At 64.0% G+C, this 226290-nt stretch carries 218 protein-coding genes, 1 tRNA gene and 1 pseudogene (1 of these 220 running past the window's edge); 83 read left to right on the top strand and 137 right to left on the bottom strand.

Translation table 11 applies throughout. The features are described 5' to 3' along the window. The first annotated feature begins 22 nt into the window (after window positions 1-22). Entirely contained in the window at window positions 23-1234 is a 1212-nt protein-coding gene (locus O9Z70_RS04620; protein WP_286021322.1) for an MFS transporter, read from the top strand. A 20-nt stretch (window positions 1235-1254) separates the two neighbouring features. Here the strand turns inward: O9Z70_RS04620 and O9Z70_RS04615 are convergent, their stop codons facing one another. After that, window positions 1255-3141 carry a DEAD/DEAH box helicase gene (locus O9Z70_RS04615; protein ID WP_286021321.1) on the bottom strand — a complete coding sequence of 629 codons (1887 nt, stop codon included), beginning with the start codon at window positions 3139-3141 and terminating at the stop codon, window positions 1255-1257. A gap of 294 nt (window positions 3142-3435) precedes the next feature. Next, window positions 3436-3858, bottom strand: a complete 423-nt coding sequence (gene ndk, locus O9Z70_RS04610) for a nucleoside-diphosphate kinase (RefSeq protein ID WP_286021320.1) — start codon at window positions 3856-3858, stop codon at window positions 3436-3438. 230 nt (window positions 3859-4088) lie between these two features. Between ndk and O9Z70_RS04605 the strand changes: the two genes are divergently transcribed. Both O9Z70_RS04605 and O9Z70_RS04600 read left to right on the top strand, forming a co-directional pair. Then, window positions 4089-5963, top strand: a complete 1875-nt coding sequence (locus O9Z70_RS04605; RefSeq protein ID WP_286021319.1) for an ABC-F family ATP-binding cassette domain-containing protein — start codon at window positions 4089-4091, stop codon at window positions 5961-5963. A 370-nt stretch (window positions 5964-6333) separates the two neighbouring features. Next, window positions 6334-7140, top strand: a complete 807-nt coding sequence (locus O9Z70_RS04600) for a DUF4344 domain-containing metallopeptidase (protein ID WP_286021318.1) — start codon at window positions 6334-6336, stop codon at window positions 7138-7140. Window positions 7141-7143: 3 nt separating this feature from the next. Here the strand turns inward: O9Z70_RS04600 and O9Z70_RS04595 are convergent, their stop codons facing one another. After that, complete coding sequence (locus O9Z70_RS04595; protein WP_286021317.1) at window positions 7144-7590, bottom strand: DNA polymerase III subunit chi; 447 nt, start codon at window positions 7588-7590, stop codon at window positions 7144-7146. Between the two features lie 101 nt (window positions 7591-7691). Here O9Z70_RS04595 and O9Z70_RS04590 point away from each other — a divergent pair, with 101 nt between their 5' ends. The 5 genes from O9Z70_RS04590 (at window position 7692) to rsmA (ending at window position 13056) form a co-directional block, all read left to right on the top strand. Beyond that, a complete protein-coding gene (locus O9Z70_RS04590) occupies window positions 7692-8762 on the top strand; it encodes an LptF/LptG family permease (protein ID WP_286021316.1) in 1071 nt (356 codons plus the stop codon). Then, window positions 8759-9832 carry an LptF/LptG family permease gene (locus O9Z70_RS04585; RefSeq protein WP_286021315.1) on the top strand — a complete coding sequence of 358 codons (1074 nt, stop codon included), beginning with the start codon at window positions 8759-8761 and terminating at the stop codon, window positions 9830-9832. The genes O9Z70_RS04590 and O9Z70_RS04585 overlap by 4 nt, the downstream gene beginning before the upstream one ends. 91 nt (window positions 9833-9923) lie before the next feature. After that, the gene (locus O9Z70_RS04580) at window positions 9924-10811 is read left to right on the top strand and encodes a peptidylprolyl isomerase (protein WP_286021314.1); all 888 of its coding nucleotides are present in this window, start codon (window positions 9924-9926) and stop codon (window positions 10809-10811) included. 404 nt (window positions 10812-11215) lie between these two features. Then, window positions 11216-12217, top strand: a complete 1002-nt coding sequence (gene pdxA / locus O9Z70_RS04575) for a 4-hydroxythreonine-4-phosphate dehydrogenase PdxA (RefSeq protein ID WP_286021313.1) — start codon at window positions 11216-11218, stop codon at window positions 12215-12217. Then, window positions 12214-13056: a 16S rRNA (adenine(1518)-N(6)/adenine(1519)-N(6))-dimethyltransferase RsmA gene (gene rsmA, locus O9Z70_RS04570; RefSeq protein WP_286021312.1), complete on the top strand. Its 843-nt coding sequence runs from the start codon at window positions 12214-12216 to the stop codon at window positions 13054-13056. Before pdxA ends, rsmA begins: the two co-directional genes overlap by 4 nt. 51 nt (window positions 13057-13107) lie before the next feature. Here the strand turns inward: rsmA and gmk are convergent, their stop codons facing one another. The 7 genes from gmk to fabD all read right to left on the bottom strand — a co-directional run bounded on the left by gmk (window position 13108) and on the right by fabD (window position 19624). Beyond that, window positions 13108-13746 (bottom strand): guanylate kinase, encoded by a 639-nt coding sequence (gene gmk, locus O9Z70_RS04565; RefSeq protein ID WP_286021311.1) that lies wholly within the window; start codon window positions 13744-13746, stop codon window positions 13108-13110. Window positions 13747-13755: 9 nt separating this feature from the next. Next, window positions 13756-14643 carry a YicC/YloC family endoribonuclease gene (locus O9Z70_RS04560; RefSeq protein ID WP_286021310.1) on the bottom strand — a complete coding sequence of 296 codons (888 nt, stop codon included), beginning with the start codon at window positions 14641-14643 and terminating at the stop codon, window positions 13756-13758. Further along, window positions 14640-15746 carry an endolytic transglycosylase MltG gene (gene mltG, locus O9Z70_RS04555; protein ID WP_286021309.1) on the bottom strand — a complete coding sequence of 369 codons (1107 nt, stop codon included), beginning with the start codon at window positions 15744-15746 and terminating at the stop codon, window positions 14640-14642. Before mltG ends, O9Z70_RS04560 begins: the two co-directional genes overlap by 4 nt. A gap of 148 nt (window positions 15747-15894) precedes the next feature. After that, entirely contained in the window at window positions 15895-17157 is a 1263-nt protein-coding gene (gene fabF, locus O9Z70_RS04550; RefSeq protein ID WP_286021953.1) for a beta-ketoacyl-ACP synthase II, read from the bottom strand. A gap of 28 nt (window positions 17158-17185) precedes the next feature. Continuing rightward, window positions 17186-17422 carry an acyl carrier protein gene (locus tag O9Z70_RS04545; protein ID WP_046103861.1) on the bottom strand — a complete coding sequence of 79 codons (237 nt, stop codon included), beginning with the start codon at window positions 17420-17422 and terminating at the stop codon, window positions 17186-17188. Window positions 17423-17887: 465 nt separating this feature from the next. Beyond that, window positions 17888-18625 carry a 3-oxoacyl-[acyl-carrier-protein] reductase gene (gene fabG / locus O9Z70_RS04540; protein WP_286021308.1) on the bottom strand — a complete coding sequence of 246 codons (738 nt, stop codon included), beginning with the start codon at window positions 18623-18625 and terminating at the stop codon, window positions 17888-17890. Between the two features lie 48 nt (window positions 18626-18673). After that, on the bottom strand, window positions 18674-19624 hold the full coding sequence (fabD, locus tag O9Z70_RS04535) for an ACP S-malonyltransferase (RefSeq protein WP_286021307.1): 951 nt from the start codon (window positions 19622-19624) through the stop codon (window positions 18674-18676). A gap of 315 nt (window positions 19625-19939) precedes the next feature. On the opposite strand from fabD, the gene rpsF reads away from it, so the two are divergent. The 10 genes from rpsF (at window position 19940) to O9Z70_RS04485 (ending at window position 29846) form a co-directional block, all read left to right on the top strand. Continuing rightward, a complete protein-coding gene (rpsF, locus tag O9Z70_RS04530; RefSeq protein WP_286021306.1) occupies window positions 19940-20338 on the top strand; it encodes a 30S ribosomal protein S6 in 399 nt (132 codons plus the stop codon). An 18-nt stretch (window positions 20339-20356) separates the two neighbouring features. Further along, entirely contained in the window at window positions 20357-20611 is a 255-nt protein-coding gene (gene rpsR / locus O9Z70_RS04525) for a 30S ribosomal protein S18 (RefSeq protein ID WP_067450285.1), read from the top strand. 87 nt (window positions 20612-20698) lie between these two features. Continuing rightward, entirely contained in the window at window positions 20699-21265 is a 567-nt protein-coding gene (gene rplI, locus O9Z70_RS04520; RefSeq protein WP_286021305.1) for a 50S ribosomal protein L9, read from the top strand. Window positions 21266-21508: 243 nt separating this feature from the next. Beyond that, window positions 21509-22993 (top strand): replicative DNA helicase, encoded by a 1485-nt coding sequence (locus O9Z70_RS04515; protein WP_286021304.1) that lies wholly within the window; start codon window positions 21509-21511, stop codon window positions 22991-22993. Window positions 22994-22995: 2 nt separating this feature from the next. After that, the gene (alr, locus tag O9Z70_RS04510) at window positions 22996-24123 is read left to right on the top strand and encodes an alanine racemase (RefSeq protein ID WP_286021303.1); all 1128 of its coding nucleotides are present in this window, start codon (window positions 22996-22998) and stop codon (window positions 24121-24123) included. A gap of 444 nt (window positions 24124-24567) precedes the next feature. Beyond that, the gene (radA, locus tag O9Z70_RS04505) at window positions 24568-25968 is read left to right on the top strand and encodes a DNA repair protein RadA (RefSeq protein ID WP_286021302.1); all 1401 of its coding nucleotides are present in this window, start codon (window positions 24568-24570) and stop codon (window positions 25966-25968) included. A gap of 314 nt (window positions 25969-26282) precedes the next feature. Next, the gene (locus tag O9Z70_RS04500) at window positions 26283-26906 is read left to right on the top strand and encodes a CvpA family protein (RefSeq protein WP_286021301.1); all 624 of its coding nucleotides are present in this window, start codon (window positions 26283-26285) and stop codon (window positions 26904-26906) included. 119 nt (window positions 26907-27025) lie between these two features. Next, entirely contained in the window at window positions 27026-28516 is a 1491-nt protein-coding gene (gene purF, locus O9Z70_RS04495) for an amidophosphoribosyltransferase (RefSeq protein WP_502870160.1), read from the top strand. Beyond that, window positions 28516-29250, top strand: coding sequence for an SDR family NAD(P)-dependent oxidoreductase (locus tag O9Z70_RS04490; protein ID WP_286021300.1), 735 nt, complete (start codon window positions 28516-28518; stop codon window positions 29248-29250). Before purF ends, O9Z70_RS04490 begins: the two co-directional genes overlap by 1 nt. Before the next feature lie 2 nt (window positions 29251-29252). Beyond that, window positions 29253-29846 (top strand): GNAT family N-acetyltransferase, encoded by a 594-nt coding sequence (locus O9Z70_RS04485; RefSeq protein ID WP_286021299.1) that lies wholly within the window; start codon window positions 29253-29255, stop codon window positions 29844-29846. Between the two features lie 597 nt (window positions 29847-30443). Here the strand turns inward: O9Z70_RS04485 and O9Z70_RS04480 are convergent. The 7 genes from O9Z70_RS04480 to guaB all read right to left on the bottom strand — a co-directional run bounded on the left by O9Z70_RS04480 (window position 30444) and on the right by guaB (window position 39371). Then, window positions 30444-31730 (bottom strand): hemolysin family protein, encoded by a 1287-nt coding sequence (locus O9Z70_RS04480; RefSeq protein ID WP_286021951.1) that lies wholly within the window; start codon window positions 31728-31730, stop codon window positions 30444-30446. A gap of 126 nt (window positions 31731-31856) precedes the next feature. Continuing rightward, window positions 31857-33302: a ribosome biogenesis GTPase Der gene (gene der / locus O9Z70_RS04475; protein ID WP_286021298.1), complete on the bottom strand. Its 1446-nt coding sequence runs from the start codon at window positions 33300-33302 to the stop codon at window positions 31857-31859. A 27-nt stretch (window positions 33303-33329) separates the two neighbouring features. Continuing rightward, window positions 33330-34040, bottom strand: a complete 711-nt coding sequence (locus tag O9Z70_RS04470) for a tetratricopeptide repeat protein (protein ID WP_286021297.1) — start codon at window positions 34038-34040, stop codon at window positions 33330-33332. Window positions 34041-34189: 149 nt separating this feature from the next. Further along, the gene (guaA, locus tag O9Z70_RS04465; protein ID WP_286021296.1) at window positions 34190-35761 is read right to left on the bottom strand and encodes a glutamine-hydrolyzing GMP synthase; all 1572 of its coding nucleotides are present in this window, start codon (window positions 35759-35761) and stop codon (window positions 34190-34192) included. A gap of 78 nt (window positions 35762-35839) precedes the next feature. Further along, window positions 35840-36322: a TspO/MBR family protein gene (locus O9Z70_RS04460; RefSeq protein WP_286021295.1), complete on the bottom strand. Its 483-nt coding sequence runs from the start codon at window positions 36320-36322 to the stop codon at window positions 35840-35842. A gap of 254 nt (window positions 36323-36576) precedes the next feature. Further along, window positions 36577-37866, bottom strand: coding sequence for an RsmB/NOP family class I SAM-dependent RNA methyltransferase (locus O9Z70_RS04455; RefSeq protein WP_286021294.1), 1290 nt, complete (start codon window positions 37864-37866; stop codon window positions 36577-36579). Between the two features lie 2 nt (window positions 37867-37868). Beyond that, a complete protein-coding gene (gene guaB, locus O9Z70_RS04450; protein WP_286021293.1) occupies window positions 37869-39371 on the bottom strand; it encodes an IMP dehydrogenase in 1503 nt (500 codons plus the stop codon). Window positions 39372-39652: 281 nt separating this feature from the next. Here guaB and O9Z70_RS04445 point away from each other — a divergent pair, with 281 nt between their 5' ends. Next, window positions 39653-40999 carry an MFS transporter gene (locus tag O9Z70_RS04445; protein ID WP_502870183.1) on the top strand — a complete coding sequence of 449 codons (1347 nt, stop codon included), beginning with the start codon at window positions 39653-39655 and terminating at the stop codon, window positions 40997-40999. A gap of 25 nt (window positions 41000-41024) precedes the next feature. On the opposite strand, the gene O9Z70_RS04440 is transcribed toward O9Z70_RS04445, so the two are convergent. From O9Z70_RS04440 to O9Z70_RS04430, 3 genes are read right to left on the bottom strand one after another with little or no spacing between them, the layout of a single operon-like run. Then, window positions 41025-41327 (bottom strand): hypothetical protein, encoded by a 303-nt coding sequence (locus O9Z70_RS04440; RefSeq protein WP_286021291.1) that lies wholly within the window; start codon window positions 41325-41327, stop codon window positions 41025-41027. A 59-nt stretch (window positions 41328-41386) separates the two neighbouring features. Then, window positions 41387-42118 (bottom strand): RlmE family RNA methyltransferase, encoded by a 732-nt coding sequence (locus O9Z70_RS04435; protein ID WP_286021290.1) that lies wholly within the window; start codon window positions 42116-42118, stop codon window positions 41387-41389. Beyond that, window positions 42108-43286, bottom strand: a complete 1179-nt coding sequence (locus tag O9Z70_RS04430) for a Ppx/GppA phosphatase family protein (protein ID WP_286021289.1) — start codon at window positions 43284-43286, stop codon at window positions 42108-42110. The genes O9Z70_RS04435 and O9Z70_RS04430 overlap by 11 nt, the downstream gene beginning before the upstream one ends. Window positions 43287-43525: 239 nt before the next feature. Here O9Z70_RS04430 and O9Z70_RS04425 point away from each other — a divergent pair. Further along, a tRNA-Gln gene (locus tag O9Z70_RS04425) sits at window positions 43526-43599 on the top strand. A 113-nt stretch (window positions 43600-43712) separates the two neighbouring features. After that, window positions 43713-44159, top strand: coding sequence for a site-specific integrase (locus O9Z70_RS04420; protein ID WP_286021288.1), 447 nt, complete (start codon window positions 43713-43715; stop codon window positions 44157-44159). Between the two features lie 43 nt (window positions 44160-44202). Here O9Z70_RS04420 and O9Z70_RS04415 read toward each other — a convergent pair whose 3' ends face one another. From O9Z70_RS04415 to O9Z70_RS04400, 4 genes are all read right to left on the bottom strand, one after another. Beyond that, window positions 44203-44700, bottom strand: coding sequence for a hypothetical protein (locus O9Z70_RS04415; protein ID WP_286021287.1), 498 nt, complete (start codon window positions 44698-44700; stop codon window positions 44203-44205). A 109-nt stretch (window positions 44701-44809) separates the two neighbouring features. Further along, complete coding sequence (locus tag O9Z70_RS04410; RefSeq protein WP_286021286.1) at window positions 44810-45046, bottom strand: hypothetical protein; 237 nt, start codon at window positions 45044-45046, stop codon at window positions 44810-44812. Continuing rightward, complete coding sequence (locus O9Z70_RS04405) at window positions 45046-45192, bottom strand: hypothetical protein (RefSeq protein ID WP_286021285.1); 147 nt, start codon at window positions 45190-45192, stop codon at window positions 45046-45048. The genes O9Z70_RS04410 and O9Z70_RS04405 overlap by 1 nt, the downstream gene beginning before the upstream one ends. Before the next feature lie 13 nt (window positions 45193-45205). Further along, window positions 45206-45337: a hypothetical protein gene (locus O9Z70_RS04400; RefSeq protein ID WP_286021284.1), complete on the bottom strand. Its 132-nt coding sequence runs from the start codon at window positions 45335-45337 to the stop codon at window positions 45206-45208. A 325-nt stretch (window positions 45338-45662) separates the two neighbouring features. On the opposite strand from O9Z70_RS04400, the gene O9Z70_RS04395 reads away from it, so the two are divergent. Both O9Z70_RS04395 and O9Z70_RS04390 read left to right on the top strand, forming a co-directional pair. Further along, a complete protein-coding gene (locus O9Z70_RS04395) occupies window positions 45663-45893 on the top strand; it encodes a hypothetical protein (protein ID WP_286021283.1) in 231 nt (76 codons plus the stop codon). Window positions 45894-46124: 231 nt separating this feature from the next. Continuing rightward, entirely contained in the window at window positions 46125-46607 is a 483-nt protein-coding gene (locus O9Z70_RS04390; RefSeq protein ID WP_286021282.1) for a hypothetical protein, read from the top strand. Window positions 46608-46680: 73 nt separating this feature from the next. On the opposite strand, the gene O9Z70_RS04385 is transcribed toward O9Z70_RS04390, so the two are convergent. The 5 genes and pseudogenes from O9Z70_RS04385 to O9Z70_RS04365 all read right to left on the bottom strand — a co-directional run bounded on the left by O9Z70_RS04385 (window position 46681) and on the right by O9Z70_RS04365 (window position 51290). Further along, complete coding sequence (locus tag O9Z70_RS04385) at window positions 46681-47793, bottom strand: extracellular solute-binding protein (RefSeq protein ID WP_502870182.1); 1113 nt, start codon at window positions 47791-47793, stop codon at window positions 46681-46683. Window positions 47794-47845: 52 nt separating this feature from the next. Continuing rightward, complete coding sequence (locus O9Z70_RS04380; RefSeq protein WP_286021280.1) at window positions 47846-48613, bottom strand: IclR family transcriptional regulator; 768 nt, start codon at window positions 48611-48613, stop codon at window positions 47846-47848. A gap of 12 nt (window positions 48614-48625) precedes the next feature. Then, a complete protein-coding gene (locus O9Z70_RS04375; protein WP_286021279.1) occupies window positions 48626-49897 on the bottom strand; it encodes a TRAP transporter large permease in 1272 nt (423 codons plus the stop codon). After that, window positions 49897-50385: a TRAP transporter small permease gene (locus O9Z70_RS04370; protein ID WP_286021278.1), complete on the bottom strand. Its 489-nt coding sequence runs from the start codon at window positions 50383-50385 to the stop codon at window positions 49897-49899. The genes O9Z70_RS04375 and O9Z70_RS04370 overlap by 1 nt, the downstream gene beginning before the upstream one ends. Window positions 50386-50441: 56 nt before the next feature. After that, a pseudogene (locus O9Z70_RS04365) lies at window positions 50442-51290 on the bottom strand (TRAP transporter substrate-binding protein). A 248-nt stretch (window positions 51291-51538) separates the two neighbouring features. Between O9Z70_RS04365 and O9Z70_RS04360 the strand changes: the two are divergent. Continuing rightward, window positions 51539-52270, top strand: coding sequence for an SDR family oxidoreductase (locus tag O9Z70_RS04360; RefSeq protein WP_286021277.1), 732 nt, complete (start codon window positions 51539-51541; stop codon window positions 52268-52270). 25 nt (window positions 52271-52295) lie between these two features. On the opposite strand, the gene O9Z70_RS04355 is transcribed toward O9Z70_RS04360, so the two are convergent. Continuing rightward, window positions 52296-53651: an FAD/NAD(P)-binding protein gene (locus tag O9Z70_RS04355; protein ID WP_286021276.1), complete on the bottom strand. Its 1356-nt coding sequence runs from the start codon at window positions 53649-53651 to the stop codon at window positions 52296-52298. Window positions 53652-53933: 282 nt separating this feature from the next. Between O9Z70_RS04355 and O9Z70_RS04350 the strand changes: the two genes are divergently transcribed. The 14 genes from O9Z70_RS04350 (at window position 53934) to O9Z70_RS04285 (ending at window position 67405) form a co-directional block, all read left to right on the top strand. After that, entirely contained in the window at window positions 53934-56792 is a 2859-nt protein-coding gene (locus O9Z70_RS04350; RefSeq protein WP_502870181.1) for a monovalent cation/H+ antiporter subunit A, read from the top strand. Further along, window positions 56783-57118, top strand: a complete 336-nt coding sequence (locus O9Z70_RS04345) for a Na+/H+ antiporter subunit C (protein WP_286021274.1) — start codon at window positions 56783-56785, stop codon at window positions 57116-57118. The genes O9Z70_RS04350 and O9Z70_RS04345 overlap by 10 nt, the downstream gene beginning before the upstream one ends. Window position 57119: 1 nt before the next feature. Continuing rightward, complete coding sequence (locus tag O9Z70_RS04340; protein ID WP_286021273.1) at window positions 57120-58718, top strand: monovalent cation/H+ antiporter subunit D; 1599 nt, start codon at window positions 57120-57122, stop codon at window positions 58716-58718. Next, window positions 58715-59200 carry a Na+/H+ antiporter subunit E gene (locus tag O9Z70_RS04335; RefSeq protein WP_286021272.1) on the top strand — a complete coding sequence of 162 codons (486 nt, stop codon included), beginning with the start codon at window positions 58715-58717 and terminating at the stop codon, window positions 59198-59200. The genes O9Z70_RS04340 and O9Z70_RS04335 overlap by 4 nt, the downstream gene beginning before the upstream one ends. Beyond that, window positions 59197-59478, top strand: coding sequence for a K+/H+ antiporter subunit F (locus O9Z70_RS04330; protein WP_286021271.1), 282 nt, complete (start codon window positions 59197-59199; stop codon window positions 59476-59478). Before O9Z70_RS04335 ends, O9Z70_RS04330 begins: the two co-directional genes overlap by 4 nt. Continuing rightward, the gene (gene mnhG, locus O9Z70_RS04325; protein ID WP_286021270.1) at window positions 59475-59828 is read left to right on the top strand and encodes a monovalent cation/H(+) antiporter subunit G; all 354 of its coding nucleotides are present in this window, start codon (window positions 59475-59477) and stop codon (window positions 59826-59828) included. The genes O9Z70_RS04330 and mnhG (O9Z70_RS04325) overlap by 4 nt, the downstream gene beginning before the upstream one ends. An 87-nt stretch (window positions 59829-59915) precedes the next feature. Further along, window positions 59916-60932, top strand: coding sequence for a LacI family DNA-binding transcriptional regulator (locus O9Z70_RS04320; RefSeq protein WP_286021269.1), 1017 nt, complete (start codon window positions 59916-59918; stop codon window positions 60930-60932). 334 nt (window positions 60933-61266) lie between these two features. Then, a complete protein-coding gene (locus O9Z70_RS04315; protein WP_286021268.1) occupies window positions 61267-62418 on the top strand; it encodes an extracellular solute-binding protein in 1152 nt (383 codons plus the stop codon). Further along, window positions 62415-63299 (top strand): ABC transporter permease, encoded by an 885-nt coding sequence (locus O9Z70_RS04310; RefSeq protein ID WP_286021267.1) that lies wholly within the window; start codon window positions 62415-62417, stop codon window positions 63297-63299. The genes O9Z70_RS04315 and O9Z70_RS04310 overlap by 4 nt, the downstream gene beginning before the upstream one ends. A gap of 1 nt (window position 63300) precedes the next feature. Then, on the top strand, window positions 63301-64125 hold the full coding sequence (locus O9Z70_RS04305; protein ID WP_286021266.1) for an ABC transporter permease: 825 nt from the start codon (window positions 63301-63303) through the stop codon (window positions 64123-64125). A 224-nt stretch (window positions 64126-64349) separates the two neighbouring features. Further along, window positions 64350-65387, top strand: coding sequence for an ABC transporter ATP-binding protein (locus O9Z70_RS04300; protein ID WP_286021265.1), 1038 nt, complete (start codon window positions 64350-64352; stop codon window positions 65385-65387). 2 nt (window positions 65388-65389) lie between these two features. Beyond that, window positions 65390-66226 carry a glycerophosphodiester phosphodiesterase gene (locus O9Z70_RS04295; RefSeq protein WP_286021264.1) on the top strand — a complete coding sequence of 279 codons (837 nt, stop codon included), beginning with the start codon at window positions 65390-65392 and terminating at the stop codon, window positions 66224-66226. Further along, window positions 66223-67029: an inositol monophosphatase family protein gene (locus O9Z70_RS04290; RefSeq protein ID WP_286021263.1), complete on the top strand. Its 807-nt coding sequence runs from the start codon at window positions 66223-66225 to the stop codon at window positions 67027-67029. The genes O9Z70_RS04295 and O9Z70_RS04290 overlap by 4 nt, the downstream gene beginning before the upstream one ends. Window positions 67030-67231: 202 nt before the next feature. After that, the gene (locus O9Z70_RS04285; protein ID WP_286021262.1) at window positions 67232-67405 is read left to right on the top strand and encodes a hypothetical protein; all 174 of its coding nucleotides are present in this window, start codon (window positions 67232-67234) and stop codon (window positions 67403-67405) included. A 154-nt stretch (window positions 67406-67559) separates the two neighbouring features. Here O9Z70_RS04285 and O9Z70_RS04280 read toward each other — a convergent pair whose 3' ends face one another. The 9 genes from O9Z70_RS04280 to O9Z70_RS04240 all read right to left on the bottom strand — a co-directional run bounded on the left by O9Z70_RS04280 (window position 67560) and on the right by O9Z70_RS04240 (window position 78725). Further along, window positions 67560-69215: an MGH1-like glycoside hydrolase domain-containing protein gene (locus tag O9Z70_RS04280; RefSeq protein WP_286021261.1), complete on the bottom strand. Its 1656-nt coding sequence runs from the start codon at window positions 69213-69215 to the stop codon at window positions 67560-67562. After that, window positions 69212-70270, bottom strand: a complete 1059-nt coding sequence (locus O9Z70_RS04275; protein WP_286021260.1) for an ABC transporter ATP-binding protein — start codon at window positions 70268-70270, stop codon at window positions 69212-69214. Before O9Z70_RS04275 ends, O9Z70_RS04280 begins: the two co-directional genes overlap by 4 nt. 16 nt (window positions 70271-70286) lie before the next feature. Then, window positions 70287-71192: a carbohydrate ABC transporter permease gene (locus tag O9Z70_RS04270; RefSeq protein WP_286021259.1), complete on the bottom strand. Its 906-nt coding sequence runs from the start codon at window positions 71190-71192 to the stop codon at window positions 70287-70289. A gap of 3 nt (window positions 71193-71195) precedes the next feature. Continuing rightward, complete coding sequence (locus O9Z70_RS04265) at window positions 71196-72101, bottom strand: carbohydrate ABC transporter permease (protein WP_502870180.1); 906 nt, start codon at window positions 72099-72101, stop codon at window positions 71196-71198. Between the two features lie 127 nt (window positions 72102-72228). Next, window positions 72229-73518 (bottom strand): ABC transporter substrate-binding protein, encoded by a 1290-nt coding sequence (locus O9Z70_RS04260; RefSeq protein WP_286021257.1) that lies wholly within the window; start codon window positions 73516-73518, stop codon window positions 72229-72231. A gap of 567 nt (window positions 73519-74085) precedes the next feature. Then, window positions 74086-75075 carry an acrylyl-CoA reductase family protein gene (locus O9Z70_RS04255; protein ID WP_286021256.1) on the bottom strand — a complete coding sequence of 330 codons (990 nt, stop codon included), beginning with the start codon at window positions 75073-75075 and terminating at the stop codon, window positions 74086-74088. A 106-nt stretch (window positions 75076-75181) separates the two neighbouring features. Continuing rightward, window positions 75182-77449, bottom strand: coding sequence for an NADP-dependent malic enzyme (locus O9Z70_RS04250; protein ID WP_286021255.1), 2268 nt, complete (start codon window positions 77447-77449; stop codon window positions 75182-75184). A gap of 171 nt (window positions 77450-77620) precedes the next feature. Next, window positions 77621-78127 carry a group III truncated hemoglobin gene (locus O9Z70_RS04245; protein ID WP_286021254.1) on the bottom strand — a complete coding sequence of 169 codons (507 nt, stop codon included), beginning with the start codon at window positions 78125-78127 and terminating at the stop codon, window positions 77621-77623. Continuing rightward, complete coding sequence (locus O9Z70_RS04240; protein ID WP_286021950.1) at window positions 78114-78725, bottom strand: helix-turn-helix transcriptional regulator; 612 nt, start codon at window positions 78723-78725, stop codon at window positions 78114-78116. The genes O9Z70_RS04245 and O9Z70_RS04240 overlap by 14 nt, the downstream gene beginning before the upstream one ends. Window positions 78726-78875: 150 nt before the next feature. Between O9Z70_RS04240 and O9Z70_RS04235 the strand changes: the two genes are divergently transcribed. The 13 genes from O9Z70_RS04235 to O9Z70_RS04175 all read left to right on the top strand — a co-directional run bounded on the left by O9Z70_RS04235 (window position 78876) and on the right by O9Z70_RS04175 (window position 97199). After that, window positions 78876-79478 carry a superoxide dismutase gene (locus O9Z70_RS04235; protein ID WP_286021253.1) on the top strand — a complete coding sequence of 201 codons (603 nt, stop codon included), beginning with the start codon at window positions 78876-78878 and terminating at the stop codon, window positions 79476-79478. A 174-nt stretch (window positions 79479-79652) separates the two neighbouring features. Next, window positions 79653-80204: a flavin reductase family protein gene (locus O9Z70_RS04230; RefSeq protein ID WP_286021252.1), complete on the top strand. Its 552-nt coding sequence runs from the start codon at window positions 79653-79655 to the stop codon at window positions 80202-80204. 86 nt (window positions 80205-80290) lie between these two features. Beyond that, window positions 80291-80569, top strand: coding sequence for a DUF6894 family protein (locus O9Z70_RS04225; protein WP_286021251.1), 279 nt, complete (start codon window positions 80291-80293; stop codon window positions 80567-80569). An 879-nt stretch (window positions 80570-81448) separates the two neighbouring features. Continuing rightward, window positions 81449-86104, top strand: a complete 4656-nt coding sequence (locus O9Z70_RS04220; protein ID WP_286021250.1) for an NAD-glutamate dehydrogenase — start codon at window positions 81449-81451, stop codon at window positions 86102-86104. Between the two features lie 229 nt (window positions 86105-86333). Beyond that, entirely contained in the window at window positions 86334-87281 is a 948-nt protein-coding gene (locus tag O9Z70_RS04215; protein ID WP_286021249.1) for a class 1 fructose-bisphosphatase, read from the top strand. A gap of 666 nt (window positions 87282-87947) precedes the next feature. Then, on the top strand, window positions 87948-89216 hold the full coding sequence (locus O9Z70_RS04210; protein WP_286021248.1) for an AGE family epimerase/isomerase: 1269 nt from the start codon (window positions 87948-87950) through the stop codon (window positions 89214-89216). Window positions 89217-89361: 145 nt separating this feature from the next. Beyond that, a complete protein-coding gene (locus tag O9Z70_RS04205; RefSeq protein WP_286021247.1) occupies window positions 89362-90147 on the top strand; it encodes an SDR family oxidoreductase in 786 nt (261 codons plus the stop codon). Window positions 90148-90303: 156 nt separating this feature from the next. Further along, a complete protein-coding gene (gene cysQ / locus O9Z70_RS04200) occupies window positions 90304-91134 on the top strand; it encodes a 3'(2'),5'-bisphosphate nucleotidase CysQ (protein WP_286021246.1) in 831 nt (276 codons plus the stop codon). Window positions 91135-91275: 141 nt separating this feature from the next. Continuing rightward, window positions 91276-91824, top strand: a complete 549-nt coding sequence (locus tag O9Z70_RS04195; protein WP_286021245.1) for a PadR family transcriptional regulator — start codon at window positions 91276-91278, stop codon at window positions 91822-91824. Window positions 91825-91836: 12 nt separating this feature from the next. Beyond that, a complete protein-coding gene (locus O9Z70_RS04190; protein WP_286021244.1) occupies window positions 91837-93102 on the top strand; it encodes an efflux RND transporter periplasmic adaptor subunit in 1266 nt (421 codons plus the stop codon). A gap of 41 nt (window positions 93103-93143) precedes the next feature. Then, window positions 93144-96461, top strand: a complete 3318-nt coding sequence (locus O9Z70_RS04185) for an efflux RND transporter permease subunit (protein ID WP_286021243.1) — start codon at window positions 93144-93146, stop codon at window positions 96459-96461. A gap of 117 nt (window positions 96462-96578) precedes the next feature. After that, complete coding sequence (locus O9Z70_RS04180) at window positions 96579-96809, top strand: type II toxin-antitoxin system prevent-host-death family antitoxin (RefSeq protein ID WP_286021242.1); 231 nt, start codon at window positions 96579-96581, stop codon at window positions 96807-96809. A 3-nt stretch (window positions 96810-96812) separates the two neighbouring features. Beyond that, entirely contained in the window at window positions 96813-97199 is a 387-nt protein-coding gene (locus O9Z70_RS04175) for a type II toxin-antitoxin system death-on-curing family toxin (RefSeq protein WP_286021241.1), read from the top strand. 6 nt (window positions 97200-97205) lie between these two features. Here O9Z70_RS04175 and O9Z70_RS04170 read toward each other — a convergent pair whose 3' ends face one another. Then, window positions 97206-97754, bottom strand: a complete 549-nt coding sequence (locus O9Z70_RS04170) for a methyltransferase family protein (RefSeq protein ID WP_286021240.1) — start codon at window positions 97752-97754, stop codon at window positions 97206-97208. Between the two features lie 122 nt (window positions 97755-97876). On the opposite strand from O9Z70_RS04170, the gene O9Z70_RS04165 reads away from it, so the two are divergent. Further along, complete coding sequence (locus O9Z70_RS04165) at window positions 97877-98803, top strand: alpha/beta fold hydrolase (protein ID WP_286021239.1); 927 nt, start codon at window positions 97877-97879, stop codon at window positions 98801-98803. Here the strand turns inward: O9Z70_RS04165 and O9Z70_RS04160 are convergent. From O9Z70_RS04160 to O9Z70_RS04120, 9 genes are all read right to left on the bottom strand, one after another. After that, the gene (locus O9Z70_RS04160) at window positions 98742-100118 is read right to left on the bottom strand and encodes a cytochrome P450 (RefSeq protein ID WP_286021238.1); all 1377 of its coding nucleotides are present in this window, start codon (window positions 100116-100118) and stop codon (window positions 98742-98744) included. The genes O9Z70_RS04165 and O9Z70_RS04160 overlap by 62 nt on opposite strands. An 84-nt stretch (window positions 100119-100202) precedes the next feature. Further along, on the bottom strand, window positions 100203-102098 hold the full coding sequence (locus tag O9Z70_RS04155; protein WP_286021237.1) for an ABCB family ABC transporter ATP-binding protein/permease: 1896 nt from the start codon (window positions 102096-102098) through the stop codon (window positions 100203-100205). Continuing rightward, window positions 102098-102415 (bottom strand): ArsR/SmtB family transcription factor, encoded by a 318-nt coding sequence (locus O9Z70_RS04150; RefSeq protein ID WP_286021236.1) that lies wholly within the window; start codon window positions 102413-102415, stop codon window positions 102098-102100. Before O9Z70_RS04150 ends, O9Z70_RS04155 begins: the two co-directional genes overlap by 1 nt. Window positions 102416-102569: 154 nt before the next feature. Beyond that, on the bottom strand, window positions 102570-104372 hold the full coding sequence (locus tag O9Z70_RS04145; RefSeq protein WP_286021235.1) for a LysM peptidoglycan-binding domain-containing protein: 1803 nt from the start codon (window positions 104370-104372) through the stop codon (window positions 102570-102572). 134 nt (window positions 104373-104506) lie between these two features. Further along, window positions 104507-106099 carry a citramalate synthase gene (gene cimA / locus O9Z70_RS04140; RefSeq protein ID WP_286021234.1) on the bottom strand — a complete coding sequence of 531 codons (1593 nt, stop codon included), beginning with the start codon at window positions 106097-106099 and terminating at the stop codon, window positions 104507-104509. Window positions 106100-106121: 22 nt separating this feature from the next. Continuing rightward, window positions 106122-106613 (bottom strand): GFA family protein, encoded by a 492-nt coding sequence (locus tag O9Z70_RS04135; protein ID WP_286021233.1) that lies wholly within the window; start codon window positions 106611-106613, stop codon window positions 106122-106124. Further along, the gene (locus O9Z70_RS04130) at window positions 106610-106762 is read right to left on the bottom strand and encodes a hypothetical protein (RefSeq protein WP_286021232.1); all 153 of its coding nucleotides are present in this window, start codon (window positions 106760-106762) and stop codon (window positions 106610-106612) included. Before O9Z70_RS04130 ends, O9Z70_RS04135 begins: the two co-directional genes overlap by 4 nt. Before the next feature lie 140 nt (window positions 106763-106902). Then, window positions 106903-108282, bottom strand: coding sequence for a cysteine--tRNA ligase (gene cysS, locus O9Z70_RS04125; RefSeq protein WP_286021231.1), 1380 nt, complete (start codon window positions 108280-108282; stop codon window positions 106903-106905). 332 nt (window positions 108283-108614) lie between these two features. Then, window positions 108615-109622: a fumarylacetoacetate hydrolase family protein gene (locus O9Z70_RS04120; protein ID WP_286021230.1), complete on the bottom strand. Its 1008-nt coding sequence runs from the start codon at window positions 109620-109622 to the stop codon at window positions 108615-108617. 143 nt (window positions 109623-109765) lie between these two features. Between O9Z70_RS04120 and O9Z70_RS04115 the strand changes: the two genes are divergently transcribed. Continuing rightward, window positions 109766-110914, top strand: a complete 1149-nt coding sequence (locus tag O9Z70_RS04115; protein ID WP_286021229.1) for a DUF2865 domain-containing protein — start codon at window positions 109766-109768, stop codon at window positions 110912-110914. Here the strand turns inward: O9Z70_RS04115 and gltX are convergent. Both gltX and O9Z70_RS04105 read right to left on the bottom strand, forming a co-directional pair. Next, window positions 110859-112187, bottom strand: coding sequence for a glutamate--tRNA ligase (gene gltX, locus O9Z70_RS04110; protein WP_286021228.1), 1329 nt, complete (start codon window positions 112185-112187; stop codon window positions 110859-110861). The genes O9Z70_RS04115 and gltX overlap by 56 nt on opposite strands. Continuing rightward, the gene (locus O9Z70_RS04105; RefSeq protein WP_286021227.1) at window positions 112184-113851 is read right to left on the bottom strand and encodes an NAD+ synthase; all 1668 of its coding nucleotides are present in this window, start codon (window positions 113849-113851) and stop codon (window positions 112184-112186) included. Before O9Z70_RS04105 ends, gltX begins: the two co-directional genes overlap by 4 nt. Window positions 113852-114126: 275 nt before the next feature. Between O9Z70_RS04105 and O9Z70_RS04100 the strand changes: the two genes are divergently transcribed. Then, complete coding sequence (locus O9Z70_RS04100; RefSeq protein WP_286021226.1) at window positions 114127-114567, top strand: response regulator; 441 nt, start codon at window positions 114127-114129, stop codon at window positions 114565-114567. Window positions 114568-114589: 22 nt separating this feature from the next. Here the strand turns inward: O9Z70_RS04100 and O9Z70_RS04095 are convergent, their stop codons facing one another. The 5 genes from O9Z70_RS04095 to rpiA form a co-directional block, all read right to left on the bottom strand. Continuing rightward, window positions 114590-116512, bottom strand: a complete 1923-nt coding sequence (locus O9Z70_RS04095) for a PAS domain-containing protein (protein WP_286021225.1) — start codon at window positions 116510-116512, stop codon at window positions 114590-114592. 109 nt (window positions 116513-116621) lie between these two features. Further along, a complete protein-coding gene (locus tag O9Z70_RS04090; RefSeq protein ID WP_286021224.1) occupies window positions 116622-117998 on the bottom strand; it encodes a class II 3-deoxy-7-phosphoheptulonate synthase in 1377 nt (458 codons plus the stop codon). Between the two features lie 84 nt (window positions 117999-118082). Then, window positions 118083-119456 carry a glutathione-disulfide reductase gene (gene gor, locus O9Z70_RS04085; RefSeq protein WP_286021223.1) on the bottom strand — a complete coding sequence of 458 codons (1374 nt, stop codon included), beginning with the start codon at window positions 119454-119456 and terminating at the stop codon, window positions 118083-118085. Window positions 119457-119562: 106 nt separating this feature from the next. Continuing rightward, window positions 119563-120090, bottom strand: coding sequence for a DUF2059 domain-containing protein (locus tag O9Z70_RS04080; RefSeq protein WP_286021222.1), 528 nt, complete (start codon window positions 120088-120090; stop codon window positions 119563-119565). Between the two features lie 21 nt (window positions 120091-120111). Further along, a complete protein-coding gene (rpiA, locus tag O9Z70_RS04075) occupies window positions 120112-120810 on the bottom strand; it encodes a ribose-5-phosphate isomerase RpiA (protein WP_286021221.1) in 699 nt (232 codons plus the stop codon). A gap of 255 nt (window positions 120811-121065) precedes the next feature. On the opposite strand from rpiA, the gene O9Z70_RS04070 reads away from it, so the two are divergent. The 4 genes from O9Z70_RS04070 to O9Z70_RS04055 all read left to right on the top strand — a co-directional run bounded on the left by O9Z70_RS04070 (window position 121066) and on the right by O9Z70_RS04055 (window position 123460). Continuing rightward, a complete protein-coding gene (locus tag O9Z70_RS04070) occupies window positions 121066-121653 on the top strand; it encodes a L,D-transpeptidase (RefSeq protein WP_286021220.1) in 588 nt (195 codons plus the stop codon). A gap of 129 nt (window positions 121654-121782) precedes the next feature. After that, window positions 121783-122796, top strand: a complete 1014-nt coding sequence (moaA, locus tag O9Z70_RS04065; RefSeq protein ID WP_286021219.1) for a GTP 3',8-cyclase MoaA — start codon at window positions 121783-121785, stop codon at window positions 122794-122796. Window positions 122797-122856: 60 nt separating this feature from the next. After that, window positions 122857-123057: a DUF4160 domain-containing protein gene (locus tag O9Z70_RS04060; protein ID WP_286021218.1), complete on the top strand. Its 201-nt coding sequence runs from the start codon at window positions 122857-122859 to the stop codon at window positions 123055-123057. After that, window positions 123050-123460: a DUF2442 domain-containing protein gene (locus O9Z70_RS04055; protein ID WP_286021217.1), complete on the top strand. Its 411-nt coding sequence runs from the start codon at window positions 123050-123052 to the stop codon at window positions 123458-123460. The genes O9Z70_RS04060 and O9Z70_RS04055 overlap by 8 nt, the downstream gene beginning before the upstream one ends. Window positions 123461-123466: 6 nt before the next feature. Here the strand turns inward: O9Z70_RS04055 and O9Z70_RS04050 are convergent, their stop codons facing one another. After that, complete coding sequence (locus O9Z70_RS04050; RefSeq protein ID WP_286021949.1) at window positions 123467-123946, bottom strand: Lrp/AsnC family transcriptional regulator; 480 nt, start codon at window positions 123944-123946, stop codon at window positions 123467-123469. 21 nt (window positions 123947-123967) lie between these two features. Then, window positions 123968-124141, bottom strand: a complete 174-nt coding sequence (locus tag O9Z70_RS04045) for a hypothetical protein (protein ID WP_286021216.1) — start codon at window positions 124139-124141, stop codon at window positions 123968-123970. Between the two features lie 88 nt (window positions 124142-124229). Between O9Z70_RS04045 and O9Z70_RS04040 the strand changes: the two genes are divergently transcribed. Further along, on the top strand, window positions 124230-125756 hold the full coding sequence (locus O9Z70_RS04040) for a sensor histidine kinase (RefSeq protein WP_286021215.1): 1527 nt from the start codon (window positions 124230-124232) through the stop codon (window positions 125754-125756). A 40-nt stretch (window positions 125757-125796) separates the two neighbouring features. Further along, window positions 125797-126462, top strand: coding sequence for a DUF6683 family protein (locus O9Z70_RS04035; RefSeq protein WP_286021214.1), 666 nt, complete (start codon window positions 125797-125799; stop codon window positions 126460-126462). Window positions 126463-126478: 16 nt separating this feature from the next. On the opposite strand, the gene cobT is transcribed toward O9Z70_RS04035, so the two are convergent. Beyond that, window positions 126479-127501, bottom strand: a complete 1023-nt coding sequence (gene cobT, locus O9Z70_RS04030; protein ID WP_286021213.1) for a nicotinate-nucleotide--dimethylbenzimidazole phosphoribosyltransferase — start codon at window positions 127499-127501, stop codon at window positions 126479-126481. 60 nt (window positions 127502-127561) lie between these two features. Between cobT and O9Z70_RS04025 the strand changes: the two genes are divergently transcribed. After that, the gene (locus O9Z70_RS04025; protein ID WP_286021212.1) at window positions 127562-128422 is read left to right on the top strand and encodes an adenosylcobinamide-GDP ribazoletransferase; all 861 of its coding nucleotides are present in this window, start codon (window positions 127562-127564) and stop codon (window positions 128420-128422) included. Window positions 128423-128491: 69 nt separating this feature from the next. After that, window positions 128492-129178, top strand: coding sequence for a retropepsin-like aspartic protease family protein (locus O9Z70_RS04020; RefSeq protein ID WP_286021211.1), 687 nt, complete (start codon window positions 128492-128494; stop codon window positions 129176-129178). A gap of 82 nt (window positions 129179-129260) precedes the next feature. Here O9Z70_RS04020 and dusA read toward each other — a convergent pair whose 3' ends face one another. The 8 genes from dusA to O9Z70_RS03980 all read right to left on the bottom strand — a co-directional run bounded on the left by dusA (window position 129261) and on the right by O9Z70_RS03980 (window position 137498). Beyond that, on the bottom strand, window positions 129261-130253 hold the full coding sequence (dusA, locus tag O9Z70_RS04015; RefSeq protein ID WP_286021210.1) for a tRNA dihydrouridine(20/20a) synthase DusA: 993 nt from the start codon (window positions 130251-130253) through the stop codon (window positions 129261-129263). Window positions 130254-130467: 214 nt separating this feature from the next. Beyond that, window positions 130468-131364, bottom strand: coding sequence for an N-acetylglucosamine kinase (locus O9Z70_RS04010; RefSeq protein ID WP_286021209.1), 897 nt, complete (start codon window positions 131362-131364; stop codon window positions 130468-130470). Next, entirely contained in the window at window positions 131361-132440 is a 1080-nt protein-coding gene (locus O9Z70_RS04005) for an ABC transporter ATP-binding protein (protein ID WP_286021208.1), read from the bottom strand. Before O9Z70_RS04005 ends, O9Z70_RS04010 begins: the two co-directional genes overlap by 4 nt. A 28-nt stretch (window positions 132441-132468) precedes the next feature. Next, window positions 132469-133305, bottom strand: coding sequence for a carbohydrate ABC transporter permease (locus O9Z70_RS04000; RefSeq protein WP_286021207.1), 837 nt, complete (start codon window positions 133303-133305; stop codon window positions 132469-132471). After that, window positions 133305-134192 carry a carbohydrate ABC transporter permease gene (locus O9Z70_RS03995; protein WP_286021206.1) on the bottom strand — a complete coding sequence of 296 codons (888 nt, stop codon included), beginning with the start codon at window positions 134190-134192 and terminating at the stop codon, window positions 133305-133307. The genes O9Z70_RS04000 and O9Z70_RS03995 overlap by 1 nt, the downstream gene beginning before the upstream one ends. Window positions 134193-134260: 68 nt before the next feature. Continuing rightward, window positions 134261-135505 (bottom strand): ABC transporter substrate-binding protein, encoded by a 1245-nt coding sequence (locus O9Z70_RS03990; protein ID WP_286021205.1) that lies wholly within the window; start codon window positions 135503-135505, stop codon window positions 134261-134263. 15 nt (window positions 135506-135520) lie between these two features. Further along, the gene (gene murQ / locus O9Z70_RS03985; protein ID WP_286021204.1) at window positions 135521-136456 is read right to left on the bottom strand and encodes an N-acetylmuramic acid 6-phosphate etherase; all 936 of its coding nucleotides are present in this window, start codon (window positions 136454-136456) and stop codon (window positions 135521-135523) included. Window positions 136457-136478: 22 nt separating this feature from the next. Next, the gene (locus O9Z70_RS03980) at window positions 136479-137498 is read right to left on the bottom strand and encodes a Gfo/Idh/MocA family protein (RefSeq protein WP_286021203.1); all 1020 of its coding nucleotides are present in this window, start codon (window positions 137496-137498) and stop codon (window positions 136479-136481) included. 365 nt (window positions 137499-137863) lie between these two features. Between O9Z70_RS03980 and O9Z70_RS03975 the strand changes: the two genes are divergently transcribed. Continuing rightward, window positions 137864-138937, top strand: coding sequence for a GntR family transcriptional regulator (locus O9Z70_RS03975; protein WP_286021202.1), 1074 nt, complete (start codon window positions 137864-137866; stop codon window positions 138935-138937). Between the two features lie 54 nt (window positions 138938-138991). On the opposite strand, the gene O9Z70_RS03970 is transcribed toward O9Z70_RS03975, so the two are convergent. The 6 genes from O9Z70_RS03970 to O9Z70_RS03945 all read right to left on the bottom strand — a co-directional run bounded on the left by O9Z70_RS03970 (window position 138992) and on the right by O9Z70_RS03945 (window position 143301). Next, window positions 138992-140716, bottom strand: a complete 1725-nt coding sequence (locus tag O9Z70_RS03970) for a SulP family inorganic anion transporter (protein WP_286021201.1) — start codon at window positions 140714-140716, stop codon at window positions 138992-138994. Between the two features lie 78 nt (window positions 140717-140794). Next, complete coding sequence (locus O9Z70_RS03965) at window positions 140795-141121, bottom strand: protein tyrosine phosphatase family protein (protein WP_286021200.1); 327 nt, start codon at window positions 141119-141121, stop codon at window positions 140795-140797. A 37-nt stretch (window positions 141122-141158) separates the two neighbouring features. Beyond that, window positions 141159-141602: a YeeE/YedE family protein gene (locus tag O9Z70_RS03960; protein WP_286021199.1), complete on the bottom strand. Its 444-nt coding sequence runs from the start codon at window positions 141600-141602 to the stop codon at window positions 141159-141161. Continuing rightward, window positions 141599-142030, bottom strand: a complete 432-nt coding sequence (locus tag O9Z70_RS03955) for a YeeE/YedE family protein (RefSeq protein ID WP_286021198.1) — start codon at window positions 142028-142030, stop codon at window positions 141599-141601. Before O9Z70_RS03955 ends, O9Z70_RS03960 begins: the two co-directional genes overlap by 4 nt. Window positions 142031-142102: 72 nt before the next feature. Beyond that, window positions 142103-142408, bottom strand: a complete 306-nt coding sequence (locus O9Z70_RS03950) for an ArsR/SmtB family transcription factor (RefSeq protein WP_286021197.1) — start codon at window positions 142406-142408, stop codon at window positions 142103-142105. Between the two features lie 8 nt (window positions 142409-142416). Beyond that, window positions 142417-143301 (bottom strand): MBL fold metallo-hydrolase, encoded by an 885-nt coding sequence (locus O9Z70_RS03945; RefSeq protein ID WP_286021196.1) that lies wholly within the window; start codon window positions 143299-143301, stop codon window positions 142417-142419. A gap of 185 nt (window positions 143302-143486) precedes the next feature. On the opposite strand from O9Z70_RS03945, the gene O9Z70_RS03940 reads away from it, so the two are divergent. The 3 genes from O9Z70_RS03940 to O9Z70_RS03930 all read left to right on the top strand — a co-directional run bounded on the left by O9Z70_RS03940 (window position 143487) and on the right by O9Z70_RS03930 (window position 146704). Beyond that, window positions 143487-143936, top strand: coding sequence for a universal stress protein (locus O9Z70_RS03940; RefSeq protein ID WP_286021195.1), 450 nt, complete (start codon window positions 143487-143489; stop codon window positions 143934-143936). Between the two features lie 70 nt (window positions 143937-144006). Next, on the top strand, window positions 144007-145383 hold the full coding sequence (locus tag O9Z70_RS03935; protein WP_286021194.1) for an FGGY-family carbohydrate kinase: 1377 nt from the start codon (window positions 144007-144009) through the stop codon (window positions 145381-145383). A gap of 28 nt (window positions 145384-145411) precedes the next feature. Continuing rightward, entirely contained in the window at window positions 145412-146704 is a 1293-nt protein-coding gene (locus O9Z70_RS03930; RefSeq protein ID WP_286021193.1) for an NAD(P)/FAD-dependent oxidoreductase, read from the top strand. 29 nt (window positions 146705-146733) lie between these two features. Here the strand turns inward: O9Z70_RS03930 and O9Z70_RS03925 are convergent, their stop codons facing one another. Further along, window positions 146734-147648, bottom strand: a complete 915-nt coding sequence (locus O9Z70_RS03925; protein ID WP_286021192.1) for a DMT family transporter — start codon at window positions 147646-147648, stop codon at window positions 146734-146736. Between the two features lie 350 nt (window positions 147649-147998). Then, complete coding sequence (locus O9Z70_RS03920; RefSeq protein ID WP_286021191.1) at window positions 147999-150473, bottom strand: beta-mannosidase; 2475 nt, start codon at window positions 150471-150473, stop codon at window positions 147999-148001. A 230-nt stretch (window positions 150474-150703) separates the two neighbouring features. Here O9Z70_RS03920 and O9Z70_RS03915 point away from each other — a divergent pair, with 230 nt between their 5' ends. Further along, window positions 150704-152674, top strand: coding sequence for a putative bifunctional diguanylate cyclase/phosphodiesterase (locus O9Z70_RS03915; protein ID WP_286021190.1), 1971 nt, complete (start codon window positions 150704-150706; stop codon window positions 152672-152674). Window positions 152675-152710: 36 nt separating this feature from the next. Here O9Z70_RS03915 and O9Z70_RS03910 read toward each other — a convergent pair whose 3' ends face one another. Next, window positions 152711-154561 (bottom strand): ABC transporter ATP-binding protein, encoded by a 1851-nt coding sequence (locus tag O9Z70_RS03910; RefSeq protein ID WP_286021948.1) that lies wholly within the window; start codon window positions 154559-154561, stop codon window positions 152711-152713. Window positions 154562-155002: 441 nt separating this feature from the next. Here O9Z70_RS03910 and pepN point away from each other — a divergent pair, with 441 nt between their 5' ends. Together pepN and O9Z70_RS03900 are read left to right on the top strand one after the other, a co-directional pair. Next, on the top strand, window positions 155003-157639 hold the full coding sequence (pepN, locus tag O9Z70_RS03905; protein WP_286021189.1) for an aminopeptidase N: 2637 nt from the start codon (window positions 155003-155005) through the stop codon (window positions 157637-157639). A gap of 284 nt (window positions 157640-157923) precedes the next feature. Then, a complete protein-coding gene (locus tag O9Z70_RS03900) occupies window positions 157924-159021 on the top strand; it encodes a sensor histidine kinase (RefSeq protein ID WP_286021188.1) in 1098 nt (365 codons plus the stop codon). Here the strand turns inward: O9Z70_RS03900 and O9Z70_RS03895 are convergent, their stop codons facing one another. The 8 genes from O9Z70_RS03895 to ccmI all read right to left on the bottom strand — a co-directional run bounded on the left by O9Z70_RS03895 (window position 159022) and on the right by ccmI (window position 169771). Continuing rightward, on the bottom strand, window positions 159022-161901 hold the full coding sequence (locus tag O9Z70_RS03895; RefSeq protein WP_286021187.1) for a bifunctional [glutamine synthetase] adenylyltransferase/[glutamine synthetase]-adenylyl-L-tyrosine phosphorylase: 2880 nt from the start codon (window positions 161899-161901) through the stop codon (window positions 159022-159024). A 54-nt stretch (window positions 161902-161955) separates the two neighbouring features. Continuing rightward, window positions 161956-163365 carry a HAMP domain-containing sensor histidine kinase gene (locus O9Z70_RS03890; protein WP_286021186.1) on the bottom strand — a complete coding sequence of 470 codons (1410 nt, stop codon included), beginning with the start codon at window positions 163363-163365 and terminating at the stop codon, window positions 161956-161958. 3 nt (window positions 163366-163368) lie between these two features. After that, window positions 163369-164040: a response regulator transcription factor gene (locus tag O9Z70_RS03885; RefSeq protein ID WP_286021185.1), complete on the bottom strand. Its 672-nt coding sequence runs from the start codon at window positions 164038-164040 to the stop codon at window positions 163369-163371. Between the two features lie 56 nt (window positions 164041-164096). Next, window positions 164097-165629 (bottom strand): Do family serine endopeptidase, encoded by a 1533-nt coding sequence (locus tag O9Z70_RS03880; protein WP_286021184.1) that lies wholly within the window; start codon window positions 165627-165629, stop codon window positions 164097-164099. A gap of 125 nt (window positions 165630-165754) precedes the next feature. Then, window positions 165755-166219: a cytochrome c-type biogenesis protein gene (locus tag O9Z70_RS03875; RefSeq protein WP_286021183.1), complete on the bottom strand. Its 465-nt coding sequence runs from the start codon at window positions 166217-166219 to the stop codon at window positions 165755-165757. Continuing rightward, entirely contained in the window at window positions 166216-168189 is a 1974-nt protein-coding gene (locus O9Z70_RS03870) for a heme lyase CcmF/NrfE family subunit (protein ID WP_286021182.1), read from the bottom strand. Before O9Z70_RS03870 ends, O9Z70_RS03875 begins: the two co-directional genes overlap by 4 nt. Further along, window positions 168186-168662, bottom strand: a complete 477-nt coding sequence (ccmE, locus tag O9Z70_RS03865) for a cytochrome c maturation protein CcmE (RefSeq protein ID WP_353057813.1) — start codon at window positions 168660-168662, stop codon at window positions 168186-168188. The genes O9Z70_RS03870 and ccmE overlap by 4 nt, the downstream gene beginning before the upstream one ends. Continuing rightward, window positions 168659-169771: a c-type cytochrome biogenesis protein CcmI gene (gene ccmI / locus O9Z70_RS03860; RefSeq protein WP_286021181.1), complete on the bottom strand. Its 1113-nt coding sequence runs from the start codon at window positions 169769-169771 to the stop codon at window positions 168659-168661. The genes ccmE and ccmI overlap by 4 nt, the downstream gene beginning before the upstream one ends. 105 nt (window positions 169772-169876) lie before the next feature. On the opposite strand from ccmI, the gene O9Z70_RS03855 reads away from it, so the two are divergent. Continuing rightward, window positions 169877-170953, top strand: coding sequence for a hypothetical protein (locus tag O9Z70_RS03855; RefSeq protein WP_286021180.1), 1077 nt, complete (start codon window positions 169877-169879; stop codon window positions 170951-170953). Continuing rightward, window positions 170950-172935, top strand: coding sequence for an FAD-dependent oxidoreductase (locus tag O9Z70_RS03850; protein WP_286021179.1), 1986 nt, complete (start codon window positions 170950-170952; stop codon window positions 172933-172935). Before O9Z70_RS03855 ends, O9Z70_RS03850 begins: the two co-directional genes overlap by 4 nt. Here the strand turns inward: O9Z70_RS03850 and O9Z70_RS03845 are convergent. The 28 genes from O9Z70_RS03845 to O9Z70_RS03715 all read right to left on the bottom strand — a co-directional run bounded on the left by O9Z70_RS03845 (window position 172932) and on the right by O9Z70_RS03715 (window position 194156). Further along, entirely contained in the window at window positions 172932-174074 is a 1143-nt protein-coding gene (locus O9Z70_RS03845; RefSeq protein ID WP_286021178.1) for a hypothetical protein, read from the bottom strand. The two genes, O9Z70_RS03850 and O9Z70_RS03845, sit on opposite strands and share 4 nt — an antisense overlap. 157 nt (window positions 174075-174231) lie before the next feature. Next, the gene (locus O9Z70_RS03840) at window positions 174232-174705 is read right to left on the bottom strand and encodes an RT0821/Lpp0805 family surface protein (protein ID WP_286021177.1); all 474 of its coding nucleotides are present in this window, start codon (window positions 174703-174705) and stop codon (window positions 174232-174234) included. Window positions 174706-174768: 63 nt separating this feature from the next. After that, window positions 174769-176148: a sensor histidine kinase gene (locus O9Z70_RS03835; protein ID WP_286021176.1), complete on the bottom strand. Its 1380-nt coding sequence runs from the start codon at window positions 176146-176148 to the stop codon at window positions 174769-174771. Between the two features lie 91 nt (window positions 176149-176239). Next, the gene (locus tag O9Z70_RS03830) at window positions 176240-176899 is read right to left on the bottom strand and encodes a response regulator transcription factor (RefSeq protein WP_286021175.1); all 660 of its coding nucleotides are present in this window, start codon (window positions 176897-176899) and stop codon (window positions 176240-176242) included. 24 nt (window positions 176900-176923) lie between these two features. Next, window positions 176924-177223, bottom strand: a complete 300-nt coding sequence (locus tag O9Z70_RS03825; RefSeq protein WP_286021174.1) for a PepSY domain-containing protein — start codon at window positions 177221-177223, stop codon at window positions 176924-176926. A gap of 52 nt (window positions 177224-177275) precedes the next feature. Next, the gene (locus tag O9Z70_RS16250; protein ID WP_353057812.1) at window positions 177276-177470 is read right to left on the bottom strand and encodes a type II toxin-antitoxin system HicA family toxin; all 195 of its coding nucleotides are present in this window, start codon (window positions 177468-177470) and stop codon (window positions 177276-177278) included. Then, the gene (locus tag O9Z70_RS03820) at window positions 177470-177718 is read right to left on the bottom strand and encodes a DUF1902 domain-containing protein (protein WP_286021173.1); all 249 of its coding nucleotides are present in this window, start codon (window positions 177716-177718) and stop codon (window positions 177470-177472) included. Before O9Z70_RS03820 ends, O9Z70_RS16250 begins: the two co-directional genes overlap by 1 nt. A 58-nt stretch (window positions 177719-177776) precedes the next feature. Continuing rightward, window positions 177777-178520, bottom strand: a complete 744-nt coding sequence (locus tag O9Z70_RS03815) for a glycoside hydrolase family 108 protein (protein ID WP_286021172.1) — start codon at window positions 178518-178520, stop codon at window positions 177777-177779. Further along, window positions 178513-182259: a baseplate multidomain protein megatron gene (locus O9Z70_RS03810; protein ID WP_286021171.1), complete on the bottom strand. Its 3747-nt coding sequence runs from the start codon at window positions 182257-182259 to the stop codon at window positions 178513-178515. The genes O9Z70_RS03815 and O9Z70_RS03810 overlap by 8 nt, the downstream gene beginning before the upstream one ends. Before the next feature lie 123 nt (window positions 182260-182382). After that, window positions 182383-182817: an NlpC/P60 family protein gene (locus O9Z70_RS03805; RefSeq protein ID WP_286021170.1), complete on the bottom strand. Its 435-nt coding sequence runs from the start codon at window positions 182815-182817 to the stop codon at window positions 182383-182385. Further along, the gene (locus O9Z70_RS03800) at window positions 182814-183704 is read right to left on the bottom strand and encodes a phage/gene transfer agent baseplate hub protein (protein ID WP_286021169.1); all 891 of its coding nucleotides are present in this window, start codon (window positions 183702-183704) and stop codon (window positions 182814-182816) included. The genes O9Z70_RS03805 and O9Z70_RS03800 overlap by 4 nt, the downstream gene beginning before the upstream one ends. Then, complete coding sequence (locus tag O9Z70_RS03795) at window positions 183701-184321, bottom strand: DUF2460 domain-containing protein (protein WP_286021168.1); 621 nt, start codon at window positions 184319-184321, stop codon at window positions 183701-183703. Before O9Z70_RS03795 ends, O9Z70_RS03800 begins: the two co-directional genes overlap by 4 nt. 233 nt (window positions 184322-184554) lie before the next feature. Then, entirely contained in the window at window positions 184555-185103 is a 549-nt protein-coding gene (locus O9Z70_RS03790; RefSeq protein ID WP_286021167.1) for a phage tail tape measure protein, read from the bottom strand. Then, window positions 185093-185284 carry a rcc01693 family protein gene (locus O9Z70_RS03785; protein ID WP_286021166.1) on the bottom strand — a complete coding sequence of 64 codons (192 nt, stop codon included), beginning with the start codon at window positions 185282-185284 and terminating at the stop codon, window positions 185093-185095. The genes O9Z70_RS03790 and O9Z70_RS03785 overlap by 11 nt, the downstream gene beginning before the upstream one ends. Further along, a complete protein-coding gene (locus tag O9Z70_RS03780; RefSeq protein ID WP_286021165.1) occupies window positions 185281-185595 on the bottom strand; it encodes a gene transfer agent family protein in 315 nt (104 codons plus the stop codon). Before O9Z70_RS03780 ends, O9Z70_RS03785 begins: the two co-directional genes overlap by 4 nt. Before the next feature lie 34 nt (window positions 185596-185629). Beyond that, window positions 185630-186043, bottom strand: coding sequence for a phage major tail protein, TP901-1 family (locus O9Z70_RS03775; RefSeq protein WP_286021164.1), 414 nt, complete (start codon window positions 186041-186043; stop codon window positions 185630-185632). Between the two features lie 48 nt (window positions 186044-186091). Continuing rightward, window positions 186092-186484 carry a tail completion protein gp17 gene (gene gp17, locus O9Z70_RS03770; protein WP_286021163.1) on the bottom strand — a complete coding sequence of 131 codons (393 nt, stop codon included), beginning with the start codon at window positions 186482-186484 and terminating at the stop codon, window positions 186092-186094. A gap of 3 nt (window positions 186485-186487) precedes the next feature. Then, window positions 186488-186829 carry a phage head closure protein gene (locus O9Z70_RS03765; RefSeq protein WP_286021162.1) on the bottom strand — a complete coding sequence of 114 codons (342 nt, stop codon included), beginning with the start codon at window positions 186827-186829 and terminating at the stop codon, window positions 186488-186490. Beyond that, window positions 186826-187392, bottom strand: a complete 567-nt coding sequence (locus O9Z70_RS03760) for a head-tail connector protein (protein WP_286021161.1) — start codon at window positions 187390-187392, stop codon at window positions 186826-186828. The genes O9Z70_RS03765 and O9Z70_RS03760 overlap by 4 nt, the downstream gene beginning before the upstream one ends. Window positions 187393-187517: 125 nt before the next feature. Beyond that, the gene (locus O9Z70_RS03755) at window positions 187518-188738 is read right to left on the bottom strand and encodes a phage major capsid protein (protein WP_286021160.1); all 1221 of its coding nucleotides are present in this window, start codon (window positions 188736-188738) and stop codon (window positions 187518-187520) included. Window positions 188739-188750: 12 nt separating this feature from the next. Next, window positions 188751-189230, bottom strand: a complete 480-nt coding sequence (locus O9Z70_RS03750) for an HK97 family phage prohead protease (protein WP_286021159.1) — start codon at window positions 189228-189230, stop codon at window positions 188751-188753. Continuing rightward, window positions 189230-189358 (bottom strand): hypothetical protein, encoded by a 129-nt coding sequence (locus O9Z70_RS03745; protein ID WP_286021158.1) that lies wholly within the window; start codon window positions 189356-189358, stop codon window positions 189230-189232. Before O9Z70_RS03745 ends, O9Z70_RS03750 begins: the two co-directional genes overlap by 1 nt. Before the next feature lie 4 nt (window positions 189359-189362). Continuing rightward, window positions 189363-189551 carry a hypothetical protein gene (locus tag O9Z70_RS03740; protein ID WP_286021157.1) on the bottom strand — a complete coding sequence of 63 codons (189 nt, stop codon included), beginning with the start codon at window positions 189549-189551 and terminating at the stop codon, window positions 189363-189365. Between the two features lie 212 nt (window positions 189552-189763). Next, window positions 189764-190918: a phage portal protein gene (locus O9Z70_RS03735; RefSeq protein WP_286021156.1), complete on the bottom strand. Its 1155-nt coding sequence runs from the start codon at window positions 190916-190918 to the stop codon at window positions 189764-189766. A 220-nt stretch (window positions 190919-191138) separates the two neighbouring features. Then, window positions 191139-192353: a DNA-packaging protein gene (locus tag O9Z70_RS03730; RefSeq protein ID WP_286021155.1), complete on the bottom strand. Its 1215-nt coding sequence runs from the start codon at window positions 192351-192353 to the stop codon at window positions 191139-191141. A gap of 22 nt (window positions 192354-192375) precedes the next feature. Then, a complete protein-coding gene (locus O9Z70_RS03725) occupies window positions 192376-192795 on the bottom strand; it encodes a hypothetical protein (protein ID WP_286021154.1) in 420 nt (139 codons plus the stop codon). Between the two features lie 198 nt (window positions 192796-192993). Beyond that, complete coding sequence (locus O9Z70_RS03720; protein ID WP_286021153.1) at window positions 192994-193623, bottom strand: diguanylate cyclase domain-containing protein; 630 nt, start codon at window positions 193621-193623, stop codon at window positions 192994-192996. Window positions 193624-193700: 77 nt separating this feature from the next. After that, on the bottom strand, window positions 193701-194156 hold the full coding sequence (locus O9Z70_RS03715) for a YcgN family cysteine cluster protein (protein ID WP_286021152.1): 456 nt from the start codon (window positions 194154-194156) through the stop codon (window positions 193701-193703). A 131-nt stretch (window positions 194157-194287) separates the two neighbouring features. On the opposite strand from O9Z70_RS03715, the gene O9Z70_RS03710 reads away from it, so the two are divergent. From O9Z70_RS03710 to O9Z70_RS03695, 4 genes are all read left to right on the top strand, one after another. Beyond that, window positions 194288-196456, top strand: coding sequence for a transglycosylase domain-containing protein (locus O9Z70_RS03710; protein WP_286021151.1), 2169 nt, complete (start codon window positions 194288-194290; stop codon window positions 196454-196456). Window positions 196457-196520: 64 nt separating this feature from the next. Next, window positions 196521-197096 carry a DUF1214 domain-containing protein gene (locus O9Z70_RS03705; protein WP_286021150.1) on the top strand — a complete coding sequence of 192 codons (576 nt, stop codon included), beginning with the start codon at window positions 196521-196523 and terminating at the stop codon, window positions 197094-197096. Further along, window positions 197093-197638 (top strand): DUF1254 domain-containing protein, encoded by a 546-nt coding sequence (locus O9Z70_RS03700; protein WP_286021149.1) that lies wholly within the window; start codon window positions 197093-197095, stop codon window positions 197636-197638. The genes O9Z70_RS03705 and O9Z70_RS03700 overlap by 4 nt, the downstream gene beginning before the upstream one ends. A gap of 27 nt (window positions 197639-197665) precedes the next feature. Further along, window positions 197666-198235, top strand: a complete 570-nt coding sequence (locus O9Z70_RS03695) for an NUDIX hydrolase (protein WP_286021148.1) — start codon at window positions 197666-197668, stop codon at window positions 198233-198235. 18 nt (window positions 198236-198253) lie between these two features. Here the strand turns inward: O9Z70_RS03695 and O9Z70_RS03690 are convergent, their stop codons facing one another. Further along, window positions 198254-199078: a hypothetical protein gene (locus O9Z70_RS03690; RefSeq protein WP_286021147.1), complete on the bottom strand. Its 825-nt coding sequence runs from the start codon at window positions 199076-199078 to the stop codon at window positions 198254-198256. After that, complete coding sequence (locus O9Z70_RS03685; RefSeq protein ID WP_286021146.1) at window positions 199071-199241, bottom strand: hypothetical protein; 171 nt, start codon at window positions 199239-199241, stop codon at window positions 199071-199073. The genes O9Z70_RS03690 and O9Z70_RS03685 overlap by 8 nt, the downstream gene beginning before the upstream one ends. Window positions 199242-199435: 194 nt before the next feature. Between O9Z70_RS03685 and O9Z70_RS03680 the strand changes: the two genes are divergently transcribed. Further along, complete coding sequence (locus tag O9Z70_RS03680; RefSeq protein WP_286021145.1) at window positions 199436-200578, top strand: DUF2336 domain-containing protein; 1143 nt, start codon at window positions 199436-199438, stop codon at window positions 200576-200578. A 14-nt stretch (window positions 200579-200592) separates the two neighbouring features. Here the strand turns inward: O9Z70_RS03680 and O9Z70_RS03675 are convergent, their stop codons facing one another. Genes O9Z70_RS03675 through O9Z70_RS03665 form a run of 3 tightly spaced genes read right to left on the bottom strand, consistent with a single transcriptional unit; the run spans window position 200593 to window position 203827 of the window. After that, window positions 200593-200934, bottom strand: a complete 342-nt coding sequence (locus O9Z70_RS03675; protein WP_286021144.1) for a DUF1491 family protein — start codon at window positions 200932-200934, stop codon at window positions 200593-200595. Further along, window positions 200934-202091, bottom strand: coding sequence for a peptidoglycan-binding domain-containing protein (locus O9Z70_RS03670; RefSeq protein ID WP_286021143.1), 1158 nt, complete (start codon window positions 202089-202091; stop codon window positions 200934-200936). The genes O9Z70_RS03675 and O9Z70_RS03670 overlap by 1 nt, the downstream gene beginning before the upstream one ends. Continuing rightward, complete coding sequence (locus tag O9Z70_RS03665) at window positions 202088-203827, bottom strand: PAS domain-containing sensor histidine kinase (protein WP_286021142.1); 1740 nt, start codon at window positions 203825-203827, stop codon at window positions 202088-202090. Before O9Z70_RS03665 ends, O9Z70_RS03670 begins: the two co-directional genes overlap by 4 nt. Window positions 203828-204219: 392 nt before the next feature. On the opposite strand from O9Z70_RS03665, the gene O9Z70_RS03660 reads away from it, so the two are divergent. Continuing rightward, a complete protein-coding gene (locus O9Z70_RS03660) occupies window positions 204220-204516 on the top strand; it encodes a hypothetical protein (protein ID WP_286021141.1) in 297 nt (98 codons plus the stop codon). Window positions 204517-204576: 60 nt separating this feature from the next. Further along, complete coding sequence (locus O9Z70_RS03655) at window positions 204577-205005, top strand: SufE family protein (protein ID WP_286021140.1); 429 nt, start codon at window positions 204577-204579, stop codon at window positions 205003-205005. Here the strand turns inward: O9Z70_RS03655 and O9Z70_RS03650 are convergent. The 11 genes from O9Z70_RS03650 to mbhE all read right to left on the bottom strand — a co-directional run bounded on the left by O9Z70_RS03650 (window position 205002) and on the right by mbhE (window position 213815). After that, window positions 205002-206030 carry an acyltransferase family protein gene (locus tag O9Z70_RS03650; RefSeq protein ID WP_286021139.1) on the bottom strand — a complete coding sequence of 343 codons (1029 nt, stop codon included), beginning with the start codon at window positions 206028-206030 and terminating at the stop codon, window positions 205002-205004. The two genes, O9Z70_RS03655 and O9Z70_RS03650, sit on opposite strands and share 4 nt — an antisense overlap. Before the next feature lie 75 nt (window positions 206031-206105). Beyond that, on the bottom strand, window positions 206106-206615 hold the full coding sequence (locus O9Z70_RS03645; RefSeq protein WP_286021138.1) for a DUF6456 domain-containing protein: 510 nt from the start codon (window positions 206613-206615) through the stop codon (window positions 206106-206108). Next, window positions 206608-206958 (bottom strand): helix-turn-helix domain-containing protein, encoded by a 351-nt coding sequence (locus tag O9Z70_RS03640; RefSeq protein WP_286021137.1) that lies wholly within the window; start codon window positions 206956-206958, stop codon window positions 206608-206610. Before O9Z70_RS03640 ends, O9Z70_RS03645 begins: the two co-directional genes overlap by 8 nt. Before the next feature lie 395 nt (window positions 206959-207353). Beyond that, window positions 207354-207776 (bottom strand): Ros/MucR family transcriptional regulator, encoded by a 423-nt coding sequence (locus O9Z70_RS03635; protein ID WP_286021136.1) that lies wholly within the window; start codon window positions 207774-207776, stop codon window positions 207354-207356. 126 nt (window positions 207777-207902) lie between these two features. Next, entirely contained in the window at window positions 207903-208259 is a 357-nt protein-coding gene (gene mnhG, locus O9Z70_RS03630; RefSeq protein WP_286021135.1) for a monovalent cation/H(+) antiporter subunit G, read from the bottom strand. Beyond that, window positions 208259-208552, bottom strand: coding sequence for an MrpF/PhaF family protein (locus O9Z70_RS03625; RefSeq protein ID WP_286021134.1), 294 nt, complete (start codon window positions 208550-208552; stop codon window positions 208259-208261). Before O9Z70_RS03625 ends, mnhG (O9Z70_RS03630) begins: the two co-directional genes overlap by 1 nt. Beyond that, window positions 208549-209028 carry a Na+/H+ antiporter subunit E gene (locus O9Z70_RS03620; RefSeq protein WP_286021133.1) on the bottom strand — a complete coding sequence of 160 codons (480 nt, stop codon included), beginning with the start codon at window positions 209026-209028 and terminating at the stop codon, window positions 208549-208551. Before O9Z70_RS03620 ends, O9Z70_RS03625 begins: the two co-directional genes overlap by 4 nt. Further along, on the bottom strand, window positions 209025-210611 hold the full coding sequence (locus O9Z70_RS03615; protein WP_286021132.1) for a proton-conducting transporter transmembrane domain-containing protein: 1587 nt from the start codon (window positions 210609-210611) through the stop codon (window positions 209025-209027). The genes O9Z70_RS03620 and O9Z70_RS03615 overlap by 4 nt, the downstream gene beginning before the upstream one ends. Window position 210612: 1 nt before the next feature. After that, on the bottom strand, window positions 210613-210990 hold the full coding sequence (locus O9Z70_RS03610) for a Na+/H+ antiporter subunit C (RefSeq protein WP_286021131.1): 378 nt from the start codon (window positions 210988-210990) through the stop codon (window positions 210613-210615). Then, entirely contained in the window at window positions 210991-211416 is a 426-nt protein-coding gene (locus O9Z70_RS03605; protein WP_286021130.1) for an MnhB domain-containing protein, read from the bottom strand. Then, on the bottom strand, window positions 211413-213815 hold the full coding sequence (gene mbhE, locus O9Z70_RS03600; RefSeq protein ID WP_353057811.1) for a hydrogen gas-evolving membrane-bound hydrogenase subunit E: 2403 nt from the start codon (window positions 213813-213815) through the stop codon (window positions 211413-211415). Before mbhE ends, O9Z70_RS03605 begins: the two co-directional genes overlap by 4 nt. Window positions 213816-214028: 213 nt before the next feature. Between mbhE and O9Z70_RS03595 the strand changes: the two genes are divergently transcribed. Together O9Z70_RS03595 and O9Z70_RS03590 are read left to right on the top strand one after the other, a co-directional pair. Next, complete coding sequence (locus O9Z70_RS03595) at window positions 214029-216110, top strand: S9 family peptidase (protein WP_286021129.1); 2082 nt, start codon at window positions 214029-214031, stop codon at window positions 216108-216110. Window positions 216111-216211: 101 nt separating this feature from the next. Further along, window positions 216212-216820: a superoxide dismutase gene (locus O9Z70_RS03590; RefSeq protein ID WP_286021128.1), complete on the top strand. Its 609-nt coding sequence runs from the start codon at window positions 216212-216214 to the stop codon at window positions 216818-216820. A 51-nt stretch (window positions 216821-216871) separates the two neighbouring features. On the opposite strand, the gene O9Z70_RS03585 is transcribed toward O9Z70_RS03590, so the two are convergent. After that, on the bottom strand, window positions 216872-217258 hold the full coding sequence (locus O9Z70_RS03585; RefSeq protein ID WP_286021127.1) for a YbaN family protein: 387 nt from the start codon (window positions 217256-217258) through the stop codon (window positions 216872-216874). 208 nt (window positions 217259-217466) lie between these two features. Between O9Z70_RS03585 and O9Z70_RS03580 the strand changes: the two genes are divergently transcribed. Further along, complete coding sequence (locus tag O9Z70_RS03580) at window positions 217467-218018, top strand: response regulator (RefSeq protein ID WP_286021126.1); 552 nt, start codon at window positions 217467-217469, stop codon at window positions 218016-218018. Window positions 218019-218036: 18 nt separating this feature from the next. On the opposite strand, the gene O9Z70_RS03575 is transcribed toward O9Z70_RS03580, so the two are convergent. Both O9Z70_RS03575 and O9Z70_RS03570 read right to left on the bottom strand, forming a co-directional pair. Next, window positions 218037-218588: a hypothetical protein gene (locus O9Z70_RS03575; protein ID WP_286021125.1), complete on the bottom strand. Its 552-nt coding sequence runs from the start codon at window positions 218586-218588 to the stop codon at window positions 218037-218039. A gap of 1 nt (window position 218589) precedes the next feature. Further along, window positions 218590-220098, bottom strand: coding sequence for a helicase HerA-like domain-containing protein (locus O9Z70_RS03570; protein ID WP_286021124.1), 1509 nt, complete (start codon window positions 220096-220098; stop codon window positions 218590-218592). Between the two features lie 159 nt (window positions 220099-220257). Between O9Z70_RS03570 and O9Z70_RS03565 the strand changes: the two genes are divergently transcribed. Then, window positions 220258-220665, top strand: a complete 408-nt coding sequence (locus O9Z70_RS03565; protein WP_286021123.1) for an MbcA/ParS/Xre antitoxin family protein — start codon at window positions 220258-220260, stop codon at window positions 220663-220665. Between the two features lie 8 nt (window positions 220666-220673). Then, window positions 220674-221357, top strand: a complete 684-nt coding sequence (locus O9Z70_RS03560; RefSeq protein ID WP_286021122.1) for an RES family NAD+ phosphorylase — start codon at window positions 220674-220676, stop codon at window positions 221355-221357. Window positions 221358-221541: 184 nt separating this feature from the next. Here the strand turns inward: O9Z70_RS03560 and O9Z70_RS03555 are convergent, their stop codons facing one another. From O9Z70_RS03555 to O9Z70_RS03530, 6 genes are all read right to left on the bottom strand, one after another. Beyond that, window positions 221542-222549, bottom strand: coding sequence for an asparaginase (locus tag O9Z70_RS03555; RefSeq protein WP_286021121.1), 1008 nt, complete (start codon window positions 222547-222549; stop codon window positions 221542-221544). Between the two features lie 107 nt (window positions 222550-222656). Beyond that, window positions 222657-222995: an SH3 domain-containing protein gene (locus O9Z70_RS03550; RefSeq protein WP_286021120.1), complete on the bottom strand. Its 339-nt coding sequence runs from the start codon at window positions 222993-222995 to the stop codon at window positions 222657-222659. Window positions 222996-223104: 109 nt separating this feature from the next. Next, window positions 223105-223437, bottom strand: a complete 333-nt coding sequence (rhaM, locus tag O9Z70_RS03545) for an L-rhamnose mutarotase (protein ID WP_286021119.1) — start codon at window positions 223435-223437, stop codon at window positions 223105-223107. After that, a complete protein-coding gene (locus O9Z70_RS03540; protein ID WP_286021118.1) occupies window positions 223434-224435 on the bottom strand; it encodes an ABC transporter permease in 1002 nt (333 codons plus the stop codon). Before O9Z70_RS03540 ends, rhaM begins: the two co-directional genes overlap by 4 nt. 103 nt (window positions 224436-224538) lie before the next feature. Further along, entirely contained in the window at window positions 224539-225519 is a 981-nt protein-coding gene (locus O9Z70_RS03535) for an ABC transporter permease (RefSeq protein WP_286021117.1), read from the bottom strand. After that, window positions 225516-226290: the 3' portion of a sugar ABC transporter ATP-binding protein gene (locus O9Z70_RS03530; RefSeq protein WP_286021116.1), read on the bottom strand. It continues 731 nt past the right edge of the window; 775 of the gene's 1506 nt are visible here — the last part of the coding sequence; its start codon lies beyond the right edge, outside the window; its stop codon occupies window positions 225516-225518. Before O9Z70_RS03530 ends, O9Z70_RS03535 begins: the two co-directional genes overlap by 4 nt.

Here is a 226290-nt window from a genome sequence, read left to right as displayed (position 1 = left end):
GCCACCTGGGGAGGATGTTCCCATGACCGCGCCGAAGCGCCTGCCCGTTACGGCCCTGCTGGGCGCCAACATGTTCTTCTCGGGCGTCACCTATGCCGCCACCATGCCTTACGCTTCGGTGGTGGGCGTGGAAACGCTGGGCATGTCGCCGGGCTGGTTCGCCAGCGTCATGGCGGCGGGGTCAGTTTTGGGCACCCTGGTATCACTGTCCCTGGGCTTTATTTCCGACAAATTGCCGGACCGGCGCCTGCTGGTCCTGGTCACGGCCATGGCCGGCATTGTTGCCCATGGAATGATCTATGCTTGGCCCGACCAGTGGAGCTTCGCGCTCGCCATGGCATTGGTCATGCCGATTGCCGGCGCCTGCTATTCGCAGTGCTTTGGCTATGTGCGGGTCTATTACCTCAAGCATATGCCGGAGCGCGCCGATTTCATGGTGACGGCACTGCGGACGGTGTTCACGATTGCCTGGATCGTGGTGCCGCCCCTGGCCGGGTGGGTGGCGGCGGAGTTCAGCATTTTCAACGTCTATCTCGTCTCATCGCTGAGCTATGCCGCCATCGGCGGTATTTTCGCGCTGCTGATGGCCGACAAGGCAACGGCGGCGCAGATGCCGGCGCCGGTGCGAGCCGAGGGGGCTTCGCTGTTGTCGAGCTTCGCGCTGCCCCTGGGCACGCTGGCGGGGCTGCTGGGGCTGGTGGTGATGACGGCGGCGATGCGCATTCTCACCTTTACCGTGCCTCTGTTCATTGTCACCGATCTCGGCGGGACGGTCGCCGATATCGGCTATTATGCGGGGATCACGGCGGCGGTGGAGGCGCCCTGCATGCTGCTTCTCGCCTATCTGACGACGCGGCTGAGCAAGGAGACATTGCTGGCCGCCGCCGGGCTGGTCATGGCAGCATTCATCGGCCTGACCAGCATCCTGACCAGCATGAGCGCGTTCTACTGGCTGCTGATCCTCAATGGCCTCGGCACGGCGGCGCTGATGAGCGTCAATATTTCCTATGTGCAGGACGCCATCAAGGGGCGGGTGGGGCTTTCGACCTCGCTGATGGATGTGGTGGCGATTGCCGCCAACCTGCTCGGCGCCACCGCCTTCGGGCTGCTAACTACCAGTGGCGACTATCGTTTTGCGCTGGCAGTGGGTGCCGGCGTATCGGTGCTCGGCGCCGCCATCATGGCCGGCGGCAATTGGCGCCGGCTGGGCGGGTTGCAGGCGGCAAGCGCCTGATCTGACAGCCTTTATTCGGGTCAGTCGGCGCTGCGGCGCTTCTTGTGGTCCTTGGGCTTGGCGGCCTTCTTCTTGGGCTGACGAGCTTCGCCTTCGGCGGCCGGCTTGGCCCATTTGGGCTTGCCCTTGTCCTGGGGCACCGGCTTGGGCGGGCGCGGAGATTCCGCTGTTGTTTCAAAGTCTTCCGCCTTGAGCGCCGAGGAGCCATAGCGTTGTTTTCTATCGGCTTTCTCGGGACGCGGGGCCAGCGGATCATAGCGCTCGGGCGGGCCAGGCGGGCGGCGTTTGGGTTGCGGACGCTCCGGCCGCTCGCCGGGTCCGTCAATGGCCGAAATATGAACGCCACGTTCGCCGGTGCCGTTCTTGCCGACCGAACGCAGGAAGCTGTCGACCTTGTCGGCGGCGACTTCAAAAATGGTTTCGGTGTCAAAAATACGAATGGAACCAATGGCTTGCTTGGTGACGCCACCGGATTTGCAGATCATCGGCAAGAGCCAGCGGGGCTCGGCGCGCTGCTTGCGGCCCACATTGACCCTGAACCAGGTGCCGCCGGCAAATTGTTCGCGGGTGCGGGGCTGGCGGCTATCCTCCAGCGCGGCGGCGGTAATATCTTCGGGGACCGGGCGGGCCGCCAATTGCAGGCGCAGATAGGCCGCGGCCAGTGCCTTGGCGGGCCATCTGGCTAACAGACTGCTAACGCTGACCTGCTCATCTTCGGTGATTTCACCGCTTAGCAGCGCATTGGCGAGAATGGATTGGCGATAGCGCGCATCGATCGCCTCGGCGGTGGGCGGCGCGATGTTTTCGGCTTCCACCTTGGCGGTGCGCAGAATGGAAAGAGCGACGCGCTTGCGATGCGCCGGGGCGATGACCACGCAGGTGCCCTTGCGCCCGGCGCGACCGGTCCGGCCCGAACGGTGCAACAGGGTTTCGGCATTCATCGGCAAATCGGCATGGATGACCAGATCGAGATTGGGCAGGTCGATGCCGCGCGCGGCGACGTCGGTGGCGACACAGATGCGGGCGCGGCCATCGCGCATGGCTTGCAGCGCATTGGTGCGCTCGGCCTGGGTCAGCTCGCCCGAAAGGGTGACGACATCGAACCCGCGATTATGAAGGCGGGCCGAGAGATGCTTCACCGCTTCGCGGGTGGAGGCGAAGACCAGGGTAATGGTGTTTTCATACCAGAGCAGCGTGTTGATGACGGCGTTTTCACGCTCGGCGGCGGGAACCGACATCAGCTTGTATTCGATATCGGCGTGCTGCTGGCCGGTGCTGGCGGCAGTGATGCGCAGGGCGTCGCGCTGGAAGGTCTTGGCCAGTTCCGCGATCTGCTTGGGCACCGTGGCGGAGAACAACAGGGTGCGGCGGTCTTCCGGGGCGGTGGCCAGGATGAATTCGAGATCTTCGCGGAATCCCAGATCGAGCATTTCGTCGGCTTCATCGAGCACGACGGCGCGGAGCGCCGACATGTCGAGGGCGCCGCGGGTGATGTGATCGCGCAGACGCCCGGGCGTGCCGACGACGATATGGGCGCCGCGCTCCAGCGCACGGCGCTCGGTGCGCTGATCCATGCCGCCGACGCCGGCAGCGGTCTGGGCGCCGGTCTCGGCATAGAGCCAGGTCAATTCACGCTGCACCTGCATGGCGAGTTCGCGGGTCGGCGCGATGACCAGGGCCAATGGCGCGCCGGGGGGCGGCAGCATGTCCGCCTCGCCGAGCAAGGTGGGAGCGATGGCCAGGCCGAAAGCCACGGTCTTGCCGGAACCGGTCTGGGCGGAGACCAGCAGGTCGCGGCCCGCAGCATTGTCCTCGATAACGGCGGATTGAACGGGCGTCAGCGCGTCGTAGCCCTTGGCTTCGAGGGCGCGGGCAATGGGAGCGAGAATGGTTTCGGGCAGGGACATGGGCAGCTTTCGGTGTTGCGCCTCAAGCGCAATTCAACGCGGTGTCATTCCCGCGAAAGCGGGAATCCCGGTTGTACAAGACGGTATCGCAAATAGAGGTTCCCGATTTCGCGGGAATGATCCGGTGGTGTTTGGCGTTCTGTAGCACAAGCAAGCAAAAAGGCCGCCCCGGCTGGGCGGCCTGATATTGGGTGGCGGAAGGATCGTCCCGGCCCGTCGCAAGGCTCAGGGCGTTCGTCCCTCAAATTGCTCCACCGGAGCAATTTGCCGGCTGGCTATGCCAGCCGTCGGAACTCACCCGACGAGTTCGTCATCGGTGAAGAAGAACTTGATTTCCTCGGCAGCGGTTTCCGGGGCGTCGGAGCCGTGGACGGAATTTTCGCCGACCGAAAGGGCGAAAAGCTTGCGGATCGTGCCTTCGGCGGCGTTTTCCGGATTGGTGGCGCCCATGATCTCACGGTTCTTGAGGATGGCGCCTTCGCCTTCCAGCACCTGGACCACGACCGGGGACGCGATCATCTGCTCGACCAACTCACCGAAAAAGGGGCGCTCCTTGTGGACCGCGTAGAAGCCTTCGGCCTGTTCGCGGGTCATGTGGATCTTCTTGAGGGCGATCGGGCGCAGGCCGTTCTCTTCGAATTTGGCGATGATCTGGCCGATCAGGTTACGGCGGACGGCATCGGGCTTGATAATGGAGAAGGTGCGTTCGATCGCCATGGCGGTCATGTCCTGCATTTACGTGGGAAAGGTGGGGCCTTTTAACGGGAGTGCGTGGAGGGCGCAAGACGGGAGAGGGCGGGTAACGTGGAACGCTGGCGGCGGCATGGCGCCGCAAGCCGGTTGCCATATCGGCGGCGAGTCCCTAATTCCAGCGACAGGAATTTTCATGCGTCCCCTGCCCCAGCGGCGTGCGCGGGATGTGACGCCTTGCGGATCGATCGATTGACATGCTGAGTATCAATAATCTTACCTATCGCATTCAGGGCCGTGTGCTGCTGGAAGATGCCAATCTGGTGCTGCCGGATGGGGCCAAGGCCGGTTTCGTCGGCAAGAACGGCACCGGCAAGACCACGTTGTTTCATCTGATCCAGGGCCATATCGGGCCGGATGCGGGCTCCACCGAGGTCAATAGAAGGGCACGGATCGGGGCGGTGGCGCAGGAAGCGCCGGCCGGCGAGGAAAGCGTATTGGAGGTGGTGCTGGCCGCCGACAAGGAGCGCTCGGCGCTGATGCTGGAAGCGGAGACGGCGACCGATCCCGACCGGATCGGGGAAATCTATACGCGGCTGGCCGATATCGACGCGCATACCGCCGAGGCGCGGGCCTCCTCGATCCTGAAAGGGCTGGGCTTCGAGCAGGAGCGGCAGAATGCGCCGACGCGGGAGCTGTCGGGCGGATGGCGCATGCGGGTGGCGCTGGCCGCCGTGCTGTTCAGCCAGCCGGACCTGCTGCTGCTGGACGAGCCGACCAATTATCTCGATCTCGAAGGTACGCTGTGGCTGGAAAAATATCTCGCCACCTATCCCTATACGGTATTCCTGATCAGCCACGACCGTGACCTGCTCAACAAGGCGGTCAATTCCATCGTGCATCTCGAACATCGGAAACTGACCTATTACAAGGGCAATTACGACACGTTCGAGCAGACGCGCCGCATGCAGATGGAGCTCAACAACAAGAGCCGCGAGAAGACGCTGGACCAGATCGCGCATCTGCAAAAATTCGTCGACCGCTTCAAGGCCAAGGCGACCAAGGCCAAGCAGGCGCAGGCGCGGGTCAAGATGATCGAAAAGCTCAAGCCGCCCGAGGCGATGTTCGACGAGCACGCCGCGCCATTCCAGTTCCAGCAGCCCAAGGTGGACCTGCCGACGCCGATGATCACGCTGGACGGCGTGTCCACCGGCTATGGCGACAAGGTGATCCTGCGCCAAATCACCCAGCGCATCGACCCGGATGCGCGCATCGCGCTGATCGGCGTCAACGGCAATGGCAAGTCGACCTTCGCCAAGCTGCTGGCCGGCGACTTGCCGGCGATCGACGGGCAGATGCGGATCAACAAGAAGCTGGATATCGCGCATTTCGCCCAGCACCAGATGGACAAGCTCCGGCCCGAGGAAACGCCATTGGAGCATGTGACGCCGCTGATGCCGCTGGACAACGAAGCCAGGCGGCGCAGCCGGCTGGCGCAGATGGGGCTGACCACCAGCCGCATGGATACCAAGGCCAAGAATCTCAGCGGCGGCGAGCGGGCGCGGCTCCTGATGGGTCTGATCACCTTTTCGGGGCCATCGATGATGATCCTCGACGAGCCGACCAACCATCTCGACATCGACAGCCGCGATGCGCTGGTCTTCGCGCTCAACGATTACCAGGGCGCGGTGCTGATCATCAGCCATGACCGGCACCTGATCGAGGCGACCTGCGACACGCTGTGGATCGCCGAGGACGGCACGATCCGCGAGCTGGACGAAGACCTCGACAGCTACCAGCGCAGCATCACCTCGGCCAAGGACAAGAGCGGCGGCGGAGGCTCCGGCTCGCGCAAGGCGTCCAAGGCCTCCAAGCAGGAAGCGGCGGCGCGGCGGGCCGAACTGGCGCCGCTGAAGAAGGCCATCAACGAGGCCGAGAACAAGATGGGACGCCTGCGCACCGAGATCGACAAGATTGAGGCGCAATTGGCCGATCCCAAGGTTTATGGCGGACCGGCGGACCGGATGATCGCGCTGGGCAAGGACAAGGCGCGGTTCAGCACCGATCTGGAGAGCATCGAGGAGAAATGGCTGGCGCTGAGCGCGGAGCTGGAGGAAGCGGAGCGGGTTTAGGGGGAGACTGCCGATGTCGGACGGCCGCAGCACCGCTCTCGGCTCCTCCCCTCAAGAGAGCTGCCGCATCTGAGCCGGAACGCGAAATGCCCGCTATTGCGTTCCCCTCTGTCAAGCGCCCCATAGACCTCATGGTGAGCTTGTCGAACCACGAGGTCGCGGCCGCGGTGTTACCGACCTCGTCCTTCGACAGGCTCAGGATGAGGCCTGTGACAGAGATGAGGTCTACGGGAAAATTGGGCGCGCCCACCTGAACCATTGCCCTCGGGGGAAGCGGCCCGGCACTCATGAAAGCCTTCACCACGTCCGGGCGATGGCGTTGACAGGGTGGCGTGGGTGACTTCTTGTGGGTGGAGACGACGAGGGACCCATGCGACGCCTGCTGTTCTTGCTGACCATGCTTCTGGCAGGTTTGGTTGCCGCACCGCTCCAGGCATCGGATGTGCTGAGCGGCCTCAGCAAGGTCCAGCGCGCCGAAGGGTTGCGGTTTGCAGTCAATAACAGCCTGTTCACGCTCTATCACGAGGTGGCGCATCTGCTGGTGGACAAGCTGAACCTGCCGGTCCTGGGCCGCGAAGAGGATGCCGCCGACAATATCGCCACCTGGATCCTGCTGCAAAAGGGCACGCCCGACGCCAACCAGACGCTGGAGGACGCCGCCAAGGGCTGGATGCTGTCGAGCTTCGCCTATGGCGATATCTTCAACGACGACGATTATGCCGCCGGCTACAGCCCCGACCGGCACCGCTCCATGCAGATCGTCTGCATGATGGTGGGCGCCGATGGCGCGGCGTTCCGGCCGGTGGCCAATTCCTATGCCATGCAGGCGGAGCGCCAGCGGAGCTGTCATTTCGATTATGAGGCGATCGACCGCTCCATCCGGGCGCTGCTCGACAGGCCCGGCAGCGGCACGCAGGTGGATGTGCGCTATCACGATGGCGGCAGGCGGCTGCGCATGGCCGAACGGGTGTTCCGCAGCAGCGGCATATTCGACGAGGTGGCCGAGGAAGTGCGCCGCGGCTACCGGCTGGACGGCAAGGTGAAGTTCACGGCGCGGCGCTGTGGCGAGCCCAATGCCTTTTACGACATCGAAGAAACGGAAGTGATCTTCTGCTACGAATTGGTGCAGGACTTCCTGGAAATGTATGTGGGCGAATTGCCGGCCATGGCGAAGTAAGGGTCAGGCCTTCTTGACCCAGCGGCCGTTTTCTTCCTGCTGCCAATAGGTGACTTCATTGCCGTCGCGCAGCGCCCTCCAGGCTAGCCGCGCCTCGGCGAGCGCCTCGGGGTCATGGCCGGAAAACAGATAGACCAGCCGCTGATAGCCCTCGGCGGATTGCGGCACGGCGCGATCGACGAAAAACCGCACCGAGGCGCCGTTGGGATTGTCCGGCTCGGTGGTGAGCAGAATGGGCTGCAGCGCGTCGGTCTCATCCCCGGCCAGGGCGTGGGGCAGGAAGCTGTCGTCGCGATAGGTCCAGAGATGGCTGTCCAGCGCCTCGGCGCGTTCGCGCGAGCCGATTTCGACCACGGCGCGCCAGCCGCGCTCCAGCGTCTTTTCCAACAGAACCGGAACGACGGATTCGAGGGGGCGGGCTTCGAGATGATAGAAAAGGATTTCGGCCATGGCCGGAGCTTACCGTTTCGGCAGCCGCTTCGCCTAGTGCCATTGTTTCGGGACGCGAAGTGCCGCAAGGTGCGCGCCGATCCGGACTCGAACGAATCTCGATGAGAAAGCTCACTTCCTATCTGACACGGCTGTTCGCGGTCGATGCGCTGGTCCTGTTCGGGATCGTGTGCGTATTGCTGTGGCTGGTGAACTGCCTGCGCTCGTTCGAGGTGGTGTCGGTGAAGGGCCAGGGCTTCGGCACGCTGGCAGTGCAGGCGCTCTACACCATGCCGCCGCTGGCGCTGTCGTTTTTCTATATCTGCGTCGGCATCGGCATGGTGCGGGCGCTGACGGCGCTGCAAAACAGCCACGAATTGCACATCATCCATACCAGCCACGGCCTGCCGGGCCTGTGGCGGGCGGTGCTGGCAACGACAAGCGCCGCGGCGCTGGGCGCATTATTGCTGGCGCATGTGGCCGAACCCATGGCCAATCGGCAGCTCAACGTGCTGTCGGCGGCCATCGCCGCCGACCTGGTGAGCTCGACGCTCAAGCCCAATCGCTTCACCCAGGCGACGCCCGGCGTGGTCATGCTGATCGGCGGGCGCGAGGATGGCGGCTCGATCACCGAATTCTTCGCCGATGACCGGCGCGACCCCGACATGCGCCGCACCTATATCGCCCAATCGGCCCGGGTGATGGCGCTGGGCGACGATTTCATCCTGGAGTTGCATGACGGCACCTTGCAATATGTCGGGGCCGATGGACGCTATTCGGAAATCCGCTTCGCCCGCTATGACATCAACGTGGAAAGCTTGAGCCAGCCGGGGCTCCGGGTCGATCCATTGACGGAAAAGCACAGTTTCGAACTGGTCGGCGAGGCATTGGCCAGCGGCGAATGGCCGGCCAGGACGGTGCAGCACCTGCTCGACCGCTCCGCCGAAGCCCTGCGGGTGATCGGACTCTGCCTGTTCGTGCTCGCCATTGCCGGCTTTCCGAGCGGACGCCGCACCCGCATCCGCTTGCCGCTGGAGGCGGTGGTGATGGTGGTGGCCTTCGTCGAGCGGGGCATCGGCTCCTATAGCCCGCTGGGCACCGGAACCGGCGCAATCCTGCTGATCGGGCTCTCCGCCCTGATCCTGGCCATCCGGCTCTGGCCGCGCCGGCCGATCGTGGAGGCGCCGGCATGATGAACCGCATCGACCGGCTGGTACTGGCGCGGATCGGCAGCCGCGTCGCCATGACCGTGCTGATCTTCTATGGCCTGATCGCCCTGGTGGAATCGCTCGATACCTGGCGCTTCAATCACGTGTCCAATCAGAAGGGCCTGCCGACCGCCATCCTGATGGTGGCGATGAGCGCGGTGCGCTGGACCATCAAGACGCTGCCGGTGACGGTGCTGCTGGGCGGCATATTGGGGCTGGCCGACCTCAAGGCGCGGCACGAGCTGACGGTGATCAAGGCCAGCGGCATCTCGATCTGGCGGGTGCTGCGGGCCCCGGTCGCCGTGCTGGTCATCGTCAGCTTCTTCATCGCCCTGGGCGCGGAGACCATCAGCACCCAGATCAACCGCGAACTCAATCCGACGCCGCCCGGCCAGGCGGCCGAATTGACCCCGCCCGGCGAAATCTGGCTGGAGCAGCGCCATGAGGATGTCCATTACGTGCTCATGGCCCGCAGCATGGCGGCGGACCGGGCATCGCTGGGCAATGTCACCCTGTTTTATCTCAGCCCCAATGAAATTGCCCGGCTCGAAGCCGAGGAAGCCATTCTGGACGGCGGCTTCTGGCACATGAAGGTGGCGCTGGCGCGCACCGCCAGCGCCCCGCCCTATCGCATCCTGGACGTGCGCGTGCCGACCAGGTCCTCACTGGCCGAAATCGAGCTGAAAACCGCCTCGACCGAGGACCTGACCTTCTTCGAGCTGGCGGAACTGCTGCAACATGGCGTCGCCGACCCGATGGTGCGGGCCGCCACCAGCATGCGGCTGATCAAGCTGCTGGCGCTGCCGCTGGTGCTGGCCGGCTCGCTGATGATCGCCTTCGCCTTCACCGCCGGCTATAGCCGCAATACCCAATTCGGCCCCTCCGTACTCTATGGCATGGTGCTGGGCTTCGTGGTTTTCGTCATTACCGAAATGGCTGACCGGGGCGGCTCGACCGGTGTGCTCGACCCGGTTTTCGCCGCCGTGGGCCCGGCGATTGTCGCAATCGTGATCGGGCTTACCGTATTGCTCTATAAGGAAGACGGGTGGACTTAACCCAATTCGGAATTTGGCCGTATTCCTCGGCCAATTGACAGCAAGGACCGGACGCCGCATTGAAGGCGCCGAGAAACGAGCGGACCCGACCATGACATTTGCAGATTTCCGGCGCGCAGCCGCCGTCCTGTTCATTGCCTTGACCGTGGCGGCAGGCGCCGTCCTGCCCGCCCAGGCGGCCACCGTGGTAACGGTGAATGGCGAGCCGATCAGCGATGTGCAGGTCGATCAGCGTCTGCGCCTGTTCCGCATGGAAGGCAATAATACCGGGCGCAATGGCGCGCTGGAGCAATTGATCACCGAAGCCATCCAATTGCAGGAAGCCAAAAGGCTCGGCATTTCGGTTTCCAATGCCCAGGTGGATTCGGCACTGTTGCAGATCGCCCGCAATCTCAATGTCAGCCGCGACCGGCTGCAACAGATGCTGCAACAGGGCGGCGTCAGCGGCGATACCTTGCAGGCGCGGCTGCGCGCCGCCATTGCCTGGAACGCGGTGACCGAGCAGGCGGTGATGCCGCAGGTGCAGATTTCGGAACTGGAGCTGGACCAGCAGGCCGCCCAGAAAGTCGCCGATTATCAGAATTTCGACTATATCCTCCAGGAAGTGACCTTTATCGGCGGCGGTGGCCGTTCCGGCCAGGCCAATAATTTCCGCTCCAATTTCGCCGGCTGCGGGACGGCGGTGGAATTGTCGCTAACCTTCAACGATGTGGCCGTGGTCGATATCGGCCGGCGGCACGCCACCCAGATGCCCGAGGCGATTGCCCGGGAACTGGCGGGGCTCAATGTCGGCGGCATCACCAAGCCGCGCGCCACCGAAGCCGGCCTGGCCATGCTCGCCGTATGCGAGAAGGTGCAGGCGCAGGACCTCACCTTCGTCAAGGGCGGGCTGCGCGAAGAGGCCGGCAGCGGCGCTTACGAGCGGGAAGTGAAGGCCTATCTCGACCGCCTGCGCGCCAACGCCAAAATCATCCGCTAAGAGCAGGGCCGGGTGACCACGGCGTCATTGCCGCGAAAGCGGGAACCTCTGTTAAACGGAGGCCCCCCGCATTCGCGGGGGTGACACCGGGAAAAGATGCGGAAGTTATGCATCTACGGCTCCCTCCCTGTTGAGGGCACTTCGAGCCAAGTTGTCTCGGGATGTGAGACCTTTCGCCCCCTCCCCCTTGAGGGGAGGGTCGGGGAGGGGGTGCTGCGGTTCCTACACATCCGGGAGTTTCGCCCTCGCTCCGCCACCCCCACCCTCAATCCCTCCCCTCAAGGGGGAGGGAGGCGCAGGAACCGCCGATCCTGTCGGCGAAGCAAGCACCCATTGTAAACACTCCCCCTTGAGGGGAGGGAGCCGAAGGCCGAAACTGCGTTGGATTCGAAATGCAAAACACAATGACGATTCCATTGGCAGTAACCATGGGCGAGCCGGCGGGGATCGGGCCGGATCTGGTGCTGGGACTTTATGCCGAGCGGCGGGCGCGGGGTTTGCCGGCTTTTGCGGTGTTCGGGCATGCGGGATTTCTGCGGGCGCGGGCCGAGCGGCTGGGGCTGGATATCGCTATTGCCGAGGCGGGACTAGACGAGGCGGCGGAGCTGTTCGACTCGGCTTTGCCGGTGATTTCCATCGCGGGCCAGGTGGCGGACCGGCCCGGCGAGCCCGAAATGGCGGCGGCGCCGGTGGTGATCGAGGCCATCGCCCAGGCGGTGCTGGCGGTGCTGGCCGGGCAATGCCGGGCGGTGGTGACGGCGCCGATCCACAAGGGCGCCCTCTACCATGCCGGGTTCCGGCATCCGGGGCATACCGAATTTCTTGCCGAGCTTTGCGCCAGGGGCGACCCGCCGAAACTGCCGGTAATGATGCTGGCGCATGAGCAATTGCGCACCGTTCCACTGACCATTCACGTGCCGCTCAAAGACGTGCCGGGGCTGGTGACGCAGTCGCTGATCGTCGAGACGCTGCGGGTGATGGCGCACGATCTGCGGCAGCACTTCCATATCGAAGCGCCGCGCATCGCCGTGGCCGGCCTCAATCCCCATGCCGGCGAGGATGGCTCCATCGGCCGCGAGGAGGTGGAGATCATCGCGCCGGCCATCGCCGAAGCCCGGACGGCGGGAATCGACGCCATCGGCCCCCTGCCCGGCGATACGCTGTTCTATCCGCCGCATTGGCGGCAATATGATGCGGTGCTGGCCATGTATCACGATCAGGCGCTGATCCCGATCAAGACCGTCGCCTTCGATGCCGGCGTGAACGTGACGCTGGGCCTGCCCATCGTGCGGACCTCGCCCGACCACGGCACGGCGTTCACCCTGGCCGGCACGGGCAAAGCCTCCCCTGCCAGCTTCGCAGCCGCCATCGCCATGGCGCGTGACATGACGGCGCCCACAGCATGAGCCAGATCGACAATCTTCCGCCGCTGCGCGAGGTCATCGCCGCCCATGGACTGCGCGCCAAAAAGGAATTGGGGCAGAATTTCCTCTTCGACCTCAACCTGACTTCGCGCATCGCGCGGGTGGCCGGGGCGCTGGACGGGGTGCGGGTCATCGAGGTCGGCCCCGGCCCCGGCGGCTTGACGCGGGCGCTATTGGCGGAAGGCGCCCGGGAAGTCATCGCCATCGAGCGCGATGCGCGGGCACTGCCGGCACTGGCCGACATCGCCGCCGCCTATCCCGGGCGGCTGACGGTGATCGGCGGCGACGCCATGGAGATGGATTATCGCCTGCTGGCCGACGGGCCGACGCGGATCGTCGCCAACCTGCCCTATAATATCGGCACGCAATTGCTGACCGGCTGGCTGACCATGGAGCCCTGGCCGCCGTTTTTCGAAAGCCTGACGCTGATGTTCCAGCGGGAAGTGGCCGAGCGGATCGTGGCGCGACCGGGCGACGATGCCTATGGGCGGCTGGGCGTATTGGCCGGGTGGCGCAGCGAGGCGCGCATTGCCTTCAATGTCGGCCGCCAGGCCTTCGTGCCGCCGCCCAGCGTGACCTCGGCGGTGGTGCATATCGTGCCCAGGCCGGTGGAAGCGGGATTGCCGGTAAAGCTGGTGGAACAGGTGACCCGGGCGGCCTTCGGGCAGCGGCGCAAAATGGTGCGGCAATCGCTGAAATCGCTGGGCGTGCCGGTCGAGGACCTGCTGGCGGCGGCCGGGCTCAAAGGCGACGAGCGGGCGGAGGAATTGCCGATAGAGGCGTTCCTGGCCATGGCGCGGGCCTTGCCGGGGTTGCGGTAGCACCCCTTACCCACCGCCGGGGGTGGAATTGGCAGGCGCGCGAACGTCCTCTCAGTCCGAGCCAATCTGGTTCTGCAAATCCTTGACGAAGCTGTCGAGATTGAGCTGGCGGCGGCGGTCGAGGCGGGCGGAGGCGAGGATGGAGCGGACGCGGGCGACGGAGAGTTCGAGGTCCTCATTGACGATGACATAGTCATATTCGCCGTAATGGCCCATTTCGATCCGCGCATTCTTGAGGCGCTTTTCGATGGTGCCGACGCTGTCCTGGGCGCGGCGTTCGAGGCGGGCGCGGAGTTCCTTGATCGAGGGCGGCAGGATAAAGACCGTCACCATATCGGCGCGGGCTTTTTCGTAGAGCTGGAGCGTGCCCTGATAGTCGATGTCGAAGAGGATGTCGTTGCCGGCAGCGAGTTGCTCTTCGACCAGCGCGCGGGGCGTGCCGTAGAAATTGCCGTGGACCTCGGCGGATTCGAGCAGGCCGCCGTCGCGGCGCATCTGCTCGAAGGTCGGCACGTCGATGAAATGATAATGCTTGCCGTCGACTTCATCGGTGCGGCGGGCGCGGGTGGTGACGGAAACCGACAGGCGGATATTGGGATCGGCACCGAACAGCGAGCGCGATATGGAGGACTTTCCGGCACCCGATGGAGAGGCAATCACCAGCATGACGCCGCGGCGTTGAAAATCCATTTCGCAACTCTATTCGATGTTCTGAACCTGCTCGCGTAATTGATCGATAGCGGCCTTGAGGTCAAGGCCGATGGCGGTGAGCTCCACCGCGTTTGCCTTGGCGCAGAGCGTATTGGCCTCGCGGTTGAATTCCTGCGCCAGGAAATCGAGGCGCCGGCCCACCGGTCCGCCTGCGGCAATGAGCTGGCGCGCCGCCACGATATGGGCGCGCAACCGGTCCAGCTCTTCCTGGATATCGGCCTTGGTGGCCAGCAGCAGCGCTTCCTGGGCCAGCCGTTCCTGGGGCAAGGCGGCATCGTCGCGCAGGGCGGCGAGCTGGTCGCGCAGGCGCGCCTCGATATGGTCGCGCGAGCGGGCGGGATGGGTTTCGGCCCGGTCGGCAAGGGCGGAAATGGCGTCCAGCTGCGCCAGCAGGACCACGGCGATTTCGGCGCCTTCCTGGCGGCGGGAGACCTGGAGCTTGTCCACGGCCTCGCCGGCGCAGGCGAGCAGCAGGCCGGCGACGTCCTCCTCGTCCAGCTCCCCTGCCCCATCGTCGACTTCCAGGACGCCGGGCAGCGCCAGAATGCCGTCGAGGCGCGGCGGGGCGGCTTCGAGGCTCTGGCCAAGTTCTTCCAGCACGGCGAGCACCGATTGCAGCGCCTGCCGATTGACACGCACGGCGCCGCCCCTGGCCGTGCGGTCGAGCGTGGCGACGAGATTGACGGAGCCGCGGCTCAGCGATTTGGACAGCAATTGGCGCAGCGGGATTTCGAGGGCATCGAGACCCGAGGCGAGACGCAGGCGCATGTCGAGGCCCCGGCCATTGACCGACCTGATCTCGATGCGCAGGCGCATGGCCGGACTTTGCCGCTCGGCGCGGGCAAAGCCGGTCATGCTGGACAGGGCGGCGCTCACTCTGCGGCTTCGCCGGCTTCTTCGGCCTCCAGCGCCTGGCGGGCCGCTTCGGCCTCGGCCTCGGCCTGCGCCGCCGCTTCGGCCGCTATGGCGCGATAGGAGGCGACATTGCGCTGATGCTCAGGATAGGTCTCGGCGAAGACGTGGCCCTCGCTGGGCGTGGCCCCCTTGGCGACGAAATAGAGGTAATCGTGCGCATCCGGATTGGCGACAGCGCGCAGGGCATCGATGCCGGGATTGGCGATCGGCGTCGGCGGCAGGCCGTCGATCTGGTAGGTGTTATAGGCGGTCCTTTCCTCGATCTCGGAGCGGCGGATGCCGCGGTCGAGCGTCGATTGGCCCAGGGTGATGCCATAAATGATGGTCGGGTCCGATTGCAGGCGCATGCTGGTGCGCAGGCGATTGACGAATACGGCAGCGATCTGCGGCCGCTCGGAGGCTATGCCGGTTTCCTTTTCCACGATGGAGGCGAGGATCAGCAGTTCGGCGGGGGAGGCCAGCGGCAGATCGGGCTGGCGGCTTTCCCAGACCTCGGCCAGGGCCTGGGTCATGGCGAGCTGCATCTTTTCGAGAACGTCCTGCCTGGTATCGCCGGGGGTGATGTCATAGCTGCCCGGCAGGATGGAGCCTTCGGGCGGCAATTGCCCGATCACCCCGGTCAGCCGGTCATCGGCATTGATGCGCTGAATGGCCTGCCAGACGGTCCAGCCCTCGGGAATGATCACCGCATAGCGCAGCGGATTGCCCTGGGTCAGCTCGGTGAAAATGTCGGACATGCTGGCGCCGGCGGGAATGCGGAAATCGCCGGCCTTGATGAGGGTGTTCTGCTCGACGCGCGAGCCGAACTGGCTGAAGATCACCGAATTGCTGATCAGCCCCTGTTCTTCCAGGCGCGTCGCGGTGCTGGAGAGGGAGGCGCCCGATTCGACGCGGAAGACGCGCTCCTCGCTCAGCGGGCCATCGCCATAATATTGCGACGCCACGAAGATGAAGCCACCGGCCAGAACGACAAGACCGATAACCAGCAGGGTGAGAAGGCCGTTGAGGACGTCGATCAAGCCATTGCCGGAACGGCGGCGGCGCCGCTTTTTACGGTCATTCATCGGTTCAGCTTCACTCGCAAAGAGGCAGGCATCGGGCAGACGCTGCCGTTTTTCATGGTATTTGCGCCAAACTGTGGCGAAGCGCCGATAAAGACAAGGGGCACATCGCGGTTAACGCGATGTGCCCCCATCAAATTCATCGGTCGGCTCAGTCGACCTTGCGCATCACCAGCGTGGCATTGGTGCCGCCAAAGCCGAAGCTGTTGGACAGGGCCACATTGACATCCTTCTTGATCGCCTTGTGCGGCACCAGGTTCATCTCGGTATCGACGGAGGGATTGTCGAGGTTGAGCGTGGGCGGCACGATGCCGTCGCGCATGGCCAGCAGGCAGAAAATGGCCTCCACGGAACCGGCAGCACCCAGGAGGTGACCGACGGCGGACTTGGTGGAGCTCATCACGGTGCCGGGGGCGGCATCGCCGAGCACGCGCGTCACCGCGCCCAGCTCGATTTCGTCGCCAAGCGGCGTCGAGGTGCCGTGGGCATTGATATAGTCGATCTCGGAGGCCGAAATGCCGGCGCGCTTGATCGCCGCGCTCATGGCGCGGAAACCGCCATCGCCATCGGGCGAGGGAGCGGTGATGTGGTAGGCATCGCCCGAAAGGCCATAGCCGATCACTTCGCCATAAATCTTGGCGCCGCGGGCCTTGGCCCGCTCATAGTCTTCCAGCACGACGATGCCGGCGCCCTCGCCCATGACGAAACCATCGCGGTCCTTGTCATAGGGGCGGGAAGCGGCGACGGGATTGTCGTTGAAGCCGGTCGACAGCGCGCGGGCGGCGGAGAAGCCGGCCAGAGACAGGCGGTTGACGCAACTTTCCGTGCCACCGGCCACCATCACATCCGCATCGCCAAGGGCGATGAGGCGGGCGGCATCGCCAATGGCATGGGCGCCGGTCGAACATGCCGTAACCACGGAATGGTTCGGGCCCTTCAGACCGAAGCGAATCGAGACCTGGCCAGAGGCGAGGTTGATCAGTCGTCCCGGAATGAAGAAGGGGCTGATGCGGCGCGGGCCCTTTTCGTGCAGGGTGACGGAGGCATCGTAGATGCCGCCGACGCCGCCGATGCCCGAACCGATCAGAACGCCAGTGCGCTCCTGGTCTTCGGGCGTCTTGGGCTCGACACCGGCATCCTGAATGGCCTGTGTGGCTGCCGCCATGGCATAGACGATGAAGGGATCGACCTTGCGCTGCTCCTTCACCTCCATCCATTCGTCGGGATTGTACTTGCCATCGGCATAGTCCCCGAGCGGAATGCGGTGGGCGATCTGGCAGGCAATATCGTCGATCTCGAAATCGTCGATACGCTTGGCACCGCTCTTGCCCGCGAGAATGTTGGTCCAGGTCGGCTCAACACCACAGCCAAGAGGCGTGACAAGCCCCAGTCCGGTTACGACAACGCGGCGCAATTCCATGGTCAGCGGCCTAACTCAGCTATTAGCTGGTTGCCTTGGTCAGGAAAGCGACGGCATCGCCGAAAGTCTGGATCGACTCGGCGGCATCGTCGGGAATCTCGACCGAGAATTCTTCCTCGAAAGCCATAACCAGCTCGACCTGATCCAGGGAGTCAGCGCCCAGATCGTCGATGAAGCTGGCCTTTTCGGTGACCTTCTCGGCATCCACATTGAGGTGTTCCACAACGATCTTGCGGACCCGATCAGCGACATCGCTCATAATTTGACTTCCCTTTTAGAAATCGAAGTTTCGTTTCGCTTCTTATTGGCGACGAGCCAATTCTTCAAGCACTGTTGGCTTGCTGGGCGGCAGTGTAGGCGTCCTAAAGGACGCCTGCAAGCAGACCCGCAAGGGTAAACGCGGCGCGAGGTAACACATCTAATCGCAAATAGCCAACCGCGTTTTGCCCGGTTTCCAAGGGTTTTGACCGGAATGAATGGGGTTGGAGGCTCGCGGAAACGCGAAATTCGCGGCCTTGCGGGGTGATTTCGGGGCGAGGGCGGGGCTGTGGCGGAGAGCGAGGTGGCCGCGACCTCGTGGTTCGACAGGCTCACCATGAGGTCTAGGAGAGGCGGTGCGACGGGAGGGGCTTGGCCACGGGAAGACACCATCTCTTATAGACCTCATCCTGAGCCCGTCGAGGGACGAGGTCTATAACACCGGGCTGCGAATGGCCTTCTCGCCTCAAATCATCGCCATGCCGCCGTTGACGTTGAGGGTGTGGCCGGTGATGTAGGCGGCGCCGTCGCTGGCGAGGAAGACGGCGCAGGCGGCGACTTCGGGGGCGGTGCCCAGGCGGCCCGCCGGGACGGTGGACAGAATGGTTTCGCGCTGCTTGTCGTTGAGCTCGTCGGTCATGGCCGAGGCGATGAAGCCGGGGGCGATGGAATTGACGGTGATGTTGCGGCTGGCCACTTCATAGGCCAGCGCCTTGTTCATGCCGATCAGGCCGGCCTTGGAGGCGGCGTAATTGCCCTGCCCCGGATTGCCCATGACCCCGACCACCGAGGAAATGCCGATGATGCGGCCCCAGCGCTGCTTCATCATCCCGCGCAGCACGGCGCGATTGAGATGGAAGGCAGCGGTGAGATTGACGGCCAGCACCTCGTCCCATTCCTCGTCCTTCATGCGCATGAAGAGATTGTCGCGGGTCATGCCGGCATTGTTGACGAGAATATCGAGGCCGCCCAGAGCCGCTTCGGCGGCGGGCACGAGCTTGTCGACTTCATCGAGCCTGGAAAGGTTGGCCGGCAGAATCGGGCAATCCTTGCCGATTTCCTTGGCGGTATCTTCCAGCGCGCCGAGGCGGGTGCCGGAGAGGGCGACGCTGGCGCCGGCGGCGGCCAGGGCCTTGGCGATTTCGCGGCCAATACCGCCGCTGGCGCCGGTGACAAGAGCGCGTTTTCCAGTGAGATCAAACATTTAGGGCCTCTTGCGAGAGAAATTGAATCAGGCGCTTCAGGAAATGAATCAGGCGCCAAGCTCAGCGATGAAGGCGTCGACATCGGCGGGGCTGTTCACCGCCCGGGCCGAGGCATCCGCCGCAATGCGTTTTGCGAGTCCGGTCAGCACCTTGCCGGTGCCGAGTTCAACCAGATTGGCGACGCCGCCGGCCGTGGTGAGCCAGGTGACGCTTTCGGTCCAGCGCACGATTCCGGTGACCTGCTCGACGAGGCGCTGGCGGATTTCGGCCGGGTCGGAAATGGGCGCGGCGAGAACGTTGGCAACCAAGGGGACGACGGGCGCCTGCATGTCGACTTCGGCGAGCGCGGCGGCCATGGCGTCGGCGGCGGGTTGCATCAGCGAGCAATGGAACGGCGCGCTGACCGGCAGCAGCAGCGCGCGCCTGGCGCCCTTGCCCTTGGCGATTTCGACGGCGCGCTCGATGGCGGCGGTGGCGCCGGAAACGACGACCTGGCCGGGGGCGTTGTCATTGGCGATGTCGCAGACCTCGCCCTGCCCGGCTTCGGCGGCGACGGCCCTGGCGGTGTCGAGATCGAGGCCGAGCAAGGCGGCCATGGCGCCGTGACCGACCGGCACGGCCTTCTGCATGGCCTGGCCGCGAATGCGCAGCAGGCGGGCCGCATCGGCGAGCGAGAAGGTGCCGGCGGCGCAAAGCGCGGAATATTCGCCCAGCGAATGGCCGGCGACATAGGCGGCGCGATCCTGGAGATGGACGCCCCTGGCCTCCAGCACCCGCATGACCGCCATGCTCGCGGCCATCAGGGCCGGCTGGGCATTCTCGGTGAGGCGCAGGTCGTCCTCGGGGCCCTCGAACATGAGGGTGGAAAGCTTCTGCCCCAGCGCCTCGTCCACCTCGGCGAACACGACGCGCGCCTCGGGATAGGCATCGGCCAGGTCCTTGCCCATGCCGACGGCCTGGCTGCCCTGGCCCGGAAAAGTAAATGCGGTGCTGGACATATCGGCCCTCTCTTGCAAAGCAATGTGACAACCCGCGACGGGGCTGTCCAGTTGCGGCGCGCTTTGCCGGGAGTGTGCGGCAGAGTCAAGGCGCGGCGCCCCGGCCGCTTGCCTTCTCCCCCTTTTTCCCCTATAGCGCCGCCAGCAATTCGTTTGGCCGGGGGCTGAACGGAGGGTCTGTGCATTGCAGATAGGGCATTTTTTGTCCGGCCTCCCGTGTTCCCGCTCTTTGCAAGACTGCTTTGACGCCTTTCCGGGCTTCGAAGGGGCTCCGCGCCAGACATTGCGTATCGAAATCGAAAGGAAGGCGCAGCAATGGCCCTTTACGAACATATCTATCTCGCTCGCCAGGACGTGTCCCAGCAGCAGGTCGAGGAACTGACCACCCAGCTGACCGACGTGCTCGGCCAGGGCGGCGGCAAGGTGACCAAGAACGAATATTGGGGCCTCAAGGGTCTCTCCTACCGCATCCGCAAGAACCGCAAGGCGCATTACACCCTGCTCAACATCGAAGCGCCGGCAGCCGCCGTGGCCGAGATGGAGCGCCAGATGCGCATCAATGAAGACATCCTGCGCTTCATGACCGTGCGCGTGGACGAGCTGGAAGAAGGCCCCTCGGCCATGATGCAGAAGCGCGATCGCGACGACCGCGACGGCCGCCCGGGCGGCGACCGTGGCGGTTTCTCCGGCGACCGTCGCCCCCGCCGCTTCTAATTAAAGGAACGAAAAGCCATGGCTATCAAAGACCTTACCACTTCCCAGGCCCGTCGCCCGTTCCAGCGTCGCCGCAAGACCTGCCCGTTCTCGGGCGAGGGCGCGCCCAAGATCGACTACAAGGACGTGCGCCTGCTGAGCCGCTACGTCTCGGAGCGCGGCAAGATCGTGCCGAGCCGCATCACCGCCGTTTCGGCCAAGAAGCAGCGTGAACTGGCCCGCGCCATCAAGCGCGCCCGCTTCATCGGCCTGATGCCCTACGCCGTCCAGTAAGGCCCTGCCCTACCGGATTTGTTGGGGTCGCGGATGGTCCGCGGCTCCTAACCGTCGCAAGGACGGGACAGCCACAAGGATATCCCCATGAAAGTCATTCTGCTCGAGCGCATCGGCCGCACCGGCACGATCGGCGACGAAGTCAACGTCAAGGACGGTTACGCCCGTAACTTCCTCCTGCCCCAGGGCAAGGCGCTGCGCGCCACCGAAGCCAATCGCAAGCGGTTCGAATCCGAGCGCGCCCATATCGAACAGCGCAACGAAGAGCGCCGCAATGCCGCCGCCGGCATTGCCGAAGGTCTCAACGGCGCCTCGGTGATCATCATCCGCCAGGCTGGCGAAACCGGCCAGCTCTACGGTTCGGTCGCCGCCCGCGACATCGTCGAAGCCCTGGCCAATGACGGCTTCATCGTCCAGCGCAACCAGGTGGAACTGCCCGATCCGATCAAGTCGGTCGGCGTGCATAATATCGCCCTGGCCCTGCACCCGGAAGTGGAAGTCTCGATCACCGTCAACGTCGCCCGTTCGGACGACGAAGCCCAGCGCCAGGCTGAGGGCGAAGACGTGACCGTGCACACATTCGAGGTCGACGAAGAAGGCGATTTCGCCGCCGGCCAGGCCGAAGCGGCCGCCGAGGACCGCTTCGAGGAATAGTCGGCAATCATCCGCAAATGTTCTGGAAGGGGTCGGCAATGCCGGCCCCTTTTCCGTTGCGGGACCACGATGCCGATTCGCCATTTTTAGGCCCCGTTGTCGTGCAATGGGGGATTTCGGCTTTCCCCGTTCTCCACAATGTTCACAGGGGCGGTCAGGACAACGTTAACCCTGCCCTCCTTAGACCAAGACACACGCGCGAGTCGCGTGGTTAAGAAAGGTTAACGCCTCACCGAGACCATCATGGCCGAGATTGCACGCCTCCACCCCGCCGAAGACAAGACCTTTCGCGTCGCGCCGCATAATGTGGACGTGGAGCAGGCACTGCTGGGCGCCATCCTGATCAATAACGACGCCTTCTATCGCGTCGCCGATTTCCTGCTGCCCGAGCATTTCTACGAGCCGATCCACCGGGAAATCTACGAGCTGGCCGGCAAGATCATCCGCGCCGGCAAGGCGGCGGAACCGGCGACGCTCAAGACCCACCTGCCCGACCAGCTGCTGCCCGACATCACCATGATGCAATATCTGTCGCGGCTGGCGGCGGAAGCGACCACGGTGCTCAACGCCGCTGATTACGGGCAGGCGATCTATGACCTGGCCATTCGCCGCAACCTGATCCAGGTGGGCGAGGAAATGGTCGGCGTGGCTTACGATTCCGACGTCGAGATGACCCCGGTCAAGCAGATCGAGAAGGTCGAGGGCGAACTGTTCCAACTGGCCGAAAAGGGCCGCTATGACGGCGGCTTCCAGAATTTCGGCACCGCGCTCAGCGCCTCGATCCAGATGGCGGGCGAAGCCTTCCAGCGCGATGGCGGCCTTTCCGGCATCGCCACCGACCTGCACGATCTCGACCGGCAGATGGGCGGCCTGCAGCGCAGCGACCTGATCATCCTGGCTGGCCGCCCGGCCATGGGCAAGACCTCGCTGGTCACCAATATCGCCTTCAACGTCGCCAAGGCCTGGCGGGGCGAAGTGGAACCGGACGGCCATATCAAGACCGCCAATGGCGGCCAGGTCGGCTTTTTCAGCCTGGAAATGAGTTCCGAGCAGCTGGCCACCCGTGTCCTGGCCGAGCAGGCGGAAATCTCCTCCTCCGACATTCGGCGCGGCCGCATCCACGACAACCAGTTCGCCAAGCTGGTCGACGTGTCCAATATGATGAGCAAGGTGCCGCTCTATATCGACGATACCGGCGGCATTTCGGTGGCGCAGCTCGCCGCCCGCGCCCGGCGGCTGAAGCGGCAGAAGGGACTGGACCTCTTGATCGTCGACTATCTGCAATTGCTGTCCGGCTCGACCAAGGCATCGAGCCAGAACCGCGTGCAGGAACTGACCGAAATCACCACCACGCTCAAGGCCCTGGCCAAGGAGCTGGAAGTGCCGATCATCGCGCTCAGCCAGCTCTCGCGCCAGGTGGAAGCGCGCGACGACAAGCACCCGCAATTGGCGGACTTGCGCGAATCGGGCTCTATCGAGCAGGACGCCGACGTGGTGCTGTTCGTGTACCGCGAAGAATATTATCTCAAGAACAAGGAGCCCAAGGAGGGCACGCCCGAACATCTGGCCTGGCAGGGAGAAATGGAAAAGGTGCATGGCAAGGCGGAAGTCATCATCGCCAAGCAGCGCCACGGCCCCACCGGCACCGTGCAATTGAGCTTCGAGGCGCAATTTACCCGCTTTGGTAACCTTGCTCGGGCAGACTATCTGCCCGAACGCATGGAATAGGCATGACGCTGACATCCGGCCTTGGCGGCCAATTGAGCATCGATTTGGGGGCCCTGGCCCGTAACTGGCGCGCCCTGGACAAGGTGAGCGCCGGCGCGCTGACGGCCGCCGTGGTCAAGGCCGATGCCTATGGCACCGGCATCGACATGGCCAGCAAGGCGCTGCACGCCGCCGGCGCCCGGTTCTTCTTCGTGGCCACGCCGGACGAAGGCATGGCCGTGCGCGCCGCCGTGCCGGATGCGCATATCTTCATTCTTTACGGGCTCTATCCCGGCGCGGCCAATCTCTATATCCGGCAGAACCTGATGCCGGTGCTGTCCTCCATGGGCATGCTGGAGGAATGGCTCAATAAATGCGTCGAGCGCAACGAGGCCTATCCGGCCGCCTTCCATTTCGACACCGGCATCAACCGGCTGGGCTTCCGGCTGAACGAGGCCGCCCCGGTGCGCGAGCGGATCGAGAAGCTGGGTTTCGCGCCGCAGATGATCATGAGCCACCTGGCCTGCGCCGACACGCCGAACCACGAGAAGAACCGCACGCAATTGGCGCTGTTCGGCTCGGTCACGGCGCAATTTCCGGGCATTCCGGCATCGCTGGCCAATTCCGCCGGTTTGATGACGGGCCGCGACTATCATTTCCAGATGGTGCGTCCGGGCATCGCGCTGTATGGCGGACGGGCCGTCAATGGCCGCAGGAACCCGATGCAGCCGGTGGTGACGCTGCATGTACCCATCCTGCAGGTGACCGAGGGGCGGACCGGCGAAAGCGTGGGCTATGGCGCCACCTATACGCTCAATCGCAATTCGAAGCTGGCCGTGCTCGGCCATGGCTATGCCGATGGCTTTTTCCGCTCGCTGTCGGGCACCAATCAGCGCCCCGGCGGCAAGGTGTTCATTCGCGGCAAGCTCTGCCCGGTGATCGGCCGGATCTCGATGGACCTGACCATCGTCGACATCACCGAACTCGGCTCCGACCTGCCCAGCCCCGGCGAGGGCGCCGAAGTGCTGGGACCGAATGTCGACGTGGACGAGCAGGCCGAAGCGGCGGGCACGATCGGCTATGAATTGCTGACCAGCCTCAAGGGCCGCTATAGCCGCAATTATATCGGCGATGGGCATTTGCCGGATTAGCGGGGGCTTGTGAACAGCGGGTTCCGTTGTTGCCAAAACCTCACTCGTCACCCTCGCGCTCGACGCGAGGGGTCTGTGTTTATGGAGGGCCGCCGCAAGAGCCCTCGCGTCAGGCGCGAGGGTGACGATCCGGGGGGCTTGCTGGACGGGCCTTGTCCATTCTGCACGCTATTGCCGCATGGTTCCCGGTGTCACCCCCGCGAAGGCGGGGGCCTCCATTTAACAGGGTTTCCCGCGTTCGCGGGAATGACGCGGTGACGAACGAGGTGCCACAACCGCCGCTCGTCACCCTCGCGCTCGACGCGAGGGCTCTTCGTTAGGGTGACGATCCGGGGAGAGGGCAATAAAAGTTCCCTTTTTGTTCTTGTCAGCACCATCCCGGCCTGCTAGCGTTTCGGGCGAGCGCTACCGGGGGTAAAATTCATTATGGATATGTCGGTCTAGATGGCGAAGGCCCGATCCACCTTTGTCTGCCAGTCCTGCGGGGCGGTCACCAGCCGCTGGCAGGGGCGATGCGATGCCTGCGGCGAGTGGAACAGCATCGTCGAGGAAATCGTCGATTCCGGTGTCGGCGCCGGCCCGAAATCGGCCAAGGCGGGCGGACGGGTGACCAATCTGGTGCCGCTGTCGGGCGAAACCGAAAGCGCCGCGCGCGTCGTCACCGGCATTGCCGAACTCGACCGGGTGACCGGCGGCGGCTTCGTCAAGGGCTCGGCCCTGCTGGTCGGCGGCGATCCGGGGATCGGCAAATCGACGCTGCTGCTGCAATCGGCGGCGGCCCTGGCGGGGAAAGGCAAGCGCGTCGTCTATGTGTCCGGCGAGGAAGCGGTGGCGCAGGTGCGGCTGCGGGCGCAGCGGCTGGGACTGGGCGATGCCGATGTGCTGCTGGCCGCCGAAACCAATGTCGAAATCATCCTCGCCACGCTGGAAAACGGCGCGCCACCGGACCTGGTGATCATCGATTCCATCCAGACGCTGTGGACCGAAAGGGTGGATTCGGCGCCGGGCACCGTGACGCAGGTGCGTACCTCGGCGCAGGCGCTGACGCGGTTCGCCAAGAAAAGCGGCGCCGCGGTGGTGCTGGTGGGCCATGTCACCAAGGACGGGCAGATCGCCGGACCGCGCGTGGTCGAGCATATGGTCGATGCCGTACTGTATTTCGAAGGCGACAGCAGCCATACGTTCCGCATTCTGCGCGGGGTGAAGAACCGCTATGGCGCCACCGACGAGATCGGCGTCTTCGCCATGACCGAGCTCGGGCTGGAACAGGTGGCCAATCCATCGGCGCTGTTCCTCGACCAGCGCGACAAGGACGCGGCCGGATCGGCGGTGTTCGCCGGCATGGAAGGGACGCGGCCGCTGCTCATCGAAATCCAGGCCTTGGTCGCCCCTTCCCCGCTCGGCACGCCGCGCCGGGCAGTGGTGGGCTGGGACAGCTCCCGCCTTTCCATGGTGCTGGCGGTGCTGGAAACCCGCTGCGGGGTGCGCATCGGCGCCAATGACATCTATCTCAATGTCGCCGGCGGGCTCAAAATCAACGAGCCGGCGGCGGACCTGGCCGTGGCGGCGGCGCTGATCTCGTCGCTGACCGGCTCGCCGCTGCCGGCCGACGCGGTCTATTTCGGGGAAATCTCGCTGGCGGGCGGCGTCAGGCCGGTAGTGCATGGGGCCTTGCGGCTGCGCGAGGCGCGGAAGCTGGGTTTCGGCGCGGTGATGACCGGCAAGCTGGGCAAGGCCGATCGCGGCAGCGGCCTGGAGGTCACCGAATATGCACAATTGAGCGACATGGTCAGCCGGATCGCCGCGCAGGGAAAACGCCCGATGCCGGAGCCGGAAGGGTGGTGAGGGCACGGATTTGCCGACCTGGTCTTTCGACAGGCTGAGGATGGGGTCCAGGGGAGATTGGGCCGGCGGACGGATCGGGACATGGAGCATGGTAAACAAATAGTTTTCGGGGAGATTGCGACTGCGGATGCGCCCTGCCCTTGGCAGGTTGCCGCAAAGCCGCTAAAGGTCGCCGTTATAGCGCCAGCCGGGCCGGATAGATCGGGTCTAGCGCTCCATCTATTTGTCGTGCATCGGACTTGTCTGAAAAGGCCAGCTGCTTTTCAGCCCGATACTTGAACAAGCCATATGGCAGGAAAACAGGCGAAAGACATATGCTGACAGCGTTCGACGTTGGTGTGGGTGTGCTGGTGCTGATCTCGGCGATCCTGGCCACGGCGCGAGGCCTGACCCGTGAAGTGCTTTCGCTGGCGACCTGGGCCGGTTCCGCCGCCATCGCCGTCTATATGTGGCAATATCATCCCGATATCGCCCGGCAATATATCGCCGAGCCGGTGGTGGCCGATATCGCCACGGTGGTGGTGAGTTTCATCGTGGCGCTGATCGTGCTGCATCTATTGACCATGCGCATTGCCGATTTCGTGGTGGATAGCCGCATCGGGCCGATCGACCGGACGCTGGGCTTCGTCTTCGGCGTCTTGCGCGGTGTGCTCATCGCCATCGTCATCACCATTTTCGGGCTGTGGCTGCTGCCCAACAACCTGCCCGACTGGGCCGCCAATGCGCAGACGCTGCCGCATCTGCGCAATATGGGCGACACGCTGATTTCCATGCTGCCCGACGGGCTGGAGCAGCAGGTGACCGATATCCTGCATGGCGGCGGCGCCAATCTGACCGAGGACACGCCCGCCCCTCCGGCGCCGCTTGACGGCACGATGGACGGCACGGTCGACCCCACCGATCCCGTGATCGACCAGCCGATCGAGCCGCAGGCCTGACCATGGCCGCTGGCGGGCAGCGCACCGCCGCAAGCCTGCCGGCCGCACTTGTCATTGGTGACCGGCAGGAAAATGCGCTAATTGGCAAGCGAGCCCTGCCTGTTCGCATGGAGACCCTGGTGACCCATACCAGCGATGACGATTTCGATCTCGATGGCGACACGCTGCATGAAGAATGCGGCGTGTTCGGCATTTTGGGGCATGACGATGCCTCGACCCTCACCGCCCTCGGCTTGCACGCCTTGCAGCATCGCGGGCAGGAAGCGGCCGGCATTGTCAGCTTCGACGGGCGGCAATTCCGCCAGGAAAAGCATATGGGGCTGGTGGGCGACCATTATACCAATCCGGCCGTGCTGGCGAAGCTGCCGGGCAATATCTCCATCGGCCATACCCGTTATTCGACCACCGGCGAAGTGGCGCTGCGCAATGTGCAGCCATTGTTCGCGGAACTGGAAGTGGGCGGCATCGCCGTTGCTCACAATGGCAATTTCACCAATGGGCTGACGCTGCGCCGGCAGATCATCGCCACCGGCGCCATCTGCCAGTCGACCTCGGATACCGAAGTGGTGCTGCACCTGATCGCCCGGTCGCGCCATTCCTCCAGCACCGACCGCTTCATCGACGCCATCCGCCAGATGGAAGGCGGCTATGCCATGCTGGCCATGACTCGCACCAAGCTGATCGCGGCGCGCGATCCGGTGGGCATCCGGCCGCTGGTGATGGGAGAGCTGGACGGCAAGCCGATCTTCTGCTCGGAAACCTGCGCCCTCGACATTATCGGCGCGAAATATATCCGCGACGTCGAGAACGGCGAAGTCATCATCTGCGAAATCCAGCCGGACGGCTCGATCAGCGTGGAGGCGCGCAAGCCGGCCCGCAAGGTCGCCGAGCGGCCCTGCCTGTTCGAATATGTCTATTTCGCCCGCCCCGATTCGGTGGTTTCGGGCCGCAGCGTCTATAAGGCGCGCAAGAATATGGGCATCAATCTGGCCAAGGAAGCGCCGGTGGCCGCCGATGTGGTGGTGCCGGTGCCCGATGGCGGCACGCCGGCGGCCATCGGCTATGCGCAGCAGAGCGGCATTCCGTTCGAGCTGGGCATCATCCGCAACCATTATGTGGGCCGCACCTTCATCGAGCCGACCCAGCAGATTCGCGCCTTCGGCGTGCGCCTCAAACACTCGGCCAATCGCGCCGAAATCGCCGGCAAGCGCGTGGTGCTGATCGACGATTCCATCGTGCGCGGCACCACCTCGATCAAGATCGTGCAGATGATGCGCGATGCCGGGGCCACCGAAGTGCATATCCGCGTCGCCAGCCCGATGATCTTCCATTCCGATTATTACGGCATCGACACGCCGGACCCGGACAAGCTGCTGGCCAATCAATATGCCGACCTGGAGGCGATGTGCCGCTATATCGGGGCGGATTCGCTGCAATTCCTCTCCATTGACGGGGTCTATGAGGCCGTGGGCGGGGAGAGGCGCAATATGAAGGCGCCGCAATTCACCGACCATTACTTCACCGGCGACTACCCGACGCACTTGACCGATCTCAATGGCCGGACCATGAGCGACCCCAAGCAGATTTCACTGCTCAAGGAAGCGGGCTAATGACAGACAATGACGAACTGGCCGGCAAGGTCGTGCTGGTCACCGGAGCATCGCGCGGCATCGGCTATGCGGCGAGCCTGGAGGCGGCGCGCCGCGGTGCGCATGTGATCGCGGTGGCGCGCACCGTTGGCGGCCTTGAGGATATCGACGACGAAATTCAAAAGCTCGGCGGCTCGGCGACGCTGGTGCCGATGGACCTGCGCGACGGCGAGGCCATCGACCGGCTCGGCGCGGCGATCTTCGAGCGCTGGGGGCATCTGGACGGGCTGGTGGCCAATGCCGGCCAATTGGGCGTGCTGAGCCCGGTGGCTCATATCAAGCCGGACGATTTCGACAAGGTGCTGTCGGTCAATGTGACGGCCAATTACCGCTTGCTGCGCTCGCTGGACCTGCTGTTGCGCCAGGCCGAGGCGGGGCGCGCCGTTTTCGTGTCCTCCTCGTCGGCGCGGTCCGCCCGCCCGTTCTGGGGGCTATATGCGGCCAGCAAGGCGGCGCTGGATGCGCTGGTCAAATCCTATGCCGGAGAAGTGGCCCAGACCAAGGTGCGGGCCAATGTGTTCTATCCCGGCGCCGTCCGCACCGCGATGCGGGCCAAGGCCATGCCGGGAGAAAACCCCGACACCCTGCCACCGCCGACGGATATCGCGCCGAAGCTGATCGACATGCTCAGCCCCGGCCTCGCCGAAAGCGGACGCCTGTTCAATGTCCAAACCGGCATTTTCGAAGATATCTGACCATGGCGGCGCTGCGTTCCTACCGGCGGGACGATCTCGAGGCGCTCTATCGCATATGCCTGGAAACCGGCGATTCCGGCGCGGACGCGACGCCGCTGCATAACGATCCGCAATTGCTGGGGCATATCTATGCCGCGCCTTATGGGCTGCTGGAGCCGGAAAACGTGTTCGTGGCCGAGGATGCGGCGGGCGTCGCCGGCTATGTGGTCGGCACGTTCGACAGCACCCGCTTCGCCGAACGGCTGGAGGCCGATTGGTGGCCGGCCCTGCGCCAACGCTATGCCGATGCCAGGGAGATGACCGCAACCGACCGGGATCGCATCGCCACCATCATGCGCCCGCACCGCTCGCCGGCGGAGCTGGTGGCGGCCTATCCGGCGCATATCCATATGAACCTGCTGCCCCGCTTGCGCGGCCAGCGCATCGGCAGCCGCTTGCTGGAAATGTGGATCGAGCAGGCCAGAGCGGCGGGAATCAGGGGCATCCATCTGGGCGCCAGCGCCAGCAATGCCGGCGGCATCGCCTTCTGGACCCGCAGCGGCTTCACCCCCCTGCGCGCGGATAGCGGCGCAGTATGGTTCGGGATGAGGCTTTAGGCGGGTACGGGAGGCCTGTCGGGCGTTTGAGGGAGGCGAACGCCTTAGCGTGCAGATCGCGGGCGTTGCTGCCGCGTATTTCTCTCCGTGTCACCCCCGCGAAGGCGGGGGCCTCCGTTGTTTAACCGAGCTTCCCACCTTCGCGGGAATGACATCGTAGTTGGGGAATGACACCGTAGTTGGGCAACGCCATTGCGGGCGAACCGTGACCCCGCCCTCCGCTCATCACCCTCGCGCTTGACGCGAGGGTCCTTTATTTGTGGGTCCATCGCAAGAGCCCTCGCGTCAAGCGCGAGGGTGACGAGCCGGGAAAGACACGCCATTTACGTCATAGACGATAGCCCTGCGAGGGGAAGGACGCGAACGTGGCCACTTCGTCGGCTCTGCTGCCGTATTTCTCTCTGTGTCACCCCCGCGAAGGCGGGGGCCTCCGTTTTAACAGAGGTTCCCGCCTTCGCGGGAATGACATCGTAGTTGGAGAATGACCCCGTGGTTGAGCAACGACATTGCGGGCGAACCGTGATCCCGCCCTCCGCTCGTCACCCTCGCGCTTGACGCGAGGGCTCTTGCCCATCGGGCGTCGCCGGCGACCACGCCCTAACCCGGCGTCACCAGCGGGGCGATCAGCACTTTGTCGATGCGGTGGCCGTCGAGGTCGACCACTTCGAAACGCCAGCCGTCGCGCTCGAAGGTTTCGCCCACTGTCGGCAGGTGGTTGAGGCTGGCCAGGACATAGCCGGCCAGCGTCTCGAAACGGGCGTCGCGCGGCACCGGCACCTTGAAGCGCTCACGGAAATCGTCGACGGGCATCCAGCCGGCAACGAGCCAGGAACCGTCCGAACGCTGCACCATTGCCGGCTCGTCGCCGGGCTCCTCGTTGTAGACGCCGGTGATGACCTCGATCACGTCGCCAAAGGTGATGATGCCTTCGAAATGGCCGTATTCGTCGACCACCAGCGCCAATTGCGCGGTGGAACTGCGGATGGCGTCGATGACGTCGAGCGCGTCGGCATGTTCCATGACCACGGGCACCGGCCGCACCAGCTTGCGCAGGTCGGGCTGCTGGCCGGCGGCCAGGGCCGGCAGCAGGTCGGACAGCGACAGCGCGCCGAGGATGGAATCGGCATCGCCTTCCTGCACCAGAACCTTGGAATGGCTGCTGCCGAGAATGGTCTTGAGGTTTTCCTCATAGGTATCCTCGACGTCCACCACCACCACGTCGAGGCGCGGGGTCATGATGCCGCGGGCCGAGCGGTCGGCCAGGCGCATGACGCCGGAAATCATCGAGTGTTCCTCGGTTTCCAGGATGCCGGCAGTGGTCGCCTCGGCGATGATGGTGCGGACTTCCTCTTCGGTGACCGAATCCTCGGCCTGCCCGCCCTGCCCCAGCAGGCGCAGCACCAGCTTGCCGGAAACGTCGAGCAGCCAGACGATGGGCGTGCCGATGCGGGCCAGCATGAACATGGGGCCGGCAACGCGCGAGGCCACGGCCTCGGGATTGCGCAAGGCGATCTGCTTGGGCACCAATTCGCCCAGGATCAGCGAGCCGTAAGTGATGATTACGACCACCACGCCGACGCCGCCAACATCGGCGATATTGGCCGGAGCCCCGATGTCGCGCAGCCATTCGCTGAGGCGCAGGCCCAGGGTGGCGCCGGAAAAGGCGCCGGAAAGAATGCCGACAAGAGTAATGCCGATCTGCACGGAGGAAAGGAAGCGGCCCGGATCGTCCGCCAGCGCGATGGCGATGGCGGCGCCTTTATTGCCCTGATCGGCCAGGACCTTGAGGCGCGCGGGACGGGAAGAAACGACGGCCAGCTCCGACATGGCCAAGGCGCCGTTCACCAGAATGAGAACGACGACGATGAGGATTTCTGTAAGCAACAAAGTGCAATATTGGCACGCCGCGACCAATGGCGGGGTGCTACGACGCGCGCAATATAGGGCAAGGACCGGCGATGTGAATAGGCTATCGGATGAATTGCCGGGAGCAATCGCCGCAGCGGCGCGTCAGCGCTTGTTCACATAGGGGTTCTTGCCGCCGCGCAGCCACATCCGGATAGGCGTGCCGGGCATGTCGAAGGCCTCGCGCAGCCCATTGACCAGATAGCGCTGATAGGATGCCGGCACCGCATCGGGGCGCGAGGCGAAGACGATGAAGCTCGGCGGCCGGGTCTTGGCCTGGGTCATGTAGCGCAGCTTGAGGCGGCGGCCGGACACGGCTGGGGGCGGATGTCCTTCGATCATGCCGGCCAGCCAGCGATTGAGCCGGGCGGTGGAAACGTGAGAATTCCAGCTGCGCTCGATGGTGAAGATGGCGTCCATGAGCTTGTCGATATTGCGGCCGGTCAGGCCGGACAAGGTCACCAGCGGCACGCCGCGCACCTGCGGCAGCAGGCGCTCGCAGGCCTCGCGCAGATCGGCCAGCGCCCGGTTCTTGTCCTCGATCAGGTCCCATTTATTGAGCGCGATGACCATGGCCCGGCCTTCGCGCTCGACCAGGTCGGCCAAAGCCAGATCCTGCTTTTCGAAAGGCACGGTGGCGTCGAGCAGCAGCACCACCACTTCGGCATATTGAATGGAGCGCAGGCTGTCGCCGACGGCCAGCTTTTCCAGCTTCTGGGTGACGCGGGCGCGGCGGCGGATACCGGCCGTATCCACCAGATTGATGGTGCGGCCCTGCCATTCCCAGGGCACCAGAATGGAATCGCGGGTAATGCCGGCCTCGGGGCCGACCAGCAGGCGATCCTCGCCGACCATGCGATTGACCAGGGTGGACTTGCCGGCATTGGGGCGCCCGACAATGGCGACGTTGAGATAGCGGCGCGGATTCCAGCGCAGGGTGGCCTCGTCGCCCTCCCCTTCCAGCATATCGGGGGTGATGTCGACATCGACCTCGGGCATGATGTCCAGATCGCCCACGGCTTCCGCATCTTCGGCAGCGGCCTTTTCCTCGGCGGCCTTGTCGATGGCCGCCGAGACGATCGAATACAGCTCCGACAGGCCCAGGCCATGTTCGGCCGAAAGCGCGATGGGCTCGCCAAAGCCCAGCTTGAAGGCCTCCACCAGCCCGGCTTCGGCGGCGGAACTTTCGGCCTTGTTGCCGACCAGATGCACCTGTTTGCCGGCCTTGCGCAGCACCTGGGCGAAGCGCTGGTCGAGCGGCACGACGCCGGCGCGGGCATCGATCATGAACAGGATGATTTCGGCTTCGGCAATCGCCAGTTCGGTCTGCTGGCGCATGCGATCTTCGAGGCTGCCATCGCGGACATCCTCATAGCCGGCGGTGTCGAGCACCCGGAAGCTCAGATCGGCAATGCGGCCCTCGGCCTCGCGGCGGTCGCGGGTGACGCCCGGCGTGTCGTCGACCAGGGCGATCTTGCGGCCGACCAGCCGGTTGAACAGGGTGGACTTGCCCACATTGGGACGGCCGACAATTGCAAGTGTGACCGTCATGGCGGTTTTCCCTTCGGCGGAGCCGGCTTATTCCGCGAGCGGCTCGTCTGCGGCGGCGGCCTCGACCGGCTCCGGCAGACTGGCCGTGCCGGCGGAAAGCATCTGCGCCAGGTAATAGGCCATGCGGTTTCTAAGGCTCGCCGTGGCCAGGGGGTCGTCGAGCACGGCCTGGAAGCTGGCCTGGGCGGCGGCAAAGTCGCCGGCCTTGTACTGGGCGAGGCCAAGCAATTCGCGGGCGACGCGGCGCAATTGGCTGTCGTCGGTCGCCAGGGTGCCGATGCGCGTTTCCACATCGGCCAGCGAGCCGCTATCGACCAGAAGATTGCCGGCCAGCAGCAGCGCCAAGTCGCGCAGGCGCATATTGGATTGCGTATTGGCGAGGGCATCATAGGCGGCGATGGCGCCGGTCACATCGTCCTGTTCGGCGAGAAGCGCGGCCTTGCGGAATTCGGCCAATGCCGGATAACCGCCGGAGCCATCGGCGGCAAGCTGATCGAGCTGCGCCTGCGCCGCGCTCAGATCGCCCCGCTCGGCCGCGTCGAGCGCGGCGTAAAGCTCCTGCGAGGACTGCGAGGACTGGCTCTTGGTGTACCAGGCCCAGCCTTCATTGACCGCGACAAGGGCCACGATGGCGATGGCGCCGCCGATGACGAAGGGCGCATAACGGCGCCACAATGCCCGCATGCGGTCGGAGCGCAATTCTTCATCGATTTCGCGGAAGATATTCTCGTTGGACATGGCGGCCGCCGATAGGTTCGAAAGTGCGCGCAGCTTTATCACGCGCCCTCCGGATTGCAAACCGAACGGCGCCCAATCAATAATCTTCAACCGCGCTGCGCGACGAGGCGGTTCGGAAAAGAGCTGCCGAGATCAGCCGCGGCAGGCGATCATTCCCACTCGATGGTCCCCGGCGGCTTGGAGGTGACGTCGTAAACGACGCGATTGATGCCGCGGACTTCGTTGATGATGCGGGTGGCGGTCTTGCCGAGGAAGTTCATGTCGAACTGGTAGAAATCGGCGGTCATGCCATCGACCGAGGTGACGGCGCGCAGGGCGCAGACGAATTCGTAGGTGCGGCCGTCGCCCATGACCCCGACGGTCTGCACCGGCAGCAGCACCGCGAAAGCCTGCCAGATCTTGTCATATTGGCCGGATTTGCGGATTTCATCGAGATAGATGGCGTCGGCGCGGCGAAGCAGGTCGAGCTTTTCCGGGGTGACGCCGCCGGGGCAACGGATGGCGAGGCCCGGGCCCGGAAAGGGATGGCGGCCGATAAAGCTTTCGGGAATGCCCAATTCGCGGCCAAGGGCGCGGACCTCGTCCTTGAACAATTCGCGCAGCGGCTCGACGAGCTGCATGTTCATGCGCTCGGGCAGGCCGCCGACATTGTGATGCGACTTGATGGTGACCGAGGGCCCGCCGGTGAAGGAGACGGATTCGATGACGTCGGGATAGAGCGTGCCCTGCGCCAGGAATTCGGCGCCGCCGAGCTTTTTGGCCTCGTCCTCGAACACTTCGATGAACAGGCGGCCGATGATCTTGCGCTTGGTTTCGGGATCGGACTGGCCTTCGAGTTCCCCGAGGAATTTCCGGGACGCATCGACATGAACCAGCGGGATATTGAACTGGTCGCGGAACATGGTAACGACCTGTTCGCTCTCGTTCAGGCGCATCAGGCCGTGATCGACATAGATGCAGGTCAGCTGATCGCCGATGGCTTCGTGGATCAGCACGGCGGCGACCGAGGAATCGACGCCGCCGGACAGGCCGCAGATCACCCTGCCGGTACCGACCTGTTCGCGGATCTTCTCGATCATCTTCTGGCGATAGGCGGACATGGTCCAATTGGACTGGATGCCGCAGATTTCGTGCACGAAATTGGCGTAGAGCCTGGAGCCGTCGGGTGTGTGCACCACTTCGGGGTGGAATTGCACCGCCCAGATGCGCCGGGCCTCATTGGCGATTATCGCGAAGGGGGCGTTGGGCGAGGTGCCGACGACTTCAAAACCCTCGGGCAGCGCCACGACGCGATCGCCGTGGCTCATCCATACCTGATGATCGGTGCCCACATCCCAGACGCCGTCATAGAGCGCGGCGGGCTTGTGGATGGTGACTTCGGCGCGGCCGAATTCGCGGTGATGGCCGGCCTCGACCTTGCCGCCCAGGGCCACGCAAAGCGCCTGCTGACCATAGCAGATGCCCAGGATCGGCACATTGGCGGCCAGGATTGCCGGATCGATGGTCGGGGCGTTTTCGTGCAGCGTGGACGCCGGACCGCCCGACAATACCACGCCTTTCGGCCGCAGGGCGACCATGGCGGCGCCGGCGGACTGGAAGGGATGAATTTCACAATAGACACCAGTTTCGCGGATGCGGCGGGCGATCAACTGGGTGACCTGCGAGCCGAAATCGACGATGAGGATGGTGTCGTTGAGCGGGGCGGTGTCTGTGAGCTGCATGGCGAGGCTTTAGCCCCGCCATGCGGATTCCGCAAGCGCGGCGTTGCGACGAGGAGCCATGCAATCCATCGGTTTCAGCTAAGGATTGAGGATGGCGATCGAAAGATTGAGATAGGCGGCAAAGCTCACCCAGGCCAGATAGGGCGCGAACAACCACGCCGCCAGCAGGTCGCGTTTGCGCACGACCAGGATGAAGCCCAGGATGCTGAGCCACATGGCGGCGATGATGACGAAGGCCAGCCAAGGTTGCTGGGCGACGAAGAATGACGGCGACCAGGCCCAGTTGAGCAGCATTTGCGCGCCCCACAGCATCATGGCATTGGAGCGCGGCGCCTCGACCCAGACGCGCCACCCGGCCAAAGCGATCATCACGTAAAGCGTGAACCAGACCGGAGCGAAAACCGCGCTGGGGGGATTGAGCGGCGGCTTGACGAGATTGTCGTACCAATCGCCGGGCACCGATTGCGTGCCGATCAGCGCCCCGATTCCGATCACGAGCAGCAGAAAAACGGCAAGGGCAATCCAGCTTTGCGGCGTTCTATAGGCAGTTGCGGCGGACATGACGCTCCCTTTCAGCTCAATGCCTGACGAGAACGGGCGGGCGGGCCGAAGGTTCACGGATGTGGGAAAGTCCGTATTTGTGGAGGTTTCCCCCTCACCCGTTATTTGTGAAGGCTCCCCCCTCACCCGTCTCGGCCTGCGGCCGATCCACCCTCTCCCCGAGGGGGAGAGGAATAAGAGGGGGCGCCGGCCTGTTCTTCTCCCCCTCGGGGAGAAGGTGGCGCGCAGCGCCGGATGAGGGGGACTGCGATATCTCAGCCGGACTTGTGCAGCAGGTGGCAATAAAATCCGTCGGTGCCGGTCCGGCGCGGCGTGAGGCAGAGGCCGCCGGCTGGTGTTGCTAGGTCCCCTGGTAGGTCGGTGATCAATGTCTGGCGCCAGGCCTGGGCGATATCGAGGGATGCGAACCCTGAATGGGTGGCGAGAAACGCGGCCACCTGGTCGTCGTTCTCCTCCGGCAGGATGGAGCAGGTGATATAGACCAGAACGCCGCCGGGCTTGAGGTAAGGCGCGGCCTCCAGCAGCAGGGCGGCCTGTTCGGCCTGGCGCTGTGCCAGCAATTCCGGCGTCAGCTTCCACTTGGTGTCGGGCCGGCGGCGCCAGGTGCCGGTGCCCGTACAGGGTGCATCGACCACGACCCGGTCCATTTTCTCGACAAGATCGTCGAGCGCGCCGGGATTGGGCGGTCGCACCTGAACATTGCGGACGCCATTGCGCTTCAGCCGGTCATAGATGGGCGCCAGCCGGGCGCGGTCGCTGTCATAGGCGAAGATCTGGCCCTTATTGCCCATGGCCGCCGCAAGCGCCAGGGTCTTGCCCCCGGCCCCGGCGCAGAGGTCAAGCACCTGCTCGCTCTCGCGGGCCCCGGCAAGAGCCGCGACGATCTGGCTGCCCTGATCCTGCACATCGAACCAGCCTTTGAGATAGCCCTCGTCATTGGTGACATTGGGGGTCCGGGCGTCGCGCGGCCCGGCCGGCATGGTGAGGCCGAACGGCGCGATTTCAGCCAATCGGGGCGCGAAGCGGTGCAGCGACTTCATCACCTTTTCCGGCGAGGCCTTGAGCGCATTGGCGCGCAGATCGAGCGAGGGCCGCCCGGCCATGGCCTCGCCCTCCGCGACCCATCGGGCGCCGAAAGCGCGCTCTAGCGAGGGGGCCAGCCATTCGGGGACATCGGCGCGCGTGGCGTCCGGCGCTTGCGACAGATCGGCATTGGCGCCGGCATATTCTTCCGGCGTCACGGGCGCGGGCGCGTGGCTGTCGCCGGCAAAGGCGGCGTTGAGGCTGTCGCCGGTTTCGCCCCAATCGCGCAGGGCCACGGCCAATACCAGAGCGCGCGGCGTATCGCTGCCCATGGCGAAGGCATGGGAGGCGCGGCGGCGCAACGCGTCATAGACCAGATTGCCGATGGCGGCGCGGTCGCCAGCCCCGGCGAAGCGATTGTTGAGCCCCCAGGCCCGCAGCGCCTCGGAAACCGGGCGCTTGCGCTGGTCCATATCGGTCAGGACGTCAATGGCGGCGGCGAGACGGCCGGGGAAGCGCATGGTCAGCGCCCGCTGCGATAGTTCGGGGCTTCACGGGTAATCTTCACGTCATGCACATGGCTCTCGCCCAGCGCCGCGCTGGAAATCTTCACGAAGACCGAATTGTCGCGGAAATCCCGAAGATTATGCGCGCCGGTATAGCCCATGGAAGCGCGCAGCCCGCCGGCAAGCTGGTGCAGCACCGCGCCGACCGCGCCCTTATAGGGCACCTGGCCCTCGATGCCTTCGGGCACCAGCTTCATCTGGTCGCGCACATCCTGCTGGAAATAGCGGTCGGCGGAGCCGGCGCCCATGGCCCCGACCGAGCCCATGCCGCGATAGGATTTATAGGAGCGGCCCTGGTAGAGATAGACTTCGCCGGGGCTTTCGTCGGTGCCGGCCAGCAGCGAGCCGACCATGACGCAGGAGGCGCCGCCGGCCAGGGCCTTGGCCAGATCGCCGGAAAACTTGATGCCGCCATCGGCGATGACCGGCACGCCCGATTTCGCGGCTTCCTCGGCGCAGGCCATGACGGCGGCGAGCTGGGGTACGCCGACACCGGCGACGATGCGGGTGGTGCAGATGGAGCCCGGCCCGATACCGACCTTGACAGCGTCGGCGCCGGCATCGATCAGCGCCCTGGTGGCCTCGGCGGTAGCGACATTGCCGGCGACGATGCGGGTGGAATTGCTCTCGCGCTTGACGCGCTCGACCGCCTCGGCGACGCGGACGGAATGGCCATGGGCCGTATCGATGACCAGGAGGTCGACGCCGGCATCGATCAGCGCCAGCGAGCGCTCGAAACCATTGTCGCCGACAGTGGAGGCGGCGGCCACACGCAGACGCCCCTGCTCGTCCTTGACGGCATTGGGATTGAGCTGGGCCTTTTCGATATCCTTGACGGTGATGAGGCCGATGCAATGATAGTCCGCATCCACCACCAGCAGCTTTTCGATGCGGTGGCGATGCAGCAGAACCTTGGCTTCCTCCTTGGAGACCCCGTCGCGCACGGTGATGAGATTCTGGTGCGTCATCAGCTCGGAAACCGGCTGGTTGGGATTGGAGGCGAAGCGCACGTCGCGATTGGTGAGGATGCCGACGAGCCTGCCGGTCATGCGGCCGCCGCTGCCACCGTTTTCCACCACCGGGATGCCCGATATGCGGCTCGCCTGCATGAGGCCGAGCGCATCGGCCAAAGTGGCTTCGGGGCCGATGGTGATGGGGTTCACCACCATGCCGCTTTCGAAGGACTTGACCATGCGCACCTGCTCGGCCTGCTCGGCGGCGGTGAGATTCTTGTGGATCACGCCCATGCCGCCGGCCTGGGCCATGGCAATGGCCATATTGGCTTCGGTGACCGTGTCCATGGCCGAGGACAGAATGGGAAGATTGAGCGCTATATCCTTGGTGACATAGGTGGAAATATCGGTTTCCGTGGGCAGGATGTCGGAGCGCGCCGGCTGGAGCAGCACATCGTCGAACGTGAGCGCCGCATCGCCGGTGATGGTAGTAATAATCTTCGCCAAGGCCAGACCCTTCCTGCCTACTGAATACAATCAGAGATGTTGGAATGTGAACCGGCGACGAGGAGGCGCGGGTTCAGGTTGGCGAGGGTCAATAGCACCGGCAAGCGGCTTTGCCTAGTGCAGGCGCGCCCGATGCAAAAGGAGAATCTCGGTCTGGGGGCTGGCCGGCCCGGCAACATCGGCCCATACTGGCTAAACTGCTCTCGCAGCCCATTTCCGATTCATCGGTCCATCGCATCTTGATCCGCATTACCCCGCTCATATTGGCGGTGGCCCTGTTCATGGAACAGATGGATTCCACCGTCATCGCCACGTCGCTACCCGCCATCGCGGCCGATATCGGCACCGAGCCGACAGCGCTGAAACTGGCGCTGACCGCCTATTTCGTGGCTTTGGCCATCTTCATTCCCATCAGCGGCTGGCTGGCCGACCGGTTCGGCGCCAAGAACGTGTTCCGGCTGGCCATTTTCGTGTTCATGCTCGGCTCGCTGGCCTGCGCCTTTTCGTTTTCGCTCGAAACCTTCGTGCTGTCACGGTTCTTCCAGGGCATAGGGTCCTCGATGATGACCCCGGTGGGCCGGCTCTTGCTGGTGCGGTCGACGCCGCGGAACGAATTGGTAGCGGCCATGGCCTGGCTCACCGTTCCGGCACTGATCGCGCCGGTGACCGGCCCCTTGATCGGCGGCTTCCTCACCACCTATCTTTCCTGGCACTGGATTTTCTGGATCAACATTCCCATCGGCATTGCCGGGATCATCCTGGCGGGAATATTCCTGCAAGTGCCGGATGAGCGGACGCCCCGCCCCGTCGATCTCGTCGGTTTTCTCATCGCCGCCTTGGCGTTTTCGGGACTGGTATTCGGCCTGTCCGTGGTCAGCCTGCCGGCCCTGCCGATCATCTATGGCTATGTGACGCTGGCGGTCGGGGCCATTGCCGCCCTGCTCTACCTGCGGCATGCGCGCAAGACGAAATATCCCCTGCTCGATCCGAAACTGCTACGGCACAAGCTGTTCCGCTCCTCGATCACCGGCGGCTCGCTGTTCCGGATCGGGGTGGGCGCCGTGCCATTCCTGCTGCCATTGATGCTGCAGCTCGGTTTCGGGCTCAATCCGTTTGAATCGGGGGCCATCACCTTCGTTTCGGCCATCGGGGCGATCATGAGCAAGTTCATCGCCGAGCGCATCTTCTCCCGCTTCGGCTTCTCGCGCATACTCGGCTTCGCCGCGCTGTTCGGCGGGTTGCTGATCGCGGCGCAGGGATTGTTCACCGCCGAAACCGCAGTGCCGCTGATGATGCTGGTGCTCATCGCCGGAGGCGTGCTGCGCTCGATATTCTTCACCGGCACCAATGCCCTCGGCTATGCCGATATTTCCGACGAGGAAGCCAGCCAGGCCACGGCCATCGTCGCGGTGGCGCAGCAGCTTTCGGTGGCCTTCGGCGTGGCCGTGGCCGGCGCCATCATCGAGATTTCCAGCTCGCTCAATGGCGGCGAGCTGACGCTGGTGGATTTCCAGATCGCCTTCTTCGCCGTCGGCGGCCTCAGCGCCCTTGCCGGTTTGGTCTATATGCGCCTGCCGCCGGATGCGGGCAGCAATGTGTCCGGCCACCGGGCGCGGCGCGAGGATTAGAGACCCGCCCGGGCCTCGCGGCCGCTTATTCGCGGGCCTCGTCGCGGCGCGCGAATTCCTTGTTCACCCGGGCGATGGCGGCCTGGATCAACCCCGCTTTCTCCCGGTTCCCGGTTTCGGCATGGCCAGCATGGTCCTGGCCGCGGGCGGCGCGATTGCCGGTGCGCACGGCCCGCGCCGCCTTGTCCCGGCGCTCGCGCAGATGGCGCGCCAGCTTGCGCAGGTCATCGGCCTTCATTTCGCCAAGACCGGGATGACGGGCCTGGGCCACGAGCTTGCGCTCATCCGCATCGAGAAAACGCTCTTCATTGCGACGGGTGACGGCCATTGCATGCTCCTTGTTGGCAGGTTCATGACGATAACGGGCAGAGCCGCCGAGAGTTCGCCCTATTCCTCTTCGGCCTCGACACTATCGCGCCCCTTGAACCCCTTGGCGACCAGATAGGCCTCGGCCGAGCCCGAGCGGCTGGCGGGCGGCTTGGAGTGAACGGTCGATTTGAAATGCCGTTTGAGCATGTGCAGCAATTCATGCTCGGTGCCGCCCTGGAATACCTTGGCGACGAAGGAGCCGCCGGGCTTGAGCACCTGAATGGCGAAGTCGGCGGCGATTTCGATGAGGTGAATGATGCGCAGATGATCGGTGGGACGATGGCCCGTGGTCGGCCAGGCCATGTCGCTCATCACCACATCCGCCTGGTGGCCGCCCAGGGCCTCGATCAGCAGGGCGGGCGCGTCGTCCTCGGTGAAATCCTTCTTCAGCAGGATGACGCCGGGAATGGGGTCCATGTCGAGATAATCGATGCCCACGACCAGCGGGTTCTCGACGGTCGAGCCGACGGCCTTGGCCGCGATCTGCGACCAGCCGCCGGGCGCCGCGCCCAGATCGACGACATGCATGCCCTTTTTGAAGAGCTTATGCTTTTCGTCCATTTCCTTGATCTTGAAGGCGGCGCGGGAGCGATAGCCTTCCGAGCGGGCGCGGGCGACATAGGGGTCGTTGAGCTGCCGTTCCAGCCATTTGGTGGACGCCACCTTGCGGCCCTTGGCGGTCTTCACCCTAATCTTGAGGTCGCGGTCGGACTTGCGCCCACCGGTGCCCAATGCCTTGTTATTGGCCATTGCCCTGCCTCCTCGGATAGCGGTTCGGCCGCTTCTGCGCCCGGTCCGCGTCCATGAGCGAAATCAGAATACCCTCGCGCAGCCCCCGATCGGCCACGCGCACTTTTTCGGTCGGCCATTCGCGGCGGATGGCTTCGAAAATGGCGCAGCCGGGCAGCACGAGATCCGCCCGGTCCCTGCCGATGCAGGGATGGGCGACGCGCCGCTCGAAGGACATGCTCAACAGCGCGCGCATGGTCTCGTCGACCTGGTCGCGCCGCATCCACAAGCCATCCACCTTCTGCCGCTCATAGCGCTCCAGGCCCAGATGCAGGCCCGCCAGCGTGGTGACCGTACCCGAAGTGCCGATCAGATGCACCGGATGATTGCTGATCATCTGCCGCAGCTTTTCGCGGCCGCGAAACTGGCGCAGATGCGCGGCCACATGGCTCACCATGGCCTCGAACACTTCCCTGGTGACGTCGACGCCGCCGAATTTCTCGGCGATGGACACCACGCCCACCGGCAGCGATTGCCAGGATCGGATCGAGGCCGACATGCGCCCCTGCAAACGCGGGCGGCCGCCGCGGAAATCCAGCCAGGCCAGTTCCGAGGAGCCCCCGCCGATATCGAACATCAGCGCGCCCTGGGTCTGGCCATCGATCAGGTCGGCGCAGCCGGTAACGGCCAGTTCGGCCTCGGTGCGGCGATCGACGATCTCCAGGTTCAGGCCGAGCTCCGTCTTCACGCGCTCCAGAAATGCCAGCCCATTATCCGCCGTCCGGCAGGCTTCGGTGGCGATCAGGCGCATGCGGATGGGCTGGTGGTCGCGCAGCTTGTTGCGGCATTGGCGCAGCGCTTCCATGGTGCGCTCCATCGCCGCGTCGGAGAGCCGGCCGGTCACCGAAACACCCTCCCCCAGCCGCACGATGCGCGTGAAGCCGTCAAGCACGCGAAAGCCGCGTTCATGCGGCCGCGCGATCAGCAGGCGGCAATTATTGGTACCGAGATCGAGGGCGGCATAGAGCGGGCCGCGCGCGCGGCGTGGAGCATTGGCGGGTGGCGTCCGCTGGTCGGGCCAGGGCGGCGAAAGGCCGGCCCGATCCTTCCGGACTGCGCCGGAAGGTGCACCAGACCCCGCATCGGCCAAGAGAGCCGATGCGGCGGCGGACCGATTCGAATCGGTCACGTCTGTCTCCTTCGTGCGCGGTCGCAGGACCGGACCAGCCGGCCGCGCCCGAGCGCACATCATGTTGCATTGTCGCCGAAGAAGGTAGAGCAAGGGGGGGCGGAGCGCAATGCAAACGATGATTGCGGCCGGGCGCGCAGAGGCGCTTGCAATCCGACCCCGCTTTGTCTAATGAAACCCCGCGCCGTGCTTCGCAGCCCCGCTGCTCCACCCACGCCGCCCAGCCAGCAGGCTCCTGCTGGGGAATAGTTCAATGGTAGAACAGCGGACTCTGACTCCGTCGATCTTGGTTCGAATCCAGGTTCCCCAGCCAATCCTCCCGTAAGTTATTGATTTTGCAATAAATCCCGGTTTCGCTGGGGTTTCAAAGCGTCACACTGGCCCACTTTGGTGGCCCACCTACCGGCGAAATCTGCATCGCGTTTGGTGGTCCGCTATAATTCTGGGGGAAGGAGAAATGACGACGAAGAAGAAAAGAGCCTCAAGACCAAGGGATCATTCCGGGTCGTGCCTGTGCATTCCAAGCTGATCGAAATGGGCTTCATTGAGCATGTGGAGCGCCAGCGTGAGGCCGGAGAGCGCCGGGTGTTCCCGGAAGCCGAACGCAATGCGCGCGGCCATATCGCCAACAAGTTCGAGAAGAAGTTCGGCACCTATCTGATAAAGCTGGGCTTGAAGGAAGGGCGCGGCTTGACGCTCTACAGCTTCCGGCATGGCTTCTCAGACGCCATGCGCGCCGCTGGCTTCATGGATGAGGAACTTGGCTTCCCGATGGGGCATAGCAAGTTCAGCATGACCGCCCGGTATGGGCAGATGCCACAGGGCACGGTGCAAAAGCGTGTGGAGCTGATTGAGGCGCTGAGTTACCCTTAAAAGGCGCGCCACCATAGAGGCTATAACTTCATCAATGACTGGTTCACATTAGCGCGCCTGTTAGGGTGAATATAAAACCCAAACAGAATAGCTTAAAGGCTAATCCAGAGAAGTCGCGGGGCACGCCGGTCGCAGCCCTCTCTTGAAGAGCTGCATCCATTTCTGCCGTATTGATTTCCAGTTGTGGTATGTCTAGCAGTCCATGATAGTTGACAAGTGGCCTAGCAGTTAGTCCCCACTGCGCCCGGTGCTTCGCATTCTGCGTATCAACTTGCCATGCTAGCAACCGCATCCCACTCAAATGAGACTGTATTCGATACATTCTGAAAAATGTGGGCTTCTCTCTCATTGCATCTTGTAGGTCGCCCAGCTTCTTCAACTTCCGTTTTTGTTGATTGGCTAAATTACGCCCATTCCAAGCGAATGCCGCCCGAACGCCCATTGCGGCCCTATAAATCCAAGCTTTACCGCCTATTATTACGGCAACAAAGTCTATCAGGAGACCTGATACAGTTAGAATTTTTGCGACAACTTCCCACATTGCGAAATTATAGCGCGATTCTTTTTATATTTTCACTGTTTGTGACAGCTATCAAAAGCGCCGCCACACCACTAAGGTCTGACGGCGCTGGTATTAGGTCGTGCCGGGACTATGGGAGCCGATCAAGCTCTTCCATTGCGCCACGGGCTTCCCGGTAAAATTCTGCCTCGCGTTCGCGGTTGATCGCTCGGACGACAATGCGCCGAAGGTCGCTCTTGGCGGCCTTCGCTAAGCCCAGGTCAGCCAGATCATTCACCACGGATGCCAGCGCGCCCGGCGTGGCAGGCGAGTTATTTGCGCCCTTGGTTTCCGCAACCATTTTCAAAATGCGGTTGTCGAGTGCCATTATGAAGCCTTCAAGCCAATATCAGCCGGATCGATGGCCGCACGGAACACGGTGACCAAGTCAGCGGTGTCGCCATGATGAACAGCGATCAAAGGGCCTTCCGGTGACATCAGCACCTCAACGTGAGAGGCGTTTGTAATGAGCATGTCGGCATCCGCATCATTGCTCACACCGCTTTTGACATTCGTAGAGCTTGTAGAGGTAACCGTTAAAGTGGCGGCGGGTCATGGTCATCACCGCTGAGGGTGTAATAGGCTTGTCGTTGCCATCAACGTTGGTAAACTGCGTCATGTCATTTCCTTCCAAGGTTTGACGCTTCGAGATGGCGAGCGCGAAGTTTGGTCACGGAACGCTCGCCGCCTTTCCCTTCATCGACGCGCAGAACGCCCGCTAGAGTCTCAAAAAGCGGCCTTACCGAGTCGTTTCCGCTAGTCCACCAACGCGCCTCGGCTACCGCCAGACCAGTATGCTTCATCTTGTCCCCCATTATTCCGGAACTACGTATAGCATACCAAGATCAACTGTAAGTCACCGCTTCTACTACCTCAGCCCGGCGTTCAACGTGCCTTCCTGCTCAACACCATAGCGCCCATCCACGTCAGGGAATGATAAGCGAATGCCAAACTATAGAATTACATTACAACGGAATGGCGAGCATCCATCCGGGGATGTCATCACCAGAGACGGTGAGGTCATTGGAACGCGGCGCACCGACGAAAATGACCTTGATGACTTCTATCAGTTCATCCCGGACGGCGGAGAAGAGCCGATCATCCAAGGCTACATGCTCGGCTTGTTCTGCTCAAAGATAGCAGACTGGCATGACAGCAAAAGCGACCCAAAATAGTGGCCCACTTTGGCCCACTTTTTTGGACGACGATCTTGCTAAGTCATTGAAGGGACTATACTACCCTCGACATTGGGAGTGCCCAGGTTCCCTAGCCAATTTTTTCTTAATATAACCAATGACTTAATGATCCGCATTAGCAGGTTTCGTTAGCACCTTTCGGTAGCATTTCCGGTTGTAGAAATCCGTCGCCCACCCTACCCTTCTGTCGTCCTGCTTGGGGGTGAGACAATGATTGTGCGGACTGCGTTGCTTTTTGTGGCGCTGTTATTGCCGAATCCAGCATCCGCACAGGCGTTCGGCTTCACCATGGGAACGTCACTGGAAGAGCTGGAAGCCGTCCAGCAAGTGCCCGGCAAGGCGAATTATCGCTATGTTGTGGTGCCGCCCACGCCCAACCCACGCCTTGAGAATTACTCGGCCATTGTCACGCCCCAAGACGGCCTATGTCAGGTCATGGGCGCAACGCCCGGCGAAACACCCGAAAGGGCTGAGCAGTTGCGCAGCATTCTCCATACGGCGCTTCAAGCAGTCTATGGCGAAGGCACCAAGATCAGCGAGCGGGAGACCGTCTTCGGTAACACCACGCCGCCGGTAATGGCTGCGGCGCTGCGGATCGGGCGAAACAACACCACGGTCATGGTCGAATATGTGTTCAGCAACTATGCGTCCTGCTCTATCAATGCCATGAAGCTCGACCAGATCGGCCTCTAGATACAAAAGCGCCGCCAAACCGCTAAGGTCTGGCGGCGCTCCTATTGGCCGGGCCGGATTAGGCGGCGGCAGTTCACGCGGCGCTGGCGGCGAAGGCGCTATTCAGTTTTTCGATAGCGGCGCGGTGGCTCAGCCCGCCGGTCAGGCCTTCGCGGATGATTTCCGAGCCCTGCTTCTGGAACGGCATATAGCCGTCGTAACGCGGGCGCGTCCAGGACGCTTCCAGGGTGGCCCTGGTATCGCGGTAGAAGCCGTGCGCCAGGCGGTTGATCTCGTCGTCCACCCAGGCGGCATCGATGCCGGCCTGGCCGCCCGAATGGGCATAGAGGCTGCGCTGGGTCTCGGGACCGGCGACCCAGAAGGCATAGTCGAGCGCCGCATCTGGGTGCGCCGAATAGGCGGAGACGGCAATGCCGGTGCCGCCCAGGGCCGAACCGCTGGGCCCATTGGAGCCGATGACCGGAATATCGCAGAAGGCGAGCCGATGCGGGCGGAACTTGTCGGTGGCATAGCTGACATAGCCATAGGCGAACGGAATCACCACTTCCCGGTTCTCGCCCGAGGCCAGCGCTTCGAAGGCGGCGATCGGGTCCATCTCCCAGGCTTCCGGCCTGACATGAGCCATGAGCTCCGCCAGGGCCGCCAAAGCCGTGGCACCGGCCTCGATGTCGATCAGTTGCGGGCCATGCTCGGAAGCGCAGGGCGTGCCCAGATTGGCCGCCAGGGTATAGAAGCACATCAGCGAATGGGGCGAGCGCATGGGCAGCAGCACCAGCCCGTCGCGCGCCAGGTCCAGCAGGTCGGACCAGCGGGTGACGCCCTGTTCCAGGGCATCGGCGCGGAACGCCTGCACCTGAGTCGCCGCGTCGATCGGAAGGCCCCATTGCCGGCCCTGCCATTGATAGCTGGGAAAGGAATTGCCGATCGATCCTTTCGCCATTGCGGCCAAAGCCGCGGCGCGTTCGGGCCGGTCGAGGGGCACGAGGCAATTCTCACTGGTGATCTGTCCGACATGGGGATGATCGATGACGATGAGATCGAATTTCTGCGCCAATTCCTTGACCGGATAGCTCTCGAAATCCTGCAGGCTGCGCTGCTCCCATTGGATAGTCACCCCGGTCTGTTCCTGCCAGATACGGGACGTGGCGACCATGGGGTCGAAACCGCGGGGATGGCGCCAGGTCATGCCTTTGAGCGTCGTCAAGTCAGTCTCCATTCAGCGATAGGGATGCAGCCGCTCAGGCGTTCTGCATGATCACGGTGAGGTCCTCGGCCGCCGCCACCACCTTTTCCAGCACCGCCTCCGCCTCCATGCGCATGCGGCGCTGCGGCAGGAAGGGCACGGTAATGGCGGCAAGCGGCTGGCCGCCGGCGTCGAAAACCGGCTTGGACAGGTTGATGACGCCAGCCGTCACGTCGCTGCCCCGCCGTTCATGGCCCTCGGCATGGATCGCCGTGAAACGGGCTCGGAACTGCGCCTGTTCTTCGGCCGAGAATTCGGCCAGCAGCAGGTTCTGCCGGTTGGGCGCCGAAAAGGCGGCGATGACCACGCCGGAGCTGGTTTCCATGGCGGGAAAGCGGGAGCCGAGCTTGACGGTATAATGCATCGGCATCGGACTGTCGGCCTGGGCCAGGATCACCAGCGAATTGCCAGCGACCGTCGCCAGATGGCAGGATTGATCGGTATCCTGGCTCAATTGCTCCAGGATCGGCGTGGCGTGATAGATCAGCTTCTGCAGGGGCGGATAGCGGGTGCCCAGCTCGAACAGCTTCAGCGTCAGGGCGTAGCGGTCGGTCTGCTCGTCGCGGCGCAGCAGGCCGAGCCGATGCAGCGACACGACGATGCGATAGATCTGGCTGGTCGAGCGGTTCAGCCGCGTCGCCATTTCGGTGACGCTCAGCCCGGCAATCTCGCCGGCGACGAGATCGATGATCTCGAACGCCTTGTCCACTGCCGGCGCGGCGTAACTCTTCCCCAGATCGCCGTCGCTCTTACCCTTGCTCATGCCCTTTTCCCCCTAGAGATGCGCCAGACCAGTGCTGAACACCGGCACGAAGATCAAGACCAGCGCGAAAGCGAGATAGGTCAGGATCATGGGGAAAGCCGCCTTGGTAAAATCGATCAGCGGCGTCTTGGTGATGGTGCAGGTGGTGAACATGATGGTGCCCACCGGCGGGGTGACGCCGCCCAGATGCGCCATCAGCACGAAGACCACGCCATAATGCACCGGATCTATGCCTAGCGCATTGGTCACCGGCAGGAAAATGGGGCCGAGGATCAAGATCAGCGCCGTGCCTTCGATGAAGGCGCCGGCCACCAGGATCACCAGCGCGATCAGCGCCAGCATCAGGGTCGGATTGTCGGTGAAGGACAGCAAGCCGCCGGCAATGGTCTGCGGCACCTGCTCGAAGGTCAGCACCCAGCTAAAGGCGGTGGAGGCGGCGAGGATGAGCAGGATGGCCGCGGTGGTGGATACGGTCGAGCGCAAAGCCCGCCACATCTCGGCCCAACTGGCCTCGCGATAGGCGATGACGCAGACGATCGTATAGATCACCGCAATCCCGGCCGCCTCGGCGGGCGTGAATACGCCGCCGCGGATCCCGAGAATGATCAAGATCGGCAGCATGATCGCCGGCAGCGCGCCCAGAAAGGCCCGGCCCAGCGAGGGATCGCCCGGCTGAGCGCCGCGCGGCGGGTCCCATTTGTTCAGGCGGGTGGTGATATTGGCCTGCACCAGCATCATCAGCGCCAGCAGGAAGCCGGGCACGATGGCGGCGGCGAAGAGCTGGCCGATGGAAGTATTGGTGACGAAGCCGAACAGGATCAGGCCGATGCCTGGCGGGATCATCGGGGCGATCAGCGAGGACACGGCAGTCAGTGCCGTCGAATAGGGCAGCGGATAGCCGCGCTTGGTCATTTCCGGCACGATGATCTTCGCCTGCATGGCGGCATCGCCATTGGCCGAGCCGGACATGCCGGCGAGCAGGGTCGACAGCAGCACATTGGTCTGCGCCAGCCCGCCCCAGACGCGCCGCGTCAAAACGGCGGCGAAGTCCATCACCCGCCGGCTGATCCCGGAAATGTTCATGAGTTCGCCGACCAGAATGAACAGCGGCACGGCCAGGAGCGGAAAGCTCTGGGTGCCCTGAACGATGCGCTGGGCCAGCACCACGTCCATCAGCGCCGGCTCCATGATGACATAGGCCACCGAGAGCATCAGCAGGATGAGGCCGACCGGAACGCCCAGCGGCAGGAGAAGCAGGAAAAGAATCAGGATGATCCAGAGCATCAGCGCGCTCCACCGGCGGCGAGCCGGACGATACGGCCGATATAGGACAAGGCCAGCAGCCCGAACCCGATCGGCATGGAAAGATAAAGCCAGCGCGCGGAGATGCGCAGCGAAGAGATTTGCGCCCCGGTGCGCTGATAGAGCTGCCAGCCGATCCAGGCGAGATAGACCGAGAGCGCCAGGACCAGCACCAGCCGCACCAGGATCAGCGCCTGGCGGATGGTGTCATTGCCCACCTTGACCACCAGATCGAGACCCATATGCGCATCGTCGTGATCGGCGATGGCCAGCCCGACAAAGACCACCCAGGCAAAGAGCAAGGTCGACAGGTCGAAGGAAAAGATCAGCGGCGCATGGAACACATAGCGCATGACCACAGCGCCGAAGACCACGCCGACCAGCACGATGAGCGCGATCACAGTCAGCGCCACCAGTGCCCTGTCCAGCCCGCCCAATGCGGCGTCGAATTTTCTGGAGAATGCCTGCAAGCTCCCCTCCCTCAAAGATGCGACGGCCCGGACAACATGTCCGGGCCGATCAAGCCTTACTGGCCGTCCACGATGGCCTTGGCGCGTTCGTAGAGACCTTCGCTCCATTCCGGGAAGGCGGCGGCAATGCCGCCGGCGCGCTCGGCAAAGGCGGCGCGATCGACGTCGGAAATGATGGTCATGCCATTGGCAGCGAGCGTCTCGATGCCTTCTTCATAGCTGGCGATGGACGCCGCCGACATGCTCTCGCAGGCGATATCGGCTTCTTCCTGGAAAATAGCCTGGTTGGCTTCGCTGAGATTGTTGAACCAGGACTCGCTGACCGTGATCGGGACGATGTCGGTCATGTGGTTGGTCTGGATGAAGTATTTGGCATTCTCATAATGCTTCTGGTCGATCATCGCCGAGGGCGGGGCTTCGGCAGAATCGATAACGCCCTGCGCCAGGGCGCTATAGACGTCGGGCCAGGGCATAGGCGTTGCCGCGCCGCCGAAGACCAGCCGCACCATTTCGGTATAGATGGTCACCGGCTGCACCCGGATGCTCAAACCTTCGGAATCGGCAGGCGTGCGCACTTCGCGGTCGCGCGTGTAAAGGTCGCGGACGCCGAAATGAGCGTAGCAGAGAACCTTGATATTGTTCTAGGCGACCTTGGCCTCGAGCTCCTGGATCAGGTCGCTGGCCAAAAGGCGCTTGGCACCCTCGAAATCGGGATAGAGAAACGGATAGAGCACGATGGAATAGTCCGGTGCGTAATCGGCCAGCATGCCGATACCCACCTGCCCCATCAGGTCGGCGCCGAAGGACGTCTGTTCGACGACCGCGCCGTTTTCGCCCAATTGGCCGCTGGGGAAAAGCTCGATCTTCAGCTCGCCATTGCTGCGCTCTTCCACCGCCTTGGCCATGTCCACGGCAGCCAGATGAACGAAATGCTCCGGCGAATTCATATGGGCAAAGCGCACCACGGACTGGGCCTGGGCCGGAACGACAAAGCTGGCAGCGAGCAGGGCTGCCGCAGATGCGGCGATAGTGAATTTCATTGAATCTCTCCCACGAGCCGCAATCCTCGGACGGCACGTTTTTCATATATAACAATTGTTTTTCATATATCGATGAGATATCAGCGTCAACCCACTTCAAGGAAGGGACATAGATGGCCAACCTCACCGGAAAACTCGTTCTCATCACCGCCGCCGCGCAGGGTATTGGCCGCGCCTCGGTGGAGGCCTTTGCCCGCGCCGGCGCCAGGGTCGTCGCCACCGATATCAATGCGGACAGGCTCGCCGAACTGGACGGCATGGACAATGTCTCGACCCGGGTGCTCGACGTGCTGTCCGCGGCGGCGGTCAACCAGGCCGTGGCCGAAATCGGTCAGATCGACGTGCTGTTCAATTGCGCCGGCGTCGTCCATTCCGGCACGGTGCTGGAGATGAGCGAGGCCGATCTCGACTTTGCTCTCGACCTCAATGTCCGGGCGCAGATTCGCACCATCAAGGCGGTCTTGCCGCAAATGCTGGAGCGCCGCGATGGCGCCATCATCAATATGGCGACGGTCGCCTCCTCGGTGAAAGGCGTGCCCAATCGCGCCGCCTATACGATTTCCAAGGCGGCGGTCGTGGGGCTGACCAAATCCATCGCCGCCGATTACACCACAGCCAATATCCGGGTGAACGCCATCTGCCCGGGCACGGTGGAGAGCCCGAGCCTGCATGAGCGCTGGCATGCGACCGGCGATTTCGAGGGCGCCCGCAAGGCCTTCATCGCCCGCCAGCCCATCGGCCGCATCGCCCGGCCCGAGGAAGTGGCCGATCTCGCCGTCTATCTGGCCGGGGCGACCTATACGACCGGACAGGTCCATATCATCGACGGGGGCTGGACGGCCTGACCTTCCCGCAGCGCGCTGGCAGCGTTCAGCTAGCCGCTTCCCCGGCCATGATATTGTCCGCGACGGCGCGGCATTGCAGGCGGATGTCGGGGATGGCCTCGATCTCGAAATAGCGGCCGCGGGTCAGCGGCCCGACGACCCTTACGCGGGGTGAAACGCTGCCGTCGGCGGCGATCAGGGCGCAGTTTTCGTCGACGTCGAGGCCGATACGCATGGCGTCGGGGCGGGCGGCGCCGGATTGGATCAGCTGGCGGATCACCGGATTGGCGCTGGCGCGCACGTCCACGGTGACGCCGCCGCAATCATAGACCCGCGCCACTTCGACGATTTCGCGCCTCTTGGTGCCACGGGGCCGGATAATGGCGCGCACGGCCTTGCCGGCGCGCTCGATATCGACGAATTCGGCGGCGACCAATTGGACCTGTCCCGCCTCTATCGCCTTCACCAGGCCCGCATGCAGGTCGGGCGGCAGGCGGTGGCGGTGGATATTCCACCAGGGGCGGGCATGGCGCAGGAATTGGCGTTTTTCACGCACCGGCCAGCTTTGCCAGAGGCGTTGATTATACGGGCGGAGACCATCCACGACGCTGCGCCAATCTCCGCCCCGGCTTTCGGTTTTCGTCACCAGGGCGCGGAACCAGGCGGTAAGATCGTTGAGGCTGGCTCCGAAAGGCACGTCGTCCGCGGCGATGTCCAGCGGCGCGACATCGCGGTGGCCGCGCGGCACCAGGCCATTGCGGGACACGACCGTGATCGGGCCGGCATGGCCGGCATCGGAGAGCGACACCCAAGCGTCGACCATGCTGAGGCCGGAGCCGAGAATCATCACATGGGCTTCGGGGTCGAGCGCCGTATCGCTGTCGGAACCGGCGCGCACGGCAATGCCCTTGCCGCGCAAGGGCTGCGTTTCGTGCCCCACGGCGAGAATGGCCCAGCGGCTGGCGAGGCTGGTGCCGTTGCCCAAGGCGATTTCGACGCCCTTGGGGGTTTCGTGCAGGGCTTCGACTTCCTCGGACAGCACCACCAGCCGGCCGGGCAGGCGTTCGCCGGCCTCGCGCAGCACATCCTCCAGATAGGCGCCATAGAGCCGGCGCGGCACGAAGGTCCAGGGCGAGGCATGGCGCCCCGGCTCCTTGTGCTGCAACCAGCGCCAGAAATGCTCGGGATCGTCGGCAAAGGCGCTCATGCCCAGGGCCGGCACATTGACCCGGTGATTGCGATGACGGGCCGAATAGGCGAGGCCCTGGCCAAAGCGCCCCTGACGTTCGATCAGGGTGACGCGCAGGTTCGGATCGGGATGGCGCAGCAGATGGGCGGCCAGCAAGACGCCGCTGGCGCCGCCGCCGATAATGGTGATGGATTGGCGACCGCTATTGGTCATGGCATCTCTCCGGATTCCCTTTCCGGATAACACCGGACCGGGCAGAAGGTCGAGCCGTCTTGATATGGGGCCGGCTCATGGAGCCGGTCGCGGGCGGCGCCGCCGCCAAAAAAAGCGCGGCGACGCGCCGCACCGGCCGTTCGCGATAAAGAGATGTGAAACCACCTTCTCATCCCGCATCACTATCCCTATACGTTGACTGGAGATTCTATCGCGAGGACCGGTCCCCTGCCCCACTTGTCAACCGATCTTGCCCTGACGCTTCTCGCCGTGCTGCCGTTCATGGCCTGCGCGCTGGTCCTGGCGCTTCCCGGCCGGGGCAATAGAGGCGCGGTGTGGATAACGGCCATCGTGTCCGGCGTTCTCAGCCTATTGTCCATCAGCCTGTTTCCGCTGGTCAGCAATGGCGGCGTCGTCAGCACCAGGCTCGAATGGATTCCGCAGATCGGGCTCAATCTGGTGTTGCGGCTCGATGGCTTCGCCTGGCTGTTCTCGGTGCTGATCACCGTTATCGGTTTTCTGATCGTGCTTTATGCGCGCTATTACATGTCCCCCAAGGACCCGATCGCCCGCTTCTATTCGCTGCTGCTGGCCTTTATGGGCTCCATGCTGGGACTGGTCATCTCAGGCAATATCATCCAGCTCGCCATTTTCTGGGAAATGACCAGCCTCGTTTCCTTCCTGCTCATCGGCTATTGGTATCACCGCAGCGACGCGCGCGACGGGGCGCGCATGGCCTTGATCATCACCGGCACGGGCGGCCTCGCTTTGTTCGTCGCCATGATGCTGGTCGGCCATATCGTGGGCAGCTACGAGCTGGACGTGGTGCTCGCTTCCGGCAGGGTGCTGGTGGACAGCCCGCTCTATCCGGTGACATTGCTGCTGCTGCTGCTGGCGGCCTTCACCAAGAGCGCGCAATTCCCCTTCCAGTTCTGGCTGCCCAATGCCATGACCGCGCCGACGCCGGTTTCGGCCTATCTGCATTCGGCCACCATGGTGAAGGCGGGCGTCTTCCTGCTGGCGCGGTTCTGGCCGGTCATGTCCGACAGCCAGCTCTGGTTCTGGATCGTCACCTATACCGGGCTGGCCACGCTGCTTTTCGGGGCCTATGCCGCCCTGTTCCAGCGCGATCTCAAGGGCCTGTTGGCCTATTCGACCATTTCGCATCTCGGGCTCATCACCACGCTTCTGGGCATGGGTACGCCGCTGGCCGCCGTCGCCGCCATTTTCCACATCGCCAATCACGCCACGTTCAAGGCGTCGTTGTTCATGGCGGTGGGCATCATCGACCACGAGGCCGGCACGCGCGACGTGCGCAAGCTGAGCAATCTGCGCAAATACATGCCGTTCACCGCGACCCTGGCCATCATCGCCAGCGCCGCCATGGCCGGGGTGCCGCTGCTGAACGGCTTCCTGTCCAAGGAAATGTTCTTCACCGAAACCGCGGAATTCGATCCCAACATCTTCGTCAACCTGTCGCTGCCGATCATCGCGACCCTGGCGGGCATGCTCAGCGTTGCCTATTCGATCAAGTTCGTGCATGGCGTTTTCTTCGGCCCCGAGCCGACCGAGCTTGAAAAGATTCCGCATGAGCCGCCGGCGCTGATGCGGCGGCCCATCGAATTCCTGGTTCTGGTCTGCCTGGCGGTGGGCATCATTCCCGGCATCACCGTCGCCCCCTATCTGGCGGCGGCAGTGCAGTCGGTACTGGGCGTGGACACGCCCTATTACAGCCTGTCGGTCTGGCACGGCTTCAACCTGCCGCTGGTCATGAGCATCATCGCGCTGGTGGGCGGCGCCATCATCTACGTGCCCTATTACCGGCGCCTGATTAATATCGACGGTGTGCCGCTGACCCGCAACCTGGGCGGCCAGCGTATCTTCGAGCGTATCCTGGTGACCGCCACCAACCGCTGGGCGCGCCGCGTCATCGAGGTTTTCGGAACCCAGCGCCTGCAACCGCAAATCTTTACTGTGGTACTCCTGGCCTTCGCGGCGGGGATCGGCGCCGGCTGGGCGCGCCTGGGCAATTTGCCGTTGCCGGACAATTTCGATTCCGTCCTCGGCCTGGTCTGGCTTCTGGGTGGCTTCGGCGCCATCGCCGCGGCGCACCAGGCCAAGTTCCATCGGCTGGCTGCATTGATCCTGATGGGGGCGGCGGGCCTGGCCACCTGCGTCACCTTCGCCTGGTTCTCCGCCCCCGATCTGGCCCTGACTCAATTGCTGGCGGAAATCGCCACCACGGTGCTGATCCTGCTGGGCCTGCGCTGGCTGCCCAAGCGCCAGCCGGTGGCCGAAGATCGCAGCTGGCCGGTCAGGTTCCGCCGCTACCGCGATGCCGGCCTTGCCGTGCTGATTGGCCTGGGAACCGCCATCGCCAGCTATGCGATCATGACCCGCGAGGCGCCGGACGGCATTTCCGACTTCTTCCTCGCCAATTCCTATAGCCAGGGCGGCGGCACCAATGTGGTCAATGTCATGCTGGTGGATTTCCGCGGTTTCGACACGATGGGCGAGATCACCGTGCTCGGGGTCGTGGCGCTCGCCGTGTTCGGCCTGCTCCGCCGCTTCCGGCCCGCCGCCGACAGTGTCGAACGGCCGGAGCAGCAACGGGTTCTGGACGAATATGCGCAGGGCGATGGCCAGCACGTCGCCGTCGACTTCATGCGCATCCCCGCGCTCATCATCAACTGGATGTTCCCGGTCGTGATCATGGTGGCCATCTATATGTTCCTGCGCGGCCACGACCTGCCGGGCGGCGGCTTCATCGCCGGCATCATCATGTCGCTGGCCTTCATCCTGCAATATCTGGCGGGCGGTACGCGCTGGGTGGAAGAGCGGCTGCGCATCCTGCCGGTGCTGTGGATCGGCTGGGGTCTGCTTCTGGCCCTGCTCACCGGCGTCGGCGCCATGCTGCTGGGCGCGCCCTTCCTCACCTCGGCCTTCGCCTATGCGGATATCCCGCTGATCGGCAAGGTGCCGATGGCCACCGCCCTGTTCTTCGATCTCGGCGTATTCGCCCTGGTGGTCGGCGCGGTGGTGCTGATGTTGATCGCCCTCGCCCACCAATCCATACGGCGGCCCAAACCCGCCGGCTCGTCCAAGCCCAAAGTGCGGGAGGGCGCCGACAAATGGAATTGACCCTGGCCATCGCCATCGGCGTGCTCACCTCGTCGGGCATCTATCTGCTGCTGCGCCCGCGCACCTTCCAGGTCATTATCGGCCTGTCGCTGGTGTCCTATGCGGTCAACCTGTTCATCCTGGCCATGGGGCGGTTGCGCATGGATGCGGCGCCGGTCCTGTCGGGCGCCAATGCCGATCCCGCCAATTATACCGACCCGGTTCCCCAGGCCCTGGTGCTCACCGCCATCGTCATCAGCTTCGCCATGACCGCCTTGTTCCTGGTGGTGCTGCTGGCCGCCCGCGGCCTGACCGGCAATGACCACGTCGACGGCAAGGGGAATTGAGATGACCGGCCTGAACCATCTCGCCATCCTGCCGATCCTCATTCCGATGATCGCGGCCATCGCCAATCTGCTGCTGGGAGACCAGCGCAGCAGCCAGCGCATAGCCGGGCTCAATATCGGCTTCAGCGTGCTGTTGCTGCTGGTCTCCATCCTGCTCTTCGTGGTGCTGGCGCAATCGGACCTGACGGCCGCGGCGGTCTATCCCATCGGCAATTGGCCCGTTCCCTTCGGCATCGTGCTGGTCGCCGACCGGCTGGCCGCGATCATGGTGTTGACCACCGCCATCCTGTCGCTCGCCGCCCTGGTCTATGCCTCGGCGCGCTGGCATGATCGCGGTCCCAATTTTTTCCCGCTATTCCATGCGCTGACCATGGGGCTCAACGGCGCCTTCCTCACCGGCGACCTGTTCAACCTTTTCGTGTTCTTCGAATTGCTGCTGGCCGCCTCCTACGGGCTGGCGCTGTTCGGCAGCGGGCGCAATCGCGTGCGCGCCGCGATGCACTATATCGTCATCAATCTGGTCGCTTCCTCCCTGTTCCTGATCGGCGTGGCCTTGATTTATGGCACTACCGGCACGCTCAACATGGCCGATATCGCGCGGGCCGCCCCCCATATCGCCGCCGAGGACCGGGGCCTGTTCGAGGCGGGAGCGGCCGTGCTGGGCGTCGCCTTCCTCGTCAAGGCCGGGTCCTGGCCGCTGCATTTCTGGCTGCCCAATACCTATTCGTCGGCGGCGCCTCCGGTGGCGGCCCTGTTCGCGGTCATGACCAAGGTGGGGTTCTACGCCATATTGCGGCTCTGGATGCTGGTCTTTGCCGGCGCGTCTGGCGCCGAAGCCATCTTCGCCCAGAACGTCCTGCTGGTTCTGGGGGTGGCGACGGTGGCCTATGGCAGTATCGGGGTTCTGTCCAGCAAGTCGCTGGACCGGCTGGCGAGCTATCTCATCCTGGTTTCGGCCGGCACACTGCTGCTGGCCGTGGGCTATAATGTCCCCGGCGTCACCAGCGGCGCGCTCTTTTATCTCGTGGTCGCCACGCTGGCGGCGGGCGCCTTGTTCCTGCTCAAGGACATTATCGACCAGATATTGCCCGCCGAGGCCCAGGTGCTGGCGGTCTCGCTCGAACTCTATGGCGACGAGGAGGAAATCCTCGAGGAAGATCAGGAATTCAGCCCCGCCATTCCGGGAGCGGCCGCCCTTATCTCCTGGTGCTTCGCCATTGCGGCGCTGGTCATGGCCGGCCTGCCGCCGCTCTCGGGTTTCATAGCCAAATTCGCCATGCTCTCCGCGGCCCTCGGCTCCGAGGGCGCGCCCGACGCCGCCACCTGGTGGATCATCGGCACGCTGATCGTTTCGGGGCTGTTCGTGCTGATCTCGATGGTGCGCAACGGCATCAACATCTTCTGGACCTCGCTGCCCGAGGATGAGATCCTGCGCTTGCGGACGATGGAGATCGGCCCGATCGTGGCGCTGCTCGCCCTCTGCGTGATCATGACGCTGGCGGCCGGCCCGGCCATGGGCTTCTTCGCCGAGACGGCGGCCTTCATCCATGCGCCGCAGAGCTATATCGACACGGTCATGTCAGTGGGGGGCGGGCTATGAAGCGTTTGCTGCCCCATCCAATCCTCACCGGGGTGCTGCTGGCTTTCTGGCTGATCCTGCATCAATCGGCGGGGCTCGGCCATATTCTGCTCGGCACCTTCATCGCCGTGACCGCGTCGCTGGCCGCCGACCTCGTCATTCCCGAGCCGCTGGTGGTGCGGCGCCCGCTCAAGGTGCTGCAACTCATCGTGCTGGCCGGGCTGGACATCATCCGCTCCAATATCGCGGTGATGCTGATCCTGTTCAGCCCCAGGCCGAATCCCACCGCCGAGTTCGTCGAGATGAAGCTGGAACTGACCAATACGTTCGGCCTGGCTATCCTGGCCTGCATCATCACCGCGACGCCGGGCAGCGCCTGGCTCGAACATGACCGCGAGCGCAGCACCGTGCTGATCCACGTCTTCGACGTGATCGATGCCGACGAATGGGTGGAGACGATCAGGCAGCGCTACGAAACCCTGCTATTGGAGATTTTCCAATGAGTATCGAGATCCTGCACTGGAGCCTGCTGGCGGCGCAATTATTGCTCGGGATCGCCATGATGGCCACGCTTTACCGCATGGTCGTCGGGCCCCGCGCCCAGGACCGCATCCTGGCGCTGGACGCGCTTTACGTGGTGGCGCTGCTGCTGCTGGTGACACTGGGCATTCGCACCAATTCGCAGGTCTATTTCGAGCTGGCCATGCTGATGGGCCTGCTCGGCTTCGTCGGCACCCTGGCGCTGGCCAAGTTCCTCATGCGCGGCGAGGTGATCGAATGATCGACGACCTGCCGCTCTGGCTGTCCATCCTGGTCTCCGTCCTCGTCGTCTTCGGCGCCCTGCTGACCATGGCGGGGTGTTTCGGGCTGGTGCGCCTGCAAAATTTCTATGTGCGCATCCATGCGCCCACCATGGGCACCAGCATGGGCGGCGGGCTGATCCTGCTGGCGTCGGCGATCTATTTCTCCGTCACCCGCGAACGGCTGATCATGCATGAATTCATCATCTTCTTCTTCGTGACCATCACCACGCCGGTCACGCTGATGCTGCTGGCCCGCGCCACCCTGTTCCGCGACCGCATCGAGGGCAATGACGGAGTGCCCCAGCGCCGGGTGGACGATCCCCGATAAGCCGGGGCGGCATTCATCTGGACCGGAAAGCGCGGCTATGCCACGACTAGCGGGCGAGTCAGCCGCCACTCATTCCGGGACGATGCCATGACGAGTGATGTAAAGAGCCGGTCCTTCGTCAGCGCCCGCATGGTGGCGGAGCGGGCCGGCGTGTCGCGCTCGGCCGTATCGCGCACCTTCACCGATGGCGCCAGCGTCTCGGAGGAAACCCGCCGCAAGGTGCTCGATGCCGCCGGGGCGCTCGGCTATCACGTCAATCACCTCGCCCGCGGCCTGCGTGAGCGCAGCAATATCGTCTGCCTCGTCGTTGCCGACATGACCACGCCGATCCGCGCCGGCATGGTCGACGTGCTGACCCGCGAATTGCAGGCGGCGGGCAAGATCACCATGGTGATCAACACCAAGGCCGATACGGAAAGCGTCTCCAAGGCCCTGCGGCAGACCCTCAATTATCGCGCCGACGCCACCGTGGTGCTGTCCGGCACCCCGCCCGCCTCGCTGATCGAAACCTGCCTCGCCAATGGCCAGCAGGTGGTGCTGATCAACCGCGACGACCAATTGGTGGGCAGCCACAATATGAGCGTGGACAATGCCACGGCCGGCCGCGAGGCTTTTTTCCTGCTGCGCCGGGCCGGCTGCCAGCGGCTGGGCCTCGTCACCTCCACGGCCGGCACGGCGAGCCTGGTGGAACGCGAGCGGGTCTTCGTCGAAGCCGCCCGGGCCGATGGGCTGGATGTGGCGGTGTTCGAGACCGGCCCCACCGGCTATGGCTCGGGCTTCGAGGCCGGCCGCCGCGCCTTCGGCCGCTCCAACAGTCCCGATGGCGTGTTCTGCGTCACCGATCTTCTGGCACTGGGTTTCATGGATGCGGCCATCCACGAATTCGGCCTGCGCATCCCCGACGATCTGTGCGTCGTCGGCTTCGACGACATCGAACAGGCGAGCTGGAAATCCTATCGCCTGACCACATTTTCGCAGCCCCTCAACGCGATGGCGGATCAGGTGGTCGACTTGCTGCTGGACCCCGAATCGGCCGGTTCCGAACGCATCCTGTTCCAGCCGATTCCGCGCTGGCGCAAATCGGTCCGCCCCGGCCCGATCTGAACCGCAAGATCGTTGCACACGTGCGCAACGCCATGGCTGTCATAAAAGCGTTATCCGCCTCGGCTATCAGGCATCCTGAATTTCTTGAACATTGCACTTGTGTGCAAGCGAGATTTGAGGTTGTCTTATGGAAGCGATGACGGATCGCGGACAGGCAACCCGACAGAGATTGGGAACCCCTTCCGCGTATCGCTGCAACAAGGGAGGAGGCCCATGAGGCGGGCGGAACCGGTGCCGATCCGGTTTCGCCATTCGGCTGCCGGCCGAACGCTGCCTCCGCTATCGGCTTCTATAGCGCGGTGGCCCGTCGGGCCGCCTAGATGGGAGAATTTTTATGAAGCGCCGTACATTCATGCTAACCGCCGCCGGTGCCGCCGCCGGCATGGTCGTCCTGCCCCGCATGTCCTTTGCCGCCGAAGGCGTCATCGACTGGTACACCAGCTCGGACAGCAACATTCTCGACTTCTGGATCAATACGATCAAGCCGGCCTTCGAGGCGGCCCATCCGGGCGTCGGCCTCAACCTGGTCGATGCCGGCGACGGGGCCGGGGTTATCGCCATTGCCGAGCGCGCCATCGCCGCCAAGCAGACCAATACCGATCCGCAGGCCGATTTCTTTGAATCCGGCCATGCCCTGCTGCCGGCCGGCGCCATCGAGGCGGGGATTTACACCAATATCAAGGAAGCCGGCCTTTCTAACTATTCCAAGATCAATCCCCTGGCCATCAACAGCGATTACAGCATGCCCTATCGCGGCAGCCAGGTGCTGCTGGCCTATGACACGACCAAGCTCGATCCGGCCGATGCGCCCAAGACCTGGGACGAGCTCGTCGCCTGGATCAAGGCCAATCCGGGCGAGTTCGTCTATAACCGTCCCGACAAGGGCGGCTCGGGCGGCAATTTCGTGCGCCGCGCCATCCACCAGGCCAATGGGCTCGACCCGGCCATGTTCACCGTGGACAATTACACCGAGGAATTCGGCGAAGAAACGCTGGGCAAGGCCTGGGACCTGTTGGCCGACATCGCGCCCTCGCTTTACGACAGCGGCGCCTATTCCTCGGGCAATACCCAGTCGATCCAGTTGCTGGCCCAGGGCGTGGTGACCATGACCCCGGTATGGTCCGACCAGATCCTCCAGGCCATCGACCAGGGCGTGCTGCCCGAAGATACGGGCCTGGTCCAGCTTCAGGACCTGGCGCTGTGCGGCGACTTCACCCGCTCCATCGTCATCGAGAACGGCACCAATCGCGACGCCGCGCTCATGCTGGCCGATTTCATCCTTTCGGAAGAAATCCAGAGCGCCATCCTCACCGAGCTGGGTGGTTTTCCGGGCGTGAGCTGGGACTATCTCTCGGAGGATCTGCGCGAGCGCTTCGCCGACATCGTGCCCCAGACCATCCCCACCTTCCCGGCCGGGGCCTGGGAATCCGCCATCAATGATGGCTGGTATCGCAATGTCGCTCCTAACGTCGATCGCAATTCGTGACCGACGCGGCGGAAGGGGCGGCACGCCCCCTTATCGAAAATAATGACAGCAGGAGGCCCACCGGCCTCCTGCTCGTCGCCGTGCCTGTCCTGCTGATGGCCTGGCTGATCATCTGGCCGATCTTCAACGCCTTCTGGCGCACCGTCTGGCGGCCCGACGCCGACGGCAATTTCGGCTTTAACCTGTCCAGCTATGTCTTCTTCTTTTCCGATCAATACAGCATCAACAACCTGACCGTCACCCTGTGGACCACGGGCATGTGCGCCCTGCTCCTCCTGGCGATCTGCCTGCCCATCGCGCTTTACCTGCGCTTTTCGGCCGGCCGCCTGCCTGCCTATGTGCAGGCCATGGCGATCTTTCCCATGTTCGTGCCGTCCATCATCCTGGCCTATGCCTTCATTCGGGTGCTGGGGCCGAACGGCATGGTCGATATCCTGCTCAATTCGGTCGGCCTGCCCAAGATCCGCACGCCCTATCTCACGCCATGGGGGCCGGTGATCGGCCTGGTCTGGGACAATATCCCGCTGACCGTGCTGATCCTGCTTGCCGGGCTCGGCAGCGTCTCCAATCAGGCCATCGAAGCAGCGCGCGATGTCGGCGCCAGGCGCTTTCAGGTCTTCTGGTACATCATCATGCCGCGCATCTCCAATTCGGTGCTGGTCGCCATCTCCTTCGCCGTGCTGGGCATTTTCTCGTCCTTCACCCTGCCCTATCTGCTGGGCCCGGCCGCGCCCGAAATGATGGGCCCATTCATGAACCGCACCTTCCGCGAAGTGAACGACCCGCTCAACGCCATCACCCAGGCGGTCATCACCTTCGGCTTCTGCATCGCCTTCGGGCTGTTCTATGTGCGCTCGGTCGCCCGCAATCAGGGGAAGTGACATGACCATACTTGCCCCTACCCGCCCGCGTATCGACTGGACCGGCATCGTCTTCGCCGTCCTGCTGTCCTTCGCCATCGTGGTGCCGCTGCTGGTCGTCGGCACCTGGGCCTTCACCGAGGTCTGGCGCTATCCCAACGTCATCCCGCAGCAATTCGGGCTCCGCTTCTGGAACCAGACGCTGAGCCGCCCCGATGTGTGGGGGGCGCTGACGCTGAGCCTGCAATTGTCCACCGTGGTGACGCTGCTTTCGGCGGCGATCTGCCTGCCGGCGGCCTATGCCTTTGCGCGCATGAACTTTCCCGGCCGCACCGTGCTGTTCTTTTCGTTCCTGGCGGGCCATGCCTTTCCCAAATTCGGCCTGCTGATCGCCATCGCCGCCATTTTCCTCCAGCTCAATCTCATCGGCACCTTCTGGGGCGTGGTGCTGATCCAGCTGGTGGGCACGCTGCTGTTCATGATCTGGATTCCGGTCGCCGCCTTCCAGTCGGTGGACCGCCGCATGGAAGAAGCGGCCCGCGATGTCGGCGCCGGCCCCTTCCGCGTCTTCTGGTCGGTCACCCTGCCGCAGGCCGGCCCGACCATCGCCGCCGCCGTGCTGCTCAGCTTTGTCGGCACCTTCTACGAAACCGAAGGAGCCTGGCTCATCGGCGCGCCGGGCATCCGAACCATGCCGGTGCTGATGATCTCCTTCATCAACAACCAGATGGTCATCCAGTTCGGCGCCGTGCTGTCGGTCATGCTCTGGGTTCCCTCCTTCATCGCCCTGATATTCGCCCGCCGGGTGATTGGTGGCGGCGCCTTCGCGAGAGGGTTCGGTGCATGATGGCAGATAATGCTCAACATGCCGGCTCCTTCGCCCCCTCCCCCTTGAGGGGAGGACCGGGGTGGGGGTGCGGCGGCCAAGACCTAAACCCGAGGCGACGGATAGTCCGACACCCCCACCCTCGACCCCTCCCTTCATTGGGGAGGGAGGCAGAAGCGCCGTCCTCTGTGGCACCTCAAACAATCCAGAATTCCCAACCGATCCTGTTGGACCGGGAGTAAATAATGTCCGTTCTTCAAATCAAAGACGCCACCAAGGTCTTCGCTGCCGGCAATGTCGTGGCCGTCGACACGTTCTCGCTCGATGTCGCCGATGGCGAACTGGTTTGCCTGCTCGGCCCCTCCGGTTCCGGCAAGTCCACGCTGCTGCGCATGGTGGGCGGCTTCGAGCGGCCCAGCGGTGGTCTCATCACCATCGATGGCGAGGACATCACCCATTTGCCGCCCGAGAAACGGCCCACCGGCATGGTGTTCCAGAGCCATGCGCTGTGGACGCATATGAATGTGTTCAAGAATCTCGCCTTCGGTCTCAAGCTCCGCCGCCTGCCGCCGGACGTGATCAGGCAGAAGGTCGAAGCCGTTCTGGAACTGGTCGGGCTGGGCGGCTATGGCACGCGCCATGTCAGCCAGCTTTCCGGCGGCCAGCAGCAGCGGGTCGCCCTGGCGCGCTCACTGGTGCTCGAACCCAAGATCCTGCTGCTGGACGAACCCTTTGCCAGCCTCGACCAGCATCTGCGCGAACGCCTGCGCGAAGAGGTGCGCGATATTCAGCAGCGGCTCAAGATCACCACGCTGTTCGTCACCCATGGCCAGGACGAAGCGCTCTCCATGGCCGACCGCATCGTGGTGATGCGCGATGGCCGCACCGAGCAGATCGACCGCCCGGATATGGTCTATCGCAAGCCCCAGACCCCCTTCGTCGCCGGCTTTATCGGCACGATGAACCTGATCGAGGGTACGGTCAGCGATGGCCAGTTCAACCATGCCGGCTTCACCGTGCCCCTGCCGGTGGGCGACGGCGAGGCCATATTGGCGGTGCGCCCGGAAGCGCTCGACCTCGAAGCCAGCGAGCCGGGACAGGCCAGGGTTCATCGCGTCACCGATTACGGGACCCATGGTCTGGTCGATCTCGATCTGCCCGACGGGCTCCGCCTCAAGGCCATGGTTTCCCATCCCGACCTGTTCAAGCCCGGCCAGGGCGCCGTTCTCAAACCCAAAGCCATTGCCGCCTATCGCGACAATGTGCTGATCCATCAGGGGTGAGCATGCAGCCCCCCCTCTTCCTCGAACGGGACGGTCACCGGACCTGGCTGAAATGGCATCGCGGCCGGCGCAAGGCGTCCGATCCGGCATTCACCTCTTCGCGGATTCTCGAAGCCATGCAATTGGGCGCCAGCGTCGAGGTCGACCTGGTCATTCACGGCGATCATGGTTGCGCCGTGCTGCACAATTTATCGCTGGAGAAAGAAACCACCGGCACCGGTCTCGTCCGCGAAACCTCCGCCGACATGCTGCGGCAATTGCATCTGCGCGGCAATGACGGGCACCCCCTGCCGGAGCGGGTCATGCTGCTCGAAGATCTGTTCGCGCTTCTCGGCGAAAATCCGCCGCATCCCGACGCGTTGTTGCAGCTCGATTTCAAGGAAGACCTTGCGGCGCTCGATCCGCTGACTGTCGAAAACTTCGCTGTTAGCGTCATGCCCCTCGCTGCGCAGGTTATTCTCTCGGGTGGGGCCTTTGATGCTATCAGTCTGCTAGCCAGTTCGACCCCGATGCTAAAAATCGGCTACGACCCCTGCTACGGGGAATCCCTGAGCCGGTTGCGGGCCAGCGGCGACTTCAGAACCTTCATCGCCGACGCCCTCCGCGCCGCGCCGGACGCCCGGATGATCTACCTTCACCACGAGATCGTCCTCGCCGCCGACGAGGCCGGTTTCGACCTTATCGGCGCGGTGCATGCCGCCGGCCGCAAGGTCGATGCCTGGACCATAAGTGCCGTTAATTCCACGACAATTTCCCAGGTCGACCGGCTTCTTCAGCTCAAGGTCGACCAGATTACAACCGACGACCCGGAGGGGCTGGCAGCGGCCCTCAACTCATGACCGACCTCAACAAAATCCTCGATGACATGATTGCCGCCGCCCGCGATGCCGGCGCGCTAACCCTCGAACATTTCAAGCATTTCCGCGATCTGGAGATCGGCATAAAGGGCCCGGGCGACTTCGTGTCCGACGCCGACCGCGAGTCCGAACAGATGATCCGCAAGCATCTGTTGTCGCGCTATCCGGACTGGAGCCTGACCGGCGAGGAATTCCCCCCGGTGGACGGCGAGAACCTGGAATACCGCTTCCTGGTCGATCCCATCGACGGCACCACTAACTTCTTGAGCGGCCAGCATTATACGATCACCATCGCCCTCAGGCGCGGTCCCGAAACCCTGTGCGGGCTGGTCTATAATCCGGTGGTTGACGAAATGTTCACCGCCATCAAAGGCAGCGGCGCCTTCCTCAACGGCGAGCGGCTCACTGTGAGCCAGAGCCGGGATGTCGGCCTGATGAATGTGGGAACAGGCCTGCCGACGCCAAATCTGTCTTTATATCCAGGAGCTTATGATCGGCTCGACAAGATAAGGGCGCCGATCGGCGGCGTGCGCATCATCGGCAGCGCCGCCAATTCCTGTGCCTATGTCGCCTGCGGACGCCTGACCGGCTATTTCGAGGAAACCGGTTTCGTGGACACCGCGGCCGGCCTGCTGCTGGTCGAGGAAGCGGGGGGCATCGTCACCGATTGGTGGGGGCGCGGGCCGGAATATTACGAAAGCACCGGGGCGATGATCGTCGCCAATCCCGCCACCCACGCCTATCTATTGGAGCAGTTGCGCTCCGTACCGCCGAAGAATCCTTAGGTTCAGGGGCGACTAAGTCCTTGATGGAGCTGGAGAAAAACCCAGCTCAGCCGGCACGGGCAGTGACCTTGTCGAAAGGCCTGCTCCTGCCGCATGGCTGGGGTGAGAAAAGCACCCCTACCGCCCTTCCCCTTTCAGTCCCATCTGCATGGCATGGAAGCGACCGGGATGATCCCAGGTCCACTAAGGGAAGGTTTGAGCCATGAGCACCCAGCGCAAGAACAAGTTCTTTGCCACCCTCGACACTTTCGCCACCGTATTCGGCAGCGCCGCTGCCGTTTCGGCGGCTGTCGAAGCGGGTCGGGCGCCCCGGGCCAAGCACCTCGAAAACCTGGGCATCGACCCGGTCGCATTCCGAAACGTCGGCAAGTTCTAAAGAGCTTCGCTCGCGGTCCTCAGGGACTGCTCAGCGCGCGGACCACGGCCCCTCCCTCCAGCGGTTCGCGCGCATTGCCGATATGAGAAGCCCGGATGCCGGTTCCCTCCCCGGTATCCGGGCTTTTTTTTCTGCGCGACATGATCGTCGCTATTCATCCACCGACGCCGTAAGAGGGCAGAACCAGGCCTGGATCGGCAATCGTCTCCCGCGCCCCTACCCCCAGCCGCTGCCTCTCGTTCGGCGCCACGGCGATCTCGATCGCGTTTCCGGCCAGTTCCACAATTCCGGCAACAGGCCGGCTGGTGAGGCCCTCGACGGCAAGCGGGTTCCCCGCGCGGTCGGTAATGAGACGAAGCCCAGCTGGGAAACGGCAGAGGCATGCGCCATTGCGATAGAAAGCGCTTTCTTCCGCCGTGTTCAGCAATTCGAAATTGGCGCCGTCGACGATACGGGAATAGGCGGTTTCCCATAGCTCGTAGCGATGGCTTGCCGGCTTCGGCAGCAGCCCCGTCAGCCAGATCGTGCCATCGGGGCGGGGCAGGATGCCGGAGAGACGTTCGACATAGTCGAGCAGGCAGAGAATGGACGGCGAGTATTTCTCGGTGAACCCGGCCGCGCCATTGTGCGGATTGAGCGTCTGGGGAAAGCGGTCGGCAGCGAACAGCGCCGAAAGCACCGGCTGCATGAGCCAGGTCAATTCCACATCGTGCCCGTGATGTTCGAATGCATGGGGCGCCCGGATGAGGGTGAGGAAATTAGTCGGACCGTTCCAGCTATTCTGCCCAAAGGTCGGATCGAAGCGCGGATCGTCCAGCGCGATCGAGGTCAGCGGAAATTTGGCGAAGAATTTGCGGGTGTTGAGCAGGTAGCGCTCGAGCGCCCGGCGGAATTGATCGGCGTCGCCGATTTCGCAGGCGAGAACTCGCAGCAGCACATCGGACTGAATACGGACCAATCGGTCATGGCGGTCGCGATCATAGAAAAAGTCGTCATCGGCATCGTAGCAGTGCGTGAACAAGGCGGCGCGGCTGGCTGCGGCCTTGGCACGCCAGATATCGCCGTCGCCGCCGAGCCGGTCGGCGATGCGGCCGAGATAATCGCGTTGGCAGGCAATATTGGCCGTCAGATCGGGAGCGAGGAACGGCAGAAGCGGATTGTCCGGATCATAACGCGCGGGATCGCTGGCAAAAGGGCTGTCGGGAACGTGCCAGAAGCGCGAGGAAAGATCGTGGCCGGTGTCATAGGTCGAAAACGCCTCGACGGCGCCGGTGCCTCGCGTATCGCGGTGACGGGCGATCCAGCCGTCATAGCGGGACATGGCGCCGAACATGGCGCTGAGCCAGTCCGTATCGAGCTGGTTGAGGGCAAAATGGTTCCAGACCGAACGGGCCAGCGGCGAGACGAGCTGAATCTGGTTATAGGCGGGACCTTGCGGCGTAATCTTGTAAGGAAAGAGGCCATCGTCCCGCTGATAGCGGGCGAAAGCCGAAAAAGTGGCGCTGGTGACCGAGGGCAGGAAGCGGCCCAGTATTTCGGCGTTTATGGTGCCGGTGCTTTCCAGCCAGCAGCCATGATAGATGCCGCCTTCATGCAGGATAGGCGTTTCGTCGGCGGCCGGCGCAATGCACGCGAAGAGTTCACGAACGGCATCGTAATAGCGCTCGGTCAGGCGCGGGGCGCTGGAGACGAAGCGCACCCCGGAGGCCTGCCATTCCTCCAACAGCGCCGCATCGGCAGGCTTGGCGAGCGGACCGATCTCGGCGCCGACATCGATCCGGCGCAGGGCCTCCAGCAGTTTGTGTGTCACGCCGCGGCCTCGACGCGCAGGCCGTCGCCATTGAAAAAATGCGCGTCAGCAGTGCGGAAGGACAGATTCACCCTGTCGCCGCGATGATATTTCGCGTTGCCGGGCGCCTGGGCCAGCAGGTTCTGCCCATTGGGCAGGTCGACATAGACGAAGATTTCGCTGCCCAGATATTCGATCAGCGAAATGGTGCCATCGACGGCGACGTCGCCGGCCTGGCCGATTTGCAGGTGTTCGGGCCTTATGCCCACGGTAATGGCGCCGGCCTCTAATTTCGCCGAAAGGGTGCCGAAGCCCGGCAGATCGATATCCGTTCCGTTGGAACTGCCCTGGAGCAGATTCATCTTGGGCGAGCCGATGAAGCTGGCGACGAAGAGGTTCCTGGGCGAATTATAAAGTTCGAACGGCGTACCGACTTGTTCGAGATTGCCCTTGTTGAGTACGGCGATGCGGGTGGCCATGGTCATGGCTTCGGTCTGGTCGTGGGTGACGTAGATCATCGTCGTGCCGAGGCGGTTATAGAGGTTCGCCAATTCGACCCGCATCTGCACCCGCAGCTCGGCGTCGAGATTGGACAGCGGTTCGTCGAACAGGAAAAGCTGCGGCTCGCGCACGATGGCACGGCCGATGGCGACACGCTGCTTCTGGCCGCCGGAAAGCTGGCGCGGCTTGCGCTCCAGCAATTCCCCGATCTGCAGAATGCGGGCGGCTTCGGCAACGCGGCGGGCGATCTCGTCCTTGGGCATGCGCAGATTGGACAAGCCGAAGGCCAGGTTCTTGCGCACGCTCATATGCGGGTAGAGCGCATAGGACTGGAAGACCATGGAAAGGTTGCGCTGGCTGGCCGGCAGGTCGTTGACGATGCGGTCGCCGATGGCGATCGTGCCGTCGGTGATCTCCTCCAGGCCGGCAATCATGCGCAGCAAGGTGGACTTGCCGCAGCCGGAGGGACCGACCAGGACGAGGAATTCGCCGGACTGCACCTCCAGATCGATGCCGTGGATGACTTCGAAACCGGAATAGGCCTTGCGGACGTCGCTGAGGGTAACGGATGCCATTGGAGTTTGCCTCTTCTTACTTGAGCCCGCTCATCGCGATACCGCGAATAATCAGCCGCTGGAAAATGACGAAGAACAGAATGATCGGCAGGATGGACAGGATCGACATGGCAAACATCGGGCCATATTGGCTGGCGCCGTCGGAACTGATGAAGCTGCGCAGGGCCAGGGGGACGGTGTAGTCCTTCATGTCATTGAGATAGACCAGCGGCCCCAGGAAATCCTCCCAGGTCCAGATGAAGGAGAAAATGGCCGCCGTGGCCATGGCCGGCATGGAGAGCGGCATGATGATGGCCCAATAGATCTTGAAGGGCGAGCAGCCATCGATCATCGCCGCCTCATCCAGTTCACGCGGCAATTGACGGAAGAACTGGATCATCAGAAACACGAAGAAGGCCTCGCCGGCGAGGAATTTCGGCACGATCAAAGGCAGATAAGTGTTCACCCAGCCCAGGTTCAGGAACAGGATATATTGGGGAATGAGCACGACGTGATAAGGGATCATCAGCGTCATCATCATCAATGCGAACCAGATGTTCTTGCCGGTGAATTCCAGCCGCGCGAAGGCATAGGCGGCGAAGGAACAGGAGATGACGTTGCCGATCACCGAGAGCACGGTGACGACAGTGGAATTCCAGAAGAAGGTGGTGAAGCTGACCGGCAAGGCGTTCCAGCCGCGCCAATAATTCTGCCATTGGAATTCACTTGGCCACAGGCCCAGATTGCCGAAAATCTGGTTATCGGGCTTCAGTGACGACGCGAACATCCAGATCAGCGGATAGACCATGATGAAGGACGTGGCGATCAGGAAGATATGCCTGAGGATCGCCGCGCGCCTGGCGCGCTTCGCCTTGGCTTCGCGATAGGCCCGGGCGATTTCGGCGGTGGTCCCGGTCGGGGCGCTGATGGTGGCGGCGGTCATGGCTCAGCCCCTCTCGTTCTCGTAGTGAACCCAGTATTTCGAGGTCCAGAACGCAATGGCGGTGAACAGGGCGATAATGAGCAGCAGCACCCAGGCCAGCGCCGAAGCGTAGCCCATGCGCAGGAAGCTGAAGGCTTCGTTATAGAGATAGACGGTGAAGAACAGCAGGCTGTCGAGCGGCGCGCCGGAGCCGCCGGAAATGATGAAGGCGCCGGAAAAGCTCTTGAAGGCTTCGATCATCTGCAAGACCAGATTGAAAAAGATGACCGGGGCCAGCAGCGGCACGGTGATGGCGAAGAATTTCTTCACCGGACTGGCCGCGTCGATTTCGGCGGCCTCGTAGAGCTCCTGGGGAATGGCACGGAGCCCGGCGAGGAAGATCAGCATGGGCGAGCCGAATTGCCACATGGCCAGGACGATCAGCGTCCAGAGGGAATAATTGGGGTCGGCCAGCCAATAGGGCCCAGCGATGCCGAACAGGCCGAGGACGCTGTTGATGACGCCGTCATAATTGAACAGCTGGCGCCAGAGGATGGCGACGGCGATCGAGCCGCCCAGGATCGAGGGCAGATAGAACAAAGCACGATACCAGCCAATGGCGCGAATGCCCTTGTCGAGCGCCATGGCGACGCCGAGCGCGAAGATCAGTTTCAGGGGCACCGAGACCACCACGAAGTTGAAGGTGACCTGCAGGGCTTTCCAGAAACGCTGATCGTACTCGACCATGTAGACATAGTTGTCGATACCGATCCATTGCGGGGGGCGGACGACATTATATTTGGTGAAGCTGAGATAGAGCGAGGCCAGGATGGGCCCGATGGCCAGAAGGAAAAAACCGATCAGCCACGGCGACAGAAAAGCATAACCAGCCAGATTGCGGCGGAAAAATTTCAGCACTCGGCGCTCCAGATTTCGAACAGCCTGTCATGAAAACAGTACCCGGATGCAGCACCTGCCGCGTGTCTGGCAGATATTGCCTCGTTCCCGGTGCGACCCGCCGCTTCTCGGGAGAAGCGGCGGGCCGGATTGCCCAGACCTATGCGCGAGCCAGGATCGCGCGGGCCTGATTAAGGAAATCGGACGCGACTTCGGGGATCGAGCGTTCGCCCAGCAGCACGCCGACAGCAATGCGCTCGAAGGTCTGCTCGATCTCATTGGCGCCGCTGGGCGGCGGCGGCTCCAGGGCGGCAGTCTTGCCCTGAATGCCATCGAAGAAGGCAACCGAAACGGCCTCGGCAGGCGTGAGCTTGGCCTCAAGCGCATCGCGCACGTCGCTCTGGCTGGGAATACCGCGCTCCAGACCCAGAACCTCGGTCATGTCGAGATCGTTGACGAAGGCGCTCATATAGGTCGTGGCAGCGACCGGATCGACACTGTCGCGGGTGAGACAGATGAACTGGCTCGGCTGAACGATGGAGCCGGGGATCATGTCCGGCGTATTGGGATACATGGCCGCGCCAAGAGTATCCTCGACCAGCCCCTGCACGCCGACCAATTGGTTGGACCAGAGATAGGTCATGGCCGATTTGCCGGTGACGATGCCCTGCTGGCTGAGTTCTGCCACGCCGGCCAGGCCGGCGGTTTCCTGCGCCGGAGGAGTTCCCCCGGCATTGCGGATCTTCTCCCAGGTGCTCCAGTATTCCTCGACGATCTCCTGGGTGGCGCCATAGGAGCCGTCTTCATTGAAGAGCAAGGCGCCTTTCTGGCCAACGAAGTCCGAAAAGTTCTGGTAATCGGCGGTGTTATCGTCGGTGCCCGCGACACCGGTGGCCTGCTTGATGACGGCGGCGAATTCGGCCAGTTCGTCATAGGTGTAGCCATAAGGATCGAAGGTTTCGCCCGGCACGATGCCGGCTTCCTCGAACAGGCGCGTATTGTAGATCGCCATATGGCTGTTGGCGCCGATGGAGAGGGCGTAGAATTTTCCATCCACGGTGCCGGCGTCGATGGCGCTCTGGTCAATCTTTGAAATATCCAGGCTCTTGCCGATATATTCATCCAGCGGCACCACAGCACCATTGGCGATATATTCGAACAGAACGCCATAGCCCTGCTGGATCACGTCCGGCATGTTGCCACCCGCGATTTGGGTGGTCAGCTTGGTGAAATAGTCGTCAAAGCCGAGGGTTTCTCCGGAAACGGTGATGTCGGGATGCGTGCCGTTGAACATGTCGATGACGGCAAAGGTCCGCTTGTCGCGATCCGGATTGCCCCACCAGAAATGACGGATCTGAGCGCCCTGTGCAAAGGCCGGACGGCCCATGGCGGCGAGCGCAGCAACGGAGCTGGCGGCTCCAAGAAAAGTTCTTCTTGTCAGTCTGCTCATTCGTTCCTCCCTAGAGCATTCTTGTTCGGTCAGGCCCGGGCCGATCCGGCTCGCATTTCGGGCCTATACAGATTTTGGCTTACGTACCTCTTTTATAAGGTCGACCAGCATGTCGGCTCCTCCTCCACACACGCGGCTGCGCATTTTACGCGACACATATCCGGGAAACGAACTGCGGGTGGGCCCCGAGCAGCACTGACTTGACGTAGTGCATTCGTCCTCCCGCTGCTCCTTCCGGTTCGAAGCGTACGGCTGGTGGAGGAACAAGCTCCCGCCAACCGTGGCCGCACGGTCGAACTCTTTGCGGGCAACTCAGAAGGTCGATACGAGCATCCGTCCGGAACAGTCGGTCAGACGGAAGACATATCGCGTAGCTCACGCTTAACCACATACCCTGGCTGGGCCATGCCCATGACGTGTCTCCGGCCGTTCCTGAGAGGTTATTCCCACTCAGACAATGCAACCTTGCCGATGACTACCATACAAGTCAATAGCGCCCGCTGACGGGCGAATGTCTTTTCAGGCTTCTCAATAGAATGCCAAGCAGTCCGGCAGCGCGGGCGCTGGTTATTGCGGCCGTACCAGCACCCGGCCCCTGACCTCGCCGCGCAGAATCTGGCGCGCCTTGTCCGGCAGGGCATCGAAGCCGATTTCCTCGACATTGCCGGCATAAGCGGCGAGATCGAACAATCCGGTCAAGCGGGCCCAGGCGGACATGCGGGCTTTATAGGGCTGCATGACGCTGTCGATGCCAAGCAGATTGACGCTGCGGAGCAGGAACGGCAGCACATTGGTGTTCAGTGCAATGCCAGCGGCATTGCCGAGACTGGCCACAGAGCCTCCATAAGCGATCTGGCGCAGCAGCTTGCCGAGAATATCGCCACCGACGCAGTCGATGGCCGCAGCAAAGCGGGCATTTTCGAGCGGCTTGTCCGGCTCCGCCAGGAATTCGGCGCGATCCAGAATCGTGGTGGCGCCGAGATTTTGCAGCATGTCGGCATGCTGGGGACGCCCCGAAAGCGCCGTGATCGAACAGCCCAGCCGATGCAGCAGCGCGATGGCGATGGAGCCGACACCGCCGGCGGCACCGGTAACCAGGACCTCACCGCTGGCTGGCTGAATTCCCAGCATTTCCAGGCGATTGATGGCAAGCATCGCCGTGAGGCCTGCCGTGCCGACCACCATCGAATCGCGACTGGACAGACCCGCGGGAAGCGGCACCAGCCAATCGCCCTGCACCCGGGCCCGGGTCGCATAGCCTCCCCAATGGGTCTCGCCCACCCGCCAGCCTGTCAGAACCACCGCATCGCCGGGTCGATAGCGGCTATCGTCGCTCTCGCGAACGTTGCCGGCAAAGTCGATGCCGGCGACGTGCGGGTAATTGCGGACCAGACCGCCCTGACCGGTGAGGCAAAGGCCGTCCTTGTAGTTGAGGCCGGCCCATTCGACCTCCACCAGCACATTTCCTGGCGGCAGGCGATCATCGTCCAGCGTCTGGACGGATGAGGAAACCGTGCCATCGCCGGATCGTTCGGTCAGCAGGGCCTGGAAGGTCATGGGCTTTTCCTCGGTTACCGGAACGGGCGGAGCTGGGTTAGCCTGCGCTAGTGATAGCCTTACTCAACCGTGGGCCCCTGCCCGTCTCTCGCCTCGGTGCGAGGCATCATCCCGCCGCCTCGGTGGCGGCGATGGCGGACATATTGACGATGCCGCGGCTGGTGACGGTGGGCGCGAGGATGTGGGCGGGATGCCTGGTGCCCATGAGGATGGGGCCGATGTGCAGGCCGTTGTTCAGCTCCTTGAGCAGGGTCATGGACAGGTTGGCCGCCTCCAGATTGGGGAAAATCAGGAGATTGGCCTCGCCCTCGAGGACCGAGTCCGGAATGTAGCGGTCGCGCAATTGGGAATTGACCGCCAGGTCGCCCTGCATTTCGCCTTCGACCACGAGGTCGGGCGCGATGGCTTTGAGCTTTTCATAGATTGCGCGCATTTTGAAGGAGCTGTCGCCTTCGCGGGAGCCGAAATTGGAATAGCTGAGCAGCGCTGCCTTGGCCTCGATATTGAAGCGTTTCAGATGGTCGCGGGCCTGCAGGGCGATGGAGACCAGTTCGTCGGCGCTCGGGTCGATGTTCACATAGGTGTCGGCCAGGAAGAAGACGCCGCGATTGAGCAACAGCATGGAAAGCGCCGAAAGCTGGCTGGCATTATCGGCAAGCCCGATGATGGAATGGATATCGCGGGCATGCTTGATGTAGCGGCCCTGCAGGCCGCAGATCAGCGCGTCGGCCTCGTCACGCCGCACAGCCAGCGCGCCGATGACCGTGGTATTGGTTCGCACGATGGTCCGGGCGGTATCGGGGGTGACGCCCTTGCGGCCGACCAGGGCATGGAATTCGGCCACATAATCGCGGTAGCGCGGATCGTCGTCGGGATTGATGACCTCAAAATCCTTGCCGAGACGAATGGTCAGGCCGAAGCGCTCCAGGCGCGATTGGATCACCGAAGGCCGGCCAATAAGGATCGGCCGGCCCATGCCGTCCTCAAGGATCACCTGCGCGGCGCGCAATACGCGCTCGTCCTCGCCATCGGCGAAGGCGATGCGTTTGTCCGAGGCCTGGGCCCGCTCCATCATCGGCTTCATCACCATGCCGGAGCGGAAGACGAAGCGGCGAAGCTGGTCGCGATAGGCGTCGAAATCGGCAATGGGACGGGTGGCGACGCCGCTCTCCATCGCGGCCTTGGCCACGGCCGGGGCAATGCGCAGGATGAGGCGCTGGTCGAAGGGATTGGGGATGAGATAATCCGGCCCGAAAATGGCGGGAACGCCATGGGCGCTGGCTTCAAGCCCCGGCTCATGCGCCAGTTTGGCGATGGCATGGGCCGCCGCCGCCTTCATTTCCTCATTGATGATGGTGGCGCCACAATCGAGCGCGCCGCGGAACAGGAAGGGGAAGCAGAGAACGTTGTTGACCTGGTTGGGATAGTCCGAGCGCCCGGTGCAGATCAGCGCATCGGGGCGCGCCTGCTTGGCCAGTTCGGGCATGATTTCGGGCGTTGGATTGGAGAGCGCCAGGATCAGCGGATTGGGCGCCATATCCTTCATCATTTCGGGCTTGAGGGCGCCGGCCTTGGAGAGGCCGACATAGATGTCGGCGCCGGCCATAACCTCGCTGAGCTCGGTCTTGTCGGTCTCCTGGGCGAAAGCGCCGCGCCAGCGATCGATGGAATTGTCGCGGGATTTGGTAACGAGCCCCTTGCTGTCGGCAAGCCAGATATTTTCGCGTTTGGCGCCGACGGCGATCAGCATGTTCATGCAGGCAATGGCGGCGGCGCCGGCGCCGGAGGTGCAGATCTTGGCCTGGGAAATGTCCTTGCCGACCAGTTTCATGGCGTTGATGGCGGCAGCGGCGACGATGATGGCGGTGCCGTGCTGGTCGTCGTGAAAGACCGGGATATTCATGCGCTCCCGCAAGGCTTCCTCGATCTCGAAGCATTCGGGGGCCTTGATGTCTTCGAGATTGATGCCGCCAAAAGTGGGTTCGAGCGGCGCGACGATGTCGACGAAGCGCTTGGAATCCTGTTCGTTTACCTCGATGTCGATGGAATCGATGCCGGCGAATTTCTTGAACAGAACCGCCTTGCCTTCCATGACCGGCTTAGATGCCAGCGCGCCGATATTGCCCAGGCCGAGCACGGCGGTGCCGTTGGAAATGACGGCGACCAGGTTGCCCTTGGAGGTATAGCGGTAGACATCGGCGGGATTGGCGGCGATTTCCTCGCAGGGCGCGGCGACGCCGGGCGAATAGGCCAGGGAAAGATCGCGCGTATTGGCCAGCGGCTTGATCGGCGTGATTTCCAGCTTTCCGGGCCGCGGATATTCGTGGAAATGCAACGCGGCTTCGCGCAGACTTTGAGCCTTATCGTCGGACATTGAATCTCTCCTTGCTGCCGCCACCGCTAGGCGAAAGGTTCCAAGAGCAGGTCGCGAAGGTCAAGGGAAGTTAGGAATTAGTTGCAGAGGCGGCCATCAGCATCGAGCCGTTCCCGTTAGCAGACTGTTAGCATTTGGCCATGGCAATGGCGTCATAATGGGCGCATCTTGTTACGAGGCGTCGCCATTCACCCCCGGCGTCCAGACCGGTGACGATTCCCGCTTCAGCGGCTCCATCTGGGTGATGTCCTCGCCCCGGCGCATAGAGATGTTCATGCGGAAGGAATTGCCGATGCGTTCCGAGCGCTCGATGAAGAGCGCAGCGATGTCGGGCGGGCAGATCTGTTCGACCGTTTCGCGGAACAGACGCAGCCAGCGCATGAAATGGGCGTCGGACAGTTCGGGGAGGGCGATGTGCTTGGGCATGGGGCGGCCGTTGTAACGTCCGGTCCCGAGCAGCATGGAACTCCAGAAATCGGCGATCTTGTCGAGATGGCCCGGCCATTCCGCATCGGGAATGACGCGGTTGAAGACCGGGCCGATAATCTCGTCGCGGCGGGCCAGGGCATAGAAATGATCGACCACGGCGCGGATCATGGTTTCGTCGAGGCCTTCGGGGGTTTCCCAGCCGATGCGGGTGAGGCGCGTGCCGACAGGAGGGCGATCAGGCTGAGACATTATTGTTGGCCTTGATGGTGTAGGAGCAGCGGCGGCCGCCGGCAATGATGTGGTCCTGACGCTCGACCTCGACCCCGGAGCCGAGAACCGCGCGGAAAACTTCAAGCTCGGCACGACAAAAGCCCTGGCAGGCAATGGCGGCGGCGCAGATGGGGCAGTGGTTTTCGACCAGCAACAGGCTGCCATCGGCTTGCTCGGTCCAGGCCGCCATATAGCCCTCCTGACTCCGCAAATCGGCGAGGGCCGCGACGCGGGCGCGCAGATCGGGGGCTGAGGCGATGGCCGCCTCATAGGCGCGCCTGGTGTCGGCCTCGCGCGCGGCAATGATGATATCGAGCGCGGATTCGCCCAATTGGGTCCTGACGATATCGAGAAGCTGGACGGTCAGCGCCGCATGAGTATCGGGGAAACGCGCCTGGGCCGCCGGCGTCAGGCTCCAAATCTGTGTGGGACGGCCGACGCCGGCGGCAGCGCTATGTGCCTCCACCAGCCCTTCCTCGGCCAGACGCACCAATTGCTGGCGGGCGGCCTCGCCGGAGGTGCCGAGCTTCTCGCCCAGGGCGGCAGCCGAGAGCCCGCCCTGCATTTTGAGCGCCATAAGAATCCGCTCGGCGGGATTGCGCGGCGACCACGTCGGATTATCCAAGCCCGTGCTTGACATATCTGTGGAAAGGGTTTTCAAAGCCATTGCTTGGAAATTAAACGTTCCGGTCAAATCTGTCCACCCCCACCCGAAAGAAGCGACATTATGGCCTTCACCCTCCCCGATCTTCCCTATTCGGTTTCCGCACTGGCCGAGCGCGGCATGAGCCAGGAAACGCTGGAGCTGCACCACGGCAAGCACCATCAGGCCTATGTAACCGCACTCAACGGCTTCGTGGAGAAAAACCCGGACCTCGAGGGCAAGTCGCTCGAAGAAATCATCGCCCTGGCCAATGGCAAGGCGGACCTGGCCCCGGTGTTCAACAATGCCGGGCAGCACTGGAATCATATCCATTTCTGGCAGGCGCTCGCGCCCAATGGCGGCAATATTCCGGGCCGGCTCGAAGCCAAGATCATCGAGGATTTCGGCTCGGTGGACGGGTTCAAGGACAGCTTCAAGACCGCTGCCACCACACAGTTCGGCTCCGGCTGGGCCTGGCTCATCATCGGCGCCGACGGCAAGCTCAAGACCACCAAGACGCCCAATGGCTCCAATCCGCTGGCGACCGGCGAAGGCAAGGCGCTGCTAGGGCTGGACGTCTGGGAGCACTCCTATTACGTCGATTTCCGCAATCGCCGCCCCGATTATGTGAGCAATTTCCTCGACAAGCTGGCGAATTACGAATTCGCGGAAGCCAATCTGGGATGACGCCTTGGGGCAGAGCATAAGGCCCCTGCCCCCGGCATTTCACGCCGGCTTCTCTCGTCAAGAGAGAGGCGAACGCCCTTCGCCGCCCGGCGCGCGCCCCGTCCTTTCATCGGAAAGGCAGGCGCGGGCGAGCGGGGGCGGAAAGTTCGTTTGCACCTTTGGCGACTATACGCGATGACTATTCTCATGCCCGACTTCGACCTGCCCGACAGCATGGCCCTTCGACCGCTTCGGCGCCCCGCGGTAAGCGACGCGGAATTCCGTGCGGCGATGGCGGGGATGGCGTCGAGTGTGCATGTGGTGACAGCGCAACGCGGCCGCGAGCGCGTGGGGCGGACGGCAACCTCGGTATTGTCGCTTTCGGCGCAGCCGCCAGCGGTACTGGTATCGATCGACATCGTCAGCCGCCTTGCCGACTTCATCGCCAAGACCGGCGGCTTTTCGCTGGCCATGCTGGCCGAGGACCAGGTGGCGGTCGGCAATGCCTTTGCCGGGCAGGTGGAAGCGGAAAAGCGCTTCGAGGTGGGGCAATGGGGCGCCTGGCCATCGGGGCAGCCATTGCTGCGTGGCGCGGTGACGGTGCTCGATTGCGAGGTGATCGGCGCCATGGAGACCGGCACGCATGTGCTGTTCGCCGGGGCGCTGGTGGACGCCGAAACCGATATGTCGCGCCGCCCGCTCGTGTGGAACCGCCATAATTACCACGGCCTGCGCGGGCTCGACTAAGCGGCGGCGCAATGCCAGACTGAAATCGATTCAACCCCGCAACAGATTGTACGATCTGACGTTAACCCGGATAACGGGAATACTTCATGCCGCGCTATTACTTCCATTATCGCACTGACGAAGGGCTGGTCCGCGACGAGGCGGGCAGCGAGCATGTGAACCTGGAAGCCGCCGAGCACCGGGCCGCCGAACTGGGCCGCGCCATCATCGAGCGGATTGCCGGGCAAGGCGGGGAAATGGACGCGCCCCGCTCCATCGAAATCACCGATGCCGCCGGACGGGACCTGCTCTATGTGGTGTTCTGGGCCGGCCCGAAAATCGGCAATGGACCGGCAACGCCGGTGGAACCGGCGCGGATGCATTGAGGCGGGGCTGACCTTTTGCAAACCGAGGCCCCCGCTTTCGCGGGGGTGACACCGGGGGTGGCGCAAAAATGGCGAGTGGGTTCGGCCACCGTTCGTTACCCTCGCGCTTGACGCGAGGGGTCGGTGTTTGTGGGGTGCCTCAAGAGCCCTCGCGTCGGGCGCGAGGGTGACGATCTGGGAACGGGGGCGCCTGTGGGGCAGGACCGCCTTGCTTAACCCGGCGTCATTCCCGTGAAAGCGGGAAGCTCTGTCAACAAACGGAGGCCCCCGCTTTCGCGGGGTGACACCGTGGGTGGTGCGGCAGCAGCGCGAAATGGGGTGCGAGGTTGGCCGAAAAATCGTCGCTCGTGATTGTGCCAAACCACCGCTCGTCACCCTCGCGCTTGACGCGAGGGGTCGGTGTTTGTGGGGGCGCCGCAAAAGCCCTCGCGTCGGGCGCGAGGGTGACGATCTGGGAAAGGGGGCGCCTGTGGAGCAGGACCGTCTTGCTTAACCCGGCGTCATTCCCGCGAAAGCGGGAAGCTCTGTTAACAAACCGAGGCCCCCGCTTTCGCGGGGGTGACACCGGGAAGGTGGCGATCTGGGAGGGGCCAGATCCTGGCAGCTAATTCAGAAGAACATCCCGGCCTGGGTGGTGACCGCGAAACCGAGGATGAGCGCCGCGGCGAGGGCCGCATAGGACACGCATTGGAATAGCTTCGGCATGAACGCCCCTGCATTGAACCGGCGGAAAGACTACCACATTAATAGAGTTTAACAAGAGGTAAACGCCGGCTGGGGAAAACGCCCTGCCGGAGCCGGCGCCGATCTGGCATTTGGGAGTAGAGACAGCGTTCATCCTCCGGCCTAGACTGCTCCGGCGATTCAAGGGAGCATGGCATGGCGGAGGCAATTGCGGCGCGGTTTCTGGCGCGGATCGAAGCCGGGGGGCTCGATGCGAGCCTGCGGCGGTTTCTGATCGAGGCGATCGGCGCCATCGATCCCGACGATCTGTCCCGGCAGGAGCCCGAAACCCTGATCGCCATGCTGCGGCGCAGCCATGAGCGATTGATCGACGGGCCGCTGGAAGACATCCGGATTTTCGTCACGCCGCCGGAGACGCCGGACGGATCGCTGGTGCTCGACATCATCTGCCCGGACATGCCCTTCATCGTCGACAGCGCGCTCGCCGCCCTGCGCGCCATGGGCGGGGCCATCAGGCTGTTTTCTCACCCGGTCCTGCATGTGGCGCAAGGGCAGGTAAGCGCCGATGGCGGGCTGGCGATGAGCGTATTGCATATCCACAGCGACCCGGTGGCCGGCATCGAGGCGCTGGTGGCGGAACTGGATGCGACCTTGCAGGATGTCGCCTGGGCGATGCAGGACAATGCGGCGATGCTCGACCGGGTGCAGCGGGCCATGACGGGATTGGCGGCCGTTCCGGCGGCGCAGCGCGACGAGGCGCTGCGTTTTCTCGAATGGCTGATCGCCCATAATTTCAACTTTCTGGGCCTGCGGGAATATCGGCTGGAGGGCGCGGCACTGGCGCCGGTGGCCGGCACTGGATTGGGGATATTGCGCGACGAGAGCGTCAAAGTGGTGCGCAGCGGCCGGGAATATGTGGAGAGCAGCCCGGAACTGGTGGGTTTCGCCAAGGGCAGCGAGCCGCTGCTGGTGACCAAGGCCAATCGGCGGGCGCGGGTGCATCGGCGCGCGCATATGGATTATGTCGGCATCAAGCTGTTCGGGCCCGATGGGACGGCGAGCGGCGAATTGCGGCTGGTCGGCTTCTATACGGCGCAGGCGCGGGCGACGCCGCATACCGAAGTGCCGATCATCCGCCGGAAGATAGCCGAGGTCATGCAGCATGAAGGGGTTGATCCGCTGGGCCATGCCGGGCGGACGCTGTTGGGGGCGCTGGACACCTATCCGCGCGACGAATTGTTCCAGATCGACACCGGGCAATTGGCCGAGTTCGCCGAAGCCATTGCCGGGCTCTACGACCGGCCGCGGGTAAGGGTGCTGCCGCGCATCGACCGGTTCGACAATTTCGTCTCCATTCTCGTCTATATGCCGCGCGACCGCTATGACGGCGCGGTGCGGGCCCGGATCACCCGCTATCTGGCCGATATGTATGACGGGCGCGTCTCGGCCTTTTATCCGCATTTCCCCGAGGGCGAGCTGGTGCGGCTGCATGTGATCATCGGACGCGATGGCGGGGCGACGCCGGTGCCCGACCGGCGGGAGCTGGAAGCGGGCGTCGAGGCGCTGACGCGGGACTTTTCCGACATGCTGCTCGCGGCGGCGCCCGAACCCGGCCGGATCAGCGATTGGCGGCAGGCCTTTTCGCCGGCCTATCAAAGCCGCAACGCGGTGGACGAGGCGCTGGAAGACATCAGGATATTCGAAGGGCTGGAGGAGGATGGCGTCGGCCTGCGGCTCGGCGCGCGCGGCGGCGCCCATGGAGGACTGAGCCTCAAGGTCTATCACGAGGGCACCGCCATACCGCTCAGCGACCGCGTCCCGGTGCTGGAGCATTTCGGCTTCCGGGTAATCGACGAGCGCACCTATACGCTGGTGCCGCGCGACGGGGTCGAGCGCTACCTGCACGACATGGTGCTGGACAATGGCGACGAGGACGCCGGCGACCTATTGGCGCGCGCCGCCGCCATCGAGGCCGGGCTGGTGGCGGTGTGGCAGGGGGCGGCGGAAAGCGACCAGCTCAACAGCCTGGTGACGCTGGCGGGGCTCGACTGGCAGGAAGCGGCCCTGCTGCGGGCGCTGTCGCGCTATCTGCGCCAGGTGGGGATTTCCTATTCGCAGCGCTATGTGGCGCAGGTGCTGGTGAAGCAGCGGATCGCCGCCAAGGCGCTGATCGCGCTGTTCGAGGCGCTGCACAATCCGGGCTTCGACGATGGGCCGGCGCGGGCCGAGCGGGCCAGGGCGGCGATCGCGGCGGAACTGGAGCGGATTTCCTCGCTGGACGAGGACAAGATCATCCGCCGGTTCCAGAACCTGATCGAGGCGGCGCTGCGCACCAATGCCTGGCAGCCGCGCGCGGCAGCCCTGGCGATCAAGTTTGACAGTCACAAGATCGACGGGCTGGCCGCGCCCCGCCCCTATCGGGAAATCTCGGTCTATTCGCCACGCGTCGAAGGGGTGCATCTGCGCTTCGGCGCCATTGCCCGCGGCGGCTTGCGCTGGTCGGACCGGCCGGAAGATTATCGCACCGAAGTTCTGGGGCTGGTCAAGGCGCAGCAGGTCAAGAATGCGGTGATCGTGCCGGGGGGGGCCAAGGGCGGCTTCGTGCCCAAGAAGCTGACGGCGGGCATGCCGCGCGACGCCTTCATGGCCGAAGGCCAGGAGAGCTATCGGATTTTCATCGGCGCCCTGCTCGACGTCACCGACAATCTGGTCGGGGACGCGGTCGTGCCGCCGCCGGACCTGGTGCGGCGCGATGGCGACGATCCCTATCTGGTCGTGGCCGCCGACAAGGGCACGGCGAGCTTTTCCGACATTGCCAATGGCATCGCCACCGGCCGGGATTTCTGGCTGGGCGACGCCTTCGCCTCGGGCGGATCGGCGGGCTATGACCACAAGAAGATGGGCATTACCGCGCGCGGCGCCTGGGAGGCGGTGAAGCGGCATTTCCGCGAAATGGACCGCGATATCCAGAGCGAGCCGTTCACCGTCGCCGGGGTGGGCGATATGAGCGGCGACGTGTTCGGCAATGGCATGCTGCTGTCGCGGCAGATCCGGCTGGTGGCGGCGTTCGATCATCGGGACATTTTCATCGATCCCGCCCCCGATGCCGCGACGAGCTTCGCCGAACGGCAGCGGCTCTTCGCCCTGCCCCGCTCGAGCTGGCAGGATTATGACAAGGCGCTGATCTCCAAGGGCGGCGGCGTGTTTTCGCGTGCGCTGAAATCCATAAAGCTGTCGCCGGAAATCCGGGCCTTGCTGGGGCTGGAACAGGATGAGGCGACGCCGGCGGAGGTGATGCGAGCCATCCTGTCGGCGCCGGTGGACCTGTTGTGGTTCGGCGGCATCGGCACCTATATCAAGGGCAGCGAGGAAGACGACGCCTCGGTCGGCGACCGGGCCAATGACGCCATCCGCGTCAGCGCCGCAGAGGTGCGGGCCAAGGTGGTGGGCGAAGGCGCCAATCTGGGCGTCACCCAGCGCGGGCGCATCGGCTATGCGCTGAAAGGCGGGCGGATCGACACAGACGCCATCGACAATTCGGCGGGGGTCAATTCCTCGGACCTGGAGGTCAATATCAAGATCGCCCTGGCGCCCTTGGTGGCGTCGGGCGCCTTGGAGCTGGCGGCGCGCAATGAATTTCTCGCCAGCATGACCGACGAAGTGGCGAGCCTGTGCCTGCGGAACAATTACCTGCAAACGCTGGCGCTGTCGCTGGCGGAACGGGCGGGCATGGCCGAATTGCCGGACCATCGCGGCCTGATCGAAACGCTGGAGGGGCGCGGGCTGCTCGACCGGGCGGTGGAATTCCTGCCCGGCGACGCCGTGCTCGATGCGCGCGCGGAAGCCGGCGAGGCGCTGACCCGGCCCGAACTGGCGGTCATCCTGGCCTATGCCAAGCTGACGCTGTTCGACGACCTGTTGGCGGGAACGGCCATCGACGACCCCTATCTGGCCCGCGAATTGTTCCGCTATTTCCCCGAAACGCTGCACCGGGCCTATCCCGAGGCGGTGGAGCGGCACCGGTTGCGGCGGGAAATCATCGCCACGGTACTGACCAATGACATGATCAATCACGGCGGCCCGGCCTTCGTGTCGGAACTGACGGCGGCGACCAGCGCCAGCCCGGGCGAGGTGGCGCTGGCCTTCGCGGCAGTGCGCGATTCCTATGAGCTGGACAAGCTCAATGCCGGCATCGACGCCCTGGACGGCACGGTGCCCGGAGCGGTGCAATTGGCGCTTTATGCCGAGGTGGAAGCGCTGCTGCGGCGGGAAACCCTGTGGTTCCTGCGCAATCATTCCATCCGCGACGGGCTGGCCGGGCTGATCGAGCGGCATCGCAGCGGCGTCGTGAAATTGCGCCACCTTGCCGACCTGCTGCCCGCAGAACAGAAAACGGAACTCGACGCCCATATCGGGGAGCTCGAAAGCCAGGGCGTGCCCAAAACACTGGCGCAGCGGATCGGGACTTTGCCATTCCTCGGCCATGGCAGCGATATCGTGCTGGTCGCCGAGCGCGCCGGAACCGATCTCGACACCACCGCCAAAGCCTATTTCGGCGTGGCCGGCCAGTTCGACCTGTTCCGCATCATCGCCGGGGGCCGCGAAATCGTGCTGAGCGACCGCGTCGACCGCATGGCGCTGGACCGGGCCATGGCCAATGTGATGCGGGCCCTGCGCGACCTGACCGCCGACGCCCTGGCGGCGGGGTCGGTGGACGATCTGGTGGCGCAACGATCGATCGAGGTGACGCGAACCGTGGCGGCGGTGAAGGAGCTGACGGCAGGCGAAATCAACGTATCGCGGCTGAGCGTGGCGGCCGGCCTGCTGGCCGATCTGGCGCGGGAAGGATGAGCGTCGCGGGCACGGTGCTGGCGCCCTCGTCCTTCGGCACGCTCAGGATGAGGTCTTTGGTGTCTTCCCATCCGTGAGCCTCTCCCATTCCGCACCCACGTTCTCATTGGCCTCATGGTGAGCTTGTCGAACCACGAGGGCGCGGTCCGCAGGAGGTTACTAACCCGAAAGTCGGCCTTGTCCGGTTGCGACACTTGGAGACAGTGAAGGCCCCGCGAAAGGAGCCTTCATGACCAATCTCTCCCAATGGCTTGCCACCGAAACCAATGATGACAAGCTCGCCAGCGCGATCGAGTCCATGGCGGCGGCGGGCGTGGAAATCGCCACCGTGCTGCGGCAGGCGCCGATTGCGGGCCAGACCGGGCTGGCCGGGGCGACCAATGTGCAGGGGGAGGCCCAGAAGGCGCTGGACCTGATCTCGAACGATATTGTTTTGAAGCACTTACGGGAAAATCCGGCAATATCGATTCTGGTTTCCGAAGAGCTGGATGAAGCGGTTGAAATGTCGAGTCAGGGCGAGGTCATTGTGGCGACCGATCCGCTGGATGGCTCTTCGAATCTTGACGTAAATGTCACCGTCGGAACGATTTTTTCCATCCTGCCGGCCGCAGGCGGGCTGTTGCAGAAGGGGACGGCGCAATTGGCGGCCGGCTATGTCGCCTATGGGCCGGCGACGAGCCTGGTGCTGCGGATCAAGGGCGCGACCAGCGTGTTCACGCTGGCTTCGGACGGGCAATGGCTGCTGACCGTCGCGGCGGCACTGGTGCCGGAAGCGTCGGGGGAATTCGCCATCAATACGGCGCGGGAGCGGTTCTGGGACGCGGCCACCAAGAACTATGTGAAGGAGAGCGTTGCCGGGGAAGCCGGCGCGGCGGGCAAGCGCTACAATATGCGCTGGGTCGGCTCGATGGTGGCCGATATCCATCGCATCCTGATGCGGGGCGGGATTTTCCTTTATCCCCTGGATAGCGAAACGGCGAGCAAGGGCGGCAGGCTACGGCTGCTTTACGAAGCCAATCCCATGGCCTGGCTGGTGGAGGGCGCCGGCGGGCGTTCGTCCACGGGACAGCAGGGGATATTGGCGGTGGAGCCGACCGGGATTCATCAGCGGGTGCCGGTGATCCTGGGATCGGCGGAGGAAGTGGCGCGAATGGAGGACTGGTATCGGCGGTCGTAGCGGGTGTTGGCGACCTCCTCCTTCGACAGGCTCAGGATGAGGTCTTTGGTGGGCTCAGGATGAGGTCTTTGGTGGGCTCAGGATGAGGTCTTTGGTGGGCTCGGGATGAGGTTCTTGGCGGGGTGATGCCTTCGGGGGAGCGCCGGACACCTCCCGGCGCCTCATAGACCTCATGGTGAGCCTGTCGAACCACGAGGTCGCGGCCACCGAGTTACCCGAGCTCGTCCTTCGACAGGCTCAGGATGAGGTCTGCGGGAAATTGAGCGCCTCTATCTCCGGGGTGATTTGGGGAGCCATGCGGTCGCCCACAACCACCGCTCGTCACCCCATGAGGCCGCAGCTTTTATCGCCGCGTCATTCCCGCGACAGCGGGAACCCCCGTTACACACGGAGGCCCCCGCCTTCGCGGGGGTGACACCGAGAAAAACATGACAGCAGCGCGCGAAATGGGGCTTGTGAGCCATGCGATTGCCTAAACCATTGCCCGTCACCCTCGCGCTTGACGCGAGGGTGTTACCGGCACCGCAAGAGCCCTCGTGTCGAGCACGAGGGTGACGATCCGGGAGAGCAGACATCTCCTGTCGTCTCGAAAATTGCCACGGCCCCGTCCATTCGCTAGAAGGCTGAACGTGATGTGCGGGGGCGTCTCCCCGGATGGGAGCCAAGATGAGCGACGCGGATTTTACCTTGCCCAGGACCAATGCCGGACCGTGGCAAAGCCGGCCTTTTCACCGGCAATATCTGATGCGGCAGGCCAATGACCTGTTCGATTTCTTCGAAGCGGCGTCGATCAATCCCAAGGGCGGGTTCCACGAACTCAGCGACGAGGGCATGCCGGTGCAGCCCGATAATGCGCTGCGGCAAATTCACGTCACCACCCGCATGATCCATTGCGCGGTCATCGGCAGCCTGCTGGGGCGGCCGGGATCGGACGAGGTGGTCGATCATGGCATGCGCTATCTCTGGGAGCAGCACCGGGACCGCAAGCATGGCGGCTATGTCTGGTCGCTGGATGATGACGGCCCTGCCGATGACAGCAAGCAGGCCTATGGCCATGCTTTCGTCTTGCTGGCCGGAGCGAGCGCGAAACTGGTGGGGCATCCGCTGGCCGACCAGGTGATCGCCGACGTGACCGAGGTGATCGGGACGCGGTTCTGGGACAACAAGGCCGGGGCAGTACGCGAGGAATTCGCCAATGATTGGGGGCAGATCAGCACCTATCGCGGGCAGAATTCCAACATGCACCTGACCGAGGCGCTGATGGCCGCCTATGAGGCGACCGGCAAGGAAGACTATATCCAGAAGGCGACGCGGATCGCCGACCTGATCATTCGCCGCAATGCGGTCAAGCTGGATCATCGCGTGGCCGAGCATTTCCACGAGGACTGGAGCCTCGACAAGCAATTTCAGGGCTCGGAAATGTTCCGGCCATCCGGCACCACGCCGGGCCATGCGCTGGAATGGTCGCGGCTATTGTTCCAGCTCTTCGTGCTCGGCCGCAAGGAGCATGGCTGGATGACCGAGGCGGCGCGGGGTCTGTTCCGCAACGCCATCGAACTGGGCTGGGACAAGAAGCATGGCGGGTTTTTCTATACGCTGGACTGGGACAACCAGCCTATCATGCGGGAAAAGCTGTGGTGGCCGGTGGCCGAGGCCATCGGCGCGGCGGCCTTTATCGGCGCCTATGACAAGGATGCCTATTACCAGCATTGGTATCGCAAGCTCTGGGATTTCGCCGAGAACCATATCATCGACCATGAGCGCGGCGGCTGGATCAGCGAGCTCAAGGACGATCTGACGCCGACCGCGCGCCTATTCGTGGGCAAGCCGGATATCTATCACGCGCTGCAAGCCTGCCTCATCCCGCTCTACCCGCCCAGCGGCAGCCTGACGCGGGCGATCATCGAGGGAGACAGGCTGGGGCCGCAATATTAGGGCGTCTGCGATTTATCCCCCCGGTCTCTCATAGAGCTCGTGGTGAGCCTGTCGAAGGATGAGGTCTGCGACAGGATAGGGATCGACACCGCCGACAACCATTGCCCGGTCTTCGCGTTGCCTTTGCAGGACATGGAGGACTGCAATGGCTTTATTGGACGGCAAGGTGGCGCTGGTGACCGGGGCCGGGTCAGGAATCGGCAAGGCGACGGCCTTGGCCTTGGCCCGCGAAGGGGCCGCCGTGGTGGCGATGAGCCGGACCCGGGACGAGGTCGAGGCGACGGCGGCCGAAATCGAGCGGGGCGGTGGCCAGGCCATGGCGGCGATGGCCGACATTACCGACGATGACGGGATGAAGGCGCTGGTGGCCGCGACGCTCGAGCGTTTCGGGCAATTGGATATCGTGGTGGCCAATGCCGGGATCAACGGCGTCTGGGCGCCGATCGAGAGACTGGCGCCGGAGGAATGGGACCATACGATTTCGGTCAATCTGCGGGGCACCTATCTCACCATCCACCACACCGTGCCGGCGCTGGAACAGGCCGGCGGCGGGGCCATCGTGGTGGTATCCTCGATCAATGGCACCCGCACCTTCACCTCGCCGGGCGCCAGCGCCTATTCGGCGACCAAGGCGGGTCAATTGGCCATGGTCCAGCAATTGGCGCTGGAGCTGGGGCAGCGGAAAATCCGTATCAACGCGGTGTGCCCCGGCGCCATCGAGAGCGAGATCGACGACAATACCGAGCGGCGCGACAGCGAGGAGGCCGGCATTCCGGTGGAGTTTCGCGAGGGCGACATTCCCCTCACCGGCGGCAAGAGCGGCAAGGCCGAGGATGTGGCGGACGTCATCCTGTTTCTCTGTTCGGACGCGGCGCGCCATGTCACGGGAACGCCGGTATGGATCGATGGCGGGCAGAGTTTGTTGCGCTGAGCTCCATTGAAGGAAAAAGGTGCTCCGGCCGGCGGTTGCCAGCGCGGAACGCGGAGCGTAAAGCACCCTCATCCCGTTCCCGAGCCGGTGAGCCGATGAGCCGATGATGAATGCCTTGCCCGCCCCAGTGCCGCGCCTCGATATCGGCGGGGCGGCATGAGCGCCTTCGGCAAGCAGGCGCCCACGCCGTCGCCGACCGAATTGGCGGTCGAGGCCGCCATTGCCGCCGCCGAAGTGATCCGCGACGTCTATCACCGGCCCATTCAGGTGGTCACCAAAGCCGATGGCTCGCCGGTGACGGAGGCCGATGCCGCCGCCGAGGCGGTCATCATCGCGCATCTGCAAGCCAGCGGCCTGCCGATCCTGGGCGAAGAAAGCGTCGCGGCGGGGATCGTGCCGGTGCTGGGCGAGCGCTATTTCGTCGTCGATCCACTGGACGGCACCAAGGAATTCATCAAGCGCAACGGCGAGTTCACGGTCAATATCGGGCTGGTCGAGCATGGGCGTCCGGTCATGGGCGTGGTGCTGGCGCCGGCAAGCGGGGAAATCTTCGCCGGCGATGCGGACGGCGCCTGGAGCGGAACGGTGGTCGATGGCGCCGTGACCGGGCGGCGGGCGATCCAGGTCGGCTGGCTGGCGCGCCCGCGGATCGTGGCCAGCCGCTCGCATGGCCATGCGGCGCTGCAACGGCTGAGCCGGACGCTGGACGTGGAAAGCGACGTCTCGGTCGGCTCGTCACTGAAATTCTGCCTGCTGGCGCGCGGCGATGCCCAGCTTTACCCCCGCTTTACTCCAACCTGCGAATGGGATACCGCCGCCGGCCAGGCCGTGCTTGAAGCGGCCGGCGGCGCCGTGGTGACGCTGGATGGCGCGCCGATGCGCTACGGCAAGGGAGACCGGGATTTCCTCAATCCGTTTTTCGCCGCCGCCGCCAGCCTGGAACTGGCGCAAAAAGCGGCAGCGGAAATGCGGATCCTGCTGGCATAGACCGCGACGCGTTCCCGGTACGGGGCTGCAACCAGTGCTTAACCGGTCCGCGGTTTCCGGCCCCGAAGCTCTTGCGATAGGACCGGCCTGCATATATAGCCCCAGCATATATCGGGCGATCATATGTCCCAGGAATAGTCAATGAACGTGAAAACGCTGTGCCTGTCGATTCTCTATTATGGAGAAGCGAGCGGCTATGACATCCGCCGGCTGTGCACCGAAGAAGAATTCGCCTATTTCGTCGAGGCCAGTTTCGGGTCGATCTATCCGGCGCTGGCCAGGCTGGAAGAGGAAGGCTGCGTCACCAGCCGCACCGAGCAGCAGACCGGCAAGCCGGCGCGCAAGGTCTATTCCATCACCGAAACCGGCCGCCGCATCTTTGCCGAGGAACTGGCCGAACCGCTGGGCGAAGACATATTTCGCAGCCCGTTCCTGCTATTCGCCCGTTTCGCCCATATCCTGCCGCCCGATCTGGTGGAGCAGCGCTGCAATGAATTCCTCGCCCGCACCGTGAAGAGCCGCCAAAGGCTCGACGAGGCAGCGGCGCGGGAGGGGCGCAATCCCACCGACCGGTGGATCATCGATTATGGCCGGGCGGTCATGGAGGTTGCGGAGGCGCATATGCGCACCCATATGCACGAACTCGTCACAATGGCGCGAGCCGAGCCACGCAAAGACGCGGCCGAATAAGGATACGAATAGATGCGCGCAATGTTTTCCTACGGCCTGGCGCTGGTGATCCTGTTGCTGGCCGGCGCCTGGATGGCGACCGGCACCCTGGTGCATGGCGGCCATGGCCCCGGCAAGGGCGAAAAGCCGCTTATTTCCGTGATCGAAGGCGAAGAAGACGGGCCGATCGCCAGAGCGCTCGGCAATGCCGGTCTGTTGGCCGAGCATCATGCCCCCGCCATCGACCCGGCCCTGACCATTGCCCAGCGTAACGAGGCGACCACCGGCGCCGCCGCGCCGCTGCAAAGCGTGCGCATCCAGACCTATATCGCCCGGCCAATGCCTATCGAAGTGCCGCTGCGCGGCCGCACCGAGGCCAAGGCGACGATCACCGCCGTGGCCGAAACCGCCGGCACGGTCGATGTCGTCCATGTCAGCAAGGGAGAGCGGGTCGCCGTGGGCGATGCGCTCTGCACCCTGGACCAGGGCACGCGCGCCGCCGCCTTGGCCCAGGCCGAAGCCGGCATCGCCCAGGCCGAGGCCGCCCTAGCGCAGGCGCAACTGAATTTCGACACCAATGCCGATTTGCGCAATCGCGGCCTGGCCGCCGCCAATACCGCCAATGCCGCCGAGGTGGCGCTGGCCCAGGCCCGGGCGGGGGTCAGCCAGGCCCAGGCCGGGCTGGACAATGCCAAGGCGGAACTGGAGCGCACCGAGATCGTCGCCAAGGTGGCCGGCCTCGTGCAGGACCCGCTCGCCGTGGCTGGCGCCATGCTCAATCCCGGCTCGCCCTGCGCGACCATCGTGGAACTCAATCCGATGATCTTCACCGGCATGGTCCCGGAGGCCCATATCGGGCTGGCCCGGACCGGGCTCGAGGCCAGGATCAAGACGGTGACCGGCCAGGACGTGGTCGGCAAGGTGACCTATATTTCCTCGGTGGCCGACAATGCCACCCGCGCCTTCCGCGCCGAAATCGAGATTCCGAACGACGATTACGCCATCCGCGACGGCGTGACCGCCGAAGCCATCGTCAATGTCGGCACGGCGCCGGGGCACCTGCTGCCGCAATCGGTGCTGACGCTGGATGACGAGGGCACGCTGGGCGTGCGCACGGTGGAGGACGGCGTGGTCGCCTTCTATCCGATCACCATTGTCAGCGATACGCGCGATGGCGTCTGGGTGACCGGGCTGCCGCTCAGCGCCGACGTCATCATTGTCGGGCAGGAAAACGTCACCTCCGGCCAGCATGTCGAGGCCAGCCCGGCCGCCGCAGCCACCGAAACCACCGCCAGCTAGGGACTCCCGAGATGCTCGATTTCATCGAAAGAATTCTCAGGATGCCGCGGGTGGTCCTGACGATCATGGTGATCATCCTGGTGGCCGGTACGGGCGCCTATATGTCGATGCCGAAGGAGAGCTTCCCGGCCATCGACGTGCCCTATCTCTATGTCTCGATCAGCCAGACCGGCGTGTCGCCGCGCGACGCGGAAAACCTGCTGGCCAAACCGGCCGAGGAGGAACTGGCCAACCTGCCGGGCCTGCAGAATATCAGCTCGACCGCAACGACCGGCCATGCCTCGGTATTCCTCGAATTCGACATCAATACCGACAAGGACCAGGCGCTGCAGGATACGCGCGCGCGCATGGACGCGATCAAGGCCAAGCTGCCGGCCGACGCCAACGATCCGAGCGTGAATGAAATCGACCTGATCGGCATGCCGATCATTTCGGTGGCGGTCTATGGTTCCGCCCCGGAAAAGGAATTGGTGCGCCGCGCCGAGCAATTGCAGGACGCGCTGGAAGGCATCAACGAGGTGCGCGAAGCCAGTCTGTCGGGGGCCCGCAAAGAGCAGCTGGAAGTTCGAGTCGACCTGTTGCGCCTGGAAACCTATGGCCTGACCGCCAATCAGCTCTTCGACGCGCTGGCCCGCAACAATATGGTGGTGCCGGGGGGCACGCTCAATACCGGGCAAGGCGCGTTCAATATCGAAGTGCCGGGACTGATCACCACGGCCGAGGACGTCTATAGCCTGCCGCTCAAAACCGATGGCAATACCATCGTCACCTTCGGGGACGTGGCCACGATCACCCGCACCCTGGCCGACGCCACCGAATATACCCAGGTCAACGGCTCCCCTGCCCTGATCCTGGGCGTCTCCAAGAAGCTGGGCACCAATATCATCGACGTCTCCGACAAGGTGCGGGCGGTGACCGAACAGGTGGCCGCGGACTGGCCGGCGGGCGTGACCTATTCCTTCTTCCTGGACCAGGCCGAAACCACCACGGCCCTGTTCCGCTCGCTGGAAGCGGCAGTGCTGACCGCCGTAGCCCTGGTGCTGATCACCTGTATCGCCACCTTGGGCGTGAGGCCGGCATTGATGATCGGCCTCTCCATCCCGCTATCGTTCATGATGGCCTTCCTGGTCGCGGACATGCTGGGCATGACCATCAACATGATGGTGATGTTCGGGCTGGTCATCGCGGTGGGCGTGCTGGTGGACGACCCGGTAGTGGTGGTCGAATATGCCGAGCGAAAATTGCAGGAAGGCGTGCCGAAGAAGGAAGCCTTCATTCTGGCCGTGCGCAAGATGTTCGTGCCGGTGGTGGGGGCCACGGCCACCACACTGGGCGCTTTCGTGCCGCTGCTGTTCTGGCCGGGCATTATCGGCAAGTTCATGAGCTATCTGCCGATGATCGTGATCATCGTCATGGTGGCCTCGTTCATCTCCGCCCTGATCTTCATGCCGGTGATCGGCTCGATCATCGCCTCCAGCCATGTGGACAAGAAGGAGAAGGAAAAGGCCGATATCGTGATGTATCCGGACAAGTTCGACACCAGCAAGGTGAGCGGGCTGACCGGCATCTATGTCCGGATCATGGACAAGCTGCTGCACTGGCCGCTGCCGACCCTGGCGGTGGGCTTCGGCATCATCGCCACCATCTTCGTCGCCTATGCGATGAACCCCACCGGCACCGAAGCCTTCCCGGCCTCGGAGCCGGAATTCGCCACCGTCGCCGTGGTGGGCAGGGGAAATTACTCGCCGGAAGAAATCCGCGACATGATGGTGGAGATCGAGAGCGAGCTGTTGCAGGTCCATGGCATCCAGGACGTGATCATGCAGTTCGGCTCGACCGGCGCCTTCGGCTCGACGCCGCCCGACACGCTGGGCAATTTCCAGCTGCAATTGACCAATTGGAACCATCGCGTTCCGGCCTCGGAGATCTTCGCGGATATCCGCGAGCGGGTGGCGGGCTTTGCCGGCCTCGATATCCAATTGCTGGCGGCCGAGAATGGCCCGCCGGCGGGCAAGGACATCAATCTGCGGGTCGAAAGCAGCAATTACGACGATCTGGTGCCGGTGGTGACCGCGATCCGCGACCATTTGGCAAGCTGGCCGGAAGTGGTGGATCTGGAAGACGGCCGCCCCTCGCCCGGCATCGACTGGCAGATCACCATCGACCGCGCCGAAGCCGGCAAATACGGCATCGGGGTGCGCGAATTGGCGCCCTATGTGCAGCTCATCACCGCCGGGGTGAAACTGGGCACTTATCGCGACGCGGAAACCGGCGATGAAATGGATATCCGCGTACGCCTGCCCCAGGAGGAACGCACATTCGATGCGCTCGATTCCATGCGCATCGCCACGGCGCAGGGCCTGGTGCCGGTGTCCAATTTCATCGAGCGCAAGGCCGTGCCCAAGGTCGCCAATATCCAGCGGCGCAATCAGGTCTACACCATGCCGGTGGCCGCCGGCCTCACCAACCTGGCCGAGGGCATCTATCCCGCCGACAAGGTGCAGGAATTGCAGGGCTGGATCGCCGAGCAGGATTTCCCGCAGGGCGTGGCCGTGACCTTTGGCGGCGCCGAGGAGCAGATGGGCGATGCCAATGCCTTTATCGGGCAGGCCATGATGATGGCCATGGCGCTGATCTTCTTCATCCTGCTGCTGGAATATAACAGCTTCTACCAGGTGATGGTGACGCTATCGACGGTGATCATGTCGGTGGCGGGCGTGTTGCTGGGCATGCTGGTGACCGGCATGAGCTTTTCGGCGATCATGACCGGCCTCGGCATCGTGGCCCTGGCGGGCATCGTGGTGAAGAACGGCATCGTGTTGATCGATACCTATAACGATTATCACCGCCACCAGAATGTCGAGGCGGTGAAGGCGATGCTGCTGACGGTGAGCCAGCGCGTTCGCCCGGTGCTGCTGACCGCGTTCCTGACCGCTTTGGGCGTGATCCCGATGTGGGCGAATATCGAATTCGATTTCATGCGCCGCGAAATCGTCATGGGCGGGCTGGCCGGCTCGTGGTTCGTCCATCTGTCGGCCGCTCTGGTTTCGGGACTGTTCTTCTCCACTGCCCTGACGCTGGTCATGGTGCCGGTGATGATCACCGCTCCGACCGTGATGTGGAAGCAGATCAAATGGCTGGGCGCGCTGTTCGCCTCTCTGGGTCAGTGGATCGCCAGCCCGTTCCGCCGCGGCCAGCCCGTCGCGGCGCCGGCGGGCTTCGACGGGGTGGCCATGGAAGTGCCCGAGGATGGCGGTGCTGACGGCACCAAGCGCTATATCGTCTCCAAGGAGGCCGGGCTGACGGAGAAGGACGCCAGTGGCGTCGCGGTGGTCAACCGGCGAGACGCGGCGGAGTAAGCACCCTGCCCCAACGAAACGATCGAGGCCCGCAGCGATGCGGGCCTTGTGTTTTCTGGCTAAAATGGCTAAATATGCAATTAGCTAAATCAGCTAATGGAGCAGGAAATGGCTGACATGTCGGCAACAGACGCCAAGAACAAGTTCGGTCAGGTGCTGGAAATGGCCCAGGCCGCGCCGGTGCATATCCAGAAGAATGGACGCGACGTGGCGGTGGTGCTTTCGGCCGAGCAATATGCGGCGTTGCAGCAGGACAGCAATGCGCCGCGGGTAAATCCGCTGATTGTCAAGCTGCATGGCGAAAGCATGAAACGCTGGGGCAAGGTTTACCAGGCATTGGCCAAGTAGCCCATGACCGAGCGCATCTATCTCACACTCGACGACATTATCTGGATTCACGACGAGCAGATCCGGCATTATGGCGGGGCCAGCGGCATCCGAGACGAAGGACTCGTTCTGTCTGCCCTGCTCCGCCCCCAGACCGGATATTATGCCGACGTCATCGAGGAAGCCGCCGCCTTATGGGAGAGCCTGGCGATGAATCATGGTTTCATCGATGGCAATAAGCGCGTGGCTTTCGCAGCAACCATTATTTTCCTCCAGGCGAATGGCGTCGAACCGCTTGGCAGTGAGCAGGAATGGATAGAATTCATCTATTCCAATCTCGAAGCCGGCACGTTTCGCAAGGAAGTTCTGGAATCCTGGCTGCATGCCCATACCGGGCCGCTTGAACCCTAATCCGGGCTAGCCCAGCTTGGGCAGGAAGAAGCCGGTTCGCAGCTTATAGGCGGCATAATCGGCCGAGAGCGGCGAGGCTTCGAAATGGCTCTCTTCCATCCGCGCGGCCGCTATGTAGAGCCAGAGCAGGATGACAACGCTGGGTATGGCGAGAAGCGACCAGGACGCCATGGCCCAGCCGAACCAGAAGATCGAATACGAGACATAGAACGGGTGCCGGACGAGGCGATATGGCCCCTGATCGACCAGCGAATGGGGATGTTCGGGATCGAACACGAAGCGCAGCCGGGCCTGCCGCGACGCCATTATCGCGGCGCAGAAAATCCAGACGCTGAACAATTGGATCATCAACCCGACGACCTGCGCCAATATCGGCTGGGTGCTCAACCAGGTGAGGGCCAGCATGATGATGGTCGAGGCCGTGACTGCGGCGGCGATGATCCGCGCGCCCGGCGGCATCGCATCGGACTGGAAATGATTGCGCACGGACCAGATATAGGCGCCGACCACGGCCATGCCGGTCAAGGTCACCAGCCCGTCGAACAGGGTTTCCATAACGCCACTCCCCAACACGATCCGCGCGCCGCCTAGCCAAAGCTACAATATCTTAACCGAGTGCGGAAACCCCTCCTATAGAGATGGGCCCCATAATGCACTTCTCGCGAAGGAGTGCCCTCATGACTATTGCCTGTCCCACGATGCGCCTGGCCAGCGGCAGCATTGGTTATCGCGACAGCGGCGGCAAGGGCATGCCCATTCTGTTCATCCACGGGGTCTGCGGCAGCAAGGAAGTTTTCGAGCACCAATTCACCGCGCCGCTGACCGACATGTTCCGCCTGATCGCCTTCGACCTGCCGGGGCATGGCGCATCGGAGGATGCGGCACATCCAGCGGAGGGCTATTCCATCCGTGCGCTGACGAATATTTCCGTCGATGTGATGAACTATCTGCGCCTCAAGCAGGCGCTGGTGGTCGGCTGGTCGCTGGGCGGCCATATCGCGATGGAATTGATGGCGCGGTTTCCCGAGCGCCTGGCCGGGGCGGTGGCTATCGGCGCACCGCCGCTCGCCCCCGGCCGGCTGGCGCCAATGCGGGCCTTTCACGTCCACAAAGGCATGCTGCTGGGCCGCAAGGCCCGCTTCACCACGCGCGACGCCGAGCGCTGGCAGGAGCTGTGCTATGGCCCCGAGCCCGACGGCATGCATTTTGCCGCCATCCTGCGGGCCGATGGGCGGATGCGCCCGGAAACGACCAGGAGCCTGCTCAGGGGCGGCATTGCCGACCAGCGGCGGGTGGTCGCGACCTCGCCGGTGCCGCTGGCGCTGATCAATGGCGCCGACGACCCGATCATGCGGGTGAAATATCTCGAAAAACTCGCTTATGCCAATCTCTGGGAAGAGCGCTCGCATCTCATCGCCGGCGCCGGACATGCGCCCTTCCTGTCCCATCCCAACAGCTTCAACGTATTGCTGCACCGCTTTGCCAGCGATATGGCGCGCCGTTTCCCGGCGCCCTATCTGATCGAAAAGGGCCAGGCGCCGCTCAGCCCATCCGCTTTCGGGCATGCAGCCGCACCCAAATCCCCCCGACGGGCCGCAAGGTAATCGAGGGCAGGAAGCTGACCGGCCTGTCGGTCAGCCGCTCGACATCGAAACGCCGCGCGATGGTCGCCAGCAGCAACATGGCCTCCATCATGGCGAAGCGGTTGCCGATGCAGATTCTCGGCCCGCCGCCGAAGGGGAAATAGGCGAAGCGCGGCAGCTTGCGGCGGAAATCGCCGGCCCAGCGCTCCGGCCTGAAGGCCAGCGGATCCTCGAAATAGCGCGGGTCGCGCTGGGTGATCCAGGGGCTGAGGATCACGGTGGTGCCCTGCTTGATCTCATAATCGCCGATCCGCACATCGGCGCGCGCCTCGCGCCCGATGGCCCAGCCCGGCGGCAACAGGCGCAACATCTCGATGACGGCATGTTCGGTCAGCTTGAGGTTCGGCAGGTCATCGGGCGTGACCGGGCGACCCGGCGCAACCGACTCGACCTCCGCGGCAATGGCAGCCTGAATCTCCCGGTGCTGGCCCAAAAGATGAAAGCCATAGGCCATGCTCAGTGCCGAGGTCTCGTAGCCGGCGAGCAGCATGTTGCAGATCTGGTCGCGCAGGGCCTTGTCGGTCATCGGCCGGCCTTGCTCGTCGCGGGCCGACATCAGCAAGGAGAGAAATCCGGCCGAGGCGTTCTTGCCGGCGCGGTTCTCGGCAATCACCCGATAGACCATACGTTCGAGATGGGCGATGCCCTTGAGGTAACGCCGATGGCCGGGCAGCGGCACCCAATCGGGCACGACGACAGGCCGGGAAAAGCGCGCCGCGACTTCATCGATGACCCAATAGGCGGCCTGCTCCATGGCTTCCAGATCGTCGGTCACATCGGCGTCGAGCAGGGTCCTGGCGGCGATTTGCAGCCCCAGCGCCATCATCTCGCGATGCATGTCGATTTCCTGGCCATCCCGCCAGCTATCGAGCTTGCGTTCGGTCAATGCCACCATATGCGGGCCATAGGAGGCCAGAGGTATTGTGGCGAAGGCCGGCGCGGCCAGCTTGCGCTGGCGCTGCCATTCCTCATCCTCGGCGGTGAACAGCCCATTGCCCAGCAGGGCCTCAAGCTGGCGCCAGAACACCTTGTTCTTGGTGAAATGCTGGTTCTGCTTGACCAGAACCTGTTCGATCAGGTCGGGATTGTTGACGATCAAAGCCGGGAAGGTCCCGAGCCGCAGCGCGGTCATGTCGCCATATTGGCGGGCGCTGCGCTCGAAAAAGCCGAGCGTGTCGCGGCTCATGTCGAGCAGATGCCCGAGAATGGGCAGACCTTTGGGTCCATCGGCAAGCCGAACCGGGGGATTTTCGCTGCTTAATTGCGTGCTGGTCACATTGCACCGTGTCGACAAATCCCGCACCGGGGGACGGGCGGGATTTGAGCATAGCGGGGCAGGCAGCGCCAGAGGTTCCCGGGTTTATTCAGCCGCCGGGATGCCGCGCTTGACGAAACCATCGGGGTCGTCCTGCGTGCGGGCGAGGAGTTCTTCGGCCTCATTGGCTTCGCGCTGGCGGTTCCACATCTGCGCGTAGAGGCCATTATGGGCCAGCAGCGCTGCATGATTGCCGCGTTCGGCGACCTGGCCGTCGCGCAGGACGAGGATTTCGTCGGCATTGACCACGGTGGAGAGGCGGTGGGCGATGACCACGCTGGTGCGGTTGCGCGAAACCTCATCCAGCGCCGCCTGGATATTGCGCTCGGTCTTGGTGTCGAGCGCCGAGGTGGCTTCGTCGAGAATGAGAATGGACGGGGCCTTGAGAATGGTGCGGGCGATGGCGACCCGCTGCTTCTCGCCGCCGGACAGTTTCAGGCCACGCTCGCCCACCGGCGTATCGTAGCCACTGGGCAAGCTCTCGATAAAGGTCCCGACCTGAGCCATGCCGGCCGCTTCGCGGATTTCCGCCGCCGACGCATCGGGCCGGCCATATTCGATATTGTAGCCGATCGTGTCGTTGAACAGCACGGTGTCCTGCGGAACCATGCCGATGGCCGAGCGCAGGCTTTCCTGCGTCACCTGGCGCAGATCCTGCCCGTCAATGGTGATGCGCCCGCCGGTGACGTCGTAGAAGCGGAACAACAGGCGCGAAATCGTGGATTTGCCGGCGCCGGTGGGCCCGACAATGGCCACGGTCTTGCCCGCCGGCACCTCGAAGCTGACGCCCTTGAGGATCGGCCGTTCCGGGTCGTAATGGAAGCTGACATCCTCGAAGCGGATGACCGGGCCGGTGATGGCCAGCGGCCTGGCATCGGGCTTATCGACAATCTCCGGCTCCCGATCGAGCAGCTTGAACATTTCCTCGATATCGGTGAGGCCCTGGCGCAGCTCGCGGTAGACGAAGCCGATCATATTGAGCGGCCGGTATATCTGCAGAAGAAAGGTGTTGAGCAGCACGAAATCGCCCAGGGTCAGCCGTCCATCCATGACGCCGAGAATGGCCATGATGGAGGCGACAAGGAAACCGCCATAGAAAATGACGGCCTGGCCAAAATTGAGAAAGCCCAGCGAGGTCCAGATGCGGATGGCGGAGCGTTCATAACCGGCCATGGCCTGGTCGAAACGGCGCGCTTCCATCTGCTCGTTGGCGAAATATTTCACCGTCTCGAAATTGAGCAGGCTGTCGATGGCCTTGCCATTGGCGTCGGTGTCGGATTCGTTCATCTCGCGGCGAATGGCGATACGCCAATTGGACGCCTTGATGGTGAAATAGAGATAGGCCCAGATCGTCACCACCAGCACGCCGAGATATGAAATCCCGAACAGCCAGACGAAGACCACCGCCACCACGACGAATTCGACGATGGTGGGGGCGATGTTGAGCATGGCGAAACGAACGATGGTTTCGATGCCCTTGGTGCCGCGCTCGATGACGCGGGAAAGCCCGCCAGTGCGCCGTTGCAGATGGAAACGCAGCGACAGGCGGTGCAGGTGGTGGAAGGTCTGGAGCGCCAGCTTGCGCACGGCATGCTGGCCGACGCTGGCGAAAAACACGTCGCGCAATTGCTGGAAACCGGCATCGATGACATTGCCCAGCGCATAGGCGACGACCAGGGCGACCGGCACGGCAAGGCCAAGGATCAGCGCGCCGTTGGGGGCCGAGCTGTCGAGGCTGTCGATAATGCCCTTATAGGCGAAGGGGATGAGGGTGGTCGCGACCTTGCTCGCCAACAAGGCCGCAATGGCCAGCACCACGCGCCAGCGCAGGTCGGGCCGATTTTCGGGCCACATATAGGGCCAGAGATTGCGGATAGTAGAAAATATGGAGCCTTCGTCCGCGCTGACGGACGGCTTATTCTCAGTGGTGTCAGATGCCATCAGGCCGGTTCCGCTTCCTTGCTGGCGGCTGGGGTCAGGCCCTCGAGGAGGCCGAAGAAAGCGGCGTTCAATTCCGCCAGCTTGTCCTGGCGGATGCAATAGCGATTACGGGTGCCATGCGGCTTGCGCTCGATGAGGCCGGCATCGAGCAAGACCTTGATATGCTGCGACACGGTGGATTGCGCCAGGGTCAGGCTTTCGGTCACATCGGCGCAGCAGCACTGCCCCTGCTGCTGAGTGGCCAGAATGCGCAGGATTTCCAGGCGCACCGGATGGCCAAGGGCCCGCATAGTACTGGCAATGTCGTCGTCACGCATGGCATCGCTCGTTTGCGCATGAGGATTGCGGAACAAGAGCTCCGCAGACGCCGCTCATGTTTGATCGGTTATTGGCGATGAAGATGGGACGTCCGGCCGGAAAAATCAATAGAGCGCGGCGAAACGGCGCCTGAAGGCGCCGTTTGCACTGGGTTCATTCCCCGTTCGGCAGGTCAAAGACCTGACCGGGATAGATGCGGTCGGGATCCCGTATCTGGCCCTGATTGGCCTCGTAGATCGTGGTGTATTTGAGACCTTCGCCATAGACGCGCCGGGCAATGGTCCACAGATTGTCGCCCCGGCGGATAATGGCCTTGCCGGAGGCGAAACGCTGCGCATCGGGACCGCCCAGCGACACCGCGACCATGGTGGGCACTGCCGGCGACGCAACGGGCTCAGCCGCCGGGGCGGGCTCGGGAGCGGGCTCGACCGGCGCGGGTGCGGGTGCGGCAACGGCCTCCGGCTGCGGCGCTGGGGCCGGTGCAGTCGCGGGTTCGCCGGTTGCGGGCTCGCTGGCGGGCGCGGCGACCGGTTCTGGAGCTGGCGCAGATTCCGGCGCCGGTGCCAGGGGCTCGGCCACGGGCGCGGATTCAGTAGCCGGGGTTTCCGCCGCCGGTGCTGTGGCTGGAAGGGCCGGAGCGGCAGGCGTTTCGGTCTCGGCGACCACAACGGATTCTTCCGGCGCCGCTGGCAGATCGACCATGAAATCCACCTCGGCGCGGGCCACGACCCGGGCATCGCCTTCTTGCAACAGGTCGACGCGGACGCGCTGGCTGGGCTTGTCGAGCACGGGGCCCGCCTCGATCAGCCAGCGTCCGCCGGTGACCCTGGTATCGGCGATAAAGGTGTCATCCACATAGAGCCGCAGGATTTCGCCTTCCGGGCCGGCACCGGCGAAGAAGGTGCGCTCGCCATCGAGTTCGATGGCATCGATAGTGGGCGCAATGCCGGTGGTCTGGATTGGCGCCGGTTCCACGACAGTGTCGGGAATGGCGGCGAGCTGGGATTCATCCGGCTCGGTCACCGGCGCGACCGGAGCTTCGGCAGGTTCGGCAGGCGCGGTCTCGGTCATGGAGGGCTCAGACGCCGTCGGCTCCGCCGGGCTGGCCAGGGGCGCCTCCGCGGCGGGATTTTCGGCCGGAACCGTTTCGGGAACGCTGGCCGCCGGGGCTTCTTCGGCAGGCGGGGGCGTTGCGGGTGCCGGCAGGGCCGCGACTTCCAGTGCCGGCGCGGTGGCGGGCTCCTGCTGGCTTGGTGCCGCCGGTTCTTCAGCGGGAAGCGCCGTCTCGACGGACTCTGCTGGCTCTTCGACCGGAACAGCAGCGGCCGCGACCTCGATGGATTCGGGCTCGGCAGCAGGTTCCGCCGTGGCCACGCTGGCGGGCTCGGCGGCGGGCGCCGTCAGGCCCTGCAGGACTTCACTGGCCTGGCCGGGCGCGCTGGCGACGACCAGGGGCTGGGAGGTCCGGTCCTCGTTGACCACGACGATGAAGGATTGCTCCGCCGCGCCGGCCTTGCCCTCCTCGCCCAGGGTGATTTCGAGGCCGCCGGGCGGCAGCGGCGTTTCGGGCACGAAGACCCAGTCGCCGCTGGCTTCGACCTCGACCGTGCCGAGCAATTCGCCATTGGCATAGACCTGCACCAGGCTGCCGGGCGTACCGCTGCCGGCAATGACGACCGAGCCATCGGGCTCGGCGCGCAGCAGACCGAACGTGGCGGCGAGGACATTGTCGGCAGCCGCGGCATCGATAGGTTCGGCCGACGGGACGACGTCAAGCGCCGGCTCTTCGGAAACCGCCGTCTCGGCCGTTGCCAGATTGAGGTCGGCTTCAGGCGCGGCGTCCGGGATCTCGGTTTCGGCCGTGACCGGCGCGGGGAGCGGCGGCACCAGGCCGATTTCCGCCAATTTGCCGCGCAGGCACAGGCCCATGCCGTCTTCGCTGTTGAAACAGGACACGATGGAAGGACCGGCCAGAATGCCGAGAATGACGACAAGGGTAGCGGCCGCTGCTCCAATGGTCAGAGCAAGAGGACGTTTCGGAGCGGTTTCGGCCAGTTTGCCCTCCCGGGAATTTCATTCTGCCGGCGGCGTCAGGCCGCCTCGGTTTTCAACAGCTTGTAGGTGATCGATTCATACAGAGCTTCAAAGGACGCATCAATGATATTGGGCGAAACGCCGATGGTTACCCAGCGTTCTCCTGTGCCATCGCGGCTTTCGACCAGCACGCGGGTGACCGCGCCGGTGCCGCCATCGAGGATACGCACCTTGAAATCAACCAGTTCGAGGTCTTCGATTCGTGCGGAATAGATGCCCAGATCCTTGCGCAAAGCCAGGTCCAGCGCGTTGACCGGACCATTGCCCTCCGCCACCGACATCAGCAATTGGCCCTCGACGCGGATTTTCACCACCGCCTCGGTGACCGTGACTTCCTCGCCCATGGCATTGTGGCGGCGCTCCACCATGGCGCGATAATTCTCCACCTGGAAGAAGTCGGGCAGCGTGCCCAGCACCCGCCGCGCCAGAACGGCGAAGGAGGCGTCGGCGCCGTCATAGGAATAGCCGCCAGCCTCGCGCTCCTTGACGGTGGCGAGCAGCCTTTCGAGGCGCGGATCGTCCTTTTCCAGCACAATATCGTGGCGGGCCAAAGCCGTCAGCAGGTTGGATTTGCCGGCCTGCTGGCTGACCATGATGGCCCGTTCATTGCCCACGCTTTCGGGCGGCACATGCTCATAGGTCGAAAAATCCTTGAGCAGGGCCGAAGCGTGAATACCGGCCTTGGTGGCAAAGGCCGAGGCCCCGACATAGGGCGCCTGCCGCGTCGGGGCGCGATTGAGCCGGTCGTCGAAGGCGCGGGAAATATGGGTCAGGCGTTCGAGGCGCTCGGGGGTGATGCCGGTCTCGAAGCGCTCGGAATAGAACGGCTTGAGCACCAGGGTGGGGATCAGCGTCACCAGATTGGCATTGCCGCAGCGCTCGCCCAGACCGTTGAGCGTGCCCTGGACCTGGCGCACGCCGGCCTCGATGGCCGCCAGCGCATTGGCCACGGCCTGTCCGGTATCATCATGCGGATGGATGCCGAGCCGATCGCCGGGCGCCACTTTCACGACCTCGCCGACAATGTCGCGTATCTGCGAAGGCATGGTGCCGCCATTGGTGTCGCAGAGCACCACCCAGCGGGCGCCGGCCTCCAGGGCGGTGCTGATGCAGGCCAGCGCGTAATCGGGATTGGCCTTGTAGCCATCGAAGAAATGCTCGAGGTCGATCAGGGCTTCCTTGCCGGCGGCAATGGCGGTGCGGACCGTATCGGCAATGCCTTCGAGATGGTCTTCCGTGGTCGAGCCCAGCGCCAGCTCCACCTGATAATCCCAGGCCTTGGCGACGAAACAGGTGGCGGCGGCGGCCGAATTGGCGAGGCTCATGACGCCGGGATCGTTGGCGGCCGAGCGCCCTGCCCGCTTGGTCATGCCGAAAGCGGTGAAAATGGCGTTGCTGGTGCGCTTCTTCTCGAAAAAGCTGGTATCCACTGGATTGGCGCCGGGATAGCCGCCTTCAATATAATCCACACCTAATTGCTCGAGCAGGCCGGTAATGGCGATCTTGTCCTCAAGCGAGAACTCGATGCCGGCGGTCTGGGCACCGTCGCGCAAAGTGGTATCGAAAAGATAGAGGCGTTCACGGGACATGTTTGGGAGCCTAACTCGAAGTTTATCTGGGGGGCCAGACGGAGGTATCGCGGTCGGGATGCTGGCGGCTGGTGGCCTTGATGGCACTCCACCAGTCCTGGCGCTCGGGCCGTTCGGTGACCCCGCCATCCTCGATATCGGGGAGCGTCCCGAACCAGGCCACCCGGCTTTCGGCGCCGGACTGGCCGCGCGGCGGGAACATTTCGGGATGATCGAGCGAGCCGATGGTGAAATTGACGCGGTTGCCGGTCACGTCGTCGTAAAAGAGCGGCGTGCCGCAATCGCGGCAGAAACCGCGATCCACATGTTCGGACGAGCGGAACCGCGCCGGCTGCCCCCGCGTCCAGATAATGGCCTCGCGCGGCGCGGCGACCAGAGCGGCGAAAATATTGCCCACGGCCTTCTGGCACATGCGGCAATGGCAGATATGGGAATTGTCCATCATCTCGGTGGCGTGATAGCGCACGGCGCCACATTGGCAACCGCCGCTGACGTCCATGGGATAGCGTTTCATCGGGGGTTCTCCAATGCGGCCCAGATGCCCTCGGCGACGTTGCCGGGTCGGGCGAGGATGTCGTTGTTCCAGAGGCGCAGCAGGCCGAAGCGGCGGTCCCGCGGCAATTGCCAGAGCCGGCGCTCGGCTTCGGTCGGCTGCCGGCACATGGAGCGGGCGTAGGAGAGCAGGTGGCGTCCTATGGCTGCATCGCCCCCCTCATCCGCCCTTCGGGCACCCTCTCCCCTTGTGGGAGAGGGTGGATCGGCCGCAGGCCGAGACGGGTGCGGGGGTTTCTCCGCTGCCACCATCACCGCTTCACCTCCCATTTCGTCCGCCGCTGGCCTTCCTCGTCCTTGTAGTCCATCAGGGCGATGCCCTGTTCGGCCAGTTCGGCGCGGATGGCGTCGGCTTTGGCGAAGTCCTTGGCATTGAGGGCATCGAGACGGGTGGCGATCCGGGCGGCGACGTCCATGTCGACGCTCACCTGGCGCTGGATCTGGATGCCCATCAGCCCGGCGAGAGCCAAGCCGTCCGCTACGCGGCCTTCATCGACGATGAGCGCATGGATGCGTCCGATGGCGCCGGGGCTGTCGAGGTCGTCGGCGAGGCGCTCGACAAGGCCGGGGGCGAGGCTGGCAGCCGGCTCCGCATCGCCGGCGGCGCGCTCCCATCTTTCCAGCAGGGTCACCGCCTCCTCCAGCCGCTTGACGGTGAAATCGATCGGCTCGCGGTAATGGGTCATCAGCATGGCCAGGCGCAGGACTTCGCCGGGCCATTTGCGGCCGCCGAAATCCGTGGTTTCGAGAAGCTGGTGGATGGTGAAGAAATTGCCCAGGCTCTTGCTCATCTTCTGGCCTTCGACCTGAAGAAAGCCGTTATGCATCCAGACATTGGCCATGGCATGGGTGCCGTGGGCGCACCGGGACTGGGCGATCTCGTTTTCGTGGTGGGGGAAGATGAGGTCGAGCCCGCCGCCATGGATGTCGAAGGTCTGGCCCAGATAGCGCTCGGACATGGCCGAGCATTCGATATGCCAGCCGGGGCGCCCGCGGCCCCAGGGACTGTCCCATCCGGGCTCCTCGGCACTGGAGAGCTTCCACAGCACGAAATCGGCCGGATTGCGCTTATGGGCATCGACGGCGATGCGGGCACCGGCGAGATTGTCCGCAAGATTGCGGCCCGAGAGCTGGCCGTAATCGGGCATGGATTCGACGGCGAACAGCACTTCTCCATCCGCCTGATAGGCATGTCCACGCGCGATCAGGGCCGCGATCAGGCGCTGCATCTGCTCGATATTGTCGGTGGCGCGCGGCTGGACGCTGGGTTCGAGACAGAACAGGGCCGCGACGTCCTGCTGATATTGCGCGGCAGTGGTCTCGGTGACCTTGCGGATGGCCTCGTTGAGCGGCAATTGCGGATGATCGCGCAAAGCCCGCGCGTTGATCTTGTCGTCGACGTCGGTGATGTTGCGCACATAGGTGACGTGGCCGGCGCCATAGACATGGCGCAGGACGCGGAACAGCAGGTCGAAGACGATAGCGGCGCGGCCATTGCCGATATGGGCGAAGTCATAGACCGTGGGACCGCAGGCATAGAGGCGCACATTGCCCGCATCCATGGGCGTGAAGGGCGCCTTGGCACGGGTGAGCGTATTGTAAAGCGTAAGCTGCGGCTTTGCCGAGGACATATAGGCTTCCTGTGGCCAGACAAAATGATGCCCTGGCGGGGGAGCCTCTATCCGTTTCGAATTATCGGGATGAAGAAGACCGCTCCGCCAAGCTGGGGTTAGCAGGTAATAATGCAGGCGGTAATGGTGCAAAAGGTCTTCATGGCGCCGGAGATTGGCTGCGCCGCCGCAGGAAAGCAAGCAAAAACAAAAAAGGGCGGCCCGAAGGCCGCCCCAATCGCTTTGGAGGCGATAGAAAATCAGCGGCGGAACGGCCGGTGGCAGGTGTCCCGCAAGCGACACACTGACACGGGTTTATCTCGGCCCCAACGAACACACGGGAATGTTATCTTTCACCTGTCGAGCAGTTGCACGATCTGCTCCATGTCGCCGAAAAGCGACCGCCCCTCCGCATCGATGGCGCCGATCCGCACGCGGTCGCCGGGCTTGAGGAAGGGCGTGCGGGCGCGGCCATATTTGGCTTTTTCGGCGGTGCGGGCTTCGGCAATGCAGGCAAAGCCGATGCCGTCGCGCTTGATCGGCAGGGTCTCGTCGTGCGGATTGGAAATGGTGCCGCCGCCAATGATGGTGCCGGCGGCCAAAGCGCGGGTGCGCGCCGCCTCGACAATGAGATCGGCGAAATCGAAATGCATGCCGATACCGGCATTGGGCTGGCCATAGAGCGTGTCGTTGACCTCGACGCGCACCGGCAGGTGCAAGCGGTTGTCGCGCCAATGCAGGCCCAGACTTTGCGGGGTGATGGCGAGCGGCGCGAAAGCGGTGGACGGCTTGGCGTGGAAGAAGCCGAAACCGTTCTGGAGGTCGTCCACCACCAGCCGGCGCAGGGAAACATCATTGAGCACGGTGACGAGACGAATGGCGGCCTCGGCCTGTTCGCGGGTGGCGCCCATGGGCACCGGCCCGATGATCACCGCGGCTTCGGCCTCGAAATCCAGCGCCAGGTCGTCGGCGGGGACGATGATGGGATCGGTGGGGGCGGACAGCGAATCGGAGCCGCCCTGATAGATCAGCGGCCGCACCGATTGCAGTTCCTCGTCCTTGCTGCCCTTGAGCGAGCGGACCCGTTCCAGATGGCTCAGATAGCCCGAGCCGTCGATCCATTGATAAGCGCGCGGCAAGGGCGCATGGGCCAGAGCCGGATCGAAGGGCTGGCCGGCAATGGCGCCGGCATCGAGCTGGGCGGCAAGCTCGGCCAGGGCCGGCGCGGCGCGCTCCCATTCGTCCATGGCGGCTTGCAGATTGGCGGCGATCCGGCCGGCCGAGACATAGCGGGCGAGATCGGCGGAAACGACGACGAGCTGACCATCGGGGCGCGCATTGCGCAGGGTGGCGAGTTTCATGACGCCTGTTGTCTCCGCTCTCGGTGTGGCCCTGGCGCGCTACCACGAAGCAGCGCACGCCGCTATAATGTTGCCATGGGCCCTAGCGATGTCTTAAGGCGCTGGGGCGCGAGGCGGTTGCGGCCCCGATATAAGGATTTCTGGTGACGTTTCCATCGACCGGCCTGCGTGCCCTGGTTCTGCTGATTCTGACGATCGTTGTGCTGGCGCTGGATGTCGAGGCCGCTCACGCGCAGGCCAATCAATGCGCGCGGCTGCAAAATGCGTTGGGCCAGTTCGACCGCAATGGCGATTTCCGCCAGATCAACAACAATACCAATGCGGCCCGGCAATTGGCGCGGCAGGTGCAGAATGCGGAAAGCCAATATATTCGCCAGGGCTGCAATGACGATGCCCGCGCCGGCCGCACCCTGACCCGCGAATGCCAGCTCGTCGCCCGCGATGTCATCAGCTTGCGCAACCAATATGCGGAATTGGCCAAGTCGGTGGAAACCGGCAATGCAGTGGCGCAGCAACGCGAGGCGATCTTGCAGGAAATGGCGCGTTTCGGCTGCAATGCCGGCTCCAGCGCCACCTTCACCCAGGAGCGCCAGTCGATTTTCGACCGGGTCTTCGGGAGCGCCTCGGGCGGCGATTTCACCAATGGCGATTTCATCGATGGCGGGGATTATTGGGGCTATCAGGGCTATAATACCGTGCGCACGGTCTGCGTCCGGCTGTCCGATGGCTATTTCTGGCCCATCAGCTACGCCACGCTCACCGATTATGTCGGCAATGACGCGATAGCCTGCCAGCAGATGTGCCCCAATACGCCGGTCGAGCTGTATTATTACGACAATCCGGGCCAGGAACCGGAGCAGATGCGTAACATGTCCGGCTCGCCCTATACCGCGCTGCCCAATGCCTTCGCCTATCGCAATGCTTTCGACAGCGCGTCGAGCTGCCGGGTGGCGCCGCCGGCCGATGGCGCGGTGCGCGTCGCCAGCGCCGGAGATGGCAGCAGCCGGGCGATGCTGGATATCAACGGCCTGAGCTTCCCCCTGCCGCTGCGCGATCCGCGCGGCACCGTGCCGGTGCAGGCGGCCGAAGCGGTGGCGGTGGAGCCGGTGGCGGCGATCGCGCTGGTGGACGTGCCCCTGCCCCGCCCCCGTCCGTCAGGACCGGGGGAAATCGCCCGCCGCCCCGAAACCCCGGCCGAGCCGGACTTGCGCATCGTTCATTTCGGCGACAAGGCCGTCAGGATAGTCGGTCCAGACACACCTTACGCCCGAGCAGGACAAGCAGGGACCTGAGTTCCGGGCCGTCGTGGCGGCCGGTCAGCGCCAGGCGCAGCGGCAGGTATAGCGCCTTGCCCTTGCGCCCGGTGGCGGCCTTGAGAGCCTCGGTCCATTGGCTCCAGATCGTGTCGTCCCAGGGTTCGGGCGGCAGCAATGCCCTGGCCAGGGCGAGAAATTCCCGATCCTCGGCGGCAATGACCGGCTCGACCGGGCCGGTGACGAGCTTGGACCATTCCACGATATCGGGGAATTTTACCAGATTTTCGCGCAGCAACAGCCACGTGGCCTCGCCTTCAAGACCCAGCGCCGAAAGGCGCGGAGCGGCTTGCTCGTAGGACATATTGTGCAGAAGGCGGGCATTGAGGCCGTTCAGTTCGGCCGGATCGAAGCGCGCCGCGCCATGCGAAATCATCGACAGGTCGAGTTTTTCGGCGATAGCCTCGAGGCTCTCATAGGGCTCCACCGACAGGCTGGTGCCGGTCAGGGTAGCGACGATGGCAACGGCCAGCGGCTCATAGCCGTCATGGCGGAAATCGGCGATCGATTGCGATCCCAGCCGCTTGGAAAAGCCCTGGCCCTGCGCGTCGGCGAGCAGGTTATGGTGACCGAATATCGGCGCCGCGCTTCCTAGGGCCTCGAAAATCTCGACCTGGGTGCCGGTATTGGAGACATGGTCCTCGCCGCGGATCACATGGGTGATGCCGAGTTCGATATCGTCGACCACCGAGGGCAGCGTATAGAGATAGGAGCCATCGGCGCGGATCAGCACCGGGTCGGACATGGCATTGGTGTTGACGGTCTGCTTGCCCTTGATGAGGTCGTCGAACTGCACCGCGAGACCATCGAGCCTGAAGCGCCAATGCGGCCGGCGGCCTTCCGCTTCCAGCCGGGTCTTGTCCTCGGCGGTCAGATCGAGGGCGGCGCGGTCATAGATCGGCGGCTTGCCGAGCAGGCGGGCGCGGGCGCGCTTGCGGTCCAGTTCTTCTTCGGTCTCGTAGCAGGGATAGAGCCGGCCGGAGGCGATCAGCCGGTCGCGGGCGGCGTCATAAAGATCGGTGCGCTCGGACTGGCGGACCAGCAGGTCGGGCACCACGCCGAGCCAGGCGAGGTCCTCCTCGATGCCATCGGCGAAGGCGCGCGTCGACCGCGCCAGGTCGGTGTCGTCCATGCGCAGCACATAGCGTCCGCCATGACGGCGGGCGAAGAAATAATTCAGCAGCGCCGGCCGGGCATTGCCCAGATGGATGCGGCCGGTTGGCGAGGGAGCCCAGCGTACGGTTACATTCATCCGACCGTTGCGTCCTTATAACCGTTGGTAATGGGATATTTGCGGCCCATGCCGAAGCCGCGCCGGCTGATCTTGGGGCCGGGCGCGGCCTGGTGGCGCTTGTATTCGGCGATATTGACCAGCCGCTCGACGCGCTTGACCGTGGCCGGATCATGGCCACGCCTGACGATATCGCCCAGCGCCATCTCGTCCTCGACCATGCAGCGGAGAATGTCGTCCAGCACCGGATAGGGCGGCAGGCTGTCCTGATCGGTCTGGTCGGGCCGGAGTTCGGCGCTGGGCGCCTTGTCGATGATGGATTGCGGAATGACCCGGCCCAGGGGACCGAGGCAATCGCCGGGCAGGTTGCTGTTGCGCCAGTCTGCCAGCGCATAGACCTGCATCTTGAACATGTCCTTGAGCGGATTGAAGCCGCCATTCATGTCGCCATAGATGGTGGCGTAGCCGACGCCCAGTTCGCTCTTATTGCCGGTGCTGAGCAGCATGGAGCCGAGCTTGTTGCTGACCGCCATAAGAATGGTGCCACGCATGCGGGACTGGATGTTTTCCTCGGCAATATCGAGGGGGCGATTGCCGAAGACGGGCTGCAACTGGCTGAGCGCCTGATCGACCGGATCGCCGATGGCCACCACATCGTAGCGTACCCCGAGCCATTCGGCGCAATCCCTGGCGTCGCGCAGGCTCGCCTCGGTGGTGTAGCGATAGGGCAGCATGAGGCAATGGACCCGTTCGGGGCCGAAAGCATCGACGGCCATGGCGGCGACCACGGCGCTGTCGATGCCGCCCGACAGGCCCAGCACGACCTGGGAGAAGCCGTTTTTCTCCACATAGTCGCGGAGGCCCAGTACGCAGGCGCGCCAGGGAGCTTCCTCCGGCGAGGGCAGCGGCTCGACGCTGCCATTGGCGCAGGTCCAGCCGGTTTCGCCGCGGGTCCAGTCCGTGACGATAAAATCGGGCTCGAAGGATTTGCCCTGAAATACCAGAGCGCCGCCCGGCTCGACGGCGAAGGAGGCGCCATCGAAGACCAGTTCGTCCTGACCGCCAACCTGGTTGAGATAGAGCATCGGCAAGCCATGCTCGGCAATGCGGGCTCGCACCAGGCCATGGCGAACCTGCTGCTTGTCGGCCCAATAGGGCGAACCATTGGGGCAGAGCAGGATTTCGGCGCCGTGCGTGGCCAGGTGCTCGCAGATCAGCTTGTGCCAGATGTCCTCGCAGATGGGGATGCCAATGGACACGCCCTTGATCTCGACCGGCAGCGGCAGCTCGCCGGAGGTAAAATAGCGCTGCTCGTAGAAAACATCGGAATTGGGCAATTCGCGCTTATGGCGAATGGCAATGATCTCGCCGCGCTCGGCCACCAGCACCGCGTTGAACAGCGTCTCGCGCTCCTGCCAGATCGTCGGCAGGATCAGCACAAGCCCCGACCCGGCGGTGGCGGCCACCAGCAGGCGCGCCGTCTCCATGGCATCGGCGACGAATTGCGGCTTGAACAGCAGATCGTCGGGGAAATAGCCGGTGAGAAAGAGTTCCGGAAACATCACGATATCGGCGCCGGCAGCATCGGCATGCTCCAGCGCCTGGCGCGCCTGAGCCAGATTGCCGGCAAGGTCGCCCACTTTGGGGTTGAGCTGGGCAAGCGCAATACGGAGCTGGTCGGTCACGGTGATATAGGCCTCGATCGAGGGAGAGCCGCTCTGCCGGCTCGGCGGAACGCGCGGGCAGATTTAGCTTCTCGCCCCTGACAGAGCAAGCGGCGGCGGCAGATTAGCGGTTTCGTCCAAAACTACCGCTCTTCGTGCAAATTGTAACGTTATAGGGCTTTGGTAACACTCGGAACGCATCATGGTCGATCACATCAGCGCGTAGCGGCCAAGCCATGGCAACCGGATCGGCTTCCGCGAGTTTGCCCCCTACTCCCGATATAAAAGTGCCGTTCATGCCCAAGCCCTATCGCATCCTCATTGTCGAAGACGAATTCATCGTCGCCGCCGAAATCGAAAATGTCGTGTCCGAGATGGGACACGAGGCTGCGGGCATCGTGTCCGACCGAACGGCAGCACTGAACCTGGCCGGGCAATCGGACATAGCGCTGGTCGACCTCAATCTCCGCGACGGCCCCACCGGCATCGGCATCGGCCAGATTCTGGCGCAGGAATATGGCGTGAATGTCGTGTTCATGACCGCCAATCCAGCGCAATTGGGCAATGGGGTGCCGGGAACGATCGGGGTCCTGCCCAAGCCGGCGACGGAACGCGAATTGCGCGAAGTGGTGGAATTCGCCATAGCCTGCCGGGCGGCCGCCGAAGCCAAGCCGCCGCAAAGGCTGACATTGTTCGACTGGTCGGCGCGTGGCCTGGCCGAGAGCCTTGTCGGCTAAAGCCTGAAGCGATCCGGCTACACTAAACGCTTTCCTCGTCCGGGGCCGCGCGCAGGCGCATTGAGCGATTGAGAGCGTTGCGCGGCACGACGATCTTCACATGCAGCCCTTCCGGCCGCCAGTCGCGCTCCAGAGTGCCGCGCATCTGGCCTTCAACCGATAGGCCGATCAGCTTGGTGCCGAAGCCGCTCAGGGCGTCGGGCGGCCTGGTTTCGGGGCCGCCATTTTCCGTCCAGGTCAGGCAAAAATCCTCGCCGGCATCCTCGCCGGCGATATGGACGCGGCCCTGGGGCTGGCACAGCGCGCCATATTTGGCGGCATTGGTCGCCAATTCGTGGAATAGCAGCGCCAGCGGCGTGGCGGCGGCGTCATCGATGCTGACATCCTCGCCGGAAAACAGCACGCGCTCGACTTCGCCATCGCGATAGGGGCTCATCAGCCGGGCGATGAGCGCCGACAAGCGCCCCTGCCCCGCAGCGCCGGAGACGCTGAGATGGCTGTGCGGGCGCACGAAATCATGGGCCTCGCCCAAGGCATAGATGCGCTGGCGCAGATCGTCGGCGAAGGACCGCGCCTCCGGATAGCTGCGGGCGGACAGGCCGACTATGCCGTTCAGAACCGCGAAGATATTCTTGATGCGGTGACCGAGCTCCTGCGCGACCAGTTCGCGCTCTTCGGCGGCCAGCCTGGTCTCGTGAATGTCGGTCGCCGTGCCGATCCAGCGGACAAGCTGGCCATTGGCATCGTGGACCGGCAGGGCGCGGCTCAGCGACCAGCGATACTCGCCGCTCCGGTGGCGCATCCGTGTTTCCAATTGATAGGGCTCGCCCGCCGCCGTGGCCTGGCTGCGGCGTTCATCGGCCTGCAAGCGGTCATCGGGGTGGATCAGCGCCAGCCATTGTTGCCGATCCAGCAGATTCTCATGGCCGACAAATTCGTGCCAACGGGCATTGACGTAATCCACCGTGCCATCGGGCAAGGCGGTCCAGACGCGCTGGGGCATGGTATCGGCCAGGGTGCGAAAGCGCAGCTCGCTCTCGGCCAAGGCCTCGGCGGTGCGGTGCTGCTCGGTGATGTCGATGGCGATGCCGGGAAAGCGGTAGAGCTGGCCGGCGGCATTCTGGCGGGGGCGGCCGGCGGCCACAACCCAGCGGATCGAGCCGTCTTCGCCTATCAGGCGGAACTCGCAGCGAAACTCATCCAGCGTCTGGCTCGACCGGCGGATTTCGGCTTTGACATTGTCGAGATCGTCCGGATGCACACTGCGAAAAAAGCTCTTCAACGGTACGCCGAGGCCGGCCCGCAGCGGATCGATGCCGAACATTTCCGCGAATTGATCATCGGCGGTGACCAGATCGTCGGCCATGTTCCAGTCCCAGGTGCCCACCAGGGAGGAACTGGACAAAGCCAGCGTCAGCCGTTCCTCATTGCGCACCACGGCCTGCTCCGCCAGGACGCGATCGGTGGTCTCGTGCAGGATGCAGAGCAAGCCCATGGAGCGGCCATCCTCACCCACGACGGGGCTGCAATGGAGGTCCATCCATATGGTTTCCGCCTGGCCGTGGCGGGCCAGGGTCAATTCCTGATCGGACAGGGTCCAGGATTCGCCGCGCAGGCCGCGTTCGATATTGTCGCAATGGAAGGCGGCGATTTCTGGCCAGGCTTCGGCCGCGCTCAGGCCGAAGATTTCCGGATGGCGGCGGCCGGCGAATTGGGCATAAGCATTGTTGTAGAGCAGAATGCCTTGCGGCCCCACCAGCATATACATGGGGATCGAGGCGACGATCATGGCGCGAACGGCGCCTTTCAGCCCGTCGGGCCAGTCGGCGATTAGGCCCAATGGATTGGATGCCCAGTCGAAATCGTTGAACAGCTTGATCGTCGGATCGAGATCCAGACGGGCCCTTGTCTCAGGTGTGGCGGCGGGAAAAAGTGACCTCGGCATGTTCGACCCTTTGGCGCTACAGCTATTTTTGACAGCCATTGCCAAAGAAAAACAAGCCGCACGCTGATTTTCTCAACGCGCGGCCCTGACTTCGGTTCAGTACCGGGACTTACTCGCCGGCCGCCTGCTGCTGGTGCGGCGGCTTTTGCGCATGCACTTCTTCGGCCACCAGGAAGGCCAGTTCCAGGGCCTGGCTGGCATTGAGGCGCGGGTCGCAATAGGTGTTGTAGCGGTCCGACAGCGAGGCTTCGGTCACCGCGGAAACGCCGCCGACGCATTCGGTGACATCGTCGCCGGTCATCTCGATATGCAGCCCGCCGGCATAGGTGCCCATGTCGCGGTGCACCTCGAAGAAATCGCGCACTTCCGAGAGCACCCGGTCGAAGGGGCGGGTCTTGAAGCCGGTCGAGGCCTTGATGGTATTGCCATGCATGGGGTCGCAGCACCAGACGACGGTGCGGCCGGCTTTCTGCACGGTTTCGATCAGGCGCGGCAGGTGCTCATGCACCTTGCCGGCGCCGAAGCGGGAAATCAGGGTGATGCGGCCGGCCTCGTCGGTGGGGTTCAGGCGGTCGAGCAGGCGCAGAAGATCGTCGCTGGACAGGCTCGGGCCGCATTTGACGCCGATGGGATTGTTGATGCCGGCGAAATATTCGACATGCGCCTCATCCGGGTCGCGCGTCCGGTCGCCGATCCACAGCATATGGCCGGACGTGGCGTACCAATTATTGGTGATGGAATCGCGGCGGGTCAGCGCTTCCTCATAGCCGAGCAGCAGGGCCTCATGGCTGGTATAAAAGCTGGTCTGTTTAAGCGCCGGCGTATTGTCCGGATTGAGCCCGAGCGCCCCCATGAAGGTGATGGCGTCATCGATCTTGCGCGCCACTTCCTCGTAGCGGGTGTTCCAGTTGGACCCCTTCATGAAGCCCATGGTCCATTCGTGGATGCGGGTCAGTTCCGCATAGCCGCCCATGGAGAAGGCGCGCAGCAGGTTGAGCGTCGCCGCCGACTGGCGATAGGCCTGCAGCATGCGATGGGGATTGGGAATGCGCGCGGCTTCGGTGAAGCCGATATCGTTGATGATATCGCCGCGATAGGACGGCAGTTCGAGCCCGTCGATCATTTCGGTATCGGCAGAACGCGGCTTGGCGAATTGCCCGGCGACGCGGCCGACCTTGACCACCGGCTTGGAGGCGCCATGCGTCAGCACCAGCGACATCTGCAGGAAGACGCGGAAGAAGTCGCGGATATGGTCGGCACCATGCTCGGCGAAGCTCTCGGCGCAGTCGCCGCCCTGGAGCAGGAAGGCTTCGCCCCGGGACACCGCGGCCAGGCGGGACTTCAGCTCCCGGGCCTCGCCGGCAAAGACCAGCGGCGGAAAACTGCCGAGCTGCCGCTCCGCTTCGGCAAGCGCCGCCGGATCGGGATAGGCCGGAACTTGCCGTACCGGCTTGCCGCGCCAGGAACTGGGGGTCCAGGTGGTCATATTCTGTCTCGCTTATGCCGGGGCATTCTTGAGGGCTCCGGGCGATCTACCAAGCCCGGGCCGCCATGCCAAGGGCAGAAGGCCTCAGACCTTCTGGCAATCCCGATAGATATAGGTCGGGGCCTTGAAGGTCACCAATTCCTCGGCCGCCGAGGGGTGAAGCGCAATGGTGCGGTCGAAATCGGCCTTGGTCGCGCCCATGCCGACGGCAATGGACACCAGCTGGATCATCTCGGCGGCGCCCGGCCCCAGGATGTGAACGCCCAGAACCTTGCCGCCATCCTTCTCGGTAATGAGCTTGAGCACCATGCGCTCGATGCGGGTGGAGAGCGTGTTCTGCATCGGGCGGAAGCGGGCGACATAGACGTCGATATCGCCATGGGTCGCGGCCTCCTCCTCGGTGAGGCCGACCACGCCGATTTCCGGCTCGGAAAAGACCGCGGTGGGGATCAGCGAGTGATCGACCGCAAGCGGATTGTCGTTGAACACCGTCTCGGCGAAATACCAGCCTTCCCGGATGGCCACGGGGGTCAGCTGGGCCCGGCCGGTGACGTCGCCCACCGCATAGATGGAAGGCACCGAACTCCGCGAATATTCGTCGACGACGATGACGCCGAAATCGTTGACCGCCACGCCGGCCTTTTCGAGGCCGAGTCCCTCGATATTCGGCCGGCGTCCGGTGGCGAACATCACGGCGCCGAACGGCGCGGTGACGCCATCGCTGAAGGTTGCCAGCACCTCGGCGCCGGGCTTGGACAGTTCGACGACATTGGTCTGGTAGATCAGGCGGATGCCGCGTTCGGTGAGGCCTGCCTCCAGCCCGCGCCGCATATCCTCGTCGAAGCCGCGCAGGACGCAATCGCCACGATAGATGAGGGTGGTGTCCACGCCCAGGCCGGCGAAGATGGTGGCGAATTCCACCGCCACATAGCCGCCGCCCTCGATGAGGATGGAATGCGGCAGCGCCGGCAGGTCGAAAGCCTCGTTGGAGGTGATGCCGAATTCGGCGCCGGGAATATCGGGAATGAAGGGCCGCGCGCCGGTGGCGACCAGCAGATATTTCGCCGTCAGCTCGCGCGCCTGCCCCACCAGCCTGATGCTGTTGGCGCCGCTGACCACGGCACGGTCGCGAATGATCTCGACGCCGGGCTTTTCGAGATTGCTCGTATAGGCCTGTTCGAGCCGGGTGATTTCCTTTTCCTTGGCGGCCACCAGGCTCGGCCAGTCGAAACTGGCATCGACCTGCCAGCCAAAGCTTTCGGCAATGTCGAACTGATCCTTGAAGCGGCTGGCATAGACATAGAGCTTCTTGGGCACGCAGCCCCGGATGACGCAGGTGCCGCCGACCCGGAATTCCTCGACGATGCCGACCCTGGCCCCATAGGTCGCGGCCATGCGAGCGGCCCGAACGCCGCCCGAACCGGCGCCGATCACCAGAAGATCGTAGTCAAAGCTCATATCCGCCCCCGCAATTCATCGTAAAGCACCGATGGATATAATCATGCCGGCACATAAAAAAAGACCCTGCGACGAGCAGGGTCAATGTTTGGCGCTGCAGGCACGATCAGATTTCGACGCCCTTGGCGCGGAGGCCGGAGCGCACTTTGGCGAAGAACTCGGTACGCAGATTGTTGGTATAGACCTGGAGGACGCGGCGAATATCGGCGTTTACCTCGGAATTGGCGGCGGCCAGTTTCTGGCCGGTCGGCGATTCATAAAAGCCGACGATCTCGCGCAGCTCGTCCAGGGTAAAGCGCATCGCATAGACGCGAGCGAACTGATCGAGCAATTCGCCCTTGCGGCCATTATATTCCTTGATGACATCGCCGATGGTTTCGTTGGTCTGGTCGATGATCTCGGGATTCTGGGTGACGATCTGGCGCATAGTGTCGATGCCGACCTCGACCACGGTGGTCTCGAAGACGGCGCCCCGATCGGTGAGGTCGATATATTTGCGGGCCAGGGCCAATTGCTCGGGGGCGACTTCCTGCGCAAAGGCCGGCGCCGCCATGGCGATCAGACCAGCCGCCAGCACCGCACCCATAACGGCCTTGGCGCCGCGCATCATGTTCCCGTCCGTCCAGAATGCCATATCGTTCGATCCACGCTCAGTCTATTGCGGTTGCAGTTCTTCTACGCCATTCGGCGTCGCCACATAAGCCTTGCTGCACATTTTCAGGAACAGTCCATGCTGGACCACGCCTGGAATATTCAACAGGTCGCTCGATAGCGCTTCTGGCTGTGAAATGCGGCCAAAAAAAGCATCGAGAATAAGGTGCCCGCCATCGGTGACATAAGGCGCGCCGGCATCTTCGCCGCGCAATTTCAGCCAGGTATCGGCGCCATAGGAGCTCAGAATATCGGCAATGGAGCGGCGGGTGGCCCCAAGACCGAAACGGTTGACCTCGATGGGCAATGGAAAATTCCCGCCCAGCGCCGCCACGCACTTGCTGTCATCGGCGATGACGATCATCGCGTCGGAGGACGCGGCGACGATCTTTTCGCGCAGCAGCGCCCCGCCGGCGCCCTTGATCAGGTTGAGCGCCGGATCGATTTCGTCGGCCCCGTCCACCGTCAGGTCGAGCCGGTCCAGAATGTCGAGGTCGGACAGGGGGATATGCAGCTCCCGCGCCTGCCGGGCGGTCGCCTCGGAGGTCGGCACGCAGATGACCTCCAGCCCCTCGGCGACGCGCTGGCCCAGCAAGTCGACGAAATGGCGGGCCGTCGAGCCGGTGCCCAGTCCCAGCCGCATGCCGTGGCGCACTTCCGATAGCGCCATGGCCGCCGCCTGCCGCTTCAATGCCTCGCTCATCGCGCCAATGCCCTCCTGCCGGTCGCAGGCGGATGTGGCAGGGGCCGGCAGGGCTGTCAAGGCGAAGAAAGAGGCGCGATCACCGTTTGGTGAACGCCGATTGTAACCGGCTGGCAACACAATGTGGCGATGATGCGGCATTTGTGGCGGGATGAGGGCCGTCTCTCTTTCCGGCAAGGTGTAATCGAAGTAATGACGCTAATCGTCGCGGACGGCGAATCAAAGCCAGTCGCGCATCCAGAGGCCAGGTAGAAGATGAAGTTTATCAAACTCGTATTGGCGATAGGCATGTCCATCCTGCTATCGGCCAGTTTGGTGGCGCCGGCATCCGCGGCGGTTTGGTACAATCCCGACACCAACACGTTCGAAGATCGCGCCGCGACGGCCGGTCGCGGCGGCAGCCCGATCCGCAAGCAGACGGTGGACTACGAAACCAGGCACAAGCCGGGCACGATCGTGATCGAAACCGGCGAACGCCGGCTGTATCTGGTGCTCGAAAACGGCAAGGCGATAAAATACGGTATCGGCGTCGGACGCGATGGTTTCCGCTGGTCCGGCACCCACCGCATTACCCGCAAGGCCGAATGGCCCGGCTGGACCCCGCCCCCGGCCATGCGCAAGCGCGTTCCCGACCTTCCTGCCTTTATGCCCGGCGGCCCGGACAATCCGCTCGGCGCCCGCGCGCTCTATATCGGCTCGACCCTTTATCGGGTTCATGGCACGTCCGAGCCATGGTCGATCGGCCAGGCCCTGTCCTCCGGCTGCATCCGGCTCACCAATGACGACGTCATCGACCTTTACGATCGCGTCAAGGTCGGCGCGCTGATCGTGGTCAACCATTAAGGCGGCCAGTGAATTGGAAGGCCGCCGCGAGGCGGCCTTTTTTGTTTGCGCTTGTCGCTTGAGACTGTCCGCCGCTTCCGTCGCCGCGGAGAAATTGCGCCGAGCCTCGGGACGTCCTAGATTACAGAAATGGATATCGCCGCTGCCCCTGCCCCATTGCTGATCGACCGTTTCGGCCGGCGCGTCTCCTATCTGCGTATCTCGGTGACCGACCGCTGCGACTTCCGCTGCGTCTATTGCATGGCCGAGGACATGACGTTCCTGCCCAAGAAGGACGTATTGAGCTTTGAGGAAGTCGAAGCCATCGCCGGAGCCTTCATCGCCCGGGGCACGACGAAAATCCGGTTGACCGGCGGTGAACCGCTGGTCCGCCGCGACATCATGGACCTGGTGCGCAGCCTGGGCAGCCGGATTGGCGCGGGCCTGGACGAATTGACCATGACCACCAATGGCAGTCAGCTCGCCAAACATGCGGTGGACCTGTTCTCAGCCGGCATCCGCCGCATAAACGTCTCGCTGGATACGCTGGACCCGGAGCGCTTCCGCGCCATTACAAGGCGCGGCCGGATCGCGGACGTGCTCTCGGGCATCGAGGCGGCACGGGCGGCGGGCCTGGCCATCAAGATCAATATGGTGGCGATGCGCGGCGTCAATGACGACGAAATCGAGCCGATGATGGCCTGGGCGCATGGCAACGGCATGGGCCTGACATTGATCGAGGGCATGCCGCTGGGCGAGGTCGGCATAGACCGCGTCGATACCTACCTTCCCTTGCGTGAACTGCATGACGGGCTGGCGCGGCGCTATAGCCTGACCAGGCTCGACAAGAGCACAGGCGGCCCGGCGCGTTATGTGCACGTCGCCGAAACCGGTGGCACGCTGGGCTTCATCACGCCGATGAGCCATAATTTCTGCGAGAGCTGCAACCGGGTCCGGCTGACCGCGACCGGGCAATTGTTCCTGTGCCTGGGGCAGGACGACCAGGTCAATCTCCGCGATGCCTGGCGCGAAGGCGGTGCACAAGCGCTTGATGCCGCGCTGGACCACGCCATGCTCATCAAGCCGAAAGGGCATGATTTCGTGCTCGACAGGACAAGGCCGGAGCCGGCAATGGCGCGGCATATGAGCGTGACGGGGGGGTAGCATTGAAAAACCCAACTGCTTGGGTTATTTGATATGGTGACCCTCCTTCGTGAAGGTGGGATGCGCTTCGTGATCTATCTGGATGATCATGAACCCGCCCATGTTCACGTTTATGGGGACGGAGAGGCGCGGATAGATATCGTCAACCTGAACGTTCTTTCCGTCAGAGGAATGAGCAAGCGCGATACAGTTCGGGCGCTGTCGGTTGTGTCGCGTCATCGCAGCTATTTTCTGCATTGTTGGACCGATATTCATGGCTGAAGTCGAATTCGAAGATCGTGACTATGCCGAAGCGGTGGCGCGCGGCGCGGCCGAACGCGCCGGCCAACCCACTCCAAGATCGGTGCGCTACGAGCCCTTATCGGACCGTATCGTTGTCGAGTTCGAGAACGGCGCGGCCTTCATGGTGCCCGCTCGTCTGTTGCAGGGACTGGAAAGTGCCGATCCCGACGACATCGCCAAGGTCGAACTGGCGGGAGAGACCGGATTGCATTGGCCGCAACTCGACCTCGACTTCACCATATCGGGGCTGATGCAGGGCGTATTCGGTACGGAGAAGTTCATGGCTGCCAGCCGTCGCGGCGGTCAGTCCCGCTCGGTTGCCAAGGCGGAAGCAGCGCGGCGGAATGGGCGCCTTGGCGGCCGGCCGCGCAAATCGTCCTGACCGTCCCTATTTGTCGTCGTCCACCACGATGGCGAAGTCGAGCGGCAGGGCCGTGGTATATTTGATCTGGCCCATGGCGAAAGCCGAGCTGACATCGGTCAGATTGATCTTGCTGATCAGGCGCTTGTAGAAGACGTCATAGGCGCCGATATCGGGCACGACGACGCGCATGAGATAATCGACGTCGCCGCTCATGCGGTAGAATTCCACCACTTCGGGGAATTCATCGATCACCCCGGAAAACTTACGCATCCAGCCATCATTGTGTTCGTTGGTCTTGACCGAGACGAAAACGGTGACGCCGACATTGACCTTGGCGGGGTCGAGTACGGCGACGCGGCGCTGGATGACGCCATCTTCCTCCATTTTCTGAATCCGGCGCCAGCACGGCGTGGTGGACAACCCGACTTTTCGGCCGATTTCAGCCACCGGCATGGTGGCATCCCTTTGTAAAAGCGACAGAATTTTCCGGTCGATCTTATCCAGTGCCATGATGCCCTCGTGAAATCAGTTTTTATCAACACCCGCCAGACCAAGCGGCAACGCGGCGATGAGTGCCACAAACACCCCTTTTGCGCAATAAAATTGCGCAGAGCAAGTTATCAAAGCCGAAAAAGAAAAATTAACCATGCCCGCCGTTATCGAGCCGGATCCGCCGCCGGCTCCGCTTGCGGATTTCATATGCCGTTAACCAAGCGGCCCTAATCTGCGGTCTAAGTGTCGCGAGCGCGTTTTATGTTCGCACCATCGAGTAACGAGTACGAGTGCCATGCCGTCCCAGTCGGTCAGCGAAGCTGATATCCGCGCGCCCATCGGCGTCGACGGCAAGCGCAATGCCCAGAAAGCGGTGAGCGAAGCGCGCCAGCGCCTGACCTCCAGCTCGGGCACCCGCGCCGATTTCGACTTCGAGCTGATGCATGATTATGCCGCCGCCCGGATCGGCGCTGCCCTGCCCATGGCGGTCATCGTCGGCATTCTCGCCATCGTCGCCAGTTTCTGGGTGCCGGTGACCATCACCGCCCTCTGGGCCGGGCTGGTCATCGCCAGCCTGCTGATCGTCGTGCAGATGGCGCGGCGTTTCACGCTGGCCGACCCGGTCAAGTTCAATGCCGCGCGCTGGACGACGAGTTTCGTCGCCGCCGAGACGGTGAGCGGCGTGGCGCTGTCGCTATTGGCGCTTTTCACCCTGGTGGCCGAGCAGGCCGATTTGACGCCGGTGATGTTCGCCATGGCCCTGGTCGGCATCGCCAGCAACGCCATCGCCACCCATACCCTGCCCCCGGCCACGTTGATGAGCACCTTGCCGGTGACCATGACCGTGTCGGCGGCGCTGGTGGCGCTGGGGGGAACCCTCAATTACACGCTGGCCGCCGTCACCATTTGCGGCGAAATCTTCTTCCTGTTCCTGGCCCGCCAATTGCACGGCGCCGAGCTCGAAACGATCTCGCACCAATCCGAGAAGGACACGCTGATCTATGAGCTGGAAGAGGCGCGGACCATGTCCGACGAGGCCCGCCGCCATGCCGAGCAGGCCAATATCGCCAAGAGCCAGTTCCTCGCCACCATGAGCCACGAACTGCGCACCCCGCTCAACGCCATTATCGGTTTTTCCGAGGTGCTGAAATCGGAATTGCTGGGGCCGCACAAAGTATCGCAATATAAGGAATATGCCGGCGACATCCATGGCAGCGGCCAGCACCTGCTCAACCTCATCAACGAACTTCTCGACCTCAGCCGTATCGAGGCGGGCAAGTATGAATTGAACGAGGAAGCCGTGTCGCTGGTCGACATCGCCGAGGATTGCCGCCGCATGATGGAGCTGCGCGCCAAGGCCAAGAGCATCGAATTGGTGTTCAGCTATGGCGACAACCTGCCCAAGCTGTGGGGCGACGAGCGGGCGATCCGCCAGGTCATGCTGAACCTGCTCTCCAACGCCATCAAGTTCACCCCGCAACACGGCAAGGTGACGCTGGTGGTGCAGCGCAGCGGCGATGGCGGGCAGATGATTTCCGTCAAGGACAATGGGCCGGGCATTCCCCAGAACGAGATCGACACCGTGCTCTCCTCCTTCGGCCAGGGATCGCTGGCGCAGAAGACCGCCGAACAGGGCGCCGGCCTCGGTCTGCCCATCGTGCAGAAGATCATGGACCTGCATCAGGGCCGGTTCGACCTATATTCGAAGCTGCGCTTCGGCACCGAGGCTTTCGCCACCTTCCCCCGCGCCCGCGTCATGGATGCGCTGGCCCCGGTGGTGGAAAAGCGCAACCGGCTGGAAATCTATTCCGTGGCCGGCTGATCACCGCAAATTTGCCGTGATCGGCGGCAGGATGGCGCTCATGCATGCTTTGACAATCCGGCGCTCGCTCGCCGCCGCTTTCGCCCTGGTGGCCCTTACCCTGCCCCTGGCGGCGCAGGACGAACCGCAGATCAGGGTGGCGCCGGCGCCCGAAGCCAGCGCGGCGGCGGATTTCGACACCGGCTACCGACCCTCCGCCTATGTATCGACGCGGGTGCAGCGGGCCTTTCTGGAGGAGTTGCGCTGGTCGGCCGGCACCGAGATCCGCGACAGCCTGGCCGCCGCTTTCGCCGAGCGCAAGCCGGTCGATATCTGGCAGGACCTGGTGGCGGATCAGGGCCTGACCGTCAACAATGTCGCCGACGCGCTGACCGCCTATTGGGTGCTGAACTGGATCACCGCCAATGGCGCCTATACCGCCAAGATCGACAATGCGCCGATCCAGCGGCAATTGCGCGTGGCTTTTGCCAACGATGCCAATTTCGTCGCCATCAACGATCAGAAGCGCCAGCAGCTCGCCGAGGGCTATATCCTGAATTTCCTGCTCGAACACGCCGCGCTCAACCAGGCGGTCGCCAGCCGGGACCTCGACGCGCTCAACCGCATGGCAGCGGCCTCGGTGACGCGCTTCCAGCGCAGCATGGGCCTCAACCTGCTGGCATTGGTGCCGAGCGAAGAAGGTTTTCGGGCACGCCCGCGGGACTGATCCCGCCGCGGCTTGCTCAGCTCGATTTGCCGCTGATTGCGGCGCTGTCGAAGGTCGCCATATTTTCGTGCAGGTGCAGCGCCGTCTTGGCCATCACCGCCGCCAGGGCCGCGCCGGTGCCCTCGCCCAACCGCATGCCCAGATCGAGCAGCGCCGGTTGTCCCATCTGCGCCAGCACCCGCGCATGATCGCCTTCCGCCGAGACATGGGCGAACAGGCAATGATTGATCGCTGCCGGATTGACCGCATGGGCGATGGCGGCCGCGGCGGTGGCGACATAGCCATCGACGATCACCGGCACTTTCTGATGCCTTGCGGCCACCAAGGCGCCCAGCATGGCGGCGATTTCCCGGCCGCCCAGCCGCGCCAGGATGGCCAGCGGATGGTCCAGCGCGCCGTCATGACAGGCCAAGGCCCGGTTCACCGCATCGGCCTTGCGGGCCAGCCCCGCATTGTCCACGCCCGTGCCCCGGCCGACCCAGTCCTCGCCCGTGCCGCCGTAAAGCGCGGCATAGATGGCGGCGGCGATCGTGGTATTGCCGATGCCCATTTCCCCGATGCAGATCAGGTCCGGCTTGCCCGCCACCGCTTCCATGCCATAGGCGATAGTGGCGGCGCACATCTGATCGTCCAGGGCCGGCTCGCTGGTGATGTCGCCGGTGGGTAATTCCAGCGCCAGTTCGAACACCCGCAAATTGATCTCGTGCAGCGCGCAGATCTGTGAAATCGCCGCGCCGCCATTGGTGAAATTGGCCACCATCTGCGCCGTCACCTCGCGCGGAAATGCCGAGACGCCCTGATCGGTCACGCCGTGATTGCCGGCGAAAATGGTCACCATCGGATTGCCGAGGCGCGGCTGGCCGCGATGCTGCCAGCGGGCAAGAAATTCGACCAGTTCCTCCAACTTGCCCAGCGAGCCGGACGGCTTGGTCAATTGGGCGTCGCGCTGGCGAACGGCAGCGACGGCGGCCTCGTCTCCGTCCGGCACGGCCACCAGAAGGTCGACGATATCGGCGAAGGCGGCGTTGAGTGCGGGCATGGCAAATCCGGCATGCTATGATAGGGAGGGGCGCGACCTTGTTGCCCATTACGGAGCGAATTGCAATTGACGCGAGAGGCGCCCGAGACCGAGCAGCATCCCGCAGCCGACCCGGCCCGAGAGGACGACGACCGGCCCGGTCCGCGGCCCGGCGGCTTCGGGTTCAGGGGCGATCTAGTCATGGCGCTGCGCTTCTTTTCGCGCCTGCCGACCGGCCGGCATCGTCACGAAAAACCCGATCTCGGCCGCATCGCCCCGGCGCTGCCGCTGGCCTCCCTCATCATGGGCATTGTCCCCGTTCTCTTGCTGGCCGGCGGCATCTGGGCGGGCCTGCCGCCCTATTTCGCCGCCGCCCTTGCCGTTGCCGCCATGGTGCTGGTTGGCGGCGGCATGATGGAGGATGCACTGGCCGACGCGGCCGACGGGCTGTTTGGCGGCTTCACGCCGGAGCGGCGGCTCGATATCCTCAAGGATAGCCGGCACGGCACCTATGGCGTCGCCGCCCTCTGTCTGTTTCTGCTGCTCCGGGTCACGGCTTTGGGCAGCCTGGCCGCCCTCGACCCGCTTGCCGCCGGCGGGCTCTGGCTGGCGGCCAATATTGCCGGACGGTCCGGGGCGCTGTGGCTCGCCGTGGCGCTGCCGCCGGCGCGGGCGGATGGGGCCTCGGCCGCCGCCGGCGCCCTGCCCGCTTCCCGCTTCGCCATCGGCGCGGCGCTGGCCATGCTTCTCGTTCTCGCCATCGGCGCGCCGGCATCGAGTCTGTTGGGCGTCATGTCCGCCTTGCTGCTGGTGGCGCTGATCGTGCCCTTCTGGAGCGCCGTGTGCCGGCGGCTTGTCGGCGGGCAGACCGGCGACCTGATCGGGGCCGGCGGTGGACTGGGCGAAATAGCGGCGCTGGCCATGCTGCTAATCTTTGCCTGATGCCTTGAATTTGCCGCGTCCCATGCCTTTATCGAACAGGGCAATGACCGCGCGAAAGGACCGGACAGCATGATCTTCATCGGCCTGGCGCTGCTCATCGCCATCGGCATCGCCCTGATGATCAGCGCCGATGCCGGCAGCCTGGTCGGGCTGAGTCAGGTGCAGACGGCGCAATTGGTGCCGCTGGTCATCATCCTCATCATCTTTGCCGGCGGATTGTTCGCGCGGCGGCATCGCGCTGCCGAACTGGTGGGCGGCGTATTGCTCTGGGTCGGCATTTTCGCCATCGCCATGATCACCTATGCCTATCGCGACGAAATCATGAGCGTGGCGGGCCGCGTCGCCGGCGAAATGCAGCCTGGCGTCGCCATGGTGGATAGCGGCAATGGCACCGCCACCTTCCGGCGCGGCATGGGCGGGCATTTCGAAGTGCGTGCGAGCATCAACGGGCACACGACGCCGATGATTTTCGATACCGGCGCCAGCGCCGTGGTCCTGACCATTCCCGACGCCGAAGCGGCCGGCATCGACACGGCCGGATTGCGCTATGTCGTTCCCGTCTCCACCGCCAATGGACGCGGCCTGGCCGCGCGGACGCGGCTGAATTCCATCATTGTCGGCGGCATCGAGCGGCGCAATATCACCGCCTTCGTGACCGAAGCAGGTGCGCTCGAAACCAGCCTGCTCGGCATGACCTTCCTCGAAACGCTGAGCCGCTATTCGGTGACGCAGAACTCGCTGGAACTGGCGGATTGAGCGACCAGGCGGCGGCTCTTTCGCCTCCATCATCGCCCGTTGGCGGCCTCCCCATCGTCATTCCGGCCAGGCCGGAAAGGCGTTAGCTTGCTGCTGCCATGGGCTGGTCCTCGACCAGTTCCAGCGCCCGCATCAACACTTCCGGGCCGGCATTGGGACGGCAGGCATCCACGCTGAGAATTTGACGGAACTGGCGCGCGCCGCGCCGGCCATTGGCCAGGCCGAGCATGTGGCGGGCAATATTGTTGAGACGAACGCCGCTGGTGAGCTGCGTCTCGGCATATTCGGCCATGGCCCGCATGATCTCCGCCAGGTCCGGCACCTCCCGGTCATCGCCAAAAATGCGCGCATCGATTTCGGCCAGCAGCATCGGGTTGTGATAGGCGGCGCGGCCCAGCATCACGCCATCCATATGCTCCAGATGCGTCTCGGCCTGGTCCAGCGTCTCGATGCCGCCATTGATCATCATCGGCAAAGGCGCCAGGCGCTGGCGCAGGCGATAGACGCGCGGATAATCCAGCGGCGGAATGGTGCGGTTTTCCTTGGGGCTCAGTCCTTGCAGCCAGGCCTTGCGCGCATGAACATAAAGCGCCGCGACGCCCGCCTCCGCCATCTTGTCGGCGAAGCGGTCCAGGCTTTCCTCGATATCCTGGTCGTCGATGCCGATGCGGCATTTGACCGTGACCGGCTTGTCGGTGGCGCCGCGCATGGCCCGGACACATTCGGCCACGAGATCGGGCACCGCCATCAGGCAGGCGCCGAAGCGGCCCGATTGCACCCGGTCGGAGGGACAACCGACATTGAGGTTGATTTCGTCATAGCCGAACCCATCGGCAATGCGCGTCGCCGCCGCCAGTTCGGCCGGATCGGCGCCGCCGATCTGAAGCGCAATGGGATGCTCCACCGCCGCAAAGCGCAAATGCCGCTCGGCATCCCCATGCACGATAGCTCCGCTATTGACCATTTCGGTGAACAGCAAACCATGGCGCGTCAGCAGCCGATGCAGGACCCGGCAATGCCTGTCGGTCCAGTCCATCATCGGCGCCACGCTGAACCTACGCGATTGATTGATCATGGTTTTTCTATCGCTCAAGGCATCAATGGCGAAATCGGCCAAGGCAGACACCGGCTCCCAAAGAGTTGCGGGAATAAACAATCTTGCCGGCCTTATAGACCTTCATATCGACGATATGAAGTCCGTGGACCGGACCGACAATTTCTGCCGAGCCGGAACAGTGCCCGGCCACGGTGGTGACGTCTGTGCCCGCCACGGATCGCCAGCCGGTTGCTCAGACCTGCCGGGCGGCTGTCAGGGCGGGGTCCGATTCAGGAAAATCGAGGCTATGGCCATCGAGATTGGCGCCTATGGTTTGCTTGATAATAGGGTGCAAATCGAGTGCCCCGCCAATAAAGGCAAGCGGGAGAGGGCCAATTCGCAGGATCAGCGTTCTGGCGATCGCCGCCAGCTCCGCGCCGGCGCGGCTCAGGAGTTCAATTGCGGCGGGGTCCTGATCGTGTGCAGCGCGGCCCACGGCGATGGCCAGGGTTCCGATCCGCCCACGATTGCCGGAATAGACGAATTCGCGCACGTTTCCCCATTCCCTGCCCCCCACCATCTCGAAAATATGGTGGGCCATACGGGGCATGGCGTCGAAATTTCCGTCTCTGTCATAGGCACGATAAAGGCGCTCGATTGCCCGGAGCGCGATCCAGCTGCCGGACCCGGCATCATCGACCAGAATGCCACGGCCCCCGACGCGGATCTGGGCGCCATCAACCGCCATATGGACCCCAAAGGACCCGGTTCCGGCGGAAACAACATGGCCTTCCCCCGGCCGATACACGGCGAGATAGGCCGTCGTGATATCATCGACGATGCTTGCCGGAACCCCGAAGGCCGCCGCGAATAGAGTTTGCGCCTCGCTCTCCACACCGGCGCCATAGCCGGTGAGACCAGCCCGGACCCGCGTCGGCGAAAGACCATGCGAGCAAAGCTGGGCCGCGATATCGGCGAGCGCCGCCGTGAGGCGCAGACGTTCCGCTCCGTTGAAAATATGGGCTGTCGCGCCATCGGCGCGTCCGCGCGCCAATTCTCTTCCCTCCAGGTCGCAGGCGACCCAACGGCTCCCCGTGCCGCCAATGTCTATGCCGAGACGGGTCGGCCGGCCTGTTGAGGCGGTTGTCATCGCTGAAGCGCGCGTCCGTTGCGGTCAAAGAAATGCAGCATATCCGGGGCCATTTTGATCCAGACGGTTTCTCCGGGACGATAGCCGTGCCTTCCGGTCTGGACGACGACCAACTGCTCGCCGCCGGATCGAAGAATGAAGGTTGCTTCATTGCCGGTCGGTTCGATCACCGCGATGTCGACCGGAACCGCCCCCATGGTTTCGACGCCGTCGAGACGGATATGCTCGGGACGAATGCCGAGGCTGGCGGCATCGGCGGCATGCTGGCGATGTTCGGGGGCGATGGGGATCGACAGACCGGCCATTGTCGTAAACGACAGGACGCCCTCCCGCTCAATGATCCGGCCATCGAAGAAGTTCATCGACGGCGAGCCGATAAACCCGGCGACGAACTTGTTTGCCGGACGATCGTAAAGGTCGAGAGGAGCGCCGACCTGCTCCACATTGCCGGCGCGCATCACCACGATCTGGTCGGCCATTGTCATGGCTTCGACCTGATCGTGGGTGACATAGACCGTTGTTACCTTGAGCCGCTGATGCAGTTCCTTGATTTCGGCGCGCATCGAGACCCTGAGCTTGGCGTCGAGATTGGACAGGGGTTCGTCGAAAAGGAAAACCTGGGGATTGCGCACGATGGCGCGTCCCATGGCCACGCGCTGGCGCTGACCGCCGGAAAGTTGTTTCGGATAGCGTTTGGCCAGCGCCTCAAGATCGAGGGAGCTCATCACCTCCGCCACCTTGCGGTCGCGCTCCGCCTTGGGAACGCGCGCCATGTAAAGTGGGAAGGCGATATTGTCCGCGACCGTCTTGTTGGGATAGAGCGCGTAGTTCTGGAACACCATGGCGATGTCACGGTCCTTGGGAGGAACGTCATTCACCACTTTTTCGCCGATGGCGATTTCGCCGCCGCTGATCGTTTCCAGTCCCGCAATCATGCGCAACAAGGTCGACTTGCCGCATCCCGAAGGTCCGACCAAGGCGACGAATTCGCCGTCCACGATATCCAGCGAGATGTTGGAGATGATCTCGGTCGGACCATAGCTCTTTTTCAGGGCCTTGATGCTGAGTTCTGCCACCTGAGATTCCTTTCGTTTGTCGACGTTGTCAGCCTTTGACGGCACCGGCGGAAAGGCCGGCCACCAGGTAGCGCTGTACGAACAGGAAGAAGATGAGCGCGGGAACGGTGAAGATCACGGCAGCAGCCATCATCTGGCTCCAATCCAGCGTGTATTCCCCGCGGAACGAGGTCAGCCCCACGGACAGCACCCAATTGTCCTGCGAAGCGATCAGGGTGCGGGCGAGGAAGAATTCGTCCCAGCCGGAAATGAAGGACATCGCCACCACCACTACAAGCCCCGGAAGCGCCAAGGGCAGGACGACCCGATAAAATGCGCCAAGCTGGGTGCAGCCATCGATCATGGCCTGCTGCTCGATCTCCACCGGAATCTGATCAAAGAAGCCCTTGAGCAGCCAGATGGCGACCGGGAGGATGAAGGCGGTATCGGCGATCGCGAGCCCGAAAAGACTGTTATAAAGCCCGAGCTGCTGGAAGATGACAAACAGAGGCACGACGATCAGCGCGGCCGGCAGCAATTGGGAGAACAGGATCAGGATCGTGAAGACCGAAGTCGTCTTGGTCTTGAAACGCGATAGCGCATAGGCGGCGTTGATGGCGATGATGGTGGAGAAAAGCGAGGTGCTGCCTGCCACGATGACGGTGTTGATGAACCACCGGCCGATGGCGCGTTCCTCGAAGATCGTCCAATAGGATTCGAGCGTGAAGCCGCTGGGAACGAGATGTGGCGGCCAGGAGAACATGCTCTCCGTTTCCACCGAAGAGACAAACATCCAGTAATAGGGGAAGAACACGATCGCGGCGAAAACCAAGGTCAGGACGAACCAGAAACCGCTGACGATCTTTTGTCCGTAAGAGGGGTTCATCAGGCGTCCTTTCCTTGCCTGGTGGCCCAGAAATAGACCACGCTGAAGAATAGCAGGATCATGAGCAAAGCCGTGCCGACTGCGGCGGCATAGCCGATCCGTTGATATTCGAAGGCGGTATTGTAGGTGAGGATGGACAGCGTCTCGGTGGAGCGCGCCGGCCCGCCACGGGTCATGGCATAGATCATCGTGACGCGCCGGAACGAGTTCAGCGTCAGCAGCAGAATGAGGATGATGTTCACCGAGCGCAGGGCGGGCAGCGTGACATGGAAGAAGCGCGAGACGGCGCCGGCCCCGTCAATGGTGGCTGCCTCGTATTGCTCCTTGGGGATCATCTGCAACCCTGCCAGCAGGATCAGCATGGCAAGCGGAAACTGTTGCCAGGCCGTGAGCGCGACGAGGGCCGGCAACGCCAGATGGGACTGGGAAAGCCAGGGCAGCGGTCCGCTGATCAAACCCAGGCTCGTGAACACATAGTTCAGGACGCCGAATTGCGGATCGAGCATCCAGACAAAGATGAGAACGGCGACCACTTCGGGAATGGCCCATGGCAGGATGAAAATCGTCCGGATCAGGCCGCGACCGGCAAATTCCCGGTTCAGCAATAAGGCAAAGCCCAATCCGAGCGCATAAGTCGCGGATACCGACGCGACGCCATAGATGGCCGTGACCCTGAGGGAGTTCCAGAAATACTCGTCCTGGAACAGGGCATTGAAGTTCGCCAAACCGATGAAGCGACCTTCGGAATAGGTAAGAATTCTGGTGTTGTAGAAGCTGAGGGCGATCCCCTGCATGATCGGCCAGATCAGGATCACCAGGAGCAGCAATCCCACCGGGCCCAACAGCCATAGAGGCAGAAGATTCGATCGCTTTATGGATTGCAGCATGCCGGGAATGCTCCGCTTCATTGTCCCGGAGTGCATGTTCCGTGCACTCCGGGAAGCCAGATCAAGTGTTACAGAGTAGCCGACCAGTTTTCCAACTTGGCCTGAAGAGTGTTCAGCCCGTCTTCGACTGAAGCGCGGCCGGAATAGATCTCGGACAGGGCGTCGACAACCATCTGGCGGAATTCGCCCGCATCGATCAGATAGCCGGGAGGCGCATAGCCGATGCCGCCGGGATATTGGGCGGCGATCGTCGCCATATTGCCCACCCAGGCGTTCTCCTCGAGGAATTCGGCGCTGGGTTCTGCCGTGGTGCCGGGAATCTGTAGCAGGTCTTCCAGCCAACGGCGCTGGGCTTCCTCGTCCATATAGGCCGTCAACAATTCACAGGCCTGTTCGGGGTTCGACGCCTTTGCCGGAATGACGAAGAACGCGCCGCCGGTTACCGCCGCATGGGTCGGGGTCGGCACGACCTCAAAATCGATATCCGCCATCATTTCCGGCTTCTGGTCCTGGATCTGGGTCATCAGCCAGGGGCCTTCAAACATAATGGCGACCTTGCCGTCAACGAACAGGTCGCGCGCCTGGATGACGCCGAGACCGATCGGCGCCAGACCCTCATCGAGGAAACGCTTCACCCAGCCGATAGCCTCGATATTGCGGGGATCGTTGGCGGTGATGGTTCCGTCCGGCTGCGACCAGTCCGAGCCAAATCCGAGCACCCATTGCATCGAATTGATATAGACGTGCAGGGGCGCTGCCATGTCATTGCCGAAGGCATAGCCATAGGCGCCGGTTTTTTCCTTGACCGCGAGCGAGGCGGCATGAAGCTCCTCGACGGTACGCGGCATTTCTTCGATGCCGGCCTCGGCAAGAAGCTTCCTGTTCACCACCACGGACCAGGGGCTCATGGTGACCGGCACGCCATAAATGACGTCATCGACCTTGGCGAAATCGACCGATTTGAGCAGCCGGTCGCCGAAACCGCCATCGGCGATACATTGATCGAGCGGCGCCAGGGTGCCGGCATTGATCATCGGGGGCAGCATGCTGGTAAAGGCAGTCATCAGGTCGGGAACGGCGCCGCCGGCGATCTGAGTGATCACGACTTTTTCGAAGTCGGCCGATGGAATCTGGGTGGCGGAAACCGTGTTGCCGGAGGAGGCTTCGAATTCGGCGGTGTTCCGCTTGAACCATTCGCCAACCTGCCCTTCTTCCCACATCCAGCTCGGCACATTGAGGGTGACACCCTGAGCCTGCGCCGAGACCGAGCCGAGCAGCAATGCCGCCATTGCCGATAGAACCAAAGTTTTCATTGTAGTCTCCCTTGTTTATTTGCTGGCTGCTTGGGCACCGGATGCATCCAGTGCCGTTCGCAGAATTCCGTTCGCCTGCGCGAGCCGCTGCCGCGCCTCGGGCGCATCGAGGCCCGACAGGACCATGAAGATGGCGACCTTGACGTTGTTGTCGGCCCGGGCCAGCGCCGCTTCCGCCTCCTGAAGCGAGGCATCGGTCGCCTGGCCGATAATGCGCAAGGCGCGGGCCTTGAGCTTGTCATTGGTCGCGCGCATGTCGACCATGAGATTGCCAAAGGTCTTGCCGATGCGGACCATGCTGGCCGTCGTCAGCATGTTGAGCACCATTTTCTGGGCCGTGCCTGATTTGAGCCGGGTCGAGCCGGTCAACACTTCCGGCCCCACCACCGGCACGATGGCCAATTGCGCGGCTTCGGTGATGGGCGATCCCGGATTGCAGGTGATGCCGATGGTTACGGCCCCGAGCGACCTGGCATAGCGCAGGCCCGCCAGCACATAGGGCGTACGGCCGGACGCAGCCAAGCCGACGACCACATCCTGCGCCTTCAACTGGTGCCTTTTCAGGTCCTCGATAGCGGCCGCCTCATCGTCCTCGGCGCCTTCCATGGCGTGGCGCAGCGCCAGGTCGCCGCCGGCAATGATCCCCACGACCATTGCTTCGTCGACGCCGAATGTCGGCGGACATTCCGACGCATCGAGGACGCCGAGCCGCCCGCTGGTGCCGGCGCCGGTGTAGATCAGGCGGCCGCCGGCACGAAAAGCGGCGCTGACAAGCTCCACGGCCTGGGCGATTTCGGGAAGAACTTCTTCGACCGCCTCGGCGACTCGACGGTCCTCCTGGTTCATCAACCCCACCAGTTCGAGCGCGCTGGCACCATCGAGACCTTCGGCCGCCGGGTTTCTCGCCTCGGAGATCAACTGATCGAGTTCCGATAGCAGATGATGGGTCATGACGAGGTCCTTCGCGCCCGGATCATCGCGGCAATTGAACTGGCTGGCCGAGACGCGCGGCTTCGACCAGGGCGCTGATGATCCTGGTATTGGCCAGGCCCTCTTCGCCGGTGGCGAGCACCGGCTTGTCGAAGAGCACGGCTTCAACGAAATGCACCACGGCATCGAGCACGAAGCCGGTCAAATGCGGGCCGAATGGGGGGACCAGCATGTCCGGGAACGCCCCTTTCTGCTGCGTGTAGAGTTCCATGGTCCGGTTGTGCGAGCCGTCGATGTTGATGGCGCCCTTGCTGCCCAGCAATTCGATCTTGAGGTCTTTGACGGTGTTATAGGTGTCGGGCAGAATCCAGGCATGTTCGAACACACCGACGGTGCCGCTCTCATATTCGACGGTGGCAACGTGGAAATCGGGGGCATCGACGCCCATTTCCTTGAGGATGCCATCGCGGGAAACCACATAGGCCCGCACCGGTTTGTCATCGAGAATCCAGCCGACGATGTCGATCATATGGCTGCCCAGGAACCACAGGGCCGAAGACTGGCTGGACCATTTCAGCATGTCGCGCGGCACCGCCACCGTGTTGCTCAAACGGGCATAGACATAGGAGGGCTTACCGATATCGCCGCGGGCGACGGCATCCCGCGCCGCCACCATGGGCGGATTGGCGCGATTGTGGAAGTCCACCATGAGCTTGACGCCGGCCTTATCGGCCGCGGCAATCATGGCCTCGGCGTCCTCCACGCTCGTCGCCAGCGGCTTTTCCACCAGGATATGCTTGCCGGCCCCAGCGGCGGCCACAACAGCCGCGCGATGCGCAGGATCGGGCGTGGCCACCGAGACAGCGATGACATCGGGATCAGCCATGATTTCATTGAAATCCGTCGTGAAAGCCTGGGCGCCATAGGTTTCCGCAACGGCCTTGGCGCGCGCCTCGTCCAGGTCGCAAACATATTTGAAATCCACCAAGGGATGGCGCTGATAGGCCTGCGCATGCCGCTGACCGAACAATCCCGCGCCGATAAGGGCAAATCCCTTCTTCATAAACGTCCTCATTTGTGAGAGACGCTGCGGAATGAATGCCGCAGTGTCAGAAAATTTTTCGCTGGACCGGCGCCATGATACCGGTATTATATTCGGTACTGAATTCCTGAATCGATATGAGGCTGATTCAGGTTATTCTCTCTGCCAAAGACCCAACCGGACTGAAAAACTCGGATATTGCCGACACGTGCACACCAAGAAAAATGCTGGAATTCCTCAACGCTCAGAACCTAACGCCCTGAAACATCGAGGGAAAATCAGCAGAAACCAGTCGATATCCGCAAAATCAGGACCGGCATTGTCACTCCTCGCTCAACCCGTTAGTGGTATGATACATGTATCATGAATTGCGTCAATAGGCCATTATGGATAAGACCAGTACTTTAGTTGATCTTCTGATCGAGCGCATCGATACGGGGCTCTATCCGCTTGGAGAGGCGGTTCCCTCGGAGCGGCAGCTTGTCGAGGAGCTGGGCCTGTCCCGAACCACTGTCCGGCGGGCCATCGATGATCTGGTCCATAAGGGGCGGCTTCAACGACAACCGGGCCGCGGCACGTTCGTGTCGGGCCCCAGGCTTGCCGGTATCAGGGATATCCAGGTTCAGAACGTTGTCGCGGTCCTGGTTCCGACCTTCTCGAACCCCTATTACGGCGAGATGGTGAATGGCATTGAGAAGGAAGCGCGGCGGCTCGGTCTGCGCCTCATGGTGAGCCAGTCCGACTATTCGGTCGACACTGAAGCGCGGGTGCTGGAGCAGTCGGCGTCCGATCCGACCATATGCGGCGCGCTGGTCGTTCCCGATTCCACCGAGAGAGGCTCCAGCGGCATGCAAAAATTCCTGCATGGCGGCAAGCCGGCGGTTTATATCGGTCGCTGGCCGAAAGACGTGGCTTGCGATGGCGTGCGGATCGACTATCGCATGGCGGCGCAGCAGGCAGTCGAGCACCTCATCGAATTCGGGCACCAGCGCATAGCCTATATCGAGGGTTTGCCGATCTTGCCGGGCTTCTCCCCGGTGGATGGCTATCATGACGTGCTGCGCGCCCGCAGGCTGCCCATCAAGCCCGAACTTGTGCGCATTTATGATCAGCCTTCCGAGGCAACGGGGCGCCAAGCGGTTCTGGACCTTGTTGCGGAGGGCGTAGAGTTTTCGGCGGTTTTCGCGCGCAATGACATCACCGCGATGGGCGTGTTGCAGGGCTTGCGTGATGCCGGCCTGCGTACGCCACAGGATGTCTCGGTGATCTCCATCGCCAATAGTCTGTGGGCGCGATCCATGGATCCACCGCTGACCAGCGTCAACTCACACCCGTTCTCGGTTGGCCAGGTCGCCCTCCGCTTGTTGAAGGACCGGTTGGACAATGCCTATGAAGGCCCGCCGATCAAGGCGGTGCTCGATCCCGACCTGATCATCAGAGCCTCGACCGCACGGCGTTAGCCGGTCTTCTTACCGGCAAGCCGAGACGCAATTTCCGGCTTTCGCCGCGCGAGTCTATGCCGCTGCCAATGCGTTTTTTACGGCGGAAACGGCCTCGTGCTGGCTGAGATAGATTTCGCCGTTAAGCTGCTTGAAAAACTCGGTGCCCTTGAGCCGGTCCATGACCGGTCCCTTGACCTCGGAAAGGTGGAAGCCGATGCCGGCATCGGCGAGGCGGCGGTTGATCTCCACGAGGCTTTCCAGCGCCGAGGCGTCGATGGCATTGACGGCCGAGCACATCAGGATGACGTTTTCGAGTTCGGGACGATCGGCCACATTGGCGGCGATGGTGTCTTCGAGAAAGCGCGAATTGGCGAAATAGAGGCTTTCATCGATACGGATCGAGAGGATTTCCGGACGGGTGAGCACGGAATGCCGTTCGATATTGCGATAATGTTCGGTGCCGGGCACCTGGCCGACAATGGCGACATGCGGCTTGCTGGTCCGATAGAGATGCAACAGCAAGGACAGCAGCACCCCGGCGACAATGCCCAGTTCCACGCCCCAGCCGAGCGTCACCAGGATCGTGGCGGCCATGGCGGCGAAGTCGGATTTCGAATAGATAAAGACCCGCCTTACCGCGCCCAAATCCACCAGCGTCAGCACCGCGACGATGATGGTGGCGGCCAGCGTCGCCTGCGGGAGACCGGCGAGCAACGGGGTGAGGAACAAGGCGGCGAGCGCGATGCCGATCGCGGTGAACACGCCGGCGGCCGGCGTTTGCGCCCCGGCATCGAAATTGACCACCGAGCGCGCAAAACCGCCGGTGACCGGATAGCCCGATGACAATCCGGCCGCGATATTGGCGGCGCCGAGGCCAATCAGTTCCTGGTCGGGATCGATGCGCTGGCGACGCTTGGCGGCCAGGGTCTGGCCGACGGAAACCGATTCCACGAAACCCACCACCGAGATGAGGAAGGCCGGCGCCAGCAGTGCCGAGACCAGATCGAGCGACAAGGCCGGCACTCCGAAGGCCGGCAGGCCCTGGGGGATTTCACCGACCAATGCGACACCATGCGCGCCCAGATCGAAACTGCCTGCAAGGGCGATAGTGGCGGCGACCGCGAGGATCGGCGCGGCCTTCGCCATCATGTCGGCAAGGCGCGCCGGCATGCGGAGGGCGAGCAGCAGGGGCTTGAAATATTTGCGGGCAAAAAACAGAAAACCCAGCACGCCGATGCCGATGGCCAGCGTCGGCGGATTGATCGCCGCCAGATGGCCCGAAAGCGAGATGACAATTTCAGGCAGCGTGTTGCCGCCACCGGAGAGGCCAAGGATATGGCGCAATTGCCCGGCGGCGATCAGCAGGCCCGAGGCGGTGATGAATCCCGAGATCACCGGGTGCGAGAGGAAATTGGCGAGGAAGCCGAGCCGGAAAATGCCCATGACGACGAGCATGCCGCCCGATAGCAAGGCGAGGACGATGGCGGCGGTGAGATAATCGAGCGTGCCCTCGGCGGCGATCTGGCCGATTGCCGAAGCGGTCATCAGCGAGACCACCGCCACCGGCCCGACTGCGAGCGTGCGGCTGGTGCCGAATATGGCATAGGCGACCAGCGGCAGGATGGACGCGTAAAGCCCCACTTCCGCCGGCAGGCCGGCCAGCATGGCATAAGCGAGCGATTGCGGGATCAGCATGATGGTGACGATCAGTGCCGCCAGCAGGTCGCTGCTCAGCGTGCCGCCATCATAGGTCTTCGCCCATTGAAGAAAGGGGAGATATCGGAAGGCATTGGACATGGATGGGCCGCCGGCAACGAGATGGGGGGACCGGTGCTGCACGCTGGAAATTGTGGCAGCGCCTTGCTTGGCGGGGGCTTACTGCTCCATTGCCGAATAGAGCGATGCCGCCCTGCCCCCGGCGCGGCAATAGCCCAGAACCGGGCCCTCGATAGCCGCCATCGCTGCCTTGAATTGGCTCACCTGCTCGGGCGAGGGCGTGCCGCTGACCGGAATATGAACGGCTTTCAGGCCATGTTTTTCCGCTTCGCTTGCGATCTCGGCAAAGGCGGGCTGGCCGGCATCTTCATCGTCGGGCCTGGCGCAGATAATGGCGGCATAGCCATCCCTGGCCAATTGCTCGATGTCTTCCGGACGGATTTGCCCACTGGCCGCGAACCGGTCGTCGATCTTCTTGATGCTCATTGTTCCGATTTCCTTAAATGTTGAAGAATTTGCCGGCTCAACCCGCCCTGGCGGCCGCATGTGTGGCCAGCGAATGGCGGGCGAGCCGCGCCAGGGCGATGCCGGCAATCATCGCGCCAGCAAATATCCAGGCATCGGCCTGGCCAAGCCCCATTGCGGGAATAGCACCACCCGGGCAAAAACCGGCAATGCCCCAGCCGAGGCCGAATATGGCCGAGCCGGCAATGAGCGGGAGGTCGATATCGCGGCGCGCCGGGAGGTGGAACTGGGGCTCGAAGAGCGGCGTCTGGCGCTTGAGGACGAAGAAATAGCCGAGGGCGGTGACGATCAGCGCCCCGCCCATGACGAAGGCGAGCGAGGGGTCCCAGGTGCCGGCGAAGTCGAAGAAGTTCAGCACTTTGGCCGGATTGGCCATGCCGGAGAGCGCGATGCCGGTGCCGAAGAGCAGGCCGATCATCAGTGCGGACAGGATACGGATCATGACAGGCCTCCGAGGAGGTGACGAATGACGAAGACGGTCGCGACGGTCGAGGCCATGAAGGTGAGCGTGGCGATTATCGAGCGCGGCGACAGGCGCGCCATGCCGCAAACGCCATGGCCGGAGGTGCAGCCGGAGCCGAAATAAACCCCGATGCCGACGATCAGGCCCCCGACGACGAGCCACGGGGCCGGCGTGGCGCTGTCGAAGGGAATGGCAAATCCGGTCGCGGCCACGATCAAGGCCGGGGCCGCCACGGCGCCGAGCAGAAACGCCGCCCGCCAGCCCCAATCATGGGAGAAGGGCGGCACGAGGCCGGAAAGAATGCCGGTCATGCCGGCGATGCGGCCGTGAAACGCCATCAGCAGCACGGCGGCGAACCCGATCAGGCTGCCGCCGGCCAGCGATAGCAACGGAGTGAACTCGGTCATTTATCCATGATCCTTGCGGTCGAGAGCTTGAGCATGACAATCTTCTTCACTGGGCGAAACGGGCCGCCGCCTTCATTTGCAGAATAGGTCGTGCAGGGTGTGCACGAAAGTTTCGACGCGCGGGTCGGCAAGGCGGTAGAATACCTGCTTGCCTTCCTTGCGCCCGGTGATCAGCCCGGCCGCGCGCAGTTCGGCGAGTTGCTGGGACAGGCCCGGCTGGCGGATACCCAACCCATCCTCAAGCGCGCGCACCGAACGTTCGCCCTCGACCAGGGCGCAGGCGACCAGCAGGCGGTCGGGATTGGACAGCTTCTTGAGAAAAGCGGTGGCCTCGCCCACCTTGTCCTTGAGTTCCTGGGTTTCGTTAGAAATCGCCATCACATCCATCAATCGTCCCAGGCGGCGCCGTCGAGCAGATTCAGCGGGATCTTGAGATAGCGCCGTCCATTGTCTTCGGCTTGAGGCAGCCTCCCGGCATTAATGTTGACCTGGAGGGCGTGCAGGATCAGCTTGGGCATGGCGAGGGTCTTGTCGCGCGCCTCGCGGGCTGCGACGAACGCGGCCTCGGTCTTGTGGACCGACATGTGAATGTTCTTCGCCTTCTGCTCGGCGACGGTGGATTCCCACATCGGCTCGCGGCCACCGGGCTGATAATCATGGCCGGTGAAGATGCGCGTTTCCTCCGGCAGCGCCAGGATGGCCTGGATCGAGTTCCACAATTGGGTCGCGCTGCCGCCGGGAAAATCGGCGCGCGCCGTGCCGCCATCGGGCATGAACAGCGTGTCGTGAACGAAGGCGGCGTCACCGATGACATAGGTGATCGAGGCCAGCGTATGGCCGGGCGAGAACATCACCCTGGCATCGATATTGCCGAGCTTGAACGTCTCGCCATCGGCAAACAGCTTATCCCATTGCGATCCGTCGGCGGGAAAATCGGGCCAGTTGTAAAAGCCCTTCCAGAGTTTTTGCACGTCGACGACTTTTTCACCGATGGCGGTGGGCGCGCCCGTCTGGTCTTTCAGATAGGCGACGGCGGTGAAATGATCGGCATGCGGGTGGGTGTCGAGAATCCATTCGACCGCATAGCCCCTGTCGGCGATGAATTCGAGAATGGCATCAGCATGAATGGTCGCGGTCGCGGCCGACTTCTCGTCATAATCGAGCACCGGATCGATAATGGCGCATTGCTTCGTTTCCGGATCGGCCACCACATACTGGATCGACCAGGTGCGCGGATCGAAAAAGCCGGTGACTTCGGGCTTGGCGGACATGGAACATTCTTTCTCGCGAAAGTGGCTGGGCAAAGGCCATATAATTTTGATTTCATTTATTTGCAAGTATTTTAATGCAACGATTATGCATGCGGTGCCTGGCCGCATGTCTGATCTGGATCAAAGGGCAGGTGCGGGAGTTATGATAGCAAGGCGCTCAATCCAGCGGCGGAAAGGAAACCACGATGTATGACAATATCATCTGCGCCATCGACGGCTCGGAGCTCGGCACCAAGGCGCTGCGATATGCTCTGGGCCTCGCCGCCAAGACCGGCGGCAAGATCACGGCGATCACCGTCACCGACACCTCCGTCATCGGCTCGTCGGGTCCGGAATTGATGATGGTGGATACCGGCTCCATCCTCGCCGATCTCGACAAGGCCAAGGCGGAGGCGGCCAGGAACATCCTGGCCGAGGCCGATCAGGTGGCCAAGGCGGCGGGCGGCGCTATTGTCGGCATTCACATCACCAACAGCACCGCCGCCGAAGGCATCCTGCATGCCGCCAAGGAAAGCGGCGCCGACCTCATCGTCATGGGCTCGCATGGCCGGCGCGGTCTCGGCCGCCTGCTGCTGGGCAGCCAGGCCGCCGAAGTGCTGTCCCATGCGAGCATTCCGGTGCTGATCGTCAAATAGGCTAACATGTCAGTTCTGGCGCGGTGGGGCGAAATCGGCTACATGCCGGTGAACCTCACCGGGCCGGACCATGCACGCTGACATTCCCCGCCATATCGCCGTCATCGATATCGGCAAGACCAATGCCAAGGTCGTGCTGATCGACAGCGAAACGCGCCGGCAGATCGCCGCACGGAACATTCCCAATAATGTCCGCCGCGACGGTCCCTATCCGCATATGGATATCGAGATGCTCTGGGGCTTTGCGCTGGACAGCCTCAGGGCCCTGGGCGCGGAGCACGGTATCGACGGCATTTCCATCACCACCCATGGCGCCTGCGGGGCGCTGCTGGCCGGTGACGAGCTGGCGCTGCCGATCCTCGATTACGAATTCGACGGCCCTGACAAGACCGCCGAAGCCTATGCGTCGGTTCGCCCGGACTTTGCCGAAAGCCTCTCGCCAAAACTGCCCGGCGGCCTCAATCTGGGGGCGCAATTCTTCTGGCAGGCCATGACTTTTCCCGAGCAATTTTCGCGGGTCACGGCGCTGCTCACCTATGCGCAATATTGGGCCTGGCGGCTGACAGGCGCCCGCGCCAGCGAAGTCACGTCCCTGGGCTGCCACACCGATCTGTGGGCTCCGGCGAGGGGCGAATTTTCCTCGCTGGTGCAGCTTATGGGCTGGCAGGGCCTGTTCCCGCCGATCCAGCCGGCCGCTTCCGTCATCGGCACGCTGCGCCCGGAAATCGCCGCCGAAACCGGCCTGTCGCTGCGCCTTCCCGTCACCTGCGGCATCCACGATTCCAACGCCTCGCTGCTGCCGCATCTGGGCCGGCACCACACGCCCTTCACCGTGGTCTCGACCGGCACCTGGACCATCCTGATGAATGTGGGCGGCGATACCGGCGCCCTGGATCAGCGCCGCGACAGCCTCGCCAATGTCGATGCCAATGGCCGCGCCGTGCCCACTGCCCGCTTCATGGGAGGGCGGGAATTCGACGCTCTGGTGCCTGAAATCGCCGAGCCCGGGGCGGCGGATATCGCCCATGTCATCGCCAATGACATCCAGGCGCTGCCCAGCTTCGCGCCCGGCACCGGCCCCTATGGCGCCCGGCAGGGCCATTGGACCACCGATCCGGCCAGCCTCACTCCGGCGCAGCGTTATGCCGCCGCCTCGCTCTATCTGGCGCTGATGGCGCGGACCTGCCTCGATCTGTGCGGTCTCGGCCGCTCCATCATCGTCGAGGGGCCGCTGGCGCGCAACCGGCTGTTCGGCCAGGCCCTGGCGCGGCTTGCCGGCGTACCGGTCCATGCCTCGGGCGACAGCACCGGAACCAGCCTCGGCGCCAGCCTGTTGTTCGGGGGCACCCTGCCCGAAACAGGCGGCAGCCATGCGTTCGAACCCCTGCAAGCGGCGGGGCTGGATGCCTATATTGCCAAGTGGCGCGAGCGGGTGGACCAGGTCTAGACGACAGACCCGCCGCAAGGAGAGCATCATGGCAGACCGCAAGCACCGCGTCGTAATCGTCGGCGGCGGCTTTGGCGGTCTGGCAGCGGCGAAGGCGCTGGCCGGCGCCGATGTCGAAATAGTGCTGATCGACCGGCGCAATCACCACCTGTTCCAGCCCCTGCTCTATCAGGTTGCCACCGCCGCGCTCAGCCCCTCCGAGATCGCCTGGCCCATCCGCCACCTGTTGCGCCGCCAAAGCAATGCCCGGGTGCTGATGGCCACGGTCATCGGCGTCGACCAGGCCAGCCGCGCGGTGCTGCTGGAGGACGGCGGAAGCGTGGCCTATGACAGCCTCGTTCTCGCCACCGGGGCCCAGCATGCCTATTTCGGCCATGACGATTGGGAGACTTTCGCGCCAGGCCTCAAGACGGTGGAGGACGCCACCGCCATCCGCCGCAAGCTGCTGCTGGCGCTGGAGGCGGCGGAGCGCGAAACCGATCCGGCCCGCCGCCGCGCCCTGCTGACCTTCGCCATTATCGGCGCCGGCCCCACCGGCGTCGAAATGGCCGGCGCCATCGTCGAACTCGGCCATACCAGCATCAAGGGCCAGTTCAATACGCTGTCGCCCGCCGACCTGCGCGTGGTGCTGATCGAGGGAGCCGACAGGGTCCTGCTCAATTTCGAACCCGACCTGTCCGAATATACCCTCAATGCCCTGCGCCGCATGGGCGTCGAGGTCGAATTGGGCCAGCCGGTGGTCGGCATCGACCGCGATGGCGTCAGTTTCGGCGACCAGCGCCTCGACACCAAGACCATTATCTGGGCGGCGGGGGTTGCCGCCTCGCCGGTAGCCAAATGGCTCGGCATCGACAGCGACCGGGCCGGGCGCGTGCAGGTCGAGCCCGATCTGTCGGTGCCGGGCCTTCCCGACATCTTCGTGATCGGCGACGTTGCCGGCATTCTCCAGCCGAACGGCAAGCCGGTGCCCGGCGTGGCTCCGGCCGCCAAGCAGGCGGGCAAGCATGTCGCCCGCGTCATCCGCCGGCGCCTGTCCGGCGATATGTCAGCCCTGCCCTTCCGCTATAAGCACGCCGGCGACCTCGCCACGATCGGCAAGAGTTCGGCGGTCATCGATTTCGGCTGGCTCAAGCTCAAGGGCTGGTTCGCCTGGTGGGTCTGGGGCTTCGCCCATATCTATTTCCTGGTCGAGACCCGCACCCGCATCGTCATCACCATGAACTGGCTCTGGATCTATCTCACCGGCCAACGCAGCGCCCGGCTGATCACCCATGGCGAGGCGACGAGCCGCAAGCCGCTGGATGAAGTGGATGAGGACTAGATTGCCCGGACAACGGCCGGCCCCGGGCCTTACCGCTCCACTATGGCGCTGGTGCCCGGTCCCGGCAATTGGCGCTCGCGCAGCCAGATATAAAGACCGCTGCCGATGACGATGGGCGCCCCGACATAGAGCCAGATATCGGGGGGCTGGTTGAACACCAGCCAGCTCGCCGCCGCCAGGAAGATGATCTGGAAATAGGAAAACGGCGCCAATACCGAGGCCGGCGCCAGTCCCGATGCCACGGTGATGAGCTGGTGGCCGACAAAGCCGAAAATGCCGACGGCGAAAAAGGCGAACCAGCCATCGGGCGTGCTCGGCCACGACCAGTAGAACAGCACGAAAGGCAGCAGCACGATGGTGGAAAAGGCCCCGACATAGAACTGGCTGGTGGCGGCGCTGTCGAAACTGGAAACGCGGCGGGTGAACAGCATGTAGAATGCCGTGCTGAAGGCCGCCGCCAGGCTGAGAAGCGAGGCCGGGTGGAAGGCTTCGGTTCCCGGGCGCACGACAACCAGAATACCGGCAAAGCCCACGCCAATTGCGGTCCAGCGCCGCCATCCCACCGTTTCGCCCAGCATCGGCACCGACAGAGCGCAGATGAAGAGGGGGGCGGTGAAGGCAATGGCGCCAGTGACGGTCAGCGGCAGATATTGCACGGCCAGGAAACTGCACAGCGTCGCCCCCAACAGGGTCAGGGCCCGCAAGATTTGCAGCTTCAAGCTTCCGGTCCGGATCAGCTTGGTGCCGTGGCGCGGCAGGTGAATAGCGGCAACCAGAAACAGATGAATGGCATAGCGCAGAAAAACGATCTGCACGAAGGAAATGCCGACCAGGCCCAGCCACTTGGCCGAACTGTCGATGCCGGTAAACATGAAATAAGCGGCAAGCGCCAGGCCGATGCCGAGCAGCCGGCGCTCGCCGGGCGGAGCGAAAGAAGAAGACATTGCTGACCCAAAACCGCCGCGCAGAAAACGCCGCGTCCGCTACCGTCCGCAAACCCGTCGCATGTGTCAATCGCCGGGGGAAGAAATCTTGTATGGAAGCCGGCGGCGTGACATTGGGCGGCTGTCCTTGGGGGAGGACGCCCAAACTCCCATAGACCTCGTGGTGAGCCTGTCGATCATGAGGTCGCGGGCACTGAGTTACCCGACCTCGTCCTTCGACAAGCTCGGGATGAGGTCTGCGGGTTCAGGATGAACTCGAGGAGGGCTCGTGTTCCCGGAAACTTTGGCTCCTGCGCCTCCCTCCCCTCAACACGCAAGGGACGTGAAGGAGCGATCGTTCGCCACCGATCTCAAAACGTCTCCGCCAGGTGCCGCACCCGCAGCGAGCCCTTCAAATCCGCCGAGCCGACCTTCGCGCCATGCCGCGGATGGAATACCAGGTCCACCGGGCGGCCCGGCAGCAGCGTCAGCGCATTGTCGGAGAAATATCCGGGCACATCGACGCTCGCCGTGGCGAAGAAAGCCGGCCGGTCCGCCGCCAGCGTCAGCACCGCCCTGCCGTCCCGATCCGCCCAGCTTGCCGAAATTTCGGCCTCCACGAGTTCATAAGCCTTGTAGGGCTTGGGGAAATAATCGTTCTCACCCAATAGCCTGCCTTCGGCATCCGTCCAGGCGAAGAACAGGAATTCGTCGGCCGCCAGATCGGCGACGGCGATATGGGTGACGGCGATCGCGGCGTCGGCGCCCACCGCGCTATTGCCGGAAAAGACGATCCGGCTCTCCCCGCCGACCGTCACCGCCCTGACCTCCAGCGCGATGGAGACCGGCCTGCCTTTATCGTTGATCGCCTTGAGCGCGATTGCGCTATTGTCCGCATCCGGCACGGCGACGACATTGACCGGATTGTAGAAGCGCCGCGCCATGTAATGCATCAGCTTCCATTGCCCGCCATAATCGAGGCTCGACCAGCTCGCCACCGGCCAGATATCGTTGATCTGCCAATAGAGCGTGCCCATGCAGCGCGGCTTGGTGGAGCGCCAATATTCGATGGCGGTCTTGATGGCGAGGCCCTGCTGGATCTGGCTGAGGAAGACCATCTGCTCGAAATCGCGCGGGAAGCGGAAATAGCGGTTCATCGTCTCGATGATGCGGGCATTGCCGCCTTCATTGCGCTGGTGGTTTTCCATCACCGGCGAAGACGGGTTACGGTCCTTTTCCTCGGCAAAAGTCTCGATGACATTCATTGAAGTGAAAGATTGGAAGCCGAATTCCGAGGCGAAGCGCGGATTGATGCTGCGATAGGCGTCGAAACTCTTGGCCGAGTGCCAGACGTCCCAATAATGCAGGTCGCCGCGCGTGTCGGAATGCCAGCCATCCGAGAAATCGAGATAGCCCAAAGAGGGTGAAGATGGCCAGAATCGGCGCGCCTTGTCCTCGTCCTCGACGATCATGCCGAGCATGGAATTGAGCCGGTCGTAATTGGCAATATAGCGACCCGGATCGGCCTTGGTCTCGGGATACCAGCCCAGCGAGCCGATCACCTCGTTGTCGCCGCACCAGAGGGCAATTGAGGCGTGGTGGCTCAACCGCCGCACCTGCTGGGTGATTTCGGTGCGCACGCTATCGAGGAATTCACGGTTTGACGGATAGCTCATGCACGAGAACATGAAATCGTGCCAGATGAGGATGCCGAGCTCGTCGCACAGGTCATAGAACCAGTCCGGCTCATATTGCCCGCCGCCCCAGATGCGCAGCATGTTCATGTTCGCCGCCTTGGCGCTTTCCAGCAGGTCGCGGACAATGGCGGGCGTCGCGCGGCTGGGAATGGCGTCGGCCGGAATCCAGTTGGCGCCCATCATGGTGATGTCGCGGCCATTGATGCGGCACTTGAAGCTGTGGTCGATCTCGTCCTTCTCGATCACCCATTCGAGCTGGCGCAAGCCGATCTGGCGGCTGGTGATCTCGCCCTCCAGATTGGTGGTCAGCTCATAAAGCGGCTGCTCGCCCTGCCCGGAAGGCCACCAGATTTTCGGGTTGTGGATGGTGATATTGTGGGTGAAGACGTTCTCGCCCTTTTGCACCGTGACCTTGTCGGTGATCACCTGTCCGTCGATGCGGTGTTCAAGTTCCACCTCACCTTGAGCAAAGGCGAAAAGCCGAGTCTTTATCGATAGTTCGACCGCGTTCCGGCCATGCGCCTGGTCGACCTGCACGCTGTCCTGGCGGGCCAGCCGTGCCTTGCGCAGGCTCATCCGGCCATAGATGCCGATGGGCATGAGGCAGATGCCCCAGTCCCAGCCGGCATGACAGGCCGCCTTGCGGATGAAGTTCATGTGGATGCCCTTCAGCCCGTTGGTCTGGTAATTATAGGTGAAGGGGATGGGGAAGGGATGCGCCTCGGCGCGGGCTTTGGCCACGTCCGGGGCGATGCCGAATTCCACGCGCAGCCGGTTTTCGCCGGCACGCACCTTGCCGGTGACGTCGATATCGTGGCGCACGAAGCTGTTGTCGGTGCGCGCCACCGCCTCGCCATTGAGGAAGATGGTGGCGATGCAATCCACTTCGGCCAGGGTCAGGGTGAGATAGCCGTCGATATCGGCGGCTGTGGCGCTGAAGCTGCGCTCCATCGCCCATTCCGTTTCATTGACCCACATCACCTCTTTCTCGTTCTCGCCGAAATAGGGGTCGGGGATGAGACCGGCGGCCAGCAAGGCGCCATGCACGTCGCCCGGCAGGGTGATGTCGGTGGCGATGCCGCGCGAGGGCGCGGTCAGGGCGAAGCTGCCGCCCAGATCGAGGGCGCTGTTCTTGGCGGAAACGGCCATGTCTGTCCTCCACAACCGGCCAGGGCCGGTTAGACCGGCTCGCGACTGGAGCCAATGCAATCGATTTCGAAGATCGTTCTAGCCGGAAGTCGCGGGGCTTCCAATGGGGGGAGCGCGCTTTTCGCAGGTCGAGACCGGCAAGGTTTCAGAAGTCGGGCGGCGGGCCGGAAACGCCTTACCACTCTATTAGTGTATTTACCCGTAGGGTCGGGCGCATGGAGGCTAGCTGCATGTCTGTGTTCCGGCACATTCGCGACCTATTTACCGACCCATCGGACATCCCGGAGCTGACGCTGGCGCAATGGAAGGCCCTGACCCGGCAATTGCCGCTGCTTTATGCCATGCTGGTCTCCAACACGCTGATCCTGGCCTGGACCCATTTCGACGTCGCGCCGCTCGAACTCACCCTCTATGTTCCCGCCGCCCTGACCTTGTTCTGCTGCGTGCGGACGATATTCTGGCTGCGCAGCCAGCATGTTCCGGTGTCGATCCCCAGGGCGCGCTGGGGGCTGCGGGCCACGATCTGGATGGGCGCGGGACTGGCCATCGGCTTTACCGTCTGGAGCTTCAGCCTCTTCCCCTTCGGCGATGCCTATCTGCAATCGCAAGTGGCCTTCTTTATGAGCATCACCACGATCGGCTGCATGTTCTGCCTCATGCATGTGCGCGCCGCCGCGCTTGCCGTGGGCCTCTGCGTCCTCGTGCCGTTCACCTTGTTCTTCGCCGGTTCGGGCCAGGACAGCTTCATCGCCATCGCCATCAATATGGCCCTGGCCGTCATCGCCCTGCTGGTGATCCTGTTGAACAACAATCGGGATTTCGCGGCCTTGGTCAGCTCGCGCACCGCCATCGTGCACCGGCAGCTCGAAACCCAGCGCCTGCTGGATGAAAATCATCGCCTGGCCAATACCGATTGCCTGACCGGCCTGCCGAACCGGCGCAGCTTCGACCATCACCTGGCCGCCGCCTTGCGCGAGGCCGAGAGCAGCGGCCGCGAGATCGCCGTGGCGCGGCTCGATCTGGACGAATTCAAGTCGGTGAACCAGATTTTCGGACAGCTCATCGGCGACCGCGTGCTGATCGAGGTCGGGCGCCGCATCGACGACATGCGCCGCCCGGACACGTTCGTCGCCCGCCTCGACAGCAACAGCTTCGCGCTGATCATGCAGGGCCCGGCCGATCACCTGTCGCTGGTCCGCTGCGGCGCGCGGCTGTGCAATATCATGCGCCAATCCTTCGACACGCCGGGCGGCACCATCCGGGTTTCCGCCTCGGCCGGCTTTGCCGCCTCCCGCCCGGGCGATAGCGCCCATAGCCTGTTCGACCGCGCCGATTACGCCACCTCGGCCGCCAAGCGCGAGGCGCGCGGCCATGCCGTGGTGTTTTCCGACAGCCATGCCAGCGCCATCACCAAGGTGCGCCGCATGGAGCATTTGCTGCATACCGCCCGGCTGGAGGATGAAATCTACATCCTGGTGCAGCCGCAATTCGATGTCGCCTCGGGCGCCACGATCGGCTTCGAGGCCCTGGCGCGCTGGCGCAGCCCGGTATTGGGCGAAATCTCGCCGGCCGAGTTCATTCCGATGGCGGAGCGCACCGGCCAGATCAGCAAGATCACCCAGATCGTGCTGCGCCAGGCGCTGGCGCTCAGCGCCACTCTGCCCGGCAAGCTGCGGATGTCGGTCAATCTGTCGGCCAACGATATTGCCTCGCCCGCGGCAATCGAGCAGATCGTCGCCCTGGCCGGCGCAATGGGCAAACCCTGCCGGCTCGACTTCGAGATCACCGAAACCGCCGTCATGCGCGACCTCAACCAGGCCAATCAATCGCTGCTGGCGCTGCTCGGCCTGGGGGCGCGCATCGCGCTCGACGATTTCGGCACCGGCTATTCGAGCCTGACCCATGTGCAGAAATTGCCGCTGCACCGCATCAAGATCGACCGCTCCTTCGTCATGGGGGTGACCAGCGACCCGGCCAGCCGCGCCATCGTCAAGACCATGATCGACCTGTGCCGGAACCTGGGCATTTCCTGTGTCTTCGAAGGCATCGAGACCGAGGACCAGCTCGAAGCCCTGGTCACGCTCGGCGGCCGGATCATGCAGGGCTATCTCTTCGGCCGCCCCATGCATGCGGAGGACATGGGCGAATATCTCGCCCGCGAAGCCTCGCTGCGAAACCTCGAAAAGCGCGCGACAGGCTGATTTTCACCTCTCCCTTTGGGGGAGAGGTGAACATCATCACTGCGCCGCTTCTTCCGGCTCGTCGACATCGATGAAGCCGCCCGATTGCCGGCTCCACAATTGGCTGTAGATACCGCCGCTATCGACCAACTGGGCATGGCTGCCCTGCTCCACCACCCGGCCCCTGTCCAGCACCACCAGCCGGTCCATCATGGCGATGGTGGAAAGCCGGTGGGCGATGGCGATCACCGTCTTGCCGCGCATCAGCATCTGCAACTGGCTCTGGATGGCCGCTTCCACTTCCGAATCCAGCGCCGAAGTGGCCTCGTCCAGCACCAGGATCGGGGCGTTCTTGAGCAGCACCCGGGCAATGGCGATGCGCTGGCGCTGGCCGCCGGAAAGCTTGACGCCCCGCTCGCCCACATGGGCGTCATAGCCCTTGCGCCCCTGCAGATCGGAGAGCCCGCCGATAAACTCGCTGGCCTCGGCCAGTTCGGCGGCTTCCAGCATCATCGCCTCGGTCGCGTCGGGGCGGCCATAGATGAGATTGTCGCGCACCGAGCGATGCAGGAGCGAGGTATCCTGCGTCACCACCCCGATATTGGCGCGCAAACTGTCCTGCGTCACCCCGGCAATGTCGTGACCATCGATCAGAATGCGGCCATCGGCGCGGTCGTAGAAGCGCAGCAGCAGATTGACGAGGGTGGACTTGCCGGCGCCCGAGCGCCCGACCAGGCCGATCTTCTCGCCCGGCCGGATATGCAGGTCGAGATTGTCGATGACGCCGGAGGTCTTGCCATAATGGAACGAGACGTTCTCGAACTTGATGTCGCCCTTGACCTCGGGCAGCGGCTTGGCGCCGGGCTTGTCCGACACGACGCGCGACACCGAAAGCGAGGAAATACCGTCGCGCACCGTGCCGATATTCTCGAACAGCGAGGACATCTCCCACATCACCCATTGGCTCATGCCCTGAAAGCGCATGACCAGGCCCAGCGACACCGCCAGCGCCCCGGGCGACATCACGCCCTGGAACCACAGCCAGATGCCGGTCGCCGCCACCGCGAACAGCAGCAGCGCATTGGACCACAGCACCGAGACATTGAGCACGGTGAACAGGCGCATCTGCCGATAGGCGGTGTCGAGGAACTGGTCCATCGCCTCCTTGGCGTATTTCTCCTCGCGATTGGAATGGGAGAACAGCTTGACGGTGGCGATATTGGTATAGCTGTCGACGATGCGGCCGGTCATCAGCGAGCGGGCATCGGCCTGCGCCTCGGAAATCTTGCCCAGGCGCGGGATGAAATAGATCATCAGCGCCACATAGGCGACGAGCCAGACCAGGAACGGAATGGCCAGCCGCCAATCGGCCGAGGCGGCCAGGAACACCGCGCCGGTGAAATAGACGACGACATAGACCAGCATGTCGAGCAGCTTCATCACCACTTCGCGCACGGCCAGCGAGGTCTGCATCAGCTTGGCGCCGATGCGGCCGGCGAACTCGTCCTGGAAATAGCTCATCGACTGACGGATCAGGTAACGATGGCTCATCCAGCGGATGCGCTGCGGGAAATTGCCCAAGAGAGTCTGGTGCATGGTCAGCGTCGAGAGCAGCGCGAAGCCGGGCACGACGAACACGACCATCGCCCCCATCAATGCCAGCTTCCAGCCATCGGTCTGCATGAAGGTTTCGCGGTCGGCATCGGCCAGCCAGTTCACCACATCGCCGATAAAGCCGAACACGACGATTTCGCCCACGGCCACCGCCGCGGCGGCAAAGGCCATCAGGGCCAGCCATTTCTTGGCGCCATGCGAATAATGCAGGCAAAAGGCCACAAGGCCCTTGGGCGGCTCGACCGGCTCGTCCTTGGGGTAAGGGTCCAGTCGCGATTCAAACCAACGCAGCATTGCGTAAACCACTTCGTTGAACGGCGCGCTCATGGCGATGGACCACAGCCGGGCGACCTCCGGCGAACGGGGTCGAGGCCATTGGGGCCGGCGGCATGAAGCGCGCGGAAATTTCGGAACCGACGCTCATGTGCCCGGTCGGCGCAGAGGAGCATCGTGCAGACAGCTTTATAACGCCTCTCCCCAATCCCGTCTCAATTGACGGCAAAGAGTCATGCCATGCAGCTGCCAGCCGCACAGGATACACGAGAACGACGATTGAGCTGTAACCGGACAGACACAGGCCAGACGACTTCTTTCATTTCCGTTCCTTCACGGGGTCGTTCGCGCGCAAGCGGGAACCTCCCTTGCCGAATTGCCGGGATTCCCGCCTGCGCGGGCATGACATGGTGGGCCGGAAATGGCACACCAGCTAAGCAAACCTCATGACTGGACCGCTTCATGCGCACCGACAGCGAACAGACCATCTACCTTAAGGACTATGCTCCGACCCCGTACCGGATCGTGTCAGTAGATCTGGACTTCCTCATTCTCGAGGAAAACACCCGCGTCCGGGCGCAATTGACCATCGAGCCACGGCCGGAGACCGCGCCGGGCACGCCGCTGGTGCTGGATGGCGACGAATTGAAGCTCGACAGCATCGCCGTCGATGGCGCGCCGCTGGCGCTGTCCGCCTATCTTGCGGACGCCAATAATCTGACGCTGGTGGAGCCGCCGCATCGCCGCTTCGTGCTCGACACCCAGGTGACCCTCGATCCCGAGGCCAATACCAAATTGATGGGGCTCTATCGCTCCAGCGGCACCTGGTGCACCCAATGCGAGCCGGAAGGCTTCCGCCGCATCACCTATTATCTCGACCGCCCCGACATTCTCGCCCCCTTCACCGTGCGAATGACGGCGCCGATTGCCCTGGCGCCGGTCCTGCTGGCCAATGGCAACCCAATCGAGCGGGGCGAAGCGGGCGACGACATGCATTTTGCCGTCTGGGAAGACCCCTTCCCCAAGCCGGCCTATCTCTTTGCCCTGGTAGCCGGCGATCTCGGCTCGATCACCGACAGCTTCACCACGCAAAGCGGCCGCAAGGTGGATCTGGCGATCTATTGCACCCATGGCAAGGAAGGCGAGTGTCACTACGCCATGGACAGCCTCAAGCGCTCCATGGCCTGGGACGAACGCCGCTTCGGCCGCGAATACGATCTCGACATCTTCAACATCGTCGCCGTGTCCGACTTCAATTTCGGCGCCATGGAGAACAAGGGGCTCAATATCTTCAACGACCGGCTGGTCTTCGCCAAGCCGGAAACCGCCACCGACGCCAATTACCACGGCATCGAGCGGGTCATCGCCCATGAATATTTCCACAACTGGACCGGCAATCGCATTACCTGCCGCGACTGGTTCCAGCTCTGCCTCAAGGAAGGCCTGACCGTCTATCGCGATCAGGAATTCACCTCAGACGAGCGCAGCCGCCCGGTGCAGCGCATCCATGACGTGCAGAACCTGCGCGCCTCGCAATTCCCCGAGGATGGCGGTCCCCTCGCCCATCCGCCGCGCCCGGAGCAATATCGCGAGATCAACAACTTCTACACCACCACCGTCTACGAAAAGGGCGCCGAGATCGTCCGCATGCTGGCGACGCTTTTGGGCGAAGCCGGTTTCCGCCAGGGCATGGATCTCTATTTCGAGCGCCATGACGGGGAAGCGACCACGATCGAGGCCTTCATCAAGGTGTTCGAGGATGCGACCGGCGCCGATCTTAGCCAGTTCATCACCTGGTATTTGCAGGCCGGCACGCCGCAGGTCAGCGTGTCGGACAGCTACGATGCCGACAGCCAGACCTATAGCCTGACCCTCAGCCAGAAGGTCGATCCCACGCCAGGCCAGCCGGACAAGCAGCCGCTGCTGATCCCGGTGCGCTTTGGCCTGATCGGGCCCAATGGCAGTTCCATGGGCTGGAGCGGCGTATCCGGCGGCACGGTCCGGGACGATCTGATCCTGCTCGACCGGGACAGCGTCACCCTCACCTTCAGCGGCGTCGCCAACAAGCCGGTGCCGTCGCTGTTCCGCGGCTTCTCCGCCCCGGTCAAGCTGTCGTCCGGCCTCGATCAGGCCGACCTGCTGTTTCTGGCCCGCCACGACAGCGACCCGTTCAATCGCTGGGATGCCTTGCAAACGGTTTCCACCACGCTCATCGCCGCAGCCGCCAAGGGCCGCCGCTGGTCGGATGCCGATGCCGACGGGCTGCGCCAGGCGCTGGTCGATACGCTGGAAAATCCGCAGCTCGACCATGCTTTCAAGGCGCAGGCGATTGCCATTCCGAGCGAGAGCGTCGTCGGCCGCCATATCGGCAGCGATGTCGATCCCGATGCCGTCGCCGCGGCGCGGCACGATCTCATCGCCACGCTGGTCGGCCCGATCGCCGAAAAGCTGGAAAGCCAATACGACGCCTTGGTGGTGCCCGAGCCCTATAGCCCCGATGCCGGACAGGCCGGCCGCCGCTCGCTGCGCAATGGGCTGCTCAACCTGTTGACCGCCGGATCGGATCGCGGGAACGCCCTGGCATCGGCGCAATATCATGCCGCCGCCAATATGACCGACCGCTATGCCGCCATGGCCATATCGGCGCATTACTGGACCGGTGATGCTCCGGCATTGCTGGGCGATTTCCGCACCCGCTTCGCCGGCGACCCGCTGGTGTTCGACAAATGGCTCACCGCTTCGGCGCAGGCGCCGGACGATGGGGTCATCGAGCGCCTGCGCGCCATTCTTGCGGCGCCGGATTTCCCCCGCACCAATCCCAACCGGCTGCGCTCGCTGCTCGGCGCCTTCGTCATGAGCAATCCGACCCAGTTCGCCCGCGCCGACGGCGCCGGCTTCCGGTTCATCACCGAGGCGGTGGTCGAGATCGACAAGGTCAACCCGCAGGTCGCCTCCCGCATCCTCACCGGCTTCCGCATCCTGCCCATTCTGGAAGCCAGGCGGCGCGAGGCCGGCAGGGCGGCGCTCGAAGCGCTCAAGTCGCAGCATATTCTCAGCCGCAATGTCGGGGAAATCCTCGACCGCATTCTGGCCGGCTAAGCGTTTTGTTCGGGGGCTCGCCATGCGATCCCCCGATTCACCCTTTGGCGGCGCTCGGGGCTAACAATCCGCTAACCAATTCGGCTCTGGGGCGCATGGACGCGGCAGCCGCGAAATTGGAAGAATTTTTCTTCACTGCTAAGTGATTCAGCCGACTCCGCTTTTTCGATTGGCCGCCGCACGGCCCGGAAAGGGGCTCTGGACAACATGCCCCCACCTGATTCATACCTTGTTAAGGGCTGAAAAGTTTCGGGGCTAAACCCCTCCACAGAATGGAGAATTTTATGCGGACGTCGGAAATATCCGGCGCCGGTGCGCTTGGATTCCGCGCCGGCAAGGGGCTGGTCATTGCTCGCTTTTCCAATGTCAGCATCGCCGTCGCCGTCACCGCATTCCTCTCCGCCTGCCTGTTCCTGCTCTATGACGTCACCCGCATTGCCGAGAGCGCCGACGCCGAGCAACAGGTTCAAATAACACTTGAAAATCAGCATATTGCAGGGATCGCCGGACGCGGCCTGCTCGCCTTCGCCCTGGCCGGATTGATCACCCTCGCCTCCTGCCGCCGCCCTGCCGATACCGGCCGCAACGACGCCATCCTCGCCTCCATCCGCGCCGAGCAACGCCGGCTGGCCCGCCGCTACCACGAGGAAAAACTGAAGGCGGAAGCGGCGAACCGCGCCAAGACCAATTTCCTCGCCCATGTCAGCCACGACATCCGCACGCCGCTCAACCATATTATCGGCTTCGCCGAATTGATGGAGCAGGAAACCTATGGCGCGCTGGGCCATACGCGCTATCGCGATTATGTACAGTCGATCAAATGCTCCGGCCAGCACCTGCTCAATTCCTTCGCCACAATCCTTGACCTGGTCGAGCTTGAAGGCGGCCAGAAGCCGCTGCGGCAGGATCCGGTCCTGCTCGACGAGATCATGGACAGTGTCGTCAAACGCTTCCAGGGCCAGATCCAGCGCGCCGGCCTCGGCTTCAAGGTGGGTCCGGCGACCGGCGCGGTGCTGCGCGGCGACCGGCTGGGCCTGACGCGCATGATCGGCAATATCATGGACAATGCCGTCCGCTTCACCCAGGCGGGAGGCACGGTGACTTTGGCCGCCTTCGCGGCGGATGACGGCGTGGTGATCGAGATCAGCGATACCGGCATCGGCATGAGCGAGGAACGCCTGGCGACGCTGAGCCAGCCCTTCGCCATGGGCGACGCCACTTTCAGCCGCGAGGGTCAGGGGCCCGGGCTGGGCATTTCCATTGCCCGCGCCATAGCGGCGCTGAGCGGGGGCAATATCGCCATCGACTCCTCCCCCTCGCTGGGCACGACCGTGGCTATCTCGCTGCCGACCGAACCGGCAGCGGCGGAACTGGCGGCCTGATCAAAGCGTCAGCGCCTTGTCATACCAGGCCTGCGCCGCGCTCTCGACCTCGCCTCGCATCTGCTCGATTTCCAGCGCCAGCCGCCCGAAATCTGGATAATGCGCCAACTGCGCCAGCAATTCCTTGAAGGCCGGCGTCCAGGCCTCATCCTTGAATGGACTGATCAGCGCCGAACTCACGACCTGCAGCACCGTCGAATAGAGAAGGTGGATTTCAGCCAGGCGCTGCCCGGCGGGCACGAGGCCGGTGTCGCCGAGCCGGGCCAGCACCCGCGCGGTCGGGGCCTGCGGCAAGGCAATCTGCTTGCCGGCCACCAATTGCGCCGATTGGGCGATGAATTCGAGATCGACCAAGCCGCCGCTGGCCAGCTTGAGATCGAATTCATGGCGCGGCTGGCGTTCGCGCGCCATCAGGGCGCGCATCGACACCACGTCCTCGATGGTTTTGGCGGCATCGCGCTGCCGGATCATTATTTCGGCAATCTCCCCTTCGACTTTTTCGGCCATCGACCCGGTCGCCGCCACGATCCGGGCGCGGCTCAAGGCCAGATGCTCCCAGGTCCAGGCATTGTCCTTGTGATAGGCTCGAAAGCCGGTCAGGCTGGTCGCCAGCGGCCCGGCATTACCCGATGGGCGCAGCCGCATATCGGCCTCGTAAAGCACGCCCTCCGCTGTCGGCGCCGACAAAGCCGCGACCAGGCGCTGGGTCAAGCGGGCGAAATAATGCGAGGTCGAAAGCGAGCGCTCGCCATCGGATTCGGTTTCCGGCGCGTCATAGAGCAGAATGAAGTCGAGGTCGGAGGTGAAGGTCATCTCGCCGCCCGCCATCTTGCCGAAAGCGAGCAGCGCCACTTCAGCGCCTTCTATACGGCCATGGCGGATGGCGAATTCGTCCCGCACCCGGTCGAACAGACGATGGAGCAGCGTTTCGGCCAGCGCCGTGAATTGCTCGCCGGCGCCATTGGCGCTGACCGTGCCCGACAGCAGGCCGGCGGCGACGAGGAATTTCTGCTCCTGCCCGATAATCCGCGCCCGGTCGATCAGGTCCTCATAGGAGCGCGCATCGGCGAGGAACGCATCGACCTTGGCAACCAGGACGTCGCGATGGGTCACCTCATTGGCAAAGGCGGGATCGATCAGCCCATCCACGACATGGGCGCGGTGGATGACGGCTTCGGCCATGCGCGGCGCCGAGGCCATGAATTGCACCAGCAGGGTGCGCAGTTGCTCATGATTGCGCAGCAGGGCGAAGAGTTGAATTCCAGCCGGCAGGCGCGACAGGAAATTGTCCATGCGCGCCAGGGCCTCATCGGCATTGCCGGCGCGGCCCAGCGTTTTGAGCAGCGATGGCAGGAGCTCGGTCAGATGCGCGCGCGCCGCGGCGGACCGCGTGGCGGCATAGCTGCCATAATGCCATTTGCGTACGGTTTCGATAGCCTTGCGGGCGTCGGCGAAGCCCATAATGGTGAGCGTCTCCAGCGTCCCGGGATCGTCGTCGCTGCCGGTAAAAACCAGATTGCCCTCGCCCGAGCCGAGCGTCTCCCCCTCGGTGAACAATTCCGCATAATAGCGCGCCACCAGTTCGAGCGCCGATCGATAATCCCGCTCGAACTGCGCCGGATCCGCCTGGCCCATCAGGCGACCGATCAGGGCAACGCCCTCGACATTGTCCGGCATGATATGGGTCTGCTCGTCCTCCAGCATCTGCAAGCGGTTCTCCACCGCCCGCAGATACCAATAGGTGCGCGTCAATTCCCCGGCGGCTTTCGGGCTGATCCAGTTGGCGTCCGCCAAGGCCGTCAGCGCCTGCGATGTCGGCCGCACCCGCAATGTCTTGTCGCGGCCGCCGGCAATCAATTGCTGGGTCTGGGCGAAGAATTCGATCTCGCGGATGCCGCCCCGCCCCAGTTTGACATTGTGCCCTTCGACGCGGATATCGCCGACCTTCTTGGAGACGTTGATCTGGCGTTTCATCGCCTGGATATCGGCAATGGTGGCGAAGTCGAGATGCTTGCGCCAGACATAGGGCGCCAGCTCCTTGAGAAAGGCCTCCCCCACCTGCTTGTCGCCGGCGCAGGGCCGCGCCTTGATCCAGGCGGCGCGCTCCCAGTTCTGTCCGCGCATCTCGTAATAGGCCATGGCCGCATCGACCGAGAGCGCCACCGGCGTCGAGCCCGGATCGGGACGCAGGCGCAGATCGGTGCGGAACACGTAGCCGCCCAATTGCCGGTCTTCCATCAGGCCCACCAGCCGTTGCACCAGGCGCGAATAAATCCTGGTGGCTTCGCCCGGATCGGCCAGGACGGGCTTTTGCGGGTCGAAGAAGGCGACGATGTCGATGTCGGAGGAATAATTGAGCTCGCACCCGCCATGCTTGCCCAGCGCAAACAAAGCAAGGCCGGAATTGGCCGCGTTCGCCTGCTCGGGCGGAATGGCGAGCCGCCCCTTTTCGGAGGCTTGGCGCATCAGGAAATCCATTCCCGCCTCCAGCGCGATATCGGCGAGATCCGATAGGGCCTCGGTGGCGCGCGCGGTCGACCACCGGCCTCCGGTTTCGGCCACAGCCGCCAGCAGCGCCGTTTGCCCCTTGGCCACGCGCAAGGCGCGCCCGACTGCCGCCTCGTCGTCAAGACGACCGGCCCCGGCGGTCGCCGCAAGCAGGTCGGCAAAGACCGTGTCCACGTCGCCCGCCAGCACTTGCGTCAACCAGGAGGCGTGGTCGCGGGCGAGCCCCAATAGATAAGGCGCCGATTCCAACAGGGGTCCGAGCAAGGGTTCCGCACGCTGGAAGGCCGCGGCGACCTCATTCGGCAATTCGCCGAGCAGCGCGTCGAATCGCGGATGGTCCATGGGCGGCAAGGGCGACAGGATGATGCTCATTTTCGAGGCATAGCTTGCGCCGCGACAGGCAGCAAGACGGAGCGTAGGCCTCTCCTACCCTGCCGGCAATTCCAGCACCGCGCGAACTCCCGGTGCATTGTCCTCGATGCGGAAAATGCCGCCATGCAGTCGCGCCACCGCATTGACCAAAGCCAGCCCGAGCCCCGACCCGGCTTCGGAACGGCTCTCTTCCAGCCGCACGAAACGCTCCAAGACGCGCTTCCGGTCGTTTTCGGGAATGCCGGGACCGTTATCCGCGACCACGATGCGAACCAGGCCCGCCACCCGGCTCAGTTCCACCGCGATCCGGCCGGTGCCGCCCGCGCCCGGCCTGGCATATTTCACCGCGTTTTCCAGCAGGTTGACCATGGCCTGGCCGACCAGCTCGCGATTGGCCTTGAGGGTAACACCCGCTTCTACGGTGCTGACGACCTCGATATCGGCATCTTCGGCGACTGGGCCGTAAAGTTCGGCCACATCGGCGACGATATCGCTGACATTGATGTCGGAAAGCACGCCGGATGGCGCGCCCGCCTCGACGCGGGCAATCATCAGCAGCGCATTGAAGGTCTGGATCAGGCGGTCGCTCTCGGCGATGATGGTTTCGAGCGCTTCTTCCTTGGTCGCGGTGCTGGCCGTGTCGCGCAAAGCCGCCTCTGCCTTGTTGCGCAACCGGGTCAGGGGCGTCTTGAGATCGTGCGCGACATTGTCGGTCACCTCCTTGAGCCCCTGCAGCAATTGCTCGATGCGGTCCAGCATGGCGTTGAGATTGGTGGCGAGACCATCGAATTCGTCGTTCCGCCGCGTAACGGGCACCCGTTCGGACAAATTGCCCGACATGATCTTGGTGGAGGTGTCGCGGATCGTATCGATGCGCCGCAGGACCCGCCGGGCGGTGATGCCGCCGGCCATGACCGAGAACAGGATGATGCCCACCACGCCGACGAGGAAACTCTGGAGGATGATGGCGGAATAGCCGCGCCTCTCGACCACGTCGCGCCCGACCACCAGCCGCATGCCATTGTCGAGCACGATCGAGCGGACAACGGCCACCCCCAGCCGGCGCCGGTCGGTATTGACCCCGTCATCATCGCCCCAGGGATTGGGCCGCTCGTAATCGAAGCTATAGACGCCTGGCTCGATCAATACGTCCAGCGGTACGTCGCTGACATTGCCCAGAAGAAAGAGCCCCGATGCGTCCCCCAGGAAATAGAGGCCGGGCCCGGGCTGGTTCGAGAGGCGATTGACGGCGAAAGCCAGTGACCTGATGCCCTGATTGGCCTCGATGCGCTGGAACAGCCGCACCTCGCGATCAATGTCGTCGGTCTGCTGGCGCTGAATCTGGATGCTGGATTGCCAGCCGATAAAGGCCATCAGCAGGATGGCGAAAACGACGAAGATCGCGATGAAGGTCGCGGTCAGCCGAACCGTGGAGGTCCGCCAAACCTGGGCGAAGCGGCTCACCGGCTATTCTCGGATCATATAGCCGGCCCCGCGCACCGTATGCAGCAGGGGAACGGCGTGACCCTTGTCGATCTTGGACCGGAGACGGGACATATGCACGTCGATGACATTGGTTTGCGGATCGAAATGGTAGTCCCAGACATTTTCCAGCAACATGGTGCGGGTCACCACCTTGCCGGCATGTTTCATCAGATATTCGAGCAGCCGGAACTCGCGCGGCTGGAGCAGGATGGTTTCACCGTTCCGCTCCACCTTGCGGCTCAGCCGGTCGAGCGACAGGGCGCCCACCGAATAGCTGGTGGCGGCCTCGGCGGGGCTGGACCGGCGCGCCAGCACCTCGATGCGCGCCAGAAGCTCGGTGAAGGCATAGGGCTTGGTCAGATAATCGTCGCCACCGGCGCGCAGGCCGGTCACGCGATCGTCGACCTCGCCAAGCGCGGAGAGGATGAGCACCGGCGTCTTGTCGCCTTCGGCCCGCAGGCTTTCGACAATGGAAAGACCGTCGCGGCGGGGCAGCATGCGATCAACGACCAGCACGTCATAATCCATGCCCGAGGCCATCGCATAGCCGGTTTCGCCGTCGGCGGCATGGTGGGTCACATGGCCCGCTTCGTCCAATGCCTGGATCAGATAGCTCGCCGCTTCACGGTCATCCTCGATCAGCAGAATCTTCAACGCCGGACGCTCCAGTTGAAAAGGCCCCGGAACCAAGGCTCCGGGGCCGATACGCATTACTCGGTGATGGGCAGTCCTATGAAGCGGGCTTCGCCGTCACGCGCGACCCGGACCAGCGCCGTATTGAGGCCCTTGCTCTCGACGCCGGCAATGGCCTGCTCGAAATCGCCGGCCGTCTGCACCGGCTTGTTGTCGACTTCGAGCACCACGTCGCCGGTGGCGATACCGCGTTGCGCGGCAGCGCTGCCATCCTCGACATCCTGGACCAGCAGGCCGCCCGAACCATCGCCATTGGGCACCAGCGTCAGGCCGAGGCTGGTGGTGGCTTCAGGCAGAGTCTGCGGTGGCGTCGGGGATTGCGGCGTGGCCTGGGCGGTCTCGTCCAATTGCGTCAGCTGCACCGAAATGGTGGTTTCAGCTCCATCGCGCCACAAAGTCAGTTCGACCGTGGAATTGGGAGCCTTGCTGGCAATCGTACGGCTCAGGTCGAGCGCATCGTCGATCTGGTCGCCGTCCACTTTCAGGATGATGTCGCCGGACTTGACGCCCGCTTCACCGGCAGGACCGTCTTCCGTCGGCTCGCGGACGATGGCGCCGCGGGCATTGGGCAGGCCGACGCCGTCAGCGATGTCCTTGCTGACATCCTGGATCGAGACGCCGAGATAGCCGCGCGTCACCGAGCCATCCTCGATCAGCTGGCCGATGATCTGCTTGACCGTACGAGCCGGGATAGCGAAGGCGATGCCGACATTGCCGCCATTGGGAGAGTAGATGGCGGTATTGACACCGACCACTTCGCCATTGGTGTTGAAGGCCGGGCCGCCGGAATTGCCGGTATTCACCGCCGCATCGATCTGCAGGAAGTCGCCATAGCTGGAACCGCCGATATTGCGGCCCGAACCGGAGATCACGCCGACGGTGACGGTGCCGCCAAGCCCGAAGGGGTTACCCACGGCAACCACCCAATCGCCAACGCGGCTCGGTTCGCCCTCGAAGGTCACGAATGGCAGGTCGCTGCCCTCGATCTTGAGCACGGCCAGGTCGGTGCGTTCATCGGTGCCGACGATGTCGGCAACCTGCTCGCTGCCGTCCTCGAAAACTACCGTTACCTTGGTGGCGTCCTCGACCACGTGGTTATTGGTCACCACATAGCCGTCCTCGGAGATGATGAAGCCGGAGCCCGCAGCCATATATTGGCGGGGGCGCGGCTCGCCACCCTGTCCGCCACGATTGCCGGGCGAATTGTTGCCGAACTGATCGAAGAAGTCGCGGAAGGGATGATCTTCGGGAAGATCGGGGAAGTTGAACTCGAAATTGAAGTCGCGGCCGCCACGCTGCACGGTGCGGCCCGGGGCCTGGGCTTCCACCCGGATGGAAACCACGGCGGGTTTGACGGCATCGACCAGATCGGCAAAGCCTTGCTGGACCGAAGCTTGGGGCACCACGATCTGCGCGGCGTTCTGCATCTGTGCATTGGCGACCTGTCCGGTCAGGACGAATGCGGTGGACACACCGCCCACACCGACCAGCAGCGCGAGCGTCGAGGCACCGAGCCAGCGCCGGGTACGCGAGAGTAAAGACGAACGCATGGGAACCAGTCTCCTTCGTTTAAGCTCTCAACAGCTTGTGGCAATAGATATGGAACGGTCCGCCTTTCGGTGAAGTTGCGTTCACATTAAGATTTGGCAATGTTGCAGGCGAGATTGCAGCAGAACTATTTCCGCTCTTTGTTCTCGACCAGTTCAGCCAATGCTTTTTCTTCCTCAGGCGTCAGGCCCGGCGCTGCCGGAACCGCAATGCGGCGGCGCGCCAGCAGCAAGGCGCCGAGCCCGGTAAGCAATAATAAGGGCGCTGCCATCCAGAGCAACAAAGTATGGCCGCCGAGACGTGGATTGAGCAGCACATATTCCCCGTAGCGGTCGACGATATATTGCTCGACCTCCGCATTGTCGTCGCCCGCCACCAGCCGTTCCCGCACGAGCAGGCGCAGGTCGCGCGCCAGGTCGGCATCGCTGTCATCGATGGACTGGTTCTGGCAGACGAGGCAGCGCAGTCCCGCCGAAATCTGGCGCGCCCGCGCCTCCATTGCCGGATCGGGCAGGATTTCGTCCGGCCCTACCGCCGATAGGGGCGTGGACAGGATCATCAGCAAGCAGATCAGCAGCGCCCGCAAGGTCATTGGGCTGGCCTCGGGACGGGCTTGCGGGATCGCTGTGGCGCGCCGACCCGCAGGCGGCGGTCGGTCAGCGACAATATTCCCGCCCCCGCCATGACCAGGCAGCCGATCCAGATCAGCAGGATATAGGGCTTGTGCCAGATCCGGACGACATGGGTGTCGTCCAGCGGCTCGCCCAACTGGAGGTAAAGCTGGGAGAGGCCATAGGTCTGGATCGCCGCTTCGGTGGTCGGCGTGCCGCTGGCCACATAGGTGCGTCTTTCGGCATCGAGCCGCGCCGTGCCGCCACCGGGTGCGGTCACCGTGAAGATGCCGGTATCGGCCAGATAATTGGGGCCCGCGATCTGCTCGAAACTGTCGAAGGCGATGGCATAGCCGGCCAGTTCGGTCGTCTCTCCCGGATTGAGCGTGGTCACCCTTTCGCTCTCCCAGGCGGTCACCGAAACGATGCCCAGGACGGTGAGCCCGAGGCCCAGATGGCCGATGGCGGTCGACCAGATGGACCGGGGCAGGCCGACCAGCCGCCTCAGGCTTTCCCCGAGCGGGATGCGGCCGAGCTTGGCGCGTTCGATCAGTTCGGCGACCGAACCCAGGCTGACCCAGAAGCCCAGCAACAGGCCGAGCGGCGCCAGCGAGATCGAGACCCCGCCCAATGCGGAGATGAGTACGGCGAGAAAAATGGCCAGGGCGGCCATGCCGAGCAGGCGCTGCCCCGCCGCCACCAGGTCGCCGCGCTTCCAGGCCAGCAGCGGCCCGAAGGGTAGCACCAGCAGCAGCGGCGCCATCAGCGCGCCGAAGGTGAAGTCGAAGAATGGCGCGCCGACCGAAATGGTCGTGCCGGTCATCGCGTCGAGCAATAGCGGATAGAGCGTGCCCACCAGGACCGCCCCCACGGCCGTCGCCAGGAACAGGTTGTTGAGGATCAGCGCGCCTTCGCGGCTGATCGGCGCGAACAACCCGCCTTGCCGGAGCAGAGGCGCGCGCAGGGCAAAAAGCAGAAAGGCGCCGCCGATCAGCACCGCCAATATCGACAGGATCACCAGGCCGCGCGTCGGATCGCTGGCAAAGGTATGCACCGAGGTCAGAATGCCCGAACGCACGAGGAAGGTGCCGAGCAGCGACAGCGAAAAGGTGATGATGGCGAGAAAGACCGTCCATATCTTGAGCGCATTGCGCTTTTCCATCACCAGCGCCGAATGCAGCAGCGCCGTGCCGGCCAGCCAGGGCATGAAGCTGGCATTTTCCACCGGGTCCCAGAACCACCAGCCGCCCCAGCCGAGTTCGTAATAGGCCCAATAGGAGCCCATGGCGATGCCCAGGGTCAGGAAGGTCCAGCTCAGCATGGTCCAGGGCCGCACCCAGCGCGCCCAGGTCTGGTCGATGCGCCCCGAAACCAGGGCGGCGACGGCGAAGGAGAAGCAGATCGAAAACCCGACATAGCCGGCATAGAGCAGCGGCGGATGGATGGCGAGGCCGATATCCTGCAAAACCGGGTTGAGGTCGGCGCCTTCCAGCGGCGGCGCTGGCAGGCGCTCGAAGGGGTTCGAGGTCAGGAGCGTGAAGCCGGCAAAGGCGGCGGTCAGCAGGCTCTGCGTCCCCAGCACCAGATTGGCCAGATCGGAGGGCAAGCGGCGACCAAAGGCGGCCACCAGTGCCCCGAACAGCACCAGAATGAGAATCCACAGGAGCATGGAGCCCTCGTGGTTTCCCCAGACCCCCGAAATCTTGTAAATCAGCGGCTTGAGCGAATGGGAATGGTTGGCCGCCAGCGCCAGGCTGAAATCGGAGGCGACAAAAGCCTGTACCAGCGCCAGGAAGGCCAGCGCCACCAGAACGAATTGCAGCAGGGCCGCCTGCCTCAGGGCCAGCGCCAGCCTGTCGCCGCGCCGCCATAGCAGCAGGCCGCCAAGGGCCGAAACCAGGGCGATGGCAAAGGCCAGGACCAGCGAGAAATGGCCGAGTTCGATGCTCACGGCGCACCCGCCTCCGGCCGCCACTCGCCCTGCGCCTTCAGCGCCTCCACCACTTCGCGAGGCACATAATTCTCATCGTGCTTGGCCAGCACATTGGTGGCGGTGAAATCGCCGTCGCCGCCCAGGCTGCCTTCGGCCACCACGCCCTGACCCTCGCGGAATAGGTCGGGCAGGATGCCGGTATAATGGGCAACGATATCGGCACCGCCATCGGTGATGACGAAGGAATTGTTCTGGCCGTCGCGCGTCCAGCTATCGTCCTTGACCAGGCCCCCGAGGCGGATCGGATGACCGGGAGCCACCTCCCGCGCCATTACATCGCTGGGCGAATAGAAAAACACGATCTGGTCGCGCAGGGCCACCAGGACCAGCGCCGTGGCGATGGCGATGACGACGGCCAGCCCGGCAATGACGGCCAGGCGCTTCTGCTTGCGGGTCATGCTCTTGCGACGAATATTGGCCGGCATGGTCATGGCGTGGCTCCATTCAGCGTCAGGCCCGCGGCCAGGGCGAGCGTATCGAGTTCACCGCGGTCGAAAGCGGCCGGATAGGCCGCGACCGCCGCATCATAGGCGGTCTGGGCATTGTCCTGCTCGCCCAGCACCAGATAGGATTGCACCAATTGCGTCCATTCCTCCACATCGCCGCCATCGCTGGCGAGGCGCTCGGCCAGGCTGCCGACCATCGCGCGGATCATCTCCGCCTGCTGCTCGGCCGTATCGTCCACCCCATCGGCCTCGGCCACGGCCAGCCCCTGTTGCGCCGCCGGCAGCCAGGCCTCGTCGCCATTGGCCAGATCGATGGCCGCGCGCCAATAATCGGCGGCATTGCCGTAATCCTCGATCCGCATCGATTCCGCCGCCAGGTAGAGGCGCGAGCGGATATGGGAGGGATCGCTCGCCGCTGCCTGGCGCAACAGGTCAAGCGCCTCGCCCGAGCCGGCCTCACCCGCGTCCAGCAGCAGCGCCTCGGCGAGACTGGTCTGCAATTCCGCGCTCGGTTCGGACAGCGTGATGGCCTGCCGATAGGCATTGGCCGCATCGGCATAGCGGCCGAGTTCCACATAGGCCGGAGCGATGACCGTCCAGCCGCGCAAATCGTTCGGCACCGCGGCCAGCCGCTCCTCGATCTGGGCGATAGCGTCTTCCAGGCTGATGCTCTGGGCGGCGATCTCCGGCCGCTGGGCCAGCGGATGCGTCGGCAGTTCCGGGCTGCCGAGAACGGCATAGAGCCCGAGGCTGATCGCGGCGATGACCCCCAGACCGGCCAGCAGGGTGCCGTGCCCCAATTCGCCCGGCGGCGATTTGGGGGCGTCGCCTTTGGTGCGCAGCATTTCGCGCGCCAATTCGCCCTTGGCGACATTGGCCTGTTCCTCATCCAGCTTGCCGCTGGCCAGGTCGGCCTCGATGCCAGCAAGAAGCAGGCGGAAATGGTTGTTGGGATCGGCCAATTCCGGTCCGCTCGCGTTGACCACGCGCCCGGCCGCCGCGTAGAACAACGCAGCGCAAGCAATGACAGTAATGGCTATGGCAATCGCCCAGAAAATCATCGGCCCCAAACGCTTGTTTGCTTCGCGCGACAAGGCATGGTCCTCTATAAGCCGAATGCGGCAAAAAACCACCAAAACAGCGCGTCACTGCGTGGACGCATTGCCACAGGGACTGGTCGTCGCAGGCCAGTTGGCCGCATGAGCGACGTTCCGGCGGATTTCGCAATCGTCGGCTCAACGCCGCTTGCTCGCCTTTTGGCAGGGTTGCTCTGCGGCTCGCATGGCCGGACGGTGCTTTTTGTGGGGGAAAGCCAATCCTCCTATCGCCTGCCGCGCGGCATCGATCTGTCGGTGGCGCCGATGACACGGCCCGAAAGCTGGTCCCTGCTCGGCGGAGCCATGGCGGAGAGCACGAAGCTTATCGGCCGCATTGCCGGGCGCGGCGCCTGGCGTCATGTGGACCCGATCTTCTTCACCGACCGGCCGCGGGCCGCCGAGGCCGTGTCCCATATGCGACACATGGCGCTGGATTTCGGCATCGCCGTCGAGGCGGTTCCGCCCGCCCTGCTCGGCGAAACCCGTCATGGCGTCCGGTTCCGCGATGCCCTGCTGCTCAATCGCCCGCTGGCGGAACCGGCCATGGATGCCTGGCTCGAACGACAGGGCTGCCGGCGTCTCATCCCCGAGAGCCTCGTGATAGAGGCCGATGGCGGATCGACGCTGAGTGCCGCCGGCGAGGTTTTTCAGGCGCGCCAGACCGTTCTGGCCGATCATGACGCCATTCTCGCCTACCTGCCCCGCCAGCAATGGCCAGCCCTGCTGCAACGCCATCCAGCCGCATCCATTCTCACCATGCCGGCCCGGCCGCTGGCCGCACCGGTCATGATGGAAATACATTCCGGCATCACCCTGTTGCAGCAGCCCGAGGGAGGCATAGCCGCGATCGGGCTTGAGGACCTGGCGAGCTTTTCGGATCGGGTGCAGGGCCTGTTGGGCCAACAAGGGCAGGTGGAGCAGGCCGGCCAAACCGGCTTCACCACGCTCGCGACCGATGATGGCGCCCCGGCGGTGGGCCGCGTCGGCGGAAGCGGCGCCGACATCGTGGTCGGCATGGGCGCGACGGGAGTGTTTCTCGCACCCGCCCTGGCCCGCTGGTTCTGTGGCCAGGCTTCGACGGACGAAGCCGCCTGGTTCGGCGATCGTCTGATTTCGCGCGCCACGGACAGCCGGCAAATTGCCGATTTCACCCCCGGTATCGCGAGCGAAACGGCATGAGGCCACAGATCAATCGCCTGCCTGCCGACAAGGCCGGCAGCTTCGCCGGCACCGCCATCGACCGCAGCCGGCCATTGCGTTTTCGCCTCGATGGCCGGCTGATTTCCGGGTTTGCCGGCGATACCGTGCTCAGCGCCGCGCTGGCATCGGGCATAGACAGTCTCGGCCGATATGATGACTCGCCTTTGGGGCTGACGCCCAGCGCCAGTCCCGCCATCAGCCTCGCAGCCCGCGCCGGCAAGCCGCACCATGCCCTGCCCATGGCCCGCACGCCGGCCATGGACGGCGCGGATTTCGTCACTCTCGGCGGCTCGCGCGTCAACCCGCTGGCGCGCCTGTTCCTGCCGGGCCGCACATTGGGCCTTGCCCTGGACGGCGCCCAGGCGCTCGACCGGCCCTGGCGCGCCCTTGCGGGCACGCTCCAGCCGGGCGCCGATCTCGTCGTCATCGGGGGCGGCGTGGCGGGCATGGAGGCGGCGCTGGCCGCCGCCAGGGCCGGCCTGGCCACTATCCTGGTGGAAGCCGGCCCGCAATTGGGCGGACATTCCGGCCTGTTCGGCACTCAGGAAGGCGAAGCGGCGCCGGAAGCCGACATCGGGGCATTGCGCGCCGCAATCGCCGCCAGCGATGCCATCGAGGTGCTTACCCATGGCCATGCCTATGCGCTTCGGCCGGGCCTGGTCCGGATTCACCACATCGACACCTCCAACGGCACCCCAACGGCAAGCGTGCTCGATCTGGCCACCCGCTACATCATCCTGGCCACGGGTTCGCGCGAGCGCCTGCCGATCTTTTCCGGCAATCGTCTGCCCGGAATCAGCAGCACGCTCGATGCGTATCAACTGGCCTGCCGCTACGGCATCTGGCCGGGGCAATCGGCCCTCGTCGCCACGGCGAGCAATGTCGCCTATCGCCTCGCCATGCTGGCCAGCGATGCCGGTATCGCCATTGACCGCGTCCTCGACAGCAGGCCAAGCCCAAGTTCGCGCTTCATCGCCTTCAGCCGCGCCTATGGCATGGTGCAGGTGCCGAACAGCGCACCGGAGCGGGCCGGCATCGCCAAAGCCGGCGGCCGCTTGTCAATCCATCACGGCCAAGCCGGTTCCGAACCGATCACGACTGAACGCCTGCTGGTTTGTGGCGGCTGGCAGCCCGATCTGACGCTGTGGCACGTGGCGGGCGGCGCCAGCCGCTGGCATCGGGCCCACCATCGGCTCGAAGCCGTGGGCGAGATGGACAATATCGCCCTCGCCGGCAGCGCCGCCGGCTATTTCACCCGGCGCGGCTGCAAGGATAGCGGCAGGGATGCGGTGGCGGCGCTGTTGCATCACAAGCGCATCCCCGTCGACGATCCTCTGATCGACCCGCTCTATGAGAGCCCCGATGCGCCCCTGATCGTTGCCGAGCCGGCCGAGGATGCGCCGCCGGCCTTTCTGGATAGCGGCCGGGGCTTTCTCCAGCGCCCGGCTCCGCGCCGCCGCTCCTGGATGGCCAGGTTCAGGCGCGACGGACCGCCGAACGGCCTCACCGCGCTGTCGGAAGCCCCGCAGGCCCTGGCGATAGGCGATGTCGCTGCTGGCGTCGATCTGGGGCTCATCCCGGCCGACGCCGCCGGCATCGTCGCTCAGGAGCGGGTGGCGCTGGTGCCGTTGACCCTGCCGGCAGGGCCTGCCGGGCTGCCGCCTGCCGACGATATAGTGGCGCTGGAAGAGGTCCCGGCCTATCTGGAGGGCCGCTTTGGTGACGATGCATTATGGGTCAAACTGGTGCCCGCCCAGTCCCGGCGGCTCAGCAGTGGCGCCCTCATCTATCGCAATTCCGATTCCACGCAGCCCCTCTACGCTGTCGGCGTCGTTCTGCGGCCAAGCGGCGAGGCGGCCATGGCGCTGATCGCGGCGGAAACCGTGCGGGCCGGCTTGCCCGTCATCGTGCGCGATCAGGGCCGCGCCATTGCCGCGCAGATCGATTACGAAACGCCCTAGCCCCGCCGCTCCGCCGCCACTCGGGCGCGTTTCAGCGTTTCGGCATATTCGGCGTTGAACCGCACCTCGGCCATTTTGATGGCCGTATCGAGCCGCAGGCCGGTCATCGTATCGCCGGGCATCTGGCGCATCAGGTCGAGATTGCGCTGGATATGCAATTCCAGCGCCTGGCCCGTCTGGCTCCAGGCCTGGTCGAATACCGCATTGAGCGCCAGAGAATCGCGGCAATCGCGCACGGCCGACAGCAGGTAGATGCCGTTCATGGCCGCCAGCATGCGATCATTGTCGATGCGGTCTGTGCCCTCGCGCGGGCGGCGCATGGCCTGGTTGAGGTCGGTCACCACTTCCTTGAGGCGCGGCTCCACCCGGTCCGACACCACCTTGGTAATGGTGGAGAGCACCTGCGTGGCGCGGCTGCCCCGGGCGAATTCGATATAGCCGGTCAGCGCCCGCACCAGGCGATGAAACCGATCGAGACTGCGGCAGACCAGGTCGATATCGGCAAATGGCCCCATCAGTTGCAGATTGTGCAACTGGTTCTGCGCATGGGCGAGGAAGGCGTCGATCAGCGGCGAAAAGCCGTTGCGCGCAATACTGTCTTCCTTGGCATTGCCGGACAGCTTGATGATCGCGGTGATGAGCCGGGTCGGATTGGCCACCTGCCCGACCGCGGCATGGAACAGCAGCGCGGCCATTTGCGGATCGGATAACGGCATGGATTGCAGGGCCACGCCCAGCGCCCCGTCCTCGCCGATCGTGTTGACCGCCTTGCCAAAGCTCTGGGCCTTGCCGAGCAGGGCGCGGGCCCGCAGCCCGGCCAACACGACATTGAGCTCATCGCGGGCATTGTCGCGACCGAATTGCGCGCGGAAGCGGCGCATGGCCTCGTTATCCGTATCGACCTTGTCCAGCGCCTTTTTGGCGCGGGCCAGCATTTCGGCCATGACCGGTTCGAGATCTGTGGGTTTCAGCGCCCCGCTCTCGGCCGCTTCGGCGGAAATCAGATCGGGGCAGAGATCGCGGACCAGCCAGGTCCAGGCGGCCATGGCGCCCTCGCGCACCACCGAGCCGGCAAAGGCATGAAGCACCGGCTCGTCGACCAGAATCGGGTCGATAACGCCGCAGAACGGCCGGCGCACAGCCGCGCTTGCCCGCCCCGCACTCCTGGGGACGGGCGCATTACTGGCGGCAGTTCTCGGGGCGGACTGGCTCATCAGGGCTCATGGGGAGGGTCGTCGTCATCGCCACCCTATCCGGCCCGGGTAAACAATCCTTTTCAGCGAAGCTGCGAAAGAGCTAGGCCGCGCCCTGAACCACGTTCCAATTGCCGTTCTGTTCGCGGCAGGCCGTGCCCTTGCGGACATAGTCGGTGCCGTTGACCTTCACCGTATGGGTGAAATCGCGGCAATCGAGATTGTTCACGCGCACATAGGGACCGACGGCAACCGAGCCGGTGGTGCCCCCGTCGCCGGCCCATTGGCGCGGCGCACCAGGACGGCCGAATTGCAGCGCATAGAACTGGGCGCTATTGGCCTCGGTCGAATCCTTGGCGCTCATCAGCGACAGGGCGGCCGGGTCGACGAAGCCATTGGCGATGCTGGTGGTCAGCCGCGCCGTCTGCACGGTCTGCGCCGAAGTCGGCACCAGCGGCTGCACGGCCACCGGCTGGGCCTGCACCGGCGCCTGGACCGTCCGCGGCGTGCCGGTGCTGGAACAGCCGGCAAGGGCCAGTGCAAGAAGAGGAAGAGCAAAAAGCGTGGAACGGTTCATTTGTATTATTTAGCCTCTAACAGCAATCACTTGGTTTATTGTCGCTAATGCGGCGAAAGTGCGTCAGGTTCCACTTGTTCGAACCTGCCTGCCGCGCCGCGCCATGGGCAGACGCAGTTCCACCAGCAGCCCACCCAATGGCGATTGCTTGAATTCCAGGCTGCCGCCATAGACATCGACCAGTTCCTTGACAATATCCAGCCCCAGTCCGGTGCCCGGTGTTTTCTCGTCCAGCCTGACGCCGCGGCGCAACACTTTCTGCGCGTCGTCTTCGGACAGGCCCGTTCCATTGTCCTCGATACGGACCAGAAGTTGGCGGCCTTTGGATCCGTTCTCGGCAGAAAGAGCGATGCCGACCTGACCTCGGGACCATTTGCAGGCATTATCGAGCAGATTGCCGACCATCTCTTCCAGGTCCGCCTCATCGCCCCGGAACCAGGGCAGCGAAGACCCGGGCTCATCGAACGATACGGTGACGTCGGCATGGATTTTTCCCATCACCCGCGCCAGCCGCGATATGATCGCGGCGGCGTCGGCCTTTTTGCCCACCACCGAAGTGCGCGCCGCCAGCCGCGCCCGCTCCAGATAGGTCGAGACCATATTGCTCATCTTCTCGGTTTCGCTGGAAACCACGTCGGCCAGCGCCCCCTTGCCGGCCCCGGCCTCGTTGCGCAGGACGGCAATGGGGGTCTTGAGGGCATGGGCGAGGTTGCCGACCTGGTTGCGCGCCCGTTCGATGATCTGCGCATTGGAGCGCAGCAATTCGTTGACCTCCGCCGCCAGCGGCGCGATTTCCGTGGGATAGCTGCCCGAAACCTCGGCACTCTCGCCTTCGCGCACCGCCTCCACCGCCTCGCTCAACCGCGCTATGGGCCGCAGGGCGATACGGGCGACGATGCCGCTCATCACCGCCAGCATCACCCCCACGGCGCCCAGCACGATAAAGGCCTGGCCGCGGAAATCATCCACCAGCGCCAGGATTTCGGTGAGATTGCCAGCAACGGTGATGCGATAGCTCTCCTGGCCGAGCGAGACGCTGCGCTCCACCATGCGCAATCGGGTGCCGAACGGGTCGTCGATCACCTCGGTGCTGCGCCCCAGCGCATCGGCAGCCGCGCCCACGCCCTGCAAATCGATGCCGACGACCGAGGTGGAAAGATTGACCAGGTTGCCCTCGCCATCGCGGATGATCCAGTACCAGCCCGAGCGCGGCCGCTCGAAGCGCGGATCGATCAATGCGATATCGGGATTCTGCGGATCGCGGGTTTCCAGCAGCGCCCCCGCCAGGCTTTCGACGTTGAAATCCAGCGTCTGGGTCAGCGTGGTGTCGAGGGCGCGGGAATAAAGATCGCTGAGCAGAAAACCGGTGGCCACCAGCGCCAGCACCAGCCAGCCGGCTGAAAGCCAGATCAGCGAAGCGGCGATGGAGCCCTTACGCAGCATGGCGGCCGAATCTTGGTGTCGGCGCGCGCCCCCTCGGGGGGGAGGGGGCTAAGGACCTCGCGTCCCAAGTGCCGATGGCCACGTGCACCCGCTATTCCCCGACGATCTGATAGCCCAGCCCGCGCACGGTCTGGATACAGTCCTCGGGCAGCTTCTTGCGCAGGCGGCCGACGAAAACCTCGATCGTATTGCTGTCGCGGTCGAAATCCTGGTCGTAGAGATGCTCGGTCAGCTCGGTGCGCGAAATCACCTTGCCCTTGTGATGCATGAGATAGCTCAGCAGGCGCAATTCGTGGCTGGTGAGCTTGATCGCCTGGCCATCCACCGTCACCTTGCCCGAACGCGCATCGAGCCGCACCGGACCGGCGACGATCTCATTGCTGGCCAGGCCGGCGGCGCGGCGCACCAAGGCCCGCAGCCGCGCCAGCACCTCTTCCATATGGAAGGGCTTGGCCACGTAATCGTCGGCGCCGGCATCGATGCCCTGCACCTTGTCGGTCCAGCGGTCGCGCGCCGTCAGCAATAGCACCGGCGTCACCTTGCCGGCCCGGCGCCATTCTTCCAGCACCGAAAGCCCATCCATTTGCGGCAGGCCGATATCGAGGACGATGGCATCATAGGGTTCGGTATCGCCGAGAAAGTGCCCTTCCTCGCCATCGAACGCCACATCGACCGCATAGCCGGCCTCGACCAGCGCATCCTTGAGCTGCCGATTGAGATTGGCATCGTCTTCAACAACCAGAATACGCATCGCTGTGCCCCCGCCGCCTTGTCGCTATTGCGCGTTCAAAGTCAGGTTCTGCGCCTGGCCGTCCGGGGCCAGTACGCCGATGACATAGACCAGTGCGCCGCCCTGATCACAGACCTGCACGTTGAGAATTTCGGCGTTGCGATCGACCCCCGCCGTGGCGAGCACCGCATCGAGCGACAGAATCTGGCCGGAAGCCACCGCCTCCTGAATCTGGCGCTTGTCGAGACAGGCCTGCGCCTGCGCCGAGCCGGAGCCCGCAAGGGCAAGCGCCAAGGCCAGAGCCAAGGCGATGGAAGCGGAGGGTTTGGGGGCGTTCGTTTTCATGTCCAGACCAATAGCGCTTGCTTGCTGAATGGGACATGAATGAGGCAGGCATTCAAATTTTTAGCGCGCTCCCTGCATCCTTCATTATGGCATTCGCCGTGTGCCGGCTCATCAAATTTCGTGGCACGACGAGGACCCTGCCAGCCTCGTTGGCCCATTTCTCGTGCGAGCCCTTGGCATTTGACTGATACAAGAAGCCCAGCCGCCGCAATTCCTTGGTGACTGCGGCGTAGTAACCGGCGACCACTACGCGGCCCGGCCTTCGGGTCGGCGCCACAGGATGGCAGGGATCAATTCTTCCGGCTTGCCGGTTTCGAGAGCCTCCGGCGACATGTGGTTCGCCACGATCAGGCCTGGAGCGACCTCCATGAGTACGCTTTCGAATATATCGAGGTCCGGCGCTTCGATGTGAAGGCCGACAATGTCGCTCTCGGAATAATAGACCTGTGCCTCGCTATCCCAATGGGCGGATACATTGAACAGGCGCTGCGCCATGGCTGTCCCTTTCTGTGCCTCCTCAATATCGGACAGCTGGAGGCGCGGCACAAGGGCATCACGCCTTGCCGATATCTCCCTTCAGCCCGCGCCGCAGGAACAGGATAGCCATGGCTTCCAGCATCAGGCTGCCGGCGGAGCTGCCCTCCATCACCGGCACATCGAGCCCCAGCATCTGCGCCAGGCCGGCCAGCAGCATCATCGCCGCAACGATATAGGTTTTATAGCCGGACAGGATGTCCATGATCATATCTCCCGGTTTGGATGAAGTGGTGTTGGGCGCGACGGCCAAAGCCGCTGCCCGGATCGCGGCGACGCGGCTGGTCCAGCCGCGCCCAAAGGTTGCGAAACTGGCTAATCCCCGCAGGAAACCGAGCCGCCGGTCGCAAAGCGCATTGATCGCCTTGCCGGCATCGGCCCTGGCGGCCGCGCCGATGGTCAGCGGCCCGACCAGCCCGTCCACCACCACGCCGAGCACCGTCTGCAAGGCGCGGATGGCCCGGTCGGGGCCGGAATTGACCGCATAGTCGAAAACCGCCAGATCGATTCCCCGCGGCAGGTCCCCTGCCCGGCAGAGGTCCCAATAAAGGGCTCGATAGATGCTCGTCGCTTCCGTACGGGTTAGCGTCTGCACCTCGGATTTGTGCAGGTCCCACCAGGGCGAGACATGACGCCAGCGCGCCAGCGTCTTGCGGGTGACGCCCATATTGGTCGCACCGCCCGGATCGGACGGATGATCGACATAGCCGCCCTCGTGCCGCAGCACTTCGGCGAGGCAAATCTCGAACCGCGTATCAGTCATGAAAGGCTCCCCAAGCTGCATGGCCCGGCCCCAGGACCGGGCTCGACTGGGCAATGCTGAAGGTGAAGGCGCCAACCGGCCCGCCGAAATCGGCGAGCTGCTCGGCCGCGCCGTAGCTGGCGGCGACGCTGTCCGTTTCGATGGTCCGTACAGCTGTCGCGCCGTCGAAGATGCGCACCTGCCAAGCCTCCGGCACGTGTTCCAATATCGGCTCCGCCATGCCCCAGCCGTCGCCGTCGGCGCGGCTGCGGCGGATCCAGCGCAGGTCGATGGCGCCATCGCCGAGCCGCATGGCGCGCAGATGCACCGGCGCCAGCGGCAGTGCCGGCCCGGCTTCGGGCGACACCAATATCTCCTGGCCCGTGACATCTCCGGCGCCGGCATGGCAGCGCAGAATTCGGCTCTCGCCGATCCGGTGCGCCTCGACCGGCAAGAGCGCGGCGCGGCCGTCGAGCAGCATCACCCGCCGCCCCGCCGATATCGGTCCCATTCCCGCATCCGTGCCGTCCAATCCGCGCAGCAGCTGGGTGAGCCGGTAGCGCTTCGGCGCCAGCAATTCGGCTCCGGCAAAGCCGATCACCTCCCAGCTGCCGCCATCACTCTCCACGGCGATGCGGTTGTTGCCGGCCAGGGCGGCCAGTTCCTCCACATCGGCCAGATGCCCCGAAGCCAGCTCGATCTCCAGCGCATTGCCGCGATCCCACACCGCCCGCGGCCCGGCGGCGAGCGGCGACAAGGTCTCGCCCATCGCCAATGGCCGCGCCAGTTCGGCCAGCACGCCGCCGCTGCTCGCCTCCGCCACCTGCACCAGGCCCGGCCAGGGCCTCGCATAAGCGCCGATCAGCAGCCGCGTGCGCAGCGGATCGTCCGGCAAGGCCGGCAGATGCGCCGTCACCAGAACCGGCATTACCTGTGGCGGCGGAACGCCCAACCCGCCGCGCGGACGGTCCAGCCCCGTCGCCACGGCGTCCTGACGAGGCACCGCCATGGCGGTGATCCGCCTTACCGTGCCGTCGCGGATTTCGGTGATTTCGAACGGACCCTCCGCCACGTCCGGCAGGGCGATGCGGTCGCCGGGCTCCAATGCGACCTGGCCCGGCGGCAGCGCCAGCTCCAGCCGGTCCGCCGCCATGACCCGGCGATCCAGCAGCTTTTCCGCCGCCCGCCGCGCCGCCGCGCCATCCAGCACCATGGACAGCGTCTCGGAGATCAGTGGCCCATTGCCGGGCCGCAAGGCCGTCGCATTGGCCGCAAGATAATCCCGCTCCCGGTCGAGATGCCCCAGCGCCAGCCGCCCCGGCAATTCAGCCGCGCCGCTGCGCCGCCGCGACAGGATCGGCGCCTCATCCGCCGCCAGCGCCGCCGTTTCGAAGGTAACGGCCTCCCCGCGCCCCTGCACCAGCGCGACGATATCCCCATGGCGCGCCGTCAGCACCTGCCCGGTAATGTCCAGCACCGGCTCGATGGCCTGGCGCGCCGTGCCCGGTCCGCTGATCAGCATGCCGCCGATCAGCGGCGTGGCCGGCGCCGCCCGCACCACGCAATCATGATCAGCAGCGATGGCGCTCACCAATTCGTCGCTGGCCAGCGCCCCCAGCCGCCCGGTCAGCCAATGGCCATTGCTATGGTTCGGGCCATCCGCCCACACCTCTTCCAGCGCCGGAAAGCTGGGAAAGGGCCGCGCGTCCCAGGTCCAGCAATAGAGCCGTTCGGGATCGACCATGCCGGGGGGATTATTGGCGGGATCGGCCCAATAGCGGTGATGGGCGCGCAGGAATTGCCGCTGGATCAAGCCATCCGGCAAGCCGCTGGAAAAATAGGGCCGCCCGCCCTCGGCGCTCTTGTCGTCGCCGAAAATATTGGGCTGGTTCGCTCCCTTGTCGACGGCGCCGCAGCCGATTTCCGTCAGCCAGATCGGTTTCGAGCCCGGCAGCCAGGCCGTCGGCACCGAGCTACGCACCCCGCCCGGCCGGTCGTAATGCCGCTCGCTCCAGAAGGCGCGGAGATCCTTGTAGCGCCAGATCCAGGGCTCGCCATGGGCGCCGTCGCCGATCGGCGTCCGCAGCTGCGCCCGCCTGTCGGCGTCATCGGCATAGAACCAGTCGAACCCCTCGCCGCCCGCAATATTGCCGCCGAGATAATCCAGCTCATAGCCTGTCGCTGCCATCTCGGCATCGGCATGGTTCTCGCCATCGCGCCAATCGCCGAGCGGCATGTAATTGTCGATGCCGATGGCGTCGATATCGGGCGAGGCCCAGAGCGGATCGAGATGGAAGAATTTCTCGCCATCCGGCTGATAGCCCGAATATTCGCTCCAATCGGCCGCATAGGTCAGCTTAGTCGCCGGCCCGACAATGGCCCGCGCTTCCGCCGCCAGTGCCACCAGTGCCGCCACGAACGGAAAGCTGTTCCCCGCCCCCCGCACCTGCGTCAGCCCGCGCATTTCCGAGCCGATCAGCAAGGCATCCACGCCACCGGCGGCCACGCAGAGATTGGCATAATGGCGCACCATGGCCCGGTAACCCGGCACGAAAGCCGCCACCTGCGCCGCCGCCGCCGCACTGCCATCGGGCGAACCGGGCCGGCCCGGCGCCGGGTGGCAGGTGATGCGCCCGCGCCAGGGATAGGCGCCCTGCTCCGCCCCGCCATAGGGGTCCGCCAGCCCATTGCCCGCCGGCACATCCATCAGCATCAGCGGATAGAGCGTGATGCTGAGCCCCCGCGCCTTGAGATCGGCAATCGCCGCCAGCACCGAGGCGTCGGACGGCGTGCCGCCATAAGCCGCGCCGCCTCCATGGCTCGATGCCAGGGGCACGTCGCCGCGCCCGAGGCCCGCCACGCTCCACGTCGTCCCCTCGATGGTCCGTTCGGCCCCCTCGACGCGCGGCCGCACCGAACAGGTGCCGGCGCGCAGATCGTCGCCGAACCAGCTCACCACCAGAGCCACATGTTTGAGGTTGGGACAGAGCGCCACCAATTCGTCGATCGACCAGGTCCAGTTGCTCACCCCGGCCATCAGATGCGAATTCTCGCTCGCTCCCTCGCCGGCGCCGATCACGCGCACCCGCGGCACCGGATCATAGCCGAACTCGGTCGCTCCCGGGATTACCGTCACCGCCCTGATGGCCGGCTCCAGTTCCCCCACCACCCGGCACAGCTCCGCCGACAATTGCGGAATGCGATTGCCGAAGCGGCTGAGCGGCAGGTTCTCGACCACCAGATAGCAGAGCCCGCGATAGGCCGGCGCATTGCCCGGGCCCTGCACCGCCTCGATCAGGCTGTCGGGAAGCTGCTCCTCGTCGCCATGATAGAAGCGCAGATTGAGCCCGCGCGTATCGAGCAATTGCCCATCGGCCCAGATGCGCCCCAGCCGCGCCACCGGACCCTCGCAGAAGCCCAGCGCGAAGCTGGCCAGCACTTCCTCCTGCTGCTCGGGCGGCGGAGCGAAGCCTTTCGCGCCCGCCGTTTCGGTCACATGACGCAGCAATTCCCGCGCCCAGATGATGTTCCCCGACAGCCGCCCCCAGCCGTAAAGCCGGGGAATGGCCGCGCCTTCGCTCGAACCGCCCAGCCGCACATCGAATATCGGCGCCTCGGCCTGGCGCTGTTCGCCGAACAGCATGCCATCCATGGCGCTGCCCGCCAGCGCGCCCAATGCCCGGCCAATAGTCGCGCCGATCGGCCCGCCAACCATGCCGCCGACAAATTGCCCGGCCACCGAAAGTGCCAGAGTGGCCATGGATTTATCCCTGTTGTTGAAATCCCCTTGCCCCTCTCCCTGAGGGAGAAGGGAACGGAAAAAGCGTGATGCTATTCTTCTCCCCCTCGGGGAGAAGGTGCCCCGAAGGGGCGGATGAGGGGGTTACGGCAAGCCGGGAACCTCAGGAAACCGAAACCGTCCACTCACCCGTCGCGCCCAGCCCATGGTGACATTCCCTTCCACCACGCCCAGATGCTCCTGCGCGTGGATGAAGCGATCCGCCGAAACCATGATGCCGCAATGGCGCGCGTGTTCGAGCCCGGCCAGCCGAAACAGCACGACCTGCCCCGCCGCGGCCTCTCCCGCCTCCGCCAGCAGAAACCGCTCGGCCGCCGCTTGCAGCGCCCCGTCATTTCGGGGATCGCGCCAATCCGCCCGATAAGGCGGTATCGCCGCCGGCTCGTCGCCATAAAGCGTCCGCCACACCCCGCGCAGCAAGCCCAGGCAATCGCAGCCCGCGCCTCGCGTCGAGGCCCGATGCCGATAGGGCGTGCCCAGCCATTGCCGGGCCGCCGCAACCACGATTTCCCCGTTCACGGCACCAGGGCCCTTCCATCCAGCGCATCGCCCCGACGCGGATGGCGCAGCACGTAATCATTGCCCGGCACATGCGGAAAGCCGCGGAAATTACGCTGATTGCCGAACCGCGCCTTGCAGGTGGCGAAGCGCCGGTCGCAGCCCGCCGTCACCGTCAGGATGTCATCGGCCAATAGCCATTCGCCCACCCGCGCGGCAAAGCCCAGAACGTCGCCCTCCGGCACCCGCCTATGGGTCAGCACCGCATCCGCCAATCCGTCGCGCTTGCCGCTGCCCCAATGTCCCATGCCGAAGGCGAACCAGCCCTCCTCGAAGCCGGACAGCCCGCCCACCAGCACCTCGAATGGATCGCGTATTTCGAGCACCGTCGCCGCACCCTTATAGGCGGGCAGGTCGAGATCGACCCGGCAGCGTCCGTCCCCCAAACTGGCATCGCACAGCCCCTGATAAAGCCGCCCCCGGGTCACGTTCAGCGCCTGTTGCGGCGAGCGCAATTCGGCGCGAAATACCCCGTCTTCCCGGGTGATTTCACCGATATGGTCCACGCGCAGCAGCAGGCGCTGCTCCGGCGCCGCCCAGTTCACCAGCCAGCTCTCAACCAGCGCCCCGTCATAGCGCCCCAGCAGGATGTCCTCTTCGGCAATGGCGGCGCTGTCCAGCACGCCCAGCACTTCGCCGGTCTCCACCTGCGCCCCCAAACGCGCCGGCACTTCCCCGCCATCGAGCCCGAAGGTTGGCGCACATGCCGTTCCCTCCACTGTGAGCGTCCGGTCATGGTCGGTGAAGCCCAGCACCACGCCGTCGCTGCGGATCAGCCGCCAGCATCGGGCAATATTGGTTTCCCCCTGCGCCAGATGCGCCGCCAGATCGTCCGGCACCTGCCTCATGGCAAGATCTCCACCAGCGGAATGCTCGGCGCTTCGGCTCCGTCGAAATTGTTGAGCTCGATATCCAGCCGGTCGGTATCGAAGCGCACCGGCACATCGAACAGAAAGCCGGCTGTCACCTTGGTGCCAGGCCCCGGCGCGACGTCGAAGCCGACAATTCCCGTGCTTGCGTCCAGCACCCAGCCCGACGCCAGTTCGGCACCATCGATGGCGATGCGCACGCTGCCGGCGACCGGTTTGGCGACAGGGCGCAGATAGGGATCGAAACCCGCGCCATAGCGCTTGACCAGTTGAAACTGGGTCCGCAGGCCATCGCCGGTTCCCAATTCCTGGTCGTTCGGCGTCGGCACCGCGCCGCCCGAGGAATGATCCAGCCCGTCGCGCCACAGAAAACCATGCAGCCGCCCGCGCCGTTCCTCGAAGAACGCCAGTACCGCCTGCATGTCGGCCCGCGATTTGACGCCGTAGCCGGCATTGTAGCGCCGCCGCGAATGCGCCCAGCGCCCATTGCGCCGCTCACCCCCGCCCGCCAGCGTCACCACATCGGTCCGCCGCTCCGGCCCACCCCGCGCCCCCAGCGCGATATCGAGCGGGAAGCGGATATGATGAAAGGCCATCTTGTTCTCCTCTATTCCTCTCCCCCTCGGAAAGAGGTGGCTCTCTCCCCGGCGGGGAGAAGAATGGGGTGCCTCAACTCCCCGCATGCCCCTCTATTCCTCTCCCCCTCGGGGAGAGGTGGCTCGGCGAAGCCGAGTCGGAGAGGGGGGCACCTCCACGGCGCTGCGTTCGCTGAAGCATCCCTCATCCGCCCGGCGGGCACCTTCTCCCCGGCGGGAGAAGAATGGGGAGGTCAGCTCCCCCGCGTGCCCCTTCGCACCGCGCGCAGCAGCATGGCGCTGACCTCCGCCTCGCTCGCCGCGAAGCTGCGCGCATCGCTGGCCGTCACGTTGAACGTCACCTGCACCGCCCCGCCGCCGCCGGCGACGCCCAGCCGCCCATCCGATCCGCGCTGCAATGGCATGATCGCCTCCGGTCCCGCCTCGCCGGCCAGCCCCATGCTCCGTCCCAGCGGGAAATAGCTCGGGCTGGCGATCACCCCGCCCTTGGCGAAGGGCGTCACCCCGCCCAGGGCCGGATTGGTGGCGGCAAAGATATTTTCCACCAGCCCGCCCACCAGTGTACCCAGCGGCTTGAATGCGGCTTTCAAGGCAATATCGGCAAAGGCACAGGCAATATCGCTCAGCACCGAGCGGAAGGATTTCCCATCCAGCACCGCGCCACGAAACGCCCGGCTGACCGAACTGGCCACGCCATCGGCCAGGTCGCCGATGCGCCGCAATTCCACCGATACATCGCTCAGCTCATCGCGAAATTCCTCGCCGAACAGATCATTGGCCATCGGGAAAGCGCTCCATCAATGTTTGCAGCCCGTTCCGGTCCAGCGGCCCGGCCCGGTCCCCCAGCAGCGCGCCCCAGGCCGAGGCCAGTTCGCGCGGCGTCATCTTCCAGAAGGCCTCGGGCGGCAGGCGCAGCACGCCCAGCCCGAAGCGCATGGCCTCCTTCCAGGGAAAGGCGTTCATGCCGCATCTCCAAACGTCGCCGTAAGCAGCCGCACCGCGATTTCCGCCGCGCCGCGCAATCCGCCCTCGACGCTCATCCGCGCCAGGTCGTCATCGCCGATCGCATTGCCGCCGCCCCGCAGCCCCGCTCCCAGGATCGCCGTCAGGTCGCGCGCCGAAACCCGCCCTTCGGCAAAGCGCTCCGCCAGGCCGCCCAGATCCCCCGCCCCCAGCCGCGCTTCCAGCTCCGCCAGCGCCCCCAGCGTCAGGCACAATGTCCGTACCTCGCCCCCGATCTCGGCGGCGATTTCCCCACGATGGATATTGGTCATTCTGTTCCTCTTTATGAGCAAGGGGGCCTTCAAACTACACCGCCGTGAACGTCACTTCCCCGGCGCTTTCCAGCGCCAGGTCGAAGGTCACCTCCCCGGCATGGTCGGCCGAAAATTCCAGCGCCACGATCTGGAACGGTCCCTGCACCACGCCGAAATGCGGCAGGATCAATTGCCATTCCCGGATCGTTCCGGCGAAGAACAGCCCGCGGATCGCCGCGTCCGAAGCCTGGTCCTTGAACACGCCCGATCCGGCAACCGAAGCCCGCTTCACCCCGCCACCGGCCAGCAATTCCCGCCAGCGCCCGGCGCTTTCCTGATCCGTCGTATCGACGCTGGCCGCATTGAAATTGAGGCTGCGCGTGCGCAGCCCCGCCACCGTCACGAAGCTTCCCGATCCCGTCTGGTCGAGTTTAAGAAGCATGTCCTTGCCGCTCTGGGCTGCCATATGTGTCTCCCATATTCGCAATTGCCTCGACGACCCATCGTGGGCCCGTCACTCGCTCAAAAACCGCAGCAGAACCGCGGCCCGGGCCTGCCCGGTCGCCTTGTCGATCATCGTCTCGGTCCGCACATGCCCGGCATGGGTCACGGCCAAAGCGGATGGCGCCACCGCCAGCGCCAGAGCCACCACGCGCTCGGCAATCGCCAGCGCCGCCTTGCGGCTGGGCTGGTCGCTCCAGCAATGCAGCAGGAGCCGGTGTTCCTGTCCCGGCGTCTCGTCGCCGTCGCGCTGGCGCATATCGTGCCGGTCGATCACCACATAGGGCGCCTGGCGCTGGCGGGGCGGCGCGTCGAATATGCCCCCTGCCCCGATCAGCGCCGCCAGCGCCGCATCGCTCTCCAGCGCCGTCACCAGCGCCGCCTGCAAAGCCGCAATCGGGTGCATGGCCTACCCCGTGAAACTGGTTTCGCTGCAAGTGCAGCTGAGATAGGCCCGCCGCCCGTTGAGATCGGCCGTGCTCACCACATCCAGGTTTCGCCCGCGATAGACGATGCGGTCGCCCGGCGCGATGTCGTTGCGGAAGCGCAGCACCACGCTGTGCGAAATCGCCACCGCCCTTCCGTCGGCATTGACGCCCTGCCGCCCGGAAAGGCTGCGCACCCGCGCCCAGAGATTGCCGGCGGGCAGGTAGAGCCGCTCATGCCCGCCCCCGCCATCGCCGACGCTTTCGCGCCGCTTCAGCGCCACCCTGTCGGTCAGGGTGCCCAAGGCCGGCAGCCGCTCGCTCATAGCCGCACCCGCTTATAGGAAGCGACCATGCGCTCGAAGCCCGAGGGCACGATGGCCCCCGAGCCCGCCACGATCACCGCGTCGCGATGTTCGTGCCAATGCGCCACCAGACCCAGCAGCGCCTGGCGCAGATCGGCCGGCACATCTTCCGGTTCGCTGCCATAGCCGGCATCGTAATCGATCTCGATCCCCTGCCGGTGCTGCATTGTCGGCATGCCGGCCACCACGCGCGGCAGGATCAGCCGGTCCGGTTCCGATCGGAACTGGCCGAGATCGATATCATGGCTGCCACCATTGTCGTCGATGGCGGCAATATTGGTCACCGCGATCAGCGGCGACATCGGCAGTTTGACCACACCGCCCGGCGGCCAGTCGTCGAGCACCACGCGCCAGCTCTGCGCCAGCAGCGCCTTGCCGGTGACGCTTTCGACATGCAGCCGCGCCGCCCCGATCAGCGTCTCGATCAGCGCGTCTTCGTCATTGCCATCCACCTTGAGAAACGCCTTGGCCTCGGCGAGCGAAACCGGCTCCTCGGCGGGGCCCGCCAGGAGAAAAGAGGTCATGTTCTTGTTCCGATCTTGTGTTGGGCGCGGCGCCGAAAGGGAGGGCCGTCAGCCTGAGGCAGATGGAGCGAAAGCCCGAGCACCGGAGCGCAGGGCTTTCGCTTCAGATGGCCAGGATCACGGCCTTACGAGGTGCCGAATTTCAGCAGCTTGATCGCGTCGTAATCGGCCACCCCGCCGCCCACCCGCTTGGTGGTGTAGAACAGCACATAGGGCTTGGCGCTGAACGGGTCGCGCAGCACGCTCACCCCCTGGCGGTCGACGATCAGATAGCCGCGGCGGAAATCGCCGAAGGCGATGGAAAAGCTGTCCGCGGCGATATTGGGCATGTCCTCGGCCTCGACCAGCGGGAAGCCCATGAAGCTGGCGCGCCCATCCGCCGCCGCCGCCGGCTGCCAGAGATAATTGCCCTCGGCATCCTTGAGCTTGCGCAGCGCGCCTTGGGTCTTGCGGTTCATCACCCAGCTGGCATTCTGCCGATAGCCGGCCTTCAGCGCATAGACCAGATCGATGAGCACATCGGCGCCATGGCTGGCCGGCAAGGCGGCGGCATTGCCGGTGGCCAGATAGCCCAGCTTGCCCCATTCCCAGCCGCTCTCGGCCACCTTGCCGGCGTTGAGGAAGCCACTGGGCTTGTTGTTGCCGTCGCCGTTGACGAAAGCCGTGGTTTCCTGCGCCGCAAAGGCGGCATTGACCTCGTCGGCGATCCACTGGCCCACATCCACCGCCGCATCGTCGAGAAAGGCGGTGGTGGCCGCCGGCATGGCGTAGAGTTCGGTGGTGGGATAGCTCAGTTCCGTCAGCACCTGGCTGTCGGTGGTCGGGCGGCTCGCCGTCTCGCCCACCCAGCCGGTCTGCGGCCCGCTCAGCGTGATCGGGCGCTTATAGACCGCGCCGGAGACCTGCCGCGCCCCGGCAATGGCGCGGATCGGCGAAATATGGGTCATCAGCCGGGTGATTTCGCCCTCGACCTCGGCCGGCACCACATAGCCGCCATCGGCATTGACGCCGATCTGCAGCGCCTTTTCCTCGCCGCGCTTCACATAGGCCGAAAAGGCCTCCTTGTATTCGCCGTCGGCGATCTCGCCCTTGCCCTCGATGACCGGGCGCCGGCGTTCGGCACTGGCGCGGTCCATGGCCGCCTTGTGTCCGTCGAGCACGGCGTTCAGCCGGTCCAGCTTGCCTTCCAGCAGACCATCGGCGCTGCCGCGTTTCTCGATCTCGCCCAGGCGCCGGTCATTGGTGCGCTTGAATTCCTCGAAGGCGCCGGAAAATTCCGCGAAAAGCGCGGCAATATCGCTGCCCGCGCCGGCCTTGGTCTCGAGGCCGTCGTCAATCCGATCCATGTCGGTATCCTTCTATCGGTTGCGGATGGTCTTGGTGGCGGCCGCGATGGCGGCGCCGGCCGAGAGGGAGGCGGCGATGCGCGCCTCCTCCATCATCGGGAAAGTCACGATGGAAATTTCATAGAGGTCGATCTCGTGCAGGCGCCGATACCCCGTCCCCGCCTCGCGGCTGGCCTTCACCGTGCGAAAGCCGATGGAAAGACCGTCGAGCGCCCGGCTCTCGATCAGCCGCTTCAGCGCCTCGGCCCGCGGCACGCCGGGCACCAGTCTTCCGGTCACGAACAGGCCGTGGCGATCTTCCGCCAGGCTCTCCCAGAGGCCCACCGGCTCCTTGGGATCGTGCTGGAACAACAGCCGGATGCGCCCGCGCTTGCGCGCCAGCGATTTGGCGAACGCCCCCGGCAAGACGATATCGCCGCCGCTATCGAGCCGGTTGAACAGGCTGGCATAACCCGCGAACCGGCCCTCGGCGTCGATGGCGATGGCGGCCATCAGCGTTTGCCTCCGCCTGTCTTGGGCGGCGGCGCCCCGCGCTGCTTGTCGGCCAGCGTCCCCGCCAGGTTCCAGGCGAACTGGCGGAAGGTCTGCTGCGCACTTTCCCGTTTCTGCTTGTTTGCCATCGATTTAGTCCTCCCTGCGAAACAGTCGATTCAACGAGGCGATCTCCTGCACGAAATCGTTGAAGTGCCGATTCACCCGCGCCATCTCCCGCAGGCTCCACACCAGCAAGGCGCTGGAACCGCTGGCCCAGAGAAACAAAGCCAGATGCGCCAGGTCCCCGCGCTCGACGATGGTTTTGGTCAGGTCGTCCATTTTTCTCTCCTCGACCACCGGCCCGCACCGCCGGCGATGTTATGGTCATGCACCGACGCCCCCTAGACCTCATGGTGAGCCTGTCGAACCACGAGGTCGGCAGCTCGGTGGCCGCGACCTCGTCCTTCGACAAGCTCAGGATGAGGCCTACGAGAACATTGTAGGGCGCCCGACCAAGTGCGCGGCGCCCCTTTGTCCCCCAGACAAAGGGGCTAAAGCCCCACCATCGCCCGCTTCTCCGCGTCGCTCAGAAATTCGGCGGCGCCCACCCGCTCCCAGAGTGCCGCCCGGTCCTCGGCCAGGGCCTCGACCTTGTCGAAATCCGGCACGATCTCGGCGCCGGCAAAGGCCGGCTCCAGCCACAGGCTCAATTCCTGCGCCACCCGCACCACCAGCGGCACCAGGGTCTGGCGCCACAGCGTCCGGTTGGCTTCGGCCATATTGGCATAGGTATTGTCGCCGGGAATGCCGAGCAGCATGGGCGGCACGCCGAAGGCCAGCGCGATGTCGCGCGCCGCGGCGTTCCGCGCCTCGATGAAATCCATGTCGCGCGGGCTCATGGCCAGCGCCTTCCAGTCCAGCCCGCCATCGAGCACCATGGGCCTGCCGGCATTGCCGGCCCCGGAGAACTGCTCCTCCAGTTCATCCTTGAGCCGGTTGAACTGTTCCTCGGTCAGGCTGCCATTGCCGGCCGAATAGACCAGGGCCCCGCTGGGCCGCGCCGCATTGTCGAGCAGCGCCTTGTTCCATTGCGCGCTGGCATTGTGAATATCGAGGCTGGTCTGCGCCGCTTCCAGCGGCCCCATGCCGTAATGATCGTCCATGGGGTGAAACAGCGCCACATGCAGCACGCCGGGCACCGGCAGCGCCTCCTGCGACAGCCGCACCGCCTTGCCCCCGGCCTTGTAATCATAGGCGATCGGCCAGCCGTCGCGCCCGGCGACGACGCTCATCCGGTCGGGCCTGAGGCAATAGAGCGTACGCACCACACCGTCGACCATGCCCGCCTGCAGATAGGCATTGCCGGCCGTTTGCAGATAGGCATAGACCGCCTCCAGCAATTCGGGGCCCGATTGCCGCCCATTGGGCCGCTCCAGCAACAGGGCCAGCGGATGCTCGCTGGCCGGCTTGCCGTCCACCTGCACCACCAGCGGCACCCGGTTCGCCGTCTCGGCGATCAGCCGCACGCAGCGATAGACCACCGGATTGCGCATGAAGCCCTGGTTGACCAGGCTGGCATAACCCCGCCCGCTCCATTGCGCCGGCCCGAGCTGGCTCAGCGTCAGCATGGCCTGCCCGGCAAAGGCTTTGGTTTCGCCGGGCGCGTCGGTTCGCCCGCCGAACAGGCGGTTCATCCAATTGGGCATTTTCTTTGTTCCTGTATCGCAGCAACCACCGCCCTCCCCTCGCCCCTCGCGGGAAGCCATTCAGGGTGGGGCGCACACAATTTTCTCCTAGACCTCATCCTGAGCTTGTCGAAGGACGAGGTCGGCAAATCCGTGGCCGCGACCTCGTGGATCGAGCTCACCATGAAGTCTATCGGGCGTTTGAAAGAGGGGAACGCAATGCGAATTTGCCTGCGGCCGGCTATAAGCCCCTGATCCTTGGCCTCACCTCGTTCAGCACCAGTTCCGTCAATGCCCAGACCAGCGCGTCCACCCGGTCCGGCGAATGGCCCTCGGCCTTGCCGTCCGGACCGAAGGCGCAGAGTTCGTCTTCCAGCGCCGTCAGCCCCGGCACGTGCTGCACCAGGCCTCGCGCATAAAGCGCCGCCACCGGCTCGGCCCGCACCCATTTGCCGCGGCTGGCCCGCACCGCGCGCACCGGCACGTTCGAGCCCACCTGTTCCAGCAATTGCCGCACCAGATCGCCGCCCTGGTTCACTTCCACCACGATGCAATCGGCCTCATGCGCCCGATAGGCAGCCACCGCCCGCTCCGCCCAGATTCTGGGCATGATGCCCTTGAGCGTCGCATCCTCCAGCACCACGGCGCCCTCGCCCCGCTGGCCGGCGACGACGATGCCGCAGGCGTCCGAGCGCGCCGTGCCGGTTACCGGCGGGTCCACCGCCACGACGATCCGTCCCTCGGCGCCGCCCTCGGCCGGGCGAAACATGCTGCGCTGCCAGAGCGCGTCGATACGGTCCTCGATCAGCTCGCCATCCAGCTCCTGCCGCCCCAAAACCGTGCCGCGATAGCGCGCCACCACGGCGTCGAAAAAAGTCGGCGCCAGGAATTTCCAATTGTCCTGCGTCGCCATCCGCACCACGCTGGTATGCTCGTCGTCCAGCAGCCGCCGGATCAGCCTGGTCGCCCGGGGCGTGGTGGTCGCCAATTGCCGGGGGCGCTCGCCCAGCCGCAGGCCGAATTGCAGCATGTCCCAGGCCTCCTCCGCATGCGGCCATTTGCCGATCTCGTCGCACCAGGCGGCGGCAAATTGCGGCCCGCGAAACCGTTCGGGATCGGAGGCGGTCATGATGGTGGCCTCCACCCCATTGGGCCAGACCAGCCGGCTCCCGCCGCGCAGGATCGGACGCTCCTCATCGGGATGGATCGCCAATATGCCGCTCTCGCCCCGCACCATGATCTCGACCGCCTCGGTCATGGTCTCGCCCACCAGGGCGATCGGCGCTATGCCCCGGCGCGCCAGCCGGCGCACCCATTCGGCGCCGGCCCTGGTCTTGCCCGAGCCGCGTCCGCCCATCAGCAGCCAGGTGGTCCAGTCGCCCGGCGGCGGCCGCTGCTCGCGCCGCGCCCATCGGGGCCAGCAATAATATTCCCGCTCGACATCACGGCCTGCCATCGCCGCCACGCGCGCGGCATGGCTAGCGCGCGGATTGCTCAAGGCGCTTGACCAGCTTGGCCCGCAGGTCGGTCATGTCCTTGCGCGTCGGCGGCTCGACATTGCGTTGGGCCGCGCCCATTTCGATCAGCTTGTCGAGCGTCCTGACCTCTTCGGCCAGCACTTTTGCCTTCTTGTCGATCGGCATGTCCTTTGCCCTTTCCAGTTCTCTGATCTGTGCGTTCAACACCCGCAGCATGCGGGCCACCAGGTCGGCCTTGCGGGGTGGACTGGCTTTCATGCTGATCCAGTCTTCCTGCTCGCGGCGATAGCGCAATTGCGCCGTGGTGATGCCGTGACGCTCGCAGATCAGCGCGGGATGGAACAGCCGGCCCTCATATTCGGCGCGAATGGCGTCCCAATCCGGCGGCCGCCGGCGGCCGGATGCTCTCGTCTCTTCCATGTCGTTGACTCAATCGCGGGGCCACCGGCGGGGCGCCGGGTGACCCAATTTGTCGACCATGCCTGAACTATAGCCGAGCCGCGTGACGCGGGGATAACTTCGTTCCGGCCAAAGGCAAAATCGCTCCAGTGGAGCGATTTTAGAGGCGAAGGTCATAGAGCTGCGCTCGAATGGCACGAGCGTTTGGCGGCGGCGCGCCTAAGCTGCCTTGCTGCGCTTTTCCGGCTTGCCGCGCAGGTCGACCACTTCGAGCCGGGCGAGGCCGCGGCGCTGGGCGCGTTTCACCGCCTGATTGGCATTGTTCAGCACCGAACGGTCGAAGCCGCCATGCGGGTTGGTCACCGCCAGGCCCATGCTCAGCGTCACCTGCCCGGTATGGCTTTCCTTGTTGGGCAGGCCTTCCTGGCGGATGGCGGTGGCGATGCGGCTGGCCAGTTCGCGCGCCATCAGCACCGGCATGTCGGGCAGCACCAGGACGAAGCCGGCGCGGCCATTGCGCAGGCAATGGACGGTCTCGCGCGGCAGCAGCGGGGCGATGATCGCCTGGAGCCGGTCGAGGCTGGCTTCGGTCGCATCGCGGCCATAGGCCGAGAAATATTCGGCATAGCGGTCCATTTCCATGGCCAGCACGCAGAGCGAGACCTGGCGCTGCCCGGCCTCGGCCCAGCCACGGCGCAATTGCTCGTCGATGCGTTGGGCTGGCCGCGATTTCTTGTCCGCATTGCCGATGGCGGCCTGTCCATAGGCGGGCATGGCCGGATTGCGGCCGAGTACGGCGCGCACCCGGGCCCAGAAGCCATCATTGCCGCTCATGGTCACCCTGTTCATCAAGCCTGTCCTGGGCCGTATTCCACTGCCGGCGATCTGGCCACAGAATGGTTAACAGGAGGTAAGTAATACCACGCTCAGAGTTGTTCCGGGGGTTCCCATTCGGGCCAGTCCACGGCGTGTTTTTCCCAGTCTTCCGGGTCGATTTCGGTTTCCAGGAATGTGCGTCCCTTCACCGAAACGCCGACATCCACCACGGTCTGCGGATCGCCGGAAATCAGCGGATGCCACCAGGCCAGTCCCTTGCCCTCGGCCAGCCGCCGATAGGCGCAGGTTGTCGGAATCCAGGGGATTTCGCGTACTTTCTGCGGCGTCAGCTTGATGCAATCGGGCACTTTTTTCTGCCGGTTGGGATAATCCGTGCAGGCGCAGGTATCGCCATCGAGCAATTGGCAGCGCACATCCGAGGTGATCAGCGTGCCGGTATCCTCGTCTTCCAGCTTGATGAGACAGCAGCGCCCGCAGCCGTCGCAGAGCGCTTCCCACTCGGCGGCCGACATTTCCTCAAGCGTTTTGTCTTCCCAGAAGGCCATGTTTACCCTTGATGGTTCATGATAGTGCCGGTTTGCGCTTGCCGGGCGGCAAAGGCAATCATATTCCAGCGATTGTGTTGCATTGGCCAGACATTGGCGACAAAAGTGCGGCATTGGCTTCGGGGATCGGTGTGCAGGATCCGTTTTACACCAAGGAAAAGAAGCGCAAACCGGCCGGCTCCATGCTGGCGGCCGATGCCTGGCTGGATTCCTCGCTCTATGAATTCTGGCAGGCTTTAGGCCGGTTCTATACGCGCTACCAGGATTTCATGAGCCGCTTCCATGTCAGCGGCATCAAGCGCTTCTTCGTCGAAATTCTCTCCGACGCCTTCACTTTCGGCGCCATCGGCTGCGTGCTGATGACGGCGCTGGCGCTGCCGGCCTTCGACATCATCGATCGCGGCGCCTTCAACAAGGCCGAGGATTATTCGGTCATCTTCCTCGACCGTTTCGGCAACGAGATCGGCCGGCGCGGCATCCGCTCCGACGACAGCGTGGCGCTGGACCAGATGCCCGATTATCTCATCAAGGCGACGCTCGCCACCGAGGACCGGCGCTTCTACGAGCATTTCGGCATCGACGTCGTGGGCACGCTGCGCGCCCTGGCCAGCAATGCCCAGGGCGATGCCAGCACCCAGGGCGGTTCCTCGCTCACTCAGCAGCTCGCCAAGAACATGTTCCTCACCGCCGAGCGCACGCTGGAGCGCAAGATCGTCGAGGCGTTCCTGGCCGTCTGGCTGGAATGGCATTATTCCAAGGACCAGATCCTCAAGCTCTATTTCGACCGCGCCTATATGGGCGGCGGCAATTTCGGGGTCACCGCCGCCGCCGATTTCTATTTTGGCAAGCGCGTGCAGGACATCAACCTGGCCGAAGCGGTCATGCTGGCCGGCATGTTCAAGGCGCCGACGCGCTATGCCCCGCATGTCGACCTGGCCGCGGCGCGCGGCCGGGCCAATCTGGTGCTGACCAATCTGGTCGCCAGCGGCTTTCTCACCGAAGGCCAGGTCACCGCCGCCCGCCGCCATCCGGCGGCGCCGGTCGACCGCACCGCCGACCTCAATTCCCCCAATTACTTCCTCGATTACGCCTTCGAGGAAGCCAAGCGGCTGATCGACGAGACCGATGCGCCGGGCAATAATTTCATCGTCCGCACCACGATCGACACCACGTTGCAGGCCTATGCCGAGGAAGCGATCAATTCGGTCATCCGCGAGCAGGGCGTGCAATATCGCGTCGATCAGGGCGCCATGGTGGTCACCGATACCGAGGGCGCCATCCGCGCCATGGTCGGCGGCACCGATTACGCCAAGAGCCAGTTCAACCGCACCATCGTCTCCAGCCGCCAGCCCGGCTCGGCCTACAAGCCCTTCGTCTATGCCGAGGCCTTCGAGCAATTGGGGCTCAAGCCCAGCGACACCATTTCCGACCGCCCGGTCTGTATCGGCGATTGGTGCCCGCAGAATTATGGCCGCTCCTATCGCGGCCAGACCACGCTGCTCAGTGCCTTCGCTTCCTCGATCAACACCGTACCGGTGACTTTGTCGATCAAGACCGGTCGCGATTCCATTGCCGAGCTGAGCTATCGCATGGGCCTGCGCGCCGAATATCCGGTCACCCGGTCGCTGGCGCTGGGCGTCGCCTCGGTATCGGTGCTCGACATGACCTCGTCCTATGCGGTCTTTGCCAATCATGGCCTCAAGACCCCGGCCTATGGCCTGACCCGCATGACCACGCTCACCGATCAACTGATCTGGGAACACGATGCCGATGAGGTCAAGCCGCGCGTCCTTTCCGAGCAGACCGTGGCCTATATGAACCAGATGATGCGCGCCGTGGTCACCAGCGGCACCGGCACCCGCGCCCAGGTCGAGGGCGTGCCGACCCTGGGCAAGACCGGCACCACCACTTCCTATCGCGATGCCTGGTTCGCCGGCTTCACCGGCAATTACGTCGCCGCCGTCTGGCTCGGCAATGACGATTACCGCCCCACCAACACCCTGACCGGCGGCCTCTTGCCCACCGTCGCCTGGCAGAAATTCATGGCCTATGCCCATACCAATATCGAGGTGAAACCGGTTTTCGGCATCGACTTCGTCCCCCCTGCCCCCATCATCGCCGATGCCGATCTCGACGCGCTGGACGAACTGGCCGCCGAGCGCCCGCCCAGCCTCAAGCCCGCCGCCGCCCGCAAGCTGCTCGACCTCGCCACCCGCTTCGAAACCGTCCTCGCCAATAATAGCGGCCCCGGCGAAACCGCAAGCACGGCGCCGCCCGCCGGCGCGGCAACGGGGCTATAGTCCATGGCCCTGACGATGCAGCCGGTCCGGCCATCCCTATTTCCAAGGCAGAGAAGCTGATCCCGTGCGTTTTGTGCTGCGCCTGCTCATGTCGATCCTCGTCGCCCTCGCGGTCGGCTTCGGGCTCAGCTATTACGCGCTGACCGATGGACGGCTGTTCGGCGCCGTGCAATTGGGGCCATGGACCGCCTGGCCGGATATCGGCGCGCCCGCGCCCAATCCCTATACGCGCGGCCATATCGCCCGCGAGGCCGCCTTGCAGCTCGGCCGCAGCGAGGGCCTGCAATTCATCGCCAATAGCGACAGCAGCGGCGAAGCGCTGGATCTTTCCTGCTCCTATCGTCTCGATGGCCGAGTTCCCGTATCCAGCTTCTGGACACTGGCGGCGATCGATGCCGACTGGATCAATCTCGCCGCGCCCGGCGCCGATGCCGCCCTGCGCTCCAGTGAAATCGCCCGCGAAGCCAATGGCGCGCTGCGCATCCATGTCGGCACCCGCCTTCGGCCGGGCAATTGGCTGGAACTGGCCGGCACCGGACCTTTCAGCCTCGTGCTCACCCTTTTCGACACCACGGCCATGTCCGGCTTCAGCTCCGCCGATACCATCATGCCCGCCATCGTCAGGGAGGATTGCCGATGATCCGCACCCTGCTCTGGCTGATCGGCGGATTGTTGCTGGGCGGCGTCATCCATATCGTCACCATCCTCACCCTGCCGCTGCTGGCCGAGGAGACGACATGGACACGCATCATGGCGCTCGATGCGGAAAACCGCCTGCTGGTCCTGCCCCCGGTGCAGCCCGGCGCGCCCAATCCGCTGCATCTCGATCCCGAACTGAGCTATGGCCTCTGCCGTATCGATCTAGCGCAAGGCCCGGCCTATCTCAGCGGAATATTGCCCGATGCCTTCTGGTCGGTGGCCATCTACGACGATGCCGGTATCGTCACCTATTCCACCACCAATCGCGACGGCATCGGCCAGAATGTCGAATTGGGCATTTTCAATTCCGATCAGACCCGTCTGCTCGCCCAGCAGCAGATCGACATCAAGGAAGGTCTGCTCGTGGTCGAAGCGGCGAGCGACGACCTCTTCATCCTCGTCCGCCTGTCCCCGCCTCATGACGTCATGCGGCCCCGCTTCGAGCAGGAATTGTCCCGCATCACCTGCGGCCAGCGCTCATAATATCCCATGATTCATCGGCGATCTGATATGTCTCCCGAAGCCTTCGACATTGCCCTTGCCGATCTCGTCGCCCGCTACCGCGCTGAAATCGCCGCGCCTGCGGAACATCTCGCCCTGCTGCGCTGGCAGATGGCGCAGGGGCACCGGCTCGACCGGCGCAGCACTTTTCCCGGCCATGTCACCACCAGCGCCATCATCCTGTCGCCCGATCACCGCCGGACACTGCTGATCGATCACGTCACAATCGGCCGCTGGCTGCAGCCGGGCGGCCATTACGAGCCGGCCAGCCATTTCCACCGCTCCGCCATGCGCGAGGCCATCGAGGAAACCGGCATTTCCGGCCTCACCCTGCATCCCTGGCACCAGGGCGGCGACCTGCCCTTCGTCATCGACAGCCATGACGTGCCCGGCAAGCCCGCCCGCCACGAGCCGGCCCATATCCATCACGACCTGCAATATCTCTTCCTCGCCGATCCGGCCCCGGCGCTGGTCCCGCAACTGGAAGAAGTCCACGCCGCCGCCTGGCACGACGCCGCCATGCTGGCCGGCTTCGCCCCCAAGGCGGCGTCGAGGCTGCGGAACCTCGTCCCGTTTTAGGGCAACGGCCTTTCGGCGCTATTTCTGCACCACCACTTCATTGTCCGGCACCATGGTCTGGAAGCGCGATGGTATATTGATGCCCGAGCCGCCGCCGCTGCCGGCGCCGGAGGCGCAGAAATCGCCGCGATTGGCGCGGTCGACGAAAGGCCGCAGGCGGCGCAGCGTTTCGTCCACCGCCATGGATTGCTCATGCGGCGTTTCCACCAGCAGGTGGTCCAGCGCATAGGCATAGCTCTCGTAACGATAGGTCAGCGCCCGCACGAACCAGTCGACATGCCATCGGTTCTCCACCCGGCGCGCCTCTACATTAGCGGCCATTGGCGCCTCGATGCCCGGCAGTTCCGCCAGCGCGATCCGCCTTTGCCGGTCGACTGCCTCGACGGCGCAGATGGCGCGGAACGTGGTGGGCAAGGTGTCGATATCGGCCAGGATATGTCGTCCAACCGTGGCATAGCGCGTCGGCGAGGACTGGTATTGCGTGGTCCGCAGCCAGAGATAATAGCGCTCCGGCGTATAGCGGTAATCCTTGGCCGGGCCGATCCGTGTGCGCTGCAATTCGACGCTGCTGTCGAACATCCAGTCGCGGCTATGCGCGGCGACAAGGAAGCGCCAGGTGCGGTCATGCATCTCGCGCTCCTGGTCGGTCTGGTTGAAGCTGGAAACCGGCTCGCCGCGATTGGCGGCGATCTTGCCGCCGATATAGGGCATGATCTGGTCATGGGTGACGCTGGGCTGCGCCCGGCCGAAATCGCCTACCGGTCGCGCGACGCAGGCAGCGGCGAGGCCGGCCAGCAGGACAAGCATGAAAAAACGGGCCAGCGGCCCGGCGCGTTCACACACGCTTGCGCTTGCGCCTTTTGGCTTCGGCGTCGGTTTTGGTCGGCGGCGGCGTACCGCGCTCATAGCGCACCCCGGTGAACAGCAATATCTGGGCGTCGCCGCTTCTGGTCGTCCCATCGTCGGTGGATTTCTCCCGTGCGGCAAATCTAAGCAGTTTTCCCAAGCCGGCCTCCATTCAAGAGCCGCTCCCCCGTCCCTAGTGAAGGCAGCGAGTAGTGGTTTTCAGCCCGGCGCGACATCCTGCGCGCTGGTTTGCCATTAAGAGATCGTCAAGGTTAACAGTCTGCTAACGAATTGACGGCAAGAGTGGTCCGGCATCGCTTCCGGTGCAAAGAGCGAGTCGACGGTTCCTGCAACATGCTTGGTTTTCAGCCATACGAGACCTTTCAGCTTCTGATCGAGACGGGCGGCGTTGATCGCACGAACACGCTCCTGATCGCGGCCTGCGACGCCTATGCGCGGCGCGGCAAGCCGACCATTCCCGAAATGGAACAGTTTGAAACCCTTGCTGGCCGGCTCTTTCCCACCGCCGGTCCCCAGGCCCGCGCCAAGGGTGCGGCGATCCTCGGCCGCGCCGAACTGCTCTCCCCGCGGCTTGAAAACCTGGTGGTCGAGAATATCGGCGAAGACCTCATCGCTTTCCTCGAAAGCGCCGCCGAGCTATCCGACCAGACCATGCTCGACATCATCGCCCGCTATGACGTGCCGGCCTGCGCCACCCTGGCCGGCCGCAACGGCCTGAGCAATGTGGTGCTGGCCAAGCTGTTCCAGATGAATTCGCGCAAGGTTTACAGGGCCTTGGCCGCCAATGCCCATATCGCGCCGCGCGGCGCCTATCTCAGCGCCCTGGCCCGCTCGGCGCAGATGGATCACCTGGTGGCCGAAGCCCTGGGCCATCGCGACGATTTCGACGCCGCCCTGCTCGCCCCGGCTTTCTTCGACCTCTCGGACGACCACCGGATCAAGGTCATCCACGCCTTCGCCAGCCGCTCCACCCCGGTCGCGCCGATCGCCCGCACCATCGAGCAGATTTCCGTGGCCAGCGGCGAACTGACCAAGGCGCTGATGAAGCTGTTCTCGGAGAATCGCCGTCCCGAGGTGACCCGGCTGCTCGCCCAGATCACCGGGCTCGACGAGGTCCGTTGCGGCCAGATCGCCCATGACGTCACCGGCGCATCGCTCTTCGTCATCCTGCGGGCCTTCGGCTCCACCGCCTATGACGGGCTCAAGGTTCTCATCCACGCCACGAGCCACGACAAGGAACGCTCCAGAGCGCTGGCCGATTTCGCCACGCTGTTCGGCGCGGTATCGGCCGAATCCATGGCATACCTGATGAGCGCCTGGCGCGGTGAAGTGAACCTGCTCGAACTCAGCAAGCCGCAATATCAGCCCTTCACCGAGACCAGCCGCCGCACGCCCAGCCTGGCTCCGGCCCATAATCCGGTGGTGGAACAGGCGATCGAGGCCCTGGCCCGCATCGGCGCCCGCCGCGCCAGCTGATCGCCGCCGGAGTTCTATTGCTCCCGCATCAGGTCGATGCCGAGATCGTCGCCGCGCATATCGATGCTCAGCACCCAAAGGTCGAGATCGAACTCGGCTTCCCGCTCGATCCGCTCGCGGATTCTGGCTGGCTCGGCCCGGTCGAAGCGGCGCTGGAACACCAGTCCGGCGCCGTCATCGCGGCTGACCGCCGGCGCGGGAGTATAGAGCGAATGCGTGCCATCGAGGTGATCGACCTCGATGAATATCTGTCCGGCGATAGGATCGCCGCGCCGGGAAACGACGCACATATGGCCCAGATCGTTGTGACGCCGCACAAAGGCCATGCACCACAGATCGCTGCGCAGCCGCGCCACTAGATGGTCGCGCCGGCCTTGAGCAGGAGCTCCACCAGGTCCGGCTGCACCTGACCAGTCATCCGGTAGCGGTGGAAATTCTCGAACTCACGGATGGCTCTTGCGGTTTCAGGACCCGGCTTGCCGTCGACCGGGGCCTGGAAAAAGCCAAGGCTGGCGAGGCCACGCTGGATCTGCATGACCAGCTCGGTGTCGTTGGCGGGGGGCATCCGGACCGGTGAAGCGCTGCTCGCCAAAGCCGCCACCTGCTGCGCCGGCGGCGATATCACCTCGCGAACCGGCTGCGGCATAGGCTGGGCCGTGGCCGCAACGCTGGCAGAAGGAATGGGCGGATTGGCCATGGCCTGGGGCGGCGTGCGCGCGCCATCCACGGCGGCGATGATCGAATCGATGGTATTGGCGGCCGTCTGCGCCACTTCGTCAAAGACCTGTTCGGCCGGCGACAAGGTCGGAAGTCGCGCCACGACCTGATCCTGTGGAGGAGCGGTGACTGCCACCGTCACGGGCGCCGCCTGGGCAATTGGCGCCGCGGCCGCCGGCGCGGCGGCCTGAGGCTGAACGTCGACCGGCGCGGTCGTGCGCCCGCTGGCATCGGATTTGACGATGGCATCGAGCACGGCCGGGTCCATGCCGCCGGTCGGAATCATGCCGTTGCGCTGTTCGAAGGCGCGGATCGCCTCGGCGGTCTGGGGGCCGTAATAGCCGTCGATCGTGCCGCTGAACAGATTGAGCTCGAACAGCTTTTTCTGCACCGCGAACATTTGCGCATTGCCGACCGGCGCCTCCGGCACCGGGACGCTCGGAGCGACGCTGCCTGTGGTCTCGGGAATCGTCTGCGGGGTGGCCGCCGGCACGATGGCGGGCGACGATGCGGCAATCTCCGGCAGCGCATTGGCGGGGCGGTCGACAATAGAGGTCGGCAGCGCCGCGACATTGTCGCGGGCCGGCGCGAAGAAGGGCGAAGGGTGCTCGGCGGTCTGGAAATAGAGCGCATTGCTGCCGGCCAGCGCCGTCAGCGTCACCATGGCCAGCAGCCCGGTGGAGGCCATGGGGGCGCGCATATAGCGCGAAAAGGCCCATTGGCCGGCCCGACTCAGGGAGCCGAGCAGAACGCCGCCGGCCATGAGCAGCGGCTGAGAAAGGGTCGCAGCATTCATTGCGCTTTTCTTGTTTCGTTTTGCCATGAAGACGTGGTGGCCTGGGCCAAGGGCTCTCGATGCAGGTGAACGATGTCGGCAGTTTCGCCGGCTTTGGTTGCTGGACCGTTTATAGGAAGCAAAACAGTGATGGTTGTCCCCGCTCCGATCTCCGACATGGCCCGCAAAGTGCCGCCATGCAGCTCCACCAGGCCCTTGACGATGGAAAGCCCCAGCCCGGTGCCTTCATATTTGCGGGTTAGCCCGTCCTGAACCTGGAAAAAGGGCTCACCGATTCGGGCGAGCGCCGCCGGGGCCATGCCGATTCCCCGGTCGCGCACCGAAAAATTGATCGCCTGCCCCTGGCGCTTGACCGTGGCGGTCACCATGCCGCCCTCATGGCTGAACTTGATGGCATTGGAGAGCAGGTTGATCAGAATTTGCCGGCAGAGCCGTTCGTCGGCGTTGACCAGCGGCAGATCGGGTTCGATCTCGGGCAGCAATTGCACCTGACGCTCCGCCGCCATGGCCTCGACCATGGACAGACAGGCCGGCATGATGTCGCCGGGCGCCATGGGCTCGGCCCGAACCTCGAATTTGCCGGCCTCGATGCGCGACATGTCCAGCAGCATGGAAACCACTTCCAGCAGGTGCTTGCCGCTCTGGTGGATCAGGCCGGCATATTCCTTATGCGTCGCCGGCAATTCGCCGCCAATGCCGCTGGTCATCATTTCCGAAAAGCCGACGACGGCATTCAGCGGCGTGCGCAATTCGTGGCCGATAGTGGCGAGAAAGCGCGACTTGGCCTGCAAGGCTTCTTCAGCGCTGCGCCGCGCCTCCGCCATGGCGGCCTCGGCATCCTTGCGTCCGGTAATGTCGCGCAAGAGAGCGATCACCTCGTACCGCCCCGCATGGGCAGCCTCGTCCAGAATGGGCGAAAGCTGCATTTCAACCCAGACAAAGCGCGGAACGCCGGATACCGCGCGCGGATTGTCCTGCCGCAGGCGAAGCTCGATGGTGCGGCTGCGGCCGCCCTGATTGGCATCGGCAAATGCGGTCAGGAAGGCAGGCCGGTCGAGGACATGCAGGCGGCTGCTCAGGTTTTCGCCCGACAATTGGTAGCGCGGGCAGCCGAACAATGTTTCGGACGAGCGCGACGCCAGCAGGATCGCCCCATCGCCGCCAAAGCGCAGCACGGCGTCCTGCACATGTTCGATCAGATGGCGATAGGCGCTGATCTGCGCCTTGTCATGCACCTCATAGGCGGAATTGATGCGATGGGCGCTGTGCGCCACCACGGCGAAGGCGCAGAGAAAGCCGAAGGCCGAGGCCAGAAGCGTCTGCGAATCATCGAGCCGCATCGCCCCGATGCCGGAAATTGCGGCGATGGCGCCCAGCGCAATGATCAGTGCCAGAGCGTACCAGCTCGCCCGTCTTTGGCTGTTATGGGCGATCAGCGCGGCCAGGACCGACCCCATCAGCGCTATGGCCATGCCGGCGTCGCCGAGGCGCGGATCGGCAATGGTCAGGAACAGGCCGGTGGCCATCAGCGTTGCGACCTGGGCGACGCCGCTGGCGTCGAAATGACCGCGATGATGCATGGAGAGGCTGATCATGCCGCCGGCCAGCAAGAGGCAGGCGACGATGAACGGCACCGCGCCCCCCGACATGAGCAGATACATAGCCGGCAGCAGGCCAAAAGCCGCCATGCCGATCAGCAGCCGCGCATTATTGGCGATGGTCTTCCGGCGCAGCATTTCGGGACGGTTTCCGGCTCCGATCGGGGCCGGGTCGTTCCCTTTGCTGGTTCCGAACACCTGGAGGCTACGCATCAACTGAACTCACTATACCGACGCCATTGCGGAGCTTTCCGCTCCTGATGCGGCCCTTTCCGCGAGCCGCCTGCCCGATTTTTCTGCGGGTCATCTGCTGCAGCCTCGCGCGCCAACATCTAAGACAGGCTTAAGCGGCGGCCTGGTAGCGGCGGCGACAGGGGCCTTTCGAAAGTTAGCGTAAACAAGGGGTTGCACGCAGCACTGCGAAAGCGTCGCATTTGTCTAAAATTTTATCGATTGGACGCAGCCCCATTTAAGGCGGGGCATTCAGGATCGTTCTCAACAGGCGGGAATGGACCTGCCGCGGTGGATAAATGATGTTTCTGGTTCGCTCCGCATTCTGGCTCACCCTCGCCTTCCTGGTCATCCGTCCGGGCGTGGATGTGGGCGACGCCGCCTCGACCTTGTCGTCCGAGGCCATGGCGCGAGGCAGCCAGATCATCGCGCAGCAGATCGAAGCCATCGAATGCGACAGCATCACCTGCATTGGCGGCAAGGCCATGGCCAGCGCCGCGCTGCGGACCAGCCCCGCTGCCGCCGATCCCATGCTCAAGTCGCCGGCCGGCAGCCCGGTGCCGCTGCCCCGCGCCCGGCCGGACCGGCTGGGCTGACAGCGTTTTTCACCTTTACGCATACTGGAAAAGCCGCCCGCCATGGCCTAGATAGGACGCATGAACCAGCCGCAGCCGTTCCAGGACATTGCCGACAATCTCTCCTTTCTCGACGATTGGGAGGATCGCTACCGCTATCTCATCGAGCTCGGCCAGGCCCTGCCGAAGCTCGACGAGGCCGAGCGTTCGGCCGCGAACAAGGTCAATGGCTGCGTGTCCCAGGTCTGGCTGGTCGCCGAGCCGGAAACGGTCGACGGCGCGCCGGGCCTGAAATTCCGCGGCGAGAGCGATGCGATGATCGTGCAGGGCCTGGTCGCGCTGTTGCTGGCGCTCTATTCCGACCGCTCCGCCCGCGAGATCGCCGATACGGACGCCATCGCCCTGTTCGACGAACTGGGCCTGCGCGAACACCTGACCACCCAGCGCTCCAACGGGCTGGCCGCCATGGTCGGCCGCATTCGCGGCGCCGGCCGCGCAGCTCTGGGCTAAGCCAGCCGCTTGAGGCCGCGCATCAGCGGCTCCTCCACCAGACGGTAGAGCAGGCAGCCCGAGGCCAGGCCGAAGCCGATCGCCGCCACCAGGATCGGGCCGACGATCCAGGGATCGTCGGTGCCCAATAGGCGCAGCGCCAGACCGGCTACCGCGCCCACGGCGAAGATGTGCACCAGATAGATCGAATAGGATGCATCGCCCAGCCTCTCGAGCAGGCCGATCCTGGGCAGGAGCCGGCCAAATCCCACCGCCAGCGCCACGACAATGGTGGCGAAAACCAGCAGGCCGAGAAAGGCCATCTCGTCCTCGACCACGCCGCGGTCAAAGGCAAAGCCCTCGATCAGACCGGCCAGCGCCAGCACGGCCAGCGGTGCGGCAAGGCGCGGCACGAGGGTTTCCAGCTTGCCCTCCAGCTGGGCCAGGCCGAGCCAGGCCCCGGTCACGAAAGCCAGGGGCATGTAACTGGTATAGAAGGCGGGAATGGCGCTTTCGGGCCGGAACAGGCCACCAATGATGGCCAAAGCCAGATAGGCCAGCGTCAGCACCCAGACACGCCGCCTTGCGTCCACGACCGCCAGCAAGGCAAAGCTGAGATAGAAGAACATCTCGTAATTGAGCGTCCATCCCAGCTTGTAGAGCGGATGCAGGCCGTGGCTGGCCGGATTGTAGAAGGGCACGAAGAACATCGACTGCGCCAATTGCAGTCCGTCGAACACCGTGGTCTTGAACAGGCTCGGCATGCCCAGCGCCAAAAATGCCGCCACCAGGGTGAATACCCAATAAAGCGGCACCACCCGCAACACGCGCCGGCGCAGAAATTTGCGCGGCTCGAAACGCGCCTGCCCGGTCACCACCACCATGATGAAGCCGGAAACGACGAAAAACACGATGACGCCCAGCCAGCCCAGCCGCCCATAGGCAAGCACCTGCTCGCTTGTCGGGTAGAGCAAGGCGTGGGAAATCAAGACCAGCGTCGCGGCAATGGCCCGGAGATATTGGATTGTATGCAGCTTGGCGTTCATCGAACCGTGGATCTCGAATGCTCCAGCGGCATATCACAACCGCACGGCCGGCAATCATTACCAACGCTTACATCGTTAATTTGCCGGTTCGGGGAACATGGGCGGACGTTCGGGCAGCCAGGCCCGCATGGAGCCATTGCCCCGCCCCGCCGCCAGTTCCGTCAGGCCCATGATCACCGCCAATTGCTCCAGCCCGATTCTGAGCACCAGCTTGGCGCTGCGGCGCGGCCAGCCGCGATCCAGTTCGATCTGCTGCAAGCCTTTGTCGAAGCCGCATATATCGGTCAGCATGTCCCAGCAATCGCGCGGCATGCGTCGGGCCAGCGCGTTGAGCAACCGCCGCGCCTCGATGGCGCTGTCCGCCAACTCCCCTTGCCGGGGACGCTCGCTCCGACCCCCGATCCGCGCCGCATCATAGGACATGGTCACCCGTTGCATCATTCGCGCCCGGTTGAAAAGCCGCGCCAGCCGCCGCGCCGCCTCCAGGTGATGCGGGGCCAGGAAGGGTTCTCCGCCGCCATTCGATGCCAGCCGCAAGACGGCTTCGGGCGCGGGATCGCCGCGGCGCGCCGCCGACTCAGCCACGGGTCCGGTCCTCATGGTTTTCCAGCAAGGCTTCAAGCCGGCTGACATCCGCCTCGAAATCGGGATCTTCCCGCAGGTCTTCGATGAGCGCGCAGGCATGCGAGACTGTTGTCCTATCCCGTCCAAAGGCCAGACCGATCGCCGTAAAGTTTTGTCTCAAAATCACATGGGTCAGATACATGGCCAATTGCCGGGCCAGAGCGGCTTCCGCCCGGCAGCGAGAACTGTTAAACAACAATGATTTGGGAATGCCCTTTTCGCGAGCGACAAGCTCGGCGACGCGCTCCGCCGGGGGAATGGCGAAAATGGCGTCCCGAGCGCCAGAAACGAAACCGATATTCATGAATAGCTCCGATCAGAATAGGACATTATTCCTAAATCTTGCGCGAAGGCTACCCACCCGGGGATAAGTCCGTTTTCCGATTTTTATGACGGTTCATTTCAGCGGGAGCGCTCGCCTCCCGAGGGGCTGAAAAAGTAAAGGCCGCCCCGAAGGACGGCCTTTACGACAGAGTGCAGCGCTTATGGTTCGCTATCGCCTCTTTCTTGGATCGTTACTCTCGTGCTCGATGCGAGGACCCTTGCGGCCACCCCATAAACAAAAAACCCTCGCGTCAGGCGCGAGGGTGATGAGCAGGGTTTAGGCCGATCTCTTGGCCGCTCGGTCCATATGCGATAGCCCCGCCCATTGAGGCTGCGGGAGCGAACGTCACCGCCGCCGTGAACAGGCGAGACGCTTTAACTGGCCTTGCGGCCCAGCCCGTTGGCCTTGGCCAGCTTGGAACGCGTAGCCGAATAGCTGGGCGCCACCATGGGGTAATCGGCAGGCAGGCCCCATTTCTCGCGATATTCTTCGGGCGAGAGATTGTAGTGGGTGCGCAGATGGCGCTTGAGCGACTTGAACTTCTTCCCGTCTTCCAGGCAGATGATGAAATCTGGCGAGATCGACTTGCGAATAGGCACAGCCGGCTTCAATTCCTCGACGGGCGCGGGCGTTTCATTGTTCTTGAGGCCACGCAAAGCCCCATGCACTTCGGCGATCAGCCGGGTCAGGTCGCCCGGGCTGACAGCATTGTGGCTGACATAGGCGGAGACAATTTCGGTGCTGAGCTCGATCAAGTCGGCTTCAGCATTTGCGAGCGCGCCGATATCGTCGTTCATTTTTTCAACCTTCCAATTTTTCTTATTTGGCGGGAAGCAAGGAGCGGGCTTCCACCTTCATCGTTTACTATGGCGATTTTTGGCCACAGGCAAGCCTATACTAACCAAGATCAAAACCAAGTAACACTATTTCTGGGCAGAATTTTGTTCTGCATTTTTATTAATGTCATCGATAACAGTACGTTTATCCGGCCTATATCCGGCAAGATGACTGGCGCGCGCCAATAGATGGGCGGACAATGGTGTAGTCAGCAACAGGAAGATGATGCCAATCAAGGCTCTGACGGAAACCGACGAATCCTGTTCCACCAAGGCCACGGCCACCAGAATCAATCCGCCGCCGACAGCCCCGGCCTTGGACGCCGCATGCATGCGCGTATAGAGGTCCGGCAGGCGAACCACGCCGATGGTCGCGATCAGGGTGAATATCGCGCCCAGCAGCAGCATTATTCCCCCGGCATAGACGGCTAGATTGGCCAGCATCACATGTCTCCGCCGCTCTGCGCCCGCAACAGGATGTAACGCGCCAGCGCTATGGTGGCGAGGAAACCCAGCAAGGCCAGGGCAATGGCGATATCGAGATAGAGCGCCAGGCCCGTGCGCACCGCAATGGCGCCGATAAAACCCATGGCCACCAAGGTCAGCAGGTCCAATGCCAGCACGCGATCCGATAAAGTGGGGCCGATGATTATGCGCGCCAGCGTCAGCAGCAGGGCCAGGGTCAGCAAGGCCAGCGAGATGAGACTGACCCAATCGATGAACTGGTCGGGACTCATTGGAACACCTCCAGCACCTTCTTCTCGAAGCCGTTCTTGATTTCGGCAATCATGGCGTCGCGATCGCCCAGGCTTAGCGTATGCACATAGAGCAGCGACCTGTCCGGCGAGAGATCGACGCTGAGTGTGCCCGGCGTCAGCGTAATCAGATTGGCGAGCAAGGTGATCTGCGCATCCGATTGCACCGTCAGCGGCACGGCGACGATCGCCGGCTCTATGACCTTGTCCATGTCGGGGCGCAGCACGATCAGCGCCACGCGGATGGCGCTGGCCAGCAATTCGTAGAGGAACAGCAGGGTGAGCGAGAGCGCGCGCCGCAGCTTGCGCCAGCCGCCGCGGCCGGTCAGCGAATGCCGCAACAACAACGCCGCCACAAGGCCGATAACGCCTCCGAACAAGAGGTTGAGGCCGGAGAAAGAGCCGGTTATCGCCGCCCAGATCAGCGCCAATATGACCACGAGGGAGGCTGTGGTCATGGCGCGCTCCCCGCAAGCCCGGTAGCGGCGATGTAGCGCGCCGGCTCGACAATGTCCTGCGCGCCGCTCCGGGCGCTGTCCAGCAGCGGCGCCGGCCACAATCCGGCCAACACGATCCCGGCCGTCAGCACTGAAGCCGCCCCCAGACCCAAGCGAGCGCGTCCGTCCAGCGGCAGCAATTGTTGCTGCAAGTGCTCGGAGACTTCGCCTTCCGGGCCGGAGCGCCAGAATATGTGGGACCAGAGCCGCGTTCCGGCGATGAGCGTCAGCACGGCGTTGACCAGCAAGGCGATGACGAGGCCGGAGCCTATCCAATCGCCGGCCAGGCCCGCCGCCATGCCGGCTTCGAGCAGCAGCAATTTGGGCCAGAAGCCCAGAAAGGGCGGCACGCCGGCGCTGGCCAGCACCAGGACGAAAAACAGCACTGAAAGCGGCGCGCTGGCGGCATAGAACCCGCCCATCTGCCGCGTATCGGTGGTGCCGCTGCGCTTCTCGACCAGGCCGGCCACCATGTAGAGCGCCGACATGACCAGGATGGCGTGCAGGATATATAGCCCGGAGCCGGCAATACCGGTGGGGGTCGGAAGCGTCAGCCCCACCATCACCGCGCCGATGCCGCCGATGACGATGAAGCCGATGGCGCGGCGCAGATTGGTCTCGGCGATGGCCCCGAGCGGCGCCAGCAGCAGCGTCGCGATGGCCAGAAACGCCAATACCGGCTCCAGCAGGTCGCGGCTTGCCGGCAATATCGCCACCAAAGCGCGCAGCATGGCATAGGCGCCGACCTTGGTGAGCAAGCCGGCAAACAGCGCCGATATGGCGGCGGGCGGGGTGTGATAGGAGGCCGGCAGCCAGGCATTGAGCGGAAACGCCGCCGCCTTGATGCCGAAGGCCAGCAGCAGCAGCGCCGCCACGCCGGCCATGGCCCCCGGATGGGCCATCGGCGCCACCCGCATGATATCGGCCATGTTGAGGGTGCCCAGCAGGCCATAGAGCAGGCCGAGGGAGAGGAGGAACAGCGTCGTGGCGAGGAAGTTGAGGAAGCCGTATTTCACCGCGCCATCGAGCTGCATGGGCCGGCCGCCCTGCACGATCAGCCCGAACGAGGCGATCAGCATGACCTCGAACCACACATAAAGGTTGAACAGGTCGCCAGTGAGGAAAGCCCCGGTCACCCCGGCGAGCAGCAACAGCACCAGGGAATGGAAGCCGTCCCCGGCATCGGCCTCGCCGCGGTCCAGTTCCGCATAGAGCAGGATGAACAGCGTCACCACCGCAGCGGCCAGGGCGAAAGTGGCGCCGAAAATGTCGGCGGTAAGGCTGATGCCGAAAGGCGGCAGCCATCTGCCCATGGTCATGCTGACCGGCCCATGGGCAAGGATGTCCAGCAGCAGCGTGATTTCGCAGGCGATGATGGCGACGACCACGATGAGCGCGCCGATCAGCGGCGGGGTCTGGCTGCGCCGCAACATGAGCAGGGCCGCCGCCCCCATCAGGGCGAGAACGATGGGCAGCACGATGACCCAGTCGGCCACGGGGATGGACGTGTCGATCATGGCGAGCGGCAGGTCTATTGCTTCCATGTCAATAACTCAGCGGCGGCTGCGGAGCGCGTTCGGGCTCGGCCAGGCGCATATTATCGGTATTGTCGGCATCCAGGCTTTGATAGGCGCGGAAGGCCAGGACCAGCAGGAAGCTGAACATGGAAAAGCCGATGACGATGGCGGTGAGGATCAGCGCCTGCGGCAGCGGATTGGCGATCGGGCCTGCCGGCGCATCGAGACCGGGCGGCACGATGGGGGCGATGCCGCGCGTCACCCGTCCGGCGGTGAAAATCAACAGGTTCACGCCATTGCCGAAAATGGTCATGCCGATCAGCATGCGGATGACCGAGCGCGACAGCAGCAGGTAGATTCCTATGGCCATGAACAGGCCGACCAGGGCGGCAAGCACATATTCCATCTAGAGATCCTCCTCGCTGTCGCCGTCCAGCGACAGCGCGACCGACGAAAGGGTGCCGAAAACCACGAAATAGACGCCCAGATCGAAAAACAGCGGCGTCGAGAGCGGCACGACGCTCTCGCCGATATCGAGATAGAGCCAGATACTGGTCATGAACGGCGCCCGGATGAACAGGCTGAGCAGGCCCGAGGCGGCGGCCAGGAATACCCCGAAGCCGGCAATGGCAAGCGGCTCGACCTTCAGCGCCTCGCGCACATGCTGCACGCCCGAGGCCATGCCGAAGACGGCGATGGCCGAGGCGGCGATCAGCCCGCCGATAAAGCCGCCGCCCGGCTCGTTGTGGCCACGCAGGCAGACATAGAAGGAAAAGACCAGCATGACGGCCACGATCAGCGGCGCGATGGTGCGGAAGATCACCGTATTCATGGCGCCGCCTTTCTCGTCCGCGGCGCCGGTTCCGGCGTGCCGGCGCCCCGTTTCCGCCGCCGCAACAATGCCAGGATGGCGATGCCGGCGCCCATGACCACGGAAATCTCGCCCAGCGTGTCGAAGCCGCGATAGTCGACCAGGATGACATTGACGATATTGTGCCCATGGGCGATGGGCGCGCTGGTCGCGGCAAACAGGTCCGACAGGCGCGTATCGAGCGTCCCGTTCAGCACCAGCATCAGCAAAAGACTGATTCCCGCGCCGCAGACCACTGCGATGGTGCCGTCCCGCGCCCAGTCCTCGAACGGCCTCGGATCGCGGGCATCGAGCCGCAAGCGCGTCATGACGAAGGTGAGGATGACCACCGACAGCACTTCCACCATGAGTTGGGTGAAGGCCAGGTCGGGCGCGCCGAACAACAGGAAGACCAGCGCCAGCGCCGCCCCCTGGACGCCCATGGACAGGATGGCGATCAGCCGGGTCGGCGCCGCCAGCACCGCCAGGAGGCCGGCAATCGCCAGCACGATGACGCCCCATTCATGCGGCTGCATGGCCGGCAGGACCAGGCGTTTGGACCAGTCGCCCAGATCGGTCGCCGGCACGATCCAGTCGAGCCCGCCCCAGGCCAGCATCGGCCCGAACAGCGCCAATGCCAAAGCCAAAAAGAGCAGGACCAGATAGAGTTCCAGCCGGCCGTGATGCAGGAACCGCGTGACCGCGCCGGAAAAGCGGATCAGGCCGAACATGCAAATGTCGAAGACCGTGTCGGCGGTCCAGCCCAGCCCGTTGTCGAAGCGGCGCAGCAGGGTGCGAATGGTATCCGCCTGGCGATAGACCGCAATGCCCAGGGCCCAGGTCAGCGCCGAGAGCCACAGCACCGGGGCGGAAAAGTCCAGCGCCAGCGTCAGATGGCTGTCCACCTCCCGTTGCAGGATCGCGCCAGCGCCGGGCGCCAGCACGTCCTGGCCGAGCCAGTCCGGCAGGATGCCGGCCACGATGCCCGCCGCGCCCAGCAGCATCGGCCCGGCCAGCATGGCGATCGGCGCCTCGTGCGGCGCTTTCGGCGTGGGAAGGGCTTCCCCGAGAAACGGCCGGATCATCACCAGCAGCGCCACGCCGGCCAGCATGGCATTGCCGGCCACGAGCACGATCAGCACGACCAGGCTCAGCCAGTCGGCGCTGATCAGGCCGAGATACATCTCTTCCTTGGCGAAATAGCCGGCGGTCAGCGGCAGGCCGATCATCGAAAGCGCCGCCAGGGCCGCGCCGATAAAGGTCACCGGCATCTTGTCGGCCAATCCGCTCAACCCGGTGATGTCGCGGGTTCCGGTGCCGTGATCGACGGCGCCCACCACCATGAACAATCCGGCCTTGTAGCAGGCATGCGCCACGAAATAGATCACCATGGCGCCAATCGCGGCGTCGCTGCCCAACCCGATCAGCAGCACGAGCAGGCCCAGCGATGCGATGGTCGTTTGCGCCAGCATCTGCTTGAGGTCGGTCTGCTTGAGCGCCCCCAGCGCGCCCCAGATCAGCGTCACGCCGCCAAAGGCCACCAAGAGGCCCATCCAGGCCGAGGTGCCGCCCAGCACCGGGTTCAGGCGCGCCAGCAGATAGATTCCGGCCTGTACCATGGTGGCCGAGTGCAGGAAGGCCGATACCGGCGTCGCCGCTTCCATGGCATTGGGCAGCCAGAAATGCAGCGGAAATTGCGCCGATTTGGTGAAAGCCGCGCCGAGGAAACAGGTCAGAACCAGCCCATAAAGCGCATGGTCCCGCAGCAGATCGCCCATGGCGCGCAGGGCGCTCATCTCCCAGCTTCCGGCCAATTGCTGCACCGCGATGGCGCCCGCCAGCAGGAACATGCCGCCGATATTGGTGATGACCAGCGCCTGGATGGCGCCGCGCCGCGCTGCCTGCCGCATATGATCGAAACCGATCAGCAGGAACGAGGTCACCGAGGTCAGTTCCCAGAAGAGGAACAGCACCAGCAGGCTATCGGCCAGCACCAGTCCCAGCATGGCGCCCATGAAGGCGAGCATGAAGCCCAGGAAGCGGCCCTGATGCGGATGCCCGGCGAGATAAGCGCCCGAATAGAGCACGATCAGCGTGCCGATGCCGGAAATGGTCAATGCGAAGACCATGCTCAGCCCATCGATGAAAAAGCTGAGATTCAGATCGTAGGCCGGCACCCATTCGATCTGCGCCGCCACCTGGCCGCCGCCGATGACGATATCGGCAAAGCTCAGCAGATAGACGAAGATCGCGGCGGGTATCGCCGCCAGCAGCCAGCCGGAAAAACGCCCGGCATAGCGGTGGATGAGCGGCGCCAGCATCGCCGCCAGGAATGGCGCGACGGCGACAAGCGCAATACCGGTCTGCGTGGATGGCCCCAAACCCGCCAATCCTCTCCCGCCTAGGTGATTCAGTGAATTTCGTCGCGGCGAACCTTACCGGATGAAGGGGTGGCGACAAGCCAAATCGGCCCCTATGCGACCATTTGAGTAGGCGTTTTCAACTGTTTCCGGGGCTGGCAAAGCGGCGCGGCGCAGCCTATGTGCTTCAGAGCCTTCCCCTGCGGTTCCGCCGCGCCCCCCTGCGGAGACATCATGACCACGGCCAAGCCCCCCGTCGCCAAGCGCGTTGCCCATACGCATATTCACCACGCTGTCGAGCGCAGCGACCCCTATGCCTGGCTGCGGGCCGACAATTGGCAGGAAGTGATGCAGAAGCCGGAAACGCTCGATCCGGAGATTCGCGCCTATCTCGACGCCGAGAACGATTATTACGAAGCCCGGTTCGGCCAGCCGACGGCAGAGTTGCAGGACGCGATCTATAGGGAAATCCGCGGGCGCATCAAGGAAGACGATAGCGGCGTCCCCGCCCCCGATGGGCCATGGGCCTATAATACCCGCATGCTGGAGGGAAAGCAGTATCCGCAGATCGTCCGCACGCCAAGGAATGGCGGCGACGAGACCGTCCTGCTCGACTGCAATGTGGAGGCGGGCGACGAGTATTTCGGCTTTGCCGGCGCCAGCCATGACCCGTCCCACCGCATTCTCGCCTGGGCCGCCGATCGGGCCGGCTCGGAATATTACGACATCGTGCTGCGCGATCTCGCCACCGGCAAGGACAGCGACGAGGTGATCCGGGAAACCGCCGGCTCCTATGTCTGGTCCAATGACAGCCGCTCGATCTACTATACCGAATATGATGACAATCACCGCCCCTACCGCATCCGTCGCCACGAGATCGGCACCGAGCAAGCGGCGGACCCGGTCATCTATGAGGAACAGGATTCCGGTTTCTTCGTCGGCATCGGCAAGACCCTGTCGGATAAATTCCTGGTCATCGACGCCCATGATCACCAGACCAGCGAAATCTGGCTGATCGATGCCGACAAGGGCGGCGAGCCGCGCCTCGTCGCGCCCCGCCTCACCGACCGCGAATATGAAATCGATGAGCGCGACGGCGTCCTCTATATCCGCACCAATGCCGATGGCGCCGAAGACTACAAGATCGTTACCGCGCCGACCGACAATCCCGGCGCCGAAAACTGGACCGATCTGCTGCCCCATCGCGAAGGCGTGCTGGTTCTCGACATTGCGCTGCTCAAGAACCACATGCTGCGCCTCGAACGCGAAGACGGGCTGCCGCGCATCGTCGCCCGCGATCTGCGCAGCGGCAAGGAGGAAATCGTTCGCTTCGCGGAAGAAGCCTATTCGCTGGGCATGGCGACCGGCTACGAATTCGATACCAGCGTTTTCCGCCTGACCTATTCCTCGCCGACAACGCCGAGCCAGGTGTTCGACATCGATCTCGAAACCGGCGCGCGTACCCTGCTCAAGACCCAGGAAGTGCCCTCGGGACACGATCCGGCCGCTTACGAGACGCGACGTCTGTTCGCCGAGGCGGATGACGGCGAGCAGGTCCCCGTCACCCTGCTCTATCGCAAGGGCATCGAGCTGAATGGCGCCAATCCCGCTTTGCTCTATGGTTATGGCGCCTATGGCATGTCGATGCCGGCGGCGTTCTCGGTCTCGGTCCTGTCGCTGGTCGATCGCGGCTTCGTCTATGCCGTGGCCCATATCCGGGGCGGCATGGAAAAGGGCTATCGCTGGTACAGGCAGGGCCGGCGCGAGCACAAATCCAACACCTTCACCGATTTCATCGCCGCCGCCGAAATGCTGATTGCCGAGGGCTATACCGCCAAGGGCAGGATCGTCGCCCAGGGCGGCTCCGCCGGCGGCATGCTGATGGGGGCCATCGCCAATATGCGGCCCGATCTATGGGGCGGCATCATCGCCCAGGTGCCTTTTGTCGACGTGCTCAATACCATGCTCGACGACACATTGCCCCTCACCCCGCCGGAATGGCCTGAATGGGGCAATCCGATCACCTCGCCGGACGATTACCGCCGCATCGCCGCCTATGCGCCCTATGAAGCGGTCAGCGCCCAGGCCTATCCGCCGATCCTGGCGCTGGCCGGTCTCACCGATCCGCGGGTCACCTATTGGGAACCGGCCAAATGGGTGGCCAAGCTCCGGGCAACCAAGTCGGGCGACGCGCCATTATACCTCAAGACCAATATGGGCGCCGGCCATGCCGGTGCTTCCGGTCGCTTCGACCGTCTCAAGGAGACCGCACAGTGCTACGCCTTTGCGATAAAGTCGGCGGGATTGGACACTTAGTTCTCCCGGCGACATTGTTGCGTCAGGGCCATGCGCCTATAAACGTCCACCAATAGCCGGTTCACACCAGCGTCAAACTTTTCCAAGAACGGAGGCTACTTATGACCACTTTCGAACTGCCGCCCCTGCCCTATGCCTATGATGCGCTGGGCGAATACATGTCGGCGGAAACCCTCGAATATCACCACGACAAGCACCATCAGGCCTACGTGACCAATGGCAATAACCTGCTCAAGGATTCCGGTCTGGAAGGCAAGTCGCTGGAAGAGATCGTCAAGCAGAGCTTCGGCACCAATGCCGGCCTCTTCAACAATGCCGGCCAGCACTACAACCACCTGCATTTCTGGAACTGGATGAAGCCCAATGGCGGCGGCAAGTCGCTGCCGGGCAAGCTCCAGGCGGCCATCGACGCCGATCTGGGCGGCTATGACAAGTTCCGCGCCGATTTCCTCCAGGCTGGCACCACCCAGTTCGGGTCCGGCTGGGCCTGGCTCTCGGTCGGCAAGGACGGCAAGCTCGAAGTCACCAAGACCCCGAACGGCGAATCCCCGCTGGTTCATGGCGGCAAGCCGATTCTGGGCGTCGATGTGTGGGAGCATTCCTATTATATCGACTACCGCAATGCCCGCCCGAAATATCTCGAAGCCTTCGTCGACAATCTCGTCAACTGGGACTATGTCGAAAAGCTCTATGGCGAGGCGACCGCCTGATCTCGGCGCATTTGCAGATTATCCGGCGGCGGGAGCGATCCCGCCGTTTTTTTATTCCGCCCGAACCCTGCGCGCGGTCCCGGCATTGGGGCGCGACAGCACGAAGGCGGCGCTGCCGCCCATGAAGGCGGAGCCGGCCAGCCAGAGCCAATAGCCGGGCTTGGCCCCGATCCAGAAAAAGACGATGCCCAGGGCGATGCCGCTACAGGCCAGGACCTTGGACCGGGGTGAGATGGCGCCGCTATCGCGCCAGTCGCGAATGACCGGGCCGAACCGGCGATGGTTCAGCAGCCAGTTTTCGAGGCGTGGCGACGAGCGGGCAAAGAACCAGGTCGCCATGATGAGGAAGATCGTCGTCGGCATCAGCGGCAGGAAGGCGCCGATAATGCCAAGGGCCAGCATGACAAGGCCGGCCATCAGGTAAATGGGTCTCAACATTCCCGCCACCGCGCCGAAAGCAAAGATTGCCCCAATCAATCAGCTGCCGGCGCCTGGTGCAATCGGCACTCTGCCGCATGTCTGGCGCCCTGCGGAAATCCCCGTCGCCATTTACTGTTTTAGCGATCTCTCTTGAGAACCGGAACTCCCCGCTTCAATCCGCCGTTGGGCCATGTTAACGAAACCTTTACCAAAAGAGGGATCGTCAGTGACCGCAACCGGCAAGAGAATTGCCATTCTGGCCGCAAATCCGGCCCTTACCGCCGTGTTGACCATGGTGGTTGCCGGCGACTCACGCCTGCGGGTTCGCCCCTTCGAGAGCGAGGCGGAGCTGTTCGCCTATATGCGCATCGCCCCGCTGGACATGCTGGTGGTGGATTTCGACCGCGAGGGCCGTCCGGCCTATGAGATGGTCGAGGCCATCCGGCTGGACCCGTCCTGCGTCTCGCGTGAACTGCCGGTCATCGCCTTGACCCGCGCCATCACCCCGCCCATGCGCCAGCAGGCGATCAGCGCCGGCATCGATGAAGTGGTGGTCAAGCCGATGTCGCCGCGCCATCTGCTGCAACGGGTGCAGGCGCGGCTGATCAATCGCAGCGTCGTCGGCGCCCTCGGCTTCGGCTATCGCGGCCCCGAACGGCGGGACCGCGTCCCCATGCCGCCCATGCGCCACAAGCCGGCCCGCCGCTTCACCGACAATGTCGTGCCGCTCTTCCCCGACCGCCGGGCCAAACGGCCGGAACTGGGACCGCTGGCTTAAACCGACACCCGGACCGCGCTACCGCCGCTGCTCGCCGACCCAGACCACCTTGTTCCACAAATCCTCGACATTGTCGGCGAACTGGATATGGCGGTCATATCCCGGCAGGGCCGGCGCCATCACGTCGACGGCAAAGCCGCGCACCGCCTCGAAGGCGCGGTTCCGGTTCAGCATCACCACCGGCAAGCGCGCGGCTCCGGCCCAGGACCGGAACATCGCTGTCGCCGAAGCCAGCGAACCGGGCAGGCCCACCAATACCGAGGCATTGGCCGCCAGATAGGCCTGCCGATTTTCGGCACCGGCCAGCATTCTGACCGGTATGCCGGCCAGGGCGGACGGCAGGGCGATGCCGTCATCGACCAGCACTTCCACCACGCCCCCGGCGGTCCGCGCCGCGGTGATCAGCGGCACCGGGATGGCGCCATCGTCCGCGAGGCACAGAATCCGGGCGCCCTTGCGGGCGAAGACCCGTCCCACTTCGCTCATCAGGTTGGCGCGTTCCGGGTCGCCCGGCCCCCTGTCCGAAGCGAAGATCGCGATAACGGGCCCGTCATGCGCCAATGCCGTCATATCAGCGCCGCCCCTTGATGCCGCCGAGAATGCCGCGCACCAATTCGCGGCCCAGCGTATTGGCGACGGTGCGGACGAAGGAGGTCGTCGCGGCTTCCACCGGGGTCTGCCGGGTGCTGCGACGGGGTGCGGCGGCCTTTGCGGCCCGTTCGCGCTCCTTGGCCTGCCGCTCGGCTTCGGCGCGCTGCTCGGCCTCATAGCGGCTGCGCTCGTCTTCGAGCTGCTTGTCGCGCGCCCGCTTTTGCAGGATTTCGTAAGCCGATTCCCGGTCGATAATCGTGTCGTAAAGGCCGCCGACCGGCGAAGCGGCCATGATCGCCTCGCGTTCCGCCGGGCTGATCGGCCCGACCTGCGCCGAGGGCGGGCGGATGAAGGTGCGGCCGACCATGGAGGGCACCCCTTTGTCTTCCAGCACCGAAACCAGCGCCTCGCCGATCCCCAGCTGGGTGATCGCCTCGGCGGTCGAAAAGGCAGGATTGGGCCGGAACGTATCGGCCGCCACCCTCACCGCCTTCTGCTCGCGCGGCGTATAGGCGCGCAGCGCATGCTGAACGCGATTGGCCAGCTGCGCCAGCACGCTTTCGGGAATGTCGACGGGGTTCTGGGTGACGAAATAGACGCCCACGCCCTTGGAGCGGATGAGCTTGACCACCTGCTCGACCTTGTCGATCAGCGCCTTGGGCGCCCCGTCGAACAGCAGATGCGCCTCGTCGAAGAAGAAGACCAGCTTCGGCTTGTCCGGATCGCCCACTTCCGGCAATTCCTCGAACAATTCCGACAGCAGCCACAGGAGGAAGGTCGCATAGAGCCGGGGCGATTGCATCAATTGGTCCGCCGCCAGGATGGAGACGAAGCCGCGCCCGTCGACGTCCTTCCGCATCAGGTCGGCGATCTCCAGCGCCCGCTCGCCGAAGAAATTATCCGCCCCCTGCTGGTCCAGCACTAGCAGCGCCCGCTGGATAGCGCCGATGGAGGCGGTGGTCACATTGCCGTAACGCCCGGAAATCTCCTTGGCCCGCTCCTGCAGATCGGCCAGCAAGGCGCGCAGGTCCTTGAGATCGAGCAGCAGCAATCCTTCCTCGTCGGCCACACGGAAGGCAATGTTCAAGACGCCTTCCTGAATATCGTTGAGGTCGAGGATGCGGCTCAAAAGCACCGGGCCCATTTCCGAAATGGTGGCGCGCACCGGGTGTCCCTGCTTGCCGAACAGGTCCCAGAACATCGTCGGATAGACATCGTCCCGGAAATCGTCGAAGCCGATCTCGCCGGCGCGCTGGCTCTGCCAGTCCTGAGCCTTGCCCATCTTGCCGATACCCGAAAGGTCGCCCTTGATGTCGGCGGCAAAGACCGGCACGCCGGCCGCCGAAAACCCTTCGGCCAGCACTTGCAGGCTCACCGTCTTGCCGGTGCCGGTGGCCCCGGTGATCAGGCCATGGCGGTTGGCATATTTGAGGTTGAGATATTCCGGCCGCTCGCTGGTTCCGAGAAAAATCTTGCCGTCAACGAGCATACCGACCACCTGTCCTGAACCGACTCGTCCCGTTATAGCCGCCGGCCCCGGTGCCGAACAAGCAAAGCCGTCCACCAGCCGGGCGATTGCCGGTAACGCGCCTTACACCTTGCCATTTGGCAGTTTATGTTCTATTTTACGCCAAAAGGATACTTCACCATGCTGCTGGAACTGCCGCGCACCCATGCCAATCCGGAAATTCCCCGCATCACCGATGCGGAGGCGGCGGCCATGGTGCGCGCGGTCATCCGCCTGTTCGAGCGCTGGCAGATATCCGACGCCCAGGCCCGGGACATTCTCGGCGGCCTGGCCGCCCGCACCTATGCCCGCTGGAAGGCCGGCGAGACCGGCCGCATCGACCGCGACCTGGCCACCCGCCTCTCCCTGCTCATGGGTATCCACAAGGGGCTGCGCTATCTGTTCTCCGATCCCGAGCGCGGCTATGCCTGGGTGAAAAAGCCCAATCCGCTTTTCGATGGCAGCAGTCCCGTCGACGTCATGGCGGCGGGCGATATCTTCTCGCTGGCCCGCGTCCGCTCCTGGCTGGATGCCGAGCGCGGCGGCTGATGGTCCCGATGCCGGAACTCGCTTCGGTCCGCTGGCCCAAGGCCTATCGGCTGATCCGCTCGATCTATCCGCCCATCGACCTGTTCGAGGACATTGCCGATCCCAGCGACTGGGAGGCGCTGGCCTCCGCCGAGGCCAAGACCAATCCGCGCTTGTGGCAACATCTCGGCCGGCTCGATCTGGTGCCCGTGGAGCGCCGGGTCAGCGGGCCAGGCGCCAGCTATCTCATGGCCCCCTTCGTCCATGTCAGCCACGACAGGCCGGGCCGGTTCACCGATGGCAGTTATGGCGTGTTCAGCGTCGGCGACCGGGAGGAGGTCTCGATCCGCGAAGTGGCCCACCACCACGCAAAAGTCATGCGCAGCACCGATGAGCCGCCGGGCTGGACCTCGCAATTCCGCATGCTGGTCACCAGCCTCGATCTCCAGTTGCATGATGCAAGGCCGTTCGGGGCATGTCATGACCCCGACGATTATTCCCCATCGCAAGCGCTAGCCCGCCAGTTGCGCAATGCAGGCAGTAATGGCGTCCTCTATCGCAGCATACGCTCGCCCGGCGGCGAATGCGCCGCCCTGTTCTGGCCAGACCTCATGCCGGCCCCGGTCCAGGCCGATCACTACGATTTTCACTGGGACGGCAGCCGTGTCGACCGCATCCGCAATTGCGGTTCCCAAGCGATTTTCGCGCTTTAGATTGCTTGGCGCGCACCTTCTCCCCCCATCCCCGCGGTGACGGGCGGTGGTTCGCTGAAGCCATAGCGTTTCATGCCTGCTCTGAATCAGCAGATCCCACAGGTCATTCCCGCATTCGCGGGGATGACACGGTGGAAGGCGACGCGCATGGACCCGTAACGTTTCAGCTTAAACGCGAACCGCCCTAAATCGCTTCCCGCACCGCCCGCAATTCGCCGACCGCATTGCCGCGCACATTCTTGATCGGTTGCCGCACGAATTGCTCCAGCACGGCGCGTTGTGCCGCGTCCGGGTCGGCATATTTCAGCAGCAGCGCCGCCACCATCACATGGCTGGCCGCCATATTGCCGTCGTCGCATTTGAGCGCATAACCCCAGCCCTTGTGCCGGATCGCGCCGCATTGCACGCCTTCGGCCCCGCCCTTCTGCATGACGCGGCCCTTGAACGCCGCCATGACCAGCGTATCGAGATGTCCGGTGCCGGCCACCAGATGCGGGTGGCTGGTCGCGGCATCGAACAAGGCCTGCGCTCCCGCCGCCTGCCGCTCATCGAGATGCCGGCCCGTGGCCATGCGCGCAAAGCCGAGGGCCCAGGCCCGCAGCGGTGCGGCCCAGGTCGGAATCGAGCAGCCATCAATGCCGCAGCGATCCTCGCTCAATTTTTCGCCGACCACCCGTTCCACCGCGTCGCGCACCGCCTGCTGCACCGCGTGCTCGCGCTCCACATAGCCAGGTGTCGGCACGCCCATGGCCAGGGCGACGCTCAGCATGCCCGAATGCTTGCCCGAGCAATTATTATGCAGCGGGCTCGGCGGCTGCCCTTCTGCCCGCAGCGCCTCGCGCGCCTTGCTATTGGTGGGCATATGCGCGCCGCATTCGAGATCGGCGGCCGACAATCCCATGCGGCCAAGGAAATGGGCGACGCCGGAGACATGCTCGTCCTCGCCATGATGCGAGGCACAGGCAAGCGCCAGTTCTTCTTGGCTGTGGTGGAACTTTTCTTCCGCATGCCGGTCGAAAATCGCCAGCGCCTGCATGGACTTGATCGCCGAACGCGGAAAGACCGGTCGCTCGGTATCGCCGCCGGAGGCGATCACCGCCCCCTCGGCGTCAACCAGTATGAAGGCGCCGCGATGGCGGTTTTCCACCCAATTGCCGCGCAGGGCTTCGGCGAGAACAGGATTGGCATGCATGAAAAAAACTCCGGCCCGTACTGTCCCTGTGGAACAGCGCGGCACCGGAAAAGTCAACATGCATGGAAGGATGGTCGAGCTTTACTCAAGACGTCCGCATAGGCGGATCAGATATCCCAGTCATGAGCGGGAGTCAGATAGCGGGCATTGACCCAGCCCTTGGTGTGGCTGCGCGCGACGAGGCACCAATCCGAGCTGTTCTGCACTTCGATACAGCGCTCCACCCAGACATGCGCGCCCGGCGCCAGCGCCCCGACCTGCTGCGAATAGCTGGCCGGCCATTTACGGACATTGAGCTTGTCCCAATGGGCCACGCCGGTCACCTGTGCCAGATTATCGACCTGATAGCCGGCAGCCATGGCCGGTTGCACCGCGAAAGCCGCCGCCGCGGTCACGATCAGACCGCACAAAGTGGCAACCAGAACTTTTCCCTGCGACTTGTTCATTTCAATTATCCCCCTGGAGCGTCATCGTGGGGACAATCTAGCCGGCCGGCTTTGAACTCACCCTGAGAGCGCCGTTCAGATTGGGTTCATGAAGAACCCATTGCGGAATTCACTTCATCCAGAAAACCGGGGTCAGGTCGGTCGAGACCGGCTCGTTCTTGTCGTTGGTGGCCATGATATCGGCCATATGCGCCCACCAGCGTTGCATCACCTCGGTATCGGGCAGGCTGTCCATATGATGATCCAGGCGCCGCCAGAGCACGCCGAACAGCGTATTGGTCTCCTCGTCGAGATGGATCGAATAATCCTTCACCCCCGCCTCGTGCAGCAAGTCGACCAGTTCGGGGAAAATCTCGTCGTGGCGCTTCTTGTATTCCGCCGCCATGCCGGGATTGAGATGCATCTTGAAGGCGTGTTTTTCGTAATCATTGTCCACGATCATGCGCGGCGTTCCTTCCACATGCGCCACAGGATGGGCAGCGCGATCACCACGATCAGCAGCGAGCCGGTAAAGATCGACATGACGATGCCCGGCACGTTGAGCAGGCCCAGCCCGAAGGTCACGAGGCCGATGATCAGCGCCGCCAGCACCACGCCGATGATCGAGCCGGCGCCGCCCAGAATGGACACGCCGCCCAGCACCACCATGGTGATGACTTCCAATTCGAACCCCTGGGCTATGGAGGGCCGGGTCGAGCCCAGCCGCGCCGTCAGCAAGACGGCGGCGATGCCGCTCATCAGCCCGGTCAGGCAGAACAGCACGAACTTGATGCGATCCACCCGCACGCCGGAAAATTGCGCCGCCACCGCATTATTGCCGATGGCGAAGATGCGACGGCCGAAAACGGTATGGTGCAGCAGCACGTAGAAGATGATCGCCGCCACGACGAACAGTACCAGCTCGAACGAGATCACCCAAAACACATAACCCTGCCCGAACCAGGCGAAATCCTTGGGATAGCCTTTGAAGCTCTGGTCCCCCAGGACGATATAGGCGATGCCGCGAAACAGGCTCATCGTGCCGATGGTCACCACGATCGATGGCAGTTTCAGCCCGGTCACCAGGAAACCGTTAAACGCCCCGCAAAGTATGCCGACGCCGATTCCCACCGCCACCAGCATGGGCGTATCGGCGCCATATTGCAGCGCCAGGCCCATCAGGGTGGAGGCCAGCGCGATGATCGAGGCCACCGACAGGTCGATCTCGCCGGTAATGATCACCAGCGCCATGGCCAGGGCGATCAGCGCCTTTTCGGTGAAATTGAAGGTGAGGTCGGACAGGCTCCAGGCATTGAGGAAATAGGGCGAGGCGAAGCTGTTGGCGATGAAAATGCCCAAAGCCACCAGAACCAGCAGGCTCTCCCAACTCATCAAGGCCGATTTCAGCGGCTGGTCGAGCCGGTCCGGCAGGCGGCGGCCATTTGCGGGAATGTCGGTCATGGCCTGGCTCCAGTCGGGGGCGGATTTATCGGTGTCAGCGCCTCGCTCTCCCTCCCTCCTCTCAAGGGGGAGGGGGTGATAGAATCGAATGCCTCACGCATCATCACGCCGCGCCCTCCGCCTTCTTCAAGATCACCCTGCCCTTGCTGCGCTCGCCCCGCGCATTGAGCACCACGGCGAGCAGGATCGCGGCGCCGGAAATGGCCATCTGCCAGAACGGGGAAACGCCGATCACCGGCAGGGCGTTGTTGACGACGCCGAGGAACAACGCGCCCAGCAAGGCGCCGGCCACGCTACCGATGCCGCCGGCAATCGAGACCCCGCCGATGACGCAGGCGGCGATGATAGTCAGCTCATAGCCGCTGGCCACTTCCACCGAGGCGATCACATAGCGCGAAATCCACAGATAGCCGCACAGCCCGGAGACCGCCCCCGAAATCGCGAAGGCCAGGAATTTGGTGCGGCCGACATTGATGCCGGTATAAACCGAGGCGGTCGGGTTGACGCCGATGGCGTAGAAGCTGCGGCCCAGCGGCGTGCGGGTCATCAACAGATAGAACAGGATTGCCAAAGCCACCGCGAACCAGGTCAGGTTCGGCACCCCCAGCAGGGACCCGCGCTGCAATTGGATGAAATCCGGGCTCATCTGCGCCGCATTCACCCAGGCGCCGCCGGAAATGACGAAGACCAGGCCGCGGAAAATGGTCAGCGTGCCCAAAGTCACCACGATGGGCGGGATGTCCAGCCGCCATACCAGCACGCCGTTGAAGGCGCCCAGCGCCCCGCCGACCACGATACAGCCCGCGATCAGCAGCGGGATCGGGATCATCGGGAACGCCGCATTGACCATGGCGACGATCATCCCGGTCAGCGCCAGGTTGGAGGCCATGGACAGGTCGATGGAGCGCGTCAGGATCACCACCATCTGCCCCAAAGCCAGCATCATCAGGATGGAGGTGTCGTTGAGAATGGTGAGCAGGTTATGGGGCTGGGAAAAGCGCGGGAAGCGCAGCGTCACCAGCACGATGACGGCGAGGATGGCCAGAGCCAGCCAGATTTCGCGGGATTTCATCAGCCTGTTCATGCCGCCTCGGCCTCCACAATGCCGGCGGCCAGACGCACCAGCGTCTCCGGCTGCAAATTCTCGTTCTCCAGCACCGCCACCATCAGCCCTTCGCGCATGACCACCACCCGGTCGCTCATGCCCAGCACTTCGGGCAATTCGGAGGAAACCATGATGACGCTGAGCCCCTGGGCCACCAGTTCGCCCATGAATTCGTGCACCGCCGCCTTAGAGCCGATATCGATGCCCTTGGTCGGCTCATCGAGAATGATCACCTTGGGCAGCGTCGCCAGCCATTTGGCGATCACCACTTTCTGCTGGTTGCCGCCCGACAGCGTCGACACGTTCTGGCTCAGCGAGGCGGCGCGCAGGTCGAGCCGCTCGGTATAGGTTCGTGCCAGCTTGAATTCCTCGGCCAGGCGCAGGAAGCCGGCGCGGCTGGTCTTGTCGATACTGGGCAGCGAGACATTCTTGAAGATGGGCTCGCCGGTAATGACGCCCTGCTTGCCGCGTTCCTCCGGCACATAGACGATGCCGGCCTCGACCGCATCGGCGGGCGAGCGCGGCGCGATGACCTTGCCGTCCAGCGCCATGGTGCCGGCACTGGGCCGGGTCATGCCGAACACCGCCTGCATCACTTCGGAACGCCCGGCTCCGACCAGTCCATAAAAACCCAGAATCTCGCCCTGTTTCACCGAGAAGGAGACATTGTCGAATTCGGTCGGATGGCTGAGCCCGGACACCTCCAGCACCGTTTCGCCGATCGTCGCCTGGCGTGGCGGGAAAATCTGG

It is taken from the genome of Devosia sp. YIM 151766 (assembly GCF_030285925.1).
Taxonomy (GTDB): domain Bacteria; phylum Pseudomonadota; class Alphaproteobacteria; order Rhizobiales; family Devosiaceae; genus Devosia.
This window is presented reverse-complemented; position numbering and strand designations above follow the sequence as displayed.

What these genes read in the sequence shown, in the direction of transcription:
- O9Z70_RS04620 (WP_286021322.1), top strand. Translation starts at nt 23, where the DNA reads ATGACCGCGCCGAAGCGCCTGCCCGTTACGGCCCTGCTGGGCGCCAAC.
- O9Z70_RS04615 (WP_286021321.1), bottom strand. Translation starts at nt 3,141, where the DNA reads ATGTCCCTGCCCGAAACCATTCTCGCTCCCATTGCCCGCGCCCTCGAA.
- ndk (WP_286021320.1), bottom strand. Translation starts at nt 3,858, where the DNA reads ATGGCGATCGAACGCACCTTCTCCATTATCAAGCCCGATGCCGTCCGC.
- O9Z70_RS04605 (WP_286021319.1), top strand. Translation starts at nt 4,089, where the DNA reads ATGCTGAGTATCAATAATCTTACCTATCGCATTCAGGGCCGTGTGCTG.
- O9Z70_RS04600 (WP_286021318.1), top strand. Translation starts at nt 6,334, where the DNA reads ATGCGACGCCTGCTGTTCTTGCTGACCATGCTTCTGGCAGGTTTGGTT.
- O9Z70_RS04595 (WP_286021317.1), bottom strand. Translation starts at nt 7,590, where the DNA reads ATGGCCGAAATCCTTTTCTATCATCTCGAAGCCCGCCCCCTCGAATCC.
- O9Z70_RS04590 (WP_286021316.1), top strand. Translation starts at nt 7,692, where the DNA reads ATGAGAAAGCTCACTTCCTATCTGACACGGCTGTTCGCGGTCGATGCG.
- O9Z70_RS04585 (WP_286021315.1), top strand. Translation starts at nt 8,759, where the DNA reads ATGATGAACCGCATCGACCGGCTGGTACTGGCGCGGATCGGCAGCCGC.
- O9Z70_RS04580 (WP_286021314.1), top strand. Translation starts at nt 9,924, where the DNA reads ATGACATTTGCAGATTTCCGGCGCGCAGCCGCCGTCCTGTTCATTGCC.
- pdxA (WP_286021313.1), top strand. Translation starts at nt 11,216, where the DNA reads ATGACGATTCCATTGGCAGTAACCATGGGCGAGCCGGCGGGGATCGGG.
- rsmA (WP_286021312.1), top strand. Translation starts at nt 12,214, where the DNA reads ATGAGCCAGATCGACAATCTTCCGCCGCTGCGCGAGGTCATCGCCGCC.
- gmk (WP_286021311.1), bottom strand. Translation starts at nt 13,746, where the DNA reads ATGGATTTTCAACGCCGCGGCGTCATGCTGGTGATTGCCTCTCCATCG.
- mltG (WP_286021309.1), bottom strand. Translation starts at nt 15,746, where the DNA reads ATGAATGACCGTAAAAAGCGGCGCCGCCGCCGTTCCGGCAATGGCTTG.
- O9Z70_RS04545 (WP_046103861.1), bottom strand. Translation starts at nt 17,422, where the DNA reads ATGAGCGATGTCGCTGATCGGGTCCGCAAGATCGTTGTGGAACACCTC.
- fabG (WP_286021308.1), bottom strand. Translation starts at nt 18,625, where the DNA reads ATGTTTGATCTCACTGGAAAACGCGCTCTTGTCACCGGCGCCAGCGGC.
- fabD (WP_286021307.1), bottom strand. Translation starts at nt 19,624, where the DNA reads ATGTCCAGCACCGCATTTACTTTTCCGGGCCAGGGCAGCCAGGCCGTC.
- rpsF (WP_286021306.1), top strand. Translation starts at nt 19,940, where the DNA reads ATGGCCCTTTACGAACATATCTATCTCGCTCGCCAGGACGTGTCCCAG.
- rpsR (WP_067450285.1), top strand. Translation starts at nt 20,357, where the DNA reads ATGGCTATCAAAGACCTTACCACTTCCCAGGCCCGTCGCCCGTTCCAG.
- rplI (WP_286021305.1), top strand. Translation starts at nt 20,699, where the DNA reads ATGAAAGTCATTCTGCTCGAGCGCATCGGCCGCACCGGCACGATCGGC.
- O9Z70_RS04515 (WP_286021304.1), top strand. Translation starts at nt 21,509, where the DNA reads ATGGCCGAGATTGCACGCCTCCACCCCGCCGAAGACAAGACCTTTCGC.
- alr (WP_286021303.1), top strand. Translation starts at nt 22,996, where the DNA reads ATGACGCTGACATCCGGCCTTGGCGGCCAATTGAGCATCGATTTGGGG.
- radA (WP_286021302.1), top strand. Translation starts at nt 24,568, where the DNA reads ATGGCGAAGGCCCGATCCACCTTTGTCTGCCAGTCCTGCGGGGCGGTC.
- O9Z70_RS04500 (WP_286021301.1), top strand. Translation starts at nt 26,283, where the DNA reads ATGCTGACAGCGTTCGACGTTGGTGTGGGTGTGCTGGTGCTGATCTCG.
- O9Z70_RS04490 (WP_286021300.1), top strand. Translation starts at nt 28,516, where the DNA reads ATGACAGACAATGACGAACTGGCCGGCAAGGTCGTGCTGGTCACCGGA.
- O9Z70_RS04485 (WP_286021299.1), top strand. Translation starts at nt 29,253, where the DNA reads ATGGCGGCGCTGCGTTCCTACCGGCGGGACGATCTCGAGGCGCTCTAT.
- der (WP_286021298.1), bottom strand. Translation starts at nt 33,302, where the DNA reads ATGACGGTCACACTTGCAATTGTCGGCCGTCCCAATGTGGGCAAGTCC.
- O9Z70_RS04470 (WP_286021297.1), bottom strand. Translation starts at nt 34,040, where the DNA reads ATGTCCAACGAGAATATCTTCCGCGAAATCGATGAAGAATTGCGCTCC.
- guaA (WP_286021296.1), bottom strand. Translation starts at nt 35,761, where the DNA reads ATGCAGCTCACAGACACCGCCCCGCTCAACGACACCATCCTCATCGTC.
- O9Z70_RS04460 (WP_286021295.1), bottom strand. Translation starts at nt 36,322, where the DNA reads ATGTCCGCCGCAACTGCCTATAGAACGCCGCAAAGCTGGATTGCCCTT.
- O9Z70_RS04455 (WP_286021294.1), bottom strand. Translation starts at nt 37,866, where the DNA reads ATGCGCTTCCCCGGCCGTCTCGCCGCCGCCATTGACGTCCTGACCGAT.
- O9Z70_RS04445 (WP_502870183.1), top strand. Translation starts at nt 39,653, where the DNA reads ATGGAACAGATGGATTCCACCGTCATCGCCACGTCGCTACCCGCCATC.
- O9Z70_RS04440 (WP_286021291.1), bottom strand. Translation starts at nt 41,327, where the DNA reads ATGGCCGTCACCCGTCGCAATGAAGAGCGTTTTCTCGATGCGGATGAG.
- O9Z70_RS04435 (WP_286021290.1), bottom strand. Translation starts at nt 42,118, where the DNA reads ATGGCCAATAACAAGGCATTGGGCACCGGTGGGCGCAAGTCCGACCGC.
- O9Z70_RS04415 (WP_286021287.1), bottom strand. Translation starts at nt 44,700, where the DNA reads ATGTGGGAAGTTGTCGCAAAAATTCTAACTGTATCAGGTCTCCTGATA.
- O9Z70_RS04410 (WP_286021286.1), bottom strand. Translation starts at nt 45,046, where the DNA reads ATGGCACTCGACAACCGCATTTTGAAAATGGTTGCGGAAACCAAGGGC.
- O9Z70_RS04405 (WP_286021285.1), bottom strand. Translation starts at nt 45,192, where the DNA reads ATGCTCATTACAAACGCCTCTCACGTTGAGGTGCTGATGTCACCGGAA.
- O9Z70_RS04400 (WP_286021284.1), bottom strand. Translation starts at nt 45,337, where the DNA reads ATGACGCAGTTTACCAACGTTGATGGCAACGACAAGCCTATTACACCC.
- O9Z70_RS04395 (WP_286021283.1), top strand. Translation starts at nt 45,663, where the DNA reads ATGCCAAACTATAGAATTACATTACAACGGAATGGCGAGCATCCATCC.
- O9Z70_RS04390 (WP_286021282.1), top strand. Translation starts at nt 46,125, where the DNA reads ATGATTGTGCGGACTGCGTTGCTTTTTGTGGCGCTGTTATTGCCGAAT.
- O9Z70_RS04385 (WP_502870182.1), bottom strand. Translation starts at nt 47,793, where the DNA reads ATGACCTGGCGCCATCCCCGCGGTTTCGACCCCATGGTCGCCACGTCC.
- O9Z70_RS04380 (WP_286021280.1), bottom strand. Translation starts at nt 48,613, where the DNA reads ATGAGCAAGGGTAAGAGCGACGGCGATCTGGGGAAGAGTTACGCCGCG.
- O9Z70_RS04375 (WP_286021279.1), bottom strand. Translation starts at nt 49,897, where the DNA reads ATGCTCTGGATCATCCTGATTCTTTTCCTGCTTCTCCTGCCGCTGGGC.
- O9Z70_RS04360 (WP_286021277.1), top strand. Translation starts at nt 51,539, where the DNA reads ATGGCCAACCTCACCGGAAAACTCGTTCTCATCACCGCCGCCGCGCAG.
- O9Z70_RS04355 (WP_286021276.1), bottom strand. Translation starts at nt 53,651, where the DNA reads ATGACCAATAGCGGTCGCCAATCCATCACCATTATCGGCGGCGGCGCC.
- O9Z70_RS04350 (WP_502870181.1), top strand. Translation starts at nt 53,934, where the DNA reads ATGGCCTGCGCGCTGGTCCTGGCGCTTCCCGGCCGGGGCAATAGAGGC.
- O9Z70_RS04345 (WP_286021274.1), top strand. Translation starts at nt 56,783, where the DNA reads ATGGAATTGACCCTGGCCATCGCCATCGGCGTGCTCACCTCGTCGGGC.
- O9Z70_RS04340 (WP_286021273.1), top strand. Translation starts at nt 57,120, where the DNA reads ATGACCGGCCTGAACCATCTCGCCATCCTGCCGATCCTCATTCCGATG.
- O9Z70_RS04335 (WP_286021272.1), top strand. Translation starts at nt 58,715, where the DNA reads ATGAAGCGTTTGCTGCCCCATCCAATCCTCACCGGGGTGCTGCTGGCT.
- O9Z70_RS04330 (WP_286021271.1), top strand. Translation starts at nt 59,197, where the DNA reads ATGAGTATCGAGATCCTGCACTGGAGCCTGCTGGCGGCGCAATTATTG.
- mnhG (WP_286021270.1), top strand. Translation starts at nt 59,475, where the DNA reads ATGATCGACGACCTGCCGCTCTGGCTGTCCATCCTGGTCTCCGTCCTC.
- O9Z70_RS04320 (WP_286021269.1), top strand. Translation starts at nt 59,916, where the DNA reads ATGACGAGTGATGTAAAGAGCCGGTCCTTCGTCAGCGCCCGCATGGTG.
- O9Z70_RS04315 (WP_286021268.1), top strand. Translation starts at nt 61,267, where the DNA reads ATGAAGCGCCGTACATTCATGCTAACCGCCGCCGGTGCCGCCGCCGGC.
- O9Z70_RS04305 (WP_286021266.1), top strand. Translation starts at nt 63,301, where the DNA reads ATGACCATACTTGCCCCTACCCGCCCGCGTATCGACTGGACCGGCATC.
- O9Z70_RS04300 (WP_286021265.1), top strand. Translation starts at nt 64,350, where the DNA reads ATGTCCGTTCTTCAAATCAAAGACGCCACCAAGGTCTTCGCTGCCGGC.
- O9Z70_RS04295 (WP_286021264.1), top strand. Translation starts at nt 65,390, where the DNA reads ATGCAGCCCCCCCTCTTCCTCGAACGGGACGGTCACCGGACCTGGCTG.
- O9Z70_RS04290 (WP_286021263.1), top strand. Translation starts at nt 66,223, where the DNA reads ATGACCGACCTCAACAAAATCCTCGATGACATGATTGCCGCCGCCCGC.
- O9Z70_RS04285 (WP_286021262.1), top strand. Translation starts at nt 67,232, where the DNA reads ATGAGCACCCAGCGCAAGAACAAGTTCTTTGCCACCCTCGACACTTTC.
- O9Z70_RS04275 (WP_286021260.1), bottom strand. Translation starts at nt 70,270, where the DNA reads ATGGCATCCGTTACCCTCAGCGACGTCCGCAAGGCCTATTCCGGTTTC.
- O9Z70_RS04270 (WP_286021259.1), bottom strand. Translation starts at nt 71,192, where the DNA reads ATGACCGCCGCCACCATCAGCGCCCCGACCGGGACCACCGCCGAAATC.
- O9Z70_RS04260 (WP_286021257.1), bottom strand. Translation starts at nt 73,518, where the DNA reads ATGAGCAGACTGACAAGAAGAACTTTTCTTGGAGCCGCCAGCTCCGTT.
- O9Z70_RS04255 (WP_286021256.1), bottom strand. Translation starts at nt 75,075, where the DNA reads ATGACCTTCCAGGCCCTGCTGACCGAACGATCCGGCGATGGCACGGTT.
- O9Z70_RS04250 (WP_286021255.1), bottom strand. Translation starts at nt 77,449, where the DNA reads ATGTCCGACGATAAGGCTCAAAGTCTGCGCGAAGCCGCGTTGCATTTC.
- O9Z70_RS04245 (WP_286021254.1), bottom strand. Translation starts at nt 78,127, where the DNA reads ATGTCTCAGCCTGATCGCCCTCCTGTCGGCACGCGCCTCACCCGCATC.
- O9Z70_RS04240 (WP_286021950.1), bottom strand. Translation starts at nt 78,725, where the DNA reads ATGGCGCTCAAAATGCAGGGCGGGCTCTCGGCTGCCGCCCTGGGCGAG.
- O9Z70_RS04235 (WP_286021253.1), top strand. Translation starts at nt 78,876, where the DNA reads ATGGCCTTCACCCTCCCCGATCTTCCCTATTCGGTTTCCGCACTGGCC.
- O9Z70_RS04230 (WP_286021252.1), top strand. Translation starts at nt 79,653, where the DNA reads ATGACTATTCTCATGCCCGACTTCGACCTGCCCGACAGCATGGCCCTT.
- O9Z70_RS04225 (WP_286021251.1), top strand. Translation starts at nt 80,291, where the DNA reads ATGCCGCGCTATTACTTCCATTATCGCACTGACGAAGGGCTGGTCCGC.
- O9Z70_RS04220 (WP_286021250.1), top strand. Translation starts at nt 81,449, where the DNA reads ATGGCGGAGGCAATTGCGGCGCGGTTTCTGGCGCGGATCGAAGCCGGG.
- O9Z70_RS04215 (WP_286021249.1), top strand. Translation starts at nt 86,334, where the DNA reads ATGACCAATCTCTCCCAATGGCTTGCCACCGAAACCAATGATGACAAG.
- O9Z70_RS04210 (WP_286021248.1), top strand. Translation starts at nt 87,948, where the DNA reads ATGAGCGACGCGGATTTTACCTTGCCCAGGACCAATGCCGGACCGTGG.
- O9Z70_RS04205 (WP_286021247.1), top strand. Translation starts at nt 89,362, where the DNA reads ATGGCTTTATTGGACGGCAAGGTGGCGCTGGTGACCGGGGCCGGGTCA.
- cysQ (WP_286021246.1), top strand. Translation starts at nt 90,304, where the DNA reads ATGAGCGCCTTCGGCAAGCAGGCGCCCACGCCGTCGCCGACCGAATTG.
- O9Z70_RS04195 (WP_286021245.1), top strand. Translation starts at nt 91,276, where the DNA reads ATGAACGTGAAAACGCTGTGCCTGTCGATTCTCTATTATGGAGAAGCG.
- O9Z70_RS04190 (WP_286021244.1), top strand. Translation starts at nt 91,837, where the DNA reads ATGCGCGCAATGTTTTCCTACGGCCTGGCGCTGGTGATCCTGTTGCTG.
- O9Z70_RS04185 (WP_286021243.1), top strand. Translation starts at nt 93,144, where the DNA reads ATGCCGCGGGTGGTCCTGACGATCATGGTGATCATCCTGGTGGCCGGT.
- O9Z70_RS04180 (WP_286021242.1), top strand. Translation starts at nt 96,579, where the DNA reads ATGTCGGCAACAGACGCCAAGAACAAGTTCGGTCAGGTGCTGGAAATG.
- O9Z70_RS04175 (WP_286021241.1), top strand. Translation starts at nt 96,813, where the DNA reads ATGACCGAGCGCATCTATCTCACACTCGACGACATTATCTGGATTCAC.
- O9Z70_RS04170 (WP_286021240.1), bottom strand. Translation starts at nt 97,754, where the DNA reads ATGGAAACCCTGTTCGACGGGCTGGTGACCTTGACCGGCATGGCCGTG.
- O9Z70_RS04165 (WP_286021239.1), top strand. Translation starts at nt 97,877, where the DNA reads ATGACTATTGCCTGTCCCACGATGCGCCTGGCCAGCGGCAGCATTGGT.
- O9Z70_RS04155 (WP_286021237.1), bottom strand. Translation starts at nt 102,098, where the DNA reads ATGGCATCTGACACCACTGAGAATAAGCCGTCCGTCAGCGCGGACGAA.
- O9Z70_RS04150 (WP_286021236.1), bottom strand. Translation starts at nt 102,415, where the DNA reads ATGCGTGACGACGACATTGCCAGTACTATGCGGGCCCTTGGCCATCCG.
- cimA (WP_286021234.1), bottom strand. Translation starts at nt 106,099, where the DNA reads ATGTCCCGTGAACGCCTCTATCTTTTCGATACCACTTTGCGCGACGGT.
- O9Z70_RS04135 (WP_286021233.1), bottom strand. Translation starts at nt 106,613, where the DNA reads ATGAAACGCTATCCCATGGACGTCAGCGGCGGTTGCCAATGTGGCGCC.
- O9Z70_RS04130 (WP_286021232.1), bottom strand. Translation starts at nt 106,762, where the DNA reads ATGTGCCGGCAGCCGACCGAAGCCGAGCGCCGGCTCTGGCAATTGCCG.
- cysS (WP_286021231.1), bottom strand. Translation starts at nt 108,282, where the DNA reads ATGTCCTCGGCAAAGCCGCAGCTTACGCTTTACAATACGCTCACCCGT.
- O9Z70_RS04120 (WP_286021230.1), bottom strand. Translation starts at nt 109,622, where the DNA reads ATGAAACTCGCCACCCTGCGCAATGCGCGCCCCGATGGTCAGCTCGTC.
- gltX (WP_286021228.1), bottom strand. Translation starts at nt 112,187, where the DNA reads ATGAATGTAACCGTACGCTGGGCTCCCTCGCCAACCGGCCGCATCCAT.
- O9Z70_RS04100 (WP_286021226.1), top strand. Translation starts at nt 114,127, where the DNA reads ATGCCCAAGCCCTATCGCATCCTCATTGTCGAAGACGAATTCATCGTC.
- O9Z70_RS04095 (WP_286021225.1), bottom strand. Translation starts at nt 116,512, where the DNA reads ATGCCGAGGTCACTTTTTCCCGCCGCCACACCTGAGACAAGGGCCCGT.
- O9Z70_RS04090 (WP_286021224.1), bottom strand. Translation starts at nt 117,998, where the DNA reads ATGACCACCTGGACCCCCAGTTCCTGGCGCGGCAAGCCGGTACGGCAA.
- gor (WP_286021223.1), bottom strand. Translation starts at nt 119,456, where the DNA reads ATGAGCTTTGACTACGATCTTCTGGTGATCGGCGCCGGTTCGGGCGGC.
- O9Z70_RS04080 (WP_286021222.1), bottom strand. Translation starts at nt 120,090, where the DNA reads ATGGCATTCTGGACGGACGGGAACATGATGCGCGGCGCCAAGGCCGTT.
- rpiA (WP_286021221.1), bottom strand. Translation starts at nt 120,810, where the DNA reads ATGAGCGAGGCATTGAAGCGGCAGGCGGCGGCCATGGCGCTATCGGAA.
- O9Z70_RS04070 (WP_286021220.1), top strand. Translation starts at nt 121,066, where the DNA reads ATGAAGTTTATCAAACTCGTATTGGCGATAGGCATGTCCATCCTGCTA.
- moaA (WP_286021219.1), top strand. Translation starts at nt 121,783, where the DNA reads ATGGATATCGCCGCTGCCCCTGCCCCATTGCTGATCGACCGTTTCGGC.
- O9Z70_RS04060 (WP_286021218.1), top strand. Translation starts at nt 122,857, where the DNA reads ATGCGCTTCGTGATCTATCTGGATGATCATGAACCCGCCCATGTTCAC.
- O9Z70_RS04055 (WP_286021217.1), top strand. Translation starts at nt 123,050, where the DNA reads ATGGCTGAAGTCGAATTCGAAGATCGTGACTATGCCGAAGCGGTGGCG.
- O9Z70_RS04045 (WP_286021216.1), bottom strand. Translation starts at nt 124,141, where the DNA reads ATGAAATCCGCAAGCGGAGCCGGCGGCGGATCCGGCTCGATAACGGCG.
- O9Z70_RS04040 (WP_286021215.1), top strand. Translation starts at nt 124,230, where the DNA reads ATGCCGTCCCAGTCGGTCAGCGAAGCTGATATCCGCGCGCCCATCGGC.
- O9Z70_RS04035 (WP_286021214.1), top strand. Translation starts at nt 125,797, where the DNA reads ATGCATGCTTTGACAATCCGGCGCTCGCTCGCCGCCGCTTTCGCCCTG.
- cobT (WP_286021213.1), bottom strand. Translation starts at nt 127,501, where the DNA reads ATGCCCGCACTCAACGCCGCCTTCGCCGATATCGTCGACCTTCTGGTG.
- O9Z70_RS04020 (WP_286021211.1), top strand. Translation starts at nt 128,492, where the DNA reads ATGATCTTCATCGGCCTGGCGCTGCTCATCGCCATCGGCATCGCCCTG.
- dusA (WP_286021210.1), bottom strand. Translation starts at nt 130,253, where the DNA reads ATGATCAATCAATCGCGTAGGTTCAGCGTGGCGCCGATGATGGACTGG.
- O9Z70_RS04010 (WP_286021209.1), bottom strand. Translation starts at nt 131,364, where the DNA reads ATGACAACCGCCTCAACAGGCCGGCCGACCCGTCTCGGCATAGACATT.
- O9Z70_RS04000 (WP_286021207.1), bottom strand. Translation starts at nt 133,305, where the DNA reads ATGAACCCCTCTTACGGACAAAAGATCGTCAGCGGTTTCTGGTTCGTC.
- O9Z70_RS03995 (WP_286021206.1), bottom strand. Translation starts at nt 134,192, where the DNA reads ATGCTGCAATCCATAAAGCGATCGAATCTTCTGCCTCTATGGCTGTTG.
- O9Z70_RS03990 (WP_286021205.1), bottom strand. Translation starts at nt 135,505, where the DNA reads ATGAAAACTTTGGTTCTATCGGCAATGGCGGCATTGCTGCTCGGCTCG.
- murQ (WP_286021204.1), bottom strand. Translation starts at nt 136,456, where the DNA reads ATGACCCATCATCTGCTATCGGAACTCGATCAGTTGATCTCCGAGGCG.
- O9Z70_RS03980 (WP_286021203.1), bottom strand. Translation starts at nt 137,498, where the DNA reads ATGAAGAAGGGATTTGCCCTTATCGGCGCGGGATTGTTCGGTCAGCGG.
- O9Z70_RS03975 (WP_286021202.1), top strand. Translation starts at nt 137,864, where the DNA reads ATGGATAAGACCAGTACTTTAGTTGATCTTCTGATCGAGCGCATCGAT.
- O9Z70_RS03970 (WP_286021201.1), bottom strand. Translation starts at nt 140,716, where the DNA reads ATGTCCAATGCCTTCCGATATCTCCCCTTTCTTCAATGGGCGAAGACC.
- O9Z70_RS03965 (WP_286021200.1), bottom strand. Translation starts at nt 141,121, where the DNA reads ATGAGCATCAAGAAGATCGACGACCGGTTCGCGGCCAGTGGGCAAATC.
- O9Z70_RS03960 (WP_286021199.1), bottom strand. Translation starts at nt 141,602, where the DNA reads ATGATCCGTATCCTGTCCGCACTGATGATCGGCCTGCTCTTCGGCACC.
- O9Z70_RS03955 (WP_286021198.1), bottom strand. Translation starts at nt 142,030, where the DNA reads ATGACCGAGTTCACTCCGTTGCTATCGCTGGCCGGCGGCAGCCTGATC.
- O9Z70_RS03950 (WP_286021197.1), bottom strand. Translation starts at nt 142,408, where the DNA reads ATGGCGATTTCTAACGAAACCCAGGAACTCAAGGACAAGGTGGGCGAG.
- O9Z70_RS03945 (WP_286021196.1), bottom strand. Translation starts at nt 143,301, where the DNA reads ATGTCCGCCAAGCCCGAAGTCACCGGCTTTTTCGATCCGCGCACCTGG.
- O9Z70_RS03940 (WP_286021195.1), top strand. Translation starts at nt 143,487, where the DNA reads ATGTATGACAATATCATCTGCGCCATCGACGGCTCGGAGCTCGGCACC.
- O9Z70_RS03935 (WP_286021194.1), top strand. Translation starts at nt 144,007, where the DNA reads ATGCACGCTGACATTCCCCGCCATATCGCCGTCATCGATATCGGCAAG.
- O9Z70_RS03930 (WP_286021193.1), top strand. Translation starts at nt 145,412, where the DNA reads ATGGCAGACCGCAAGCACCGCGTCGTAATCGTCGGCGGCGGCTTTGGC.
- O9Z70_RS03925 (WP_286021192.1), bottom strand. Translation starts at nt 147,648, where the DNA reads ATGTCTTCTTCTTTCGCTCCGCCCGGCGAGCGCCGGCTGCTCGGCATC.
- O9Z70_RS03920 (WP_286021191.1), bottom strand. Translation starts at nt 150,473, where the DNA reads ATGGCCGTTTCCGCCAAGAACAGCGCCCTCGATCTGGGCGGCAGCTTC.
- O9Z70_RS03915 (WP_286021190.1), top strand. Translation starts at nt 150,704, where the DNA reads ATGTCTGTGTTCCGGCACATTCGCGACCTATTTACCGACCCATCGGAC.
- O9Z70_RS03910 (WP_286021948.1), bottom strand. Translation starts at nt 154,561, where the DNA reads ATGCTGCGTTGGTTTGAATCGCGACTGGACCCTTACCCCAAGGACGAG.
- pepN (WP_286021189.1), top strand. Translation starts at nt 155,003, where the DNA reads ATGCGCACCGACAGCGAACAGACCATCTACCTTAAGGACTATGCTCCG.
- O9Z70_RS03900 (WP_286021188.1), top strand. Translation starts at nt 157,924, where the DNA reads ATGCGGACGTCGGAAATATCCGGCGCCGGTGCGCTTGGATTCCGCGCC.
- O9Z70_RS03895 (WP_286021187.1), bottom strand. Translation starts at nt 161,901, where the DNA reads ATGAGCATCATCCTGTCGCCCTTGCCGCCCATGGACCATCCGCGATTC.
- O9Z70_RS03880 (WP_286021184.1), bottom strand. Translation starts at nt 165,629, where the DNA reads ATGCGTTCGTCTTTACTCTCGCGTACCCGGCGCTGGCTCGGTGCCTCG.
- O9Z70_RS03875 (WP_286021183.1), bottom strand. Translation starts at nt 166,219, where the DNA reads ATGACCTTGCGGGCGCTGCTGATCTGCTTGCTGATGATCCTGTCCACG.
- ccmE (WP_353057813.1), bottom strand. Translation starts at nt 168,662, where the DNA reads ATGACCATGCCGGCCAATATTCGTCGCAAGAGCATGACCCGCAAGCAG.
- O9Z70_RS03855 (WP_286021180.1), top strand. Translation starts at nt 169,877, where the DNA reads ATGAGCGACGTTCCGGCGGATTTCGCAATCGTCGGCTCAACGCCGCTT.
- O9Z70_RS03850 (WP_286021179.1), top strand. Translation starts at nt 170,950, where the DNA reads ATGAGGCCACAGATCAATCGCCTGCCTGCCGACAAGGCCGGCAGCTTC.
- O9Z70_RS03840 (WP_286021177.1), bottom strand. Translation starts at nt 174,705, where the DNA reads ATGAACCGTTCCACGCTTTTTGCTCTTCCTCTTCTTGCACTGGCCCTT.
- O9Z70_RS03835 (WP_286021176.1), bottom strand. Translation starts at nt 176,148, where the DNA reads ATGCTGCGTAAGGGCTCCATCGCCGCTTCGCTGATCTGGCTTTCAGCC.
- O9Z70_RS03830 (WP_286021175.1), bottom strand. Translation starts at nt 176,899, where the DNA reads ATGCGTATTCTGGTTGTTGAAGACGATGCCAATCTCAATCGGCAGCTC.
- O9Z70_RS03825 (WP_286021174.1), bottom strand. Translation starts at nt 177,223, where the DNA reads ATGAAAACGAACGCCCCCAAACCCTCCGCTTCCATCGCCTTGGCTCTG.
- O9Z70_RS03820 (WP_286021173.1), bottom strand. Translation starts at nt 177,718, where the DNA reads ATGGCGCAGCGCCTGTTCAATGTATCCGCCCATTGGGATAGCGAGGCA.
- O9Z70_RS03815 (WP_286021172.1), bottom strand. Translation starts at nt 178,520, where the DNA reads ATGACTGATACGCGGTTCGAGATTTGCCTCGCCGAAGTGCTGCGGCAC.
- O9Z70_RS03810 (WP_286021171.1), bottom strand. Translation starts at nt 182,259, where the DNA reads ATGGCCACTCTGGCACTTTCGGTGGCCGGGCAATTTGTCGGCGGCATG.
- O9Z70_RS03800 (WP_286021169.1), bottom strand. Translation starts at nt 183,704, where the DNA reads ATGAGGCAGGTGCCGGACGATCTGGCGGCGCATCTGGCGCAGGGGGAA.
- O9Z70_RS03795 (WP_286021168.1), bottom strand. Translation starts at nt 184,321, where the DNA reads ATGGCCTTTCATCATATCCGCTTCCCGCTCGATATCGCGCTGGGGGCG.
- O9Z70_RS03790 (WP_286021167.1), bottom strand. Translation starts at nt 185,103, where the DNA reads ATGGCCAATGATCTGTTCGGCGAGGAATTTCGCGATGAGCTGAGCGAT.
- O9Z70_RS03785 (WP_286021166.1), bottom strand. Translation starts at nt 185,284, where the DNA reads ATGAACGCCTTTCCCTGGAAGGAGGCCATGCGCTTCGGGCTGGGCGTG.
- O9Z70_RS03780 (WP_286021165.1), bottom strand. Translation starts at nt 185,595, where the DNA reads ATGACCAATATCCATCGTGGGGAAATCGCCGCCGAGATCGGGGGCGAG.
- O9Z70_RS03775 (WP_286021164.1), bottom strand. Translation starts at nt 186,043, where the DNA reads ATGGCAGCCCAGAGCGGCAAGGACATGCTTCTTAAACTCGACCAGACG.
- gp17 (WP_286021163.1), bottom strand. Translation starts at nt 186,484, where the DNA reads ATGCACCCGATTGCGGCTTTGCAGGCGGCGCTGGTGACGGCGCTGGAG.
- O9Z70_RS03765 (WP_286021162.1), bottom strand. Translation starts at nt 186,829, where the DNA reads ATGAGCGAGCGGCTGCCGGCCTTGGGCACCCTGACCGACAGGGTGGCG.
- O9Z70_RS03760 (WP_286021161.1), bottom strand. Translation starts at nt 187,392, where the DNA reads ATGACCTCTTTTCTCCTGGCGGGCCCCGCCGAGGAGCCGGTTTCGCTC.
- O9Z70_RS03755 (WP_286021160.1), bottom strand. Translation starts at nt 188,738, where the DNA reads ATGGATCGGATTGACGACGGCCTCGAGACCAAGGCCGGCGCGGGCAGC.
- O9Z70_RS03750 (WP_286021159.1), bottom strand. Translation starts at nt 189,230, where the DNA reads ATGGCCGCCATCGCCATCGACGCCGAGGGCCGGTTCGCGGGTTATGCC.
- O9Z70_RS03745 (WP_286021158.1), bottom strand. Translation starts at nt 189,358, where the DNA reads ATGGCAAACAAGCAGAAACGGGAAAGTGCGCAGCAGACCTTCCGCCAG.
- O9Z70_RS03740 (WP_286021157.1), bottom strand. Translation starts at nt 189,551, where the DNA reads ATGGACGACCTGACCAAAACCATCGTCGAGCGCGGGGACCTGGCGCAT.
- O9Z70_RS03735 (WP_286021156.1), bottom strand. Translation starts at nt 190,918, where the DNA reads ATGCCCAATTGGATGAACCGCCTGTTCGGCGGGCGAACCGACGCGCCC.
- O9Z70_RS03730 (WP_286021155.1), bottom strand. Translation starts at nt 192,353, where the DNA reads ATGGCAGGCCGTGATGTCGAGCGGGAATATTATTGCTGGCCCCGATGG.
- O9Z70_RS03725 (WP_286021154.1), bottom strand. Translation starts at nt 192,795, where the DNA reads ATGGAAGAGACGAGAGCATCCGGCCGCCGGCGGCCGCCGGATTGGGAC.
- O9Z70_RS03720 (WP_286021153.1), bottom strand. Translation starts at nt 193,623, where the DNA reads ATGAACAGGGTGACCATGAGCGGCAATGATGGCTTCTGGGCCCGGGTG.
- O9Z70_RS03715 (WP_286021152.1), bottom strand. Translation starts at nt 194,156, where the DNA reads ATGGCCTTCTGGGAAGACAAAACGCTTGAGGAAATGTCGGCCGCCGAG.
- O9Z70_RS03700 (WP_286021149.1), top strand. Translation starts at nt 197,093, where the DNA reads ATGATCCGCACCCTGCTCTGGCTGATCGGCGGATTGTTGCTGGGCGGC.
- O9Z70_RS03695 (WP_286021148.1), top strand. Translation starts at nt 197,666, where the DNA reads ATGTCTCCCGAAGCCTTCGACATTGCCCTTGCCGATCTCGTCGCCCGC.
- O9Z70_RS03680 (WP_286021145.1), top strand. Translation starts at nt 199,436, where the DNA reads ATGCTTGGTTTTCAGCCATACGAGACCTTTCAGCTTCTGATCGAGACG.
- O9Z70_RS03670 (WP_286021143.1), bottom strand. Translation starts at nt 202,091, where the DNA reads ATGAATGCTGCGACCCTTTCTCAGCCGCTGCTCATGGCCGGCGGCGTT.
- O9Z70_RS03665 (WP_286021142.1), bottom strand. Translation starts at nt 203,827, where the DNA reads ATGCTGCGCCGGAAGACCATCGCCAATAATGCGCGGCTGCTGATCGGC.
- O9Z70_RS03660 (WP_286021141.1), top strand. Translation starts at nt 204,220, where the DNA reads ATGATGTTTCTGGTTCGCTCCGCATTCTGGCTCACCCTCGCCTTCCTG.
- O9Z70_RS03655 (WP_286021140.1), top strand. Translation starts at nt 204,577, where the DNA reads ATGAACCAGCCGCAGCCGTTCCAGGACATTGCCGACAATCTCTCCTTT.
- O9Z70_RS03650 (WP_286021139.1), bottom strand. Translation starts at nt 206,030, where the DNA reads ATGAACGCCAAGCTGCATACAATCCAATATCTCCGGGCCATTGCCGCG.
- O9Z70_RS03640 (WP_286021137.1), bottom strand. Translation starts at nt 206,958, where the DNA reads ATGAATATCGGTTTCGTTTCTGGCGCTCGGGACGCCATTTTCGCCATT.
- O9Z70_RS03635 (WP_286021136.1), bottom strand. Translation starts at nt 207,776, where the DNA reads ATGAACGACGATATCGGCGCGCTCGCAAATGCTGAAGCCGACTTGATC.
- mnhG (WP_286021135.1), bottom strand. Translation starts at nt 208,259, where the DNA reads ATGCTGGCCAATCTAGCCGTCTATGCCGGGGGAATAATGCTGCTGCTG.
- O9Z70_RS03625 (WP_286021134.1), bottom strand. Translation starts at nt 208,552, where the DNA reads ATGAGTCCCGACCAGTTCATCGATTGGGTCAGTCTCATCTCGCTGGCC.
- O9Z70_RS03620 (WP_286021133.1), bottom strand. Translation starts at nt 209,028, where the DNA reads ATGACCACAGCCTCCCTCGTGGTCATATTGGCGCTGATCTGGGCGGCG.
- O9Z70_RS03615 (WP_286021132.1), bottom strand. Translation starts at nt 210,611, where the DNA reads ATGGAAGCAATAGACCTGCCGCTCGCCATGATCGACACGTCCATCCCC.
- O9Z70_RS03610 (WP_286021131.1), bottom strand. Translation starts at nt 210,990, where the DNA reads ATGGAATATGTGCTTGCCGCCCTGGTCGGCCTGTTCATGGCCATAGGA.
- O9Z70_RS03605 (WP_286021130.1), bottom strand. Translation starts at nt 211,416, where the DNA reads ATGAATACGGTGATCTTCCGCACCATCGCGCCGCTGATCGTGGCCGTC.
- O9Z70_RS03595 (WP_286021129.1), top strand. Translation starts at nt 214,029, where the DNA reads ATGACCACGGCCAAGCCCCCCGTCGCCAAGCGCGTTGCCCATACGCAT.
- O9Z70_RS03590 (WP_286021128.1), top strand. Translation starts at nt 216,212, where the DNA reads ATGACCACTTTCGAACTGCCGCCCCTGCCCTATGCCTATGATGCGCTG.
- O9Z70_RS03585 (WP_286021127.1), bottom strand. Translation starts at nt 217,258, where the DNA reads ATGTTGAGACCCATTTACCTGATGGCCGGCCTTGTCATGCTGGCCCTT.
- O9Z70_RS03575 (WP_286021125.1), bottom strand. Translation starts at nt 218,588, where the DNA reads ATGACGGCATTGGCGCATGACGGGCCCGTTATCGCGATCTTCGCTTCG.
- O9Z70_RS03570 (WP_286021124.1), bottom strand. Translation starts at nt 220,098, where the DNA reads ATGCTCGTTGACGGCAAGATTTTTCTCGGAACCAGCGAGCGGCCGGAA.
- O9Z70_RS03565 (WP_286021123.1), top strand. Translation starts at nt 220,258, where the DNA reads ATGCTGCTGGAACTGCCGCGCACCCATGCCAATCCGGAAATTCCCCGC.
- O9Z70_RS03560 (WP_286021122.1), top strand. Translation starts at nt 220,674, where the DNA reads ATGCCGGAACTCGCTTCGGTCCGCTGGCCCAAGGCCTATCGGCTGATC.
- O9Z70_RS03555 (WP_286021121.1), bottom strand. Translation starts at nt 222,549, where the DNA reads ATGCATGCCAATCCTGTTCTCGCCGAAGCCCTGCGCGGCAATTGGGTG.
- O9Z70_RS03550 (WP_286021120.1), bottom strand. Translation starts at nt 222,995, where the DNA reads ATGAACAAGTCGCAGGGAAAAGTTCTGGTTGCCACTTTGTGCGGTCTG.
- rhaM (WP_286021119.1), bottom strand. Translation starts at nt 223,437, where the DNA reads ATGATCGTGGACAATGATTACGAAAAACACGCCTTCAAGATGCATCTC.
- O9Z70_RS03540 (WP_286021118.1), bottom strand. Translation starts at nt 224,435, where the DNA reads ATGACCGACATTCCCGCAAATGGCCGCCGCCTGCCGGACCGGCTCGAC.
- O9Z70_RS03535 (WP_286021117.1), bottom strand. Translation starts at nt 225,519, where the DNA reads ATGAACAGGCTGATGAAATCCCGCGAAATCTGGCTGGCTCTGGCCATC.